At 63.7% G+C, this 228085-nt stretch carries 209 protein-coding genes, 2 tRNA genes and 2 pseudogenes (2 of these 213 cut by a window edge); 127 read left to right on the forward strand and 86 right to left on the reverse strand.

All coding sequences use genetic code 11. From position 1 onward, the window contains the following. From LFL96_RS04195 to zwf, 3 genes are all read right to left on the reverse strand, one after another. Nucleotides 1-398, reverse strand: partial view of a bifunctional transcriptional regulator/glucokinase gene (locus LFL96_RS04195; RefSeq protein WP_280998358.1) — the 5' end (the start) only. The gene continues 1519 nt to the left of window position 1, outside the view; only the first 398 of its 1917 coding nucleotides appear in the window; the start codon lies at nt 396-398; its stop codon lies beyond the left edge, outside the window. Beyond that, a complete protein-coding gene (gene pgl, locus LFL96_RS04200; protein WP_280998360.1) occupies nt 376-1083 on the reverse strand; it encodes a 6-phosphogluconolactonase in 708 nt (235 codons plus the stop codon). The genes LFL96_RS04195 and pgl overlap by 23 nt, the downstream gene beginning before the upstream one ends. 184 nt (nt 1084-1267) lie before the next feature. Continuing rightward, entirely contained in the window at nt 1268-2731 is a 1464-nt protein-coding gene (zwf, locus tag LFL96_RS04205; RefSeq protein ID WP_280998362.1) for a glucose-6-phosphate dehydrogenase, read from the reverse strand. A gap of 543 nt (nt 2732-3274) precedes the next feature. Between zwf and LFL96_RS04210 the strand changes: the two genes are divergently transcribed. The 4 genes from LFL96_RS04210 (at nt 3275) to ugpC (ending at nt 7717) form a co-directional block, all read left to right on the forward strand. Then, nucleotides 3275-4522, forward strand: coding sequence for an ABC transporter substrate-binding protein (locus LFL96_RS04210; protein WP_280998364.1), 1248 nt, complete (start codon nt 3275-3277; stop codon nt 4520-4522). A 190-nt stretch (nt 4523-4712) separates the two neighbouring features. Further along, nucleotides 4713-5651, forward strand: coding sequence for a sugar ABC transporter permease (locus tag LFL96_RS04215; RefSeq protein ID WP_280998366.1), 939 nt, complete (start codon nt 4713-4715; stop codon nt 5649-5651). After that, nucleotides 5641-6498, forward strand: coding sequence for a carbohydrate ABC transporter permease (locus LFL96_RS04220; RefSeq protein ID WP_280998368.1), 858 nt, complete (start codon nt 5641-5643; stop codon nt 6496-6498). Before LFL96_RS04215 ends, LFL96_RS04220 begins: the two co-directional genes overlap by 11 nt. A 103-nt stretch (nt 6499-6601) precedes the next feature. After that, the gene (ugpC, locus tag LFL96_RS04225) at nt 6602-7717 is read left to right on the forward strand and encodes a sn-glycerol-3-phosphate ABC transporter ATP-binding protein UgpC (RefSeq protein WP_280998370.1); all 1116 of its coding nucleotides are present in this window, start codon (nt 6602-6604) and stop codon (nt 7715-7717) included. A gap of 90 nt (nt 7718-7807) precedes the next feature. Here ugpC and LFL96_RS04230 read toward each other — a convergent pair whose 3' ends face one another. Beyond that, the gene (locus LFL96_RS04230; RefSeq protein WP_280998372.1) at nt 7808-8734 is read right to left on the reverse strand and encodes a LysR family transcriptional regulator; all 927 of its coding nucleotides are present in this window, start codon (nt 8732-8734) and stop codon (nt 7808-7810) included. A gap of 86 nt (nt 8735-8820) precedes the next feature. Further along, entirely contained in the window at nt 8821-9480 is a 660-nt protein-coding gene (locus LFL96_RS04235) for a glutathione S-transferase family protein (protein ID WP_280998374.1), read from the reverse strand. 294 nt (nt 9481-9774) lie between these two features. Between LFL96_RS04235 and LFL96_RS04240 the strand changes: the two genes are divergently transcribed. The 4 genes from LFL96_RS04240 to fliD all read left to right on the forward strand — a co-directional run bounded on the left by LFL96_RS04240 (nt 9775) and on the right by fliD (nt 14957). Beyond that, nucleotides 9775-10080: a hypothetical protein gene (locus LFL96_RS04240; RefSeq protein WP_280998376.1), complete on the forward strand. Its 306-nt coding sequence runs from the start codon at nt 9775-9777 to the stop codon at nt 10078-10080. Nucleotides 10081-10104: 24 nt separating this feature from the next. Beyond that, nucleotides 10105-11625 (forward strand): flagellar hook-basal body complex protein, encoded by a 1521-nt coding sequence (locus LFL96_RS04245; protein ID WP_280998378.1) that lies wholly within the window; start codon nt 10105-10107, stop codon nt 11623-11625. Nucleotides 11626-11907: 282 nt separating this feature from the next. After that, nucleotides 11908-13056 (forward strand): flagellin, encoded by a 1149-nt coding sequence (locus LFL96_RS04250; RefSeq protein ID WP_280998380.1) that lies wholly within the window; start codon nt 11908-11910, stop codon nt 13054-13056. A 389-nt stretch (nt 13057-13445) separates the two neighbouring features. Then, on the forward strand, nt 13446-14957 hold the full coding sequence (fliD, locus tag LFL96_RS04255; RefSeq protein WP_280998381.1) for a flagellar filament capping protein FliD: 1512 nt from the start codon (nt 13446-13448) through the stop codon (nt 14955-14957). Nucleotides 14958-15082: 125 nt separating this feature from the next. Here the strand turns inward: fliD and LFL96_RS04260 are convergent, their stop codons facing one another. The 3 genes from LFL96_RS04260 to trxB all read right to left on the reverse strand — a co-directional run bounded on the left by LFL96_RS04260 (nt 15083) and on the right by trxB (nt 17659). Next, nucleotides 15083-15703 carry a trimeric intracellular cation channel family protein gene (locus LFL96_RS04260; RefSeq protein ID WP_281000553.1) on the reverse strand — a complete coding sequence of 207 codons (621 nt, stop codon included), beginning with the start codon at nt 15701-15703 and terminating at the stop codon, nt 15083-15085. A gap of 13 nt (nt 15704-15716) precedes the next feature. Beyond that, a complete protein-coding gene (locus LFL96_RS04265) occupies nt 15717-16472 on the reverse strand; it encodes a Smr/MutS family protein (RefSeq protein ID WP_281000555.1) in 756 nt (251 codons plus the stop codon). Between the two features lie 185 nt (nt 16473-16657). Then, nucleotides 16658-17659, reverse strand: a complete 1002-nt coding sequence (gene trxB, locus LFL96_RS04270) for a thioredoxin-disulfide reductase (RefSeq protein WP_280998382.1) — start codon at nt 17657-17659, stop codon at nt 16658-16660. Nucleotides 17660-18005: 346 nt separating this feature from the next. Between trxB and LFL96_RS04275 the strand changes: the two genes are divergently transcribed. Both LFL96_RS04275 and lolA read left to right on the forward strand, forming a co-directional pair. Then, the gene (locus LFL96_RS04275) at nt 18006-20321 is read left to right on the forward strand and encodes a DNA translocase FtsK (RefSeq protein WP_280998383.1); all 2316 of its coding nucleotides are present in this window, start codon (nt 18006-18008) and stop codon (nt 20319-20321) included. 328 nt (nt 20322-20649) lie between these two features. Beyond that, on the forward strand, nt 20650-21384 hold the full coding sequence (gene lolA, locus LFL96_RS04280) for an outer membrane lipoprotein chaperone LolA (RefSeq protein WP_280998386.1): 735 nt from the start codon (nt 20650-20652) through the stop codon (nt 21382-21384). Between the two features lie 168 nt (nt 21385-21552). Here lolA and LFL96_RS04285 read toward each other — a convergent pair whose 3' ends face one another. Next, complete coding sequence (locus LFL96_RS04285) at nt 21553-22473, reverse strand: LysR family transcriptional regulator (protein WP_280998388.1); 921 nt, start codon at nt 22471-22473, stop codon at nt 21553-21555. Between the two features lie 170 nt (nt 22474-22643). On the opposite strand from LFL96_RS04285, the gene speB reads away from it, so the two are divergent. After that, on the forward strand, nt 22644-23633 hold the full coding sequence (speB, locus tag LFL96_RS04290) for an agmatinase (protein ID WP_280998390.1): 990 nt from the start codon (nt 22644-22646) through the stop codon (nt 23631-23633). A gap of 33 nt (nt 23634-23666) precedes the next feature. On the opposite strand, the gene cytX is transcribed toward speB, so the two are convergent. After that, complete coding sequence (gene cytX / locus LFL96_RS04295) at nt 23667-24983, reverse strand: putative hydroxymethylpyrimidine transporter CytX (protein WP_280998392.1); 1317 nt, start codon at nt 24981-24983, stop codon at nt 23667-23669. Between the two features lie 459 nt (nt 24984-25442). On the opposite strand from cytX, the gene LFL96_RS04300 reads away from it, so the two are divergent. The 5 genes from LFL96_RS04300 to LFL96_RS04320 all read left to right on the forward strand — a co-directional run bounded on the left by LFL96_RS04300 (nt 25443) and on the right by LFL96_RS04320 (nt 29511). Continuing rightward, nucleotides 25443-26756 (forward strand): replication-associated recombination protein A, encoded by a 1314-nt coding sequence (locus tag LFL96_RS04300; RefSeq protein WP_280998394.1) that lies wholly within the window; start codon nt 25443-25445, stop codon nt 26754-26756. Nucleotides 26757-26820: 64 nt separating this feature from the next. Then, a complete protein-coding gene (gene serS, locus LFL96_RS04305; RefSeq protein WP_280998396.1) occupies nt 26821-28116 on the forward strand; it encodes a serine--tRNA ligase in 1296 nt (431 codons plus the stop codon). A gap of 160 nt (nt 28117-28276) precedes the next feature. Further along, nucleotides 28277-28366 (forward strand) — tRNA-Ser (locus LFL96_RS04310). 185 nt (nt 28367-28551) lie between these two features. Beyond that, on the forward strand, nt 28552-29043 hold the full coding sequence (locus LFL96_RS04315) for a GNAT family N-acetyltransferase (protein WP_280998398.1): 492 nt from the start codon (nt 28552-28554) through the stop codon (nt 29041-29043). Between the two features lie 87 nt (nt 29044-29130). Continuing rightward, entirely contained in the window at nt 29131-29511 is a 381-nt protein-coding gene (locus LFL96_RS04320; RefSeq protein ID WP_280998400.1) for a ShlB/FhaC/HecB family hemolysin secretion/activation protein, read from the forward strand. 117 nt (nt 29512-29628) lie between these two features. On the opposite strand, the gene LFL96_RS04325 is transcribed toward LFL96_RS04320, so the two are convergent. Beyond that, nucleotides 29629-30276, reverse strand: a complete 648-nt coding sequence (locus tag LFL96_RS04325) for a polysaccharide deacetylase family protein (protein WP_280998402.1) — start codon at nt 30274-30276, stop codon at nt 29629-29631. A gap of 147 nt (nt 30277-30423) precedes the next feature. On the opposite strand from LFL96_RS04325, the gene LFL96_RS04330 reads away from it, so the two are divergent. Further along, nucleotides 30424-31350: a LysR family transcriptional regulator gene (locus LFL96_RS04330; protein ID WP_280998404.1), complete on the forward strand. Its 927-nt coding sequence runs from the start codon at nt 30424-30426 to the stop codon at nt 31348-31350. Between the two features lie 67 nt (nt 31351-31417). On the opposite strand, the gene LFL96_RS04335 is transcribed toward LFL96_RS04330, so the two are convergent. The 5 genes from LFL96_RS04335 to LFL96_RS04355 form a co-directional block, all read right to left on the reverse strand. Further along, nucleotides 31418-32398 carry a fumarylacetoacetate hydrolase family protein gene (locus LFL96_RS04335; protein ID WP_280998406.1) on the reverse strand — a complete coding sequence of 327 codons (981 nt, stop codon included), beginning with the start codon at nt 32396-32398 and terminating at the stop codon, nt 31418-31420. Between the two features lie 112 nt (nt 32399-32510). Further along, a complete protein-coding gene (locus tag LFL96_RS04340; protein ID WP_281000557.1) occupies nt 32511-33041 on the reverse strand; it encodes a VOC family protein in 531 nt (176 codons plus the stop codon). A gap of 35 nt (nt 33042-33076) precedes the next feature. Beyond that, nucleotides 33077-34315 (reverse strand): FAD-dependent monooxygenase, encoded by a 1239-nt coding sequence (locus tag LFL96_RS04345; RefSeq protein ID WP_280998408.1) that lies wholly within the window; start codon nt 34313-34315, stop codon nt 33077-33079. Nucleotides 34316-34775: 460 nt separating this feature from the next. Beyond that, a complete protein-coding gene (locus LFL96_RS04350) occupies nt 34776-35024 on the reverse strand; it encodes a hypothetical protein (protein WP_280998410.1) in 249 nt (82 codons plus the stop codon). Between the two features lie 360 nt (nt 35025-35384). Continuing rightward, nucleotides 35385-36239: a helix-turn-helix transcriptional regulator gene (locus LFL96_RS04355; RefSeq protein ID WP_280998412.1), complete on the reverse strand. Its 855-nt coding sequence runs from the start codon at nt 36237-36239 to the stop codon at nt 35385-35387. Between the two features lie 168 nt (nt 36240-36407). On the opposite strand from LFL96_RS04355, the gene LFL96_RS04360 reads away from it, so the two are divergent. Continuing rightward, nucleotides 36408-37121 carry a class I SAM-dependent methyltransferase gene (locus LFL96_RS04360; protein WP_280998414.1) on the forward strand — a complete coding sequence of 238 codons (714 nt, stop codon included), beginning with the start codon at nt 36408-36410 and terminating at the stop codon, nt 37119-37121. Nucleotides 37122-37219: 98 nt separating this feature from the next. Here the strand turns inward: LFL96_RS04360 and LFL96_RS04365 are convergent, their stop codons facing one another. Further along, on the reverse strand, nt 37220-38488 hold the full coding sequence (locus LFL96_RS04365) for a Zn-dependent hydrolase (RefSeq protein ID WP_280998416.1): 1269 nt from the start codon (nt 38486-38488) through the stop codon (nt 37220-37222). A gap of 14 nt (nt 38489-38502) precedes the next feature. Next, entirely contained in the window at nt 38503-39888 is a 1386-nt protein-coding gene (locus LFL96_RS04370; RefSeq protein WP_280998418.1) for an amidohydrolase family protein, read from the reverse strand. A gap of 136 nt (nt 39889-40024) precedes the next feature. Here LFL96_RS04370 and LFL96_RS04375 point away from each other — a divergent pair, with 136 nt between their 5' ends. From LFL96_RS04375 to LFL96_RS37055, 15 genes and pseudogenes are all read left to right on the forward strand, one after another. Next, nucleotides 40025-40915, forward strand: a complete 891-nt coding sequence (locus LFL96_RS04375) for a LysR family transcriptional regulator (RefSeq protein WP_280998420.1) — start codon at nt 40025-40027, stop codon at nt 40913-40915. A 268-nt stretch (nt 40916-41183) separates the two neighbouring features. Beyond that, a complete protein-coding gene (locus tag LFL96_RS04380; RefSeq protein WP_280998422.1) occupies nt 41184-42275 on the forward strand; it encodes a DUF917 domain-containing protein in 1092 nt (363 codons plus the stop codon). A gap of 96 nt (nt 42276-42371) precedes the next feature. Then, on the forward strand, nt 42372-44012 hold the full coding sequence (locus LFL96_RS04385) for a urocanate hydratase (protein ID WP_280998424.1): 1641 nt from the start codon (nt 42372-42374) through the stop codon (nt 44010-44012). 4 nt (nt 44013-44016) lie between these two features. Then, nucleotides 44017-45372 carry an MFS transporter gene (locus LFL96_RS04390; RefSeq protein ID WP_280998426.1) on the forward strand — a complete coding sequence of 452 codons (1356 nt, stop codon included), beginning with the start codon at nt 44017-44019 and terminating at the stop codon, nt 45370-45372. 24 nt (nt 45373-45396) lie between these two features. Beyond that, the gene (locus LFL96_RS04395; RefSeq protein WP_280998428.1) at nt 45397-47040 is read left to right on the forward strand and encodes an aromatic amino acid ammonia-lyase; all 1644 of its coding nucleotides are present in this window, start codon (nt 45397-45399) and stop codon (nt 47038-47040) included. Nucleotides 47041-47073: 33 nt separating this feature from the next. Beyond that, nucleotides 47074-47934: an MBL fold metallo-hydrolase gene (locus LFL96_RS04400; RefSeq protein ID WP_280998441.1), complete on the forward strand. Its 861-nt coding sequence runs from the start codon at nt 47074-47076 to the stop codon at nt 47932-47934. A gap of 198 nt (nt 47935-48132) precedes the next feature. Next, a complete protein-coding gene (locus LFL96_RS04405) occupies nt 48133-49416 on the forward strand; it encodes an FAD/NAD(P)-binding oxidoreductase (RefSeq protein WP_280998443.1) in 1284 nt (427 codons plus the stop codon). Next, nucleotides 49413-50270 (forward strand): sulfite exporter TauE/SafE family protein, encoded by an 858-nt coding sequence (locus tag LFL96_RS04410; RefSeq protein WP_280998445.1) that lies wholly within the window; start codon nt 49413-49415, stop codon nt 50268-50270. The genes LFL96_RS04405 and LFL96_RS04410 overlap by 4 nt, the downstream gene beginning before the upstream one ends. A gap of 257 nt (nt 50271-50527) precedes the next feature. Beyond that, nucleotides 50528-51634, forward strand: a complete 1107-nt coding sequence (locus LFL96_RS04415) for a porin (protein WP_280998447.1) — start codon at nt 50528-50530, stop codon at nt 51632-51634. A 310-nt stretch (nt 51635-51944) separates the two neighbouring features. After that, nucleotides 51945-52703, forward strand: coding sequence for a hypothetical protein (locus tag LFL96_RS04420; RefSeq protein WP_280998449.1), 759 nt, complete (start codon nt 51945-51947; stop codon nt 52701-52703). A gap of 66 nt (nt 52704-52769) precedes the next feature. After that, complete coding sequence (locus tag LFL96_RS04425) at nt 52770-53978, forward strand: transporter substrate-binding domain-containing protein (protein WP_280998451.1); 1209 nt, start codon at nt 52770-52772, stop codon at nt 53976-53978. 229 nt (nt 53979-54207) lie between these two features. Beyond that, nucleotides 54208-55509, forward strand: a complete 1302-nt coding sequence (locus tag LFL96_RS04430; protein ID WP_280998453.1) for an FAD-dependent oxidoreductase — start codon at nt 54208-54210, stop codon at nt 55507-55509. Beyond that, nucleotides 55494-56369: a DUF1365 domain-containing protein gene (locus tag LFL96_RS04435; RefSeq protein WP_280998456.1), complete on the forward strand. Its 876-nt coding sequence runs from the start codon at nt 55494-55496 to the stop codon at nt 56367-56369. Before LFL96_RS04430 ends, LFL96_RS04435 begins: the two co-directional genes overlap by 16 nt. 12 nt (nt 56370-56381) lie before the next feature. Further along, the gene (locus tag LFL96_RS04440; RefSeq protein ID WP_280998458.1) at nt 56382-57593 is read left to right on the forward strand and encodes a cyclopropane-fatty-acyl-phospholipid synthase family protein; all 1212 of its coding nucleotides are present in this window, start codon (nt 56382-56384) and stop codon (nt 57591-57593) included. Between the two features lie 154 nt (nt 57594-57747). Next, nucleotides 57748-58035 (forward strand): annotated as a pseudogene (locus tag LFL96_RS37055) (hypothetical protein); the annotation flags it as partial. Here the strand turns inward: LFL96_RS37055 and LFL96_RS04450 are convergent. The 3 genes from LFL96_RS04450 to LFL96_RS04460 all read right to left on the reverse strand — a co-directional run bounded on the left by LFL96_RS04450 (nt 57978) and on the right by LFL96_RS04460 (nt 61499). After that, the gene (locus tag LFL96_RS04450) at nt 57978-59018 is read right to left on the reverse strand and encodes an alpha/beta hydrolase (protein WP_280998460.1); all 1041 of its coding nucleotides are present in this window, start codon (nt 59016-59018) and stop codon (nt 57978-57980) included. The pseudogene LFL96_RS37055 and the gene LFL96_RS04450 sit on opposite strands and share 58 nt — an antisense overlap. 65 nt (nt 59019-59083) lie before the next feature. Beyond that, complete coding sequence (locus LFL96_RS04455) at nt 59084-60409, reverse strand: Nramp family divalent metal transporter (RefSeq protein ID WP_280998462.1); 1326 nt, start codon at nt 60407-60409, stop codon at nt 59084-59086. Nucleotides 60410-60521: 112 nt separating this feature from the next. Further along, nucleotides 60522-61499 (reverse strand): ferritin-like domain-containing protein, encoded by a 978-nt coding sequence (locus LFL96_RS04460; RefSeq protein ID WP_280998465.1) that lies wholly within the window; start codon nt 61497-61499, stop codon nt 60522-60524. A gap of 434 nt (nt 61500-61933) precedes the next feature. Here LFL96_RS04460 and map point away from each other — a divergent pair, with 434 nt between their 5' ends. The 6 genes from map to LFL96_RS04490 all read left to right on the forward strand — a co-directional run bounded on the left by map (nt 61934) and on the right by LFL96_RS04490 (nt 66445). Next, nucleotides 61934-62719 carry a type I methionyl aminopeptidase gene (gene map, locus LFL96_RS04465; protein ID WP_280998467.1) on the forward strand — a complete coding sequence of 262 codons (786 nt, stop codon included), beginning with the start codon at nt 61934-61936 and terminating at the stop codon, nt 62717-62719. Between the two features lie 267 nt (nt 62720-62986). Continuing rightward, nucleotides 62987-63520 (forward strand): GNAT family N-acetyltransferase, encoded by a 534-nt coding sequence (locus LFL96_RS04470; RefSeq protein ID WP_280998469.1) that lies wholly within the window; start codon nt 62987-62989, stop codon nt 63518-63520. Between the two features lie 151 nt (nt 63521-63671). After that, nucleotides 63672-64580, forward strand: a complete 909-nt coding sequence (gene minC, locus LFL96_RS04475) for a septum site-determining protein MinC (protein ID WP_280998471.1) — start codon at nt 63672-63674, stop codon at nt 64578-64580. Between the two features lie 120 nt (nt 64581-64700). Beyond that, nucleotides 64701-65516, forward strand: a complete 816-nt coding sequence (gene minD, locus LFL96_RS04480) for a septum site-determining protein MinD (protein ID WP_144111639.1) — start codon at nt 64701-64703, stop codon at nt 65514-65516. A 14-nt stretch (nt 65517-65530) separates the two neighbouring features. Continuing rightward, nucleotides 65531-65785 carry a cell division topological specificity factor MinE gene (gene minE / locus LFL96_RS04485; protein WP_008922443.1) on the forward strand — a complete coding sequence of 85 codons (255 nt, stop codon included), beginning with the start codon at nt 65531-65533 and terminating at the stop codon, nt 65783-65785. A 348-nt stretch (nt 65786-66133) separates the two neighbouring features. Beyond that, nucleotides 66134-66445, forward strand: coding sequence for a YXWGXW repeat-containing protein (locus tag LFL96_RS04490; protein ID WP_280998484.1), 312 nt, complete (start codon nt 66134-66136; stop codon nt 66443-66445). A 284-nt stretch (nt 66446-66729) separates the two neighbouring features. Here LFL96_RS04490 and LFL96_RS04495 read toward each other — a convergent pair whose 3' ends face one another. After that, nucleotides 66730-68118 carry a chloride channel protein gene (locus LFL96_RS04495; protein ID WP_280998486.1) on the reverse strand — a complete coding sequence of 463 codons (1389 nt, stop codon included), beginning with the start codon at nt 68116-68118 and terminating at the stop codon, nt 66730-66732. A gap of 220 nt (nt 68119-68338) precedes the next feature. Here LFL96_RS04495 and waaC point away from each other — a divergent pair, with 220 nt between their 5' ends. Beyond that, entirely contained in the window at nt 68339-69388 is a 1050-nt protein-coding gene (waaC, locus tag LFL96_RS04500; RefSeq protein WP_280998488.1) for a lipopolysaccharide heptosyltransferase I, read from the forward strand. 519 nt (nt 69389-69907) lie between these two features. Continuing rightward, a complete protein-coding gene (locus LFL96_RS04505) occupies nt 69908-70045 on the forward strand; it encodes a hypothetical protein (protein WP_280998490.1) in 138 nt (45 codons plus the stop codon). Between the two features lie 4 nt (nt 70046-70049). On the opposite strand, the gene LFL96_RS04510 is transcribed toward LFL96_RS04505, so the two are convergent. From LFL96_RS04510 to LFL96_RS04530, 5 genes are all read right to left on the reverse strand, one after another. Next, nucleotides 70050-70229 (reverse strand): hypothetical protein, encoded by a 180-nt coding sequence (locus tag LFL96_RS04510; protein WP_280998492.1) that lies wholly within the window; start codon nt 70227-70229, stop codon nt 70050-70052. Between the two features lie 267 nt (nt 70230-70496). After that, a complete protein-coding gene (locus LFL96_RS04515; RefSeq protein WP_280998494.1) occupies nt 70497-71804 on the reverse strand; it encodes an MFS transporter in 1308 nt (435 codons plus the stop codon). A gap of 306 nt (nt 71805-72110) precedes the next feature. Beyond that, nucleotides 72111-72623 carry an energy transducer TonB gene (locus LFL96_RS04520; protein ID WP_281000559.1) on the reverse strand — a complete coding sequence of 171 codons (513 nt, stop codon included), beginning with the start codon at nt 72621-72623 and terminating at the stop codon, nt 72111-72113. Nucleotides 72624-72975: 352 nt separating this feature from the next. Next, entirely contained in the window at nt 72976-74382 is a 1407-nt protein-coding gene (gene argH, locus LFL96_RS04525; protein WP_280998496.1) for an argininosuccinate lyase, read from the reverse strand. Between the two features lie 274 nt (nt 74383-74656). Beyond that, the gene (locus tag LFL96_RS04530; protein ID WP_280998498.1) at nt 74657-75466 is read right to left on the reverse strand and encodes a helix-turn-helix transcriptional regulator; all 810 of its coding nucleotides are present in this window, start codon (nt 75464-75466) and stop codon (nt 74657-74659) included. A gap of 175 nt (nt 75467-75641) precedes the next feature. Between LFL96_RS04530 and LFL96_RS04535 the strand changes: the two genes are divergently transcribed. Both LFL96_RS04535 and LFL96_RS04540 read left to right on the forward strand, forming a co-directional pair. Continuing rightward, complete coding sequence (locus tag LFL96_RS04535; RefSeq protein ID WP_280998500.1) at nt 75642-76394, forward strand: class I SAM-dependent methyltransferase; 753 nt, start codon at nt 75642-75644, stop codon at nt 76392-76394. A gap of 135 nt (nt 76395-76529) precedes the next feature. Continuing rightward, nucleotides 76530-76850: a hypothetical protein gene (locus LFL96_RS04540; RefSeq protein ID WP_280998502.1), complete on the forward strand. Its 321-nt coding sequence runs from the start codon at nt 76530-76532 to the stop codon at nt 76848-76850. An 84-nt stretch (nt 76851-76934) separates the two neighbouring features. On the opposite strand, the gene ppc is transcribed toward LFL96_RS04540, so the two are convergent. Continuing rightward, a complete protein-coding gene (gene ppc, locus LFL96_RS04545) occupies nt 76935-80186 on the reverse strand; it encodes a phosphoenolpyruvate carboxylase (RefSeq protein WP_280998504.1) in 3252 nt (1083 codons plus the stop codon). A 450-nt stretch (nt 80187-80636) separates the two neighbouring features. Here ppc and hemC point away from each other — a divergent pair, with 450 nt between their 5' ends. Genes hemC through LFL96_RS04560 form a run of 3 tightly spaced genes read left to right on the forward strand, consistent with a single transcriptional unit; the run spans nt 80637 to nt 84936 of the window. Further along, nucleotides 80637-81725 carry a hydroxymethylbilane synthase gene (gene hemC, locus LFL96_RS04550; RefSeq protein ID WP_280998506.1) on the forward strand — a complete coding sequence of 363 codons (1089 nt, stop codon included), beginning with the start codon at nt 80637-80639 and terminating at the stop codon, nt 81723-81725. Then, nucleotides 81725-83743, forward strand: coding sequence for a fused uroporphyrinogen-III synthase HemD/membrane protein HemX (hemDX, locus tag LFL96_RS04555; protein ID WP_280998508.1), 2019 nt, complete (start codon nt 81725-81727; stop codon nt 83741-83743). Before hemC ends, hemDX begins: the two co-directional genes overlap by 1 nt. 2 nt (nt 83744-83745) lie before the next feature. Further along, on the forward strand, nt 83746-84936 hold the full coding sequence (locus LFL96_RS04560; protein ID WP_280998510.1) for a heme biosynthesis protein HemY: 1191 nt from the start codon (nt 83746-83748) through the stop codon (nt 84934-84936). Nucleotides 84937-85065: 129 nt separating this feature from the next. On the opposite strand, the gene LFL96_RS04565 is transcribed toward LFL96_RS04560, so the two are convergent. The 3 genes from LFL96_RS04565 to LFL96_RS04575 all read right to left on the reverse strand — a co-directional run bounded on the left by LFL96_RS04565 (nt 85066) and on the right by LFL96_RS04575 (nt 88734). Next, the gene (locus tag LFL96_RS04565) at nt 85066-86385 is read right to left on the reverse strand and encodes an MFS transporter (protein ID WP_280998512.1); all 1320 of its coding nucleotides are present in this window, start codon (nt 86383-86385) and stop codon (nt 85066-85068) included. A gap of 123 nt (nt 86386-86508) precedes the next feature. Further along, nucleotides 86509-87267 carry an SDR family oxidoreductase gene (locus tag LFL96_RS04570; RefSeq protein WP_280998514.1) on the reverse strand — a complete coding sequence of 253 codons (759 nt, stop codon included), beginning with the start codon at nt 87265-87267 and terminating at the stop codon, nt 86509-86511. Nucleotides 87268-87294: 27 nt separating this feature from the next. Then, entirely contained in the window at nt 87295-88734 is a 1440-nt protein-coding gene (locus LFL96_RS04575) for an aldehyde dehydrogenase family protein (protein ID WP_280998516.1), read from the reverse strand. Between the two features lie 200 nt (nt 88735-88934). Here LFL96_RS04575 and ppa point away from each other — a divergent pair, with 200 nt between their 5' ends. Beyond that, nucleotides 88935-89462 (forward strand): inorganic diphosphatase, encoded by a 528-nt coding sequence (gene ppa / locus LFL96_RS04580; RefSeq protein ID WP_280998518.1) that lies wholly within the window; start codon nt 88935-88937, stop codon nt 89460-89462. Nucleotides 89463-89745: 283 nt separating this feature from the next. Next, the gene (locus tag LFL96_RS04585) at nt 89746-91851 is read left to right on the forward strand and encodes an FUSC family protein (protein WP_280998520.1); all 2106 of its coding nucleotides are present in this window, start codon (nt 89746-89748) and stop codon (nt 91849-91851) included. Nucleotides 91852-91924: 73 nt separating this feature from the next. Here LFL96_RS04585 and LFL96_RS04590 read toward each other — a convergent pair whose 3' ends face one another. Beyond that, complete coding sequence (locus LFL96_RS04590) at nt 91925-92275, reverse strand: GIY-YIG nuclease family protein (RefSeq protein WP_280998522.1); 351 nt, start codon at nt 92273-92275, stop codon at nt 91925-91927. 9 nt (nt 92276-92284) lie between these two features. After that, nucleotides 92285-93454: a GNAT family N-acetyltransferase gene (locus LFL96_RS04595; protein WP_280998524.1), complete on the reverse strand. Its 1170-nt coding sequence runs from the start codon at nt 93452-93454 to the stop codon at nt 92285-92287. Nucleotides 93455-93596: 142 nt separating this feature from the next. On the opposite strand from LFL96_RS04595, the gene LFL96_RS04600 reads away from it, so the two are divergent. Continuing rightward, complete coding sequence (locus LFL96_RS04600) at nt 93597-95297, forward strand: NAD+ synthase (protein WP_280998526.1); 1701 nt, start codon at nt 93597-93599, stop codon at nt 95295-95297. A 167-nt stretch (nt 95298-95464) separates the two neighbouring features. Further along, nucleotides 95465-95803 carry a P-II family nitrogen regulator gene (gene glnK, locus LFL96_RS04605; protein ID WP_006048444.1) on the forward strand — a complete coding sequence of 113 codons (339 nt, stop codon included), beginning with the start codon at nt 95465-95467 and terminating at the stop codon, nt 95801-95803. A gap of 246 nt (nt 95804-96049) precedes the next feature. Here glnK and LFL96_RS04610 read toward each other — a convergent pair whose 3' ends face one another. From LFL96_RS04610 to LFL96_RS04630, 5 genes are all read right to left on the reverse strand, one after another. Next, a complete protein-coding gene (locus tag LFL96_RS04610) occupies nt 96050-97204 on the reverse strand; it encodes a porin (RefSeq protein WP_280998552.1) in 1155 nt (384 codons plus the stop codon). 586 nt (nt 97205-97790) lie between these two features. Continuing rightward, nucleotides 97791-98570 (reverse strand): ATP-binding cassette domain-containing protein, encoded by a 780-nt coding sequence (locus tag LFL96_RS04615; RefSeq protein ID WP_280998554.1) that lies wholly within the window; start codon nt 98568-98570, stop codon nt 97791-97793. A 51-nt stretch (nt 98571-98621) separates the two neighbouring features. Continuing rightward, nucleotides 98622-99335, reverse strand: a complete 714-nt coding sequence (locus LFL96_RS04620) for an ABC transporter permease (RefSeq protein ID WP_280998556.1) — start codon at nt 99333-99335, stop codon at nt 98622-98624. Continuing rightward, entirely contained in the window at nt 99332-100021 is a 690-nt protein-coding gene (gene hisQ / locus LFL96_RS04625; protein ID WP_280998558.1) for a histidine ABC transporter permease HisQ, read from the reverse strand. The genes LFL96_RS04620 and hisQ overlap by 4 nt, the downstream gene beginning before the upstream one ends. Before the next feature lie 376 nt (nt 100022-100397). After that, nucleotides 100398-101174, reverse strand: a complete 777-nt coding sequence (locus tag LFL96_RS04630) for an ABC transporter substrate-binding protein (protein ID WP_280998560.1) — start codon at nt 101172-101174, stop codon at nt 100398-100400. Between the two features lie 410 nt (nt 101175-101584). Between LFL96_RS04630 and LFL96_RS04635 the strand changes: the two genes are divergently transcribed. Beyond that, a complete protein-coding gene (locus tag LFL96_RS04635; RefSeq protein ID WP_280998562.1) occupies nt 101585-102295 on the forward strand; it encodes a pirin family protein in 711 nt (236 codons plus the stop codon). Between the two features lie 166 nt (nt 102296-102461). Here the strand turns inward: LFL96_RS04635 and LFL96_RS04640 are convergent, their stop codons facing one another. Then, nucleotides 102462-102992, reverse strand: a complete 531-nt coding sequence (locus LFL96_RS04640; RefSeq protein ID WP_280998564.1) for a periplasmic heavy metal sensor — start codon at nt 102990-102992, stop codon at nt 102462-102464. Nucleotides 102993-103211: 219 nt separating this feature from the next. Between LFL96_RS04640 and LFL96_RS04645 the strand changes: the two genes are divergently transcribed. After that, nucleotides 103212-103937 carry a response regulator gene (locus LFL96_RS04645; RefSeq protein ID WP_280998566.1) on the forward strand — a complete coding sequence of 242 codons (726 nt, stop codon included), beginning with the start codon at nt 103212-103214 and terminating at the stop codon, nt 103935-103937. Next, nucleotides 103921-105237 carry an ATP-binding protein gene (locus tag LFL96_RS04650; protein ID WP_280998568.1) on the forward strand — a complete coding sequence of 439 codons (1317 nt, stop codon included), beginning with the start codon at nt 103921-103923 and terminating at the stop codon, nt 105235-105237. Before LFL96_RS04645 ends, LFL96_RS04650 begins: the two co-directional genes overlap by 17 nt. 60 nt (nt 105238-105297) lie before the next feature. On the opposite strand, the gene LFL96_RS04655 is transcribed toward LFL96_RS04650, so the two are convergent. After that, nucleotides 105298-105564 (reverse strand): hypothetical protein, encoded by a 267-nt coding sequence (locus tag LFL96_RS04655; protein ID WP_105507597.1) that lies wholly within the window; start codon nt 105562-105564, stop codon nt 105298-105300. Nucleotides 105565-105674: 110 nt separating this feature from the next. Further along, on the reverse strand, nt 105675-107366 hold the full coding sequence (locus LFL96_RS04660) for a sensor domain-containing diguanylate cyclase (protein ID WP_280998571.1): 1692 nt from the start codon (nt 107364-107366) through the stop codon (nt 105675-105677). Between the two features lie 608 nt (nt 107367-107974). Between LFL96_RS04660 and LFL96_RS04665 the strand changes: the two genes are divergently transcribed. Both LFL96_RS04665 and LFL96_RS04670 read left to right on the forward strand, forming a co-directional pair. Further along, on the forward strand, nt 107975-109726 hold the full coding sequence (locus LFL96_RS04665) for an ABC transporter permease subunit (protein WP_280998573.1): 1752 nt from the start codon (nt 107975-107977) through the stop codon (nt 109724-109726). A gap of 19 nt (nt 109727-109745) precedes the next feature. Then, on the forward strand, nt 109746-111092 hold the full coding sequence (locus tag LFL96_RS04670) for a nitrate/sulfonate/bicarbonate ABC transporter ATP-binding protein (RefSeq protein WP_280998575.1): 1347 nt from the start codon (nt 109746-109748) through the stop codon (nt 111090-111092). Between the two features lie 118 nt (nt 111093-111210). Here LFL96_RS04670 and LFL96_RS04675 read toward each other — a convergent pair whose 3' ends face one another. From LFL96_RS04675 to LFL96_RS04685, 3 genes are all read right to left on the reverse strand, one after another. After that, nucleotides 111211-111738, reverse strand: coding sequence for a hypothetical protein (locus LFL96_RS04675; protein ID WP_280998577.1), 528 nt, complete (start codon nt 111736-111738; stop codon nt 111211-111213). Then, nucleotides 111735-112313 carry a hypothetical protein gene (locus LFL96_RS04680; RefSeq protein WP_280998579.1) on the reverse strand — a complete coding sequence of 193 codons (579 nt, stop codon included), beginning with the start codon at nt 112311-112313 and terminating at the stop codon, nt 111735-111737. The genes LFL96_RS04675 and LFL96_RS04680 overlap by 4 nt, the downstream gene beginning before the upstream one ends. Before the next feature lie 321 nt (nt 112314-112634). After that, entirely contained in the window at nt 112635-113693 is a 1059-nt protein-coding gene (locus LFL96_RS04685; RefSeq protein ID WP_280998581.1) for a sigma-54 dependent transcriptional regulator, read from the reverse strand. A gap of 321 nt (nt 113694-114014) precedes the next feature. On the opposite strand from LFL96_RS04685, the gene LFL96_RS04690 reads away from it, so the two are divergent. From LFL96_RS04690 to otsA, 6 genes are all read left to right on the forward strand, one after another. After that, entirely contained in the window at nt 114015-114332 is a 318-nt protein-coding gene (locus tag LFL96_RS04690) for a DUF883 family protein (RefSeq protein WP_281000561.1), read from the forward strand. A gap of 62 nt (nt 114333-114394) precedes the next feature. Beyond that, nucleotides 114395-114661: a hypothetical protein gene (locus LFL96_RS04695; RefSeq protein ID WP_280998583.1), complete on the forward strand. Its 267-nt coding sequence runs from the start codon at nt 114395-114397 to the stop codon at nt 114659-114661. A 375-nt stretch (nt 114662-115036) separates the two neighbouring features. Further along, complete coding sequence (locus tag LFL96_RS04700) at nt 115037-116437, forward strand: sigma-54 dependent transcriptional regulator (RefSeq protein WP_280998585.1); 1401 nt, start codon at nt 115037-115039, stop codon at nt 116435-116437. 196 nt (nt 116438-116633) lie between these two features. Next, nucleotides 116634-116888 (forward strand): hypothetical protein, encoded by a 255-nt coding sequence (locus tag LFL96_RS04705; protein ID WP_280998587.1) that lies wholly within the window; start codon nt 116634-116636, stop codon nt 116886-116888. 200 nt (nt 116889-117088) lie between these two features. Then, nucleotides 117089-117298 carry a hypothetical protein gene (locus LFL96_RS04710; protein WP_280998589.1) on the forward strand — a complete coding sequence of 70 codons (210 nt, stop codon included), beginning with the start codon at nt 117089-117091 and terminating at the stop codon, nt 117296-117298. Between the two features lie 247 nt (nt 117299-117545). Then, on the forward strand, nt 117546-118976 hold the full coding sequence (gene otsA, locus LFL96_RS04715) for an alpha,alpha-trehalose-phosphate synthase (UDP-forming) (RefSeq protein WP_280998591.1): 1431 nt from the start codon (nt 117546-117548) through the stop codon (nt 118974-118976). A 179-nt stretch (nt 118977-119155) separates the two neighbouring features. Here otsA and LFL96_RS04720 read toward each other — a convergent pair whose 3' ends face one another. The 5 genes from LFL96_RS04720 to LFL96_RS04740 form a co-directional block, all read right to left on the reverse strand. Then, on the reverse strand, nt 119156-120580 hold the full coding sequence (locus LFL96_RS04720) for an MFS transporter (protein WP_280998593.1): 1425 nt from the start codon (nt 120578-120580) through the stop codon (nt 119156-119158). Nucleotides 120581-120756: 176 nt separating this feature from the next. Further along, nucleotides 120757-121260: a YbhB/YbcL family Raf kinase inhibitor-like protein gene (locus LFL96_RS04725; protein ID WP_280998595.1), complete on the reverse strand. Its 504-nt coding sequence runs from the start codon at nt 121258-121260 to the stop codon at nt 120757-120759. Between the two features lie 298 nt (nt 121261-121558). Next, nucleotides 121559-122005, reverse strand: coding sequence for a DNA mismatch endonuclease Vsr (vsr, locus tag LFL96_RS04730; protein ID WP_281000563.1), 447 nt, complete (start codon nt 122003-122005; stop codon nt 121559-121561). A gap of 126 nt (nt 122006-122131) precedes the next feature. Beyond that, nucleotides 122132-123418, reverse strand: a complete 1287-nt coding sequence (gene dcm / locus LFL96_RS04735; RefSeq protein ID WP_280998597.1) for a DNA (cytosine-5-)-methyltransferase — start codon at nt 123416-123418, stop codon at nt 122132-122134. A 266-nt stretch (nt 123419-123684) separates the two neighbouring features. Continuing rightward, nucleotides 123685-124011 carry a hypothetical protein gene (locus tag LFL96_RS04740; protein WP_280998598.1) on the reverse strand — a complete coding sequence of 109 codons (327 nt, stop codon included), beginning with the start codon at nt 124009-124011 and terminating at the stop codon, nt 123685-123687. A gap of 199 nt (nt 124012-124210) precedes the next feature. On the opposite strand from LFL96_RS04740, the gene LFL96_RS04745 reads away from it, so the two are divergent. The 3 genes from LFL96_RS04745 (at nt 124211) to LFL96_RS04755 (ending at nt 125673) form a co-directional block, all read left to right on the forward strand. Continuing rightward, on the forward strand, nt 124211-124402 hold the full coding sequence (locus LFL96_RS04745; RefSeq protein WP_035552219.1) for a CsbD family protein: 192 nt from the start codon (nt 124211-124213) through the stop codon (nt 124400-124402). 186 nt (nt 124403-124588) lie between these two features. Next, nucleotides 124589-124810: a hypothetical protein gene (locus LFL96_RS04750; RefSeq protein ID WP_280998605.1), complete on the forward strand. Its 222-nt coding sequence runs from the start codon at nt 124589-124591 to the stop codon at nt 124808-124810. Between the two features lie 155 nt (nt 124811-124965). Further along, a complete protein-coding gene (locus LFL96_RS04755) occupies nt 124966-125673 on the forward strand; it encodes a glutathione S-transferase N-terminal domain-containing protein (protein ID WP_280998606.1) in 708 nt (235 codons plus the stop codon). Nucleotides 125674-125831: 158 nt separating this feature from the next. On the opposite strand, the gene LFL96_RS04760 is transcribed toward LFL96_RS04755, so the two are convergent. From LFL96_RS04760 to LFL96_RS04770, 3 genes are all read right to left on the reverse strand, one after another. Beyond that, nucleotides 125832-126728, reverse strand: coding sequence for a LysR family transcriptional regulator (locus LFL96_RS04760; protein ID WP_280998631.1), 897 nt, complete (start codon nt 126726-126728; stop codon nt 125832-125834). 217 nt (nt 126729-126945) lie between these two features. After that, entirely contained in the window at nt 126946-127557 is a 612-nt protein-coding gene (locus LFL96_RS04765) for an isochorismatase family protein (protein ID WP_280998633.1), read from the reverse strand. Between the two features lie 386 nt (nt 127558-127943). Next, on the reverse strand, nt 127944-128855 hold the full coding sequence (locus LFL96_RS04770; protein WP_280998635.1) for a hypothetical protein: 912 nt from the start codon (nt 128853-128855) through the stop codon (nt 127944-127946). A gap of 179 nt (nt 128856-129034) precedes the next feature. Here LFL96_RS04770 and LFL96_RS04775 point away from each other — a divergent pair, with 179 nt between their 5' ends. After that, entirely contained in the window at nt 129035-129742 is a 708-nt protein-coding gene (locus tag LFL96_RS04775; protein WP_280998637.1) for a dienelactone hydrolase family protein, read from the forward strand. Nucleotides 129743-129875: 133 nt separating this feature from the next. Here LFL96_RS04775 and LFL96_RS04780 read toward each other — a convergent pair. Continuing rightward, a tRNA-Arg gene (locus tag LFL96_RS04780) sits at nt 129876-129950 on the reverse strand. Nucleotides 129951-130166: 216 nt separating this feature from the next. On the opposite strand from LFL96_RS04780, the gene LFL96_RS04785 reads away from it, so the two are divergent. Continuing rightward, nucleotides 130167-131264 carry a site-specific integrase gene (locus LFL96_RS04785; protein ID WP_280998639.1) on the forward strand — a complete coding sequence of 366 codons (1098 nt, stop codon included), beginning with the start codon at nt 130167-130169 and terminating at the stop codon, nt 131262-131264. Here the strand turns inward: LFL96_RS04785 and LFL96_RS04790 are convergent. From LFL96_RS04790 to LFL96_RS04835, 10 genes are all read right to left on the reverse strand, one after another. Next, nucleotides 131261-132949, reverse strand: coding sequence for a hypothetical protein (locus LFL96_RS04790; protein WP_280998641.1), 1689 nt, complete (start codon nt 132947-132949; stop codon nt 131261-131263). The two genes, LFL96_RS04785 and LFL96_RS04790, sit on opposite strands and share 4 nt — an antisense overlap. A gap of 94 nt (nt 132950-133043) precedes the next feature. Beyond that, entirely contained in the window at nt 133044-133277 is a 234-nt protein-coding gene (locus tag LFL96_RS04795; RefSeq protein WP_280998643.1) for a hypothetical protein, read from the reverse strand. A 4-nt stretch (nt 133278-133281) separates the two neighbouring features. Next, nucleotides 133282-133737 carry a hypothetical protein gene (locus LFL96_RS04800; protein ID WP_348638413.1) on the reverse strand — a complete coding sequence of 152 codons (456 nt, stop codon included), beginning with the start codon at nt 133735-133737 and terminating at the stop codon, nt 133282-133284. Next, nucleotides 133737-135152 carry a ParB/RepB/Spo0J family partition protein gene (locus tag LFL96_RS04805; RefSeq protein ID WP_280998645.1) on the reverse strand — a complete coding sequence of 472 codons (1416 nt, stop codon included), beginning with the start codon at nt 135150-135152 and terminating at the stop codon, nt 133737-133739. The genes LFL96_RS04800 and LFL96_RS04805 overlap by 1 nt, the downstream gene beginning before the upstream one ends. Further along, nucleotides 135145-135795, reverse strand: coding sequence for a hypothetical protein (locus LFL96_RS04810; RefSeq protein WP_280998647.1), 651 nt, complete (start codon nt 135793-135795; stop codon nt 135145-135147). Before LFL96_RS04810 ends, LFL96_RS04805 begins: the two co-directional genes overlap by 8 nt. Continuing rightward, entirely contained in the window at nt 135788-136027 is a 240-nt protein-coding gene (locus tag LFL96_RS04815; protein WP_280998649.1) for a hypothetical protein, read from the reverse strand. Before LFL96_RS04815 ends, LFL96_RS04810 begins: the two co-directional genes overlap by 8 nt. Next, a complete protein-coding gene (locus LFL96_RS04820) occupies nt 136027-136461 on the reverse strand; it encodes a beta-hexosaminidase (RefSeq protein ID WP_280998650.1) in 435 nt (144 codons plus the stop codon). Before LFL96_RS04820 ends, LFL96_RS04815 begins: the two co-directional genes overlap by 1 nt. Nucleotides 136462-136498: 37 nt before the next feature. Further along, a complete protein-coding gene (locus tag LFL96_RS04825) occupies nt 136499-136726 on the reverse strand; it encodes a hypothetical protein (RefSeq protein WP_280998652.1) in 228 nt (75 codons plus the stop codon). Nucleotides 136727-136862: 136 nt separating this feature from the next. Then, on the reverse strand, nt 136863-137336 hold the full coding sequence (locus tag LFL96_RS04830; RefSeq protein WP_280998654.1) for a hypothetical protein: 474 nt from the start codon (nt 137334-137336) through the stop codon (nt 136863-136865). Further along, entirely contained in the window at nt 137284-137754 is a 471-nt protein-coding gene (locus tag LFL96_RS04835) for a helix-turn-helix transcriptional regulator (protein WP_280998656.1), read from the reverse strand. The genes LFL96_RS04830 and LFL96_RS04835 overlap by 53 nt, the downstream gene beginning before the upstream one ends. Before the next feature lie 154 nt (nt 137755-137908). Here LFL96_RS04835 and LFL96_RS04840 point away from each other — a divergent pair, with 154 nt between their 5' ends. From LFL96_RS04840 to LFL96_RS04915, 16 genes are all read left to right on the forward strand, one after another. Further along, entirely contained in the window at nt 137909-138142 is a 234-nt protein-coding gene (locus tag LFL96_RS04840; protein ID WP_280998658.1) for a hypothetical protein, read from the forward strand. 94 nt (nt 138143-138236) lie between these two features. Beyond that, nucleotides 138237-138761, forward strand: a complete 525-nt coding sequence (locus tag LFL96_RS04845) for a hypothetical protein (RefSeq protein ID WP_281000566.1) — start codon at nt 138237-138239, stop codon at nt 138759-138761. A gap of 68 nt (nt 138762-138829) precedes the next feature. Continuing rightward, nucleotides 138830-140206 (forward strand): replicative DNA helicase, encoded by a 1377-nt coding sequence (dnaB, locus tag LFL96_RS04850; RefSeq protein WP_280998660.1) that lies wholly within the window; start codon nt 138830-138832, stop codon nt 140204-140206. Nucleotides 140207-140276: 70 nt separating this feature from the next. Next, the gene (locus LFL96_RS04855) at nt 140277-141380 is read left to right on the forward strand and encodes a helix-turn-helix domain-containing protein (protein ID WP_280998662.1); all 1104 of its coding nucleotides are present in this window, start codon (nt 140277-140279) and stop codon (nt 141378-141380) included. A 14-nt stretch (nt 141381-141394) separates the two neighbouring features. Further along, complete coding sequence (locus tag LFL96_RS04860) at nt 141395-141865, forward strand: hypothetical protein (RefSeq protein ID WP_280998664.1); 471 nt, start codon at nt 141395-141397, stop codon at nt 141863-141865. A gap of 263 nt (nt 141866-142128) precedes the next feature. After that, nucleotides 142129-142638: a MarR family transcriptional regulator gene (locus LFL96_RS04865; RefSeq protein ID WP_280998666.1), complete on the forward strand. Its 510-nt coding sequence runs from the start codon at nt 142129-142131 to the stop codon at nt 142636-142638. Continuing rightward, entirely contained in the window at nt 142535-144730 is a 2196-nt protein-coding gene (locus tag LFL96_RS04870; protein ID WP_348638414.1) for a terminase gpA endonuclease subunit, read from the forward strand. Before LFL96_RS04865 ends, LFL96_RS04870 begins: the two co-directional genes overlap by 104 nt. 19 nt (nt 144731-144749) lie before the next feature. Further along, entirely contained in the window at nt 144750-144956 is a 207-nt protein-coding gene (locus tag LFL96_RS04875) for a hypothetical protein (RefSeq protein WP_280998668.1), read from the forward strand. After that, nucleotides 144953-146536: a phage portal protein gene (locus LFL96_RS04880; RefSeq protein ID WP_280998670.1), complete on the forward strand. Its 1584-nt coding sequence runs from the start codon at nt 144953-144955 to the stop codon at nt 146534-146536. Before LFL96_RS04875 ends, LFL96_RS04880 begins: the two co-directional genes overlap by 4 nt. Beyond that, entirely contained in the window at nt 146523-147653 is a 1131-nt protein-coding gene (locus LFL96_RS04885) for a head maturation protease, ClpP-related (protein WP_280998672.1), read from the forward strand. The genes LFL96_RS04880 and LFL96_RS04885 overlap by 14 nt, the downstream gene beginning before the upstream one ends. Nucleotides 147654-147734: 81 nt before the next feature. Continuing rightward, nucleotides 147735-148079, forward strand: coding sequence for a head decoration protein (locus tag LFL96_RS04890; protein ID WP_280998674.1), 345 nt, complete (start codon nt 147735-147737; stop codon nt 148077-148079). A gap of 44 nt (nt 148080-148123) precedes the next feature. After that, the gene (locus LFL96_RS04895; protein ID WP_280998676.1) at nt 148124-149119 is read left to right on the forward strand and encodes a major capsid protein; all 996 of its coding nucleotides are present in this window, start codon (nt 148124-148126) and stop codon (nt 149117-149119) included. Between the two features lie 22 nt (nt 149120-149141). Next, a complete protein-coding gene (locus LFL96_RS04900; RefSeq protein WP_281000570.1) occupies nt 149142-149450 on the forward strand; it encodes a hypothetical protein in 309 nt (102 codons plus the stop codon). Between the two features lie 20 nt (nt 149451-149470). After that, the gene (locus LFL96_RS04905; RefSeq protein WP_280998678.1) at nt 149471-150016 is read left to right on the forward strand and encodes a phage tail protein; all 546 of its coding nucleotides are present in this window, start codon (nt 149471-149473) and stop codon (nt 150014-150016) included. Nucleotides 150017-150071: 55 nt separating this feature from the next. Further along, a complete protein-coding gene (locus LFL96_RS04910) occupies nt 150072-150575 on the forward strand; it encodes a hypothetical protein (protein WP_281000572.1) in 504 nt (167 codons plus the stop codon). Then, nucleotides 150572-151255 (forward strand): phage baseplate assembly protein V, encoded by a 684-nt coding sequence (locus tag LFL96_RS04915; RefSeq protein WP_280998680.1) that lies wholly within the window; start codon nt 150572-150574, stop codon nt 151253-151255. The genes LFL96_RS04910 and LFL96_RS04915 overlap by 4 nt, the downstream gene beginning before the upstream one ends. A 13-nt stretch (nt 151256-151268) precedes the next feature. Here LFL96_RS04915 and LFL96_RS04920 read toward each other — a convergent pair whose 3' ends face one another. Beyond that, nucleotides 151269-151922, reverse strand: a complete 654-nt coding sequence (locus tag LFL96_RS04920; protein WP_280998681.1) for a hypothetical protein — start codon at nt 151920-151922, stop codon at nt 151269-151271. 233 nt (nt 151923-152155) lie between these two features. On the opposite strand from LFL96_RS04920, the gene LFL96_RS04925 reads away from it, so the two are divergent. The 17 genes from LFL96_RS04925 to LFL96_RS05005 all read left to right on the forward strand — a co-directional run bounded on the left by LFL96_RS04925 (nt 152156) and on the right by LFL96_RS05005 (nt 167410). Next, nucleotides 152156-152374: a hypothetical protein gene (locus LFL96_RS04925; RefSeq protein ID WP_280998683.1), complete on the forward strand. Its 219-nt coding sequence runs from the start codon at nt 152156-152158 to the stop codon at nt 152372-152374. A gap of 2 nt (nt 152375-152376) precedes the next feature. Next, complete coding sequence (locus LFL96_RS04930) at nt 152377-152712, forward strand: GPW/gp25 family protein (RefSeq protein WP_280998685.1); 336 nt, start codon at nt 152377-152379, stop codon at nt 152710-152712. Then, nucleotides 152709-153605 (forward strand): baseplate J/gp47 family protein, encoded by an 897-nt coding sequence (locus LFL96_RS04935; RefSeq protein WP_280998687.1) that lies wholly within the window; start codon nt 152709-152711, stop codon nt 153603-153605. Before LFL96_RS04930 ends, LFL96_RS04935 begins: the two co-directional genes overlap by 4 nt. Beyond that, the gene (locus LFL96_RS04940) at nt 153583-154170 is read left to right on the forward strand and encodes a phage tail protein I (protein ID WP_280998689.1); all 588 of its coding nucleotides are present in this window, start codon (nt 153583-153585) and stop codon (nt 154168-154170) included. Before LFL96_RS04935 ends, LFL96_RS04940 begins: the two co-directional genes overlap by 23 nt. A 2-nt stretch (nt 154171-154172) precedes the next feature. Continuing rightward, nucleotides 154173-156791, forward strand: coding sequence for a phage tail protein (locus tag LFL96_RS04945; RefSeq protein WP_280998691.1), 2619 nt, complete (start codon nt 154173-154175; stop codon nt 156789-156791). Nucleotide 156792: 1 nt separating this feature from the next. Beyond that, the gene (locus LFL96_RS04950; RefSeq protein WP_280998693.1) at nt 156793-157305 is read left to right on the forward strand and encodes a phage tail assembly chaperone; all 513 of its coding nucleotides are present in this window, start codon (nt 156793-156795) and stop codon (nt 157303-157305) included. 71 nt (nt 157306-157376) lie between these two features. After that, nucleotides 157377-158555 (forward strand): phage tail sheath family protein, encoded by a 1179-nt coding sequence (locus LFL96_RS04955; protein WP_280998695.1) that lies wholly within the window; start codon nt 157377-157379, stop codon nt 158553-158555. 10 nt (nt 158556-158565) lie between these two features. Next, nucleotides 158566-159069 carry a phage major tail tube protein gene (locus LFL96_RS04960; protein ID WP_280998697.1) on the forward strand — a complete coding sequence of 168 codons (504 nt, stop codon included), beginning with the start codon at nt 158566-158568 and terminating at the stop codon, nt 159067-159069. 127 nt (nt 159070-159196) lie between these two features. Next, nucleotides 159197-159556, forward strand: a complete 360-nt coding sequence (locus tag LFL96_RS04965; protein ID WP_280998699.1) for a phage tail assembly protein — start codon at nt 159197-159199, stop codon at nt 159554-159556. Nucleotides 159557-159647: 91 nt separating this feature from the next. Then, entirely contained in the window at nt 159648-162212 is a 2565-nt protein-coding gene (locus LFL96_RS04970) for a phage tail tape measure protein (protein ID WP_280998701.1), read from the forward strand. Between the two features lie 12 nt (nt 162213-162224). Further along, nucleotides 162225-163142 carry a phage tail protein gene (locus tag LFL96_RS04975; protein WP_280998703.1) on the forward strand — a complete coding sequence of 306 codons (918 nt, stop codon included), beginning with the start codon at nt 162225-162227 and terminating at the stop codon, nt 163140-163142. Then, nucleotides 163117-163323: a tail protein X gene (locus LFL96_RS04980; protein WP_280998705.1), complete on the forward strand. Its 207-nt coding sequence runs from the start codon at nt 163117-163119 to the stop codon at nt 163321-163323. The genes LFL96_RS04975 and LFL96_RS04980 overlap by 26 nt, the downstream gene beginning before the upstream one ends. An 8-nt stretch (nt 163324-163331) precedes the next feature. Further along, a complete protein-coding gene (locus tag LFL96_RS04985) occupies nt 163332-164384 on the forward strand; it encodes a contractile injection system protein, VgrG/Pvc8 family (RefSeq protein ID WP_280998707.1) in 1053 nt (350 codons plus the stop codon). 105 nt (nt 164385-164489) lie between these two features. Beyond that, nucleotides 164490-164954, forward strand: a complete 465-nt coding sequence (locus tag LFL96_RS04990; protein ID WP_280998709.1) for a hypothetical protein — start codon at nt 164490-164492, stop codon at nt 164952-164954. Continuing rightward, the gene (locus LFL96_RS04995; RefSeq protein WP_280998711.1) at nt 164935-165519 is read left to right on the forward strand and encodes a glycosyl hydrolase 108 family protein; all 585 of its coding nucleotides are present in this window, start codon (nt 164935-164937) and stop codon (nt 165517-165519) included. Before LFL96_RS04990 ends, LFL96_RS04995 begins: the two co-directional genes overlap by 20 nt. Further along, nucleotides 165516-166145: a hypothetical protein gene (locus tag LFL96_RS05000; RefSeq protein WP_280998713.1), complete on the forward strand. Its 630-nt coding sequence runs from the start codon at nt 165516-165518 to the stop codon at nt 166143-166145. Before LFL96_RS04995 ends, LFL96_RS05000 begins: the two co-directional genes overlap by 4 nt. Before the next feature lie 473 nt (nt 166146-166618). After that, nucleotides 166619-167410: a DNA adenine methylase gene (locus LFL96_RS05005; protein ID WP_280998715.1), complete on the forward strand. Its 792-nt coding sequence runs from the start codon at nt 166619-166621 to the stop codon at nt 167408-167410. Nucleotides 167411-167556: 146 nt separating this feature from the next. Here LFL96_RS05005 and LFL96_RS05010 read toward each other — a convergent pair whose 3' ends face one another. Beyond that, nucleotides 167557-167775 carry a hypothetical protein gene (locus tag LFL96_RS05010; protein ID WP_280998717.1) on the reverse strand — a complete coding sequence of 73 codons (219 nt, stop codon included), beginning with the start codon at nt 167773-167775 and terminating at the stop codon, nt 167557-167559. Between the two features lie 1946 nt (nt 167776-169721). Here LFL96_RS05010 and LFL96_RS05015 point away from each other — a divergent pair. The 5 genes from LFL96_RS05015 (at nt 169722) to LFL96_RS05035 (ending at nt 177468) form a co-directional block, all read left to right on the forward strand. Next, complete coding sequence (locus LFL96_RS05015; RefSeq protein WP_280998719.1) at nt 169722-172232, forward strand: type VI secretion system Vgr family protein; 2511 nt, start codon at nt 169722-169724, stop codon at nt 172230-172232. Nucleotides 172233-172284: 52 nt separating this feature from the next. Further along, nucleotides 172285-175419 carry a lytic transglycosylase domain-containing protein gene (locus LFL96_RS05020; protein WP_280998721.1) on the forward strand — a complete coding sequence of 1045 codons (3135 nt, stop codon included), beginning with the start codon at nt 172285-172287 and terminating at the stop codon, nt 175417-175419. Beyond that, on the forward strand, nt 175397-176041 hold the full coding sequence (locus LFL96_RS05025) for a hypothetical protein (RefSeq protein WP_280998723.1): 645 nt from the start codon (nt 175397-175399) through the stop codon (nt 176039-176041). The genes LFL96_RS05020 and LFL96_RS05025 overlap by 23 nt, the downstream gene beginning before the upstream one ends. Further along, on the forward strand, nt 176034-176285 hold the full coding sequence (locus LFL96_RS05030; RefSeq protein WP_280998725.1) for a PAAR domain-containing protein: 252 nt from the start codon (nt 176034-176036) through the stop codon (nt 176283-176285). Before LFL96_RS05025 ends, LFL96_RS05030 begins: the two co-directional genes overlap by 8 nt. 340 nt (nt 176286-176625) lie before the next feature. Next, nucleotides 176626-177468, forward strand: coding sequence for a hypothetical protein (locus tag LFL96_RS05035; protein WP_280998727.1), 843 nt, complete (start codon nt 176626-176628; stop codon nt 177466-177468). A 185-nt stretch (nt 177469-177653) separates the two neighbouring features. On the opposite strand, the gene LFL96_RS05040 is transcribed toward LFL96_RS05035, so the two are convergent. Next, the gene (locus LFL96_RS05040) at nt 177654-179000 is read right to left on the reverse strand and encodes an STAS-like domain-containing protein (protein ID WP_280998729.1); all 1347 of its coding nucleotides are present in this window, start codon (nt 178998-179000) and stop codon (nt 177654-177656) included. A gap of 488 nt (nt 179001-179488) precedes the next feature. On the opposite strand from LFL96_RS05040, the gene LFL96_RS05045 reads away from it, so the two are divergent. From LFL96_RS05045 to LFL96_RS05060, 4 genes are all read left to right on the forward strand, one after another. Further along, nucleotides 179489-180271, forward strand: a complete 783-nt coding sequence (locus LFL96_RS05045; protein ID WP_280998731.1) for a hypothetical protein — start codon at nt 179489-179491, stop codon at nt 180269-180271. 73 nt (nt 180272-180344) lie between these two features. Next, the gene (locus tag LFL96_RS05050) at nt 180345-181532 is read left to right on the forward strand and encodes a hypothetical protein (RefSeq protein WP_280998733.1); all 1188 of its coding nucleotides are present in this window, start codon (nt 180345-180347) and stop codon (nt 181530-181532) included. Nucleotides 181533-182157: 625 nt separating this feature from the next. Next, nucleotides 182158-184212 carry an alkyl sulfatase dimerization domain-containing protein gene (locus LFL96_RS05055; RefSeq protein ID WP_280998735.1) on the forward strand — a complete coding sequence of 685 codons (2055 nt, stop codon included), beginning with the start codon at nt 182158-182160 and terminating at the stop codon, nt 184210-184212. A 30-nt stretch (nt 184213-184242) separates the two neighbouring features. After that, entirely contained in the window at nt 184243-184770 is a 528-nt protein-coding gene (locus tag LFL96_RS05060) for a hypothetical protein (protein WP_280998737.1), read from the forward strand. A 97-nt stretch (nt 184771-184867) separates the two neighbouring features. On the opposite strand, the gene LFL96_RS05065 is transcribed toward LFL96_RS05060, so the two are convergent. Continuing rightward, the gene (locus LFL96_RS05065; protein WP_280998739.1) at nt 184868-185059 is read right to left on the reverse strand and encodes a rubredoxin; all 192 of its coding nucleotides are present in this window, start codon (nt 185057-185059) and stop codon (nt 184868-184870) included. A gap of 356 nt (nt 185060-185415) precedes the next feature. Between LFL96_RS05065 and LFL96_RS05070 the strand changes: the two genes are divergently transcribed. The 4 genes from LFL96_RS05070 to LFL96_RS05085 all read left to right on the forward strand — a co-directional run bounded on the left by LFL96_RS05070 (nt 185416) and on the right by LFL96_RS05085 (nt 192747). Next, nucleotides 185416-187365: an ATP-binding cassette domain-containing protein gene (locus LFL96_RS05070; RefSeq protein ID WP_280998740.1), complete on the forward strand. Its 1950-nt coding sequence runs from the start codon at nt 185416-185418 to the stop codon at nt 187363-187365. 264 nt (nt 187366-187629) lie between these two features. Further along, nucleotides 187630-189615: a DNA topoisomerase IV subunit B gene (locus LFL96_RS05075; protein ID WP_280998742.1), complete on the forward strand. Its 1986-nt coding sequence runs from the start codon at nt 187630-187632 to the stop codon at nt 189613-189615. A gap of 99 nt (nt 189616-189714) precedes the next feature. Then, nucleotides 189715-192039 (forward strand): DNA topoisomerase IV subunit A, encoded by a 2325-nt coding sequence (gene parC, locus LFL96_RS05080; RefSeq protein WP_280998744.1) that lies wholly within the window; start codon nt 189715-189717, stop codon nt 192037-192039. Between the two features lie 249 nt (nt 192040-192288). After that, complete coding sequence (locus LFL96_RS05085) at nt 192289-192747, forward strand: CopD family protein (RefSeq protein WP_280998745.1); 459 nt, start codon at nt 192289-192291, stop codon at nt 192745-192747. A gap of 117 nt (nt 192748-192864) precedes the next feature. Here the strand turns inward: LFL96_RS05085 and LFL96_RS05090 are convergent, their stop codons facing one another. The 6 genes from LFL96_RS05090 to LFL96_RS05115 form a co-directional block, all read right to left on the reverse strand. Beyond that, a complete protein-coding gene (locus LFL96_RS05090) occupies nt 192865-194079 on the reverse strand; it encodes a chromate transporter (RefSeq protein ID WP_280998746.1) in 1215 nt (404 codons plus the stop codon). A gap of 145 nt (nt 194080-194224) precedes the next feature. Beyond that, on the reverse strand, nt 194225-196591 hold the full coding sequence (locus LFL96_RS05095) for an EAL domain-containing protein (RefSeq protein WP_280998748.1): 2367 nt from the start codon (nt 196589-196591) through the stop codon (nt 194225-194227). 489 nt (nt 196592-197080) lie between these two features. Then, a complete protein-coding gene (locus tag LFL96_RS05100; RefSeq protein WP_280998751.1) occupies nt 197081-197998 on the reverse strand; it encodes a PhzF family phenazine biosynthesis protein in 918 nt (305 codons plus the stop codon). Between the two features lie 236 nt (nt 197999-198234). Continuing rightward, complete coding sequence (locus tag LFL96_RS05105) at nt 198235-198699, reverse strand: RidA family protein (protein WP_280998753.1); 465 nt, start codon at nt 198697-198699, stop codon at nt 198235-198237. 146 nt (nt 198700-198845) lie between these two features. Next, on the reverse strand, nt 198846-200045 hold the full coding sequence (locus tag LFL96_RS05110; RefSeq protein WP_280998755.1) for a PLP-dependent aminotransferase family protein: 1200 nt from the start codon (nt 200043-200045) through the stop codon (nt 198846-198848). A gap of 86 nt (nt 200046-200131) precedes the next feature. Beyond that, nucleotides 200132-200884 (reverse strand): VOC family protein, encoded by a 753-nt coding sequence (locus tag LFL96_RS05115; RefSeq protein WP_280998757.1) that lies wholly within the window; start codon nt 200882-200884, stop codon nt 200132-200134. A 315-nt stretch (nt 200885-201199) separates the two neighbouring features. On the opposite strand from LFL96_RS05115, the gene LFL96_RS05120 reads away from it, so the two are divergent. Beyond that, nucleotides 201200-202663, forward strand: coding sequence for a PLP-dependent aminotransferase family protein (locus LFL96_RS05120; protein WP_280998759.1), 1464 nt, complete (start codon nt 201200-201202; stop codon nt 202661-202663). A 143-nt stretch (nt 202664-202806) separates the two neighbouring features. Beyond that, on the forward strand, nt 202807-204702 hold the full coding sequence (gene htpG / locus LFL96_RS05125) for a molecular chaperone HtpG (RefSeq protein WP_280998761.1): 1896 nt from the start codon (nt 202807-202809) through the stop codon (nt 204700-204702). Between the two features lie 173 nt (nt 204703-204875). On the opposite strand, the gene LFL96_RS05130 is transcribed toward htpG, so the two are convergent. Continuing rightward, nucleotides 204876-205145, reverse strand: a complete 270-nt coding sequence (locus tag LFL96_RS05130) for a hypothetical protein (protein ID WP_280998763.1) — start codon at nt 205143-205145, stop codon at nt 204876-204878. Between the two features lie 272 nt (nt 205146-205417). On the opposite strand from LFL96_RS05130, the gene LFL96_RS05135 reads away from it, so the two are divergent. From LFL96_RS05135 to LFL96_RS05170, 8 genes and pseudogenes are all read left to right on the forward strand, one after another. Further along, on the forward strand, nt 205418-207238 hold the full coding sequence (locus tag LFL96_RS05135) for a hypothetical protein (protein WP_280998765.1): 1821 nt from the start codon (nt 205418-205420) through the stop codon (nt 207236-207238). A gap of 178 nt (nt 207239-207416) precedes the next feature. Beyond that, nucleotides 207417-207703: pseudogene (locus LFL96_RS05140) on the forward strand (hypothetical protein); the annotation flags it as partial. A gap of 9 nt (nt 207704-207712) precedes the next feature. Further along, nucleotides 207713-208492, forward strand: a complete 780-nt coding sequence (locus LFL96_RS05145; RefSeq protein WP_280998767.1) for a chorismate lyase — start codon at nt 207713-207715, stop codon at nt 208490-208492. After that, nucleotides 208492-208974 carry a DNA-deoxyinosine glycosylase gene (locus LFL96_RS05150; RefSeq protein ID WP_280998769.1) on the forward strand — a complete coding sequence of 161 codons (483 nt, stop codon included), beginning with the start codon at nt 208492-208494 and terminating at the stop codon, nt 208972-208974. Before LFL96_RS05145 ends, LFL96_RS05150 begins: the two co-directional genes overlap by 1 nt. Continuing rightward, on the forward strand, nt 208971-209894 hold the full coding sequence (locus LFL96_RS05155; protein WP_280998771.1) for a spermidine synthase: 924 nt from the start codon (nt 208971-208973) through the stop codon (nt 209892-209894). Before LFL96_RS05150 ends, LFL96_RS05155 begins: the two co-directional genes overlap by 4 nt. A gap of 322 nt (nt 209895-210216) precedes the next feature. Continuing rightward, complete coding sequence (locus tag LFL96_RS05160) at nt 210217-210456, forward strand: DUF3311 domain-containing protein (RefSeq protein ID WP_280998772.1); 240 nt, start codon at nt 210217-210219, stop codon at nt 210454-210456. Beyond that, complete coding sequence (locus tag LFL96_RS05165) at nt 210456-212006, forward strand: sodium:solute symporter family protein (RefSeq protein WP_280998773.1); 1551 nt, start codon at nt 210456-210458, stop codon at nt 212004-212006. The genes LFL96_RS05160 and LFL96_RS05165 overlap by 1 nt, the downstream gene beginning before the upstream one ends. Nucleotides 212007-212190: 184 nt before the next feature. Continuing rightward, nucleotides 212191-213336 (forward strand): FUSC family protein, encoded by a 1146-nt coding sequence (locus LFL96_RS05170; RefSeq protein ID WP_280998775.1) that lies wholly within the window; start codon nt 212191-212193, stop codon nt 213334-213336. Between the two features lie 104 nt (nt 213337-213440). On the opposite strand, the gene LFL96_RS05175 is transcribed toward LFL96_RS05170, so the two are convergent. The 5 genes from LFL96_RS05175 to LFL96_RS05195 form a co-directional block, all read right to left on the reverse strand. Further along, nucleotides 213441-213866, reverse strand: coding sequence for a VOC family protein (locus LFL96_RS05175; RefSeq protein ID WP_280998778.1), 426 nt, complete (start codon nt 213864-213866; stop codon nt 213441-213443). 331 nt (nt 213867-214197) lie between these two features. Next, entirely contained in the window at nt 214198-215151 is a 954-nt protein-coding gene (gene tal / locus LFL96_RS05180) for a transaldolase (RefSeq protein ID WP_280998782.1), read from the reverse strand. 211 nt (nt 215152-215362) lie between these two features. After that, the gene (locus LFL96_RS05185) at nt 215363-216607 is read right to left on the reverse strand and encodes a benzoate/H(+) symporter BenE family transporter (RefSeq protein WP_280998784.1); all 1245 of its coding nucleotides are present in this window, start codon (nt 216605-216607) and stop codon (nt 215363-215365) included. Between the two features lie 77 nt (nt 216608-216684). Then, a complete protein-coding gene (locus tag LFL96_RS05190) occupies nt 216685-217860 on the reverse strand; it encodes a VWA domain-containing protein (RefSeq protein WP_280998786.1) in 1176 nt (391 codons plus the stop codon). 94 nt (nt 217861-217954) lie between these two features. After that, nucleotides 217955-218797, reverse strand: a complete 843-nt coding sequence (locus LFL96_RS05195) for a MoxR family ATPase (protein WP_134456747.1) — start codon at nt 218795-218797, stop codon at nt 217955-217957. A gap of 364 nt (nt 218798-219161) precedes the next feature. Here LFL96_RS05195 and LFL96_RS05200 point away from each other — a divergent pair, with 364 nt between their 5' ends. Together LFL96_RS05200 and LFL96_RS05205 are read left to right on the forward strand one after the other, a co-directional pair. Next, the gene (locus tag LFL96_RS05200) at nt 219162-219530 is read left to right on the forward strand and encodes a c-type cytochrome (protein ID WP_280998793.1); all 369 of its coding nucleotides are present in this window, start codon (nt 219162-219164) and stop codon (nt 219528-219530) included. Nucleotides 219531-219586: 56 nt separating this feature from the next. Then, a complete protein-coding gene (locus LFL96_RS05205) occupies nt 219587-219970 on the forward strand; it encodes a c-type cytochrome (protein ID WP_280998795.1) in 384 nt (127 codons plus the stop codon). A gap of 178 nt (nt 219971-220148) precedes the next feature. Here the strand turns inward: LFL96_RS05205 and LFL96_RS05210 are convergent, their stop codons facing one another. The 3 genes from LFL96_RS05210 to rsxB all read right to left on the reverse strand — a co-directional run bounded on the left by LFL96_RS05210 (nt 220149) and on the right by rsxB (nt 222201). Further along, complete coding sequence (locus tag LFL96_RS05210) at nt 220149-220583, reverse strand: DUF1841 family protein (RefSeq protein ID WP_280998797.1); 435 nt, start codon at nt 220581-220583, stop codon at nt 220149-220151. An 89-nt stretch (nt 220584-220672) separates the two neighbouring features. Further along, entirely contained in the window at nt 220673-221317 is a 645-nt protein-coding gene (gene nth, locus LFL96_RS05215; protein ID WP_280998799.1) for an endonuclease III, read from the reverse strand. Nucleotides 221318-221334: 17 nt separating this feature from the next. Beyond that, on the reverse strand, nt 221335-222201 hold the full coding sequence (gene rsxB, locus LFL96_RS05220) for an electron transport complex subunit RsxB (RefSeq protein WP_280998801.1): 867 nt from the start codon (nt 222199-222201) through the stop codon (nt 221335-221337). A gap of 236 nt (nt 222202-222437) precedes the next feature. On the opposite strand from rsxB, the gene LFL96_RS05225 reads away from it, so the two are divergent. Then, nucleotides 222438-223070, forward strand: a complete 633-nt coding sequence (locus tag LFL96_RS05225; protein ID WP_280998803.1) for a TetR family transcriptional regulator — start codon at nt 222438-222440, stop codon at nt 223068-223070. Nucleotides 223071-223196: 126 nt separating this feature from the next. Here the strand turns inward: LFL96_RS05225 and phaZ are convergent, their stop codons facing one another. Then, complete coding sequence (gene phaZ, locus LFL96_RS05230) at nt 223197-224474, reverse strand: polyhydroxyalkanoate depolymerase (protein WP_280998805.1); 1278 nt, start codon at nt 224472-224474, stop codon at nt 223197-223199. Nucleotides 224475-224655: 181 nt separating this feature from the next. After that, nucleotides 224656-226638: a glycoside hydrolase family 15 protein gene (locus LFL96_RS05235; RefSeq protein ID WP_280998807.1), complete on the reverse strand. Its 1983-nt coding sequence runs from the start codon at nt 226636-226638 to the stop codon at nt 224656-224658. Between the two features lie 232 nt (nt 226639-226870). Here LFL96_RS05235 and LFL96_RS05240 point away from each other — a divergent pair, with 232 nt between their 5' ends. Beyond that, nucleotides 226871-227116 (forward strand): hypothetical protein, encoded by a 246-nt coding sequence (locus LFL96_RS05240; protein WP_280998809.1) that lies wholly within the window; start codon nt 226871-226873, stop codon nt 227114-227116. A 209-nt stretch (nt 227117-227325) separates the two neighbouring features. Here LFL96_RS05240 and LFL96_RS05245 read toward each other — a convergent pair whose 3' ends face one another. Both LFL96_RS05245 and LFL96_RS05250 read right to left on the reverse strand, forming a co-directional pair. Then, complete coding sequence (locus LFL96_RS05245; RefSeq protein WP_081935917.1) at nt 227326-227478, reverse strand: DUF3096 domain-containing protein; 153 nt, start codon at nt 227476-227478, stop codon at nt 227326-227328. A 323-nt stretch (nt 227479-227801) separates the two neighbouring features. Continuing rightward, nucleotides 227802-227936 carry a hypothetical protein gene (locus LFL96_RS05250; protein ID WP_280998814.1) on the reverse strand — a complete coding sequence of 45 codons (135 nt, stop codon included), beginning with the start codon at nt 227934-227936 and terminating at the stop codon, nt 227802-227804. Here LFL96_RS05250 and LFL96_RS05255 point away from each other — a divergent pair. After that, nucleotides 227935-228085: the 5' portion of a lactonase family protein gene (locus LFL96_RS05255; protein WP_280998817.1), read on the forward strand. 1007 nt of this gene lie beyond the right edge of the window; only the first 151 of its 1158 coding nucleotides appear in the window; it begins with the start codon at nt 227935-227937; its stop codon lies off the right edge, out of view. The two genes, LFL96_RS05250 and LFL96_RS05255, sit on opposite strands and share 2 nt — an antisense overlap.

Below are 228085 nucleotides of genomic sequence, written 5' to 3' on the forward strand. Positions count from 1 at the left end.
ACACGCTGCGCGTCGGTGAGGCCGGGCAGCGCCATCGCCAGCGCGGTGAAGTCGTTCACGACCAGCAAGGTGTCGAAGCCGAGCGCGCGGCGCGTCGCTTCGATCGAAAAGGTCCAGTCGTGGTTGGTCATGCTCACCTGATCGCCGTCGACCGGGTTCGCAATCGCGATCGCCGCGTGATTCACGCGGCCGATTTTGGTGTCTTTCAGATACCGCTTGATGACCTCGGCCACGCCCGGATATTCCGCGCACGGATAGACCTGCACCGAGCCGATTTCGCCCGGCGAGGTTTCCAGCGCGAAGCGCGCATTCGTGCCGCCGATGTCGGCCAGCAGCCTCGGTCCATCGGCGTGCTGGCCCGCGCCCGGAACAGCCTTAGTTTGCACACCAGTAGACATCGAGTCTCACTCCCTTGTCGTTTGCCAACTGCGAGATGGCATTTTTTTGTAGCGAAGCGGATGCGGCGTTCAGCACATCCATCTTGCGCGGCCCTGCGATCAGCAGAAACAGATGCTTCACTTCCTTCAGCGCGGACATCGACCAGCTCACGCGCGCATGCGGCGCGCTGCCGGGATGCACGGCGACGAAACGGTCGGTGGTGGTAAGCGCGAAATCCCATTCCGGCGCATCGGCGAAAATCGACGCGGTGTGGCCGTCTTCGCCCATGCCGAGAATCGCGACGTCAGGCACCGCGCGAAAGCGCGGATCGGCGTTCAGCGCGGCAACGTGCGCATTCAGGTCTTGCGAGGTATCGGCCAGCGGCCAGAACGTCGCGTCTTTCGCGGCGTTCCGCAACAGCGTGTCGTGCGCCAGCTGCGCATTGCTCGCGCTATCCGTCTCGGGCACCCAGCGATCGTCGACCAGCGTCACCGCGATACGCGGCCAGTCGAAGGCTTGCGTGGACAAGGTCTGCAGGAACGGACGCGGACTGCTGCCGCCGGACACTGCAAGCATGGCCGGGCGCACACCGCTTTGGGATGTGGCCGCCTGAGCGGCGAGCGACGCGTGTAATGCGTCGCCGACCGCTTTCGCCAACGCGTCGGATTGGGCGCGTTGATCGTCGAAAGCGTAAAGCTGGATCACTTCTCCTCCGTGCTGCTTTCTTGTTGGATCAGCGGAATCGTCCGTGCTGCTCTCGCGACGCGATCTCTGCAAGGCCGCGCGGCCCGCAGGCGCCATCGCGATACCGGCGCGATTCCGCTCAGTTCGTCGGTGGGTCTGACAGGCGCGGCGCCGTGTGCTGTCGGGTACGGCGCCGCGCGTTACTTCAATTCTCTTCTTCGAGCCAGCAGGTGCCGTGCTGCGCGAGCATCGCGCTCGCCGCGGCCGGTCCCCAGGTGCCCGATGCGTACGGCTTGGGCGGCTTGAGCGACGCCTTCCACTCGTTCAGGATCGGCTCGACCCAGCGCCATGCGGCCTCCTGCTCGTCGCGCCGCACGAACAGCGCGAGGCGTCCGTTGATCACGTCGAGCAACAGGCGTTGATACGCTTCCATTTGCCCTTCGCGGAAGAACTGGTCGAACGCGAGGTCGAGGTGCACGCTGGCCAGATTCATGCCTTCGCCCGGCTGCTTCGCCAGACAGTAGAGGCGAATCGTTTCGTTCGGCTGCAGGCGGATCACCAGGCGGTTCGCGCCGGCACGCAGCGCGGATGCGCCGAGCGCCGAATGCGGCACCGCACGAAAATTCACCACGATCTCGGCGACGCGATCGGCCAGCCGCTTGCCGGTGCGCAGAAAAAACGGCACGCCGGCCCAGCGCCAGTTCTCGATCTCGACCTTCAGCGCGACGAAGGTCTCGGTGCTGCTCTCCGGCTTCACGCCTGGTTCGGTCGCGTAGGCCGGCACGGCGGTGCCGCGAATCACGCCCGAATGATACTGGCCACGCACGGCGACCTTGCCGATATCGCGCGGATCGATCGGTTTCAAGGCCCGCAGCACGCGCAGTTTTTCGTCGCGCACCGAGTCGGAATCCATGGAATGCGGCGGTTCCATCGCGACGATCGAGAGCAGCTGCAGCAAATGGTTCTGCACCATGTCGCGCAGCGCGCCGGTATTGTCGTAGAAGTCGCCGCGCGCTTCCACGCCGAGTTCTTCCGCGATGGTGATCTGGATGCTCTCGACCCACTCGCGGCGCCACAGCGGCTCGAACAGCGCATTGCCGAAGCGCAGCGCGAGCAGGTTCTGCACCGGTTCCTTGCCGAGGTAGTGGTCGATCCGGTAGATCTGCTCTTCCGCGAAGATTTCGCCGACCGCGTCGTTGATCGCATTCGACGACTTCAGGTCGTAGCCGAGCGGTTTTTCCAGCACGATGCGCGCGTTGTCGTTCAGCCCCACCGACGCGAGCGCGCGGCAGATCGGCACGAACAGCGACGGGCCGGTGGCCAGATAGAACACGCGGATGCCTGGCAGATCCTTGATCGCATCGCGCAACTGCACGAAGTCTTCCGGATTGCCGAGATCGATATTCACGAACTCGATGCGCGCGAGAAAGCTCTCCCACGCCGCTTCGTCCACCCCATTCTTCGACACATGCGCCTTGACGTGTCCGTTCACCCACTGGATGTACTCCGCGCGATCCGTGGCGTGCCGCGCGACCGCGACGATCTTGCCGCTGTCCGCGAGCATGCCGCCTGCACGGTGCGCTTCAAACAGTGCGGGCAGGATCTTGCGCATCGACAGATCGCCGGTTCCGCCGAAGAGAACGAACGTGAAGCTTGAATCGGTTTGCATGAGTCTCCGTCGATGTCCTGGGGCCGCCGGAATGACCGGAAGAAGGCGACCGTAGTCCGATAAAATATTTTTTGACACTGAATTGTAGTTTAACTACAATCCAAATCAAGAGGTAGCGCTAATTCGATGAAAAAAGCGTGCGCAGCGAGTCAAGATGCGCGTTTTCCCGAATCGGCAGGCGTCCCCTGCATGTTAACGGACATTGCGTGCCGGCACGTGCCAGCATGCCCCGGCGGCCCATACGGAAAGCCGGGGAGCTGAGCGTCCGGCTGGGTGAATGCCCGGATTGGCGTGCAAGGCACCTCGAGCCTGCCGCGCGCGACGCGGGCAGGCAAAAATCAAAAGAGGAGACAGTCAGTTGCATCCCGAACCACTCATCTCTTGAGCTTCCAGCGGCCGAAACCCGGTCCGCCGGCACATGCTCCGCGCATGCGCCCGACCGTGCTCGATCGCCCAGTGTTTTGCCTGTTTGAACCAACCACAGCACCCTGGCGACATCAGGGGCCATTTGTTTTTTGTTCAGGTGTCTGGAGGAGATAAGCAATGAAATTTCGCGCGATCATGGGCGCTTTGTGCGCCGCGGGTCTGATGTGTGGCGTCTCGGCCGTGCAAGCCGCCGAGTCGATCGAAGTGTTGCACTGGTGGACTTCGGGCGGCGAATCGAAAGCCGTCGGCGTCCTCAAGGACGACATGACGAAGCAGGGTTACACGTGGAAGGACTTCGCGGTGGCGGGTGGCGCGGGCGCGGCTGCCATGACGGCACTGAAGACGCAGGTGATCTCGGGCAACGCACCGAGCGCCGCGCAGATCAAGGGTCCGCTGATTCAGGACTGGGCGTCGCAAGGCGTGCTGGTGCCGATCGACGCGGCAGCCGGCGACTGGAAGAAGAACCTGCCGCCGGAAATCGACAAGATCATGCACGCGGACGGTCACTACGTGGCGGCGCCGTTCTCGGTGCACCGCGTGAACTGGCTGTACATCAACAAGGCAGCGCTGGACAAGGCAGGCGGCAAGGTGCCGACCACGTGGCCTGAGTTCTTCGCGGTGGCCGACAAGATGAAGGCCGCGGGCATCCAGCCGATCGCGATGGGCGGTCAGCCGTGGCAAGACCTGACGCTGTGGGAAGACGTCGTGCTGTCGCAAGGCGCGGGCTTCTACAAGAAGGCGCTGGTCGACCTCGACGAGAAGACCCTGACGTCGGATCAGATGGTCGGCGTGTTCGACACGGTCCGCAAGATTCAGGGCTACTTCGACGCGGGCCGTACGGGCCGTGACTGGAACCTGGCCACGGCCATGGTGATCAACGGCAAGGCCGGCATGCAGTTCATGGGCGACTGGGCGAAGGGCGAATTCGCCAACGCCGGCAAGAAGTCGGGCTCGGACTACGTGTGCGCGCCGGTGCCGGGTACGGACAAGGCCTACACGTTCAACGTCGACTCGTTCGTGTTCTTCCAGCAGAAGGGCCAGAAGTCGGCCACGCCGGGTCAACTGGCACTGGCGAAGACGATCATGTCGCCGGACTTCCAGGAACAGTTCAGCCTGAACAAGGGCTCGATCCCGGTGCGTCTGGGCGTGTCGATGGCCAAGTTCGACGACTGCGCGAAGAAGTCGTACGCGGATGAACAGGTCGCGATCAAGTCGGGCGGCTATGTGCCTTCGCTGGCACACGGCATGGCGCAACCGGATGCAGCAGCCGGCGCGATCTCGGACGTGGTCACGAAGTTCATGAACTCGCAGCAGGATTCGAAGAGCGCGGTTGCAGCGCTCGCGAAGGCAGCGAAGACCAAGTAAGTGAAGTAAAGCGAGGCGGCGCGTCCGGGGTCACTCCACGGACGCCGGACGCGCCCTTCGACCCGCCCGCCGGCAGCTTGCCGGCAGACGGTTTCACCCCTGGATTCATCGAGTCACACCCAGGCCGTCGCCACTTTGCGCAGCGCTTGCGCACAGGTACCGGCGGTACAGTTTCAGCAGGAGTCGAGTAGTGACTGCTTCTATCAGCGGAAACGGGAAAACGGCCTCCGCCGCCCGCCGCGCGTCGCCGATGGCGGCGCTTGCCGATCGCTGGATTCCGAAGCTGGTGCTCGCACCCAGCGTCGTGATCAGCCTGATCTTCGTGTATGGCTTCATCGCAATCACCGGTTATCTGTCGCTGTCCAATTCGCGGCTGATGCCTCGTTACGATTTCGTCGGTCTCGACCGTTATCGCGAACTGTTCGATAACGACGTGTTCTGGACCTCGGCCGCCAACCTCGGCTGGTTCGGCATTCCGTTCATCGGCATCTGCATTGGCCTCGGTCTCTTTCTCGCGATCCTGCTCGATCAGCAGATTCGCAACGAAGGCGCGCTGCGCGCCGTGTTCCTCTATCCGATGGCGCTGTCGTTCATCGTCACGGGTACCGCGTGGCAATGGATCATGACGCCGAGCATCGGTCTGGAGAAGGTGTTTCACGACTGGGGCTGGACGAGCTTTTCGTTCGGCTGGCTGGGCGACCCCGACAAGGCGATCTTCTGCGTGGTGGTCGCGGCGGTCTGGCAATCCACCGGCTTCGTGATGGCGCTGTTCCTCGCCGGTTTGCGCGGCGTCGACGGTGAAATCTTCAAGGCCGCGCAGATGGACGGCGCGAACCTGCCCACCATCTACCGCAAGATCGTGATTCCGAGCATGCGCCCGGTGTTCTTCTCCGTGCTGCTGATTCTCTGCCACATCACCATCAAGACCTTCGACCTGGTCGTCGCGTTGACCGCGGGCGGTCCGGGCACGTCGTCGTCGCTGCCGGCTATCTTCATGTACACGTTTTCGTTCAATCGCGGGCAGCTGGGCGTCGGCGCGGCATCGTCGATGATGATGCTCGCCACCGTCGTCGCCGTGCTCGTGCCGCTGATGTATCTGGAATCGAGGAGCACCCGCAATGCAGCCTAAGATGACGATCAGCCGTGCCGTCATTTATGCGGCCTTGATTCTGTTCGCCCTGTATTTCCTGTTCCCGCTGTACGTGATGCTGTCCACGTCGTTCAAGGACATCGATCAGCTGCGCACCGGCAACCTGTTGACGCCGCCCACGCACTGGACCGTCGATCCGTGGATCAAGGCATGGAGCGGCGCCTGTACCGGCGTGCGTTGCGACGGCATGCAGCCGTTCTTCATGAACTCCGTGCGGATGGTGATTCCTGCCGTGCTGATCTCGTCGATCATCGGCGCGTTCAACGGCTACGTGCTGACGCACTGGCGCTTCCGCGGCGCGGACCCGATCTTCACGATGCTGCTGGTCGGCTGCTTCATTCCGTTCCAGGCGATCCTGCTGCCGATGGCGCGCTTCGAAGGCTTCCTCGGCCTGTCGAACACCACGACGGGGCTGGTGGTGGTGCACGTGATCTACGGGATCGCCTTCACGACCATGTTCTTCCGCAACTTCTACGTCAGCATTCCGGCCGAGCTCGTGAAGGCGGCGCGTATCGACGGCGCGGGCTTCTTCACGATCTTCACGAAGATCCTGCTGCCGGTGTCGCTGCCGATCTTCATGGTCTGCCTGATCTGGCAGTTCACGCAGATCTGGAATGATTTCCTGTTCGGGATCGTGTTCTCCGGCGTCGATTCGATGCCGATCACGGTGGCGCTGAACAACCTGGTGAACACCTCGACCGGCGTGAAGGAATACAACGTGGACATGGCCGGCGCGATCATCGCGGCGCTGCCGACCCTGCTGGTCTACATCGTCGCCGGACGCTATTTCGTGCGCGGCCTGACGGCGGGCGCAGTGAAGGGCTAAAGCCGGGCTCAAAACATCCGAGGACGGCGGCGTGTCATGCATCGCGCCGCCGTCGCCTGAACAGACGTTTTCAAGCAGTACCAGAGACAAGAGGATTCACAGCATGGCAAGCCTTTCCATCCGTGACGTGTACAAGACTTACCCGAACGGGGTGCCGGTTCTGAAGGGTGTCAACATCGACATCGAAGACGGCCAGTTCCTGATTCTGGTCGGCGGCTCGGGCTGCGGTAAGTCGACGCTGCTCAACATGATCGCCGGCCTCGAAACCGTCACCAAGGGCGAGATCCAGATCGACGGCAAGACGGTCAACAACCTGTCGCCGAAAGATCGCGATATCGCGATGGTGTTCCAGTCGTACGCGCTGTATCCGTCCATGACGGTGCGCGAGAACATCTCGTTCGGCCTGAACATCCGCAAGGTGCCGAAGCAGGAGCAGGCGCAGATCGTCGACCGTGTGTCGAACACGCTGCAGATCACGCACCTGCTGGACCGCAAGCCGGGGCAACTGTCCGGCGGCCAGCGTCAGCGCGTCGCGATGGGCCGCGCACTGGCGCGCGATCCGGTGATGTTCCTGTTCGACGAACCGCTGTCGAACCTCGACGCCAAGCTGCGTATCGAGATGCGCTCGGAAATCAAGCTGCTGCATCAGCGCCTGGGCACGACGATCGTCTACGTGACGCACGATCAGATCGAAGCGATGACGCTCGGCGACCGTATCGCGGTGATGAAGGACGGCATCGTCCAGCAGTTCGGCGCGCCGCAGGACATCTACGACTCGCCGTCGAACCTGTTCGTGGCCGGCTTCATCGGCGCGCCGCCGATGAACTTCATTCAGGGCAAGCTGGTCGAGCAGGGCGCGGGCGTCGCGCTCGAACTGGATACCGGCGTCGCGCGTACGGCGTTGAAGCTGCCGTTCGACTCGGCCAAGGTGAAATCGCACGTGGGCCGCGAGGTGATTCTGGGTCTGCGCCCGGAGCGCATCACCGACGCGCGCGGCGCGCACGGCGACAACTCGCAACTGCAACCGATCGAAGTGAAGGTCGACGTGATCGAGCCGACCGGTCCGGACACGCTGGTGTTCGCGCAGGTCAACGGCAAGCGCGTGGTGAGCCGCGTGCACCCGGCGTCGAACCCGCAGCCGCTGACGAACACGACGCTGCTGTTCGATACGTCGAAGGCGGTGCTGTTCGACCCGTCGAACGAAGAGCGGATCGCCTGATCGAGATTCGTGAAGAAAAGAAAGCCCCATGCGTTGCGATACGCATGGGGCTTTTGTTTTGGTGCGCGGGTTTGCTTGTGTGGGCTCCGCTCAACCGTTCGCCGCATCCGGAATCCGCAGATCCGGATTGTTGCGCGTCAGCTCGCTCACCCACTCGATGAACGCGCGCAGCCGCGAACTCAGATTGCGGCGGTGCGCGTACAGAATCGACAGCGGCGTGCCGGGGCTCGTGTAGCCGGTGAGGATTTCCTTCAGCGCGCCCTGCGCGATCAGATCGGCCACCATGTAGCGTGACGGCTGGATGATGCCGTGCCCCAGCGCGCCGGCGCCGATGTACACCGAACCGTCGTTGACCGCGAGCACGCTCTTCAGCGTGACGCGCTCGATCTCGCCGTCCACCTCGAACTCGAACGGAAACGTGCGGCCCGTGCGCGCCGACACGTAGTTGACCGCGCGATGCTCGCTCAGATCCGCGAGCGTCGTCGGCGTGCCGTGCTTCTCCAGATACGCGGGCGACGCGCACGTGACGATGCGCGCATGGCCGATGCGCCGCGCCACCAGACTCGACTCTTCCGGCGTGCCCATGCGGATCACGCAGTCCACGCCGTCCTGAATCAGATCGATGTTGCGGTCCGCGAGACCGAGCCGCACGTCGATCTCGGGATAGAGGCGGTAGAAGTCGTCGAGCGCGGGTAGCAGCAGCGCACGCGCGAGCGTGCCGGACGTGTCCACGCGGATCGTGCCGGCCGGATTCTCGCGCTTGTTCGACAGCGACGATTCGGCGTCGGCGACTTCGGCGAGGATGCTGACGCAGCGCTCGTAGAACGCCGCGCCGTCTTCGGTGACGCTGACCTGGCGCGTCGAACGGTTCAGCAAACGCACGCCGACGTGTTCTTCCAGCGCCTGGATCGTGCGGCTGACTTTGGCGCGCGGCAGGTCGAGCGATTCGGATACTTTGGTGAAGCTGTTCGCCTCGACCACACGCGTAAATATCTCCATCGCTTCGAAACGGTCCATATGTTTGCCTTGTACGTGATGGGCGGGAGTGGAAAGGACGAGGTGTCGAAGCGAAGTGTATAGGGACGAAATGCCGTTGTGCGGCGTTAATCCCGATCCGGTGCGCCGAGCGGGAAGTACGAGCGGTACGGGCGCGCCTCGTCGACCGCGCGCGCGAACGACGGCCGCGCCAGCAGCCGCTTGCGGTAGGCCCGCACATGCGGAAAGGCGTCGCCGATGCGATGCGTCCAGTCCGCGTAGAACAGGAACGGCGCGGCGCCGCAATCGGCGAGGCTGAAATGCTCGCCGGCCGCCCATTCGCGCTCCGCCATCACGCCGTTCAGCCAGCCGTACGCGGTGTCGAGCATCGCGCGGGCGTCCGCGACGCCGCGCGTGTCGCGCTCGGCCGGCTCGCGCATGCTGTCGAACACGATCTTCTGCTGCGGCGTCGAGATGTAGTTGTCGAAAAAGCGGTCCATCGTGCGGACTTCGAGCGCCGCGAGCGGATCGGCCGGCAGCAGCCGCACCGGCCCCGGATGCGTCAACCCCAGGTATTCGATGATGACGCTGGACTCCAGCACCGTCCGCTCGCCGTCCACCAGCAGCGGAAAGCGCTGGATCGGCCAGAGCGCGGCGAATTCGGCCATGACGGGCGGATCGCCATGATCCAGCTTGCGCAGGTCGAACGGTGTGCCGTTCTCGTAGAGCGCGGTCAGCACTTTCTGGCAGTACGAAGAGAACGGGTGGGCGTAGAGCTTCAGGGTCATCGTGGTCACCTTGAGGTGGGGTGGGGCGCATGGCGCGCAACGACGGCCGCTTGACGCTGGTGCGCGGAGCGGCCGTTTACCCGACGACGAACGATAGCAGCCGGAATCGACAGCCGCGTAGCGTGACGTGACGCATTCCTACGACAAAACTTCACAAATCTGACTAGAAATATAGCGTAACATTTGAAACAATTGTAAGGATGCGGGGGTGGCGGAAGTGTTGCGTTGGCCCGGTTGCGGCGCGCTCGGGGCGCCCTGCCAGAAGATCAAGAACTCGACGCACGGAGCGTTTGCATGTCATCGATTACGACGAAGTCGGTCAACTGGCCGAGCGTGGCCGACTACGCCAGGGCTCAGCAAGCGGCGTCGCAAGTCAACGCGAGCAGCGCGGCCAACCTGGCCAACCTGGCCAACGCGGCCAACGTGGCCAGTGCGGCCGATGCGAGCGGCGTAGCCAGACTGGGCATGTCGACGCTGATACATGAACTGGCAGCGGCGCACACGGCGACGCCAACGTCCGCGCAAGCGCCAGCGGCTGTCGCTCGTTCCGACGCGCAAACGATTACGCGCAATCCTCTTCCAGCAGAAGCCACCGAGTAACGATTGTCCAGAACGGAGACCACGATGGGATATCAGCAGGGTTTGAGTGGGGTGTCGGCCGCGTCGCAGAACCTCGACGTGATCGGCAACAACGTTGCCAACGCGAATACCGTCGGCTTCAAGAGCGGCAGCGCGCAATTCGCCGATATGTACGCGAATTCGGTGGCGACCGCCGTCGGCAATCAGATCGGCATCGGCACGCGGCTGTCGGAAGTGCAGCAGCAGTTTTCGCAAGGCACGATCACCAGCACCAACCAGGCGCTGAACGTCGCGATCAACGGCAACGGCTTTTTCCAGCTGTCGAATAACGGCTCGCTGGTGTACTCGCGCAACGGCGTGTTCCAGCTGGACAAGAACGGCTTCATCACCAATGCGCAAGGCCTGAAGCTGATGGGCTACGCGGCGAACGCGCAAGGCGTCGTCAACACCGCGCAGACCGTGCCGCTCAGCGTGCCGACCACCAACATCGCCCCGCAGGCGACCACCAGAATCGTCGCCGGCCTGAACCTGAATGCGCAGGACAAGCTGATGCTCGGCACGCCGGCCGTCACGGCGGGCACCGGCAATACCGGCTCGTTGACCACGCCGGGCGCGACCATCACGAACACCGCGTCGGGCACGAACAACGACACGTACACGGTCAACTTCAACGCCGCGACCACGCCGCCCACCTACACGGTCACGAACACCACGCTCGGCACGACGACCGCCGCCGCGAACTACACCGCCGGCACCGCGATCCAGCTCGGCAACGGCCAGACCATCACGTTCAACGGCACGCCGGCCACCGGCGACAGCTACACCATCAAACCGACGCCGGTCGCCTTCAATCAGAACAGTTCGTCGACGTATAACTATTCGACCAGCACGACGGTGTACGACTCGCTCGGCGGTTCGCAGCAGGTGAACATGTACTTCACCAAGACGGCGGCCGGCACGTGGGACGTCTACGCGGGCCCCGCGACCGGCACCGCGCAGCTGATCGGTCACGCGAACTTCAATACCTCCGGCACGCTGCTCGGCACCACCGACAAGAACGGCGTCGCGACGGCCACGCCCTTCGTCTTCAACTTCAGCGTGCCGACCACCGACGGTTCGGCGACGCCGCAGAACCTGACGCTGAACATTGGCGGCACCACGCAGTACGGCGGCAAGAACGGCGTGAACTCGCTGCAGCCCGACGGCTACGCAGCCGGCACGCTGACCAGCTTCACCATCGGCGCGGACGGTACGTTGACCGGCCACTATTCGAACCAGCAGACGGCGGCGCTCGGCCAGATCGTGCTGGCGAACTTCTCGAACCAGAACGGTCTCGTGAATCTCGGCAACAACGAGTTTCAGCAAACCTCGGCTTCGGGCGTCGCGCAGATTTCCTCGCCGGGTTCGACGAATCATGGCGTGCTGCAAGGCGGCGCGGTCGAGAATTCGAACGTCGATCTGACGGGAGAACTGGTCAAGCTGATTACCGCGCAGCGTAACTATCAGGCGAATGCGCAAACCATCAAGACGCAAAAGACGATCGATCAGACTTTGTTGAATCTTTAAATCGTTTTAAAAGCAATATCCACCCGCCTGGCGCGCTATTCGCGCCAGGCGGGTGCGCGCTTTCCGGTCAATTTGTATTGCGCTGTCATTAGTTAGGATGGCAAATGTCGCGCTATGCCGGTGTCACGAAAATCGACAAAAATTATTGAAGAAAACGTTCTATCTGTCTCTCAAGTTTTGCCGATCCGGGCCGTCAATCTTGATGCGGTGAACATCAACGCATGATTTCGCCGTTGCCGATGTCGGTGATAAATAAATCCAATGCTTATTTGAGAGATTTCCATGCTCGGAATCAATAGCAACATCAACTCGCTGGTTGCGCAGCAAAACCTGAACGGCTCGCAAAGCGCGCTCTCGCAAGCCATCACGCGCCTGTCCTCGGGCAAGCGCATCAACAGCGCGGCCGACGACGCAGCAGGTCTCGCGATCTCGACGCGTATGCAAACGCAGATCAACGGCCTGAATCAAGGCGTGTCGAATGCGAACGACGGCGTGTCGATGATCCAGACCGCGTCGAGCGCGCTGTCGTCGCTGACGTCCAGCCTGCAGCGTATCCGTCAGCTGGCGGTGCAGGCTTCGACCGGTTCGCTGTCGTCGAGCGACCAGGCCGCGCTGCAGAAGGAAGTCGCCGCGCAGATCTCGGAAGTGAACCGTATCGCGTCGCAGACCACCTACAACGGCACGAACATTCTGGATGGCTCGGCGGGCAACGTCACGTTCCAGGTCGGCGCGAACGTCGGTCAGACGATCAGCCTGAACCTGAGCCAATCGATGTCGGCAGCGAAGATCGGTGGCGGCCTGGTGCAAACCGGTCAATCCGTCGGTTCGATCTCGGTCACGACGGACGCAAGCGGTGCGTACACGGCAACCGGCGCGGCGATCACCACGGTGAACGTGCTGTCGGACGGCAAGGGCGGCTACACGTTCACGGACCAGAACAACCAGGCCATCTCGTCGACGGCTGTTGGCAACATCTTCAGCAACGGTACGGCAGCCGGCACGGGTACGGCCGTCACCAACCTGACGCTGAGCACCGCGCTGGCGACATCGATGGGCACGACCGCGGCGAGCGCGGCAACGGCGTCGATCGCGGAGATCAACGCGATCAACACGCCGCCGACGGTCTCGGGCCTGAACATCAGCACGGTCACGGGCGCGAATCAGGCGATGGTCTCGATCGACAACGCATTGGCCACGGTCAACAACCTGCAGGCATCGCTGGGTGCCGCGCAAAACCGCTTCACGGCCATCGCTACGTCGCAGCAAGCCGAGTCGACCGACCTGTCGTCGGCACAGTCGCAAATCACCGACGCTAACTTCGCGCAGGAAACGGCGAATCTGAGCAAGGCGCAGGTGCTGCAGCAAGCGGGCATCTCGGTGCTGGCGCAAGCTAACTCGAACCCGCAGCAAGTGCTGAAGCTGTTGCAGTAATGCTGTTGCAGTAATCGTTGTGGCAAGTACCGCTGGTGTGGCGTCGCGTGTTTCGCGCGACGACACATCGGGCGGTTCGCGCTACCCGGCGGGCCACGCCGCCGGGTAGCCGTATTTCTTCAGATCCCGGCGCCGCCGCTGCATTGCAGCATGCCGATGCGGTGCGTCTCGCGCGCTTTACGCGCAGTTTTCCCCTCAGACCGAGCGATTGCGAATCGCACCGGATATTTCCGGGGAAACGTCACAAAGATCTGATGAAATATGATGTAACATTTGAAAAATTTGTAATAGAAGCCGCGACCGGACCGATGGGGCGAATGAACGGGGCCGGCGAATCAACGGCACACACAGCGGCACAAAACGAATAATTCGACGCACGGAGCCATTGCATGTCTACGATCAATACCACGTCGGTCAACACGGCGACCGCCAACGCGAAGAACCAGGTGCAGAACGCCGCGCAGTCCATCATCAGCGGCTCGACCGGCAACTCGACGATGGACGTCGCGAGCCTCGTGTCGGCGCTGGTCAATGCGAAAACGGCGGGCCAGTCGGCGGCCTTGCAGGCGAAGCAAAGCACGGACACCACCACGCTGTCGGCATACGGCGCGCTCAGCTCGGCGCTGACGGCGCTGCAGGCGGCCATCAAGAATCTGTCGGACGGCACGACGCTCTCCACCTTCGCGGCCACGGCCAGCGGCAAGGGGCTGGACCCGAAAGCCGGCGCCGGCGCGGTCGCGGCCAGCTACACCGTCGCGGTCAAGCAGATCGCCACGTCGCAGAGCCTGTCGTCGGCGGCCTTCGGCTCGACCGCGCAACTGGGCACCGGCAAGCTGACCATCGCGGTCGGCGGCAAGTCGATGGACATCACCGTCGACGAAAAGAACAACACGCTCGGCGGGATTGCCGACGCGATCAACAAGGCAAGCAACAATCCCGGCGTCACGGCCACGATCGTGACCGGCACGGGCGGCGCGCACCTCGTGCTGCGCGCGGCGAACACGGGCTCGGCCAATACGATCGACGTGACCACCAGCGGCGTGCAGAACGACGCGGGCCTATCGGCGCTCGGCGTGAAGTCGACGCCCGGCGCGGACGGCGGCGCGTCGAGCTTCGTGTCGGCCGACAGCAGCAAGGCATGGCGTCAGAGCGATGTGGCGCAGGACGCGCTGTTGACGATCGGTGACATCGACGCGCGCAGCGCCACCAACGCAGTCAGCGACGCGATTTCGGGCGTGTCGCTGAACCTGTCGCGCGATTCGGTCGGCACCACGCAGACCGTGACCGTTGCGGCGGACACGACCGCGCAGAACTCGGCCATCACGAACTTCGCGAATCTGTACAACACGGTCGTCACGACGGTGAACAAGCTGTCTTCGTACGACAAGACGTCGAAGACCGGCGGCGCGCTGCTCGGCGATTCGACCTTGCTGACCATCAAGAACGCGCTGGCGTCGATCGTCGGCGGCGGAGTGGGCAAGGGGACGTCGGTGGTGAGCCTCGCGCACATCGGCATCTCGCTGAAGGGCGATCCCGCCGACGGCACGCTGGTGATCGACAACGCGAAGCTGACCGCGGCACTGAACAACAGCCCGGCGCGCGTCGCGCAACTGTTCAACACGACCGACGGTCTCGGCGCGAAGCTGAACAAGAGCATCACCGAGTTCACGCGCACGGGCGGCATCATCGACACGCGCAACAGCGCGCTGAATGCGGACCTGAAAAGCATCGCCGCGCAGCAGACCAAGCTGGCCGATTACGCGACGCAGTTGACCAATCAGTATCAGAGCCAGTTCACCGCGCTGAACAAGCTGATGGCGACGATGAACAACAACTCCGCGTATCTGACCGCGCTGTTCGGCGGCTCGAAGAGCGCGGGCGCATTGGCGACCAACAAGTAAGGTAGTCAGGTCGGCAAAACGCCGCATCGTCAGCGCGCTGGTTTGAGCGCGTGAACGATGCGGCGTTTGTTTTTATGGACGACCTTGTTGCGGTTTGTCTTGGCTTACCGCGCCTTGGCGCTTCTTCAATGCGGCAAACGCACATCGAAGCGGTACGTCACCAGCCTCGCCAGCAGAATGAATCCCGTCGCGATCAACACGCTGTACACCGTGTCGACATCCGCGTAATCGAGCAGCACGTACAGCCAGCAGCCGACGAACGCGCAGGTCGCATACGGCCGCGAGTCGCGCAGGATCAGCGGCACTTCGTTGCACAGCACGTCGCGGATCACGCCGCCGAATACGCCCGTGAGCACGCCCATCATCACCGAGGTGAACCACGGCATCTGCGCTTCGTGCGCGATCGACGTGCCCGCGACGCTGAACAATCCGAGCCCGATCGCATCCGCGACCAGCAGCACGCGCTGCGACAGCAGCAGCGAGGTCATCCTCAGCAGCATCGGCGCGAACGCCGACATCGCGAAGATCGTGATCAGATAGCCCTGATGCTCGACCCAATAGAACGGACGGCGCTCCAGCAGCACGTCGCGCAGCGTGCCGCCGCCGAAGGCCGTGGCGATCGCGACGAGAAAGGTGCCGACCGCGTCGAGCCGGCGGTTGCGGGCTTCGATGAAGCCGGAGATCGCGTACGCGAAAATCGCCAGCGCTTCCATGACGGCGAGCGCCAGGTTCAACCTCGGATGAATCACCGCGCCGGCCTCAGATTTTCGGGTGAGCCGGCGATGCGCCCGGCTGCAGCAGCACGACCACCGCACCCGCGCCGCCGTCATGTGGCCGCGCCTGACAGAACGCGATCACCTCGGACTTCTGCACGAGCCACGCGCGCACCTTGCCTTTGAGCACGGGCTCCTTGCCGATCGAGCCCAGGCCCTTGCCGTGAATCACGCGCAGACAGCGCAGGCCGCGCTTCACCGATTCGCGGATGAATTCCGCCAGCGCCTCGCGCGCTTCGTCGCGACGCATGCCGTGCAGGTCGATCTGCGCCTGCACGATCCAGTCGCCGCGCCGTAGTTTGCGCACGACTTCCTGGCTGATACCGGGGCGGCAATAGGACAGCGTCTCGTCGGTATCGAGCAGCACTTCGGGATCGAACTCGTCGGAGATCGCTTCGTGCAGCACGGCTTCTTCGTCGAGTTTGGTTTGCACCGGCAGCGGCGGCGGGGGATTGCGCGGCAACGTGGCGCGCGGCGGCACGCCCAGCGGCGCGATTTCGCCGATTTCGCGGCGGAACAGATCGGCATCCGCCGATGCTTCGCGCTGGGCGGCCGCCGCGGCGGCGCGCTCGCGTTCGCGGCGCTGCGCGTCGCCCTTCAACGCTTCGCGCAACGCACCGAGGCCCGCGAGACCGGCGGCCGGTTCGAGCTTCACCTTGGCGGGCGCGACGGGCTCCGGCGCCGGCCGGGCGGCGGGACGCGGGCGTTTCGGTTCGTTCGGGTGGGGCTGATTCTTCGGCATATCGGCAAGGCAACGCAGAAAGTAGATCGATCGCGCGAGGTTGACATCGGGCAAGCGCACAGACGCAAAAAAGGCCGCGGGCTTGGCAGCCGCGGCCTTTGTCGCGTTACCGGCCGGGCCACGCCCAGCCGGCATTTTACCGTCGCGCCGAGCCTTTCCGGCCGGCGCTTCGCATCCGCTTCACATCAACGCTCGGCTTCCTGGCTCATCGCGTGTTCGCCGGCCATTTCGTCGATGGTTTCCAGGTAGCGCTGTGCGTCGAGCGCGGCCATGCAGCCCGTGCCGGCGCTCGTGATCGCCTGGCGATACACGTGATCCTGCACGTCGCCCGCGGCGAACACGCCCGGCACGCTGGTGGCGGTCGCGAAACCGTTCAGCCCGCCCTTGGTGATGATGTAGCCGTTCTTCATCTCCAGCTGGCCGGCGAAGATGTCCGTGTTCGGCTTGTGGCCGATCGCGACGAACACACCCTGCAACGCGATGTCTTCGGTCGCGCCGGTTTGCGTGTGCTTGACGCGCAGGCCGGTCACGCCGGACTGGTCGCCGGTGACTTCGTCGAGCACGTGGTTCCATTTGATCTCGACCACGCCTTCCTTTTCCTTCGCCAGCAGACGGTCGATCAGGATCGGCTCGGCGCGGAACTTGTCGCGGCGATGGATCACGGTCACTTTCTTCGCGATACCCGACAGGTACAGCGCTTCCTCGACCGCGGTATTGCCGCCGCCGATCACGGCCACGTGCTGCTGCTTGTAGAAGAAGCCGTCGCAGGTCGCGCAGGCGGACACGCCCTTGCCCATGAACGCTTCTTCCGACGGCAGGCCGAGGTACTGTGCCGATGCGCCGGTCGAGATGATCAGCGAGTCGCAGGTGTACTCACCCGAATCGCCGATCAGGCGGATCGGCTTTTCGTCCAGTTTGGCCGTGTGGATGTGGTCGAAAATGATTTCGGTGTTGAAGCGCTCGGCGTGTTCGAGAAAGCGCGCCATCAGTTCCGGGCCTTGCACGCCGTTCGCGTCCGCCGGCCAGTTTTCGACGTCCGTGGTGGTCATCAACTGGCCGCCCTGGGCGAGACCCGTGACCAGCACCGGCGCCAGGTTGGCGCGCGCCGCGTAGACCGCGGCGGTGTAGCCGGCCGGGCCGGAACCGAGAATCAGAACCTTGGCGTGTTTCGTGGAAGTAGCGGGCATGATCGAATCCTTTTACGGCGCCGGGCTCGCCCATGCGAGGCCGTGCGACTTGAGCTGAAACTACAGATGGGTGTCAGTCGCGCATTATAAAGGGCGGGGCGCGAGCCTGCTTTATGAAGCTTTTCGATCGCCCCGATAGCGTGCCGGCGTCACGGCGGCTGCTCAGCCGGCGTTCGCCCGCCCTGGCCGATCGGCCAGGTTACCGTCATTTACAGCCTGGCGCGGGGTACTGCGTTTACAATAGGCCGGATCGAAGTTTCCGGTCGCCGCGCACGGGTTCGCAGCCATGCTGGACAAGGCGCCAGCCGGGAATCGGCCGCACGCGGCCCCACACGCAACAGGATCAATGGCAAAAGCTCCCTATTCCGCGAGCGCACAGGCATTGCCTCACCGCATGTCGCGCCTCTTCACCGAAATCCGCTGGATCCTGCAGGTGGCGCTCGGCGTGTTCCTGCTCATGGCGCTCGTCAGCTACAGCCGGCGCGATCCGAGCTGGACCCATGCCGCGCAGGTCGACCATATCGCCAACTGGGCGGGCCGTGTCGGCGCGTGGACCTCGGACATCCTGCTGCTGCTGTTCGGGCTGTCGGCCTACTGGTGGATCGTGCTGCTCGGCCGCCACATCTCCGCGAACTACAAACGCATCACCCGTCAGGAGAGCGTCGAGGAAGACAAGCCGCGCGACGTCAGCTGGCTTGCGGACGCGTTCGCGTTCGTGCTGGTGCTGCTCGCCTGCGACGGTATCGAGGCCTTGCGCATGTGGTCGCTGAAGGTGCAGTTGCCGCGCGCGCCGGGCGGCGTGATCGGCGAGGCGGTGGCGCGCGGCGTGTCGCATGCGCTCGGCTTCACCGGCGGCACGCTGGCCTTGCTGATCGCACTCGCGATCGGGTTGTCGCTGTATTTCCGCTTCTCGTGGCTGTCGGTATCGGAGAAGGTCGGCGAGTCGATCATTTCCGCCGTGACGTTCGCCAAGCTGCGCCGCGAGGCGGGCCGTGACCGCAAGCTCGGCGAAGCGGCGGCCGTCAAGCGCGAAGGCAAGGTCGAGAAGGGCCGCGTGCGGATCGAGGAGCACGAGCCGGTGGTGATCGTGCCGCCGGTCGTCACGCCGGCCAAGTCGGAGCGCGTCGAGAAGGAGCGTCAGGTGCCGCTCTTCACGGACCTGCCGGGCGACTCCACCTTGCCGCCCATCTCGCTGCTCGACGCGGCGCCGGTCGCGCAGGAAACCATTTCCGCCGACACGCTCGAATTCACCTCGCGACTGATCGAGAAGAAGCTCAAGGACTTCGGCGTCGAAGTGAGCGTGGTCGCCGCGTATCCGGGGCCGGTCGTCACGCGCTACGAGATCGAGCCGGCTACCGGCGTGAAGGGCAGCCAGATCGTCGGTCTCGCGAAAGACCTCGCGCGTTCGCTGTCGCTCGTGTCGATCCGCGTGGTCGAAACGATTCCGGGCAAGAACTACATGGCGCTCGAATTGCCGAACCAGCGCCGCCAGACCGTGAGCCTGTCCGAGATCCTCGGCTCGGCCGTGTATGCGGACGCCGCATCGCCGTTGACCATGGGGCTCGGCAAGGACATCGGCGGCAAGCCGGTGTGCGCGGACCTCGCGAAGATGCCGCACTTGCTGGTGGCGGGTACGACGGGTTCGGGCAAGTCGGTGGGGATCAACGCGATGATCCTGTCGCTGCTCTACAAGGCGAGCGCCGACCAGGTGCGGATGATCCTGATCGATCCGAAGATGCTCGAAATGAGCGTCTACGAAGGCATTCCGCATCTGCTGTGTCCGGTGGTGACGGACATGCGCCAGGCCGGTCACGCGCTGAACTGGGCGGTGGCCGAAATGGAACGCCGCTACAAGCTGATGAGCAAGCTCGGCGTGCGCAATCTCGCGGGCTACAACAACAAGATCGACGAAGCGGCCAGGCGCGAGGAGAAGCTGCCGAATCCGTTCAGCCTCACGCCGGACGATCCGGAACCGCTCTCGCGTTTACCGAATATCGTGATCGTGATCGACGAACTGGCCGACCTGATGATGGTGGTCGGCAAGAAGGTCGAAGAGTTGATCGCGCGGATCGCGCAGAAGGCGCGCGCGGCCGGCATTCACCTGATTCTCGCCACGCAGCGGCCGTCGGTGGACGTGATCACCGGCCTCATCAAGGCCAACGTGCCGACGCGGATGGCGTTCCAGGTGTCGTCGAAGATCGACTCGCGCACCATTCTCGACCAGCAGGGCGCGGAGTCGCTGCTCGGCATGGGCGACATGCTGTATCTGCCGCCGGGTAGCGGTCTGCCGGTGCGTGTGCATGGCGCGTTCGTGTCGGACGAGGAAGTGCACCGCGTGGTCGACAAGCTCAAGGAGCAGGGCGAGCCGAACTATATCGAGGGCATTCTCGAAGGCGGCGTGACGGGCGAGGGCGACGAAGGCTCGGCGGGCGCCGGCGGAACCGGCACGGGCGACGGCGAGTCGGACCCGCTGTATGACCAGGCGGTGGACGTCGTGCTGAAGAATCGCCGTGCGTCGATCTCGCTGGTGCAGCGGCATTTGCGCATCGGCTATAACCGTGCCGCGCGGCTGCTCGAACAGATGGAGAACTCGGGCGTGGTCTCGGCGATGTCGTCGAACGGCAATCGCGAGATTCTCGCGCCCGCGCGCGAAGCGGAATAAGGCTTCGCGCCGCGCTAAGGCTCGCTAAGGCTCATTTAAGGCTTGGCGCATAAGCTACGCCGGACAGTGGACGCGGTGGGCATGGCGGTGTCTGAGCCGAGGGCTGTAAGCGCAGCGATGTTCGAACCCGGCCCGACACGCCAGCAGCCAGTGCAGCGGCGTGGCCTTGGCGTCAATTTCGGCGTCGGCCTGAGCTTGGGCCTGAGCCTTAACTTCGGCCTTTGCCGTCCGCGACGCATGACTTTCAGGCCCGTCACGTGCTTCGCCCGAACGGGCCGGCCGGCGCATCCGGCGCGCTCAACGAATTCAATCAAGGGAGAAAACAACTATGCAGCGATTCGCGCAGCAGCATGCTTCCCAGCGTGCTCAATCCAGCGGTTTTGGCCATCTCGCCCGCACGCTCGTGCGTGGCATCGGCAGCGTGGCGATCGGCGCGTCGATGCTGGTGGCGTCGCAGGCCTTCGCGAGCGGCACCGAGCAACTGAAGGCCTTTGTCGCGCAGGTGCATTCGGCGCGCGGCACCTTCGTCCAGCAGGAAGTGCGTGCGCCGAGCAAGGCGCAGGGCGCGAGCGGCACGCTGTCCACCGGCGGCGCGGGCAAGACCGGCACGTCGAGCGGCACGTTCACGTTCGCGCGTCCGGGCAAGTTCATCTGGCAATACGAGAAGCCCTACGCGCAGTTGCTGCAGGCGGACGGCGACAAGCTCTACGTGTACGACAAGGACCTGAACCAGGTGACGGTGCGTAGCCTCGGTGGCGCGCTTGGCGCGAGCCCGGCAGCGATCCTGTTCGGCAGCAACGATCTGGACAAGAACTTCACGCTGCGCGACGCGGGTGTGAAGGCCGGCATCGACTGGCTCGAACTGACGCCGAAGGCGAAGGACACGCAGTTCCAGCGCGTGGGCATCGGCTTCAAGGACGGCAATCTCGAAGCGATGGAATTGCACGACGTGTTCGGCAACGTCACGCTGCTGACCTTCTCGAACATCCAGAAGAACCCGCCGCTGCCGGCGGATGCATTCAAGTTCACGGTGCCGAAGGGCGCCGATGTGATCAACGGTTAAGCGCTCGCATTGGTGCGCTACACGTCCGCGATACGGATGTTGAAACTGCGCGGCAACGTGGGGTTCTAGCGAGGTTGCCGTCTGAACGAAACGGCCCGATCGGCACAAGCCGATCGGGCCGTTTTCGTTTCATGGCCGCACGCGTCGTTCAACGCCTCACCACCCCGGCTACTTATCCACCTCCAGCACCTGCGCCGGATGCGCGGCCTTCATATCGTCGATGAACGCCTCGACGATATCCGTGCGATGCTGCCGCGCCCGCGTCACCATATGAAACGCGACGCGATAGCGCATCTGCTCCGGATTCAGCGCCGCGAGCAAACCCTGCTGCACGAACGGCGCCGCGAAATGTCCCGGCAGATAACCGAGGTGATGCCCGGACAGCACCAGCATCGCCACCGCTTCCATGTTGTCGGCGACCGCGGTGACGTTCTGCGGGGTGGTCGAGCTTTCGGCTTCGGGCAGCGGATAGCTGCGCCATGCCCACTCGTGCTGCGCGGCCTCGGCGGGTGGCACGGCCCCCGCCCGTGCGAACAGCGGATGTCCCTTCGCGCAATAGGCAAGTTGATCCTCGGCAAACACCTCGGTGTATTCGAGCGACGGCACGCGATGCCAGAAATAGCCGATGCCGATCTGGATCCGCCCATTGAGCAGCAGCTCTTCGAGCTCACCTGGCGAGCGCACCAGAATCGAAAAGCGCACCGACTGGTCGCGCGCGCGGAAGCGGCCGATCGCCTCGCTGATGCGCGCGCTCGCCGACACCGGCGTATGACCGATCATGCCGATATCGAGCGTGCCGACCAGCTTGCGGCCGACGTTGCGCGCCTGCATGCCGAAGGTATCGACGGCGGCCAGCAGCGCGCGTGCCGCGTCGATGAACTGCTCGCCGCGCGCGGTCAGGCTGAAGCCGCCGCGTCCGCGTTCGCACAGCCGGTAGCCGAGGCGCGTTTCGAGCGTGGCAAGCTGCGTGCTGATGGTGGACTGGCCGACGTTGAGGGTCGCCTGGGCGGGCGAGACGCCGCCCGCATCGACGATGGCGAGGAATACGCGGATCAGCCGCAGGTCGAGATCGGTGAGTTGGGAGAACATGCTGAAGCATACATCGTTGGAAATCGATGTGAAGTTTATTCCGTTCGTATTTTAACTTCGAGGAAACTGCTGAAAAATCCAGATTCGCCCGGCAAGGTGCGATGCTCACGCTTCTCCTCGGCCGGTTCGCGCGTTTTTAGCATGCAGACCTTTTCCATTGCCGAGGCACGATGAAACCCTCTTCCTTCATTTCTCCCGACGCCGGTGAGCGGCCGCAACCGCTGTCCGGCAATGCGATGCCCCGCTGCGGCGGCATCGCGACCATGATGCGTCTGCCGAACGTCGGCTCGGCCGAAGGGTTCGACGCCTGCTTCGTCGGCGTGCCGTTCGATCTCGGCACCTCCAACCGCACCGGCGCGCGTTTCGGACCGCGCCAGATCCGCAGCGAATCGGTGCTGCTGCGCCCCTACAACATGGCGACGCGCGCCGCGCCGTTCGATTCGCTGCGGGTTGCCGATCTCGGCGACGTCGCGATCAATCCGTACAACCTGCATGACTCGATCGCGCGCATCGAAAGCGCGTACGACGAGATCCTTCAGCACGACTGCAAGCCGATCACCCTGGGCGGCGACCACACCATCGCGTTGCCGATCCTGCGCGCGATTCATCGCAAGCACGGCAAGGTCGGGCTGATTCACGTCGACGCGCACGCCGACGTCAACGACACGATGATGGGCGAGAAGATCGCGCACGGCACGCCGTTCCGCCGCGCGGTGGAAGAGGGTCTGCTCGATTGCGAGCGCGTCGTGCAGATCGGCTTGCGCGGGACCGGCTACGCGGCGGAAGACTTCGACTGGTGCCGCGACCAGGGCTTCGACGTGGTGCAGGCCGAGGCATGCTGGAACCAGTCGCTGGTGCCGCTGATGGCGCGCGTGCGGGAGCGCATGGGCGACGCGCCGGTGTACATCACGTTCGACATCGACGGGATCGATCCGGCGTTCGCGCCGGGCACGGGCACGCCGGAAATCGCTGGATTGACGGTGCCGCAGGCGCTCGAAATCATTCGCGGCGCGCATGGGCTGAATATCGTCGGTTGCGATCTGGTGGAGGTCGCGCCGCCGTACGATCCGTTCGGCACGACCGCGTTGCTCGGCGCGAATCTCGCGTTCGAGTTGTTGTGCGTGTTGCCCGGCGTCGAGTATCGCGCGGCGACGCGTTGAAACGGTGACGCGCGAGGCGTCAGGCGTGCGCCGTCACGCGTACGCCGTCTTGCGCACCGACACCAGCGCGAAATAACCGAGCCCGCCGATCGCCAGCGCGGGCAGCGTCGCGCCCAGGTCCGGCAGCCACGTGTTGATCGCCTGATACGCCGCGATGCCGATCGCCCACGCGATGAACGCGCTCAGATGCCAGCCGCCCGAGAAGCCGTAACGGCCGCGCGGGTCGGCGAGCGCGGCGGCGTCGAGCCGGCGTTTGCGCACGATGAAGTGATCCACCAGCACCACGCCGAACAGCGGCGCGAACACCGAGCCGATCAGCAACAGGAAGTTCTGATACTTCGCCATCGGCACCAGCAGCGCGACCAGCGTGCACAACGCGCCGAACGCCGCCGACAGGATCGGCACGCTGCCGCGCGTCCAGAAGGTGCCGGTCGAAACCGCCGCCGAGTGAATGTCGGCGAAGGCGTTGTCCACTTCGTCGATCAGGATCAGCAGCAGCGCGAGGCCGCCACCGGCCTGGGCCAGGGCGCCGGTCAGGAGCGCATCGCCGCCGCCCGCCGCGAGACCGTAAATCGCGCCGAGCGCGTAGAACCACAGATTCGCGATCCCATAGCCCAGCAGCGTGCCGCGGAAGGTCTCGCCGGCCTTGCGGCCGAAGCGCGTGTAGTCGGCGATCAGCGGCAGCCATGACAGCGGCATCGCCACCACCAGATCGATCGCGCCGCCGAACGACATCTCGCCCGTGCCCGGACGGCGCATCAGCGCCGCCAGATCGTGTTTGGCGAGCAGATTCCACGACAGCCACGCGGCGCCCGCGAGCAGCAGCCAGATGCCCCACGTGCGCAGGAATTTGCGCACGAACGACAGCGGGCCGCTGATCGCCAGCAGCGTCGCGAGCAGGCCGAAGATCACGGTCCAGATCAGCGGCATCGACAGGCCGAAAGCCTGTTTGGCGAGCGCATCGGCGGAATCGCGCATCACGATCACCTCGAACGATCCCCAGCCCACCAGTTGCACCGCGTTCAGCACGGCGGGCACCGACGCGCCGCGCACGCCGAGCGTCGGCCGCAGCGACGACATCGCCGCGAGCCCCGTGTCCGTGCCGACCACGCCCGCGAGCGCCAGCAGCACCACGCCGATCACGCTGCCGAGCGCGATGGCCAGCAGCGCATGCGGCAGCGACAGGCCCGGCACCAGCAGCGCGCCCGCCTGGGCGACGAGCAGTCCGATACCGAGCGAGAACCAGAGCGCGAATGCATCGCCGGTGCGGAACGCGCGGCGTGCGTCGGGCACCGGTGTGAGCGGTGCGTAGGTGGAGCCGGCGTCGCCGGCGATTGGATCGTGTGCCATCGGGTCGTGTCTCTTGTTCGTGTTGCTCGTTGGTTGCTTGTTTGGTGTTGCCGCGCCGGCATGCGGTCGGTGGAACGCATGCCGTGCGCGTGTCGCTTTGCGTATTGCTTACTTCGTATGGCGTTGAATCGATTGCCTTCGCGCGACGGGCGCGCGCTGCGAACCCGGGATTATCGCTAAAAGATCTTACGGCTCGCCCGAGGTGTTGGCGAAGCGGCCGCGGCGGCTGCGCGATACCGTACGCCTGCTCGCGGCTTCCGGTCGTGGCGCGATGGATTTGGATTGCCTCCCGCGGCGTCCGGCCTTCCGGCCGCTTCCGCGCGCCGTCACTGTCATAATGCAGGACGTTGCCCGCACGCTGCCCGTGCCGGCCCTGCTTATCCGGCCGCCCGCCGCGTAGCGCGCTTCATGCGAGACGCGGCCGGCCACACCGCACACCGGGATCATTCCCGACACGTCATGTTCGAAGAAACCCGCGCCAATATCCCGCTCGCCGAACGGCTGCGCCCCCGCAATATCGACGAAGTGATCGGACAGACCCACCTGCTCGGCGCGAACAAGCCGCTGCGGGTCGCATTTGAATCCGGCGAAGCGCATTCGATGATCCTCTGGGGGCCGCCCGGCGTCGGCAAGACCACGCTCGCGCGCTTGATGGCCGACGCGTTCCACGCGGAGTTCATCGCGTTGTCGGCGGTGCTCTCGGGCGTGAAGGATATCCGCGAGGCCGTCGAGACCGCGCAGATTCATCGCGCGAACGGGCATCAGACGCTGGTGTTCGTCGACGAGGTGCATCGCTTCAACAAGAGCCAGCAGGACGCGTTTTTGCCGCACGTCGAGTCGGGGCTGTTCGTGTTCGTCGGCGCGACCACGGAGAATCCGTCGTTCGAGGTGAACAGCGCGTTGCTGTCGCGCGCGGCCGTCTACGTGCTGAAGAGCCTCAACGACGACGAACAGCGCGTATTGCTGGAACGCGCGAGCGAGGAACTCGGCGGCCTCACGTTCACCGACGAAGCGCGCGACGCGCTGATCGGTTCAGCCGACGGCGACGGCCGCAAGCTGCTGAACAACCTCGAAATCGTCGCGCGCGCGGCCGCGCAGCAGAAGAAAGGCGAGATCGACGGCGAACTGCTGGGCAGCGCGCTCGCCGAGAATCTGCGTCGCTTCGACAAGGGCGGCGACGCGTTCTACGACCAGATCAGCGCGCTGCATAAATCGGTGCGCGGCAGCAGTCCGGACGGCGCGCTCTACTGGTTCTGCCGGATGCTCGACGGCGGCGCGGACCCGCGCTACCTCGCGCGCCGCATCGTGCGGATGGCGTGGGAGGACATCGGCCTCGCCGATCCGCGCGCGGCGCGCATCGCGCTCGACGCCGCCGAAACCTACGAGCGCCTCGGCACGCCCGAAGGCGAGCTGGCGCTCGCGCAGGCGGTGATCTACCTGGCGGTCGCACCGAAGTCGAATGCGGGGTACAACGCGTACAACCTCGCGCGCGCGTTCGTCGGCAAGGACAAGTCGCGCGGCGTGCCGGTGCATCTGCGCAACGCGCCGACCAAACTGATGAAGGAACTCGGCTACGGCCACGAATACCGCTATGCGCACGACGAACCGGACGCGTACGCGGCCGGCGAAACCTATCTGCCGGACGACATGCGCGATCCGCACTGGTACGAACCGACGCCGCGCGGTCTGGAAGGCAAGATCGGCGACAAGATGGCGCGCCTCGCCGAGCTGGACGCGCAATGGCGCAGCGAGAACAAGCCGAAGAAGGGTTGAGGCCTGGCGGGGGCGGCGGTGCGTTAAAATCCCTGCTTCACACAACGAACACCCGCCCCATCCCATGCTCGACATTCAACTGCTGCGCAAAGACCTCGACGGCGTCACGAAGCGCCTCGCCGAACGCGGCTATACCTTCGACGCCGCGGCCTTCACCGCGCTCGAAGCGGAACGCCGCGACACCCAGACCCGTACCGAGGAAATGCAGGCGCGCCGCAACAGCCTGTCCAAGCAGATCGGCGTGCTCAAAGGCAAGGGCGAGGACACCTCGGCGGTGATGGCCGAAGTGAGCGGGATCGGCGACGAGATGAAGGCGTCGGCGTTCAAGCTCGACGAGATCCAGAAGCGTCTGTCGGACCTGCTGCTCAGCACGCCGAACGTCGCGCACGACAGCGTGCCGCAAGGCGCGGACGAATCCGGCAATGTCGAAGTGCGCCGCTGGGGCACGCCGCGCAAGTTCGATTTCGCGGTCAAGGATCACGTCGACCTGGGCATGCCGCTCGGCCTCGACTTCGAGACCGGCGCGAAGCTCTCGGGCGCGCGGTTCACGTTGCTGCGCGGTCAGATTGCGCGTCTGCATCGCGCGCTCGCGCAGTTCATGATCGACACGCACACGGAGCAGCACGGTTATACGGAGGTCTATACGCCGTATATCGTGAATCCGGAAATTCTGTACGGCACCGGCCAGTTGCCGAAGTTCGCGGAAGACATGTTCCGCGTCGAGAAGGGCGGCGAAGAGAACACGGTCACGCAGTATCTGATTTCCACGTCGGAAATTTCGCTGACGAACACGGTGCGCGACAGCATCGTCGAAGCGAACGCGTTGCCGATCAAGCTGACCGCGCATTCGCCGTGCTTCCGCTCCGAAGCGGGTTCGTATGGTCGCGACACGCGCGGCCTGATCCGTCAGCATCAGTTCGACAAGGTCGAGATGGTGCAGATCGTCGCGCCGGAAACGTCGTACGCGGCGCTGGAAGAGATGGTCGGGCATGCGGAAGCGATCTTGCAGAAGCTGGAGCTGCCGTATCGCGTGATCACGCTGTGCACGGGTGACATGGGTTTCTCCGCCGCGAAGACCTATGACCTCGAAGTGTGGGTGCCGGCGCAGAACACCTATCGCGAGATTTCGAGCTGCTCGAATACCGAGGCGTTCCAGGCGCGCCGGATGCAGGCGCGCTTTCGCAACGAGCAAGGCAAGCCGGAGCTGGTGCATACGCTGAACGGCTCGGGGCTCGCGGTGGGCCGTACGCTGGTCGCCGTGCTGGAGAATTTCCAGAACGCCGATGGTTCGGTGACGGTGCCGGCGGCGCTGCGTCCGTATCTGCGTGGCGTGGAGCGGCTGGAAGTGTCGGCGGCTTGATCGCCGCGGAAGCGGTCCCCCAGGTTTTTTGAAGTTTTTTTGTCGAAGGGCTTGGAATCCGGTTTCAGCTGTTCTATAATCTTTCTCTCCCAAGCAACGACCCGCTTGGATCTGATGAAAAAGCGAAGAGAAATCTTCAGTGCTTTTAGTCGGAATACCCGGAAAGGTGGCAGAGTGGTCGAATGCGCTGGACTCGAAATCCAGTGTACCTTTAGGGGTACCGTGAGTTCGAATCTCACCCTTTCCGCCAAATTTAAAACCCCCGCAGAACGCAAGTTCTGCGGGGGTTTTGCTTTGTGGGCCGGAAAGTTGTTGGTGGGTTCAGGCCGGTTGTGACGGATCGACTTCGATTTTCCGGAGGTCCGTGCGTGGTGCTCGCGTCACGATGAAAAGACGGACATAAAATGGCGCACCTTTCTATCGCAGGTGCGCCCGATGCTGACGATCCGTCCACTTAACAGCGACTCGCAAGACGATGTCGCCGACGTGCTGCGCATCTTCATCGATGCGCCTTCCTACACTCAGCTAGTCGAGGGGCGCGCACCGTCGACGGAGGACGTTGACGATTTTTTCCATGGCACGCCTGACGGCAAGAGCGCGGCCGACAAATCGTTGTTTGGCTTCTACGCCGGGAGCAGCATGATCGGATGCGCCGATGTGATTCGCGCATGGCCAACCGATGACTGCGCGTGGATCGGTTTGCTTCTCTTCTCCGAGGCCCGTCAAAGTCAGGGATACGGGAAAGAGGCGCTGGAGATGCTCGCCGCGACGGCGCGTCGTTGGGGTTGCAGCAGAATGCAGCTTGCGGTGGTCTCCACGAATGCTCGTGGATTTGCTTTCTGGCAGCGAGAGGGCTTCGCGGAAATCCGGCGCAAGGTCAATCGGCGGTTCGTTGGCGAGCTGATCGTCTTGGGGCGGTGCGTATAGCTGAATTGCTCATGGCGGATCGGCAGAATATCGAGTCCGGCGTCATGCACTATCGCGCGGGGGGAGGCCGATAACCTGGGTGCGACGTTGTCCTGGCAGCGTACCGACCGTGAAATCAACGACATCCTGTTCGATCCGCAGCACATTGCCGTGCTGCGCATTGGTGGAAACTGGTTGCGAAATTTCGTGTTGAACGATGCGACGGGCAACTTCACGCTCGATGCGACTGCATCGATGATGGTGCCTTTGCCCAAACTGGGGCGATCCCTGTTCGCTTATCGCGGGACGCTGAGTGGGCAATTCACGAACGTGGCGCTGTACGGCTCCGAGCGGTTGTACCTCGACGGCATGGATATGGTTCGAGGATTTCGTCCAGGCGCCATTGCCGGAGACCGGGGACTGCAAGCGCGCAATGGTTGTGGCATCGGCAGATGCTGTCGGCGGAGGCGCTGGTTGGGCGTGCGCTGACGCAGCCTGCGGCGTTGGGGCCGCGAGCGAGTCTCGTGCTCGCGACCGTCAACTGGAATTACTAGCTAGGTGTCCCAGTGAAAAGATCGACGGGGAATCGTGCGTCTCTTTCCGAGGTCAGCGCGGCGCCGTGATGTCCGCAAGCTGCGCACCGGCTACCCCCTCCACGATCGGCAGCACCTCAAGCGGCCAGTCCTGCGAAAACGTGTAACCGCCGTCCTTCAGCGCGCAAACAAACCTTTCCAGTTGCCGCATGGCGCGCGGATAACTGTCGTGCATGACGACCACGGGCCATTCGCTCGCCGCGCACTGCGCGAGCGCCTTGTCGACCCAACCGTCTTCGTCGAGCCAGTCGCCGGGCACGCAGTTCCAGAGCACGCACGTATAGCGTTCGCGCACCAGATAGTCGGCTGCCTCCGCACTCAGCAAATGCGGACCGACGCGTCCGCCGCCGCCAAAAGGCCGGAACAGCTTGCGCCCGCCCGTGAAGGGCGCAAGCGCCGCCTCGGTCTGCACGATTTCGCGCTCGACGGCTTCCTGGCCGCGATCCTCGCCAAGCGGCACGCGATGATGAAACGAATGATTGCCCACACAATGGCCGCCGTCGCGCACGCGTTCGAGCCACGCACGACCCTCCGGCTCGACCGCGCGCGAGCCCAGCGCGAAGAACGTCGCGCGGATATCGTGCCGCGTCAGCACGTCGAGTACGTGCTGCGTACCGGAAGTATCCGGTCCGTTATCGAATGTCAGCGAGATGTTTTTCATTCGCTCGTTGTCTCCTCATGGGGTTCGCCGGCGACCGTTGCAACTGGCGTTGCGATGCCGCCCCCGGCTGGTGTAGATTCAGACGCAGTCAGCGCGCAAACAGCAACTACGGTAGCGCTTTTTCTGATTAATTCATAAAGATTCCTGATGAATATCACATTGCGACAACTACGGGCGTTCCTTGGCGTGGCGAAGTATCAAAACTTCACGAAAGCGGCCGAACAGCTCCATGTGACGCAAGCCGGCCTCAGCGCGAGCGTGCGCGAACTCGAGATTCAGCTCGACACGCGGCTCTTCCATCGCACCACGCGCAGCGTGACGCTCACCGAAGGCGGCCTGAGTTTTCTTCCCGCCGCGCAGCGCACCGTCGAGATCCTGGAGGCAACCGCGCTCGACATGGGCGTGCTGGGCGCACAGCAGGAGACGTCGCTGCGCGTCGCCGTTACACCGCTCATCGCTGCGTCGGTCATGCCCGCCGCGCTGCGCGAATTCGCGCAACTGGCGCCCGACGTGCGTGTATCGCTCGTCGATACGCCGCCGCAGTTCGTGCAGTCGCTCGTGGCGTCGCGCGAAGTCGACGTGGGTTTCGGCGCGTTCTTCGAGAAGGTTTCGGGCATCAAGCGCGAAGCGATCTTCCCGATGGAACTCGTTGCTGCCGCGAAGCTCGCGGGCAGGCGCCCCAACGGCAGCATCGTGAAACCGCTGTCGTGGCCCGATCTCGGTAGCTACCCGCTGATCTTGCCGCCGCCGGGTAATCCTGTTCGCGAACTCGTCGACAAGCATCTGCGCGAGCGTAATGTGGGTACCGCCGGTCACATCACGGTCGGCCATCTCGAGACGGCCATCGCGTTCGCGGAAGCCGGCATGGGCATTGCCGTGATGCCGTCGATGGTGCTCGGCGCCTGCCGCCGCTACAAGGTACAGATTCATCCGCTCGTCAATCCCGTCGTGCAGATCGACTACTACGCAATCACGACCACGGGCGGCCGCGATCTCGCCACGGTGCGCCGATTTGCCGACGTGCTCACACGCTGCGCCGCGCCGCTCTTCCGCACGGGCGGCGCGGCCGCTTAGCGAACGTGTCGATCGCGGTCGCTCACCGCTTTCGGCATTGCAAGTGGCGCGTTGCACGGCGGTTGCGCTACGGCGCGACCACGCGCTGATCGATCGCACCGAATACCGACTGGCCGCTCGCGTCCGTGACGTCGATATGAACCGTGTCGCCGGCGCGCAGAAAGGGCGTCGTGATCGCGCCGTGCTCGATCTGTTCCAGCATCCGTTTTTCCTGCAGGCACGACGATCCGGCCGAGTGATCGCGATTCGACACCGTGCCCGAACCGATGATCGTGCCCGCCCGCAACTCGCGCGAGGTCGCCGCGAATGCGATCAAACGGGAAAAATCGAAGTACATATCGACGCCCGCATTGGGCCGGCCGAGCAGCTTGCCGTTCACGTGACTGGCTACCGGCAGCGAGAGCTTCGTGCCATCCCATGCGTCGCCGAGTTCGTCTGGCGTCACGGCCACCGGCGCGAATGCTGTTGAAGGTTTGGAGACGAAAAAGCCAAAGCCCTTCGAAAGCTCGGACGGCATCAGGTTGCGCAGGCTTACGTCGTTGAGCAGCATCACGAGACGAATGTGGCCGGCGGCTTCGGCCGGCGTGCAGCCGAGCGGCACGTCGCCGGTGACCACGGCGATTTCCGCTTCGAGGTCGAGGCCCCATTCCTCGCGCGGCAGCAGAATGTCGTCACGCGCGCCGATGAACGAGTCGGACGCGCCTTGGTAGAGCAGCGGTTCTTCGTAAAGCAGCGATGGCATGTCGGCGTTGCGCGCCTTGCGCACCAGTTCCGCATGATGCAGATACGCCGAACCGTCGGCCCACTGGAACGTGCGCGGCAGCGGTGCGGCCAGCGTGGCGGGGTCGAGCGCGAACGCGTGGACGGCGTCGCCCGCTTCGAGCTTCGCGGCGAGCTCGCGCAGCGCGGGTTCGACCGCCGGCCAGTTTTCGATCGCGTCGCGCAGCGTGGGCGCAATCGTATTCGCGGCGACAGCAGTAGACAGGTCGCGCGAGACGACGATCAGCGAGCCGTCCCGGCCGCCGCGCTTGAGCGATGCGAGTTTCATTCAATTCTCCAACTGATGGAAATAGGGAAGTCGTTTCAGAACGTGTAATGGATGCCGGCTTTCGCGCCGTGCAGATATTCTTCGAGCGCGCCGCGGGCGCCCTCGCTCGCGGCTAGGCGATTTTCGCGGTGTGTCCTGCTCGCAACTGTTTTTCGCGGGTCCATTCCTGGAGGGCGCGGTGTGCGTCGGCGGGGGCATCGTGGTCGAGCGACGGGATGGTCTTCGCAGTCAGTTCGAGACGTACGCCGTTCGGGTCGCGAAAATAGATCGATTTCACGAAGCCGTGATCGGTGGGGCCGGTCACGTCGATCCGCGCTTCGACGAGTCGCTGTTTTGCCGTGTCGAGCGCGGCGAGGTCGGCGACTTCCAGCGCCAGGTGTTGCACCCACGGCGGCGTGTTTGCCGACGGCGTGGAAGCTTCGCCATCGCCGAGATCGAAGAACGCCACGCACGAGCCGTCGCCGAGCTCGAAGAACACATGGACGTAAGGGCAACGTTCGCCGGTGCTGGGGACCGTGTCCAGACGGATCAGATGCACGAGCGGCAAACCCAGAATATCCTCGTAGAAGCGACGCGTGTCCTCCGCGTCACGGCAGCGATAGGCAACGTGGTGTAGTCCTTTGACCGGGACGAATCCGTTCATCCTGTTTCTCCTTTTCTCATGACGGTTGCGCGCAATCAAAGCTCGACCGTTTCGGCGTCGTATTCGAACATCCACTCATAGCGCTCGCGCACGCGCGACTCGTTCCACTCGGTCGCCACGTAGTTCGCGGCGCCTTCCGCGTTCGCGAGCGCAGGGTTGTGAAAACGCGCGGCGTTGTCGGCGGAACCGCGCACCACGCGCGCCGTGCGGTCGATGCGCGCGCGTTGATAGTGTTGGAGCGCAACCTCGGGGTCGGCGGCCCATTTGTCCAGGCAGCGCGCGAGCACATAGCCGTCCTCGATCGCCATGACCGCGCCTTGCGCGAGGAAGGGCAGTGTTGGATGACACGCATCGCCGAGCAGCGTGAGGCGGCCGCGCGTCCAGTTGGTCATCGGCTCGCGGACCATCAGTGCCCATTTGTATGGCGTTTCGATGGCGCTCACGAGCGTGCGCACGTCCGGGTGCCAGTGCTCGAAATCGGCGAGACATTCCTCGACGGTGCCGCGCTGCGTCCACGATTCGACTTCCCAATCGCTACGTTCGACGGCGCCGACGAAGTTCACGAGCTGGCCGCCGCGCAACGGATAGTGAATAACATGTGCGCCGGGGCCGACCCAATTCACGCCGCACGGCTCGCGCAAATGGTCGGGCAGTGCGGCGGCGGGAATCACGCCGCGCCAGGCGAGGATGCCGGAGTAATCCGGATGATCGTCGCCGAACAGGACGCCGCGCACCCGCGAATGCACGCCGTCCGCGCCGATCACGACGTCCGCGCGATAGCGTCCGCCGCTCGCGGTGTCGACGATCGCCTCGTGCGCGTCGTGACGAACGTCGATGCATTTTTCGCCCAGCACGATGGCGTGCGGATCGAGCCGCGCCACCGCCTCGGCGAGAATGCGATGCAGATCCGCGCGATAAACGGTGTAGTAGGGATAGCCGAAGCGCACCACCGATTCGCCGCCGAGGTCGAACAGGTTCCAGGTTTGCCCTGTGTTCCAGAGGCGTACGATCTTGCGCGCGGGGCGTGTGGCGATCTGCGCGAGCGCGTCGCCCAGTCCGAGTAGATGCAGAATACGGGTACCGTTCGCGCTTACCTGCAGTCCCGCGCCGACTTCGCCGAGCTGCGGCGCCTGTTCGAGCACGGTGACGCGCGCGCCGCGCCGTAGCAACGCGAGTGCCGCGGTGAGTCCACCGATACCGGCGCCCGCGATCAGTACATGCAGATTGCGATTCCTGCCTAATGCGTTGATGGTGTGGTTGCTTGTCCCTGTCATATCGAGCCTGAAGTCGTTCCTGCGAAGCGGATGGCGGTGGAACGCGGCAAGGTCGCGATGCGACTGCGTGCCGGTGTCGTTGTCTGGTGCTATTAGAGGACAAGCCGGGGCGCGCGAGAAGCAACGATAATGTGTGGATTAATCAGATTCCGTTTTCAATCGGCGAGCCGCTCGAGTCGGCTCGGGCGTGAGGACGTTTTGTGCAGGTCGGTGCGCGGGTCGTTACGAGGGAATCGATGTTGTCGGCGGCCGGTGGAGGACGGCGCGATGTGGACGGATCCTGGATTCGGCGGAAAATCGAGAAACTATTCGTTAAATTAAAGAATAGTAGGTGATGTGGTTTTAAGTGTATTAAAAATCGGCCACAGCATAACGTCAAAAAATCCGCTGTGGCCGCACATGCCATCATAAAATCATCAATATAAAATGCTTATGAAAAATTCACTGATAAAGTGAAATATCAGCCGCGATGCCAAACCGTATTGTTCGACCACAGCAGCTTGCCGTCGGTCGTCAGAACGCCGGCTTTGGGCGGTTGATCGTCGGTGAAGTTGACGCTCAGAACCGGGGCTGCCACGTTCAGGCTATAGCCTTGAAACGGACCACGGCCGCCGGCGTATTGAACCGAGACGACGTCCCAGTTACCGGTGATCGTGATCTTGGTGTTGTTGCCGTCAATCCATTGACCTGCAAAGGGATTTGCGCTCATCGTTTTTTCCTCGGAAAGGCCTCTCACATAGGCAGTGATTTATTGGGTGAGATGGCGTTTGCAATGTGCAACTGGAAGGCGTTGCCCCATTCAGCGTGTTGCCAGAAAATCCAGAATTAATAGAAAGGATCGTCGTGGCAAAACAATAATGGACCACTGCATTTTGCAAGTAAACAAAATTGTGCGGCAAATATGACCTGGGCATAAAAATATGCAGTAAATTATTCAATCCGATTAATCATGCCTGATGGATTAAAAACTCACGCCGACTCGTGTGGTTAAAATGGCGGTTATGCTAATCGAGCGTAAATGTTCTCTTCGGCGCGAACCGTTCTGCATTTTTACGCCGGCTTATTCCATTCACCTTGCCGCCGTCCCGCTTCGCTGCGCCATATACCGCCCCGGTGTCGTCCCCAGTGCCTTGCGGAACATCGTCACGAAACTCCCGGTGCTCTCGTAACCCAGTCTGTCCGCAACCTGCTGAACCGAAGCGCCGCTGCCCAGCCATGTGACCGCCAGCATGACCTGTAACTGCTGCCGCCATCGACCGAAGCTCATCCCGGTTTGCTGCGTGAGCAAGCGGGCCAGCGTGCGTTCGCTCAAGCCGACTTTGCGCGCCCACGTCTGCATCGTGCCGGGCGCGGTGGGATCTTCCATCAGCATGTCGGCGATTTTGCGCAGCCGCCGATCGGTCGGCATCGGCAGATGCAGATCGCCGATTTTCGCGGTTGCCAGTTCGTCCATCAGCAAGGTGGCCAGGTGCGTTTCCAACCCGCCTTCGGGATATAGCAGCGGAAAACCTGCCGCGCGAATCAGCAACTCCCGCAATAACGGCGACGCGGTAACGGCGCAGCATTGCGGCGGCAACGTCGATGCGGCCTCGGCGGTGACGAACGCGATATAGCATTCGATCGTGCCCGTCGCCGTGACCTTGTGCTCGACGTCGCAAGGTATCCACAGCGCGCTTTGCGGCGGCACGACCCACAACCCGCCTTCGACCTCGCAGGTGAGGATGCCATGCAGCGCCAGCACCAGTTCTCCCTTGCGATGCCGGTGAAAGCCCAATTCCTTGCGGCCATGCGCGTAGTTCGCCGCGTGCTCGGCGGCGATATCGTCCACCGCGATGCCGGCCGCGCCGAACGTCACCAGCGGACGCGGCACCAGATCAGGATCCATCCATTCGGGCGGATGGGCGTAGTCGTTCAATAGGGGCATGGCGCGCTGAGAAAAGGAACCGGGGGAACCGGGGACACGCGGCGAGTTTGGCATGAATTGCACATTCAATGGCGAGGTTTGCCAATGTGGCCAACGCATTCGTTGCCTACGATGGCGTCACGACGGCCGATGGAATTCCCCATGGCCGAGTCATCTGGAGCACAACGCATGACCGATTCCTTAAGCAATGGACGTGTAGTCGATACGCTCGCGCGTCTGTTCAGGCAGGCCGAAGAGGCCGACCGTCCGTTGATGGAGCAGTTCACCAGCGGCAATGACCAGGCGGGCCCGACGCCGCAATCGCTCGAAGACGTGTACGCCGAACACATCGCCGAGGAGGCCCGCGATATCCGCGGCTTCTACCGCGGCTACGCGGACAATTTCCTCAACGTGACGCCGGAATATGGCCGCTTCCTGTACCAGTGCGCGCGCATGCGTGGAGCGACGCGGATCGTCGAATTCGGAACCTCGATGGGCATCTCCACGATCTACCTGGCCGCCGCGCTTCGCGACATGGGCGGCGGCGAGTTGATCGGCACCGAACTCGAACCATCGAAGGCTGCGCGTGCGCGAGCCAACCTGCAGTCAGCGGGTCTGGCCGATCTGGTCGATATCCGCGAAGGCGATGCACGCGAGACGCTGGCCGGAATCGACGGCGACGTGGATATGGTGCTGCTCGACGGCGCGTTCAGTCTCTATCTGCCCGTGCTGAAACTGATCGAGCCGCGGTTGAAGGCCGGCGCCGCGATCCTGGCGGAAAACGCGATCGATCGCGGCAATGAATATCTCGCCTATGTTCGCGATCCGGCCAACGGCTATCGTTCGCAGCCGCTCGCGATCAATGAGGGTCGCGGGAATGAGTTGAGCGTCCGGACCTGCTGATATTGGAAATCGCAAGGAGACCGCGCTTTGAATGCGGTTGCCGGTAGTGACGAAAAAAAGCCCGCGCAGGCGGGCTTCTTGTCGCATGGAGGAAACCGTCACGCAGTCTCCAACCCCCCATCCAACCCACAAATCGTCCGATACAAAACCCGCGTCCCATCCACCAGTTGCTGCGGCTCGATCCACTCTTCGGGGCAATGACTGCGCCCATTCAAACAGGGAATGAAGATCATCCCGATCGGCCCGGTCGCCGCCACATACACGCCATCGTGTCCCGCGCCGCTAGGCAGCCGCATGCTCGCGTAACCCAGCTCGCGCGCCGCGCGTTCCACCGCATCCATCACCACCGGCTGGCAGTCGGTCGGCTTCGCGCGACTCACGTGCGCGGCGGAAGCACTCAGGCGCAACACCGCCAGATCTTCCGCGACGCTCCGCATCACGTCTTCAGGGAACCGGTCGAGCACCGCATCGCTATCGCTGCGCACTTCGAGCATCAATTCGACATGCCCCGGCACCGCGTTCGGCACGTTCGGCGTCATCGCGAGGCGGCCGATCGTTGCGACCACATAGTGCGGCTGACCATTCATCGCGGAGGCCATCCGGTACACGCGATCGATCACGCGCGCCGCCCCGACCAGCGCATCGCGACGAATATCCATCGGCGTCGTCCCGGCATGATCCGGCTGTCCCGTCACCGTGATCAACACGCGGCGGATGCCGACGATATTCGTCACCACGCCGATCGGCAGACCCTTCGTCTCCAGCACCGGCCCCTGCTCGATATGCAGCTCGACGAACGCCGCCGTACTGCCCGGCTCGCGCAGCGGCCGCGTCAACGCATCCGGATCGCCGCCGATGCGCCGCAACGCGTCGCGCAAGGTTTCGCCCTCGGCGTTGGTCGACGCGAGCATGCCCGCGTCCAGTACGCCAGAAAATGCACGGCTGCCGACGCAGGAAATCCCGTAATCGCTCGGCTCCTCCGACAGAAAATCGATCACCTCGAACGGATGATTCAGCATCACGCCTTGCTCGTTCAACGTGTGCGCGACCTCGATGCCGGCCAGCACGCCGATGATGCCGTCGAAGCGTCCGCCGCCCACCACCGTATCGCAATGCGACCCGGTGATGATCGGCTTGCTCGCGCGCCCCGAGCCTTCGCGCCGGCCGATCAGATTGCCGCCGGCATCCTGCGACACGGTCAGGCCCGCGGCCTCGAATTCGCCGCGCAACCACGCGCGCGCTTCCTCGAACAAGGGCGAAAACGCGCGACGCGTCCACGGCACGTCGGCTCGCGTGAACTGGCTGAGTCGTTCGACGCGGGCATTCAGGCGCTCGGCGTTGATCGGCGGAAAAGAATCTTGGGACATGGCGGCGGATTCGCTCACGAGACAGCCGGCATCGTGCCGGCACGGTTAAAGGAAGCGGGGCGCAGAAAGCGTCCGTCGCCCGCGCGATTGACGACGCGCGCGCCGTCGAACACCTGCTGCCCACGGCAATAAGTCGCCGCGACGCGCACGCTGAACTCCATCCCTTCGAACGAACTCCACTGCACGGCGGCGAGACTGCGCGACGGATCGAACGCATAGCGCTCCGGCGTGAGGATCACGAAGTCGGCTTCGGCGCCGGTGTCGAAGGTGCCCTTGCGATCGTGCAGCAAAAAGTGACGCGCCGGATTGCGCGCGAGTTGCTTCGCGACCATGGTCGGCGCAATGCCGTGGTTCTCGCAACCGGTCCAGAACGCGGGCAGCAGCGTCTCCAGTCCCGGGCCGCCCGAAGCATTGCGGAACACGTTAGGATTGCCCTTGCGTTCGAGTCCCCAGCTCACGTGATCGGACGAGACGAAGGTACACGCATCGTTCGCGATATGACTCCACAGCAACTCGGTCTCGGCCTTCGGGCGGATCGGCGGATAGTGCTTGGTTTTCGCGCCGAAGCGCTTCGTGTGTTCTTCGTGATTGAGCATCAGATACTGCACGCAGGTCTCGATGCTCGTCTGATGCCCCGCGTTGCGGTACATCGCGCACAACTCGAAACCGCGCGAGGTCGACACATGCACCGCATGCGCGCGCGCGCCGGTTTCGGCGCCGATCTCGTAGATCAACGCGGTCGCGAGATTTTCGATCAGCGGCGTATGCGCGCGTAGAAACGCATCCCAGCCGGTATCGCCCGCGTCGATCATGCGCGTGACGTTCTTGCGCGTGAGGTCCTGCATCTGGTTGTGCACGCCGCACACGAGACCGGACGGCGCGATCAACCGGAACGCTTCGTACAGGTCGTCTTCCTCGACGCGCGGAAAGCGTCCGGGCGTCGCTTCGAAGGTCGAGAACTTGAACGCGCACACGCCGCCGTCGATCAGGCCGGCCGCGGCCTGCAAGCCGTGCTTGTCGTTCAGCGTGCCGAACAGCGCGACGTCGACGTGACAATCGCGCTCCACCTCGGCGATCTTCGCATCGAGCTGCGCACGCGAGGCCACCGGTTCGGGATCGTCGTACGGCATGTCGACCATCACGGTGACGCCGCCCGCGGCTGCCGCGCGCGACGCATGCCCCAGCCCTTCCTGATTCGCCTGACTGCCCGAATGCACCTGGCCGTCGATCACGCCCGGCATCACCCATTGCCCGCGCGCATCGATCGACTCCTTCGCGGACGGCGCCGCGCCGTCGCCGCGCAACGCGATGCGGCCGTCGCGCACCGCCAGCCAGCCATCCGTCACGACGCGCTCCGCATCGACGATATTGCCGCGCACCACCAGATCGAAATCGCTCATCTCGCCTCCCTCATCGTGTCTCCGTTTCCGCGCGTTCGCGCTTCGCTTTCACCAGAATTGCGGGCAAGTGTAGGCAGTGGCGTCCCAAAATGTCTTATGCTTATTTATCCGGTCCACATAACATCAGGTTAATCGTTTGCGACTCAATCTGCGGCAAATCGAAGTGTTCCGCGCCATCATGCTGACGGGGTCCATCAGCGGCGCGGCCAAGCTTCTGCACGTGTCCCAGCCCGCGGTATCGCGGCTCATCTCCTACACGGAACAACGGCTCGGCCTCTCGCTGTTCGAGCGCATCAAGGGACGGCTTTATCCGACGCCGGAAGCGCGCCGTCTGTTCACCGAGGTGAACGTGGTCTATCAGGGCGTGCAGCGCGTCAACGAGGTCGCCGACGATCTGATCGAAAACCGCATGGGGCATCTGCGCATCGCGTGCAGTCCGAACCTCGGGCAGTCGTTGATTCCACGCGCGATCGCGTTGTTCTACGAGCGCTTTCCGGACGTGCGCATCATCCTGCACACGCTGCTGCCGAACATCCTGCTGCAGGCGGTGCTGACGCAGCAGGTCGACGTGGGGATCGCGTTCATGCAGGAGACGCATCCGAACGTGCAGATCCGGCCGATCCACGAGAACCGCATCGTCGCCGCGCTGCCGGTCGGTCATCCGCTCGCGGCGCGCGACACGCTGCACGTGAGCGACCTCGTCGATCAGCCCTTCATCGGCTACGGCAGCGATATTCCGTTCGGGCAACTGGTGCGCAAGCTGTTCACCGACGCCGACTGCACGCTGCGCATCAAGACCGAGGTCCAGCAGGCGCACGTGGCTTGCGCGCTGGTGCAGGCGGGCGTCGGCGTCGCGCTGATCGACGAATTGACGATCGGCGGCCCGGCGTGGTCGAACATGGTCGTGCGGCCGGTCGAGCCGGCCATCGCGGCGCCGGTCAGCGTGATTCACGCGACGCTCGAACCGTTGTCGCGCACCGCGCAGGCGTTCATCGCCACGCTCGAAAGCCTGCACGCCGAGCTCTGATCCGCCTGTTTTTCGCGGACGCTCACGCCGTGCCGTGGGCGCCGCGTCGCACGTGTTCGCGTTCGTTCGAGCGCATTCGAGCGCATTCTCGTTTACCCGTCCCTTAACCTCGCGTTATGCATTCGCCATAAAAAAGCAATAACGCGTTAAAAAATTGGTTCCCTAGACTCATCCCCAATCGATCGACGAAACGTCCGCAAAGCAGAACGCAACACATCGCGGCGCACACGCAACGTCGAGCACCTGTCAATGAACGGAGGGGAAAGACATGGGACGCATCCTGAACTCGAAGGACGTCGAAGCGGCAGTCAAGGGCGGATCGGTATTCGCCTGCGGCGGCGGCGGTTGGGCCGAGCACGGCCGTGAACTCGGCACGCTCGCGGTGACGATCGGCCGACCGGAGCTGGTCTCGATCGACGAACTCGCCGACGACGCCTGGGTCGCCACCGCCGCCGCGATCGGCGCGCCGGGCGGTCTCACCGAATGGGAAATGCTCGGCGCGGACTACGTGAAGGCCGTGCAGCTCGTGCAGGACGCGCTCGGTGCGCCGATCGCGGGCTTGATCATCGGCCAGAACGGCATGTCGAGCACGCTGAACGGCTGGCTGCCGTCGGCGCTGCTCGGCACCAAAGTCGTGGATGCGGTCGGCGACATCCGCGCCCATCCGACCGGCGACATGGGCTCGCTCGGCCTCGCCTCCAGCCCGCTACCGATGATCCAGGCCGCCGCCGGCGGCAACCGCGCCCGCAACGCCTATATGGAACTGGTGGTGCGCGGCGCGACCGCGAAGGTGTCGCCGGTGCTGCGCAAGGCGTCGGACATGTCGGGCGGTTTCATCGCCAGTTGCCGGAACCCGGTGCGCGCCCGCTATGTGCGCGAGCATGCGGCGCTGGGCGGCATCAGCCGCGCGCTCGCGCTCGGCGAAGCGATCATCGCGGCCGAGGCGAAGGGACCGGCCGCGGTCGTCGACGCGATCTGCAAGGCCACGCAGGGCGAGATCATCGGCAGTGGCAAGGTGGTGCGCAACACGCTGAAGTACACCGACGAGGCGTTCGATGTCGGCGTGGTCGAAATCGGCTCGGGCGCGCAACGCCGCCTGATTCACGTGATGAACGAGCACATGGCGGTGGACGACGCGCACGGCGCGCGCATCGCCAGCTATCCCGACGTGATCACCACGCTCGACGCGCAGGGGCGGCCGGTCAGCGCCGGCAATCTCCAGGAGGGCATGGAGATCCTGGTGCTGCACGTGCATAAGGCGCATTTGCCGCTGTCGTCGTCGGTGCGCGATCCGGCGGTGTATCCGCCGGTCGAGAAGGCGCTGGGGATCGGCCTCGCCGGTTATGCGCTCGCCGACTGAGCGCCGGGCGAGCCACCCGGCTGAGCGTCGGGCGAACCACCCGACTGAGCGTCGAGCGAACGACCCATCACGCAGACCCCAAGGAACACCCCACACATGAAACGCGAATTCACCGTCACCTCCGGCACGACGCTGCGCTGCAAAGGCTGGCGCCAGGAAGCGCTGCTGCGCCTGCTGGAAAACGTCCTGGCCGTGGGCGAAGACCCGGCCCAACTGATCGTCTACGCCGCGCTCGGCCGCGCCGCGCGCGACTGGCCGTCGCACGATGCGATCGTCCACGCGCTGAAGACCATGACCGAGGACCAGACGCTGGTCGTGCAATCGGGCAAGCCGATCGGCCTGCTGCGCACGCACGCCCGTGCGCCGCTGGTGATCATGGCGAACTGCAATCTGATCGGCCAGTGGGCGAAGGCCGAGAACTTCTACGACCTCGAACAGAAGAACCTGATCTGCTGGGGCGGCCTCACCGCGGGCGACTGGCAGTACATCGGCTCGCAAGGCGTGATTCAGGGCACGTATGAAATCTTCTCGCGGATCGCCGAGCGCCACTTCGACAACGATCTGCGCGGGCGTTTCATTCTGACCGCGGGCATGGGCGGCATGGGCGGCGCGCAGCCGCTCGCCGGCCGCATGGCGGGCGCGGCGATCCTGACGGTGGAGATCGATCAGGAACGGATCGACAAGCGTCTGAAGATCGGCTTTCTGGAAAAGCAGGCACGCGATCTCGACGACGCGCTCGCGCTGATCCGCGACGCCCAGGCGAGACGCGAGCCGCTGTCGGTCGGTCTGCTCGGCAATGCCGCCGACATCTATCCGGCGATTCTCGCGCGCGGCGTGATTCCGGACATCGTCACCGACCAGACCGCCGCGCACGATCTCGTCTACGGCTACGTGCCGCAGGGTCACACGCTCGACGAAGTCCGCGCGTTGCGCTCGACCGACATCCCCGCATTGATGAACGCGAGCCGCGCGTCGATCGTGCAGCACGTGAACGCGATGCTCGGCTTCAAGGACCGCGGTGCGATCGTGTTCGACAACGGCAACCTGATCCGCACGCATGCGAAAGAGGGCGGCGTGGCGCGTGCATTCGAGATCCCGATTTTCACGGAAGCGTTTCTGCGCCCGCTGTTCTGCCGCGCGATCGGGCCGTTCCGCTGGATCGCGTTGTCGAACGACGCCGACGACATCCGCAAGATCGACGACCATCTTCTCGAACATTTCGCGGACAACGCGATCGTCGCCAACTGGATTCGCCTCGCGCGCCAGTACGTGCCGTTCGAGGGCTTGCCGGCGCGCATCGCGTGGCTGGGTCACGGCGAACGCACGGCGCTCGCGCTCGCGGTCAATCGCATGGTGCGCGACGGCGTGCTGAGCGGTCCGGTCGCGTTCACGCGCGATCACCTCGACGCCGGCGCGATGGCGCATCCGAACATCATGACCGAGAACCTGCGCGACGGCTCCGACGCGATCGCCGACTGGCCGCTGCTCAACGCGATGGTCAACTGCTCGTCGATGGCGGATCTGGTCGCGATCCATTCGGGCGGCGGCGGCTACAGCGGCTACATGACGAGCGCGGGCGTGACGGTGGTCGCGGACGGCAGCGCGGCCGCCGACGAACGCCTGCAACTGTCGATGACCAACGACACCTCGATGGGCGTGCTGCGCTACGCCGACGCGGGCTATCCCGAGGCGCTCGACGAAGCCGAACGCCAATCCTTGCCTCATATCCGGATCTGATCCCATGTCCAATACGAGCCCTGTCCCGGGTCACGCCACGGGTCACGCCACCGCGCTGGCGGCGGCCGATCCGCTCGCGTCCGGCACCCTGAAGACCGGACGCCGCGCGGTGCTGGCGGCCTCCATCGGCAATGCGCTGGAGTGGTACGACTTTTCGGTGTACGCGTTCTTCGCGGTGTACATCGCGCAGAACTTCTTCAGTCGCGGCGACGCCGCCGCCGAACTGCTGGAGGCGTTTCTGGCCTTCGGGCTCGGTTTCGTCGTGCGTCCGCTCGGCGCGCTGGTGCTCGGCGTGTACGGCGACCGCGCGGGCCGCAAGGCCGCGCTGACCGTCACGATTCTCGTGATGGCGCTCGGCACCGCGATCATCGCGTTCGCGCCGCCGTACACCGCGATCGGTTTCGGCGCGCCCTTGCTGATCGTCTGCGGACGCATGCTGCAGGGCTTTTCCGCGGGCGGCGAAGTGGGCGGCGCGGCGGCCTTCCTGATCGAACATGCGCCGCCGGAGAAGAAAGGCAAGTACGCGTCCTGGCTGCAGGCGAGCATGGCGATCTCGAACATTCTCGGCGCGCTGATCGCCACCGCCGTCACGCTGCTGCTGAGCCGCGAGCAGATCGGCGAATGGGGCTGGCGCGTGCCGTTCATTCTCGGACTCGCGATCGCGCCGGTCGGTTTGTGGCTGCGCAAGACGCTGCACGAAACGCCGCAGTTCGAAGCGGAACTGGACCGGCAGCATCGCGTGGAGCAGGCGGCGAAGACGCCGTTGCTGCAGGTGGTCCGCGACTATCCGAAAGCGCTCGCGGCCGGCTTCGGCTTCTCGATTCTGTGGGCCGTGTGCGTGTACGTGCTGATCATCTTCATGCCGATCTACGTGCAGCGCACGCTGCATTTCGAGGGCCACGACGCGTTTCTCGCCGCGCTGATCGGCAACTGCTTCATGGCGCTCGCCTGCGTGTATGCCGGCGCGCTGTCCGACCGCTTCGGCCGGCGGCTCGTGCTGACGTGGGGCGCCGCGCTGATGCTGGTGGGCGTCTATCCGCTGCTCGCGTGGTTGCAGGCCGTGCATACGCTCGCCGCGCTGATCGTCGTGCAGGTGGCGTTCTGCGTGATGGTCGCGCTCTTCACCGGCGTCGCGCCGTCCGCGTTGTCCGAGCTCTTTCCGACCCGCGTGCGTTCCACCGGCATGTCGCTTTCGTATAACGCGGCGGTGACGATTTTCGGCGGCTTCGCCCCCGCGATCCTGACGTGGTTGACCGAGCGCACGGGGAATGCGTTCGCGCCGGCCTGGTACGTGATGGCCGCCAGCGTCGTCGCGCTGATTTCCATCGCCTGTCTGCCTTCAAAGCCCAACTTCAAGTAATCAAATCAACGAGGATTCCAGATCATGTTGCGACCCATCCGCTACGCGCTCATCGTAGCCACGCTGATTCACGCGCCGCTTTCATTTGCCGATGTCGTGCTCGACGGTCGCTCCGCGACGCCCGCGATCATCGCCGGTATTGCCGACGGTGAAGCCGTCAGCATCGCGCCGGCCGCGATGAAACGTGTCGAAGCCGCGCACGCCGTGCTGCTGGAGGCCGCGCAATCCGGTCAGCAGATTTACGGGCTGACCACCGGCGTCGGCGAAAACAAGGACCGTTCGATGGTCGATGCGAAAGGCAAGCTGACGCAGGAGATCATCGACGCGTCCGGGCGCTTCAACGTCGGCCTGATTCACGCGCACTCGGGCAGCGTCGGTCCCGACATGGACGTGCGCACCGCGCGCGCCGCGATGGCCGCGCGCCTGAACGCGATGCTCGACGGCGGCGCGGGCGTGCAGACCAGCATCGTCGATACGTACGTGCAGTTCCTGAATCGCGGTGTGACGCCGGCCATGCCGTCGGACGGTTCGCTGGGCGAAGCGGACATCACGATTCTCAGTCACGTCGGCCTCGCGATGCTCGGCGAAGGCGAGGTCTACTACCAGGGCCGCAAGATGCCCGCCGCGCAGGCGCTCGATGCCGCCGGCATCAAGCCGATCAAGCCGTATGGCAAGGACGCGCTCGCGATCCTGAGTTCGAACGCGTATTCGGCGGGGATGGCGGCGCTGGCGCTGAACGACATGGGCCGGCTGATGAAGGTGTCGAAGCTGGTCTACGCGCTGAGTCTGCAGGCCTTCAACGGCAACGTGTCGCCGTTCCTGCAGGACACGCTCGCCTTGCGACCGTTCCCCGCGACCGTGCGTGCGGGCGACGATCTGCGCAACCTGCTGGCCGGCAGCAGCATCTGGAACCGCGACGACAAACGCGCGCTGCAGGACCCGCTGAGCTACCGCGACGGCGTCTATCTGCTGGGCGAGGAACAGCGCGCGTATGCATCGGCGCAGGCCCTGCTGAACATCCAGTTGAACTCGTCCGACGATAACCCCGGCGTCGCCGTCGGCGTGAAGGCGCATTCCGCGCGCTGGCAGGATCGCCGCGGCTATGTCGATGCGAATGGCGTAACGGGCGCGGTACTGCCGAGCGCCAACTTCGAGCCGCTGCCGTGGGTGCTGTCGTTCGAACAGCTCGGCCTCGTGCTCGGCCACAACTCGCTGGCGTCGGCGCAACGCATCATGAAGCTGAACGACCCGGCGCGCAGCGGTCTGTCGCGTTTCCTCGGCACCCCGCAGACCGTGCACGCGTTCGGCGCGATGGAGAAGCCGCCGGTCGCGCTCGCCGAGGCGAACAAGGAGCTCGCGATGCCGGTCTCGATGGACTATCTGCCGGTGGCCGGCGATATCGAGGACATCGCCACCAATGCGCCGCGCGTCGTCGAGCGGGTGCAGCAGCAGATCGACAACAGCTTTACGCTGCTCGGCATCGAACTGATCCACGCGGGGCAGGCGATCGACCTGCGCAAGCAGCAGCAACCGGACTTCACCCTTTCGCCGGCCACCGCGGGTCTCTATACTGCCCTGCGCGGGAAGGTCGCGTACCTCGATCAGGACCGGCCGCTCACACCGGATTTCCGTGCAGCATCAGCTCTGCTGCATAACTACCCCGGCTGAGACCCGCGACGAGTCACTTATCCGGAGCTCAGTATGAAGCCATGCGTTGAAGCCTTTCACGATCCACGGACGTCCACCATGACGTACGTGGTGTACGAAACCGACGGTTCGCCGTGCGCGGTCGTCGACGCGGTGCTCGACTACGAACCGCATGCTGGCCGTCTGTCGACCCGCTCGGCGGACCGGGTGATCCGCTTCGTCACCGAGCATCGGCTCCAGGTGGAATGGTTGCTGGAAACGCATGCGCATGCGGATCACATCTCGGCGGCGGCGTATCTGCGCGGCAAGCTCGGCGGGAAGATCGCGATCGGCGAACATATCGGCGCGGTGCAGACGGTGTTCGAGCGGATCTTCAATCTCGATCCGTCCGCGCAGGCGGGGCCCGCGCCGTTCGATCATCTGTTCGTCGACGGGGAAACCTTTCGGGTCGGCGCGTTCGAAGGCCGCGTGATGCACGTGCCGGGCCACACGCCGGCCGACGTCGCGTATGTGTTCGACGGCATGGCGTTCATGGGCGACACCTTGTTCATGCCCGACGTCGGCACCGCGCGCTGCGATTTTCCGGGCGGCGATGCGCGCAAGCTGTACGAGTCGATCGGCAAGCTGCTGAGCCTGCCGCCGCGGACGCGGCTGTTCGCGTGCCACGACTATCCGCCCGAAGGCCGCGAGACGCGTTGGGAGGCCACGGTCGCCGAGCAGCGCGCGGCGAACATCCACGTACGCGACGGCGTGACGCTGGAGCAGTTCGTCGCGATGCGCACGGCGCGCGATGCGACGCTCGGTCAGCCGGCGCTGATCATCCCTTCGATCCAGCTGAATATCCGCGCGGGCGTGTTGCCGGCGGCCGAGGGGAACGGCGTGCGTTATCTGAAGCTGCCGCTCGACGCGTTTTGACGTGGCTTGAAGCGGGGTTAAGCGGCTTGAAGCGGCTTGAAGCGGCTTGAAGCGGATCGAAGCGGGCTCAAGCGGGCTCAAGCGGGCTTAGGTGGGTTTAAGCAGAGCGGCATGAAAAGGCGCGGCGGTGCATGACGTTTCGCAACGCCTTCACGGATCGACATCCATCACTCATCGGGAAGCAAAAAAAGGAAAGCAATGAGCACGAATGCAGCGGCGCCGGGTAACACGGAAACGTTCGACGTAGTGGTGATCGGCGGCGGCGCGGCCGGCATCGGCGTGACGGCGAGTCTGTTGCGCCGCAGGCCGGACCTGCGGATCGCGATCGTCGAGCCGGCCGAGCGCCACTACTATCAGCCCGCGTGGACGCTGGTGGGCGGCGGCGCGTTCAATATCGACGACACCGTGCGGCCGATGTCGTCCGTGATGCCCGGCCACGCCCACTGGATCAAGGCGAGCGCCAGCGCGATCGAGCCCGGCCAGCACACGGTGCGGCTCGACGACGGACGCAGCATCGGCTACCGCCGGCTGATCGTCTGCCCCGGGCTGCGCCTTGCGTGGGACAGGATCGAAGGGCTCGAAGCCACGCTCGGCAGGAACGGTGTGACGTCGAACTACCGGTTCGATCTCGCGCCGTACACGTGGCAACTCGTGCGCGAACTGAAGGGCGGCAAGGCGCTGTTCACGCAACCGGGCATGCCGATCAAATGCGCGGGCGCGCCGCAGAAAGCGCTGTACCTGTCGTGCGATTACTGGCGTACGCAGCGCGTGCTCGACCAGATCGACGTCGAGTTCAATCTGGCCGGCGACGTGCTGTTCGGCGTCGCGGCCTTTGTGCCGTCGTTGATGAAATACGTCGAGCGTTATCGAACGTCGCTCGCGTTCGGGTCGAACCTGGTGAGCGTCGACGGCGCGCGCAAGGTCGCGACCTTTGCCGTGAAGGATGCGAACGGCAGCGTCGCGCGGGTCGAAAAACCCTTCGACATGCTGCACGTGGTGCCGCCACAGGTGCCGCCGGCCTTGGTCAGCGAAAGCGTGCTGGCCGACCAGGCCGGGTGGTGCGAAGTCGATCACGCGACGCTCGCGCATCCGCGCGTGCCCGACGTGTTCGCGCTCGGCGACGCCTGTTCCGCGCCGAACGCGAAAACGGCCGCGGCGGTACGCAAGCAGATCGTGGTCGTCGCCGACAATCTGCTCGCGTCGCTGGACGGCAAGCCGTTGCCCGCGCGTTACGACGGTTACGGCGCGTGTCCGCTGACGGTCGAGAAGGGCAAGGTCGTGCTCGCGGAATTCGGCTACGGCGGCAAGCTGCTGCCGACGTTCCCGCTCAATCCGACCGTGCCGCGCGCGTCGGCGTGGCATCTGAAGGCGAGTTTTCTGCCGTGGCTTTACTGGAACGGTTTGCTGAAGGGCCGCGAATGGCTGACGGCTTCGACGGCGCAACCGGCGAAACCGGCCAATCAGGCGAAGCTGTCCGCATGAGCGCGCTGCCTCTGGTCACGCTGACGAGTACGGCGCTCGGCGCCTGCGTCGGCGCCACGCTCGCGCTGACCGGCGCGGGCGGCGCGATCATCGCGGTGCCGTTGCTGATGTTCGGCTTGCGGCTGTCCGTGATCGAAGCGGCGCCGATCGGTCTGCTGGCGGTCGCGTCGTCGGCGTTGCTGGGTGCCGTGCTCGGACTGCGGGCGGGGATCGTCAGATATCGCGCGGCGGGGCTGATCGCCGTGGCCGGCATGCTGATGACGCCGGCCGGTTTGTGGGTCGCGCGGCGCGTGCCGAATACGCCGCTGACCGTGCTGTTCGCGGCAGTGCTCGCGTATGTCGCGGTGCAGATGTACCGGCGCGCGGCGGGCGTGCCGGCGCCGGCCGCGGTGGCGTCCGGGTCTGGCTCTTCGTCAGGGAGCGCCTCCATGTCCGTGCCTTGCCGGCTGGATGCGACGTGCGGCCGCTTGATCTGGACCTTGCCCTGCGCCCGCGTGCTGACCATGTGGGGCGCGGCGGCGGGCTTTCTGTCGGGCCTGCTCGGCGTGGGCGGCGGCTTCGTGATCGTGCCCGCGCTCAGACGATCGACCGATCTGCCGATGCAGTCCATCGTCGCCTCGTCGCTCGGCGTGATTGCGCTGGTGTCGATGACCGGGGTGATGTCGGCGGCCTGGCAGGGGCATATGGACTGGCCGGTCGCGCTGCCTTTCGCGGCGGGCGCGGTGGGCGCGATGCTGATCGGCCGGGCATTCGCGAAGCGGCTGAGCGGGCCGAAACTGCAGCAGGGTTTCGCGGTGATCGCCGGCGCGATCGCGGTGGGCCTGATTGTCAAAGTCGCGCTGATTGTCGTTTAACGAAGCGACGTGGTGAATGCTGAAGCGCCGTTAGCCTGATTGATTGACGTCCTGAATCGAAGGGCCCGTTTCAGGCTAACTGAATTATTCAAATATAGTTATCCGAAATAACAATAAGAGATTCCGGCAGGTCGCGCTTAAAGTAGCGGGCGGATGAAAATCCGACCCCCGTCGCGCCAGCTCGTCTGCCGTTGCCGTTGCCAGTGCATTTCAGAAATACCTATCCATCCCCAACCATTTAATAATCAGGCGTTGATATGAAGAAGAAACTTGCAGCGATGATTCCTCTCGTGGTCGCGGCGTCGGCAGCGCACGCGCAGAGTTCGGTCACGTTATACGGCATCGTGGAAGACGGCGTCGACGTGGTCAGCAATGTGCAGGGCAGTCATCTGGTGCAGATGGCCTCCGGCGTGACGGCCGGCAGCCGCTGGGGCGTGCGCGGCACCGAAGATCTCGGCGGCGGACTGTCGACGATCTTCCGGCTCGAAAGCGGCTTCGACCTGAACTCGGGACGCCTCGGCAGCGGCCTCGCGTTTTCGCGCAATGCGTATGTGGGTCTGCAAAGCCAGCAGGTGGGCACGTTGACGCTCGGGCGCCAGTGGGATTCGATCGTCGATTTCGTCGAGCCCTATACGTTGAACGGCAATATCGGCGGGTATTACTTCGCGCATCCGAACGATATGGACAACACCGACAACGGCTTCCCCATCTCGAACGCGATCAAGTACCGTAGCCCGACGCTCGGCGGCCTGACCTTCGGTGGCCTCTATGCGCCGGGCGGCATCGCCGGCAAGTTCTCGGACAACACCACCTTCAGCGTCGGCGCGACCTATGCGCTGGGACCGGTGAGCGCGGGCGTCGGCTATCTGCACATCAACGACCCGGGCGTGTCGACCCAGGGCTATCAGAACTACCCGGGCTTCACGAACGCGGTGTACGGCAACTACCTGGCCGCCGCGCGTGCGCAGAAGGTGTTCGGCGCGGGCGTCGCGTATCAGGTGCTGGATTCGCTGCGCGTGCTCGCCGACTTCACCAACACGAACTTCCAGCAAGGCAGCGCGGGACATGATGCGACGTTCCAGAACTACGAACTGTCGACCTTGTTCAACCCGACGGCGGCCGTCACGATCGGCGCGGGCTACACGTACACGACGGGCAGCGACCATGCAACCGGCGCGCAGCCGAAGTACAACCAGTTCAACCTGAGCGCCGAATACGCGCTGTCGAAGCGGACCTCGGTCTACGTGCTCGGCGTGTTCCAGAAAGCGGCGGGCGATGCCAAGGTCGCGCAGATCGCCGGCTTCAATCCGTCGGGGAATCAGAAGCAGGCGGTGGGACGCCTGGGCATTCGCAGCGTGTTCTGATCGTTGAAGGCGGGCGGATACGCCGGCGTGCGGTGGGGTGGTGCGATTGAAAGCAATTAGAAATAAACCGGACGCCGCCATGCCCATACACGCCGGCGCGGCCGTTCGCCGATATTTTTAGCGTGTTTTTCCCGCGCCGCCGTATTCCCGCCATTCCGAATCAACTCCCCACTTCCCCCGACGCTTCAGTGGCGGTAAAGTCATACCGCGTTTGTTTGCTGAAACCTGGTAAAACCAGCCCGCATTCGCACGTCCCGCAAGTTTTTTTGCAAACGCAGTTTTGTAAAACAGGCTTCAAAAGGGGATTTACATGTCAGTCGGCAATACGGTCGTCGACACGACCAGAAGCAGCACAAAATACAAACTCATCAAGTGGTCGATTATCGGGTTGTGCATCGCCGTCGGCGCGCCGCTCGCCATCCTGCTGGTCAAGGGCCTCGTCGGCCTGATTCTCGCTGCTGTCATCGGCCTCGCGGCCATCAACTTCGGCCCGGTGCTGGCCATGAAGTTCGCGAACCAGAAGGTCAAGATGTTCGTGAACGAGGCGAAAGCCAATCCGATCGAAACGCTCTATAACGAGCTTGCCGAGAAGCAGGAAGGCGCCGAACGCTTCAAGAAAAGCATTACGGACTTCCGCACCGAGGTCAAAAACTTCGAAGACAAAACCGCGCAGTTCAAGAAGCAATATCCGGAAGACGCCGCGCGTTTCGAGACCCAGCTCGCGACCATGAAAAAACTGCTCGCGTTTCGCGAGGGTCGCTACAAACAGGTTCAGGACGAACTTAAACGCTTTTCGGATGCGATCGACCGCGCCAAGGCGCTATGGGATATGTCGCAATCCGCGCAGCGCATGAACAAGATCGCCGGCATGCAGAACAGCGATACCTTCGCGCAGATCAAAACCGACGCCGCGCTCGATTCGGTGATGAACTCGGTCAATAAGGCGTTTTCGGAAATGGAAACGTCGTTGATGGAAAGCGCCGAGGTGCAGCAGGCGAAGGCCGCCACGGAAATGGGCACGCTCACGCCGCCCGCCCAGCAGATCGGCTCGCCTCACGCGCCGCAGTAAGCCGCGCGCCGTGCAAGAGCAAATGCACTTGCTCTTGCACTTCCCGACAACTCGACTCGACCAAAAATGAAGAAAATTCTGGGTTCGGTGCTTTTCCTGATCTTGCTGGCGGCTGGTTGGTATATCCACGAAGGCGGCCTGAAAAATCTCAACTACGGGCAGCGCGCCGAGAAGGACAACGGTATCGATACCGGCAATAGCGGCAGCGGCGGCAGCGGCGGCAACAGCGGCAGTAGCAGCAACGGCAGCACCGGCGGCAACGGCGCCACCGACACCGCCGCCACGCCGCCCGTGGCCAACAATCCGGACGGCTTCGTGCCCAACAAGGACACGTTGAAATCGATCCTCGGCAATGGCGTGGTGCGCGTGAGCGTCGAAAACCCGTCGCGGCCGTTCTACTCGGAAGACGGCGGCAAGCCGCAGGGCTTCAACGTCGACTTCGCGAATCTGCTGTTCGCGCAGAAGGAGTTCACCTCGGGCGACCACGCGAGCATCACGGTCGACACGCATCACGGCGTGGACACCTATCCCGCCGTCCCCGATCAACTGACGAAAACCGACCGGCAGGGCAACGCGCTCGTCGATGTCGCGATGGACGGGCTGACCTTCCCCGACAACACGCCGAACGGCGTCGTGTACTCGATTCCGTATGTCGAGGACTTCGGCTACTCGCTGATCGTGCCGCAAGGTTCGCCGGTGCGCTCCGCGGCCGATCTCTCGGGCAAGACGGTCGGTGTGCTGCAAGGCGATCCGGACGTGAAGGCGTTCGTGCAGAAGGCCTTCCCGAATAGCCGGATCGTCGAGTTGTCGGATGCGAGCATCGAAGGGCAGCGGTCGTGGATGGCGCATTTCCTCGACAACCGTCAGGTCGATGCGATCGTCTACGACTATCCGTTCGGCGTCGCGGAGATCAAGGGCACCGATCTGCGCTTTGCGCAGACCAAGCTCGACGGCTCGAACCTGTCGTACAAGATCGGCGTGCGCAAGGACGACAGCGCGCTGTTGATCTACCTGAATTCGGCGATCGCGAAGGTCAAGCAGACGCCGGCCTACCTCGACCTGCTGCGCAAATATTTCATCAGCGACCAGGTGCTGACCACGGCGGCGAGCGGCGGCGAGAAGACGTACGTGGTGCGTTCGGGCGACACGCTCAATGCCATCGCGTTGAGCCAGTTGGGCAGCGGCACGCGTTACGTGGACGTGCAGAAGCGCAACAATCTGCCGAATCCGAACCTGATCCTGGTGGGGCAGCGGCTGATCATTCCGCAGCGCTGAGCGGCGCGCGTCGCGGTGCGCCGACATCTTCGTCATTCATTGCGCATGCCGCGCAGGGGCACGCCCACGGGTTATCCCGGCCGGGCGTGTCGCCTGGCGCGCCATGAGCCCCCCATTTCCGCCAGGTTTGCATCCATTTCGGCCCGCGCTGCGTAAATCCCCTCAAGGACGCGCACCCCCACCCGATACCGCCCACCCACCGCGCATCCCGAAACCCGGAGACGCGCCCATGAGCCTTGCCGTACCGACCACCCCTCTACCGCGCGGCGCGCGGGTCGCGGTCATCGGCGCCGGCATTTCGGGGCTGGCCAGCGCTTACTTCCTCGCCCGTGATCATCAGGTGACGCTGTTCGAATCGGCCGGCTACCTCGGCGGCCACACCAACACGGTCGACGTCACGCTCGAAGGCCAGACGCATCCCGTCGATACCGGTTTCCTGGTCTTCAACGACCGCACTTACCCGAACCTGATCGCGCTGTTCGCCGAACTCGGCGTGCAATCGCATCCGAGCGCGATGACCTTTTCGGTCTCGCTCGACGAAGGCCGCCTCGAATGGGCCGGCACCAATCTGAACACCGTGTTCGCGCAGCGCCGCAACCTGTTTTCGCCGACCTTCATCGGCATGCTGCGCGACATCGTGCGCTTTAACGGCAGCGCCCAGCGCAACCTCGAACTCGCGACGCAGTCCCGCGCGTCGATGGGCGAACTGCTGACGGCCGGCGGCTACGGCGGCGCATTCCAGCGCCACTATCTGCTGCCGATGGCCGCCGCGATCTGGTCGAGCGCGACCGCCGACATTCTCGCGTTCCCGGCCACCACCTTCCTGCGCTTCTGTCTGAACCACGCGCTGCTGCAGGTGAACCGGCGTCCGCAATGGCGGACGGTGGTCGGCGGCGGACGCGAATACGTGCGGCGGATGGCCGGCACGCTCACCGACATCCGCTTCGACACCGCCGTGCGCGGCGTGCGGCGCGACGGGCAGGGCGTCGACGTGTACACCGACGACGGCACGCAGCGCTTCGACGCGCTGGTGCTCGCGACCCACGCGCCGACCACGCTGCGTCTGCTGGAAGATGCCGATCAGGACGAGCGCAGCGTGCTGAGCGCGGTGCGCTATCAACCGAACGTCGCGGTGCTGCATACCGATACCCATCTGCTGCCGCGCCGGCAGCGCGTGTGGTCCGCGTGGAATTACCTCGGCAGCCGGCGCGTGGACGGCACGCATCCGGTGTGCGTCAGTTATCTGGTCAACCAGTTGCAGCCCTTGCCGTTCGCGACGCCGCTCGTCGTCACCTTGAACCCGGTCGCGCAGCCCGCGCCGGGCACCGAGTTGCGCCGCTTCGTGTACGACCATCCGCTGTTCGATCTGGCCGCGATCGACGCACAGCACCGGCTGCCGTCGCTGCAAGGCAAGCGGCGCACGTGGTTCGCGGGTGCGTGGACCGGCTACGGCTTTCACGAGGACGGCCTGAAATCGGCGTTGCGGGTGGCCGCCGATTTCGGCGCGGCGCCGTCATGGGCCGCGCTGTGAAAGCCGCGCGCGAGTGCGCCGACGTGCCCGCCTGGCTACTGACCGGGCAGGTGATGCACGAGCGTCTGCGGCCGCGCCAACATCGCTTTACCTACCCCGTGTTCTACGTGCGCTGCGATCTCGACCGGCTTGGGTCGCTCGGCTCGACTGCCTCGTTCCCGAGCGGCTGGTTCGGCATCGACCGCTGGCGGCCGCTGAGCCTGCATGCGCGCGATCACGGTCCGCGCGACGGCAGCGACCTCGCCGCGTGGATGCGCGCGCAACTATCGGCGGCAGGCATTCACGAAGCGGACGGAAAAATCTGGCTGCAGGCGTTTCCACGCGTGTTCGGCTATGCGTTCAATCCGGTGAGTTTCTGGTTCTGCCATGACCGCGACGGCCAGTTGCGCGCGCTGCTGGCCGAAGTGCGCAACACGTTCGGCGCGCGTCATTGCTATCTGCTGAGCGCGGAGGCTCACGCGCCGATCACCGCCGCGACGCCGCTCGTGTGCAGAAAAGTGCTGCACGTGTCGCCGTTTTGCCGGGTCGAAGGCGGCTATACGTTTCGCGTCACGCAGACGCCAGACCATGTATCGGTCGCGATCGACTATCGCGACGCCGACGGTCTGCTGATTCGCACCGCGCTCGGCGGCCGCGTGCAACCGCTGACGCGCGCCGCCGCGCTGCGCGCGTTGCTGCGTCAACCGTTGCTGACGGTCGGCGTGGTCGCGCGCATCCATTGGCAGGCCGTGCGGCTCGCGTTGAAGAAAACGCCGTTCTACGGCAAACATCCCGCGCCGGGACGTCGCGCGGACGCATCCACCGATCCCATCGCGCCGACGGAACCGTCTGCCGCCGCGCGTTCCATTTCATCCGATTGAGGAGACTCCGCCATGGCGCTTTCCAGAACCTTGAGCGGATACCGATCCGCCCCCGCGTCAGCGCGACTGTTCCTGTCGCTGCTCGAACGGATTCAGGTGGGACACGTCGCGTTGATCACGCCCGACGGTCAGCAGCGCGTGTTCGGCGATCCGCACGCGGCGCCGGGCGCGCGGCTCGAACTGCGTGACTGGCGCGCGTGCGGCGCGATCTTGCGCAAGGGCGATATCGGCTTCGCGGAAGCGTGGCGCTCGTTCTGGGTCGACACGCCGGACCTCGCCGCGTTGCTGCGCGTCGCGATCCGCAACGAACGCGCGTTGCAGCGCACGGTGTATGGCGGCTGGCTCGCGCAACTGTGGTACGGGTTGCGACACAAGCTGCGGCCGAATACGCGCTCCGGCAGCCGGCGCAACATTCACGCGCACTACGACATCGGCAATACGTTCTACGCGCAGTGGCTCGATCCCACTTTCACGTATTCGAGCGCGGTATTCGACGGCGATTTTCAGCGCTCGCTTGAAGACGCGCAGCACGCCAAGTACCAGCGCATCATCGATACGCTCGGCTTGCAGTCCGGCATGCGGATTCTGGAAATCGGCTGCGGCTGGGGCGGTTTCGCGATGCATGCGGCGCGGCTGGGCATTCACGTGCACGGCGTGACGATCTCGCCCGCGCAGCTCGAATTCGCCCAGATGCGCGTGCATGAAGCCGGGCTCGACGAGCGCGTGCAACTCGAATTGCGTGACTACCGCACGCTGACCGGTCAATACGACGGCATCGTCTCGATCGAAATGTTCGAGGCGGTCGGCGAGAAATTCTGGCCGGCGTACTTCGGGATTCTGCGTGCGTGTCTGCGTCCCGGCGCGCGCGCGATGCTGCAGACCATCACGATCGACGAACCGCACTTCGCCGCGTATCGCGCGACCAGCGACTTCATCCGCGAATATATTTTTCCGGGCGGCATGCTGCCGAGCCCGCAGCGTTTCATCGACGCGGCACGGCGCGGCAAGCTGCACGCGCAGACGTCGCTCGCCTTCGGGCGCGATTATGCGGAGACCTTGCGACGCTGGCGCGCCGCGTTCGAAGCGCAACTCGACACGATCCGGACGCAGGGCTTCGACGAGATTTTCGTGCGCACGTGGCGGCTTTATCTCGCGTACTGCGAGGCGGGTTTCGACGAAGGGCGCACCGACGTGATGCAGTTCGTGCTGGCCAGGGTGGACTGACGTGCGCGCGCTCGCGGCGGTGCTGCTGATGCTGTGGGCCGTGGCCGCGTGCGCGGACTGGCGCGACGACGTGCCGTCCGCGAAACTCGTCGGCGAGGGGCCGTTCACCGTGTTCGGCTTCACGCTGTATCGCGCGCAACTGTGGACCGAACGCATGCCGGTGGACGACGACGAACCGTTCGCGCTGCATATCGTCTACACGCGCAGCATCAAGCGCGAACGCTTCGTGGATGCGGGTATCGGCGAGATCAAGCGGCTTGCCGGCGCGCCGGTTCCGGCGTCGACGCTGGACCGTTGGCGCGCCGACATGATGCAGGCCTTCGTGGACGTCGCGCCCGGCGATCAGCTGAGCGCGGTGAATCTGCCGGGCAAGGGTGTGCGTTTCTATGCCGGCGATCGCGTGACCGCCGAGTTCGACGACCCGGCGTTCGCGCACGCGTTCTTCGGCATCTGGCTCGATCCGTCGACGCGTGCCCCAGCGTTGCGCAAGCATTTGCTGGGATTGGAGCCCTGAGGTTGCGATGGCGCCGTGCCCTCGCGCTGCGCGGCGACGCTTGCCTGGGCGTCGATGAACGCCACCGTATCGTCGAGCACCGGCGCGAAACCGCGCAACGGTCCCGCGATGGCGCCCACCAGCAACGCGTGACCGACGCGCGGATAGTGCTTCACCTCGACATCCCGATCGCCGGCTGCGCGCAGTTTTGCGGCCAGGCGGTCGGTATTGCCGGGATCGACGGTGGTGTCGCGCTCGCCGGCGGCGAGGAACATCGGCGGTTCGTCGCCCGCGACGAAGTTGATCGGCTGACTCGCGGCGCGCGTGCTCAACGGGAAAATCCGTTCGAGCGTGGCGTCCTGCAGCGGCAGAAAATCGTACGGACCGGCCAGCCCGATCACGCCCGCGATATCGCGTTTGCTCATCTGCTGCGCGGCGAGATAGCGGTCGTCGGTGGCGAGCAGCATCACAATATGCGCGCCGGCCGAGTGACCCATCAGGAAGATTCGCGACGGGTCGCCACCGAACTCGGCGGCATGATCGCGAGCCCAGCGTACGGCGCGCGCGGCGTCGTCGACGAAACCGGGAAACCCGGTCTCCGGCCAGGTGCGGTAGTCGGGCAGCACCGCGACGAAACCGCGCGAGGCAAGCGCCGCGCCGACGAACAGATAGCTGCCGCGCGAGCCGTTCTGCCAGCTTCCGCCGTACAGGAACACGACGACCGGGCGCCCGCGCGTGGCGGCGGGCGGTGCGCTCACGCCAGGCGTGTAGACGTCGAGCTGCTGGCGCGGATTGTCGCCGTATGCGATGCCGTCCTCCGCGTGAAAGCCGTTGCGCGATGCGGCGGCGTTCAGAAAGCCGGCAGGGCTGCAACCACTTAAAGCGGTGAGCGCCAGCGCGGCGGTCAGGGTCAGCAGGCGTCGAGGCGTCATGGGCGGTCTGTCCGGAATGATTCGTTCGAACAATGTACGCGTCATGTCCCGAAGCGGATGCAGGCTTATCCCGCGTGAAACGGCGGCCACGGCGAAATGCCGGCCGTCTGCAACAACAGCACCAGATTGAGCGCCAGCACCGCGATCGTGCCGAGTACCGCCGCCACGGTCGTCATGCGCCGGTTCCGGTAGCGGCCCATCAGGTCGCCGCGCGACGTGAACCACACCAGCGCGATCATCGGCACCGGCAACGCGATGCTGAGCACGACCTGGCTCAGCACCAGCGCGCGCGTCGCGTCCACGCCCCACGCGACGACGGCGAATGCCGGCGCCATCGTGATCAGACGGCGCGCCCACACGGGAATGTGAAAGCCGACGAAGCCCTGCATGATCATCTGTCCGGCCATCGTGCCGACCACCGAACTCGACACGCCGGAGGCGATCAACGCCGCCAGAAAGAGTCCCGCCGCCGCGCCGCCGAGCAGTGGCGTGAGTGTGCGCCACGCGGTCTCGATGCTGGCGATATCCGCGTGCCCCGCGTGGAACGCGCTCGACGCCATGATCACCATCGCCATGTTGATGAGTCCCGCGACGCCGAGCGCGGCCACGACCTCGATATTGGAAAAGCGCAGCAGCTTGCCGCGCTCGCTCTCGTTGCGCGGTGTCACGCGATTCTGCGTGAGGCCCGAATGGAGAAACAGCACATGCGGCATCACGGTCGCGCCGATGATGCCGACCGAAATCGTCAGCGCATTGCTGTCGGGCATGGCCGGCGTGAACGTATGCTTGACCACGGACGGCCAATGCACCGGCGCGATCAGCAGCTCGGCGAGATACGACAGCCCGATCACGCCCACCAGCGCCGCGATCGCCAGTTCGAGCGGCCGGAAGCCGCGCTTTTCGAATTGCAGCAGCGCGTAGGTGACGGCCGCGGTGATCAGCATGCTGGGGATCATCGATAGATGCGTGAGCAACGAAACGCCGATCGCCCCGCCGACGAACTCGGCGAGATCGGTCGCCATCGCCGCGATTTCGCTGATACCCCACATCGCGAGCACATAGCGGCGGGGCAGCGCGGCGCGACATAACTCGGCGAGGTTGTGGCCGGTCACCAGTCCGAGCTTGGCGGACAGCGACTGAAACAGCATCGCGACGATGTTGGCCACCGCCACCACCCACAGCAGCGTATAGCCGTAACCGGCGCCTGCCTGAATGTTGGTGGCGAAATTGCCGGGGTCCATGTAGGCGATCGATGCCACCACCGCCGGTCCCACGAACGGCAGCATCGCGCGCAAACCGCGTCGCCGTCCCGCCAGCGTTTCGCGCATGTCGAAGCAGGTCTGCTCGGTGAGCGTCTGCGGCACGGCGGGTTGGCTGATCGCTTCGTTCATGACTGCTCCTGTGCGTCGTGGTCGGACGTTCACGGCATTGAACCAGGCCGGTCAACGGGTGACCGCGGCCCTCGCCGCGTCACCACGTTGCCGGTGCAGCAGGCTGCGTGCGTCAGGCGCTCATGTTCAACGCGCCGTTCACGCCGTTCGGGAAGAAGCCGCCCTTGGTCGTGATGCCGCTCGTCAGATAGACGATGTTGAGCACGTTGCTGTAGTTGCGGCTGAACGCGAGCCCGTTGCTGTCGAGCGGCACGATGTTCGACGTGCCGGCCGTCGCGCCGGTGATCCCCTGATCGTCGTGACCGTTGTTGTCGAGACTGTCGCGCGCGGCCGAGATCGCGTTGGCGGCGGTGACGAGACTCGTCATGTCGATCCCTTTCGAGTACAGCACCGTGCGTACCAGCCCCGCGTGATACGCCTCGGCCGCGAGAATGCCGGCCGCGGCTTCGAGAAAGGTCTTGTTGGTGATCAACGGCGACGCGCCCTTATACGCGGTCACGCCGACGTCCTCGAAGATGAACGCGCCGAGCAGGAAGTTGTTGTCGCTCGCATACGGATTGAAGGCGACGCCCGCGCCCACCAGCCCCGCCGCGCGTGCCGCGTTCGAGAACGCCCCGTTCGGATTGGTGCCGCCGATATCGATCGAGGGCATCGCCACCGCGGCCGAGCCGAGCGCGCTGCGCAGGAACGCGACGTGCTCGCGTTCGTCGTTGGCGATCTCGTTCGCGTAGGCCTGCACCACCGCGTCCTGGAACGGCACCTGCTGGCCGGGGATCACCGTGCCCATCGTGCCGACACCGGAGGTCATGCTCGCGGCAAGACCGGCGCCCGTCGTCGCGTACGTGTAGAACTGCGATTCGAGGTACTCCAGGTTCAGCGCGAAGTTGAGGATTTCCGCGTCGGTCGGCGCGCTCTGCGCCGACACGCTCGAACCCGACCCGCCGCCGCACGCGCTGATCAGCGTGCCGCCGACCAGACCCAGGCCGAGACCACCGGCATTGCGAAAGAACTGTCTGCGTTGCAGACGCCGTTCGACACGACGGTCGAATGCGTCGATAAGCTTTCCTGACTGATTGCTGGACTCCGACATGGCTGTGCTCCTCAAATGGTTCGCTACCCATGCCGCGCACTGGCGACGCACGCGTGTGCCTGACGATCGTTCACGCGCTGCGGGACGCAAAAACGCGGACGCAAAGAGGCCTCTGTCCTTCTGAGAAGAACTGATCGATCGCGGTAGAAGAGCGAGCCCTCAACCGCCTTTACGGAGCCAATGCGCGAGTAGATGCAAACCTCACCAAAGATTTCCTCGTGCGTTCGCAGCATTGCGGCGGGGCGCGTCGAACTTAGTCGATCGACGCCATTCGAGCGACGCGATGGGTGCGTTGTGCGTGCCGTTCAGGCAAGTTTGACCCGCTTCGCCGAGCCTTCGCCGCGATCCTCTGTACAATTGGCCGATCGATCGTCGGCGTCCTTTCCGGGGGCGCGTCGTTTTCTTTTGATCATCGAACCCCATCGACCGAATTCATGGCCATTACCTACAAGACTCCCGACGACATCGCCAGGCTTCGCATTTCCGGGCGCCTCGCGGCCGACGTGCTGGCGATGATCGGCGAGCACGTCAAGCCCGGTGTCTCCACCGAGGAGCTCGACGCGCTGTGCAACGACTACATTGTCAAGACCCAGAAAACGATTCCGGCAAATGTCGGCTATCTGGGTTTTCCGAAGACGGTGTGCACGTCCGTCAACCAGGTGGTGTGCCACGGCATCCCGAATCGCGGCGAGGTGCTGAAGGACGGCGACATCATCAATATCGACGTCGCGATCATCAAGGACGGCTACTTCGGCGATACGAGCCGCATGTATTGCGTGGGCCAGCCGAGCACGGTCGCGCGTCAGCTGATCGACACCACCTATGAAGCGATGCTCGCCGGCATCCGCCAGGTGAAACCGGGCGCCACGCTCGGCGACGTCGGTCACGCGATCCAGAAGGTTGCGCAGCGCGATGGCTTTTCGATCGTGCGCGACTACTGCGGGCACGGTATCGGCAAGGTCTATCACGAAGACCCGCAGGTACTGCACTACGGTCAGCCGGGGCAGGGCATGCGTCTGAAGCCCGGCATGGTCTTCACGATCGAACCGATGGTCAACGCGGGCCGCGCCGGCACCTCGGTGCTGCGCGACGGCTGGACCGTGGTCACCAAGGACCGCTCGCTGTCGGCGCAATGGGAGCACATGATCGCCGTCACGGACGACGGCTACGAGCTGCTCACGCCGTGGCCCGACGGCACCGGCGATTACGAAGCGCCTTGAGCGCGGGGCAGTCGTGGGCCAGGCGCGCGCGATGCGCGGCACGCTCGCAGACCGCTCGGCCGTGCGTTGCACGTTGCATGGATTGCGCGTGAACGCTGCATGCCGGGCGCGTGAAATGCTGCTCGATATGTGTGCAACCCAGCATGAAGCTCGACGAGCAACTCGCACCGAAGCTCGCGTGTCGCGCAAATCCGGTCAATAATGATTTGACTCGCACGCCGGTTCGGTTAAAGCTACGCCTTAGGATTTCAAGGGGTTTTCGTCTGCATGAGTCCGTCATTGACCGTTCGCCGCATCACCGCCGATCAAGGCGCCGTATTTCGCGAACTCCGCACCGCGTCGCTGCGTGAGGCGCCGTACGCGTTCGGCGCCACGCTCGAAGACGCGTTGTCGGTAGATGCCGCCAGTTACGACGCCACCGCCGCCGACCACGCGGTGTCGATGCGCGTCGCCACGTTCATTCTCTATACCGAGGGCCATCCCGCCGGCCTGATCGAAGCGCATTTCGACGACACCGCGGCGCGCCGCGCGTTCGTCTGCGAGTTGTGGGTGGCGCCGGCCGTGCGTCATCTGCGCGGCGGGGAGTTGCTGGTCGACACGGCCGGCAGCTGGCTCGCGAACGAGGGCGCCACCGAGATCTACGCGTGGCTCGCGGACGCCAACCGCAACGCCATCCGCTTCTACGAAGCGCTCGGCTTCGGCCCGACCGGCGAGCATCGTCGCGTGCAGCGCGCGCCCGAGCAAGCCGAAAGTCTGCTGGTGCGGCACGTGCCGACCACCTCGCAGGTATTCCAGCAGTGATCCCGCGAGCGGCGCAGCTCGCTGCCGCTCGATTCCCCTCGCGTCTGTCCCGCGTTCGTGGCTGTGCCGCGGGCCGCGTCATTCGCGCGGCAAAAAAACTGGCCGCGCGCGTGGACGCCTGTAAAATACGCAAAATTTTTTGCCGAACGCTATGTCGCCCAAGAAATCACCCTTTTTCGAACTCCGCAGCGGCTCCGTCGACACGCTCCTGTTCGTGGTCAAGACGACCGACCTGGACGCGATGCGTGCCGAGCTGACCCGGCGCTTCGAGGCGACCCCCGAATTCTTTGCCAACGACGTCGTCGCGATCGACGTGCGTCGTCTCGATGACGCCGAGCGCGTGCCGCTCGCCGACATCGCGCAACTGCTCGATAGCGTGCGCATGCGGCCGGTCGGCGTGGTGGCCAATCCGCAGCAGACGTGGGCCGCCGAAGGCGCGCTGCCCCTGCTCGAAGCGCGCGACCGCCGCGGCAACGCCGCAAAATCCGCTGACGAAGAGACGGCGAACGCTAACGTGAGCGCGGCCGGTGTCACGAACGCCTCGAACACCACGAACACCACGAACGCCGCCGGCACCACGAGCGCGCCCACCGGCAACCCGCAGGCAAGCCTGCTGCCGCCCGACGACGCGAGCGCCGACGGCGTCCCGCCGCCCGGCACGCCGGCCACGGCCGCCGCGGTCGAACCGGTGCCTGCCGCCGAGCCGGTGCGTCTCGCCACGTCGTCGCAGACCACGGTGGTCGACAAGCCGCTGCGTTCCGGCCAGCGCATCTACGCGAAGGGCGACCTGGTCGTGCTCGGGCTCGTGAGCTACGGCGCGGAAGTGATCGCGGAAGGCAACATCCATATTTACGCGCCGTTGCGCGGCCGGGCATTGGCCGGCGTGCAGGGCAATCACGACGCGCGCATTTTCTGCACGTGTCTCGAACCGGAACTGATCTCGATCGCGGGCATCTATCGAACGACCGAGAACCCGCTGCCGGCCGACGTGCTCGGCAAGCCGGTGCAGATCTGGCTCGAGGAAGAAAAGTTGATGATCGAACCGCTGCGGCTCACCTGAGCAAGGACGTGACGTCACGCGCGCCGCACCGGCACGGTACGACGGAATGCGGCATGCGACGTTTCACGGCCAGACGAGCCGCACATAACTGACGAATTTGACGAACACAAGGTAAGGGTAATGGCAAAAATCATTGTGGTGACTTCGGGCAAGGGTGGCGTGGGCAAGACGACCACGAGCGCGAGTTTTGCATCGGCCCTCGCATTGCGTGGCAGCAAAACCGCCGTGATCGACTTCGACGTCGGCCTGCGTAACCTCGACCTCATCATGGGCTGCGAGCGTCGCGTGGTGTACGACCTGATCAACGTGATCCAGGGCGAAGCCAATCTGAACCAGGCGCTGATCAAGGACAAGAAGTGCGAGAACCTGTTCATCCTGCCGGCCTCGCAAACGCGTGACAAGGACGCGCTGACGCTCGAAGGCGTCGAGAAGATCATCAACGATCTGATCGCGATGGACTTCGAATACATCGTCTGCGATTCGCCCGCGGGGATCGAATCGGGCGCGCTGCTCGCCATGCATTTCGCCGACGAGGCGCTGATCGTGACGAATCCGGAAGTGTCGTCGGTGCGCGACTCGGACCGCATTCTCGGCATCCTGTCGTCGAAGACCAAACGCGCGATCGAAGGCAAGGAGCCGATCAAGGAGCATCTGCTGATCACGCGCTACAACCCGAAGCGCGTCAGCGAAGGCGAAATGCTGTCGCTCACCGATATCCAGGAAATTCTGCGTATCGATCTGATCGGCGTGATTCCGGAGTCGGAAGCGGTGCTGCATGCGTCGAACCAGGGCCTGCCGGCCGTGCACCTCGACGGTACCGACGTGGCCGAAGCCTACAAGGATGTCGTATCGCGTTTCCTCGGCGAGCAGAAGTCGCTTCGCTTTACCGATTACCAGAAGCCCGGGCTGCTGCAGCGCCTCTTCGGCACCAAGTAAGGAGAGCGCACGTCATGTCGATTCTTTCGTTTTTGCTGGGCGAGAAGAAGAAGTCCGCGTCGGTAGCGAAGGAACGCCTGCAGTTGATCATCGCGCACGAGCGCGCCGGCGGCCATGCGCCCGCCGATTATCTGCCTGCGTTGCAACGCGAACTGGTGGCCGTGATTTCGAAGTACGTGAAGATATCCGATGACGATATTCGCGTGAGCCTCGAGCGCCAGGACGATCTCGAAGTGCTCGAGGTCAAGATCGAGATACCGCAGGCTTGAGACGGCGCGGCGTGGTCGGCGCCGCGCTTGTCGTTGCAGTCTCGCTGTCGTTGTAGTGATCGCTGTAGTTTTCGTTATGGCTGTGGTTACGGCCGTCGTCGTATCGATGCCGTTCGCCGAAGCAGTGCGTTGCTGCTTCGGCTTCAAATTGCGCATCCTGCGCGTTCCGCGTTCGTCCCGCTCGTGTCATTCCTCCCCCGTGCTTCATGTCTCCCGCACGTGCTTCACGCCGCGAAATAATCCGTTGCATTTCCGTGTGTGCCGTTACACGGCCCACGTCAGCCAGTTCGACCCCTCGCGCATTAAATGGATAACGCCGATAACGGTGTCCAACTACAGAGGGAAAAAATGAACAAGACCTTTCGTTTTCTGCTTGCCAACACCGTGCTGGTCGCTGCGGGTGTCGCGGCCGTTGCCTCGGCTTCGGCCGAGGAAGTCGTGGTGATCGCCCCGTCGGCGCCGCCCCCGGTTCGCTACGAAGTGGTGCCCGCCGCGCGCGTCGGCTACGTGTGGGATAAGGGTCACTGGCGTTGGGACCATGGCCGCTATGTGTGGATCGGCGGTCACTGGCAAGCCGAGCGCGTCGGCTATCACTGGGTGCCGGGCCACTGGGATGCGTACGGTCCGCATTACCACTGGGTGCCGGGTCACTGGGCGTAAGTCCCGAGGCGTGCGTCACGCCTGATGCCCGTGCAGCAGGCCGCTCAGGCCAGCTTCACGGGGACGGCGCGCAGCGCATCGCCGCCCGCGCCGTTTCTCTCTCCCGCTTGAATGCATAACCACGCAGGCGCCGTGCGCGTCAGGGGTCGGCGCACGCCTGCGTTTTCCAGGAATCGAGTGATGAAAAAGAATCTGCTTATGATCGCCATGCTGGCGGTCGTGCTGGCCGGTTGTGTCGTCGTGCCGGCGCGGCCGGTGGTGGTGCGCGCGCCGGGCGTCGTGGTTTATTGACGCGGGGTGTCGGCGGGTTCCTGGCTGGGCGCGTCGACGTCCGGTGCTTCCACCTCCGGCACTTCGGGCACCGGTGCCGGCGCCGGACCCGGCAGCGGCGCCATGTAGCGCTCGGCCAGCGACTCGTAGAGCGGCGGTGCGAAGAAGCGCGCGACGCGGCTCGAGATCAACGCCGTCGCCATCAGCGAAATCACCAGCGCGTGACCGTCGATCATCTCCATGACGATCACGAACGACGTGATCGGCGACTGCGTGACCGCCGCCAGATACCCGACCATCGCGAGCGCGATCAGCATCGGCAACTGCATCGAATCGAACACCATGTGCAGCAGATTGCCGAAGCCCGCGCCGATCGACAGCGACGGCGCGAAGATGCCGCCCGGTATGCCCGGCAGGTACGAGCCGACCATCGAGATCATTTTCAGAAACGGATAGAACACCGACAGATGCTCATGTCCGTCCAGCAGTCCGCGCGCTTCCGCATAGCCGCTGCCGAAGGTCGTGCCGCCGGAAATCAGCCCGACCACCGCGATCGTGAAGCCGCACAGCGCGGCGAACACCACCGGCCGCTCGCCGTGCAATTGACGCAACGGCGCCGGAATCCAGCGTGCGGTATTCAGCAGCAGCCAGCCGAACACGCCACCGGCAATGCCCGTGACGATGGCGGTGAGCAGCACGGCCACGGCCAGCAGATCGGGAAAGTGCGCGCCGATCTGGATGGTGCCGAAATAGGTGTAGTTGCCGTTCAAGCCCAAGGCGATCACGCCGGCGATGATGATCGCGGTGATCAGCACGCCGCTGGCGCGCGCTTCGAAACTGCGCGTGAGTTCCTCGATCGCGAACACGACGCCCGCGAGCGGCGTATTGAAGGCCGCCGACAAACCCGCGGCCGCGCCCGCCAGTACCAGTTGCCGTTCGATCAACGCATTCGAGCGCGGGTAGAGCCGCCGCAGATTGAACATCAGCGCCGCGCCGACCTGCACGGTCGGCCCTTCGCGGCCGATCGTGAAGCCGCCGAGAATCGCGAGGAACGACACGGCGATCTTGCCGAACAGTATGCGGAACGACAGCAGCCGTGCGCCGTATTCGGCGGGCTTGCTGTGAAGGGTGGCGATGACCTGCGGAATACCGCTGCCTTCCGAGCCGCGAAAGAATTTGCGGGTGAGCCAGACCGCGAGCGCGGCGACCGCTGGGGTGACGATCAACGGTGCCCATACGTGCCGTTGCTGCAGCGCACGAAATTCGCCGTAGCCCCAATCGATCAGGCGCGCATACAGCACCGCGATCAATCCGACCGCGATTGCGCCGAGCCAGAACACACCGTATTGGCGCCACAGACGCCGCGCGCGACGCACGATGGCGGAAGAGAGAAGAGGGGCCATGGATAAGAAGCCGAGTGCTGGCGCAAAGGGAGAATTATAGGGTTCAGCGACGCTTTAAAAATGCCGGAAAGTATTTTGAAATGTTGTTGCGTGGTCTATCGTAAGGTGGGCGATGTAATGCGCCGTATTAATGACCGGATGACGTTATGCCCAGTTTGGGCAGGATAAATCCATTCGTCGGCTAAAATAGTTTGACGTTCGAACAACCAACAGGTCCTCAATGAAGCGCGTCCTTGTCGTTAAGGTGACTTCACTCGGCGACATCGTGCAGGCATTGCCGGTGATCGCCGATATCAAGCGCGCGTATCCGGGCGTGCAGGTGGATTGGGCCTCGGACGAAGCGTTCGCCGAAGTCGTGCACTGGAGCCAGAGCGTGGACCGCGTGCTGTCCGCGCCGTTGCGCCGCTTCAAGAAGGCGCGCCGCTGGGCCGACTTCAAGGCGATCGCGGCGTCGATCGCCGAATTGCGGGCGTATCGCTACGACACCATCGTCGATATTCACGGCGTGTACAAGAGCGCGATCATCGCGTTTCTCGCGCGGTCGTCGCGTCGCATCGGCTACCGGAATCGGGATCTCGGCGAGCGTGGCGCCGCGTTTGCGTACACGGGCCGTTTCGGTCCGCGTCCGCAGTGCGATGCGTGGCACGGCATGCGTGTGAGCACCGGCGAGGCGCTCAATTACGAAGTGGAAGGGCCGCCCATTTACGACCTGCGTTTGCCGACACCGGTCAAACCACCGTTCGGCAACGAGACCGCGCCGGTCGCGGCGCTCTTTCACGCCACCTCCAAAGACGACAAGAAATGGCCGATCGGCCATTGGGTCGACGTCGGCCGCGAACTCTCCAGGCGCGGCTTCAAGATCGTGCTGCCGTGGGGTTCGGAAGGCGAGCGCGCCGAAGCGGAGCAGATCGCCGCGCAGGTGCCCGGCTCGACCGTGCTGCCGAAGCTGAGCGTCACCGAAATCGCGCAGATGATCGACGCCTGCGCGCTGGTGGTCGGCACGGATACCGGCTTCGTCCATCTCGCGCATGCGTTGCTCAAGCGCACGGTGATGATCTTTGTCGCGACATCGCCCGATCATTGCGGCATCGAGGCGCCGTCGCGCTCCACATCGATCGGCGATGGCCGGCACGTGCCGTCGGTGCGCGCCGCGCTCGACGCGATCGATTACGTGCAGGGCGATTCGCAACGCGCGGGTTCGCAGCACGACGCGACGCAAGAACACGACCTCCACGAAGTCGAACTTCACCACGGTTCGGCCGCAGCCTGAACGGCGCTGTTCACGCGCCGTCGCGCAATCGTTTGCCTGCCGGAAAAGAAAAGAGGCGTGACGTACAGCCGCCCGAGCAAACGGACGCTGCCACGTAACGCCTCCAAAAAACGCCCGCGTCGGGGAACAACGGGCGGAGAGGAATCGTCGCCGATCCAATAGGTACAGCACGTGCGGCACGTACAGCATATGCCGCATGCGCACTTGCACGCATCGCCATCTGACGGCATTGCGGCGTTGCGCAATGTGCGTAATGCATTACACGTCTGTTAAAACTGTCGCTTTTCGTTGAGTGCCGAATCGTCCAATGCTTGCGATTCGCGCGTCGCTTCGTGCCGCGAGGCGCTTCCACAGGGGCATCCGGCGTTTAGCGTTGCCAACGACCTTTCTGCCGCCGGCAACCTGTAACACCTGCGTGATCTTCCCTTACAAATGGCAACGCCCGCGCGAGGCGCCATCGTGTTCAATCGAATCATTCGGGAATTCGGCTCGAATGAATCTGACTCGATGGAGAACAATATGAAACGCTTAATTCTGAGCCTGATCGCAGGCACGCTGCTCGCAACGGCTCTCGGCGGCTGCGTCGTCGCACCGGCGCCGGGTTACTACTACGGCGGCGGCTACGGTTACTACCATCACGGCTACTACTATCGCTAAGCCTTCATGCGAGCAGCATTTCAAACGCGACGACCGCGGTGATCGCCGCCGCGTTTGCCGCCAGCGCCTCGATCACGATGCCTTTCCATGTGGCCGGGCGAAAGCGCAGGGCGAGCAGCAGCGAGCACAGCAGCGCGAGCGCAATGATCACCACGATGTCCGCGTTGTGGAGATGAATGTTCATCCGGGCCTCCCTGCTTGCCTTAGGGTTATTGAGGTCGAGTATAGGCAAGCCAAAAAGACACGCAAGGCAGGGAATTTACTCAGCAGTACTACCGCGGGTCTACCGTGGGTCTACCGCGGGTCTACCGCACATGCCGCGCAAAACGAAACGTCCACGCTGGAGATGCGTGGACGTTTTCATTTGAGCGGCCGGTGAGGGCTGGTCAGCGCCGGTGCGATGCGCCGTTTCAGTGCATCACGTCAATGCGCGTGGATGCGCGTCAATGCATCACATCAACTGCGCGTCGCGCGTTTCGCGCATGCACAGCACGCCGATCATGCTCACGGCCGCCGCGATCGACACATACGCGCCGACCCACGGCAATCCGCCGTGCGCGGCCAGCACCTGGGCGATGTACGGCGCGACCGACGCGCCGAGAATCCCGCCGAGGTTATACGACACGCCTGCACCGGTATAGCGCACGTTGGTCGGGAACAGCTCCGGCAGCAGCGCGCCCATCGGCGCGAAGGTCACGCCCATCAGGAACAGCTCGATCACGAGGAACAGCAGCACCAGCGGCGGCTGTCCGCTGCCGAGCAGCGGCGCCATCGTGAAGCCCGACAGGATCGCCGCGACGATGCCCACGATCAGCACCGGCTTGCGGCCGTAGCGGTCCGCCGCCCATGCCGACAGCGGCGTGGCGAGCGCCATGAACACGACGGCGATGCACAGCATGCCGAGGAAGGTCGGCCGCGGAATATGCAGTACCGATACGCCGTACGACAGCGAGAAGGTCGTCGCGTTGTAGAACAGCGTGTAGCAGACCACCATCGCGAGCGCGCCGAGCAGCGTCGGCAGGCCGTGTTGCGACAGCAGCGTGGCGATCGGCACCTTCACGCGTTCCTTGCGTTCGATCGCCGCCTGGAAGGCCGGCGTTTCGGCGATTTTCAGACGCACGTACAGGCCGAGCGCGACCAGCACCGCGCTGACGAGGAACGGTACGCGCCAGCCCCAGCTGCGAAACTGCTCGTCGGTCAGCGACAGGGCGAGCGCGAAGAACAGACCGTTGGACGCGAGGAAGCCGATCGACGGTCCCAGTTGCGGGAACATGCCGAACCAGCCGCGTTTGCCGGGCGGCGCGTTTTCGGTGGCGAGCAGCGCGGCGCCGCCCCATTCGCCGCCCAGGCCAATCCCTTGCCCGAAGCGCAGCACGCACAGCAGGATCGGCGCGAGGCTGCCGATCGAGTCGTAGCCGGGCACGAAGCCGATCAGCGTGGTCGACAGGCCCATCACCAGCAGCGACGCGACCAGCGTCGATTTGCGGCCGATCCGGTCGCCGAAATGGCCGAACAGGAACGAGCCGATCGGCCGCGCGACGAACGCGATGCCGAACGTGACGAAGGCCGACAGCGCCTGAGCGGTCGCCGAGCCGTGCGGGAAAAACACCGGGCCGATGACGAGCGCCGCGGCGGTGGCATAGACGTAGAAATCGTAGAACTCGATCGCGGTGCCGATGAAGCTCGCGAAAATGATCCGCGCGCTGTTGTTCTGCCCGGCCGCATTGGGCTGGGCCGCGGAAATCGGCGAAGTGGACATGCAAGGTCTCCGTATGTCGTCGATGCTGGCGTGCGTCGCGTGGGCCGAAGCGGCGCGCGCGGGTGCGGCATCTGTGTTTGGGTTCGTGCGCTTCTGCGCCGGGCGGGGTGGGCCACGCGCGGCTCGGGCGACTAAGCGACAGCTTACAACGTCGGCGGTGCGCTTTCGTAGATGAAAGCGGCGATATTAGGGAAATAGCCTAGGGAATTAGCCAGGGCAAATCGCGAGGCGAACGGGCGACGCGAACACGCGAGGGGCGGCACGCAAGCCGCCGGGTTTCGATGTCCACCACGGTCGATCAATCAATCAATCGATCGTCTGCGCCTGCGGCGACGCCAGCTCGCGCAACTGGAACTTGCCGTCGTCGTTGAACAGCCAGTCCTCGAACAGTTCGAGCTGGCCGCGTCCGTTGAGTAACTTGCCGGGCGGCTGCGGCAGCGGCGATGCGCGCCGCAAGGTCGCGAGCGCGGTGCTTTCGGCTTCGTCGTCGCCATTGGTGCGATACACCGACGACTCCACCACGCGGCCGTTGCGATCCACGGTGAACGACACGACCACGAGCGAGCGCAGCATCGCCTGGGGCGTGCCGCGCAGCACATACGACGGATTGCGTTCGATGATGCGTCGCGCGACGGCATCGCGATACTGGTCGAGCGTCGCGCTGTTGACGGCAGCGGCCGGCACCGTGACCACGGGGCGGGTAGGCGGCGTGAACGTGCAGGCGCCCAGCGCGAGGGCAAGCGTCAGCGTCAGGGCGGGCAGTGTGGCGCCGGCAGCAAGCGCCGAAACGCTGTGAGCGTGACGTGTGCGGGTGAGCATGGTCGCGACGGCGTCGAAACGGGGTACTTCGATGGTAGTCAATAAGCGCCAGGTTTCAATCAGCGTTCGCCCTGCATGCATGACTGACCAGCGGAACGACCTGACCAACTAACCGTGCCCCAGGCCCTCCCTCCACCTTGTAATAGCCTGAAATATGAGCAGATTTGTTTGTGGCGCAAACACGCCTACACTCTGCTGGCCTCTTTCGGGAGGCATCGGTGGAAGTCTTTCATTTAGCCCGCTTCGTGCGGGCTTTCTTTTTTACGCGACGCTTTCACGTGCCGCGTCGCGGACGAAAAAAAAGCGAACCCATCGTCGATGGATTCGCTTTTCGTGACGACTTCAAGCCGTTTTACTTCAACGCCGCCCGTGCCGCCTTCACCGCCGCGAGCACCTGTTCAGGCGCCGTGCCGCCAGGATGATTGCGGCTCGCGACCGAACCTTCCAGCGTCAGATACGAGAACACGTCGTCGCCGATCAGATGCGCGACGTTCGGCAGTTCCGCACGCATTTCCTCCAGCGACAGATCCGCCAGGTCGCAGCCGCGATCCGCGCAGATGCGCACCGCCAGCGCGACCGCTTCGTGCGCGTCGCGGAACGGCAGGCCGCGCTTGACGAGGTAGTCGGCCAGGTCGGTCGCGGTCGAGAAGCCTTGCAACGCGGCGTCGCGCATGGCTTGCGGCTTCACCGAAATACCGGCGACCATTTCCGCGAAGATGCGCAGCGTGTCGGCCACCGTGTCGACGGTGTCGAACAGCGGTTCCTTGTCTTCCTGGTTGTCCTTGTTGTACGCGAGCGGCTGGCCCTTCATCAGCGTGAGCAGCGCGATCAGATGGCCGTTCACGCGGCCGGTCTTGCCGCGCGCGAGTTCCGGCACGTCCGGGTTCTTCTTCTGCGGCATGATCGACGAACCGGTGCAGAAGCGGTCGGCCAGATCGATGAAGCCGACGCGCGGGCTCATCCACAGCACCAGTTCTTCCGAGAAGCGCGACACGTGCGTCATCACCAGCGCCGAGGCGGCCGTGAATTCGATCGCGAAGTCGCGGTCGGACACCGCGTCGAGCGAGTTCGCGCAGATGCCGTCGAAGCCGAGCGTCTTCGCCACCGCGTGACGGTCGATCGGATAGCTGGTGCCGGCCAGCGCGGCGGCGCCGAGCGGCAGGCGGTTAACACGCTTGCGGCAATCGAGCATGCGCTCGGCGTCGCGCGAAAACATTTCGACGTAGGCGAGCAGATGGTGGCCGAACGTCACCGGCTGCGCGACCTGCAGGTGCGTGAAGCCCGGCATGATGGTCGACGCGTTTTTCTCCGCCATGTCGAGCAGGGCGGTGCGCAATTCGCCGAGCAATCCGCCGATGCGGTCGATCTCGCCGCGCAGCCACAGACGGATGTCGGTCGCGACCTGGTCGTTGCGCGAGCGGCCGGTGTGCAGGCGCTTGCCGGCGTCGCCGATCAGCGCGGTCAGGCGCGCCTCGATGTTCAGGTGCACGTCTTCCAGATCGAGTTGCCACTCGAACTCGCCGCGCTCGATTTCACCCTTGATCTGCGCCATGCCGCGCTGGATGGCAGCGAGGTCGTCGTCAGCGATGATCTTCTGCGCGGCCAGCATGGCGGCGTGCGCGAGCGATCCCTCGATGTCGACGAGCGCCAGCCGCTTGTCGAAGAAGACCGACGACGTATAGCGTTTGACGAGCTCCGACATCGGCTCCGAGAAGCGAGCCGACCAGGCTTCGCCTTTTTTGTGCAGTTGGGACGTCATGGTGTTGGGCAGTTAGGCCGCGGTTAAGCGGCAGTTGGGCGGCAAATAAGCAGCAAATAAACGGCGCGGTTGAGCGGCGGTAACAGCGAGGCGGCCGGCGGCGCGAGGGCACGACGCCGCGTGCGATCGACCCGCCGAAGCGCGGAAAGACAGCGATTTTAACACTGGCGGGATGGCGCGAAGCGGCGGCGGCCATGGTGCGGGATAGGCGCCAGCCTATATCGCGGCGCGGGGATGGCATCGCCTTGGCAGCGACGCCGCTCACGTTGCGCGCCTACTCGCGCACCAGCACCACCAGCTTCAGATCCTCGCGATGCGCGGGTTTGAACGTGATCTGGTCGAACACCACGCGGCCCTCGCGCGGATGGTTGAATTCGCGCCGGCCGCCCTCGCGGCCGCCGACGTCCTGCGACGCCCAGAAACGCGTGAACGCGTCGCTGGCGGCGCTGAGCGAATCGATCAGCGCGCGGGTGGGCGCGTCGTTCAGATGGCGGATCGAGTCGGCGCGAAATTCGGCGGCGAGCCGCCGCGCACGCGTTTCCCAATCGACGATCAACTCGCGCGCGACCGGTTCGGTGAAGGTGTAGCGCAGCAGATTGCGGTCGTGCATGCCGTCCAGCCAGCCGACGAACAGATCGGCCGCGCGCTCGTTCCACGCGAGCGCGGTCCACTGGCGGTCGAGCACGTAGGCCGGCGCGTCGACCAGCCGCACGGTTTCCAGCAGGGTGGCGGGCGCATCGGCGGCGGCGGGATCGGGCTCCGCCGGATCGCGTTGCGCGGCCAGTTCGAACAGATAGGCGCGCTCGGCCCGCGACAACTGCAGCGCCACCGCGATTCGCGCGAGCGCTTCCGCCGATGCGGACACCGGCCGCCCCTGTTCGATCCACGTGTACCAGGTTGGGCTCACGCCGCACAATTGCGCGACTTCCTCGCGCCGCAAACCCGGCGTGCGGCGGCGTGGCCCGGGCGGCAGGCCGACCGCCTGCGGCGACAGCCGCTCGCGATGGGCGCGGATGAATTCGCCGAGCGCACGGGCGGGCGTGGCATCGAGCGGCGGCGGATGGTCGGCGGTGGGCGTGGTCATGCTGATCGGTGTACGCGTGGCGCGAATCGTAATTGGGGCTAGTGGTTTCGATACCAGAATAATTGCTTAACTTGTACTGGTACACGACGGCCTCTATTGTAGCGGCAGGAACAGCGCGCAGCGCGTTCCCGTGTCGCTTGCGCGATACTCGATAACCGATAACCGGAGTCTCCCCATGAAGCATCACGATCAGGTCGCCGACGCGTTCGGCTCGACCGCCGCCGCTTACTTGACGAGTCAAACCCATGCGACCGGCGCGGACCTGCGCACGCTGGCCACGTCGATCGCGGCGACGCCCGGCGCGGTCGTGCTCGACATGGGATGCGGCGCGGGCCACGCGAGTTTCGCGGTCGCGCCGCACGCGCACGAAGTGGTCGCGTACGACATCGCGCCACAGATGCTGACGACGGTCGAAGGCGCCGCGCGCGAGCGCGGTCTCGCCAACATCCGCACGCAGCAGGGCGCCGCCGAGAAGCTGCCGTTCGCCGGCCATACCTTCGACTGGGTGATCAGCCGCATGAGCGCACACCACTGGCACGACGTGCCGCTTGCGCTCGCCGAAGTGCGCCGCGTGTTGAAGCCGGGCGGCCGGGTGTTGTTCATCGATATCGCGGGCAGCGATCATCCGTTGCTCGATACGCATTTGCAGGCCGTCGAGGTGCTGCGCGACGGCTCGCATATCCGCGATTACCGCGCCGACGAATGGCTGAGGTTTTTCGAAGCGGCGGGCTTCAAGGCATCGATTCGCGAGCGCTGGCGCATTGATATCGAATTCAGTTCGTGGGTTGCGCGCATGCGCACGCCGGAGCCGCGCGTGGTGGCGATCCGTTCGTTGTGGACGCACGCCCCCGATGAAGTGCGCGCGTATTTCGACGTGCAGGACGACGGTTCCTTCAAGCTCGACGCGCTGATGGTCGACGCCCAGTGAGGTGAAACGACGCGTGGCGCGCGGCGCATGACGCAAAGCATGCGGCGAATTTTCGCATTGCCGTCTCGCGCGGCCACGCGAGACGGCACGGGTGTTACGCTCCGGCTCGTTTTCCAAGCCTGGAGCGTCTTCATCATGTTGCGTCATCTGGTTTGTCTCGCCGCGGCCGTGTTGCCGCAGTGCGTGTTAGCCGACAGCTATCAAGACTACTATCGCCAACGCGGCACGACGTTGCCGCGCACCGTGTCGTCGGACCCGATGAGTCCACCGTCGGGTGTCGACGGCGCCGATCATGGATTGCCGCTGAACATGTCACGCGAGGCGCGTCGCGAATTCGAGGGACGTTACCGGGCGGAGCGGGACGCGCGCGATGCCGCCGCTCAAGCGCGCGATCATCCCGAGATCCATTTCAATATCCGGCCGCCGGAAATGCCGAAGCCGGTCGCGGCGGATTGATCCGCGACCGGCTTCGGCTGAACTGCAGATTTCAACGATGGTCTTTAACGATGGTCCTTAACCGCGGACCACGCCGACAAACGCTTAACCCGTATTGCGCAACCCCGCCGCAATCCCGTTGATGCTCAAATGAATCCCGCGCCGCACGCGCGCGTTCGTGTCGCCCGCGCGGTGACGCTTGAGCAGTTCGACCTGCAGGTGATTCAGCGGATCGAGATACGGGAAGCGGTTCTTGATCGAACGCGCGAGCAGCGGATTTTCCGCGAGCCGCTCGGCCTTGCCGGTGATTTCCGACAGCACCTTCGACGTGCGTTCCCATTCCGCGACGATCCGTTCGAACACGTGCTTGCGCAGCTTCTTGTCGGACACCAGCGCCGCGTAACGCGAGGCGACCGCGAGGTCGGTCTTCGCCAGCACCATGTCCATGTTCGACAGCAGGTTCGAGAAGAACGGCCAGCTCCTGTTCATCTTCTTGAGTAGCGCGAGACGGCGTGCACGTTCGGCTTCGCTCGGCGCGCCGTCGAGATGCGCGGCCACCGCGCTGCCGAAACCGTACCAGCCTGTCAGCAGCAGACGGCATTGACCCCACGAGAAACCCCAGGGAATCGCGCGCAGATCCTCGATCTTGCGTTGCTTCGGATCCTGCAGCTTGCGCGATGCCGGCCGGCTGCCGATATTCAGCTCGGCGATCTCCGCGATCGGCGTCGACTCGAAGAAGTACTCCTTGAAGCCCGGCGTTTCGTAGACCAGCGCGCGATACGAGGCCATCGCCGCATCGGACAACTGCTGCATGGTGGCTTCGAATTCGGGCAACTGCTGGGTGGGCGCATTGCCATGCGGCAGCAGCGACGCTTCGAGCGTTGCCGCGACCACCGTCTCCAGATTGCGCCGGCCGATTTCCGGATTGCTGAACTTGCTGGCGATCACTTCGCCCTGCTCGGTCAAGCGGATCTGGCCGTCGACGGTGCCAGGCGGTTGCGACAGAATCGCCTGATAGGTCGGACCGCCGCCGCGGCCGACGGTGCCGCCGCGGCCATGGAACAGACGCAGCGTGATGCCGCGCTGGTTGAACAGCGACACCAGCGCGAGTTCGGCGCGATACAGCTCCCAGTTCGACGTGAGGAAACCGCCGTCCTTGTTGCTGTCCGAATAGCCGAGCATCACTTCCTGTTCGTTGCCCTGATGCTCGATCAGCGAGTCGACGCCCGGCAGCGACATCAGATCGCGCATGATGTGCGGCGCGTTGCGCAGGTCGGGGATCGTCTCGAACAGCGGGATCACCATCAAGCCCGCTTTCGCCGGATCGTTCGCGTCGCCGAGACGGCCGTGCAGCAGACCGGTTTCCTTCTGCAGCAGCATCACCTCGACCAGATCGCTGACGGTCTCGGTGTGCGAAATGATGTAGTTGCGCACCGCGCGCGCGCCGAACTTCTCGCGCGTGACGCGTGCCTGTTCCAGCACGCCGAGTTCGCTCTTCACGAGATCGGAATACTCGGTATACGGCAGACGCAGCGGACGCGGCTGCGCCAGTTCGGCGAGCAGCACCTTGAGTTTGTCTTCTTCCGCGAGTGCCGCGTAGTCGTCGGCCACGCCCGCGCGCTTGAGCAGTTCGGCGATCACCGCTTCGTGGATGTCCGAGCTTTGACGCAGGTCGATGCTGGCGAGGTGGAAGCCGAATACTTCGGCGGCGCGCGCGAGCGGCGACAGACGCGGCGCGGCGAGCGGCGCGCCGTGATGCTCGACGAGCGAATCGATCAGCACGTGCAGGTCGCGCACGAAATCGGCGGCGTCGTCGTACGGAATCGCGCGCACCGGCGCCGCGCCGCGGCCCGCGCTGCGCAACTGCACGCTGCCTTCGCCGAGACGCACGCGCGCGCTGGCCGCGAGCCGCGTATACATGCCGATCAACGCGCGGCGGTACGGCTCGTCGGTACGATGCGGCGACTGATCGGGCGATGCGGCGGCCAGCGCCTTGAGCGGCTCGCTCGCGCCGGCCAGCAGGTTCGACACCGACAGTTCGGCGCCGAGCTTGTGCACCTGTTCCAGATAGTGGTCGAAGATCACTTCGGCCTGACGCGTGATGGCGTTCTCCAGCGTGTCGGCCGTCACGTTCGGATTGCCGTCGCGGTCGCCGCCGATCCAGCTGCCCATCTGGAAGAACGCCGGCAGACGCGCGTCGAGACCGTGCTCGGCGAGCGCTTCCTCGATGTCCGCGTACATCGCCGGAATTTCCTCGAGGAAGGTGGCGCGGTAGAACGACAGCGCGTTTTCGATTTCATCGGCGACGGACAGGCGCGAGTCGCGCAGCATGCGCGTTTGCCACAGCGAGGTGACGCGTGCCCGCAGCATCGCTTCGTTGTGCGCGCGTTCGCGCACCGTCAGTTCCTGGTCGCGCTCGGCGAGCAGACGCGCGACGTCGTGCTGCGCGTCGAGAATGCTCTTGCGCTGCACCTCGGTCGGGTGCGCGGTCAGCACCGGCACGATCAACGCTTCGTTGAAGAACTGTTGCAGCACCGGTGTTGCGGCGGCGCCGGCGGCCACCAGCCGTTCGAGCGCGTGGGCGATCGTGCCCGGCTGCGAGGTCGAGCCGGCCAGTGCGTGAATCCGGTGACGGCGATTGCGGTGACGGTCTTCGGCGATATTCGCCAGATGCGAGAAATAGCTGAACGCGCGCACCACGCTGACCGTCTGTTCCGGGCTCAGCGAGCGCAGTTTCTTGTCGAGCGTCTGCGCGGCCGCGCTGTCGTCCTCGCGACGGAAACGCACCGCCGTCTGACGGATCGCCTCGACGACGTCGAACACCGCGTCGCCTTCCTGCTCGCGCAGCACGTCGCCGAGCAGACGTCCCAGATAGCGGATGTCCTGGAACAGCGGATGGTCCTTGTCTTCGCGCGTGCGGCCGTTGCTCTTCGGCGCGGCCACCTTGGTGTCGCTCGACACCGCTTGCAGGCGCGGCGTTTTGCCGTTTGCCTTGCCAGTTGCCGGCGCCTGGGTCGCGCCGGCGGCGGCCTTGCTCTTCGCCGTCGCGGCCTTCGCCGATTTCGACGCCGATGCGGCGTTCCCGCTCGACGCGGCCTTCACGGCCTTCACGGCTTTCTCGGCCTTCGCGGCTTTCACCGGTTTGTCCGCCTTCGCGGCGGTGGACGTTTTAGCGGATTTGCCGGCCTTGGCCACATTGGCGGCCTGAGCGGCGCGCGGTGTTTTAGTCGCGCGTGTGGCCGGTGCCGACGCGGCGGCGTCGGCGGAAACGATGGGCGCAGCGGCGGTGTCGGCCGTGCTGGCGGTGGGCGATGCAGTGTTGCGGCGGGCAGGGCGCGCCGATCCGGAAGACGTCACGATAGGTTTCCTCAGGGAAGCCGGGTCTGTTAAGTGATGAACTGCTACTGCGGAACTGAACTACGAACTGCAAGATAAACAGCACTGACTGTGTCGCAGATGGAGAGCGAAACGACGACGGCGCTGCTGTGCCACTGCGCTGTCATGTCGCATGCTTCTGAGCGTCGAAGAGCCGGGACGCCGGTGAGGGTAGCCGGGCGTCGGGCTCGCGCTGCACGCCGGCCGGGTTGGCCGCGCGTCCAGGTTGCGCCGCATTGCATCATCCCGCATGCCGGGCAGCGGTGCGCGAACGACCGTGCGTGACAACCTGGGATGGGGCAGGCGCGCGCCGCGCGAGGCCTGTCTCCTCCATCGATACCACGCCCGCACGGCGGCTGGCCGTGCCTTGAGACATAAGGGCGCGTGCTAACATTGTTTGTTATGACATCCCGACATTCGATCAGCAAGCTAATGAACACCGAGACGTTTTCTACGCCACCCCACACGCTTGTGATTGCGTCGCGAGAGAGCCGCCTGGCCATGTGGCAGGCAGAGCATGTGCGATGTGCGCTGCACAAATTATATCCATCTTGTGACGTAAAAATCCTCGGAATGACGACACGCGGCGATCAAATTCTCGATCGCACGTTATCGAAGGTCGGCGGCAAGGGTCTGTTCGTCAAGGAACTGGAAGCCGCGCTCGCCGATGGCCGCGCCGACCTCGCCGTCCACTCGCTGAAAGATGTGCCGATGACCCTGCCCGAGGGCTTCGCGTTGTCGACCATCATGGAACGCGAAGACCCGCGCGACGCGCTGGTCTCCAATCAGTACGAATCGCTCGCCGCGCTGCCGGCCGGCGCGGTGGTGGGCACCTCGAGCCTGCGCCGCGAGGCGATGCTGCGCGTGCGCTATCCGCATCTCGAAGTGCGGCCGTTGCGCGGCAATCTGGACACGCGTCTGGCCAAGCTCGATCGCGGCGACTACGCGGCGATCATTCTGGCCGCGGCCGGGTTGAAGCGCCTGGGATTGGGCGAGCGCATCCGCGCATTGCTCGATCCGGAAGACAGTTTGCCGGCAGCGGGCCAGGGCGCGCTCGGCATCGAGATTCGCGCGGATCGCGCGGACCTCGCCGCGTGGCTCGCGCCGTTGCATCACGAACACACGGCGGCGGCCGTCGAAGCCGAACGCATGGTGTCGCGCATGTTGGGCGGCAGTTGCGAGGTGCCGCTCGCCGCCTACGCGACCTGGCGTGACGGCGCGTTGCATCTGCGCGGCATCGTCGCCACGCCCGATGGCAAGCGCGTGCTGAGCGCGCAGGCGTCGGCGCCGGCGCCGAGCGTCGAACGCGCGGTCGCGCTCGGCCAGCAGGTGGCCAGCGCACTCGAACAGCAGGGCGCGATGGAGATCGTGCGGGCGCTCAGCACGGCCAGCGGTCCGGCCGCTGGGTCGGCCGCGGCCAGCGCCGCGTCCCCCGCGTCCCACGTGTCCCCCGCGTCCGGTGATCAGGCAGCCGGCAGCACCACTGACGACGCCGCCCGCCACGCGTCGAGCGGCGACTGATGACGGCCGATCTCTCCGGCAACCTCTCCGCTAGCGCCGGTCCGGCGGCGTTCACCGTGGTGGTGACGCGACCGGCCGGTCAGTCGGCCGAACTGTTCGCGCGGCTCGCCGAAGCCGGCATCGCCACGCTCGAATTTCCGCTGATCGACATCGCGCCGGTACTCGACGCCGAGCCGTTGCGCGCCGCGCTCGCTTCGCTCGAACGTTACGCGCTGGTCGTGTTCGTGTCGCCCAACGCGATCGATCAGGCGTTCGCGCAGAGCGGCGCGATCTGGCCGCACGCGTTGCCGATCGGCGTGGTGGGGCCGGGCAGCGTGAAGGCGCTCGCCCGCCACGGCGTCGCGGCACCGGCCTATACGGTGATCAGCCCGCCGTCCGGTAGCGACGAAGACACCGCGCGCTTCGATTCCGAGGGGCTGTTCGCGGCGCTCGAAGGCGCGCTCGGCGAGACCAGCTTCGAGGGCAAGCGCGTGCTGATCGTACGCGGCGACGGCGGCCGAGAATGGCTCGCCGAGCGTCTGCGCGAAGCCGGCGCCGAGGTCGAGACGGTCGCGGCCTACCGGCGTCTCGTGCCGGAGCCGTCCATCGGCGGCTGGGCGCGCGTGCACGAGCTGCTCGCCGGTCAACCGCATGCATGGCTGCTGACCAGTTCCGAAGGCGTGCGCAATCTGCACGAACTCGCGCAGGAGCATCTGACCGCCGGCGAGATCGCCGCGCTCAAGCGCGCGACGCTCGTCACGCCGCATCCGCGTATCGCGCAGACCGCGCGGGCATTGGCTTTTGATAGCATTACGGTGTCCGGCGCGGGCGACGAGCGGATTGCCCGCGCGCTGCTTGCCGCCGTGCCGACCGTCGCTCAACCGGTATCGTCCAATCCGGCTCATTCACCGGCTAAATCACGCATGACAGACACGACCGCTTCCACGAACGCCTCACCTCAGCCGGCCGCGACCCATCCGTTGCCGCCGAATCCCCCCTTCACGCCCTACGAAGCGCAGAAGCGCCGCAGCGCGAGCGGACCGCTGCTGTGGTTTGTCGTGGTGGTCATCGCCTGCGCCGCGGGCGTCGGCGGCTTCGCGCTCAATCGCAAGGTGGACCGCGCGGCGCAGCAGATCGCGCAGCGTCAGCAGGCGAACGACGCGCAGACCGGCGATCTGCGCGTGAAGACCGAGCAGGCGCTGGCCACGGTGCATCAGTCGGATGCGCAGGTCGCGCAACTGGAAGGCAAGCTCGCCGACGCGCAAACCGCGCAGCAGGCGTTGCAACAGCAGTACACCGACCTCGCACGCAATCGCGACGACTGGACCTTCGCCGAAGTCGGGCAGATGCTGTCGGCGGCGAGCCAGCAGTTGCAGCTCACCGGCAACACCCAGCTCGCGCTGTTCGCGCTGCAAAGCGCCGATACGCGTCTGGCCGCATCGGACAGCCCGCAGGCCGTCACGGTGCGCAAGGCGATCGCGCAGGACATCGACAAACTGAAGGCCGCGCCGTCCACGGATCTGACCGGCCTCGCGATCAAGCTCGACAACGCGATCGACCAGATCGACAACCTGCCGCTGTCCGGCGAGGCGCCGATCGCGCACGCCACGCCGAAGGCCGCGACGTGGTCCGACACCGCCAAGGTGGCCGCGGCCACCGGCGAGCCGCGCTGGAAAGTGTGGTGGCACGAAGTGACGAGCGGCATCGGGCAGCAGTTGACGAGCCTCGTGCAGGTGCGTCGCATCGACAACGCGGATGCGATGCTGGTCACGCCGGATCAAGGCTACTTCGTGCGTGAGAACGTGAAGCTGCGTCTGCTGTCGGCGCGTCTCGCGCTGCTGTCGCGCAACCAGACCACGCTGAAGTCCGACCTGCAGGCCGCGCAAACGGCGCTGACGCGCTACTTCGACAATGCGTCGAAGAAGACGCAGACGGTCGAGGATCTGCTCAAGCAGGTGGATGCCGGTTCGGCCGCGGTCGAACTGCCGAATCTGAACACGAGCCTGCAAGCCGTGAATCAATACCGGGGCCGAGGTTAAACATGGCGATCCGGGGACTTCTATGGCTCGCGCTGCTGTTCGCCGTCGCGGTGGTACTCGCGGTGGTCGGACGTTTCGACATGGGTCAGGTGCTGTTGATCTATCCGCCGTACCGCGTCGACATTTCGTTGAATCTGTTCGTGGTCGGGCTGGTGGTGCTGTTCATCCTGCTGTACGCGCTGCTGCGTATCTTGCGCAACATCTGGCGCATGCCGCAGCGGGTGGCCGCGTACCGCGCGCGCTCGCGCGTCGCGAAGGCGCATGCGGCGCTGCGCGACGCGATCGGCAATCTGTACGCAGGGCGTTTCTCGCGCGCCGAGAAGGCCGCCAAGGATGCGCTCGCGAACGGCGACAACAAGGGCGCGGCCGGTTTGATCGCGGCCACCGCGGCGCACCGCATGCACGAATATGCGCGGCGCGACGAATGGCTCGCGCAGATCGACGGCGCCGACTGGCTGGATGCGCGTCTGATGGCCACCGCCGACATGCGCGCCGACGGCCGCGACGCGGACGGCGCATTGACCGCGCTGACCGAGATGCAGTCGCAGGGCGCGCGGCGCATTCACGCGCAGCAGATCATGTTGCGCGCGCAACAGCAATTGAAGAACTGGGCCGAGGTGCTCAAGCTCGTCAAGACGCTGGAAAAACGCGAGGCGATCCATCCGGCGGTGGCGGTGCGTCTGCGGCAACTGGCGGCGGAAAACCTGCTGCGCGATCGCCGTCACAATGCCGATGCGTTGCTGGAACTGTGGAGTTCGCTGTCGGCCACCGAGCGGCATTCGCCGCGTCTGGCCGATCTCGCCGCCGAACTGCTGGTCGCGCTGAACCGTCCGCAGGACGCGCGCAAGATCGTCGAGGAAGCGCTCGCGCAGAACTGGGACGCGCGTTTGTTGCGCCGCTATCCGGACACCACCGCGGGCGATGCGTTGCCGCTGATCCAGAAGGCCGAGGCATGGCAGAAGGATCGGCCGGAAGACGCGGACCTGATGTTCGCGCTGGGTCGTCTGTGCCTGCATCAGCAGTTGTGGGGCAAGGCGCAGTCGTTCCTCGAACGCGCGTTGAAGCTTGCCGACAACGAGACGCTGAAGATCCGCTCGCATCGTGCGCTGGCCCGTCTGCACGAACAGCTCGGCGATACCGACAAGGCGAGCCAGCACTATCGCGAGAGTGCGTTGGCGATGAATATCGTTTGATGGACGGTTCAAGCGCCGGGCGAGTGACCTCGGTGCGGAGACGGAAAACAAAAAACCCGGCGTGCGCAACGCCGGGTTTTTTTATTGGGGCTTTGTTCAAGCGCGATTCTAGTTCACCCGATCAACCCATCACCGGTTCACCAGCTTCGCCGGCACGCTCACCGCCAGCAATCCGCCCAGCACCATGAAGGCCGCCAGCATGTACATGCCGGAATCGTTCGCGGCGGTCGCCTGCTTGAGCCAGCCCACCGCATACGGACTCAGAAAGCCCGCCAGATTGCCGATCGAGTTGATCAGCGCGATGCCGGCCGCCGCGCCCGTGCCGGCGAGAATCGCCGTCGGTAGACTCCAGAACAGCGGCAAGGTGGTCAGAATGCCCATGGTCGCGAGCGTGAGCGCGGTCATCGCGAGCACCGTGTTGTGCGCCCACACCACCGACAGCACCAGCCCGACCGCGCCGGCGAAAGCGGGCAGGGCGATATGCCAGCGCCGCTCGCGCGTGCGGTCCGCGCTGCGCGACACGAAGACCATCGCCACCACGGCGGCCGCGAACGGAATCGCGGAGAGCAGGCCGATCATGAACGCATCCGTGACGCCGGTCGCCTTGATGATGGTCGGCAGCCAGAAGCTCACGCCGTAGAGGCCCATCACGAACGAGAAGTACACGAGGCTCAGCATCAGCACACGGCCGCTCGTCAGCACCTCGCGGATCGGCATGTCGTGCTTGATCGCTTCCTCGGCGGACACGTGGCTTTCGAGCAGGCGCTGTTCTTCCGCCGTCAGCCATTTAGCGTTCGCGATCCGGTCGTCCAGCAGCACGAACACGAGGATGCCGACGATCACCGACGGAATCCCCTCGAGCAGAAACAGCCACTGCCAGCCGTGCCAGCCGTTCGCGCCGTTGAAGCTCTTCAGGATGTAGCCCGACACCGGCCCGCCGATCACGCCCGACAGCGCGATCGCCGTCATGAACCAGGTGGTCATGCGGCCGCGCCGGTGCGCCGGATACCAATACGTGAGGTACAGGATGATGCCGGGGAAGAAGCCCGCCTCGGCGAGACCGAGCAGGAAGCGCATCACGTAGAACATGGTCGGCGTGGTGACGAACATGGTCAGCATCGAGATGATGCCCCACGACACCATGATCCGCGCGATCCACACGCGTGCGCCGACCTTGTGCAGGATCACGTTGCTCGGCACTTCGAAGATGAAATAGCCGACGAAGAAAATCCCCGCGCCGAAGCCGTAGACGGCGTCGCTCAGACCGAGGTCGCTGGTCATCTGCAGCTTCGCGAAGCCGACGTTGACGCGGTCCAGATAGGCGACCACGTAGCAGAGCATCAGAAGCGGCGCGAGCCGCCACGTGACCTTGCGATAGGTGGCCTCCTCGAAGGTGGAGGGTGGCGCCCCCGCGCCGGGATGGTGGAGCGGATTTGCAGGACTAGCCATGGTGTCTCCTCTTTTCTTGTGGAATGGAAGTACCGCCGTCGATCGATTCTAGCCGCGCCCGGTGCCCCGTATCGCATGACGCACGGGTACCGGGGGAAAACACTGACGGCCAGGCCGGCGTTGCTACACGCAGCGTCCGCCGTCCACTTCCAGGCACACCCCGGTGATGAACTCCGCCTCGTCCGAGGCGAGATACAGCGCGGCGTTGGCGATGTCCTGCGGCGTCGAGAAGCGCCCGAGCGGAATGCCCGCGAGAAAGCGCTGCCGGTTCGCGGGCGTGTCCTCGACGCCCATGAACTCCGACAGCAGCGCCGTTTCGCCGATCACCGGATTCACGCAGTTCACGCGAATCCGCTCCGGCCCGAGCTCGACCGCCAGCGACTTGCTGGCGATGATCACCGCGCCCTTGCTGCCGTTGTACCAGACGAGTCCCGGGCGCGGCCGCACGCCGGCCGTCGACGCGATATTGATGAACGCGCCGCCGCCCTGCTCGCGGAAATACGGCACGAACTCCTGCACGCTCCAGTAGAGGCTCTTGACGTTGACCGCGTAGACGCGGTCGAACTCGGCCTCGGTGACGTCCATCACGGGCTTGTTGCGATGCGTGGTGCCCGCGTTGTTGACCACGATCTGCACGCTGCCGAAGTCGTCGAGCGCCGCTTCGCGCAGGCGCCGCCAGTCGTCGCGCAGCGCGACGTTGCCCGCCACCGCGATCGCCTTGCCGCCGGCCAGCGCGATGTCGCTTGCCACGCGTTCGGCGGCGGCGCCGTTCAGGTCGTTGACCACCACGTTCGCGCCTTCGCGCGCGAAGGTCTTCGCGATGCCTTCGCCGAAACCCGAGCCGCCACCCGTGACGATGGCCGTTTTACCTGTCAACCGCATGTTGTCTCCGTTGTTGTGGGTGAGTGCCTAACCGTGGCGGATCGCGATGGTTTTCAGCACGGTGAAACCGTACAGCGCCTCGAAGCCCTTCTCGCGGCCATGCCCCGAATGCTTGACGCCGCCGAACGGCAATTCCACGCCGCCGCCCGCGCCGTAGTTGTTGATGAACACCTGGCCGGAGCGCAGGCGTCGCGCGAGGCGCATCTGCCGCGCGCCGTCGCGGGTCCAGATGCCGGCCACGAGGCCGTACTGCGTGCCGTTGGCGAGCGCGAGCGCTTCGTCTTCGCCGGTGAAGGACATCGCGGCGAGCACCGGGCCGAACACTTCGTCGCGTGCGAGACGGTGGCCGGCGGGCACGTCGCGTAGCAGCGTGGGCGCCTGATAGAAGCCGCTTTCGGGCGCCTCGGCGATCACCTCGCCGTGCGCCGCCATCGGGATGCCGTCGTGCTGCGCGTCGGAGAGAAAGTCCCACACGCGCTGCTGCTGCTTCGCGTTGATCAGCGGTCCGCAGTCCAGATCGGCCTGCGACGGGCCGACGCGCAGCGCGTGAAACGCGTGGCTCAGCCGGTCGAGCAGCGGCTCGTAAATGCTCCGCTCGATCAGCACGCGGCTGCCCGCCGAGCAGATCTGCCCGGCGTTCTGCACGATCGCCGACACCAGCACCGGCAACGCCGCGTCGAGGTCCGCGTCGGCGAAGACGATCTGCGGCGACTTGCCGCCGAGTTCGAGCGTGACCGGCACATGGTTGTCGGCGGCGGCCTGGGCGACCGCCTTGCCGGTTTCCGGCGACCCGGTGAACGAGATGTGATCGATGCCGGGATGCGCGGCGAGCGCCGCGCCCGCTTCGTAACCGAAGCCCGTGACGATGTTCAGCGCGCCGGGCGGCAAGCCCGCCTCGGCCGCCAGTTCGGCGACGCGCAGCACGGACAGGCACGCATCCTCGGCCGGTTTGACCACGCAGGCGTTGCCGGCGGCGAGCGCCGCGCCGACGCTGCGGCCGAAGATCTGCATCGGGTAGTTCCACGGCACGATGTGGCCGGTGACGCCGTGCGGCTCGCGGATCGTCAGCACCGTGTAGCCGGATTGATAGGGCAGGGTCTCGCCGTGCAGCTTGTCGGCCGCGCCGGCGTAGAACTCGAAGTAGCGGACGAGGGCGGCCGAATCGGCGCGGGCCTGCTTGAGCGGCTTGCCGGTGTCGCGCGCTTCGAGTTGGGCCAGTTCTTCCTGGCGGGCCGCGACCAGCATCGACAGCCGGTATAGCACGCGGCCGCGCTCGGCGGCGCTCGCCTCGCCCCATGCGCCTTCGAACGCGCCGCGGGCGGCGCGCACCGCGCTGTCGATATCCGCCGCGGTGCCGCGTGCGAGACGGGTGAACGGCTGCCCGTCGGATGGATCGAGCACGGCGATCGTCTCGCCGCCTGAGGCGGCGCACCATTCGCCGCCGATGAAGTGTCGGGCTTCTTCCATGCAGACTCCTTGAGGTGACATGCAGCGGCAGGGCGCCGTTTCGTTGCGATGCGGCAACGCGGTGGACGGCGGCGTCGAACGATTATCGCGCCGATCCTCGCGCAGGGGCGCTGGATCGATTGGCTATAATGGCGCATTCCGCACTGTCCGGCCGCCGCGCCGCACGCCGTGTTTCGATTCCTTCCTGATCAGAGAGCGCCATGAGCTTCAATCACGTCCCCGCAGGCAAAGACCTTCCGCACGATTTCAACGTCATCATCGAAATCCCGGCGCAAAGCGATCCGGTGAAATACGAGGCGGACAAGGATCTGGGTCTGCTCGTCGTCGACCGTTTCATCGGCACCAACATGCGTTATCCGGCGAACTACGGTTTCATTCCGCAAACCCTGTCGGGCGACGGCGACCCGGTCGACGTGCTGGTGATCACGCCGTTCCCGCTGCTGGCCGGCTCGGTGGTGCGCGCCCGCGCGCTGGGCATGCTGCAAATGACCGACGAATCCGGCGTGGACGCGAAGCTGGTTGCCGTCGCGCACGACAAGATCTGCCCGATGACCGCCGACCTGAAGTCGATCGACGACGTCCCGGCGTACCTGAAGGACCAGATCAAGCACTTCTTCGAGCAATACAAGGCGCTCGAAAAGGGCAAGTGGGTGAAGGTCGAAGGCTGGGCGGGCATCGACGCCGCGCACAAGGAAATCACGGAAGGCGTGGCGAACTACAAGAAGTAAATTCGCCGGCCACGGACCGGGGCTTGATGCCGCTGGTCCGCCGAAAAGAAAACCGCGCGAGCCCGCCAGGGCCGCGCGGTTTTTTCATGGCGCCGGCATCAGGTATAGCCTGAGTGCATCGCAAGGATGAACCGAAGCCATTTTTATAACCTGGTGTAAACCCGTATTATTTGCCGCTGCTTCTCCTGCGGCTTCTCCTTCAGCCAGCCGGCCCGTGTGCCGATCTGGCGGCTGGCCGAACCGCTCGCCCCCTCAACCGCGTTCCCACGAACCCGTCGCCCGCATGCTGAAGCGCAAGTCCAATCCGTCCTCATCGTCACGCTGGTCGAGCGGGCTTTACGCCGTCGGCACCGCGATCTATCGCAAGCGGCCGGTGTGGATGGTGTCGTTCGCGACGAGCGAGGCCAGTCTCGCCGAAGGCCTGCGCGCGGCCTGCGCGTCCACGGCGATGCTCGCGCTCGGCAATCTGCTGCACGAGCCGGCCTTCGCGTGGGCCGCGATCGGCGCATTCTGGACCTGCCTCGCCGATGCGGGCGGCTCGAACCGCGCGCGCTTCGCATCGATGATGGGCTTCGCGCTGCTGTCCACGCTGTGCGGCGGGCTCACCGCGTTCGCGTCCAGCGCGGGCACGGCGGTCGCGGCGCTCGCGCTGCTGCTGTTCACGAGTCTCGGCGCGTTCGGACGGATCTGGGGTTCGGCCGTGTCGCAGGTGACGATCCTCGCCGCGACCGCCTGCGTCGTGATGGTCGACCGGCCGATGCACGATCCGCGCGCGGTGCTGACGTTTCTGAGCGTCTACCTGGTGGGCTGTCTGTTCGCGGTGGTGTTGAGTCTCACCGTGTGGCGCATTCATCCGTTCGCCGCGAGCCGCGCCGCGCTACGCACCGTCTACGTGCGGCTCGCGGATATCGCGCTGGATAGCGCGCGTCTGCTCGAACGGCAGGCCCGGCCGGTGGATTGGGCGACGCATGCCGCGAAATTTCGCGCCGACGCCCGCGCCGCGCTCGAACGCTCGCGCAAGATTCTCGCGAAGGTACCCGCGTCGCGCACGGGCGGACGCGATGCGTACGACACCCTGCTCGCGTTGCTGACCGATGCCGAAGCGTTGTTCGCCTACCTGATCGCGGTTTCCGGCGCGTGCGAACGCGTACCGGACGACGCGCGTCGCGTGCGCCGTGCCGCACGGCTGCTGAGCGCGATCGGCCATGTGCTGCATCGTACCGGCGCGGCGGCGGGCGACGCGCAGTGGGCACGTCTCGCCGCCGCGCAACCCCGCTTGCGGCGTCTTGCCGAACGCCTCGAATCCGCGCTGATGGAACCGGTGAAGCTGCAATCCGGTTTCGAGCTGGTCGATTTCGCGCCGGCCGCCGCGGCGCCGGAGAGCTGGAAGGTAAGCGCGCACCGGCTGTGGACGCGTATCGTCGCGACGCTCAAGGCGAACCTGTCGACGCAATCGGTCGGCTTGCGCCACGCGGCACGCGTCGGCGTGACGACCACCGTGGGCTTTCTCGTGATCCGCGCGCTCGGGCTGCCGTTCGGCTACTGGGCCACGATGGCGACGCTGCTGATCCTGCAACCGTCGATCGCCGCGACCTGGCCGCGCAGCATCGAGCGGGCGGCGGGCAGTATCGTCGGCGGCCTGCTGGCGGCGGCGATCGGCTACGCGATCCATTCGCCGCTCGGCATTTCGCTCGCGGTGTTTCCGCTGGTGATGGCGACCATGGCGTTGCGGCCGGTCAGCTACAGCCTGTTCGTGCTGTTCCTCACGCCGACCTTCGTGCTGGTCGCGGACTTCGCGACGCCCGGCGCAAGCGAGTTCGCGTATGCGCTCACGCGTCTGGGCAACAACGTGCTCGGCTGCGTGCTGGCGTTGCTGGCCACGTTCTATCTCTGGCCGACGCGCGAGAAAGCCGACTACCGTGCCTACCTGGGCGCGGCGGTGCGCGCCAATCTCGCGTATCTGCGCGCCGCGCTCGACGCGACGCGGCACGACGACAAGCAGATGGAACGTCTGCGGCGCGGCGCGGGTCTCGCGAGCAATAACGCGGAGGAGGCCATCGGCCGCATCCGGCTGGAGAAGCTCGAAGACTCGATGGTCGATACCGTCACGCTGACCGTGCTCAGCCTGCTGCGCAGAATGGCGGGGACCGCGACGCAATTGCGGCTCAGCGCGAACCGTCGCGAACGGCGGGATGAGCGCGATGAGCTCGGCGCGTGGGTGGCCGGCGTGAGCGCGGAAATCGACGCGGCGTTGAACCGCACGTTGCGGCCGGTTCGGCACGAGTTGCCGGCGCGCGATGGGTTGACGTCGCTGGAGGCGGACGCGGTCGGTGAGCTGGCGTTGATGCAGCGGCTGCTCACCGAGCGGATGCGCGAGGCACGGGGGTAGGGCGCGCGACGCGACGCGACGCCACGAGATGCGTTAGCTGATGTCCAGGTGAAGTCACGGCGCACCCGGCTATTCAGCACGCGCCTCTCTCCAATGCGTCCACTTCATCCGCTGCATCAGGCTCATCAACTTCGACGGTCTGCGCCACTTCCACCACCGGCATCACCGATTCCAGCGTCCGCTCGCCCGCCGCCAGCAGACGCTTCTCGGCCGCGGTCAGCCGCTTGACCCAATACTCCGCGCGCGACGCGCTCGAGCGGTCCGCGAGTTCGAACGATGCCAGCACCTGCACTGGTTTGCGCGAGCGCGTATAACGCGCGCCGAGGCCGCTCGCGTGTTTTTCGAAACGCGCCTGCACGTCGGTGGCGATGCCGGTGTAGACACTGCCGTCCGAGCATTCGAGCAGATAGAGAAACCACGCCATGAATGCGCTTCAGCCTTTGAACGGATTGTGTTCGCGCAGCTCGTCCACGTACGCGTGGATGCTGTTCTTTTCGTTGTCGAGAAAATGCCCGACCGCATCCGCGAACGCCGGATGCGCGAGCCAATGCGCGGAGCGCGTGACGGTGGGCAGAAATCCGCGCGCCATCTTGTGCTCGCCTTGCGCGCCGCCCTCGAACGCACCGAGCTTTTCCTCGATGCAGAATTCGAGCGGCTGATAGTACGCGGTCTCGAAGTGCAGGCAGGGCACATGTTCGAGCGCGCCCCAGTAGCGGCCGTACAGCGTGCCGCCGGTCGCCGCGTCGCGCTGATACACCACGAGCGAACTGGCGATCGGTTTGCCTTCGTATTCGGCGATCACGAGCAGCAGGTTCTCCGGCATCGACTCGCCGATCGTCCGGAAGAAATCGAGGTTCAGATACGGACTCGAAAAATGCTCGCGATAGGTTTGCCGATAACACTTGCTGAAGAAACGCCAGTCCGCGTCCTGAATGTCCTCGCCGCGAATGCGCCGCATCGTCACGCCGGCTTCCTGTACCTTGCGGCGTTCGGCGCGAATGTTCTTGCGCTTCTTCTGTTCGAGCGTCGAGAGGAAATCGTCGAAGTCGCGATAGCCGTCGTTCAGCCAGTGAAACTGCACGCCTTCGCGCTGCATCATGCCCATGCCGGTCAAGGCGGCGCTTTCGGTTTCGGTGGGAAACAGCACGTGCAGCGACGACACGTCGGCCTGTTCGGCGAACGCCATCAGCGTGGCCGCGAGGTGACGCAACGCGTGTGCATCCGCCGACAACAAACGGTTGCCCTGTACCGGCGTGAACGGCACCGCGCACAAAAGCTTCGGGTAATAGTCGAGGCCGTTGCGTTTGTACGCGTCGGCCCAGGCCCAGTCGAACACGTACTCGCCGTACGAGTGCCCCTTCAGATACACCGGCGCGGCAGCCGCGAGCTGGCCCGTGCGCGGATCGGTGAGCGTGACGAATTGCGGCGCCCAGCCGGTGTCGGCGACCGCGCAGCGCGTGGCATGCAGCGCACTCAGAAATTCGTGGCGCAAAAACGGCGTGGGCTGCGCCTGGCGCGCGAGCAGCGCGTTCCATTCCGCGGCGTCCACCTCGGAGGGCGACGCCAGAATGCCCGTGCGATAATCAAAGCGTTCCTGGTTCAATCTGTGTGACTGTTCCGAATGAATCGCGCCGCACGTCGAGTACCTATCGTGCTGCGCGCTTCGTTAATCCGATTTGTCCGTTGCCGTCGTGCTGACCCGCCGCGGTACTCGCGAGCCGACCGGCTTGCCTGTCGATCCTGCCATGAAGACCCGAATCGCTCTTGCTCAAATCAATGTCACCGTCGGCGACTTCGCCGGCAATGTCGCGAAGATCGTCGATGCCGCACGCAGCGCGCACAGCGCTGGTGCGAAACTGCTGATCGCGCCTGAACTCGCGCTCTCCGGCTATCCGCCCGAAGACCTGCTGCTGCGTCCCGCGTTCTATACCGCGAGCGCGGCCGCATTGGCCGATCTTGCCGCGCAACTCAAACCGTTCGCCGGCTTGCATGTGCTCGTCGGTCATCCGTTGCGCGAGGCGGGGCATGGCGCACAGCACGGCCATGGTAATGCAAACGCGCCGATCCAGCGCGGCGTGCCGCCGCTCGATACGTTCAACGCGGCTTCGCTGCTCGTCGACGGCAACGTGGCCGGCACCTATCGCAAGCAGGATCTGCCCAATACCGAAGTGTTCGACGAGAAGCGCTACTTCGCGTCCGACCCGCAGCCGTTCGTGTTCGAACTCGACGGCGTGAAATACGGCGTGGTGATCTGCGAGGACGCGTGGCATGCGTCGGCCGCGCAAATGGCGAAGGCCGCCGGCGCGCAGGTCTTGCTGATCCCGAACGGCTCGCCGTATCACCTGAACAAGGAGGCGGTGCGCTTCGACATTCTGCGCGCGCGGATTCGCGAAACCGGCTTGCCGATGGTCTACGTGAACATGGTCGGCGCACAGGACGAACTGGTGTTCGACGGCGGCTCGTTCGTGCTCGACGCGCAGGGCGAACTCGTGGCGCGCATCGCGCAGTTCGAGGAAGCCACCGCGATCGTCGAATTCGAGGACGGCAAGCCGCTGCCCGGCGCGATCGCGCCGGAGCAATCGCTCGAAGCGCAGGTGTACGCCGCGCTCGTGATGGGCGTGCGCGACTACATCGGCAAGAACGGTTTTCCGGGCGCGTTGATCGGCCTGTCGGGCGGCGTCGATTCGGCGCTGGTGCTGGCCGTCGCGTGCGATGCGCTCGGCGCCGAACGGGTGCGCGCGGTGATGATGCCGTCGCGCTACACGGCGGACATCTCGACCACCGACGCCGCCGAGATGGCGCGCCGCGTCGGCGTGCGCTACGACGAGATCGCGATCGCGCCGATGTTCGACGCGTTCCGCGGCTCGCTCGCCGGCGAGTTCGCCGGCCGCGCGGAAGACGCGACCGAGGAGAACATCCAGGCCCGCATTCGCGGCACGCTGCTGATGGCGCTGTCGAACAAGTTCGGCTCGATCGTGCTGACCACCGGCAACAAGAGCGAGATGGCGGTGGGTTATTGCACGCTGTACGGCGACATGGCCGGCGGCTTCGCGGTGATCAAGGACATCGCCAAGACGCTGGTGTACAAGTTGTGCCGCTATCGCAATGCGGCCACCACGTTCGCCACGCGCGACGTGATTCCCGAGCGGATTCTGACGCGCGCGCCGTCGGCGGAGTTGCGCGAGAACCAGACCGACCAGGACAGCCTGCCCGAGTACGAGGTGCTCGACGCGATCATGCGCATGTACATGGAAGAGGACTGCTCGCTCGCGGAGATCATCGCGGCGGGTTACGCGGCGGACGATGTCAAACGCGTCACGCGCCTCATCAAGATCAACGAATACAAACGCCGTCAGGCGCCGATCGGCATTCGCGTCACGCATCGCGCGTTCGGCCGCGACTGGCGTTATCCGATCACGTCGCGCTACACCGAACCGGTGGAGTGAGCGGGGCCACGCCCAACACCATCGCGCGAAAAGCGTGGGCAGGATCGATCATTCATTTGCGTATCGACTTACCGTACGCGCCGGAATGCCGCAATGCATCCGGCGCGGCGTAGAATCGAAAGCATCTATTTTCCTTTCACTCTTCCAATCACGAGACGAGGTTCGCCATGAAGCGCATCACCGCAGTCATCAAACCGTTCAAACTCGACGAAGTGCGCGAGGCGCTCGCTGAAGTCGGCCTCACGGGTCTGACCGTCACCGAGGTCAAGGGCTTCGGCCGTCAGAAAGGGCATACCGAGCTCTATCGTGGTGCAGAGTACGTGGTCGACTTTCTACCGAAGGTGAAGATCGAAGTCGTGGTCGCGGACAATCAATGCGATCAGGTGATCGACGCGATCATCGGCGCGGCGCGCACCGGCAAGATCGGCGACGGCAAGATCTTCGTCGCGGATGTCGAGCGGGTGATCCGCATCCGCACCGGCGAGGAAAACGAAGCGGCGGTCTGACGCGCTTCGATGGTTCATCGATAACGCACAAGCGTCTCGCAAGCCGTTCACTCGCCAGTCACGAATGCACCGCCGCGGTGCGTTCCGCGAATACGCTCAAACGCGTCCAGCAATAAAAAACGGTGCGATACCCTTGCGGATACCGCACCGATACGCGCCTCTCGCAGCAGCGTGAAAAAGATTCTCTTGAAGTCTGTCTGACGATCCCCCGAAGAAAAGTCGCTTCGGGGGATGTCGTTCGTTCGCTTAGAACGAGTGTTGAATACCTGCGTACACGCCCGATTGCTGATGGCCTTGCAGCGGGTTGTCCGTTGCGGCGGACGTGCCGGGGTTGTCGGCATTCAGACCGAAGTTGGCGGTCTTGCTGTTACGCACCGTCGCGATCTGCAGATCCAGCAACGTACGCTTGGACAGGTTGTACGAACCGCCAATCGTGTACAGCGTGGCATTGCCCGAACCGTTGTTGCCGTTCACGTGGTAGACCGCAGCGATCAGCGCCGCTGCCGGCGTTGCTTGCCACGTCACACCGCCCCATTCGTGATCGAGAGCTGTCGGCTGGCCCGGCAGAACGCCCGTTGCGCCTGCCGAACGGACTGCCTGGTAAGCGCCCTGGATCTTGAACTGGCCGAGGAACACGTTCACGAAAGCCGAGTATTCGCGCGATGCGCCGAATACGCCGCCGCCGCCGGTGTTCGTGCCGTTGACGATGCCGGTGTTCGGGCCGTACAGAATACCGTTGCCCGGGTTGCGGATTTCGTCGTACAGGCCGCGAACCTGGAACAGCGAGTTCGTGTAGGTGACCTGTGCGCCGGCTTCACGACCCTGACCAGCCGGGTTGTTACCGTTCCAGTTCGTTGCGTTCGACAGCGCGTATTGACCGTAGAAGTCAAAGCCGGCGATCTTCGGCGACTGGTACGCGAAGTTGTTGCTCGATTGCGGCCAGTTGCGGCCACGCACCAGCGATGCCGACGACCAGTTCGATTGACCGAACGGATCGAAGTCCCAATCGCCGTTCGAGATGAAGAGCATGCGGCCCATCGTGAACGTACCGTACGCGTCGTTCGACAAGCCGACCGTCGCCCAACGATTGAAGAGACCGCCGCCGCCAGGGCCCGTACCGGTCATCGTGTTGAAGGAGCCTTCCAACTGGAACAGCACCTTGTTGCCGCCACCGATGTCCTCAACGCCCTTCATACCCCACAGGCTGGTACCCCAGTCGCCGCTTTCCGCTTTGAAACGGTTCGTGCTGCCGGTTGCCTGGCCATTCGCGCCCACACCAGTCGGAACGCCCGACATGTATTCCAGGCCAGCGTCCAGGCGACCGTACAGCGTCACGCTGCTTTGGGCATGCGCAACAACACCGGCCGACATGAGCGCCGCGGCGAGCAAAGCTTTCTTCATCTTCTCCTCCATACCCTGTCAAAAGTGAAACCCAGTACTGCGAGTGGTGTTCGGACGCAAGCGCGCCGAACAGAAAGCGGTACCAGGGAGATTAGCGGGTGGATTGGGTCTCCTGCCGTGACGGGTAGCCTTGGGGCTATCTGGTCGTCATGCCGATCCCTCGCCGACCGGTTCTCCTCTGTGCTTTGAAGTGAAACTACTTTTAATCAACTTTGTTTTGCTACTTTGGTTACTAATTTATCAAAAATACCCTTCACTGGGAGAAGAAATTGGTAGCACCCATGACCTGTGTCTCCAAATTGCAATAAGAATGTGCGCAATGCGCGATCGCGACACCGCCAAAAATCGCTAAAACCCTTGCGTGGTAAGGGAATCACGGATTGGGACAAGGCACGTCAAGGATTGCCACTATTGACGCTTGAAAAGCGGCAGAGTAGGGCGAAAAGAGGCCGATCGGGACGGTGAGGAGGCAGGTTTTCGCGGCCGAAATACCCGGAATGCACAGGTGAGCGAAACAAAAAGGGCGCTCGTAAGCGCCCTGTAATACTACTTTGACTACAGCCCAAATAACGGGCCTCGACGAACGTTATTTCAGGCTGCCGGACAGGAACTGTTTGAGGCGTTCGCTGCGGGTGTTCCGGAAGACTTCGTCGGGATGGCCTTCTTCTTCCACGCGTCCCTGATGCAGGAACATCACGTGATTCGACACGTTGCGCGCGAAGGCCATCTCGTGCGTGACGACGATCATCGTGCGGCCTTCCTCGGCGAGCGTCTGCATCACCTTCAGCACTTCGCCGACCAGTTCCGGGTCGAGTGCGGAAGTGGGTTCGTCGAACAGCATCACGTCCGGGTGCATGGCGAGCGCGCGCGCGATCGCCACGCGCTGCTGCTGGCCGCCCGAAAGATGCGACGGATACTGTTTTTCGAGGCGCGGCGCGAGGCCCACCTTCTCCAGATATTCGCGGGCGCGTTCTTCCGCTTCCTTGCGCTTCAGGCCGAGCACATTCACCGGCGCCTCGATGATGTTTTCGAGCACGTTCATGTGCGACCACAGATTGAAGTGCTGGAACACCATCGACAGACGCGTGCGCACGCGCTGTAGCTGCTTCGGATCGGACACGCGCAGCGCGCCGTTCTTGCCGGTCTGCGTGCGCACTTCCTCGCCGTCGACGAAGATGCGCCCCGAGTTCGGCTGTTCGAGGAAGTTGATGCAGCGGAGCATCGTGCTCTTGCCCGAACCGGACGAGCCGATCACGCTGATCACGTCGCCGGCATTGGCCTTCAGCGACACGCCCTTGAGGACTTCGTTATCGCCGTACTTTTTGTGAAGCTCGTCGACGAAGAGCTTCTGCTTCTTGGTGTTCATCAGGATCCTTGGGCGTGCTGGACTGGCTTGGGTTGCGAACTGCGCGGCAGGTCATTTGCCTTGCGGCCGCAGATAAGCGAGCCAGCGGCGTTCGGCGCGGCGGAACAGCCACACGAGCGCGAACGAAATGCACAGATAGAGCAGGGCGGCGAGGCCGAATGCGTTGAACGACTGATACGTCGCCGAGTTCACGTCGCGCGCGATCTTGAGGATGTCCGGCACGGTCGCGGTGAACGCGACGGTGGTGGCATGCAGCATCAGGATCACTTCGTTGCTGTAGTACGGCAACGCGCGGCGCAGCGCCGACGGCAGAATCACGCGCCGGTACAGCGTGAACGACGACATGCCGTATGCGCGCGCCGCTTCGATCTCGCCATACGGCGTCGCCTTGATCGCGCCGGCGAAGATTTCGGTGGTGTACGCGCAGGTGTTCAGCGTGAAGGCGAGCAGCGTGCAGTGCATGCCGTCGCGGAAGAATGCGTTGGTGAGTTCGTGATTGCGCACGATCTCGAGGCTGTAGAGGCCGGTGTAGCAGAGCAGCAGTTGCACGTACAGCGGCGTGCCGCGGAACACGTATGTGTACAGCCACACGAGACCGGCGAGCCACTTCTTCTTCGACACGCGCGCGACCGCGAGCGGAATCGACAGGCAGAAGCCGAGGCCGATCGACACCACCAGCAGCCACAGCGTGATCGCCACGCCGGTCAGGCGGTAACCGTCGGTGTACAGATAGTTGCGCCAGTATTCCTGAATGATCTCGATCATAGTTCCGCCTTTCGTACGCCGGTCGAGTAACGCTTTTCGAGGTACATCAGCACGAAGTTGGACACTGTGGTGATGACGAGATAGATCGCCCCCGCGAGCAGGGTGAAGAAGAAGAAGCGCAGCGTGCCCTTGCCGGCATCCTGCGAGGCCTTGACGACGTCCGCGAGACCGATGATCGACACCAGCGCGGTGGCCTTCACCATCACCTGCCAGTTATTGCCGATGCCGGGCAGCGCGAAGCGCATCATCTGCGGGAACATGATGCGCGAGAACACCTGCCAGCTGGTCATGCCGTAGGCGGCGCCCGCTTCGAGCTGGCCGCGCGGCACCGCGAGAAACGCGCCGCGGAAGGTTTCGGTGAAGTACGCGCCGTAGATGAAGCCGAGCACCGCGACGCCGGCCACGAACGGGTCGATGTCGATCTGGTCCCAGCCGAGCATGTCGGTGAGATTGTTCAGCCAGATCTGCAGGCTGTAGAACAGCAGCAGCATCAGCACCAGATCGGGCACGCCGCGCACGAGCGTCGTGTAGACGGTGCCGACGCCTTGGGAGAAACGGTTCCTGGACAGTTTCGCCGCCGCGCCGAGCAGGCCCAGCACAAAAGCGAACGCCAGCGACAATACCGCCAGTTTGACGGTTTGCCAGGTGCCGTTAAGAAGCAGCGGGCCGTAGCCTTGAAGGAACATAGGGGGTCCTTGACGATGTGCTCGTGACACACCGCGAAAGACGCGGCCCACCGCGCGCCGCGACTGGCGGCGCACAGCGTACCGCTGTGCAAATCATGACTGCATGGCCGTTGCCGGACCCGCAGCGCGCTTTTCGACTCTCGTTGTGATAACTGCCAACTTCCTACTGCAAAACTGCGGGTGAATCTGCTGCCTGATGTTGCGTGCTGATGTTGCGTGCTGCTGCTGGCTGATGCTGCTGACGTCGCCACGCACGCGAGCGTGCTTGCGACTGTATTACGAAGGCCGCCGAAAACCCATGCGGGCGAGCCCCGAGTCCGGCTTCCGGCCGGGCGGCGTGGCGCTGCCTGCTGCGCTACCCCGCTCGACCTTCAACTCAACGCCCCGGATAAATGTCCACGTCGAAGTACTGCTTCTCCAGCTTCCGGAACGTACCGTCCTGATGCACCTGCGCCAACGCCTTGTTGAACATCGCCTTCAGGTCGGTGTCTTCCTTGCGCAGGCCGATCGCGGTGCCTTCGCCGATCGTTTTCGGGTCCTTCACTTCCGGACCGGCCCACGCGAAGCCCTTGCCGCGCGGCGTCTTCAGGAAGCCGGCGTCGGCCTGGATCTCGTCCTGCAGCGTCGCGTCGAGGCGGCCGGAGGCGAGATCCGCGTAGACCTGATCCTGATTCTGGTAGGGCACCACGGTGACGCCCTTCGGCTCCCACCATGCCTTGGCGTAGGCTTCCTGGGTCGAACCCTGCTCGACGCCCACGCGTTTGCCCTTCAACGATTCCGGCGTCGGCAGCAGCGGCGAACCGGCCCTGGCGATCATGCGGGCCGGCGCGTCGAACAGTTTGTCAGAGAAGTCGATCTGCTCGCGGCGCTTGTCGGTGACGGTCAGCGACGACACGATCGCGTCGTACTTCTTGCCCTTCAACGCGGGAATGATGCCGTCGAGATCCTGTTGAACCCACACGCACCGGACGTTCATCCGCGCGCATAACGCATGGGTCAGATCGGCGTCGAAGCCGACGACCTGGCCGCTCGGCGCCACCGATTCGAACGGCGGATAGCTGGCGTCGACCCCGATGCGAACGGTCTTCCATTCTTTCGCCATCGCGCTGGTGGCCAGTGCTGCAAGCGCCACGCACAGTGCGAACTTCTTCATGTTTCTCCTGGATCAAACTGATCGTCGTGCTGCTTCGGTCCCGACGATGGCCGGCGCTCGGCCGACGGTCGCTATTCTAGGCGGCCAAAATTGCCGCGCCGCGCGAGCGTCGATGGAACGCCGCCGACGGGCCTTTCCCGCCCGCGCAACTTGAAAAGGGCGGTATTTTACCCGAACCCGACCGGGGTGCCAGTGCGGCGCGGCCGTAGCGGCGGCGTGACAAGCCGGCGCGTTGTGCGGGCGCGACGCTGGGCGAGCCTGGACGGGGCGAATCCGCGGCGCGCCGCGCCGTCCCGCCGCCGTCCATTGCGTGGATTTGCGAAACGCTGCGGTGCGCGTGTGCCGATTGTGTAGCGGGACGTGCGCCCCTACATTCAGTGCATCGTGACTGATTCACTGGAGATGTCCCCATGATCGAGATTCGCCGTTCCGAAGAACGCGGCCACGCCAATCACGGCTGGCTCGATTCGTATCACAGCTTTTCCTTCGCCGATTACCGCGATCCTCAGCACGTGCATTTCGGCCCGCTGCGGGTCATCAACGAAGACCGCATCGCCGGCGGCCAGGGTTTCGGCACGCATGGTCACCGCGACATGGAGATCGTCACGTACGTGCTCGACGGCGCGCTCGTGCATCGCGACAGCATGGGCAACGGCTCGACCATCCGCCCCGGCGACGTGCAGCGCATGAGCGCCGGCACCGGCGTGATGCACAGCGAGTTCAACGCGTCGCCGGACGAAGAGGCGCATCTGTTGCAGATCTGGGTGATCCCGCAACGCACTGGCGACCAGCCCGGCTATGAAGAAAAGCGTTTCAGCGATGCGGACAAGCGCGGCCGTCTGCGCGTGATCGCATCGCCCGACGGCCGCGACGGCTCGGTGACGATCCATGCGGACGCCTCGATCCATGCCGCGTTGCTCGACGGCGCGGAGCAGGCCACGTTCGCGTTGCCGGCAGGACGTCTCGCGTACGTGCACGTGGCGCGCGGCGCGTTGACGGTGAACGGCGAGGCACTGCGCGCGGGCGATGCGGCCAGGCTCAGCGATGTCGGCGCAGTGACGCTGGAGAAGGGGAAAGACGCGGAGGTGCTGTTGTTCGACCTCGGGCCGTTGAATGGCTAGGTAGCAGGGCGGCGGAACGGCCACGTAGCTGACGGCGCCCCGCCCGTTGAACGCTGCGCTGCCCGATCTTCCAGCAGCAAGCAAAAACGCCACGGGAGCGATCCCGTGGCGTTTTGCTATAGATAGCGGTGGGGAAGAAGCGCAGCCGCGCTCCCACCCGCGCCGCTTACTGATTCGCAGCCGGCGCCGACGCCGCGCCCTTGCGATGCTCCCAGTGCTCGCGCATCTTCTGATGGCGCGCTTCCATCTTCGCGAAGCGTTGCTTCAACGCCGTGCTGACGGTGGTCTTCTGCTGGTCGTTCAGGCCGTTGTAGAACGACAGCCAGGCATCGGTCGTCTGCTGACGCAGTTGCGCGTCTTTCTGTTCGACCTGCTGATGCGCCTGGGCCATCGCGTTCAAATCCAGAATCGGCTGTTGCTGCGCGGCCTTGAACTGGTTCTTGATCTGCTCGTGGTTCGCGCGCATCGCCTCATGGTTCTGCTTCATCGTGTTCAGCGCGGCCTGCCACTGCTTTTCCTGATCCGCGTTGAGCTTCAACTGGTCGTGCAGTTGCGTGAGTTCATGCATGAAGTGACCGTGGTGCCAGCCGCCGGGGCCGCCTTGCATGGCAGGCTGGGCGGCGTAGGCCGCGCCCGCGCCGATGGCGAGGGCAGTTGCGGCAACGGCGAGAACGCGCGACATCTTTTTGGTGGACATGTAAGGCTCCTTGTAATGGAATAGCCGACGATGCAACCGATAACGAGGACGGCCTGCATTCGGTAAGACACAGCGTAGAGAACTGCGCCGGAGCCTGTGTTACGCGGCCAGCCGCCGCTATTACCGGACATTACGCTGGCCTTTCACCGTAACACCCGGTAACCCTTGAAGGCCGTCCGGAAACGAAAACCCTTTTTGCCGCGCGTTAAACTCCATCCCATGGCTACTCAAATACTTGTTGTCGACGACGACGTCGAATTGCGTGATCTGCTGCGTGACTATCTGGCCCGCCAGGGCATCGAGGTCTCGGTGCTGCACGACGCGGGTTCGCTCGAGCGCCGGCTCGAACGCGAACGTCCGGACCTGATCGTGCTCGATCTGATGATGCCGGGCGTCGACGGTCTCACCGCGCTGCGCAAGTTGCGCGCGGCGGGCGACGACATTCCCGTCATCATGCTCACCGCGCGCGCGGACGACGTCGACCGGATCGTCGGTCTGGAACTCGGCGCGGACGACTACCTCGGCAAGCCGTTCAACCCGCGCGAGTTGCTCGCGCGCGTGCAGGCGGTGCTGCGGCGCCGTCGCACGCTACCTTCGGCGGCCGCGCCGGAGCAGCGCGAGCCGTTCAACTTCGGCCGCTTCACGCTGGACTTCCAGTCGCGCACGCTGCATCTGGAAGACAAGCCGCTCACGCTGTCCGGCAGCGAATTCGCGTTGCTGAAGATTTTTGTCAACCACCCCATGCGCACGCTGACGCGCGAACGCCTGCTCGAACTGCTGCACGGTCCGGAATACGACGGCACCGACCGCGGCATCGACGTGCAGGTGTGGCGTCTGCGGCGCATTCTCGAAACGGACCCGTCCACGCCGCGCTTCATTCAGACGGTGCGCGGACGCGGCTACGTGTTCGTGCCTGATGGCGAACAACATGCGTCGGCCCATTGATTCCCTGTTTGGACGGCTGGCGCTGCTGGTCGTCGCTGTATTGCTGGCGTCGCATTTCGCGTGGTTTGCGCTGATGCGCCTCGAGCGCACCCAGCAGCAAACCCGTTACGCGGTGGAAGAAGCAACGTTTCTCGTCGACGCGGTGCGCCAGCACGCGCTGCATACGCCGGATCAGCCATTGCCGTCGCGCGTGAAACTGGTCGATCCGGCGAGCCCGGCCGTGCCGGCGGAACGCAGCGACATGCCCGCGCCGCTCGAACGTTTCGTCGAAGACGCGCGCGACCGCATGCCGGCCGGCACGCAGGTGCGCATCGGCGAGCCGGGCCGGCCGCCCGAGTTGTGGGTGCGCGGGCCGACCGACGCCAAGTGGATCGTCGTGCCGGTGCAGCCGCTGCGTCCGCCGCGTTCGCGCGACCGCATGGCGGTGTGGCTCGCGCTGATTTTCTCTTTCGCGGTCATGCTGGCCTTGTTCGCCGCATGGGCGTTGCAGCGTCCGTTGCGCTCGCTTGCGCAGGCGGTCACGCGTTTCGGCCGTGGTCTGCCGGTGCCGCCGGTGCCCGAGCGCGGTCCGCGCGAATTGCGGCAGCTCACGCACGGCTTCAACCAGATGGTTCAGGAAGTGGCGCGCACCGAGAATGACCGTGCGGTGATGCTGGCCGGCGTCGCGCATGATCTGAAGACGCCGCTCGCGCGTCTGCGGCTGCGCGCCGAGATGATGGAAGAAGTGAAGATGCGCGACGGTGTGGTGCGCGACGTCGATTCGATGACCCACATCGTCGAGCAGTTCCTGGTGTTCGCGCATGACGGCGCCGACCGCAGCGAAGCGGTCGAGGTCGACGCGCAATGCGAACGGGTGGTGCGCAGCTATCGCGCGGTGGCGTCGGGCGCGACCACCGTGCAGACCGAACTGCACGCGGGTCCGGCGTTCCTGCTGCCGGCCGCGACGCTCGACCGCATCCTGTCGAACCTGCTGGACAATGCGCACGCGTATGGCGCGCCGCCCATCGTGGTCGCCACCGCGCGCACCGCGCAGGGTTATACGTTATCGGTCAGAGACAACGGCAGCGGGATCGCCGCGCAGGACCTGATCAATGCCAGCCGGCCGTTCGTGCGGCTCGATCCGGCGCGTGGCGGCAACGGCCACAGCGGCCTGGGGCTCGCGATCGTCGAGCGTCTGGTGCGGCGTGCGGGTGGAGAGTGGGAAATCGGCAACCACGAGGGGCGTGGGTTGCGTGTGCTGATGAGTTTTCCGTTCGAGGTCGTGCCGCGAGTCGCGGCGGCTTCGGAGAGCGTCTGGTAAATGGTGCAAGAGGCGCCATAGGCGCAAGACGCGCCGCGATCCGCGACACGACCCGGCGCGTCAGTCCGAGAACAGCGTGTTCAGCGCATTCGCCGCGTCGCCGTCCACCGTATTCCACGTCACCGTTTCGGCTTCGAAAATATAGTGGGTCGTGTATTTGCCGAGGCGCGCGAGAATCTCCTCCTGAATCAGCTCGGGCGCGACGTCGAGCTTCAGATACCACGCGGTGGATGACAGGCGCGTCTGGAACGCGCCGTATTCGGCCAGCAGATGATCGAATGCGTGAGCGTCCTGATCCCGACAGACGATGACCAAATTTCCCTTCATGCGAATCTCCCGTTAAAGCAGTAGCGGCAACCTGGATTTCAGGGTCGATCATACCTGCTTCGTTACGGGACGCTGGCGGCGCGCGCTTGCGTTACATCACCGGAAGCCGATCACCAGACGCTTGCCACGGTGCGCGCGGGCGGTGCGGTGTCGTCGGGCGGCAGCGCCTCGGTGCGGTCGCGGCCGCCCGATTTCGCCGCGTAGAGCGCGGTGTCCGCGCGGCTGATGATGCGCTCGGGCAGATCGTCGGGCGACAGCTCGGTGATGCCGATGCTCACGCTCAGGCCGACCGAGGCGGGCAGCTTCGGCGACGGAACCGCCTTCAGCCGCAATCTCAAGCGTTCGACGACTTCGCGCCCGCCGGCCAGCGCCGTGGCCGGCAGCAGCAAGCCGAATTCCTCGCCGCCCAGTCGGCCGATCGCGTCGGCGCCGCGGAGTTCGGCGCGGCAGGTGTCGACGAAATGTTCGAGCGCGCGATCGCCGGCCGCGTGGCCGAAACGGTCGTTGATCTGCTTGAAGTGATCGAGATCGGCGATCGCCATGCACAGCGGTTCGTTGCTCGCATGCGCGCGTTCTATCTCGTGTCGCAGCAGGTCGAGGAAATAGCGTCGCGACAGCGCGCCGGTCAGCGCATCGTGACGCGCCTCGGCCGACAGCAGCGTATTGGCTGCCTGCAACTGCTCGGCGAGATCGCGGGTGGCGCGATGATGGCGCCGCTCGCGTACGTACGACACGGTGATCACCCATGCCAGCGCGACCGTGCCGGCCAGCGTCAGAAACACCAGCAGATGATCGCGCTTGTGGTTGCGCAGCAGTTCGGGCCAGGCCGCGAGCGGATCGACCAGATGCGCGGACAGACCCGAGTTCAGCCCGGTGCGGGCCTGATACAGCGACGGCACGGGGCGCTCGGCCATGCCGAACAGCTGTCCGGCGATCGCGGCGGGCACCCACGGCGCCTGGTCGCGCACCTGCTCGTCGACGCGAATCTTGATGTCGGAAAACGTCTCGCGGCGATACACGACCTTGCGGTCCTCGACGCTCATCTGCGTGACGCGCGAGTTCGGCAGCGCGTGGCCTTCGAGCGAGCTGTCGTGCGCCATGATGATGACGCCGTTTTCATCCGCGACGAAGGTGCCGGCGTGCGCGACCCAGTGGCGTAGCCGCGCGATCCCGACCTTGGCGACCACCACGCCGACCAGCAGGCCGTCCGCGTAGACCGGCGCGGCGATGAAGATGCCCGGCTCGCCGCTCGCGCGGCCCACGCCGTAGGCTTCGGCGAACGCGCCGAGCAGCGCGTTGGCGAGATAGCCGCGCTGGCGCATGTCGACGCCGACGAACGACTGCTGCGCCGCCAGCGGATTACTCACCGAATTGCTCGACGCGACGCAGATGCCGTTGGCGTTCACGAGCCAGACCTGGTCGAGTCCGGAGAAGCCTTGCGCGTCGTGCAGGAACGCGCTCACCGCGTTCAGGCGCGGGTCCTTCAGCAAGGTGGCGCGCAGGGCGGGTTCCGCCGCCGCGCCGTTCGCGGCATAATTCTGGGATTGCACCAAAGCGCGCTGGACCACGTCCATCTCGGCCATGGTGGCGGGGATGGCGCGCGACATCGCGAGGTCGCTGGCAATCACCTCGGCCATGTTGTCGACGATCGACGTGGACATCTGCCGCTGCGCGTGCAGGGCCGCGTCCAGCTCTTGCTGTACCATCCGGTCCGCGACCATGCCGGCCACGAACCAGCAAACCAGGACGACCAGCACGAAGCTGATAGGCCCGGTTGTCTGGCGCAAGGTTGTCCTGTTCATCGACCCTCTGATCCGTCTGGCTGTGGCATGCAACTCGCTCTTTCGTGGCAGCGCGCAGGCGCTGGTTCGCTCCGGTTCGCGGCGTTTCGCGTCGTTTCGTTATCCCCGGATTTTAACCGTCACGGGGCCCGGCGCCACCGTTATTGCGGGAATGCGAAGCATCTATGCGCAGCCGATCAGGTCCATAACGGCAGTCCGGTCCGTTTCTTGATGGCAGTGCGGGTTTTCCGCATCGGCGAGGCAAAGTCCAGCGGGTCCGTCGCGCTTTTGCCGCGGGTTCGCGGCGAGATCGGGCGATTTGCCGGGAAAGGTTGTGCCTGAAACATAGGATGGTGTAGTGTCGTGCCGTCCAAAACAAGGAAAGCCCGCCAGCCTTCGGGCGGCGCCTGCGGCGACAGGAGTCCGGCTCGACGGTTATGGTCCCGGACGGGCTCGTCCACGGATCCGGCCGTCACCGGTCCACGTGTCTCCAACGCTAACGATTTACCGCGCCCACGCGTTTTTGCCATGCCTGATTTCCGCTTTCCGGACCGATCTTCAGACCGCCGTGTACTCAAGGCGGCTTCCTTCGACCGTTCGAACGCCTGTCACAACGGGGAGGGCCTCTGATGGATTTCAGCTTCAACCTCAAACGCACCGCGAATGCCTCCGCATGGCGCGTGCTGCCCAACCGCTGGGACTTCGTCGCGTTCCCGCTGATCATCTGCATCATCGCGATGGCGGCGATCGGTTTTCACGAGACGCTGGCGCCGATGTCGACGCTGAAGACCCAGGCCATCTCGCTCGATCCGTCCAATCTGCCTGAATACGCGATGCGCACCACGCTGCGCATGCTGGCGGCAATGGTCGCCTCACTGATCTTCACGCTGGTGTATGGCACGCTGGCCGCCAAGAGCCGGCGCGCCGGTCTCGTGCTGGTGCCGATCCTGGACATCCTGCAGTCGGTGCCGGTGCTCGGCTACATTTCGTTTACGGTCACCTTCTTCCTCGCGCTGTTCCCGGGCCGCGTGCTCGGCGCCGAACTCGCCGCGATCTTCGCGATCTTCACGAGCCAGGCGTGGAACATGACGTTCAGCTTCTATCAGTCGCTGCGCACGGTGCCGCGCGATCTGGACGAAGTGTCGCGCGGCTTTCATCTGACGTCGTGGCAGCGCTTCTGGAAGCTCGAAGTGCCGTTCTCGATGCCTGGCCTCATCTGGAACATGATGATGTCGATGTCGGGCGGCTGGTTCTTCGTGGTGGCGTCCGAGGCGATCACGGTCGGCAACAACACCATCACGCTGCCGGGCATCGGCGCGTATCTGGCCCAGGCGATCTCGGACAAGAACCTGCACGCGGTCGGCTGGGTGATCCTCGCGATGACGGTCGTGATTCTCGCGTACGACCAGTTCCTGTTCCGCCCGCTGGTCGCGTGGGCCGACAAGTTCCGCATGGAAAACACCAGCTCGGGCGATGCGCCGGAGTCGTGGCTGCTCGACCTGATCCGTCGCACGCGGCTGATTCACCGCTTGCTGGTGCCGCTCGGCTGGATGTTCGCGAAGGCCGCGCGGGTGCGCTTCCAGTTGCCGGCGTTCAGCGCGCCGCGCTTCCAGATTCCGCAGCGCGAGAAGAACTCGCGCGTCGGCGACATCCTGTGGGCGGTGCTGGTGCTGCTCGCCACGGTCTATGTGGTGTACCGCGTGTTCACCTACGTGCGTACCGGCGTGTCGCTCGACGAGGTCGGCCATGTGTTCGTGCTCGGTCTCATCACGCTGCTGCGCGTGGTGCTGCTGATCGCGATCGCGTCGGTGATCTGGGTGCCGCTCGGGGTGCTGATCGGACTGCGTCCGGCGCTGTCCGAGAAGATCCAGCCGCTCGCGCAGTTCCTCGCCGCGTTCCCGGCCAACCTGCTGTTCCCGGTGTTCGTGATCGTGATCGTGCGCTTTCATCTGAACCCGGACATCTGGCTGTCGCCGCTGATCGTGCTCGGCACCCAGTGGTATATCCTCTTCAACGTGATTGCCGGCGCCAGTTCGTATCCGAACGACTATCGCGAGGCGGCGAAGAATTTTCACATCCGCGGTTGGCAGTGGTGGCGTCAGGCCATGCTGCCGGGCATCTTCCCGTACTACGTGACCGGCGCGATCACCGCGTCGGGCGGTGCGTGGAACGCCAGCATCGTCGCGGAATTCGTGCAGTGGGGCGACACCAAGGTCGCCGCGCATGGCCTGGGGGCGTACATCGCGCAGACGACCGCCGCCGGCGACTATCCGAAGATCATTCTGGGCATCGCCGTGATGTCCCTGTTCGTGACTCTGTTCAACCGTCTGCTGTGGCGTCCGATGTACGCCTACGCCGAATCCAAGCTCCGGTTAGATTGAGAATTAAAGGCCAAACGCGATGCAAAATCCTAAAGCTGCTATGACCGCCACGCCGATCCAGACGCCGCCGATGCCGCCCCGCCTCGGCGAAGAGATCCTGCGCGTCAAGGACGTGTGCCGCGGCTTCAACAAGTCGCAGGGCGAACTGCTGGTCCTCGACGACGCCAATCTGTCGCTGCGCGAAGGCGAGATCGTCGGTCTGCTGGGCCGTTCGGGCTCGGGCAAGTCGACGCTGTTGCGCATCATCGCCGGTCTGATCGAACCGACCGACGGCGAAGTCACCTATATGGGCAAACCGCTCGACGGCCCGGCGCGCGGCGTCGCGATGGTGTTCCAGACCTTCGCGCTGTTCCCGTGGCTGACCGTGCTGCAGAACGTGGAAGCGGGCCTGGAGGCGCAAGGCGTCGGCGCCAGCGAACGGCGTACGCGCGCGCTCGCGGCGATCGACCTGATCGGTCTCGACGGTTTCGAAAACGCGTATCCGCGCGAGTTGTCGGGCGGCATGCGTCAGCGCGTCGGCTTCGCGCGCGCGCTGGTGGTCGACCCCACGCTGCTGCTGATGGACGAGCCGTTCTCCGCGCTCGACGTGCTGACCGCCGAAACGCTGCGTACCGACCTGCTGGATCTGTGGACGCAAGGCCGCATGCCGATCAAGGCGGTGCTGATCGTCACGCACAACATCGAGGAAGCGGTGTTCATGTGCGACCGCATTCTGGTGCTGTCGTCGAATCCGGGCCGCGTGATCGCCGAGATCAAGGTGCCGTTCAAGCACCCGCGCAACCGGCTGGACCCGGCGTTCCGCCGCCTCGTCGACGAGATCTACGCGAAGATGACCGCGCGTCAGACCGACGAGAAGACCAAGAAGGGGCTGGAGCTGCACAGCTGGCTGCCGCACGTGTCGACCAACCTGATGGCGGGTCTGATCGAGACGCTCGCCGCCGCGCCGTACCACGGCCGCGCGGACATGCCGGAAATCGCCCGTTCGCTGCATCTGGAGGTCGACGATCTGTTCCCGGTGGCCGAAGTGCTGCAACACCTCGGTTTTGCCGATGTGCGCGAGGGCGACATTTTCCTGACGCCGCCGGCGCGCGTGTTCTCCGAGTTCGGCACGCAGGAGCGGAAGATGATGTTCGCCGAGCATCTGCTGCGGCACGTGCCGCTCGCCGCGCGGATCAAGAAGGTGCTGAACGAGCGTCCGGGGCATCGCGCGCCGCGCGTGCGCTTCGAGCAGGAGCTGGAAGACTTCCTGTCGGACAGCGCAGCGGAAGAGACGCTCGACGCGGTCATCAACTGGGGCCGTTATGGCGAGATCTTCTCGTATAACGACCAGACGGAAATCTTCAGCCTGGAAGACGTCGAGTCCTGAGCGCGGCGCGGGCGGTCCGGCCAAAAGCGGTCCGACGCAAAAGCGGATCGCAAAAGAAAACGGCAGGGGAATCAATCCCTGCCGTTTTTTTATGGGTGTTCGTTGCAGCCGCGCACGCCTACTGCAGATTCCCCCAACGCTCCACCGCCGGTTCCGCCGACGCCCACTTCCAGCCCTTGTCCTGCTGACACGCGCTTGCGGTGTACCAGTCTTCGTGCGCCTTCGCGCCTTCGCCTTCCTGTACCGAGAACACGAACTCCTTGCACAGCGCGAGCGCCGAGCCGAACGCGCGCGTGACGCGCACCTGGCCGTGGCCGTTCTCGATCGGCAGCGTATGCTTGATCGCCCACGGCCGCGTTTCGCCGACCGGCATCGCGCCCGCGAGCGCGGCGATCAGGTCCTGCTGATCCTGATGCATGCCGCGCATATAGCGGCCGACGGCTTCGTCGGTCGCGGCCTGCACGGCGATGCCGACGCCGATGCCGATCGCCGGATTCGACGTCACCAGACCCGACGCGACGCCCGCGGCCGCACCGCTCGCCGCGCCGACGGACGAACAGCCGCTCGTCATCAGGCTCGCGCCGACGCACAGCACGCCGGCCAGCACGAGCCGCACGCGATGACCGGCAAACACACCCGCCGTCATTGCAGCGCGCCCCAACGTTCGGTAGCGGGCTCGGCCGACGCCCACTTCCAGTTGTCGCCGTCGCGGCAGATCGACGCGACGTAAAACGCGCTATTGGCCGGCACATTCTTGGTGGCCGCATGGTCGACCGAGAACACGATCTCCTTGCAATCGAGCGCGCCCGTGCTGATCGCGCGGCTCACCGTCACGCGGCCGTGTTCGTCGTCTTCGATCGGGAAGGAATGCGTGACGCTCCACGGCGCCACCGCGCCGACATCGAGCGGCCCGGCGATCCGGGCGATGCCGTCCTGCGTATTCGTGTGGACCACGCGCTCCGAGTACTGCACGCCCGCGCGCGCGGCGGCGACCGCGCCGAGGCCGATGCCGGTGGCGACCGCCGCATTGCTGGTCACCTTGGCCGCGATCGCGGCCCCGCCGATACCGGCGCCGGCGGTCGCGCCTTCCGAGTACAGCGAGCTACAGCCGCTGAGCGCCGACGTGATCGCCACGGCCAGCGCGACGAGCGCGGTTGCATTCGGACGTCCACGCCCGGCCGTCTGTTTTGCCCATGCGGCCCACACCATACTTTTTTGCATTTCCCTGTCTCTGCTCCTGCAAGTGCCTTTCGTTCACGCGCGAAGGGCAGGGTGAGCGAGCGGCACGTCATCCTGTTACGGCAAGAATTCCGCACTACGTGCTGCCGCATTTTGCAGGATGCGATTTGTAATTGGCAGGGGAAAAATGCAAGCAATTGCAAAAAGTGATGCGAGCCAAACGGGTTTCTGATGGACAGTAGCCCGATCGGCTGCGTGATATTTGATTGGCGATGCGAAGCGATTGCCGTCGCGAGGAGGAGGTCGACGAGGGCGTAAGAAGGTGGCGAAAGGTGACGCGCGCCGTCTCCCGGCGCGTCACTTTTACTGCTCGGCTTCCTCGTCCGCGCCGCCTTCGTCGCCATAGGCGCTCAGGCGGTTGTAGAGCGTCTTGAGGCTCACGCCCAGCGCTTTCGCCGCGCGCCGCTTGTCGCCGCCGCAGTATTTGAGCGTGCCGAGAATGATCTGCTTCTGCGCGTCGGCGAGCGGCGTGCCGATCCACACGCTCATCGCATCGCCCTGCGTGACGGGTTTCTTCACGCGCGACGCGAGGTGCGGATGCGGCAGCTCCACCGTCTTCTCCGCGAGAATGAACGCGCGATAGATCGCGTTCTTCAGCTCGCGCACATTGCCGGGCCACGACCACGTGCGCAGCGTGTCGATCGAGCGTTTGCTGAAGCTTTTGCTGGCCGATTCCTGCTGATTCAACTGCGTGAGGAAGTGCTGCGCGAGCAGTTCGCGATCGTTCTCGCGTTCGCGCAGCGGCGGCGCGCGCAGCGGAAACACCGCGAGGCGGTACATCAGGTCTTCGCGCAGACCGTTTTCCTTCACGGCGACCGCGGGGTCGCGATTGGTCGCGGCGATCACGCGCACGTTGCCGCTGATCAGCTCGTTGCCGCCGACGCGGTAGAACGTCCCGGTTTCGAGCGCGCGCAGCAGCTTGACCTGGCGCACCGGCGCCATTTCGGTGATTTCGTCGAGGAACAGCGTGCCGCCGTTCGCGTGTTCGAAGTAACCGACGCGGCCCTGGACCGCGCCGGTGAAGCTGCCTTTTTCGTGGCCGAACAGTTCGGCTTCGATGAGTTCGTCGGGAATCGCGCCGCAATTCACGGCCACGAAGGGCATGTCCTTGCGGCTGCTGTGATCGTGAATCGTGCGGGCGATCAGCTCCTTGCCGGTGCCGGATTCGCCGATGATCAGCGCGGTCGCGTCGGTGCACGCCACGCGTTCGATCTGCTCGTACAGATCGAGCATCACGGGCGACGAACCGTACAGCAGCCCGTACGATTTCAGTCCCGCGATGCCGTCCGCGACGCGCTGCTTCGCCTGAGCCGAGGTGTTGCCGTCGGCGGAGACGGGCGAGTCCAGATCGATTGACGCCATAAACGGGGAGTCCTGTGCAAAGGGTTTTCGGTAATGCGGCGCGCAGGCCTGGGAACGAGATGAGCGGCATGGCCACTATCTCACAAAAGTCGATTTAACCACTTCGACGCCATTTCCGCCAAACGATGTCACGGTTGGCGAATACCGGGCATGCGGCGGACATCCGGGCTCGGTCGAAAGTGCCATGTGGCCGCGAATTTTCAGTGAGCATAGGCAAATTTACCGGGCACGGCGTTTGCAACTTCCACCCGACACGCGTGTGCTTTTCGGCGCGGTCAGCCGGACTACACGCCCATGCCGAACCCAGACGAGGAGTGAATGATGACTGACACCACGCAACAGCTTGCACTCGGCGGGCAGAAGATTGTCGAGGATCTGCGGGTGCTGCTGAGAGACTCGGAAGAGATGCTGCGGCTTGCCGCCAACGTCCCGGGCGAAGGCGTCGATGCGCTGCGCGACAAACTCGGCGCCCATGTGGAGACGCTGCAGTCGGCGCTTGGCGATGCGCAGCAGAACGCGCAGCGGCGCTACCGCACGGCGACCGTCAATACCGAGCGGTACGTGCGGCATAACCCGTGGCGCGCGATCGGTATCGCCGCGGGCGTCGGCTTCGTGCTCGGCGTGTTGACCACGCGCTGAGCGAAACGCCCAGCCCGAGATTCAAGTTTCACCACCCGCTTCACGACCATAAGGAGTTCACGATGGCACGACCTAAAATCGGCATCTTCGGCGCACTGATGGCGCTCGGTGGTTACCTGGCGGTGCGCTATGTGCAGCAGCGCAACCGCGCGGCACAAGTCCCGGCGGCACGAGAACTGAGCCGCTGGGAGAACGAGGGCGGTACGGTGGCGCCACTGGTGCCGGCGGCCTCGGTCGCGTCGGCGCCGCAAGCGCAGGGCGCCCAGGCTTCGAACGGCGCGGCCCATTCGAACGGCCATGATGCCGCGTGGCCGTTTCCGCGCAGCTAGGCGGCGGTGCGGCGATCCGGCGATCCGGTGGTCCCGCGATCCCGCAATCGAGCGATGCGCCCGGCCTATCCGCTACGCACGGCGGCGCGCCGTTTCGTCGCGGGCCGCCGCTTGCACCCAGTGATTTTTGCCTGGTCAATTTATCTCGATAAAGCCGTATAATGGGCAAATAGACAACAATGCCAGCAGATCGACTGGGATTTATCGGTTGATTGTTGCGATATTGAATTAAGTTGGTGGTCCGGCGGGTAGCGCGAGGTTAGCGTGTGCTTACCTCCGCAACGGTGAACCGTGACCGGATACGCCAACACGAGCCGCTCCTGGACATGCGTTCGAGCATGTTTCTCATCCACGCTTGCAGGCTTTCGAGACGCGATGCCACATGTACTGATAGTCGACGACGACGCGAGTACCCGCGAGGCGCTTTCCGCCATCATCGGGGAAGACGGCCTGACGACCGCGACCGCGGGCGACTTGCGCGAAGCGCGCATTCAACTGGTCCGGCAGATGCCGGACGTCGTTTTTACGGACCTGAAGCTGCCCGACGGCAGCGGGGTCGATCTGTTCGAGGATCTCGATCCGCGCTCGGGCGTGGAAGTGATCGTGATTACCGGCCATGCGACGGTGGAATCGGCGGTCAACGCGCTGAAGATGGGCGCCACCGACTACCTCGTGAAGCCGATCAACATGCAGCGCGTGAAGGCGATTCTGTCGCGTCTGCCGCGCGCGGGCGACCTGAAGGCGGAAATCGGCACGCTGCGCGGCGAACTGCGCCGCATGGGCCGCTTCGGCCTGATGCTCGGCAATTCGCCGGCCATGCAGGAGGTCTACGACCAGATCGGCCGGGTGGCGCCGACGGCGGCCTCGGTGATGCTGGTGGGCGAGTCGGGCACCGGCAAGGAAGTCGCCGCGCAGACGCTGCACGAGCTAAGCCTGCGCCGCAAGCACGCGTTTCTCGCGGTGAATTGCGGCGCGATTTCGCCGAACCTGATCGAATCGGAAATGTTCGGTCACGAACGCGGCTCGTTCACCGGCGCGGACCGTCAGCACAAAGGCTATTTCGAGCGCGCGAACGGCGGCACGCTGTTCCTCGACGAAATCACCGAGATGCCGATCGAGTTGCAGGTGAAGCTGCTGCGCGTGCTGGAAACCGGCATGTTCATGCGGGTCGGCACGACCAAGGAAATCGAAACCGACGTGCGGCTGATCGCGGCCACCAATCGCGATCCGGAGCAGGCGGTGCTGGAAGGCAAGCTGCGGCTCGACCTTTACCATCGGTTGAACGTGTTTCCGATCAGCCTGCCGCCGCTGCGCGATCGCGGCAAGGACGTCGAACTGCTCGCGCAGGCGTTCCTCGACGAACTGAACGAGCGCCACAGCTCGAAGAAGCACTTCCCCGCCGCGGTGAAGGAAATGCTGATGTCGTACCCGTGGCCGGGCAACGTGCGCGAACTGAAGAACTACGTGCAGCGCGCGCACATCATGTCGGGCACGGATTCGGACAGCACCGCGACGGTGCCGTTGCAGATTTCGCTGTCGAAGCCCGCGGCCGGTACCGCGATCACGATCCCGTTCGGCACGTCGCTCGCCGAAGCGGATCGTCAGCTGATTCTCGCCACGCTGGAGCAGTGCGGCGGCGTGAAGACGCGTGCGGCGGAGATTCTCGGCATCAGCCTGAAGACGCTGTACAACCGCCTGGTCGAGTACGGCAACGACGCGCGTGAAGACGCCGATGCCGCCGAGGAAGCGCGTGCGCTCCGTGGCGCGGATGCCTGACGCGGCCGCGCGGCCGATCACGAGTCCGCTGCGTATCTGACGTATTGCATCGCATCGCGCCACACACGGCGCGATGCGATGTCTCCCATGCCGCGTCGCGGCGAAACCAGACCGGTATCACCGTTGCGCCCGCAACGGCACATCCAACGGCACATCCCTTGCTGCGTTCATACAAACGCAAACGAGGACTGCCGATATGCCGGATTACGCCGCTTCCACGCTTCCCCTGCCGCAGCGCGCTCACCGTCCCGAGCCGATCGAGCCGCCTTCGGCGCCTCCGATTCCGCCGCCCAGTCCCGGCGAACCCGATACCGTCCCAGGTCCCGCGCCACAACCGATCGAACCCATCGAACCGGTTGCGCCGCCGATCGGCGATCCGCCGCCGCAACCCACGCAAACGCCGCAAGCCGGTCGCCGGGCGCCGTCGCGCGCATCGCGCGTCCGGTACTAAGGCAGGCCTGTTGCCCGCCGGTTGCACACCGATTCGCCCCTGCCCACGTAATGCATACGCGGCACCGTCAGACGGCTCCGCGATTTTATGTACTTGTTACAAAGCCGGCGAATCTTTTACCGGCAAATTACCGTCGCGGTTCCTAGACTGTAGTGATGCCGCGTCGTCGAAGCGGTGGGCTTCCCCCGGAGGCATCGATCATGAGACATCCAGCACTGCGGCGTTCCGCGCGCCATTCGAAGCGCGACACCCGCCCCGGCGACAAGAACGGTCCGGCCGAGCCGCACGATCCGGCCGCGCAGAACCGAGTCGCGCCCGATACGCCCCCCGACGGCGAACACAATCAGGGCGGCGTACGCCAGGAGGGGCTGGAGTATCAGCGCGACCTCGGCTCGGAGCAGGACGCCTAGCGCGCCCAGGTCAGGCGCGCACGGCTGGCCCGGCGCATCCTGCCGGGCGTTGACGGCATTTCCGGTTTCGTCAGACAAAGCAGAAAAAATTTCTTCACGATGCGTTGGCGTCGTGTGTTTTTGCTCGCCCGTCACATTTGCATACATTTTTATTTCTGGCATCTCTAAAAACGGCACGCGACTTGCATGCACCTTTTCGGCACATATCCGACTCAACGAAACAACTGAACAGGTGGAGCTTTAACCAATGAGCAGACTGATCGTGGTATCGAATCGTGTCGCACCGACGCAGGAAGGCCGGCCCGCAGCGGGTGGCCTCGCGATCGGCGTGCTGGACGCGTTGAAGGAAACCGGCGGCGTCTGGTTCGGCTGGAGCGGCGAAACGGTGGCGGAACCGTCCGCCCCGGTGATCGAGAAGCAGGGCAATGTGACGTACGCGACCGTCGGGCTGACCAAGCGCGACTACGACCAGTACTACCGCGGTTTTTCCAACGCGACGCTGTGGCCGACCTTCCATTACCGCAACGACCTGTCGCGCTACGACCGGCAGGAATACGCGGGCTATCAGCGCGTCAACGCGACGCTCGCGAAGCAGCTCAAGGAGCTGCTCAAGCCCGACGACATCATCTGGGTGCACGACTATCATCTGCTGCCGTTCGCGCGCTGCCTGCGCGAGCTGGGCGTGAAGAACCCGATCGGCTTCTTCCTGCATATCCCGTTTCCGGTGCCGGAGGTGCTGCGCACCATTCCGCCGCACGAGGAGCTCGTCAAGGCGATGTGCAGCTACGACGTGGTCGGCTTCCAGACCGAAGCGGACCGACAGTCGTTCGTCGATTTCATCGAACGCGGCATGCACGGCACGTCGAGCGAAGACGGCATGGTGCACGCGTATAACCGCTTCCTGAAAGTGGCCGCGTATCCGATCGGGATCTATCCGGACGCGATCGCCAAGGCCGCCGAGCAGTTCACCGACCGCAAGCCGGTGCGCAGCCTGCGCGACGGCATGCGGGGCCGCAAGCTGATCATGAGCGTCGACCGGCTCGATTATTCGAAGGGGCTGGTGGAGCGCTTCCAGGCGTTCGAGCGTCTGCTGCTGAATGCGCCCGGCTGGCATGGCCGCGTGTCGCTGGTGCAGATCGCTCCGCCGACGCGCGCCGACGTGCAGACCTATCAACGCATCCGGCAGACGCTGGAAGGCGAAGCGGGCCGCATCAACGGCCGTTTCGCGCAGCTCGACTGGACGCCGATCCAGTACCTGAACCGCAAGTACGAACGCAATCTGCTGATGGCGCTGTTCCGGCAATCGCAGGTGGGCTACGTGACGCCGCTGCGCGACGGGATGAATCTGGTGGCGAAGGAATACGTGGCATCGCAGGACCCGGCCGATCCGGGCGTGCTGGTGCTGTCGCAATTCGCCGGCGCGGCCGAGCAGTTGCCGGGCGCCCTGGTCGTCAATCCGTTCGACCTGTCGCAGATGGCCGAAGCGCTGGAGCGCGCACTGTCGATGCCGCTCGCCGAGCGTCAGGCGCGGCACGCGGACATGATGGCGCCGATGCGCGAGAACAACCTGTCGGTGTGGCGCGATACGTTCCTCGGCGATCTGCGCAATGTCGCGACCGCTTCCTCGGTGACGGCCAAAGCGGTAAAGCTCGCTGACGTGACGGCATCGTCGTCGTAGCCGTCACGTCGAAACTGGATGCGCCGTGGTGGTGAGCCGTCGCCGGCTTAAGCGGCGTGAGACGAAGAAGGGCGTGGATCGCATCGTGCGGTCCACGCCCTTCGTGTTTTTGTGCGGTCGGTTGGGGTAGGCGTGTGCGGGTTGGCGGCACGCTGCCGGTCAGCGATTCAAGCGAAACCTCAAGCCGGCTGCGCGCTCGCGCGCTGTCTCACCCGCATCGTGCTCACCACCGCCGCCACTGCCGAAAAACCCGCGGCCACATACAGCGCGACGGTCGGCCCGTTCTGCGGCGCGACGCCGAAGATCAACGCGACCAGCGCCGCGCCGAGCGTCTGCCCGGTCAGGCGCGCGGTGCCCAGCATGCCGCTCGCGCCGCCGCTGCGCTCGCGCGGCGCGGACGACAGCATCGTGCGATTGTTGGGCGACTGAAAAATCCCGAAGCCCGCGCCGCACAGCGCCATGCGCCACGCGATCTGCAACGGGTCCGGATGCGCGCCGAGCGTGGCGAGCAGCAGCAGTCCGGCCGTCATCGCGGCGAGCCCGATGCCGCCGAGCCAGCCCGACGACACCTTGTCCGACAGCACGCCCGCGATCGGCGCGGCGACGATGATGACCGCCGGCCATGGCGTCATCAGCAAGCCGGTTTGTACCTGCGACAACCCCAGCGTTTCCTGCAACAGAAACGGCAGCGACACGAAGGCCAGCATCTGCGCGCAGAACGAGCACACCGACGTGCCGATCGACAGCGCGAAGATGGGAATCCTCAGCAAATCGATCGGCAGCAGCGGCGCGGATTGCGTCAACTGACGCCGCACGAAGAAGTAGCCGATCACGACCGCCGCGATCGCTTCGAGCAGCACGAAGCCGAGGCGTTCGCCGTGGCCGAGCCCATCGACGGCGAAGATCAGCAGGCCGAACACGAACGCGTTCATCACCGCGCTCAGGTAGTCGTACGGCGATTCGTGGCCGGGATTCATCGGCAGGGCCTTGAACCCGCCGACGATCGCCGCGATACCGATCGGCACGTTGATCGCGAACAGCCACGGCCACGACGCGATCGCGAGCACGCCCGACGCGATGGTCGGCCCGACCGCCGACGACACCGCCACCACCATCGCGTTGATCGCGACGCCGCGGCCGAGCTGCGCGGGCGGATAGATCATCCGCACGAGCGCGGTGTTCACGCTCATCACGCCGGCCGCGCCGAAGCCCTGCACCACGCGCGCGAGCGCGAGGGTCGGCAGCGAGTTCGACAACGCGCAGCCGAACGAGGCCACCGTGAACAGGATCAGCCCGGCCAGGTAGATGCGCCGGTAGCCGATGCGGTCGCCGAGCGATGCGAGCGGCAGCAGCGAAATGGTGATCGCCAGCTGATACGCGTTGACCACCCAGATCGAACCGGCCGCGCTCGCGTGCAGGTTACGCGCGATGGTCGGTAGCGCGACGTTGGCGATCGCACTGTCGAGCACCGCGAGCGTGAGCGCCAGCGCGATGACCAGCATCGCCCAGTAACGTTGGGGAATCGGCAGACCTTGTTCGGGGCTGTCGGCAAGCGGAGGGCGGGGGGCGTCGGCGGCTTCCTTGCGCGATGGTTGTGCGTGCATCGATTGTTAGAGTGAGTAGGCAATGAAGCGAAGAAGCCGTGACGCCGTGACGTGACGCGACGCGGCGATCGCGCGAACGGCGTACGCGCTGCTGTGTTTCGCGCGCGCCGCTCTGTTATCGGGAAGAACGGTGTCGACGCGGCGTGCGTGGCCAGGCACACGCCGCTCGACGTTGGTTACTTCAGCTCGTACAACCCGGTGTGCGTGGTCGAGTCGAGTTCGTTCAGATGCGTCATGAAGCGCGCGACCGCGTTGGTGGTTTCCGCGTCGATCGGCAGATGCGGCACCTTCAGCGCATGCAGCCGGAAGATGTAGCGATGCGTCTTGTCGCCGCGCGGCGGCGCCGCGCCGCCAAAACCCGCCGTGCCGTAGTCGTTGCGCACCTGCAATGCGCCTTGCGGCAGCAGCGAACCGTCCGCCTTGCCGGCGCCGCTCGGCAGCGAGCGCGCATCGGCGGGAATGTTGACGACCACCCAGTGCCAGAAGCCGCTGCCCGTCGGCGCATCGGGATCGTGAACGGTGAGCGCGAAGCTTTGCGTATCGGGCGGCGGCGCGTCCCAATGCAGCGCGGGCGAGACGTTCTCGCCGTCCACGCCGAACGCCTTGTCGTGATACTCGTGGGCCTTCGGCATGAAGCCGTTATTGGGGAAGTCGTCGGACCAGAGGCGGAAGTCAGCCATGATGTGTCTCCCTAGTGAGTAGTGCCGCGAAGCTCGCAGCGAGCGTCGGGACGAGCGTTTGACGGACGCCCCGGCACGCGATTCCGGCGTGGCCGCCGACGCGTTTTTTCCTACGTTTTTTGCACGTTCGTCACGCGTTCATGGTGCATTGCCGACGCGTCGTTCGAGCGTGTTTTTTGCGACTCGCGCGCACGCGGCATGGCCATGAATCAGCCAATCGAGTGTATCACCAGCGGCCGCGCGATTCCTTCGAAACGGGCACACGACGCATCGAGGAAGGCCACACTACAGGCGGCTTTCAGCCGCGTTCCTCGAAGCTCGGCGCGTCGCTTTTCAGCCAGTCGACGAGCCGCTGCAACACGCCCGCGATGTCCCGATTGGCGCCTCGCAAAGCGCATTCCCAGACCACCGCGACGCGCCATCCACCGGCGAGCAAGGCGGCGTGGACCCTGGCGTCGTTGGCGCGGTTGCGGCCGATCTTCTCGCGCCAGAACTCCGGGCGCGTCTGCGGCCACTTGAACAGACGACAGTCGTGGCCATGCCAGAAACAGCCATGCACGAGCACCACCGCGCGATAGCGCGGCAGCACGATGTCCGGCCGGCCTGGCAGATCGCGCGCATCGAGCCGGAAGCGAAAGCCCTCGCGATGCAGCAGGCTGCGGATCAGGATTTCGGGTTTGGTGTTGCGGCCGCGGATGCCGGACATCATCCGGCTGCGCGTCGCGCTATCGACGACGTCGACCATGGTCAGCGGCCACGCTGGAGAAGCCGGCAACGCGCCGGCCGCCGATCGCATGGTTCACGGCGCTCGGATTGGTCGAGCGCCGCAAGCCGCTCAAGCCGCTCATGCAACTCGATCCACTCGAGCCGTTCAGCCGTACAGCGACAAAGTTCGCTTCGAACCACGGGGCGCCTCCTCGGCGAGCAACGTTTGCACATGCGGCAGCATGATGCGGGCCACTTCCCGCATCACCGGCATCACGACGCTGTTGCCGAATTGCCGGTAAGCCTGGGTGTCGCTGACGGGAATCCGGAAGGTGTCGGGAAAGCCCATCAAGCGCGCGCATTCGCGTGGCGTGAGGCGGCGCGGTCGCTGCGCTTCGCCCTGATAGACGAGGATCTCGCTGCCGTCCTTGTGATACCGCGCCGACAGCGTGCGCGTGACGCTCTCCGGATAGGCCATGCCGAACCCGAACCCGTTGCCCGCCGCGCGATGCTTCTCCGCGTAGTTCTGCAGATAGGTCCACAGGTTCGAGGTGAGCGTGTACTTCGGCTGCACGCGTCTCGCGGCGTGATCGAAGAAGCGGTCGTGATCCCACGGCAGCACCGGTTCGCTGCCGTCCGTGCGATGCAGGATCGCGCCGAGGCGCGGACCGTGTTGCGGCAGACGCAGGTCGTCCCACGAAAACGAAGTCTCGCCGCGAAAGCCGACGATGATGATCCGCTCGCGATGCTGCGGCGTGAAATGCTGGCCGTCGATCACGCGATAGTGCACTTCGTAGCCGAGTTCGTCGCGCAGGGTTTGCAGGATCACGTCGAAGGTGCGGCCCTTGTCGTGCGACAGCAGATTCTTCACGTTCTCCAGCAGGAACGCGGCGGGACGCTTGGCCGCGATGATCCGCGCGACGTCGAAAAATAGCGTGCCCTGCGTGGTGCATTCGAAACCGTGCGGCCGCCCGAGCGCGTTTTTCTTGCTGACGCCCGCGATCGAGAACGGCTGGCAGGGGAAGCCGCCAAGCAGCACATCGTGGCTCGGCACGTCCTCGGCGGGAAACGAGACGATGTCGCCAATCAGTTGATGCCCGGCGCCGCCCGGATGATTCTCGCGATAGGTGCGGGTCGAAAAATCGTTCCACTCGCTGGTGAACACGCATTCGCCGCCGTGCGCCTCGAAACCCATGCGAATGCCGCCGATCCCGGCGAACAGATCGATGAAGCGGAACTGCGCGCCGTCCGCGCCGCCCTCGCGGTTCGCCGGCCGCGGGCTGGCGTGCAGCAGATCGCGCAGCGCGGGTTCGAGCATCGCGGGACAGGGCGTCGTGCCTTTTTCCCAGCGGCGTACCGTCTTGATGTCCTTGCCGACGTGCGCGGCGATTTCACGTTGAGTAAAGCGGGCGCGCGCCTGTCGGAGCAGTGCAAGCGGGGCGGCGAGGGTCACGGAAGTCCTTGCTGGGAATTTTTGCGGACATTATGACCTAAGGTCGTCCCTTTTTTCCGAGGATCGTGTGCGAATAGATGGAAATTTTTCGCGGTAGTTAATGCGCATTGGCTAAACGCGAATGTCACAGTTGCGCGTGTACGCTTGTCGGGCGACGCCAAATCCCTGCGTTGCGACGTGTTGTGGCCGCGATCAGGTTCGCGGCCATTTTTTTGTCCGGGCAGGGACTGCGATGTGCGTTTTCGCCCGTTTGCCGGGTGATGCGCTTACGCGGGGCGAACGGCGTCGGCGGTGAAGGGCGGCGGGATCAGCGCGGCGACGGCCGGCGTGAGCGCGTCCCAAGGCAGTTGCGATTCGAGCGCGAACTGGTCGAGCTGCAGCAGCAGGCTGTCCACCGAGCACAGCTGCGCATGGGAAAGATTGCCGGTGTCGAGCAAAGCGTACAGACGCTTGCGCCAATACGCGGGCGGCAGGATCGGACCGCCCAGATCGCCGTGTAATGCAAGCCGCATCGCGCGCGCGATGTGCGCGATGTCCCGGTCGACCAGTGCAGCCTGCGACGACCCCGTCAGCGTGATGAATGTGCGGTCCATGGCACCTCCCTGTGCAGCATTACGGCAGGGCGTGGCGGGACTTTAGGGGTGGCGCTGATTATTTTTTGGGCAATGGCGGCGCCGATGCGGCAGCGTCGAACCGACGGCGCGAGCGGAGTCGAATTGCGTCGGGCACACCCGTTGCTCGATAAGGATACTGGCGTAATCTCGCGCTGGCATTCCAGATAGGGAGCCGAACATGAACAAGGACCAGGTAAAGGGTGTGGGCGAGCAGATCAAGGGTAAGGTCAACGAAGCGGTCGGCAAGGCCACCAACAATCCGGGCAAGGAGCTGAAGGGCGACCTGCAGCAAGGCGCGGGCAAGGTGCAGAAGGCCTACGGCGACGCGAAGGAAGACGCCAAGGACAATGCCAAGCGCAATGCGCCGTAACCCGGTCGACGCTTGACGACCTCGGTCGATGAAGAAGAAAAGGCGCTGCGGCGCCTTTTCTTTTTGGCCGTCGCGTGGCCAGCCTGGCGGATTTCGCCTGGGACTAACCCGGGGTGCGCGCGGCCGACGCTCCGCATGGGGTGTGTCGCCTTTAGACTGGGCGGACGCAACCCGGAGAGTGCGCCCATGACACCCGAAAAATTGCTTTCGATGTTCGAGCGGCAGTATCTGGAAGGCAAGGCCCCGGTCGATCTCGAACAGACCTGCGCGATGTACGCATCGTGGCTTGCGGCAGCGTGGGAGCTGCTGGACGGCGAGCAGAAAACCCTGCTGCTGACGGTCGGCGCGGCCTTGTGGCGCGAAGGCTATAACCTGCGCGCCGGCACCGCGACCAAGGATCTATGGTGAGGTAGGGGCGCTAGCGCACGCGTCGCGCCGAGTCGGTTTATATTGGGCGCTCTCGTTGGACGAGCCCTGCTTGCGCGCATCGCGGCGAGCGCTCGTTCGCGCCATCGACGCGCCTGTTCGCGTCGCCCGACACTCCCACAGACTGACACGATCACATGACCGATCTCTCCGTTTTCCCGATCACGAAGAAATGGCCCGCTGCGCATCCGGAGCGGATCCAGCTCTATTCGCTGCCCACGCCGAACGGCGTGAAAGTGTCGATCATGCTCGAGGAAACCGGCTTGCCTTACGAGCCGCATCTCGTACGCTTCGATACCAACGACCAGATGTCGCCGGAATTTCTGTCGCTCAATCCGAACAACAAGATCCCGGCGATCATCGATCCGAACGGACCCGACGGCAAGCCGCTAGCGCTGTTCGAATCGGGCGCGATCCTGGTGTACCTGGCCGACAAAAGCGGCCAGCTGATTCCGCGTGACGCCGCCGGCCGCTACGAAGCGCTTCAGTGGGTGATGTTCCAGATGGGCGGCATTGGCCCGATGTTCGGCCAGCTCGGCTTCTTCCATAAGTTCGCCGGCAAGGAGTACGAGGACAAGCGTCCGCGCGACCGCTACGTCGGCGAATCGAAGCGGCTGCTCGGCGTGCTCGACAAGCAGCTCGAGGGGCGCGACTGGATTCTCGGCGACCAGTATTCGATCGCGGATATCGCGACTTTCCCGTGGGTGCGCAATCTGATCGGCTTCTACGAAGCGGGCGAACTGGTGGGCATCGACGACTTCGCGAACGTGAAGCGCGTGCTCGCGGCGTTCGTCGCGCGTCCGGCGGTGGCGAAGGGGCTGGATATTCCGAAGCGGCCGGCTTGAACGCTGGATAGAGGTCGCTGACGTCTGGGGTTCAATGGCTTTGAGCGTATGAACCCTGAGCGTCGCTGCGGACGGTTGGACTAGCCTGGACTTGCCAGGATTCGCCTGAATTCGCCAGGGTGCAACGCCCGGCAGTGAAGACAGCGCGGCGAAACTATCTACCGTCCGCGATAGTGCCGCGCCATGTGGTCCACCAAGGCTCGCACCTTGGGCGCCACATAGCGCGTCTGCGGATACAGCGCGTAGTAATGCCGGCTGCCGAGCGTGCAGCCGGGCAGCACCTGGATCAGACGGCCGCTGTCGAGGTCCGTCCGGACCGTCTGCCGCGTGAATGCGGCAATCCCCGACCCCGCCAGCGTGGCCGCATACAGTGCGGTGATCGCATCCGTTCTCAAACGGTTACGCGGGATCGCGACGCGGGTCGGCTCGCCGTGTTCGGGCGTCAGCAGCCACTCGTTCGTTTCCAGTGCGCCGGTGAAGGTCAGCAACGCGTGTTCGACAAGTTGTCCGGCTTGTTGCGGCAATCCGCACCGTGCGAGATAGGCGGGCGATGCGACCAGCACCACGTCCGAGACGGTCAGCGTCTTCGCGATCAGCGTCGTATCGGCCAGCGGTCCGCTGATGCGCAATGCGACGTCGAAGCCCTCGGCGATCAGATCGACGAACTGGTCGCTGCACGACAGGTCGAGCTGGATGTCGGGATAGCGCTGCTGAAAGCCGGGCAGCCAGTCCGCCAGTTCGAGCGTGCCGATCGCGAGCGGCGCGCTCACGCGCAGCAGGCCGGCGGCTTCTTCCTGTTCGCTTAGCATCGCCTGCGCGGCCGCCTCCACGCGTTCGAGAATGTCGACGCTCGCCTTGTAGTAGCGCTCGCCCGCGGCGGTCAGCGTGAGGCGCCGCGTGTTGCGGTTCAGCAGTTGCACGCCGAGCGCGACTTCGAGCTGCTTCAGTTGACGCGACACGCGCGAATGCGTGGTGTCGAGCCGTTCGGCTGCGGCCGAAAAACCTTGCGCCTCGACGATGCAACGGAAGGCGCGCATTGCTAGCAACTGATCCATGAGCGAAAGCTTGAGGCGGTGGCAGGCTCGCCGGTCTGGCGCGGGCGGGTGACTTCGTGTGGTTTGGGTGGTTCGGCTTTGTGGCGGCCGATGCTATCACGAGGTGATCGATGCATCGGCCGGAGGCAGGGGCGACTGTGAGTGTCTATGGTGCGGTTTGCGCGTGCGCGTGCGCGTGGTGTGCTTATCGTGCGCTCGTCGTGTGCTTATCGTGCTGTCACGCGACCGCTAGCGACAGCACATCCTGCGTGCTCATCACCGATCCAAACGTATCCGCGATCCCAGCCAGCGCAGCGCGATGCAACGCGTCGCGATCGACATGCAAGTCGCCGTGAACGACGATGTCGCGGGTCGCGCACGCGTCGTCGGCGACGATCACCTCGAAGCCTGCCGGCGCCGCGTCGCGCGCCGCGCCGGCGACGCACGCGTGCGTCATCAACCCGCAGATCACGAGATGCGTGATGCCGTCGGCCTGCAGCGTTCGCGCGAGATCCGTGCTCGCGAACACGCTGACCGTGTCCTTCTCGACCGTCCGATGGGACGGCTTCGGCTGGATGTCGAGATGAATGCGGGCGTTATCGCTGTCGACGGCGAAGAGCGGCGAACCGGCCGGCGCGATGTGCCGCACGTGGACCACGCGCCAGCCATGTCGATCGGCGTGGTCGACGAGCGCGCGCGCCTGTTGCAATGCCACCGTGCCGCCGGGAATCGGCAGCGAGCCGGTGAAGTATTCGTTCTGGAAATCGATCACGAGCAACGCGGTCGCGCGAGCGGGCAGCGATGTGGGCGCGGCGGCGCCGAGAATGTGTCGAAGGGTTTGCGTGGACATACGGTTCCTTTCCTGAGGGTTCGCAAGGGCTGCGGGAGTGGAAAGGAACCGAGTCTAGGGTGGGCGAGATGCGGGAACAACGCCGTTCGCGGGACAAAACCTGTGCGCGATCGGCACAGGTCCGGGTGCGATATTTCGCTCGCGCGAAACCTTAATTGCTAATGCAGCAGACGCCGATCGAATAACCGCCGACCGTCGGTTGCTTGCTCCAGCTAGCGCAGCCGCTCAACATCAAAGCGACGCACAGGACGGCGATTTTCATGGTGTCTCCCCCGATGAGTGAAACCGGATTGTAACCTTCGGTGGCACGCGAAACGGGGAAGACAAAGGCGCGCTCATTACATTAATGCGGAATGCATGTGATGCGCCAATGTGTCGTCGACTTTCTAGATTTCATGCGAAGGCCACTTCGCCCTTCCGTTCGAATCCAGTGACGTTTTCTCCGCTTGCGGATTGGCGGACGGAATGGTCGCGAGGTTGCCGAAATGATGCGGGGCCACGACCATCTCCGACAGTTTCGCGCTCGACTCGAGGCCGGCGGCGCTGGTGTCGTCGGCCGCCAGGCGTTTGTCGTGATTCGGATCGCCGCTGGACGATTCGACGCCCCACGCAACGTCCTTCTGGTGCCGCATGCCCTCGGTGTTTTTCGCGTAGACGCGCACCACCTGCTCGACCCCCTGGTCGCCATCGTAGGGCTTGGCTTTACCCGATCGCATGTCGACTTGATCGGGGTCGTGCGCGGCTGAATCGGCGTAGTCCTGCGCGTAATTCGGATGCTTCGCGACATAGAAGCCGTGACCTTTGTCCGTGCCGCCGCCCGAGCCGATTTTGGCGGGGTCCATGCCGTCGAGCATGGCGTCGCTGCCGAGTTTGTTCGTGCCGTGATAGCCCATGAATTTGTAGCCGTCCTGCACGAGCGCGGCATGTGCGTTCGCGACTTTTTCGGGTGTCGCGCCGGCCTTCAGGTTCGCCTTCATGTGCGCAATCGCATTGGGCGTCGAGGGAGCGAGGCCGGCATGCAGGTCTTCCGCCTCCTTTGCCTTGGGCTTCGTTTGTCCTCCGACGGTGATGGTCGGAATCCGTGGTTTCGACGCGACCGTGGGCACGCCGGGTTGGTGGCGCTGGTTGCGTAGATCGAGCAGGCCGGACAGTTGTCCATCCGCGTAGCCGGATTTGTCCTGAAACGTGTTGCGTTCAAGGCCGTACTGGCTGCGCAGTTCGGCGGGGCTTCGATGCTCGGCCGCGGTGCCTTCCGTGGAAGCGGATGGGTGTGCGTTGGTATTGGGAGAGATTTTCAAGGTGCACCTCCGGGCCGTGCGTCGACCGTCGATAAGAGGCTTTTGATCCTACGGGCGTCGCGGCGGCGAGGCTGCGCGGGATGCGAAGCGCGCTCGCGTGACGCGAAGCGTTTTGGCCGGGATGGATCGGAAGTGCTTCGGCTATGCTGGCGGTTTCGCCAACCTCCAGGAGTATTCGCATGAAACAGGCACACGGATCGATGGTTACTTTTAATCGTCCAGACGGGCAGGCTGTGCAGGGTTATCTGGCCAGGCCGCAAAAACTGGAAGGCGCACCCGCGGTTGTCGTGATTCAGGAGTGGTGGGGTTTGAACGATCAGATTCGGGGCGTCGCGGACCGGCTTGCACGGTCGGGCTATCTCGCGCTGGTGCCGGATCTGTATCGCGGCAAATCGACTGTCGAAGAGGAAGAGGCTCATCACCTGATGAGCGGGCTGAATTTCGGCGATGCCGCCACGCAGGACGTGAGCGGCGCGCTCGCGTATCTGAAGCAGCAGGCGGATAAGGTCGCGGTGATGGGCTATTGCATGGGCGGCGCGTTGACCTTGCTCGCGCTGTCGAATCTTCCGGAGGTGGCGGCCGGTGTGGTGTGGTACGGCTTCCCGCCGCTGGAATATATCGATGCATCGAAGATCAAGGCGCCGGTGCTCGGTCACTGGGCCACGCAGGACGCGTTCTTCGCGATCGAGACGGTCGATGCGCTGGAGAAGAAGTTGAACGAAGCGCAGGTCGATGTCGAGTTTCATCGCTATCTCGCGCATCACGCATTTGCGAATGAAGATGCTGCCGGTCCGGGCCGTATTCCGCGCACGCAGTTCGATCCGGCGTGGGCGCAACAGGCGTGGGATCGCACGCTGACTTTCCTGGGCCGGACGATGTGGAAGTGATGGGGAGGCTGGCGGGGTAGTTCGCTGATGGGCTGCTGCTCGCCGTGCTTCCTGGCATCAAAAGAAAAACCCCGCCGGGCAAGCCTTGGCGGGGTTTCGGAGACTGCGCCGGACGGAAAGCTGGAACCGTTCTTGGTCCCCCTGACAGGAATCGAACCTGTATCTAGCGCTTAGGAGGCACTTGTTCTATCCATTGAACTACAGGGAGATGGATATGGGCAATGGGAGCATCGGAGCCTTGCAGCTGTTGGCTTCCGCCTTGTCCTGTGGGCGTTTCCGGCTTTTCTGCTCCACCCTAAATGAAGCGCCGTGACAGCCTGTGAACCCCAGTTTATAGCAGTCAGTGCTACACTTTTGCTACAAATCGACCTTGTAGCAACTCGGAGTGATCTGGTACTGCTACAGTTTCCGGACGGGGTAAAATATGGCTTCAATCCTGCCAGTCGGCAGTCGCTGGCGTGCCCAAGTACGCAAGCGAGGGCAGAGTATAGCAAAAACGTTCAAAACCAAAGGCGCTGCCGAGGCTTGGGCGCGAGCAAAAGAAGTAGAGATCGACAACGGCCAAAACGCTGTCGACGTGGCCAACGTCAAGCTCGGCGAACTCGTCACGAAATACCGGTCGGCCCGTGAGGAGTCGGGTCGACCTGTCAAATCGAAGTCAAACGAGGACTACATCCTGCAGCGTCTGCACGATGAGTTTGAAAGTGACTTTGCCGCGAAGCTCACCACGCAGCGCATCGTCGCGTTTGCGCAGAAGCGCAAGAAAGCGGGGGCAGGTGGCTTCACCGTGGACATGGATATCTCCAAGCTTGGCACTGTCATGCGACACATGGGCTCATTGCTCGGCCTGACGTTACCCGATGCCGCCGGCACTGCGCGGCCGACACTCCATCACCTGAACCTGATTGAGGCGGGCAAGCGCCGAGAGCGCCGGCCTTCCCCGGATGAAATCGAGAAGATTTTCGCGTGGTTCACCGAGCATCCAGAACGCCAGCAGGCGATGCCGGATCTGCTACGCGTTGCGATGCAGTGCGCGTTCCGGCGTGGCGAGTTGTTCAACCTGCGTTGGGACGACATTGACGCTGAGAATCATCTGGCACTGGTGCGTGACCGTAAGCATCCCCGTCAGAAGATTGGCAACAACGAATGGATCCCGCTGATCGGGGACTCGTTCGAGGTCATTATGCGCCAGCCGCGGTATCCGGTGCCAGACGTCTATGTGGAAATGCGCAAGGCTGATTCCGCTCTGCCGCCCCATAAGAACGAGTATATTTTCCGGTTCGACAAGGGCACGGCGAGCAAGTATTTCAAGCAGGCGTGCGACGCGAAAGGTATCGTCGATCTGCACTTTCACGATCTGCGTCACGAAGCAACTAGTGCCCTGTTTGAAGCGGGCTGGCAGATTCCAGAAGTGGCCGCCGTCACAGGACATAAGGACTGGCGCAACCTGAAGCGTTACACCAACCTCGACCCGGCACAGGTCGCGAGGAAAGGGCGCCTCAAGCTTGTAAAGACCGCCTAGGCTTGTAGGTCGCCATCGGGAGTCAATTCGACGCCCCAGCGTTTGACCCGGAGTTCGTTCACAGTGGATTCGCGGCCAATGGCTTTTAACGTCGAAATCATTGTCTGGCGGATCGCTTCGTTTTCCTCGTCTGTGCCACGTGCGCGCATGATTCCCTCAACAAGGCGATCTAACATCGGCCCTTGATGCTGCTTAAGTAATGCGATCATTTCAGCAGAACTAGCGGCTGCGAGAGTCGGCGGAATCGCCTCGTCCCAATGCTCGTTTTCGATGATCATTTCAGCTGCATTCTGCAGTGTGAATTCGCGGCGACTATCGCGCAGTTCCTCAAGACATCGCTGCCTGAACCGGGCGTCATCCACATTGCCCATTCTGCTCTCGTGATCGATGTCAAAGACCTTCGGCGTTGCTCTTCGTTGCTGAATATAGGATTCAATTGCGGCATCCGCTTCGTCGTTGTATCCGAGCTCTCTCATCAGTCTTACAGTGGAATTCAGATTCACCGGCGAGATCACTATCGCAGCCTCGTCGATTGCATCGCACCACGCTTTGACCAAGTCTCCTGCGCTCACGTCCAGTCTGTTGTGAAACAGATTCCAGGCAGCATTGAAGGTGGCGTTCATTTCGTCACGTCGGGCGATTGCATCGAGTGCGGCTGCCTGATCTTCAGCACCGGAACCGGCAAGATAGCCGGATTCCATCGCAGTCAAAATCGCTTTGTCAAACTCGTCAGCGTTCGTAAAATCGCAGCGATCTAGCAGCGTCATCCAATACGGATCCGGCTCTGCTTCCCGACGATTCCCGTTGACTCGTTCAAATGCACGAAGGAGCGAGTTGTATTTCAGAATTTCCTTACCTGCAGGGAAGCCTCGACCACGTTCGTACAACGCAGCTGCGAATATGCACACGGACACGACCAGTTGTTTTTTGAGGGCGTCTGACCGCCTGTCGACTACCGGGAAAAGCAACTTTAGGCTACGTTCAATTTTTTTGATTACACGGATGTTTGAAAACTCTAGGCGTTCAATATAGTCAAGAGCAAGGTCGCGTAAGGGAGTATTTTCCGAACATCCTAGTCGCGCTGCTTCAGCGGGTGTCAGTGCAAACAGAAGCTTTTGGTCAATTACCTTTTCGCTGTAGCGCTCGAAATCATCCTTGCTGTCGCCAAGACGGTCTTCGTTCAAAACCAAAATAACTTTACAGCCACTTTGTTCCTTCAGTTCTGACACAAGCCCCATTAGATCCTGAAGGGCAATGTTCTTGCTTAGGCGTTCAATGTCGTCTAGACAAACTAGCGTATCTTTGACGAATGCGCCCGCAATTGTCTCCGCAGCGACGACGACGTTGCCTATTCCAAATGTCTTGAACTCGCGGAACTGGTTCAGCAGGTCCCGGAAGGGCATGCGCTTCGCTACCTTTTCACGCCGCGATTCGTCGGTTTCGTCTGCAAACGGCAGGCTGCGCCGTCCAGTCAGGATTGCGGTGCGCACTGCTGCAATCGATTGAGTCCCGAACAGGGAAACGTAGGAGTAGTGCTTGAGCGATCGCTTGCCGTCGTAGCCAGCAATAATTTTGCGTATTGCATACGTTTTTCCTACGCCCCAAGGGCCTGTTACGGCGAGGACTTCCGGAACCGGCGAATCGATGAAATCGACAACAACGCTCTCTACATGCTCTCGCGACATGTTCTACCCCGGATATGAATGCAAATCGACTGCGCTAGGACGGTCGGAACGGATGCACACTATACCCACTTTGCCGGACGCGGCTGAGGCCACATTATCGGGGGCAAAGGTTTCTTGCCTTCTCAGACATAGCATCGAGGTATTCGGCAACGGCGTCGTATGGCGCGTAGCGCGCCGCACCCTCCTTGTATGTGGGTATTGGAAACGTCTCAGCGCTGACCTGATTGCGAATTGTGCCTTCGGACATTGCGAGGAGTGTCGCGAGTTGCGCCATAGTCAGCCGCACGCCGAAGCGTTCCAGAATGAATGCGCGGGTGAGAAGACCCATTTTTTTACTCCGTCGTTGTTGGCCGCATCGCGCGGTCGAGCATCATCAGTCCTGTTTCGAGCTGGACGCCTGCGGCGTTAGCCCATGTGCGCGCTTCCTGTGCCGCTTTGTGCCGGCTGTAGCTACCTACCTCGTCGCGCATGAGGTCGAGCAGCTCAATGTCCGCGCCAAGTGCGATCTCGTCGACCAGCTTGCGGATCTCGACGCGAATGGTGTCGATCCGCGTACGGTTTGCGAGTCGGGAATCCGACTCGCCTTCCTTCGTTTGGTTAGCCTTTCGGCGCGCGACCGGCGCTTCGTTTGTCTGGATCGCTTTGGCGGGCGCGAGCCCGGTGCTGCTGAAGTCGTCGTTCGATGCGTGCGCCGGAACGACACCAGTGGGGGTGAGCTTTGGGCGCTTGTCCGCTGCATCCCGCTTACGCGGCGGCGGACGTGGGGTAGAAATGGCCGGGGAAGCCATCAGGGGCGCCCGCCAGACGGGAAAGGCCACGCGGACTGAGGCGACAAAGACGCCACTTTGCTGGCAGGGGGCGTTTGCTGTCGGAAATGCGCGCTGCCACCGGCAAGCTCGCGCAGCTTGCGATGCTCGGCCATATATACGTCATCAAGCCACTTGCGGATGATCGGGCGCAGTTTGTCAGTTCGGTGATCGGGTCTGGACAACCGCTCTATCAACTGATCGCGCGCGGCCTGGATCGCCTTGAAGCGACTGGAATGGAACACCGTGTGAGCGTTGATCGACGGTAGCGAACTGGCGCCTGCCTTCTGCAGTGCATAGCTGGTTGCGAAGATCCAAGAGCCCGAGTTCGCATGAGCGAGCATGATCTCTGCCGGGCAGAGGCCGCGATGTTTGGGCGGCTTTGGCATTGCAATTCGCTCGCAGTGTTCGAACACACCGTTAGCATTCGGTGTGTGGAGCGGATACGAAATCGGATCGTGTATCCCGTCGACGAAAACTACGTCGTCCGGAACAAGCGGATCGGGCGCGGTCAGCGGTTTCTTCGTTGGCGCATCAAGCATGTCTGCGAGCGGCGTTAGCGCCGCGTGTACCGCTTGAATCGTGCTCGGCAGGAGCGCTCCGAAAGACTGGTCGTGTAGCACCGCCTGCAGCCCACGCAAAAGTTGCTTTGCATGGGCTTCCGTTATCTTTTGCGATGCCGTCTTTGCGAGGGCTTTTTTAGTCACCTTTGCTTTTCCGCCAGCAATAGCCTTCGCCGCCGCGCTTTGAAGCCGTTCAAGCGCTTTCTCACCCCCATGCGTGCGGATCTCGTCAATCGCGAGCGTCGACGACACGACTTTTTCACGAACTAGCTTATGAAGCCCCGCTGGCGCGCGGGCGAGCAGGAGCACGTCGCGGATCGTCTGGTCCGTGATGTTGAGGCGCTTGCAAATGGTTGCGTTCGGTTCGCCAAGTGCCTGCAGTTCGACAACCTTCTCGGCCAGCTGCAGCGGAGTCAGCTTCTCGCTGTCGTTCGTCGTGATGCCAGCATAGATAAGGTTCGTGCGGTTGACTGACTTTGCCTCGTCGATCACAACGGGGAGTCGATCAATCAGCGCGCCTTCCTTGATCGCAAGCAACGCGGCGTGATAACGATGTTGGCCGGCGTAGACGAAGATGCGATCTTCGCTGCCGACCTTTCGCACGAAGCATCCGAGCGGCTGCTTGCGGTCATAGCCGTTCGCTTTGATCAGGCTTGCGATGTGTCGGACACGGTCCTGATCAAGCGGGCGAACGTTATCACGTGGGTCGTAGTGGATCTGTTCGGGCGGCACTGTCCACAGGTCGGACGATCCGCCGCCGGCAGCTTTAACGGCAGCTTTAGTGTTACCAGTGACGATCATCGCGTCGAGAACGAGTGGGCTGGTTTTAGGCATTCTGACCTCCGGCAGTTTCGGCGTCCCGTGCTTTAGCTTCGCCCATAAGTGCTGTGTAGGCGACGGCATCCTCCGCGCTGTCGGCGTGAAAGCCCGGGCGCTGGAACAGACGGACGTTCTTCAATAACTGCATGAGTAGCCGGCCTTCGGCCTCGGCGAGATCGCGGCCCGTGATAACGTTGAAGGCGGTGACAGTCGCTCCCATGCTTCGCTCACCTGCGGGCTTGTCATACGTGGCCGCGCGTGCCTTCATGTGTTCGGCCGCTCGCTCGAGCAACTCGGGGGCCGTTGCTTTGATGGCAATGTAGCGTCGATCGCCGGCATCTGAAGAAACGTTCTGACTGGCCGCTTTGAAAAAAAGAAGAGTCCTTTCCGCAGCTTCTCCGACATCGGCAAGGGTTTGGTCGCGGACGTCACTTGTGTCAATTGCGGCTGTCGAAAACCAGTAGACAATTCGCGAATCGCTTGTACGAATGCCTTGTCGAATAAGGTCCGCGCGCACCAGCATGCGCAGTTCGGCACGCACTGCGTCGACGTCGGCATAGTCCAGTTCCCGGTTGATGTCGCTAATGCTCATGACCGACGTGCGACTGGACAGCAATGCGATCAGCGCTTTGCAGATCGGAGAAAGTTCATTAACCATGTTGCCTCCGGAGGCGGGAATAGAGCCGCGCGCGAAGAAAAGGACGTGCGAAACACAGCGCGCAGAACGCGGCGACGATGACGACGAAAAGCTTGCCCGCCGAGAAGCCGGCGAACAGCCAGAGGGCTGTGTCGGCGAGGCCGAATAGAAAGCCGATCTGACGTTGCGGAGTGGGGCCAGTGAGGAACCACGCAGCGCAGCAAGTAGCGATAGCGACGAGAAGGGCAAGCATTAAGCTGCCTCCTTCACATGCGCTGCGCGCGGTTTGCGCTTTGCCTCGGTAGTCGTCTTTTCGGTCAACGCGGCGGCAATGCGGCGTTCGTGTTTCGCGATGGCTGAACGGCAATCGTCTGCGCTCGGCGCTGAGATAGACGTATGAGCGACCGTCGAGCCGTCCATGATCATGTAGAGCGTGTGGACACTGCCATGCAGCGGACGGCGTGCGACTACATACCGGCCGACCATCATGGGTGTCGTTGCGCGCGGGGCCCTCGGATCGTACTTGACGATCGAACGGAGACGAATGGTGTCCCGGCGTGATAGCTCGGTTGAGAAAGCAACGTTTAATTTTTGCATTGCGGTTTTGCTCGATATCGCCAGCGGGATGAAGGCGTCCGCCCGGCGCGGGTTGATCGGCTGTCGCGTGCGGCTTTCGATGTCGGTCACAGGTAGCGGGACAGATGCGCAGCGTGGGGGCGCCCGACTAGGTGGTGACGCGGTAGGTGGAGCGCGGAGGCTGGGCCTGTTCAGGCTGGAAAACCGTGATGCCTATGACGATGGCAGCGAATACGAAGACGGCTCTCCATGCAGCGGACTTTTCAAAGTCACTTTGGCGGATGATCGTAAAGCCTTCGGGGATTTCTGTTGGCAGCCCCTGGATGGAGCGGAGCCACGCCTGACGTGCTGGCGAATTCGTGTCGACACTTTTCATGAAGTTCTCCGGGTTACGCAGGATCGCGTTCGGGCCGAAGATTACCCATTTGTGGCAATGTCTGTCAATCCATTAATGGATATTTCAAGGTGAAAAAGTCGTAGCCGAAACCCGTTACGGTCTCGGCTGACGAGGGCTAATTGCCTTGACGTGCGATGATCAAGATCGACAGTTGAGCTGCAAGCGACAGAGCTACGTCCACTGCCGCGCTCTCATTGATGTAGGTCGCCGCCAGAAAAAACAACGAGAGGATGCTGCCCAGACAACTGAAGCCGCGTTGATGGTGGGTGGTTGGTCGGCTGCGGCGTTTTGCCCGGAGTCGACGGGCAAGGTTTTCGAGTTCGTCTGCAATGAGGTTGATCTGTTCCGGCTCGATCGCCTCAGTCACGGATGACAAGCGCCCATCGGAGCGCAGAACCACCATTGCGGTGGCTATGGGTAGCGCGTCAGGGTCCTGAAGTTGTGCGTCTGCGGTCGCCTGAATGAGTTTTGCTCTGCGGACAAGTGGATGTTCTTTGGTATGCCGGAGATGGTCAGAGCGCCGGTACTGCTCGATGCTAATTACCCGTGCGGCGTTTTGCTGATTTGGTCTCTGAGTGCTTTGGTTCATGATTCGTGAGCGTGTTATCGTTAGGCTCACGAAGGGCGGGGCGCATGACCTGCGCCAGTTCGTCAATACTCAATTCCCGGAGGTCGGAGAGGCGAATGAATTCTTCGGCTAATCTCTCTGCGCCGGATTTGACCTGGTTCTCATGACGCAGAAATCGGGCGTAGCTCGCGACTTTATCTCTATCGGTTTCCGACAGGCCATCCAGTTCCGTATGATCGCGCGAAACCCCGACAGTCCCGGTATCAAGATCTTCCATCAATAGCTGCGCCGGCGTCACCCTGAACGAACTCGCTATGGCTTCGATCACGTCGAGTTGAGGATGTACTGCGGCCGTCAGGACGCGCTGGATCGAACTCTGCGAGATCCCTGCTTTTCGCGCGAGCGCCGTCTGTGTGGCCAGAGTCGGGTGGCCATCCATCAGTCGCCGTATGTTGCGGGCGAGTATTTCGTTCGCGCGTTTTGCTGTCATCCACTCATATTGCCAAATATGGTTATCTCATAGCGGGTAGTTTTCGTTGCCGAAATAACCAATAAAGGGTATTCTCGCAGTTCATCTACCACGGGAGGTTGTTATGAAACAGCATCACGAACAGTGGCTCAGCGCCGTTCGTCGGCGTCTTCTTTGCGAGAAGGGCAATTTGCGCAAAGTGGCAGCCCAATCGGGCGTCCCCTATCCGACGCTTATCAAAATCACTAGCGGCGTAGTTTCCGACCCGCGCGTCTCCACGGTCCAAGCGCTGCACGATTACTTCGCGCGTCGTCCGGAGCGGTCAGCTGCGTCCGGTGGCGCTTTCGCGGGTCATTGAAATTCTTTCGAATATCTACTCGCCTGCATCCTAAAAGCGTGGGGCGGGCGTGCACAGTATGAAAGCGCACACGTGCAAAGAGGGCACAACCGGGATGACCTGCCGATACAGCGAAACAGAATGGCTTGACGTGTTGTACGCGTCGGTTCGTAACACACCAGGGGGCGTGGCAGATGCAGCGAACTTCCTGACGTTGCGACGCGGGAAGAACATCGCCACAGAGTCGCTTCGATTGCGTCTACGTGGCGAAGGCGATAACCGACTCTCGATGGAAATGTTCGAGTTGCTGATCGAGTGGATGGAGGAGAAACGCCAGCCGCACTACCTGGATCCGATCCACGCGCTGAGCGAGCGCTTTGGCCTGATCGCCGAGCGGCAAGGCGACGCGCTGTCGGATGAGGTTGACAGCTCTCACGACGTAAATGCGCTTGCCCGCGCGACGCTCGACCTGCAGGTGCATGTCGGTGAAGTGGCCGGCGAAGTGGTGCGCGCGGTCGCCGATCGGCGGATCGATCTACATGAGGTTGAGCAGTTGACGGTCGTCAGCCGCAAGGGTCAGCGACTTTTCCAGCGCCTTATCTATACGGCCACGCGCCTCGCCAAACTGCGGCGCAAGTAACGTCCTTGCCGGGTACGGCTGCGACGCGGCCTCCCACGTCAATACCTTACGGATCATCATGGAGAGCCATGGGCGCACTCGACCCATTGGAAGCGCACGCCCCTACCGGACCTATCGCATCGATCGAGTCTGAACACGCGGTGCTGGGTGCTTTGTTGCTGGATAACAGCGTATATGACCGGATCGGGGATCTGATTGCGGCCGACGATTTCACGCTGCTGGAAAATCGTCTGATCTTCCAGACGATTAGCGGTCTGATTCTCGCCCAGCATCAGGCGGATGTGGTCACGGTCTTCGAGCGCTTGCAGTCAAGCGGCGCAAAGATCAAGCGCCCTTTGCAGTACCTCAACGAGCTCGTCCAGTCGACACCGAGCGCGGCGAACGTAATGCGCTATGCCGAGATCGTGCGCAACCGGTCAATGCTGCGTGGGTGCCTGCGCACGGCCCGCCAGGTCATCGACCTCTGTCATCACACGGGCGGGCGGGAGGTGTCGGAAATCATCGACCAGGCGCAAGCCTCCTTCCTGCGACTGTCAGACACCGAACGGCGCAAGGACGACGGGTTCAGGCCGATGCAAGGTACTTTGGCCCGAGTGCTTGAGCGTATCGACGAACTCTCCCAGCGCGAGGATAAGCGCGGCGTCACGGGGACCGCGACCGGCTTTGATGACCTTGACCGGCGCCTTGATGGCATGCATGAGGGCGAACTTGTTATCGTCGGCGGCAGACCGTCGATGGGCAAGACCTCGTTCGCCATGAACATCGCTGAACACGTCGCCGCACGCCTTGGACTTCCGGCGGCGGTTGTGTCGATGGAGATGCCCGAGGAACAACTGGTGACCCGCATGCTCGCGTCAGTCTCGCGCGTGAATCAGCATCGTCTGCGTACGGGCACGCTCGACGACGAGGACTGGTCGCGCGTCACGCACGGCGTGAAGGTGATGGCCGATGCCGATATCCGAATGCTGGAAGGCGCGTCGCTTACGCCGTCGATGCTCAAAACCCGACTCAGACGTCTGCACCGCGAGTGTGGCCAGCTCGGCGTCGTCGTGATCGACTATCTGCAACTGATGTCTGGCGATGGCGCGAATCCGGAAATGCGTGCAGTGGAAGTGAGCAGCATTTCGCGGGCGCTGAAGCAGATCGCCACCGAACTGCGCGTGCCGGTCATCGCGCTGTCCCAGCTTAACCGCGGCCTCGAGCAGCGGCCCAATAAGCGCCCGGTGATGTCCGATCTGCGCGAGTCGGGTTCGATCGAACAGGACGCGGATGTGATTCTCTTTATCTATCGCGACGAAGTCTACAACCCTGACAGTCCCGACAAGGGCACGGCCGAAATTATTATCGCGAAGCAGCGCAACGGGCCGATCGGCACCGTGCGCCTCGCATTCCAGAACGCCATTACCCGGTTCGAGAATTTCTCGGAGCCGGACGCGGGCTATTGAATTCAAGCTTCAGAGATTGACCAACTGACCTATGACGACTGTTTCCCCATTCTTCACCTGGAGACGTGCGATGACGGAGAGCGATCTGCCGTCGACCACCAAGCTGGTCCTGTTTGTGATTGCCGAGTACGCAAACGCGATGGACGACATCTGCTGGCCGTCGATCGGCACGATCGCGGGCAAGGCGAGCCTGTCCGAGCGTTGTGTGAGTAACCACCTGGCGGTGGCTGAAAGCAACGGATGGCTCACGCGCTGGCGGTCGCGCCGGCCTGCACGCCGCTGGGCGCACGCGCATTACCGGCTGTCGGTCCCGAAGGAGATCGCGTTGCGCCAGCGCGATGTTATCGACTTCGATCTCGCAGCCGGTGGGCAGGAACCTGATTCCGATGTTGCTGAAAGCTTTGGCAATTCCGAACAACGTTCCGGAGTTGCACACAAAACAGGCAACCACGAACGTCGTTCAGGTGACTCTGCTGCGTCACCCGAACGACGTTCCGGTGAGACTTCTGAGCGTGCCGCTGGGGACGCCCAGGATGCGGAGGATTCGCAAAGTTACCTGAACCACGTTCCAACTAGTAAACCAGTAAACAGAAGTACATATAAAAACCTCTCTAATCCTCAACCCACGGTGGTGAACGAAGCCATAGCTGGGCAGAGAGAGGATTTCAGCGAATCACAATGGCAAGGACAAGCGGGTGAAGTGGCGCATGAGGCGGTCCAGAACGTAGCCGATGAGGAAGGCACGGCGGAGTCGCTTGCGGCCTGGATGCTTGAGCGCATCCGCGTGCGTTTGCCGGATTTTGGGACGCCAGACATGCCCGCGTGGGTCGCCGAGATCCGGCAGATGCTGCAGGTCGACGGGCGCGGTGCACGCCATATTGCCGGCCTGTTCGGCTGGGCCGATCGCGACCGGTTCTGGTCGAAGGTGATGGTCTCGCCCGCGCGGCTGCGCAAGAACTGGGACGAAATCCGGCGTCGGCGCAACGATGCGCTCGCGTTGAAAGCGGCACCGGGCGGTGCGTCGGCTGCCGGTGCGTCGGCACAGGCAGATGACCGGCAATGCGCGCACGTCGAAGATGGATGCCGCTGCACGCGGACTGCGACCACCATCATCGGTGCCGGCTCATCCCGGCGCGGCTACTGCCGGGCACACATCGGCCAGTACGAAGACTGAACGGGGAACAACTCATGACGCTGGATGAACGTTTGAACAACTGGGCGAAGGCGATGCGCGGGGGCACTGGCCACAGCGACACGCTGGTAGCATCGATCTATTTTCCGAACGTGGGTGGTCGCACCGTCAGCACGGCGCTCAACGCCGAAGATGCGCAGAAGGTCGAGCGCGCATGGCAGCGATTAATGCCGCTCGATCGCAAGGTCCTGCAGATGCACTTTGTGTGGAGTGCGTCGCCCGCCTTCATCTGCCGAAGGCTTGGGCTGAAAGTGCGGCCCACATCGATCTTCGATCTGGCGCTTACGCATGCGAAGCGCGCGATCGGAGAAAAGTTGCTTGAGATGGGACGCGAGCCGCAGCGCGAATACGTGTCAATGCAGGCCATCATTGACCGGCTCAATGCCGAACGTGCCGCGCAGTGTGATGGCGAATGCGACGATTGCAGCGATCAATCCAGAATGCAGCCTCTTGCGGAAACAAGATAGCTCAACTACACTTCGGGCTTACAACTTGATTCCGGTATTTACCGAGTGACGCGGCCTGTTCCGGGTCGCTGCACGTCCGGAAGAAATTGAAGCCTCGCCGCATTCGCGCCGGGGCTTTTTTGCCTTTGGTCTCTGAGTCACGGCAGGTCGAGCGCGGGCAGGGCACCGCCGCAAGCCACCGGGGACCCTATGGCCGCTGGAGACACGGGGGCTCACACCCGCGTTTTTCCTCTACTGGCGAAACATCAAGGGGGGTCATATTCATGCCCACTCAGCAGCAGATCGCGGATCACCTCGATCTGGACCAGTCTGCGGTGTCGCGGCTGGTCGAGAAGCTCGGCATCGATCACCGGCAGTCATCGATGGACGATATTCGCGTCGAATACATCCGGCACCTGCGCGGCATCGCGGCGGGCCGGGTGGGCGACGGCGGATACGATCTCGCCACCGAGCGTGCGATGACCGAACGGGTGGAGCGCGAGATCAAGATCCTCACGCTCGCGGAGAAGAAGGGGCAGCTCGTGAACGCGGAGCAGCTCGAGCGGGCCTATGGCCAGATGGTCAGCGCGTTTCAATCGGAACTCGTCTCGCTGCCGGACAAACTGGTCCAGGAGCTTCGTACGCTCTACGGCGTCGAGATCGATGTCGAAATCCTGAATGGGCATGTCAATGGATGCCTCGAACAGTTGGCTCGATACGAGCCAGACAGTACACGCGGTGCTGCGGCGTCTGGCGGCGCTGCTCAAGCCGGGGGAGAAGCTCTCGACGACTGAGTGGGCGCGTCGGCACCGGCGGCTGAGCGCGAAAGCGGCGGCGAGCCCCGGCAGGTACAACCCGGACATCACGCCGTGGGTGCCGGGCATGCACGCGGCGCTCGACGATCCGCGCGTGCAGAAGGTCGTGTGCATGAAATCCGCGCAGGTGGCTTGGACGGACGGCGTGCTGCTGAACTATGTCGGCCGGCGCATTGATATCGATCCGTGCCCGATCATCATCATGTTCGCGAAAGAGAAGTCGGCCAAGAAATTCAATCTCGAAAAATTCGAGCCGATGGTCGAGGTCACACCGCGCCTTGCCGCAAAACTGCCGGTCCACGCGGGCCGCGACCGGAACAACCTGTGGGATCACAAGACGTTCGCGCGCGGGTTTCTGAAGTTCATCACCTCGAATGCGCCGGACGACGTGAAGTCGACACCGGCGCCGGTGGTCGCGGTCGAGGAGCCGGACGACGCAAACCAGAACGTGCGCGAGCAGGGCGATTCGATCACGCTGCTCGAGGAGCGCAACAAGAGTTATTCCGACAGCCGCCGCAAGGTGATTTTCGGCGGCACACCGACCGTCGATGGTTTCTCGCGCATTGCGCAGGCATACGAAGCATCGGACCAGCGGCGCTATCTTGTGCCGTGCCCCGACTGCGGCGAAGAGCACGAGCTCGCGTGGGATAACGTCACGTGGCAGGAGGATGCGGAGAAGCCTCACGAGGTGTTCGGCCTCGCGCGCCCCGATTCGGCCCGCTATACATGCCCTTTCTGCGGCAGCCTGTGGGATGACACCGCGCGCTTTCGCGCGGTGCGTCACGGACGATGGGTCGCGACCGCGGCGTTTCACGGCGTGGCCGGTTTCCGCTTAAACGAGCTGGTGTCGCCGTTTCCGGGCTCACGCCTCGCGGAACTGGTCAAGAAACGCCTGGTTGCAGAGAAGGCGCTGCGCGCGGGCGACGACACGAAGATGCGTTCGTTCGTGAACAACACCGAAGGGCGACCATACAAATACGAGAGCGACATTCCGGAGATCGAACTGCTCGCGGCGCGTGCGCTCGACTATCCGGTCTTTACGGTGCCGGCTGGCGCGCTGCTGCTCACGATCGGCATCGACGTCCAGCACGACCGCATCGCGGTGTTGCTGCGTGCGTGGGGACGTGGCGAGGAAAGCTGGCTCGTCCTTTGGGACGAGATTTACGGCAACGTGCTCGAGCAGGGTAACGATCCGATGGTGGGTGGCGTGTGGGGTGCGCTCACCGAACTGCTGACGCAGGGTTATCGCCATGCAAACGGCTGGGTGCTGCGCATCCGCGCGGCGTCGATCGACTCGTCGGACGGCTCGACCTCCGATGCGGTGTATCGCTACGTGCGTGTCGCCCAGAAGCGCGGCATCAACATCATGGCAATCAAGGGCGCGAAGGATGTCGGTGCGGAAGTGTTCAGCGTGCCGAAGACGTCGGTCGATTCGGTGCGCAACAACAGCAAGGCCGCGAAATACGGCTTGCGCCCGTACATGGTCGGCGTGAGCCGTGCCAAGGATCTGATTCTCGACAACCGGCTCAAGCTCGAAGGCGACGGGCCGGGACGCCTGCACTGGTATCAGGGTGTGCGTGCCGATTACCTGCACCAGCTTACCGCCGAGGTGAAGGTGCCGGGGCGCATCGGCGGCAAGCGCGTCTGGCAGAAGAAGGCCGGTGCGCGCAACGAGGCGCTCGACTGCGAGGTGTATGCATTACACGCCGCGCGCAGCATCAAGACGCACCTCATGACCGAGGCGCACTGGATGATTGAGCAGAACCGGCTCGCACAGGCATCGCTGTTCGACACGATGCCGGTGGCGACGGCGCTGCGGGTCGCAGATGGGGACGCGGTGTCGTCGCAGGCGACCGTCGAGACGGGAACGCGGGGCGATGAACTTGATTCGTCCGATGCAGCCACCGGCCCGCCGGGTCCGGCACGCGAACCGTCAGCTGTAGCAGTCGGCACGGTGAACGTACCCGCGAACGCAACACGAACCATTCCACACGAAACCCCGCCCACGAGCGGGGTTTTGCGTTTTCAGGGGCGACGCACGGGCCGCTCGGCCTATCTGAAGCGTCGTTAATCATTTACGGGAGCCGCATATGGCCTATACCGCAGCGGATCTGGCCCGCATCCAGTCGGCAATTGCGAAGGGCGAGCTCGAGGTGCAGTACGCGGATCGCAAGGTCCGCTACCGGAGCATCGCCGAGTTGCGCGAAGCGCAGACCGAGATCGTCCGCGCGCTCGATCGCGCCACGCCGCGCTCGCGCGTATTCCGCCTGCGACACGCGGGCAAGGGCATCCGATGAAGCGCGCGGGTTCCGGCAGTTATCCATCGCTCGCGCAGCGCGGCTTCGTGCTGCCCACGCGTCTCGCGGCCGGCCGCCTGAAAGCGTCGGCCTATGAGGCTGCTGGCGCATCGGGTGCGCGCGGGCGCTCATGGCAGACGTCGAGAGCAGGGCCGAACGCCGCCGCAGTGCAGAACCTGCCGCTGCTGCGCAGCCGCGCGCGCGACGCGATCCGCAACGATCCGTGGGCGAAGACCGCGATCTCGCGGCTCGTGTCGAACACGATCGGCACGGGTATCCAGCCGCATCCGCAGCATCCGGACCCGGCGATCCGCCGGCAGCAGAAAGAATTATGGGACGACTGGGTCGGCGAATCCGACTGCGATGGTCTGCTCGATTTCTACGGTCAGCAGACGCTCGCCGCGCGCGCATTCTTCGGTGATGGCGAGGTGCTGCTGCGCCGGCGCATGCGCCGGCCGGACGCCGCGCTCGCGGTGCCGATGCAGGTGCAGGTGCTCGAAGCGGACATGCTGCCGGTTGAAAAAAACGAATTGACGCAGGGCGGTGGCGAGATCGTCAACGGCGTGGAGTTCGACGCCGATGACCAGCGCGTCGCATACCACCTGCTGCGCCGCCATCCCGGCGAATACAACCGGGCGAACCTGGTCTCGTCGGGCTCGATGCTGACGACGCCGGTGGCGGCCGACGACATCGCGCACGTGTTCCAGCCGCTGCGCGCGGGTCAGGTGCGCGGCGTGCCGGAACTGTCGACGGTGCTGCTGCGGCTGCATTCGCTCGACAACTTCGACGACGCGGTGCTGTTCCGGCAGGAGATCAGCAATCTTTTTGCGGGGTTTCTGGTGAAGCCCAACGCGGAGCCGGGGCTGCTGGGCGATCCGGTCACGGGCGAGGGGCTCGAGTTCGATTCGGACGGCTTCTCGCCGGTCGTGTCGCTCGAACCCGGCACTGTGCAGGAACTGGCGCCCGGCGAGGACATGCGTTTCGCGACGCCGCCGGGCGCGGGTGCGGACTATGGACCGTTCATGCGCCAGCAGTTGATGGCGGCCGCCGCCTCGGTCGGCATGCCGTACGAAATTCTCACCGGTGATCTGCGCGAGGTGAGCGACCGCGTGCTGCGCGTGCTGCTCAACGAGTTCAGGCGCTCGGTCGAGCAGGTGCAGTGGAACATTTTTATTCACCAGTATTGCCGCCGCGTGTGGGCGTGGTGGGTCGATGCGAGTGTGCTGTCCGGCGCGATGGATGCGCCGGACTTTCACCTCACGCGCCGCGAGTACCTGCGGGTGCGCTGGGTGCCGCAGGGCTGGCCGTACATCCACCCGGTGCAGGACGTGAATGCGCAGAAGCTTGCGATCCGCTCGGGGCTGACAAGCCGCTCGGCGTCGATCCTGAGGCAGGGCGAGGATCCCGAGCAGGTCGATCAGGAGAACGCGGCGGATAACGCGCGGGCCGATGCCCTCGGCCTGCGTTACGACACTGACCCGCGTTCACGCGATATCGCGGGCGATGTGGCCGGTGACGTGGCAAGTGAACCGGCGACCGCGCCTTCTTCGAAGACAGGAACAGCAGATGAAAAACCGTAAGTGGTGGGATATCCGTGCGCTCACGAACGCGCAGGGCGCGAGCGTCGCCGAGATCAGGATCTACGACGAGATCGGCTTCTGGGGGACGGACGCAAAGACGTTCGTCGCGCAGCTCGAAGAGGTTGCCACGGGCGCCGCGGAAATCGTGGTTGCGATCAATTCGCCCGGTGGCGACGTGTTCGATGCGTTCGCGATCTACAACGCGCTGCGCCGGTACGCGGGACGCGTAACGACGCGCGTGGACGGCGTGGCCGCCTCCGCTGCGTCGCTCGTCACGATGGCGGGCGACCGCGTCGTCATGCCTGAAAACGCGATGCTCATGATCCACAACCCGTGGACGGTGGCGGCCGGCACGTCGGCGGATCTGCGCGCGACCGCCGATTCGATGGACAAGGCGCGCGACGGCATTCTCGCAGCGTACCGGAACAAGAGCGGCAAGTCCGTCGAGGAACTGACCGCGATGCTCGACGCCGAGACATGGATGACGGCGGCCGAAGCGAAGGAGGCGGGCTTCATCGACGAGATCGAGGCGCCGGTGAAGCTCTCGGCGAGTGTGCGCGCGGCGGGGCTGCTCGCGCGATTCGGGTCCGCGCCGTCGCCTGTTCAGGCGCTCGTCGATGAGACGCTGAAGCCCGCGCCGGATCCGCTGCCGGTCGATCCACCGCCGGCGGATCCGGTTCCCGATGCGGCGCCCGTCGTCCCGCCTCCAGATGTCGTGCCGCCCGAACCGGCCGGCGTGCTCGCCGCGCACGCGTTTGCCGCATGCCGTGCAGCAAATCTGTCGGCATGCGCGGAAAGCATCGCGACGATCACGGCGCTGAAGGATCGGGCAACGATCGACGCGGCGGTGCGTAACGCCTCGGAGATCGCGGGCCTGTGTGTCGCGGCAAAGCTGCCGGAACTGACCGCGCAGTTTGTCGGTGACGGACTGAACCCGGACCAGGTACGCGCGCGGCTGTTCGACCGCGTCACGCAGACACAGGCGCGCGTGAACAACCGCCAGCCGCCCGTCATCAACGATGCGGGGAATGGCGCGTCTCCCGGCTCACCGGCAGGCCCGAAAGCATCCTCGGTTTATGCGGTAAGGCGGGCTCGCATGAATGCACATCCGAAGTGAACGCAGTGAACAAAGCGACTTTGACCGGTCGTCGTTGACAGAACCATCCATGCGCCATGAGGTGCAAAGGAAATCCACTACATGAACAGCATCAAAACCCAGGGCAGTGTCACCGGCGAGTTCCTCCTTTCGGAGGGGCCGGGCCGGATTTCGCGCGAACAGATCCTTGTCGCCAGGGGCGACGCACTGCCGGCCGGGCAACTGCTCGGCACGACTGGCACTGGCGAATACGCGCCGTACAACAACGCGGCGACGGACGGCTCCGAAGTGGTGACGGCAATCCTTTACGGGCCGCTCGCTGCATCGGACGAGCCGCGTGCGGCCGTCGGCATCGTGCGCCTCGCTGAAGTCGCCGCGCAACTGCTCGCGGGGCTGGACGCGGCAGCGCGCACGGACCTCGCCGCGCACTACGTGATCGTGCGCTAGACGCCCCGATCCTGCTTACCCCTTTTAACGGACAGGAGAATTACATGGCGGATATCGCCCTTCTCAACGACGACGCGTTCTCGCTGTCGTCGCTCAGCGCAGCGATCAATGAACAGCCGCAGGTGCCCAGCCGCCTCGCGTCGCTCGGCCTCTTCGACGAAGAGGGCATTACCACGACCGTGGTGCAGATCGAGCGCGACGGCGACACCCTCGCGCTCGTGCCGGTCGGGCAGCGCGGCGCATCCGGCACGGTCGTGACCGGCAGCAAGCGCAACATGATTCCGTTCAACACGGTTCACCTGCCACAGCGTGCAGCGATCGGTGCCGACGAGATCCAGAATCTGCGCGCGTTCGGCTCCGAGTCCGAGCTCGAGGCGATCCAGACGGTAGTGAACAAGCGCCTCGCGAAGATGCGACGGCAGCTCGATGCAACGACCGAATTCCACCGCATCGGCGCGATCAAGGGGCTGATCCTCGATGCGGACGGCAGGACGGTCGTGGCCAATCTGCTGCGACAGTTCCAGATCGAGCATACGGAGATCGGTTTCGACCTCGCGAAGCCGGACGCCGAACTGCGCATCAAGTGTCTGGCGCTGCTCGACGCGATCGAGGATGCGCTAGGCAATACGCCGTTCACCGGCGTGCGCGTGCTGTGCGGTCGCGAGTTCTGGAACCGCCTGATCGTGATGCAGTCGGTCAAGGAAACGTATCTTGCGACGGCGATGGCGTCGGCGCTGCGCGGTGACCCGCGCGATACGTTCGAATTCGGCGGCGTCACCTTCGAGCGCTATCGGGGCCGTGTGGGCAACGTCGGTTATGTGGCGGACGATGAAGCGTGGGCCGTGCCGGAAGGCGTGCCGGATCTGTTCATCACGCGCTTCGCGCCGGCCGACTACATGGAGACGGTCAACACGAACGGTTTGCCGTATTACGCGAAGCAGGAACTGATGGATTTCAGCAAGGGCGTCGAGCTCGAGGCGCAGTCCAATCCGATCCACCTGTGCACGCGGCCGAAGGCTGTCATCCGGCTGAAGGTATAGGGAGCGCCGTATGTCACACGGCATGTCATTCCGTGAGCTTGTCGCGGATCTCGACGATGCGGTGGTGCGCGATCTGGCCGACGACGACATCACCGTCGACGGCGAACCGGTTCGCGGCATGTTTGCCGCGCCCTGGCTCGGGCCGGATCTTGGACGGCAGCGCACGCAGCTGGAGCACCCGCAGGTCAGCGTGCGCGACGGCGACGCCGCCCGGATTCGTCAGGGCAGTGTCGTCCTCGTGGGCACGGATGCCCATGGCGACGCATACGTGGTGTTCGAACTGCAACCGGACGGCACGGGCTGGACGGTACTGCTTTTGCGGCCAAAGTAGCCTGTCAGCGGGGAGAAAGCATGGACGCGCTCAAGGTGGAGATCGACACCGCGCAGGTGACTGCGGCCCTTCAGGGTCTGTCGGCGTCGGCCATGCAGGCCGCGTGGCGACGCACGCTGCGCAAGACGGCGGCTTGGATCAAAAGCCAGACCGGCAAGGAAGTATCGAAGGGCACGCTGATCCCGCAGAAGGTGATCAGGAAGCGTCTTTATTTTTTCATGCGCTCGGCCGATACGGGCAAGGTGTGGCTCGGCCTGAATCCGGTCGAGGCGCACCGGCTCGGCTCGGTGCGCGAGACGAAAAAGGGCATCCGTGCCGGACGCTTCACGTTCGACGGTGCATGGCGGCAGACGAAGGCAAAACCCGATGGTCCGATCTACCGGCGCACCGGTAAATCGCGCACACCCTTCGAGGTGGTGACGGTGGACTGGTCGAAGACCGGCGACCCAGCATTCCGGCGTGCCGCGCAACTGTGCGAGGAGCGTCTCATGACGATCCTGAAGCAGGAAGTGAATTACGAAATCCAGAAAGCGTTAGGAGGCGTGCGTCGTGGACGAGGTAGCTGACGATATTGCTGAAACACGCGCAGGCGTAGACATTCTTGCCGCGCTTCACGATGCGATGACCGCGCACCTGCGCGAGCGACTGCCGGATGTACCGGCCATCGATGCCTATCCGCGCATCGGCAAGCGGATCCCGACGCCGTGCATTGCGATCGAGATGTCGGAGATGGAGCCGGGTCACGATCCGGGCAACGGGCAGACCTCCCTCATTGGCCGGTTTCAGGCCCGTGCGATCGTGGATCCGCTCGGGCCGCATGCAGACCTGGCGGTTCGCCAGCTGGCCGCGCGCATCGCGTGCGCGGTGCAGGGCGAGACTTGGGGCGTGCCGGTCACGCCCGCGAAGCTTGTACAGATCGGCGACGATCCGTTCAAGCCCGAGCTCGACGCCTATCTCGTGTGGCTCGTCGAGTGGACGCACGAGTTCGACCTCGGCGACGTGACGCAGCCCTTTCCGGGCAGCGGTGCGGTGGTCGTGTGGGGCGTCGATCCGGAGACGGGCAACGGGCATGAAGCGGATTACCGGGAGCCTGCCGGGGAAACGTCGCTGGCTGCCAGCCTATGAGCGACTATGAAATCGGCGAGGTCGACCGGCTGATCGCGAGCATCGTTCAGGCCGGCTTCATTGAGAGCGTCCAGTACGACCCGCCACGGTGCAGGGTGCGCAGCGGCGAGTGGGTCAGCGCACTGCTTCCATGGAAGACGTTTGCGGCCGGTCGCGTGCGCACGTGGTGCCCACCGTCAGTCGGCGAGCAGGCGGTTGTGCTGGCACCGTCCGGCACGCTCGCGGGCGCGTTCGTGCTGGCCGGCTTCTACAGCGATACGCATGGCGGCGCAAACGGGCACTCGGCCAGTCTCACCGCGACTGACTGGCCGGATGGCGCGCATGAGCATTACGACCATGAAGCGCACGAGTACGTGTTTGCGGTGCCGGCGGGTGGGCGCATCGTGTTCCGCATCGGTGACACGCAGATGGAACTGACGGCGCAGGGCATCACGCAGCGCACGCAAAAGCTGCTGGTCGATGCGCCGGACTCGACGTTCACGGGCAACAGCACGACAGAGAAACGCCTGACGTTCCAGGGCGGCATGACGGGCAGCAACGCGGCAGGCGGCCCGGCTTCGGAGATCGACGGCGAGGCACATTTCACGGGTGAAGTGACCTCGCAGGGCGTGTCACTGCCGAAGCACCGGCACATGACCGGAGCCGAGGGTGCGCCGACAAGCGATCCGTTACCAGGCTAACCGTGGGTGATGCCTACGGAGTTTCATGCAGCAACCCCGTCTTGTCTTCCCTGCACAGTGGCTTGAAAAATGCCATGCGCGACTGGAGCGAAACATTCTCCGCGTCGCGCTCCACGAAATCGCGGTTCGGATCTGGACGTGCGGTCACCAGGAAGCCGCGAACACAGAAGTGCAGTTCGTACATCTGCTTGCTCAGTACAAAGGTTGTCTGCAGCGAGTGGCAGGTTATGTCGGCGTGTTCGATGTCGTCACGAAGGCCAGGCATTGCGAGATATAGCCGCAGGCAGCCATCCACTGCATTCGATACCTTCTCGAAACCCCAGAAGTAATTCCGGACGTCATCGATCACTGGTGTTGACTGATAGAACTGCTCGATGATTGCCCGGTCCGCCGAGCTGCGCTCAACCCAGTTAGCGTAGGCCGTCTCGTAGTCACGGGCGGCTTCATCAAACCGTGAGGTGCGGGCAGGGGCGACGATCTGATCGAGCAGGTGCATGGTGCGCATCTGGTATTGCGCGAGGGAAACGGTGAGGTCGTCTGTCGCAGCGCGTACAGCGTCGTGACTTCTTGTGATGGCTTCCCTCTCTTTCTGCTGCTGGTCAAGACGATGCGTAATCCATGTCCCCAGGATCGTGGAAAGCACGAAACCCAAGGCCACGACCAGCATCGGGTGGCGACTCCACGAATCCAGCCGCGAGGCGAATGTCGCGCGAACTCGTGCTGGTTTGACAGCAGCAACGAACGTGTTTTTTGGTAGATGAGCACTTCTACGCTTGAACAAGGCGCCTCCCGGGTCCCGTTTTTAAATGATGGATCACGGCGATTATCGGTGCGCCGATCCGTTCCGGCAAAGTCACTTTGGCCTCGCATTCGTGCGGGGCTTTTTTATTGGATTCCGATATGCAAAACGACAACGATTCCCAGACACCGGCCGCGCTTTCCATGCCGGCCGCCGCGTTCCGCGACAAGGCATTCAGATCGCGCACGGTGGTGTTTCCCGATGGCGGGACCGCAGCAGTCGAGCAGGGTCGCGTTGCCGTTACGATGCCGGAACACATTGCTTTCCTGGAACAGCACGCCGGGTTTGAGCGTGTCGGGCGCGCCGATGGAGACAGTTGAGCATGGACGCCGTGACCGGTATGGACCGCAACACCGGCAGGCCCATTGCCGGCGTGGCGCATCTGAAGCAGAGCATTGGCGACATTCTCTCGACCCGCAGAGGCTCGCGGCGCGAGCGGCCTGACTACGGCAGCGACATCCCGCGAATGGTTGACCTGCCGGTCACGCGGGGGTGGATTTCGACCGTTCAGGCCGAGGCCGCACGGGCGATCGGACGGTGGGAGCCGCGCATCCGGCTCTCGCGTGTCTCGGTCCTGTCGGTCCTCGACGCGCGGGTGACGTTCAGGATACAGGGCATCTATCTGGGCAGCGAGGTGCTGCTGGAGGTAACGACGTGAACACCATCGATCTGACGGCCATCGAGCCGCCCGACGTGGTCGAGACGCTCGACTTTGAAGAGATCTATCAGGACCTGCTGGAACACTTCCGGAGCATCTATCCCGAATGGAGCGCCGCGCTGGAATCCGATCCCGTGGTGAAGCTGCTCGAACTCGCGGCATACCGGGAGGTGCGTTACCGGGCGCGGGCCAACGACGCCGCGCGCTCGGTGATGCTCGCGTTTGCGACGGGCACAACGCTCGAACACCTCGCTGCGCTCTTCGGGATCGGCCGGCTCACGGTAAGGCCCGCCGACCCGGAAAGCGGGGATGAGGGCCTCAAGGAAAAAGACGACGACCTGCGCTCGCGCACGCAACTCGCGCCGCAGGGCTATTCGGTAGCGGGTCCCGAAGGGGCTTACCGGTCGCATGCGTTAAATGCCGACGGGCGTGTGCTGTCGGTTTCGGTGACGAGCCCGGCACCGTGCGAAATCGTCGTCACGATCCTCTCGCGCGAGGGCGATGGCACGGCCAGTGAAGAACTGATCGGGATCGTGACGAAAGCGTTGCGCGCCGAGGATGTGCGACCGCTGGCGGAAAAAGTGACGGTGCGCGGCGCGCAGATCATCCGCTATCGCATCCGCGCGACCCTCGTGTTCTTCGCCGGTCCCGACCGGTCCGTCGTGCTGACGGAATCCAGGAAGCGCGCACGGCAGTACGCCGATGACATGCACCAGCTGGATATGGAAGTTACCACGGACGGCCTGCATGCCGCGATCCGGGTACCGGGTGTGCAGAAAGTCATTCTGGAAACGCCGCCGGACGGAATCCGGGTGTCGAAGGGGCAGGCGAGTTTCTGCACGGACATCGAACTGATTGACGGAGGCGTGTATGACGGCGGAGCGCAGCAATAGTCTGCTATCGGCTGGCCTGCTTCCGGCTGGTCTGCTGCCGGCGAATTCAACGAAGCTCGAGCGGAGCATCGCGGCGGTCAGTGCGCGTAGCGATGACATTGCGCTCCCGCTTGCCGATCTGATGAACCCGGATGCGATTCCGCTCGCGCTGCTGCCGTGGCTCGCATGGGCGCTGGGCGTGGACACGTGGAAAGACTACTGGCCTGAGCAGGTCAAGCGTGCGCGCGTGAAGGCGGCGATTCCGATCGCGCGCAAGAAAGGCACGGTTGCAGCCGTGCGCGAGGTGATCGCCACGTTCGGCGCCAATCTCGCGTTACGGGAATGGTTCGAGACGGAGCCGCCGGGCCCGCGCGGTACGTTCGAGATCGTCATGACGGTCAGCGCCCGCGACGGGGTGCCGGCCACGGCCGCCTATGTCGCCGACATCATCGCCGAGATCGATCGTGCCAAGCGCGCGAGTGCGCATTACACCTTTACACAGGGGGTATCGATGCAGGGTACGCAGCGCGTTGCGGCGGCCGTGCGGCCGGCCCTGTATCGCCGCCTCTCACTTACGGATCAGTAACGATGATCGGATCACTCATCAATATCACCGATGCGGGCCGCGCCGCGCTCGTCGCACCCGGTAACACGGGCACCAGCGCGCACCGTATCGTTGAGATCGGTCTGGGTACGGGCCTCTTCGATGCGGCCGATCGCACGCTTAAAAAGCTGCCGAACGAACTGAAGCGCATTACGACGTTCGGCGGCGAGAACGTGGCACCCGACACGATCCACGTGACGTTGCGCGACGACACCGCCGACCAGTACGCGCTGTATGGCTTCGGCCTGTATATGGAAAACGGCGTGCTGTTCGGTGCGTACTGCCAGAAGCCCGAAGACGGCCCGATCATGGAGAAGTCGCCGGCGGCGATGCTGCTGCTGTCGGCCGACATGCAGTTCGCGACGATCGACGCGGCCCAGCTCGTGTTTGGCGACGCGAATTTTACCAATCCACCGGCGACCACCGAGCGGCAGGGCGTTGTCGAGCTGGCGACACAGGCCGAGGTCGACGCCGGTGTCGACGACGTGCGCGCCATCACGCCCAGGACGGCGGCGACCCGCTATGCGGCACTCACGGGCGCCGCCTTTACTGGCCCCGTGCAGGCGGGCGCGCTCGTTGGCGAAGCCGATGCGCAGTTCTACGTGAAAGGCGCGAGCGGAGCGAATGGACGCGACGCGAAGATCCGTTTGTATGGCACGTTCGGCAACAATGCGGATACGGGTACGCGCCTCGCCGCGTCGATCCGCGCCGGCTTCAATGGGGGTAACTGGGGGACCGAGTACCTCGATTTCTGCCTGAACTATGGCGCGGCGAACGACGCGCAGAAGGATTCGTTGCAGGCACGCGTCCTGCGCCTTGTGGCGGGCGGCCGTGCGCTGTTCAACACCGCCGTTGATGACGGGACCAACATCGCGCAGTTCGGCGGCAACGTCAGCACGCGCGGTGTGCATACGTTCGGCTTCGGCTCGACCGTGAGCTGGATCTCGAACGATCCCACGGTGACCTATTTCCGCTCGAATGGTCATGTGTCGCTCGGCTCCGAAGCCGCTGCGGGCTTCCTCGATCTCGTCGCCGGCGGTGGTCAGCCGCGCATGCGTGTCACGGCATCCGGCCGCGTGCTTTTCGGCAAGTCGGATGATGACGGCGAAAACATCGCGCAGTTCAACGGCAACACACGCACGTACGGGTTTGCCTATGCCGGCGCGTATGGCTCTGTGAAGGCATGGATGGCGGCCGACGCCGGCGCCGGCTATTTCCGCACCGCCGGTAACGCGTCGATCGGCACCGAGGCACCGTATGGATTTACGGAACTGCTGGCGGGCGGCACGTCGTTGGTCAAGGTGCTGCCGTCCGGCCGGGTGCTGATGGGCAACACCGCCAACGATGACGGGACAAATTCGCTCCAGGTGGACGGCTCCGCCCGGTTCAACGGCACACTAAGCGTCGGTAAAAACGGGGCAGAAGGACGGATACTGCTCGGCTCGAACGATGGATATTTCTATGCCAATGAGAAACAGGCCGGCTTCTACTCGCCGACGAACGGCCAGTTTCAATACGAATTCGGGAACAGGAATCTCACCGTTCAGGGCAACGCTGTATGGCACGCGGGCAATCTGCGCAACCCGTGGAGCACAGACAACCTGGCGAACCCATGGCACGCAGGAAATCTGCCGAGCCCGTGGCATGCGGGCAACCTGACGCCGCTGGATGTTGCCAAGGGCGGCACGATCTTCAATGACGTGGTGTTTGCCGATGGCAAGCAACTGCTACTCGGCGAAGGTAACGCCACGCGTCCATCGCTGACATTCGTCAACGATGGCGCACCGGACACAGGTCTGTTTCATATCGCCGATGGGGTGTTCGGGATCACCACCAACGGCGTCGAGTCGGTACGGTTCGGCACCAACAAGGAAGTGATTTTTGCAGGCACGCCGAAGGCGCAGACGCCGGCGCAGTTCGACAGCGGTCCGGACCTCGTCAACGGCGAGGCGCTGCAACGCGCGCTAGGCAGCTATTCCGGGGCACGCAGTTACACGCCAGGCTCGGTCGTTCTCACCGAGAAGAACATCGGGCAGGCCATTGTCGTGGCCGCGTCGCAGGGTCCGCAAACGTGGACGACGCCGGAATTGGCGCGACTGCCTATCGGCGCCGCGTTCCGCGTCAACAATCTTTCCGGTTACACCGTCAATTTTGTTCAGCAGAACGCCAATGACCGCTTTATGAGCTCGTTCGACGGAAGCGGTGGCTCCATGTCATTCCAGGTTCCTTTCGGCAGCGAAGTGACCTTCATCAAGTACCAGCCCTATACGTGGCTTGTGGTCGGTACGGGCGCGGATTTTCTGGGGCCGCTTTTCGGTTCATCTCTCGGCTCGAGCGGATTCCAGAAGCTGCCCAGCGGGATGATTTTCCAATGGGGAAATGGCGTCACGTCGAACGGGGCACTTACACAGACGCTGCCAATGACCTACCCGCGATCGCAACTCATCGGCGTTTCGAATGCGACCGGCGGCGGCAATTTCCTCACGAACGTTTATTCCCTGAGTCAGAGCCAGATCATTATTTACGGCTATATCGCCAACTCTGCACAAGGTGGCGCGACTTACGGCGCCGGTCCGATCAACTGGTTTTCACTCGGGTTCTAGCATGACCCAGATATATGCACACCTCGACGCCGAGCGCGTCGTGACGGGCTTTTATTCGGACGCAATCCACGCGCCTGACCAGATCCCGGCCGGCTCCATCCAGATCACCAGCGCGGACCATGCACAACTGCTCGAAGGGCAGAGCGCAGGGAAGCGGATGGCGCTTTGCGCGGAAGGCAAACCGCAGCTACTCGACCCGGCACCGCCGGGCGAGGAAGTACTCGCGGAAATCGCGCGCCTGCAACGTGACCAACTGCTCGCGGAAACGGATGCCATCGTTACGCGGCAACGCGACCAGCTCGACGAAGGTCGCGTGCCTGATCTCGACGACGAACAGTACAGGTCGTGGCTCGTCTATCGCCGCGCGCTGCGCGACCTGCCTGACCAGACGGGATTCCCGACGGAAATCGTCTGGCCGCAGAGGCCGAGTGCAACCGGCAAGCCGGCCACCGACGCAACGCAGCCAGCGGGCGGTGCGTCGACGCTGACCCAGCCAGGTCCGCCGGTTGCCTGATCCGGTTGTATTACACCCCATGACCGCCCGAAGACGTTGTGTCGGGTGGTCATTTTTTATGGAGAGACCTCATGGGTGCAACATCGTTTTTCCACGGCGTGACCGTGTCGCTCGTCGACAGCGGTCCCCGTACCATCGCCGTGCCGTCGTCGTCGATCGTCGGCATGGTCAGCACGTACACACCCGGCGCGGATCTCGCCGCGCCCAATGTGCCGGTGCAGCTCACGAGCTATCGTGAAGCGGTCGCGGCATTCGGCGAGAAAAGCGCGATCGCGCAGGCCGCACGCGCAATCTATGCGCAGAGCAAGGCCGTGATCGTTGCGAGCGGTGTTCCCGATGGTGTCGCGGGCGGCGAACCTGCTGCGCTGACCTCGGCGATTATCGGTGGCGTGACAGCGGGCGGCGCACGCACCGGCATGCAGTCGTTGCTCGATGCGAAATCGAAATTCAACGTGCAGCCGCGGCTGCTGCTTGCTCCCGGCTTCTCGTCGAAGCAGGCCGTAGCGAGCGCCATGGATTCGCTCGCGGGACGGCTGCGGGCGATCGGCATCATCGACGGTCCGAACACCGACGATGAGGCAGCCATCGCGTATGCGAAGAATTTCGGCAGCAAGCGGCTCTACATGGTCGACCCCGGTGCGATGTACTGGGACACCACCGCGAATGCGGATGTGAGCGCGCCGGCGTCACCGTATGCCGCAGGGCTCTTCTGCCAGACGGACGCCAACGTCGGTTTCTGGGCGTCGCCGTCGAACAAGGAAATCACCGATCTCACCGGGACGAAACGGCCGGTCGAATTTCTCGACGGCGACGAGACGTGCCGCGCGAACCTGCTGAACAACGCGAACGTCGCCACGATCATCCGCGACGGCGGGTTCCGGCTGTGGGGCAACCGCACGCTGTCGGCCGACGCGAAGTGGAAATTCGTCACGCGCGTGCGCACGCTCGACATCGTGATGGATGCGGTACTCGCGGGCCACAAGTGGGCGGTCGATCGCGGCATCACGGCGACCTACGTCGCGGACGTGACCGAAGGGCTGCGGGCGTTCATGCGCGATCTGAAAAACCAGGGCGCGCTGATCAATTTCGAGGTGTACGCCGATCCGGAGCTGAACACCGCAACGCAGCTCGAGGACGGCAAGGTGTACTGGAACATCCGCTTCACCGATGTGCCGCCGGCAGAAAACCCGAACTTCCGCTTCGAGGTCACCAACCAGTGGCTGACCGAAGTGCTCGATACCAATACGTGAGAGGTGATACGTGATTCCGGAAACACTCTATAACTTCAATGTGTACACCGACGGCAGGGGCTTTGCCGGGCGTGCTACGCAATGCACGTTGCCCAAACTGAAGATCAAGACGGATGACCATCGTGCCGGCGGCATGGACGCGCCCGTGAAGATCGATCTCGGCATGGAGGGGCTCGAAGCCGCATTCCAGATGTCGACGATGGAGCGCGATGTACTGAAATTCTTTGGTCTCGCCGATGCGACGGCATTCAACGGCGTGTTCCGCGGTGCCTTCCGCGATACGAAGGGCGCGACCAAGGCGGTGGCCGTGACATTTCGCGGGATGCTCTCGGAGTTCGATGGCGGCGACTGGAAGCCCGGCGAAAAGGTCGATGCCAAATTCACCGTGTCGCTGACGTACTACAAGCTGGAGATCGACGGCGTGGTCGTGCACGAGATCGACGTGCTGGGCATGGTGCGCATCATCGACGGGGTGGACCAGCTTGCCGAGGTGCGCAAGGCGATCGGTATGTAGCGGTATGTAGCGGTATGTAGCAGCGTGTCGCGACATTCAGCGGATTACGACGACGTGCGCGGCATAGTGACTTTGACATGAACGGCGGGCCACGCGGCCCGCCGTTTCTATCTGGAGACAGGAAAAGATGGACAGCAATACGGTTAGCAGTGCGGGCGACAGCCACGATAAAAGCGCGGTCGATCGCGTCGATAACGTCACGGTGAAGCTGGACTACCCGACGTCCTTCGACGGCGTGGTGCGCGATGTGCTGACGTTGCGCCGCCCGAAGGTGCGGGACATGCGCGCCGCGCAGAAGGTCGCGCCGGGCGATGAAGAGGGGCAGGAGATCGCGATCTTTGCGGCGCTGGCGGGCGTCTCGCCGAACGACCTGGAGGGCATGGATCTCGGTGATTATCACCGCGTCCAGGACGCCTACTTTCGCCTCACATCCTCTGGCAAGAATAAGCCAGGCAACGCTCAAGGCGTTGGCAAAGCGGCTGCTTAAGGAACACGGCGTGCAGCCGGCCTCGATCGACGGGATGACGCTCGACGAGGTGATCTGGTGGCTGACGGATTAATGCCGGGGGAAGGAATACATGGCAAACGACATTGCACTTGGCATCGTGATCGGCGGCGCCGTGTCGGCTACTTTCGGCCGGGCGATTACCGAGACCAGTTCGCGCATCACGGGTCTGAAGAAGACGGCGAACGAGGCGCGGCTGTGGCAGCGCACGATCGGCGAAACGCGCGATCTGCAGGACGAGTTTCGCCGACTGCATGCAGCAGGCGACCGGGCAGCAGACGGGATCCGTCGCCGGATCGAATCGAATCTGCGCACGCTGCGCGACAACGGAGTCGAGGTCGATCGCCTCGAGCGGGCCTATACGCGTCTCGGGCAGACCGCGCGCGGTCTCGATCTGAAAGCGGCGGGTCACGAGCGGATTTCGGCCGGCCGCGAGGGCGTGCGCGGCGCAATCGGCGACGCGGTGAAGTTCTCGGCAGCGGTCGCGGTGCCGGCGACGGTCTCGGCCGACTATCAGGCCATTATCCGCGACATCGCGATCAAGGCGGGCATCGCACGGACCGCGCAGGAAGCGTCGATGGGCGAGCGCATCCGGCGCGATGCGCGCGATAACGGTATCGGGCGCAACGAGCTCGCTGAAGCGGTCAACCAGATGGTGGCGGGTGGCATGGACGTAAGCCGCGCGCTCGACTTTGCACCGCTTGCGGCGAAGTTCTCGATCGGTCAGGCGGCGACGACGGTCGAGACCGCACGGATGATCCAGGCGCTGCAGCAGAACGCGAAGATCACCGATCCGCGGCAGATGGAAAAGGCGTTCGAGGCGATCGCGTTTCTCGGCAAGGAAGGCTCGTTCGAGTCGGCCGACATGGCCCGCTGGTTTCCGGTGCTGCTCGCCGAGATGCAGAAGATCGGCATCACGGGACAGGATTCGGTCACGCAGCTCGGCGCGATGCTGCAGGTGCAGATGAAGACGGCCGGCAACGCAGATGAAGCCGCGAACAATCTCAAAAACTGGTTCTCCAAGATCGGATCCAATGAAACCGCGAGCAACTACAAAAAAGCTGGTGTCGACTATGAAGCCAAAATGCGCGAAGCGATCGGCAAGGGCTGGTCGACGCTCGAGGCTTCCTTCGTTCTCGCGCGTGCGTATATCGAACGCACCGACCCCGCGAAGGCGAAACAGCTTGCGGCTGCCGCGAGCAACATAAACGGCGAGGCCGATCCGGATAAACGCCGCGCGCAGATCGCCGCGTTCGAAGACACGATGAAGACGGGCGACCTCTTTAACGACATGCAGGTGAAGGCGGCGCTGACCGCGTACCTGCAAAACGCCGATCTGTACCAGCGCCTGAAGAAGGATTCCGCCAGCGCGAGCGGCGAGATCGCAAAGGATCTGGCCGACCGGCGCGATGCGTCGAAACAGGTGTGGAGTGAGGTCGGGCAGCAGTGGAACGACGCGATGCGCAGCATCGGCGATGCGTTGCGGCCGGTGACCGACGCCGCGGGCCATGCGACGAAGTCGGCTGGCGAAGGCCTCGCGAAGATCACCGACGCGGCGCCGAAAGCGACGGTCGCTGTCGCCGGTGTGGCGGCCGGACTGCTCGCGTGGCGCGGTGCAAAGTCGCTTTTCCGGATCGGGCGCGGCGCGCTCGACGTTGCGCGCGGGTCGATTCTCGTCGCGCGCGGTGGCAAGGCAGGCGGTGCGGCGAAGGGCGGCGGTGTGGCAGGCGCCGCGGGTCGTGTGCTGGAGACGCTCGGCGGTGCGGCTGCATCGGCGGGCGTGCAGCGGGTCTTCGTGGTCAACATGCCCGGTGGTGCAGAAGGTGCAGGCGGTGGACTCGCTGGCGCTGCCGCCGATATGGCGGATGATCTGTCGGGGGCAGGTAAGGGTAAAGCGGCGGGGCGCGCTGCCGGTCGTGCAGGACGTGCCGGCCGGATCGGTCGCGTGTTCGGTGCGGCGCGTGGACTTGCGGGGCGCTGGGCAGGCCGCCTGTCCCGACTGGTACCGCGCGCGTTGCCTGCTGCGTTACCCCGCGTGTTGCCCCGTGTTTTGCCACGCCTCCTGCCGCATCTCGGCAAGCTCGCAATGGCGGGCTCCGTGCTGAAGCTCGGGCTGGCGGCAACCGACGCGTATGCGATTGCGAGCAGTCACGACACGCGCGCCGCGAAGGCGCAGGGCTTTGCGGGTATCGCCGGCAATCTCGCCGGCGGGCTGCTGGGTGCCAAGATCGGCGCGTCCATCGGTGCGCTGGGTGGGCCGATCGTGCTTGCAATCGGGGGCGTGGTCGGCGGCGCATTGGGCACGTTCGCCGGCGGCAAGGCACTGCGCGCGGTCACGAAATGGGCATGGCCAGGGTCCGGGGAGAACGACGCACGCGGCGGTAGCCAGCAGGCTGTCGCCGACGCCCTCGCGAAGGCGAAAGCACTGCAGAAAGGGCCGGGCGCGGAGAAGCCCGTCGCGAAGATCGACCAGCAGAACACCTTCGCGCCGGTGTTTCACGTCACGATCCAGAGCGAGCCCTCGAGCGATGCCGCTGACCGGTTTCTCGCGAAGGTGTCGCCGCAGCTGCAGCGACTGATGAAGGATCAGCTCGCGAAGAGCAACCGCTCGGCGATGTTCGATAGTCCGCATCTGTAGGAGGCGAACAGCGTGGATTTCACAAGACAGATCACCCAGGCCGCAACCCAGGCGGCGATCGCAACCGAACGCGTACAGAACATGAGTCGCGTGGCCGGGCGCAACCAGCCCGCAAGCGAAAACACGGTGACGGTATTGCAGAAGCTCGCGGCCGGCAATCTCACGAATGCGGCCGGACTGCTCTCGGGTGCGGGCAGCGCACTGTCGGTCGCCGGCAACCTGAGCCCGAAGGTGGGGACGGTCGTGCGCAGCCTGAACGCCGTGCAGTCGTCGGTAGGCACCGTCCTCAAAATCGCCAGTGGGTCCAGCTACCCGCTGGTCAGCTCGGCAGCGAAGTCGGTGAGTACGGCGCTCGGCGATGTGCGCACCAAATTCAATGCGTGGTCAGGCGTCAAGGAAGGCGCGTCGCCGGGCGCCGTCGCACCTTCGTTTGTCACGTCGACGGGGAGCGGGTCACTGCTGCCCGGTGTTCTCGATGGCGCGTCAGGCGCAACGCCCCACCTCATGACGCTCGCGTCCGATGCAGGCGACACGTTCCACTTCAATCTGTCGACCGCGGCGTTCGACAAGCTGCGGCGCACCACGAAATACCGGGTGGCATCGCAGGAGCGGCTGAACCGGCAGGAGGCGTTGCAGGCCGTCAGTCAGGGCGGTGAAACGATCACGCTCTCGGGTGTCGTTTTCGCAGCGTGCGCTGCGGGCGCCGCTGGCTCAGGCCATGTCGGAATGCGGCAGATCGATGCGCTGCGTACGATCGGCGGCAGGATGAAGCCGGTGCAACTGACGACCGGCTACGGCGAGGTACTCGGCCGCTGGTATCTGCAGGGCGTCGACGAGGAGCAGGACGCGCTGATGTCCGACGGTGCGCCACGCAAACAGACTTTCAGCCTGGAGTTCGGCCGCTATGGCGAAGACTATAAGAACCTCTGACGGCGATGTGCTCGATGCGATCTGCCATGCGTTCTACGGATCGCTTGCGGGCGTGGTCGAGGCGGTGTACGAAGCCAATCCAGGTCTTGCGGCCCATCCGCAACCCTTCGCCGCCGGCATCATCGTGACGCTGCCCGATCTCGATGTGCAGCGCGATGAACCGGTCCAGCTCTGGACCTAGGAGAAACAATGCAGGCCATTTTCCAGATCGTTGCCAACGGCGACGACATCACGCGTGTGATCGAGGATCGCGTGCTGCGCATCCGCACGGTCGATAAACCCGGGCTCGAGGCAGACGAGTGCGAGATCGAGCTCGACGATCGCGACGGCAGGATCCAGTTTCCGCCCAAGGGCGCCACGCTGAAGATCTCGCTCGGCTGGAGCGGCAAGGCACTCTCGTTCATGGGCGAGTATGCGGTCGACGAGATTGCCCTGAAAGGGCCGCCCTCGTCCGTTGTAATCCGCGGCAAGCCGGCCAACATGCGCGCGGGTGCGAAGACGCACCGGTATGGTAGCTGGGAGAACGTGAAGCTTGCGGACATCGTCGGCGACATTGCCCGGCGCAACCGGTGGGCCGCCGCGTGCAGCGTCGACACGCAGGTGCCACGCGCCGACCAGTTCGGCGAGAGCGATCTGCATTTTGTGACGCGCCTCGCACGCCAGCATGGTGCGACGGCGACCGTGAAGGCGGGCAAGCTGATTGTGGCGAGCCGCGGCGCTGGCAAGAGCGCGAGCGGCAAGCCGTTGCCGGGCATCACGGTGACGCCGGATGCGCTGCTCGATTACGAGATTACCTTTCCGGATCGCGCGAGCTTCGTCGCCGTTCGCACGAAAGTCCATGACGCGAGGACCGGAAAAAAAATCGATCTGACGATCCCGAATCCCGATGCGCCGCCCGGCGCGTCGGCGGTACATACCGAGCGGCACGCGTTCGCAAGCCACGAAGCGGCGAAGGCAGCGGCGAACGCGCGGCTGCAGAAACTGAACCATCACACGGCGAAGAGCACGATGACGATGACCGGTCGCGCGGACTTCGCGGCCGAGAAGACCGTCACGCTCAAGGGTTTCAAGAAGGAGGCCGATGGCGACTTCCTGATCGAGTCCGTGACGCACACCTTCGCGGGCCGCAGCTGGGAGACGCAGGTGGAACTGAACGCGGGCAATAGGGGCAAGGCGAAGGTCGGGCATGGAAAGAAGCCCGCGAAGAAAATCAATCTGGTGGTGCCGGCGCCGTCACATTAAAGACAGCTGTGCACGCGTACAGCCATTCATGCGTGCAGCAATTCAACCATCCGCCGCCCGTGCAGACATGCCGGGCGGTTTTTTTATACGTGAACGGATAGCCCGATGGGTGACCAGCATAACAACGATCTGGCGGTGCAGATCGCGCGTTTCGGCGAGCAGTTGCGCAGCGTCGCGGCGAGCCTCGAGGACATCAAGACGTCGGTGCAGCCGGTTGCCGCGCTTGATCGCGCGATCGCCGAGATGTCGATTCACAACCAGAACGCGCGCAAGGACATCGAGCTGCTGTGGGCGCGCCTGGATGAAGGAAAGAAGGAGCGGGCCGCGCTCGAGGACCAGATCGGCGGCGTCGACGAAAAAGTGGCGGCCATGAAGAACACCGCGAGAGGCGCGATGTGGGTGCTCGGGATCGTGCTCGGCATCGTGCAGACCTTTCTGGTGGGCTCGATCGTGTGGGTGTTCACGCATATCAACGAAGGCGACATCCTCAACCGGCTGCAGCAGCAGCGGATCGAGGAGCTTGAAAAAACATTATCGAAAGGAGCAGGCAATGCCCGTAACAACAGTTGACCAGAAGATCGATGCGCTGATTGGGCGCGAGGGTCGGTACTCAAACAATCCGGCCGACGCCGGCGGCGAGACGATGTGGGGGATCACCGTGGCGGTCGCGCGCGCGTTTGGTTACACCGGTGCGATGCGGGACATGTCGCGCGCGGTCGCCGCGCAGATCTACCGCAGCCGCTACTGGCTGCAGCCGAAATTCGATCTCGTCGATGCGGTGTCGTCGGCGCTTGCAGAAAAGCTCTTCGATATCGGGGTTAACTGCGGTCAGCCCGTCGGCGTGCGGTTCATGCAGCGCGCGCTGAACGTGCTGAACCAGAATGCGCGGGCGTTCGCCGATATCGCCGTCGACGGTGGCGTCGGTGCGATGACGCTCGCCGCACTCCGGGCGTTTCTCGCGGCACGCGGCGTCGACGGGCACCGCGTGCTGATGGGCATGGTCGCCGCGCAGCAGTCGGTCTACTACATTGAGCTCGCCGAGAGGCGGCCGGAGAACGAGACGTTCGAATACGGCTGGCAACTCAACCGGGCATTTGGCCATGAATTCGGCCATGAATCCGGAGTAAGCGCATGATGGATTTCCTGAAGACCGCTGCGCCGTGGCTGGTCACCGCGCTGACGGGTGGGGTGCCGGGCATTGCCGCGATGGCCGCCTCGACGATCGCCGGCAGGCTCGCGCTATCCGACACGTCGGTCGATGCGGTGCAGGCCGCGTTGACTGGCCAGCAGTTCGGGCAGCAACTGACGCCCGACCAGCTGCTCGCCCTGCGACAGGCCGATGACGACTTTGCCCTGAAGATGCGTCAGGCCGGCTTTACACACGCGGAGAACATGGCCGGCATTCAGGTCCAGGCCGACAAGGTTGCGGCGGACGACCGCGCAAGCGCGCGAAATTTCGCGGCAGCTGAGCATGATCACACCGCGCGCAATTTAGCCTACATGTACACGGTGGCGCTGTTCGGCGTGATCGGTCTGGAATTCCTGCTCGCAGCGCAGCAGATCAAGGTCGACGACAGCGTGATGCGCGCGCTCGATACGCTGTTCGGCATCCTGATCGCGATGGTGCTGGGTTCGAAAGAATATTTCTTCGGATCGTCGTCGCGCGCTGACCGGCAGGCTGCAGCGATCACGCAGTTCGCCGTGTCGCCGGACACCATCGTGTCGACGCGTGATTCCAGCACACCCGCACCCCTCAAGTGATTGGAGGCTCGGCAACGCATGGGCAAAAAAAAGCCTGCCGCAGAGGAGGACGGCAGGCCAGATCTCAGCGGCCTGAGAGGAGCTGAGAGGAGCATAAAGAAGACGCCAATATCGCACAGATAGGGCAGCTTAACCCGGAAAAAAAAGCCCACCTTTAAGGCGGGCGTAAGCATCCGGGGATCAGTCCGATTGCGGACGCCTATTCTAGGAGTTTCAATTACTCGCGTAGCGATAAATCCGTTGGTTTCAATTGGATTTAACAGTCTTCTCACGCTACGGAATAACGCAAATCAAATCGCATAAAGAAACTTTCATGGCGCTTTCCCGCGCATGAAAAACAGGGCGACCGGCTGGATGTTCGCGCATCTCCGCCGGTCGCCTCTCCACTGCTTGTGCCAGTGAATCAGCCAGGGCCCTGCTACCTACCGGTAGGCGGGCCGGATTCTACACCACGTTTAAAAACGGCTTTCACAATGGCAACTCCCATCATTCCATGGATCGGCGGCAAGCGCCGCCTCGCAGATCACCTCATCCCGCGTTTCCCCGCACACGATTGTTATGTCGAAGTCTTTGCAGGCGGCGCTGCGCTTTACTTCATGCGTCCGCCGGCGAAGGTCGAGGTCATCAACGATATCAACGGCGAACTCGTCAATCTGTACCGCGTCGTGCAGCACCATCTGGAAGAGTTCGTCCGCACGTTCAAGTGGGCGCTCACCAGCCGGCAGGTGTTTAAATGGCTGCAGGACACGATCCCGGAAACCCTCACCGATATCCACCGAGCGGCGCGCTTCTATTATCTGCAGCAGAACTGTTTCGGCGGGAAGGTCGAGGGGCAGTCATTCGGCACGGCGACCACTGCGCCGCCGGGATTGAACCTGCTGAGGCTTGAAGAAAACCTGTCGGCAGCGCATTTACGGCTGTCGAACGCCTATATCGAAAACCTCGACTGGAAGCAGTGCATCGATCGTTACGACCGGCCACATACGCTGTTCTATCTCGACCCGCCTTACTTTGAAACGGAAGGATACGGTGTGCCTTTCGCGTTCAGCGAATACGAAGAAATGGCACGAAAGTTACGAACGATCAAGGGCAGGGCGATCGTCAGCCTGAACGACCATCCCGCGATCCGCAGTGCATTCGAGGGATTTCATATTGAGACTGTCGATATCAAATACACCGTGGGCGGTGGTGGTCGGGAAGCACTGCGCAAGGAGGTGATTATTTTTAGCTGGGACGACGCAGCGCAGCCGGCGGGTCTGTTCTAACGTACGGGCACTGCACTCAATTGCGCCGACAATGAGCTTTTGCAGGTCCGCATCGCCTGCTGCGCGAAGTGTCTATTATGGCACCCTGATCGTTCCTGCAAATTTCACATCTTGCCCAATGGCGAGTTAATCGACGTTGCGGCGTGTCAGTGCTCAACGCACGGCAGCCATTTTGGGAACTGCGCGAAAAAGCTTTCGCTTACGTATACCTTGTAGACGGCCGGCGCATCGGTTCCGACGGTCGAGTCCACAGCGTCGTCAACAGTAGGCGCAGGATCGATGCCTGTGCCGGCCGCCCACGCCGTCAGGTCGTCTGCAAGTTCCGCGGCGTCTTCGCGCGGCACGCGTAGTCTGATCGGTTTCATTTTCATTGTCCTCGAATTGGTGAGCCAACTTTATCAACAGTAGCCGTTCACCGAAGCGAATGGGAGGGCACTGGTACGGGTGCCGGCGCGCGGCTGCCCGCCTTGTCTCCAGGCCGCTCGTAGCTTGATGATTTAGCGAAGGGGTGTCCCGCGTGCGGCGCCTCGACGGCCCCGCCCGGGTAATGTCGGCCTATCGCTTTCGGCCTGGTCTCGTCTCCTACCGGCCCTACAATTGACCTCAGACGTGATTATTCTCTAGGGGCCTGCACCGCCTCATGGCGACGCATGCGGCGTGTCTTCTCGCGCGTAATCTGCGACAGGAAAACGCATTGTGCACACCAGTTGCCGGACGTTATCTGCCGGGGCCGTGTCCACCAGCGATGACCCCGCGCGCACTCCCATTCGAGCTTCGTCTCGTTGTCAACGTAATTATCGGACATGCACTGTCCCCCACGTTCGGCTGCAATCGAACGCATCGTCTCGATGCCTCGCCGTTGACGGTCTTCGGTGCGACACGTCGGACACCAACTCCCTTTGATAATCTCCGAGCCCCATGCCAGCCATTCGTGTCCTTGAGCACACCGGAACGGATACCGGGTCCGGATACGTTGATAAGCTGACGCCAGACACTGACCGCCTTGACGTTCGGCTGCCCGTTGCAGATCCGCCAGTCCGCCCGATCGACGAGCACGATCGTGGACGCAGTGCGGGCACCACGCCTTACGCATCACCTCGGTTCCGCTTGTTTCCCACTCGTGACCCTGAGCGCATCGAAACCGGTATTGAGCCGCCTTTCCTTCATAGACCGTCGACAGACATTCGCCACCACGCTCGTGGGCGCGTTTTCGTATTGGAAGAAGCCCGCCCTCGGCCCAGAGCTGGCGTTCAGCCCTTCGCATGTTTGAGCACGCCGGGCACCAACTGCCCCCGAGGACGATATCGGCTGTCGTCTGAAACCTATGGCCAATCGCACAAACGAACTGGTATCTGCCGTTCAATCCGCGGTAAGAGCGAGCGAGGCATTCGCCCCCGGACTGCTTAGCGATGTTGCGCATGCGGTGCATGACCCCCTCGACCCGGCAACGCTCGCACGCTATCCGAGCAGCGCGTAGGAGGTGCTGACCGCCACGTTCCCACTCGTGACCTTGTCCGCATCGCAGTCGATACCGACGGTGCTGTCCGTGCCAGTCGGTGTCGAGCAGACGCAGTCCCGCATCGACAAACTTGCTTCGGATTCCGGCCAGCCGCTCGTCGCGAGAACGTTGCGCGGACAGATCGGGCGCTTGCGTCTGATACCGGAGTAAAAGCGAAACGGCCTGCAAAACGGTTGACGCGCCTCCTTCATGGGCAAGCGCCGCCTGCGTGATAGTCAAGCCGTCAACCAGTACAGCCCTCGCCATTGCGGCGCTGCGATCCGATATCGGTCTTCCCACCTTTCCTGGTCGTCTCGCGGCCGCTACCAACATCTCGAACTCTTCGCGCGTCATGCGTTGGAAGCTGGGAGACCCACGTGGCATTCTGCTTTCTCTCCTGAAACTGATCTGCAAACTCGACCGGACTATTCGCCGTCTTTCTTCGGCGGGTTGATTCTAAAAGGAAGAGGCAAACGGAGTCTGCGTTCTACCTCAGAAATTATCAAGGTCTCAAGATAACGCGCATATACGCGGTGGAATTTGATGCGGCGACTGTTTAACGCGGGCCATTGATTCGGGTAAAATCGCGCGCACCGTTAGAGCGTAATGACACCGCCTGATTCGCATTTCATGCGATGTGAATAATTGAAGTTGAAAGGATTATGAGAATCGGGTTTATTTTCCTGTCGGGGCGGATTTAAAAAACATTCGGCGCCCGAAGTCTGCATCTTTTACTTGCAGTCAATATCAAAGTGAACTGGCTGCCACCTGTTTTGTGGCGGCCATATGCGTTTTCCATAGACAGGATCCAGCATGGCTTACGAAGTGCTGCAGGGCGCACTGCGCGCCGGGTATACGCAGTTGGGGCGTCTTGTCAGGCTCGACACGCCGCTCGGCGAAGACTGGCTCGTACCGATGTACGTGAAAGGTTCAGCCCGCCTCGGAGGCAATCTTGAATTCACAGTCGATGCCGTATCGGCGCACGGTGAAAAGATCAAGCTCGGCGCGCTGGTGCTGAAACCGGTCACGCTCTGGATTCAGCAGAACGATGGCACCGACATGCCGATCCACGGCTACGTTCAGCATGCACGCCGTCTCGGAAGCGATGGACCGATGGCCTATTACCAGATCCGGTTTTCGTCCTGGCTTGGCTTGCTCAAACTGAGCAGTGACTGCCGCGACTGGCAGGAAGCGAACGGCCAGCAGATTCTCGCCGATGTGTTCGCCAAAACGCCGCAGGCGCAAGGGCAGTACCGTTTCGAGTTGCGCTCGCCGATCCGTTCGTACTCGCAACGTGTGCAATGGGAAGACGACTGGAACTTTGTCTATCGCAGCATGGAAGAGGTCGGCGTCTTCCCGCGTTTTGAATTCGCGAAGGACGGCAAGTCACACACGATCGTCATCATGGATGATCTGTATTTCGTTCCGCCGCTGCCGCAGCAGGTGGTGAAATTCAGCCGCTCGGGCACGGACGAGGAATTCGACGGTCTGACGCAGTGGAGCGAGCAGCAGGATACGCAGAGCGAATCGATCACGACGAACACGTTCGATTACATGCGTCCTGACCTGCCGAAAGAGGTCAACTCACCCGCATTCAGTCAGGACGAACTGCCCGCGCAAGGTGAGCAGTACATTTACACCGGCGGCTACTCATGGTCGGACAGCGACATGGGAGAGCAACAGGCGCGCATTCGTGCCGAGGAAATGGCGAGCCGCTCGAAGCGTTACTTCGGTGTCGGCGGTTTGCGCTGCGCACTGCCCGGATACTGGTACCGGCTCGATGGCCACCCTGTTCACGACAGGGAAGCGGCAAATGATCGCGAGATGGCGATCATTGCTGTCGACTGGCAGATCCAGAACAACGTACCCGGCATTGAAGCCCTCGCGCGGTTCCCGAAGAGCCTGCGCGCCGAAGTCGAACAGGCCCGCGCAGCGGGCGCGGGATCGACAGTCCGTCACGCGGATGGCAGTGCGGGATTCTTCCAGGTGGAGATTGAAGCGCAGCGTCGGCGCGTGCCGTTCCGCAGTCCGTTCAAGCACCACAAGCCCGAGATGCATCTGCAAACGGGCATTGTCGGCACACCGGATAACGAAGAAATCTTCACCGACGCATTGAACCGTTCGAAGGTCTGGCTTTCGTGGAGCCGCAAGGGCCGCGATGAACGCGCGTCGGCATGGATACGTGCCGCCATGCCTGACGCGGGAAGTCAGCGTGGCGGCCATTTCGCGCTGCGCAAGGGAGACGAAGTGCTCGTCGGCTTCGTGAACGGTGATTGTGATCGTCCGGTGATCATATCGAGGCTGCATGGTGGTGCGACGAAGCCGGTGTTCCACTCGCACGGGCTGTTCTCCGGCCATCGTTCGAAGGAATACGGTGGCGATGGTTTTAACGAATTCCTGATGGATGATGCCAGCGGACAAAACCGCGTGAGTCTGTACTCGACCAGTTACAGCACGGGCCTCCATCTGGGATATCTGATCCAGCACACGGACAACACGCGTGGCGCATTCATCGGCACAGGCTTCGATTTGCGTTCGGGCGCATATGGTGCGTTGCGCGCTGCGCAGGGCATGGTCATTTCGACACAACCCGTCGCTACCCAACCAATGAACGTGTCCACCGCGACCGGGCAACTGGCCGGCGCCGAGGCTGTCCTCGAGACGGTTTCCAAGGCAAGTGAGACGAACCGGGGCGAGAGCCTGCAGGATGGGCATGACGCGCTCAAGACCTTCACCGATGCAACCCAGCACAGTGTTGCAGGGACGGTGGGTAAAGGTGGCCGGACGGCAGGCGGCGGGACGGGCAACGCGAATGGTTTTTCGAAACCCGTCATGGTGCTGTCCAGCCCCGAAGGTATTGCGCTCAGCACGCAGCAGTCAGTTCACGTAACCGCCGATCAACACGTCAACACGGTCGCGCGCAAGAACGTCATTCTCGCTGCGGGTAAATCGCTCCTTGCCAGCGTGGTGGACGGCATCAGCCTTTTCGCGCAGAACCTCGGGATTAAACTCATCGCGGCAAAAGGGCAGGTTGATATTCAGGCGCTCAGCAATGCGATGAATCTGCTTTCGCAACTCGATCTCAAGGTGGAGAGCGCGACGGGACGACTGGTTCTAACGGCCAAAACGGAAGTGTGGCTCGGCGCGGGCGGCTCGTACATCAGCATCAAGGGTGCGGGCATCGAGAACGTCACGACCGGGCACATCCTGGAGCGGTGCGCCACGTGGGACAAACCGGGTGGCGCGAGCGCGACGATTAGCGATCCACTGCAGGCAACGCCGGTCGCAACGAAAGGTGGACGCGGCCTGTCTTTTTCCGGCTGACCGCTCCCGTCCGTAGAACATCTCTTACGAATCACAACGGGAATGAACTCCCATGAGCAATTCACACCACGGCACACATCCTTCGCATCCCGCGCATCCGCAGCAGGCCGCGGCGACGCCCGCCACGCCTGCTGCACCGCCCTACAAACCGCTGGCTTTCAGCTTTCCGTTTGCGCCCGCTGGCAAGGATGATCCAGCCGACCCGATGACATACATGAAGGCGCTCGGCAATGCACAGAACGGCTTCTATCCGCTTGGCGCAAATGGTCTGTGGCATGGCGGGATACATTTCGATGGAAAAACTGGCAATGCGCTGAAACAGGATGTCGGCGTCCGCGCGATTGCGGACGGCGAAGTCGTCGCATACCGGCTCGATCACCAATACCCCGAACTTCAATATCAGGACAAACGCTCGGCGCTGTATTCGACGGGTTTCGTGCTGATCCGTCACAAGCTGCAAATGCCGCCGCAACCGAAACAGGATGCGACCTCACCGACCGCAGCCAGCGCGCCGGGTGCTGCGTCCAGTACGCCTGTCGGCCCGGCTTCTGCCGTCAGTACAGCGAGCGCGCCGGCTGCCGCGAGCACGCCGGTCGCGCCTGCGCAACCGCCGCAGGCACCCGCCGCCGACACGCTGGTGTTTTTCAGCCTGTACATGCATCTGCTGGATTGGGTCGGATATGAAATGGCGATGGAAGCGGCGAAGGAGGCTCCCATTGACAAGAACGCGCCCCGCATCGAACCGATGCCGTTCTGGGAAGGCGATCGGTACTACCGGGTCGGTTCAAAGGCAAAGGGTAAGCAGAAAGTGCCGAAACCGAAGGCACCGCAGCACCCGCAGAACGTCGACGATCCGATCGGAAGTTTGATACAGAACAATTTCACGCTGCCTGCTCAGTCGGACGATGCCAATAACGCTCCGCCACCGTCACCTGTTTCCGGTATTGGCGTGTATGACCTGGCCGGTGGCAAGATCATTGGATTGCTCCCGATGGGATCGGAATTGACCGTCTCTGCAACGGAAAAATCCGACAAACCTGGCTGGGCAAAGATAGAGAAGATTAAAAGCGGCGCGCCGGTGGGTGCCGTTGCGGGTCAGCCAGCGTCGCCGCACGCTCCGTATGGCTGGATTAACATGGCGGAACTGGATGTCATCGTCGACCCCAAACCGCTCGATCAGGTCGTGGTGCTGAAAACTCCCGTTGCCGTGAAGGCGGGCGACGTGATCGGCTACCTCGGCCAGTATCAGGATTACACCGATTCAAGTTCGTTGCCGCCGGGACGCACGCATCCGATGTTGCATCTGGAGACGTTTGCTGGACCGGACCTGCCGGCGTTCATCGACAGGAGCAGGGATCGGGTGAAACAGTCGCCCGCGGCACAGGCGAAGACACTTCTGGAAATAATGCCGGGCGCGCTGCTGGTGACGGAACTGCCTGAACCGGACCAGACGCTGACGCCTACATCAACGCAGCCCAGTCTGCATCTGGTGGCAGTCGGCGACGCTAAGGGTTCGCGCTGGGTCAAGGTGCAGCCGAAAGTGCCACACCAGTCGACGACGCAAGCAGCATCCACTCAACCTCATCAGGGTAGCCATAGCGGACATCACGGCGGCCATCATCCGGCACCCGTACTCGACAATTTCGGGACGCCATTGTGGGTTGAGGCCAGTTTGGCAAATACGGTGACGACTGCGGTCGTCAAGGGCTGGAAGGACTTTCCTTTAAAGCTCGCCAACGCAAAAGGACCGGGCGCGGATTTCCGGGATGTTTTTCGTCGAGTCGATCTTGACAAGCTCGGCCCCGAGAACGTTGCCAAGGATGACAGCAAACCGCCGCAGCAGTGGTGGAATATCACCATCGGCACGAAGGACGGCGCGACACGGCAGGGCTGGGTGTGTGACACAGGGCATCCACCCGCGCGCCTGTGCGGGCCGTGGGATTGGCCTGGCTTCGATCTGGTCGACAGCAGCAGCACGAAGCCGGTCGACATGCTCAAGCGTTACCTGTATGTGACGCAACAGTTGATCGAAGGCGAGGACAAGTCGGAGTTCGAGCCAAGCATGTCGCTGGTGAACGCGGGCGAACTCATCACGAAGCTCGAAAAGGCAATTGACACGAACCACGACGGCACGATCACCGCGCAGGAACTGAAGGCGGCGCAGCAGGTGCCGTGGCTCGCGGAGGCGCTATCGCATTTAGTCGTGCGCTGTGAAAGCGAATGGGGTGGTGGCCCCGGCAAGTGGGAAGACCTCAATCCGCTGATGAAGGAACTGCTGTGGCTGTGGAAGGCCGAACTAGGGCGGATTTCGAAGCTGCAATGGTGGGAACAGGTGACGGCAGTGGAAGGTTTCCCGAAGGAGCCGACGCCATGGCATTTTCATCCGGTTGGGTTGATCGGAAATTTCTTGGCTGGTGATTGCATCCCCCTGCCGAAAGCCCAGTTTATTGCTCTTTCCATTACCTCTGGATTTGAGGGTGGTAAGCCGATGAACTATAAGGCTGTCGCCGGAAATTTTGACGGCATGGGAATATCATACGGTCTCATTCAATGGAATGCTGGGAGTGGCACGCTCGGACCACTGCTATCGAAGATGAAAGATGCAGATCCGGTTTCATTTAAAAATTCATTTCCGGCATCCGGGAACTATGACCAATTCATAAATGCGCTGAATGGTGGCAATGCATCACTGATGAGTTGGGCCCTATCATTTCAGTCGAGCACCGCCGGATGGAAGAGTTTTTTTGAGAAACTGGGCGATGTGCCAACGTTTCAACAAATACAAGTTGAGGTTGCATCCGCGCAGCGGCACGCCCTTGTGATACCCATGGTTAACTTTTTGCGCGGTCTCTCACCTGATTTGATGAAGACAGTCGAATTGCAGACATATTGCGCTTTTTTTGATCTTTCAGTTCAACAGCAAACGTTGGATTCTGCGCGTACTGCTATCATTGAGAGGGTTGCTCGCGAACACCCTGCGACTCAAGAAGCGCTAGTAAGAATCGCGGTCGAAGAGCGAGCACTTACAGCTAGGCATCAGTATGTCTCGGACTGTATGAGTCGCCGAGTAGGTATTTTGCAGCATCAAACGTACACCTACACCGCAAATGGGGTAACGCAGAGTCGAGATAACCCAAATTTTCAACTTCTAGCCAAGGACGGTCATGCAAATGTTTGCAAAATTTAGCCCACTGTTTATTTTTGCCGTGGCCTCAACGACTGCCTTAGCAAGCGGAACTCTTGACGCAAAAAATTTTGTGCGGACCGGCTGCAATTCTTACGGAGTTTGTGCTGGGCAAATTTTCCTGAAAGGAACGTCGGCTACTAATCTTTGCGACAGTGACACGATGACGATCGCATGGCGAAAGACCCAAGGCACTATGCTGATGGTGTGTAATAGTAAGGATACTGCCGAAGATAACAATGCGTACGTCGTATCGAAGAGTAGTGTTGTTGGTTTGAATTTTGGTCGTTACGTTGACATGGTAGCAATTGCCTCAAATCCAAACATTGAAATCCCTGATCAGTTTTCGTCTAAACCGCTTTGTGCCCCGGCGAGCATGGAGAAGCTCAATTCATCTGATTTCCTGCTGCTCAACAAGGTCCCTCGCAACGGAAGTTATTGTTACGACGTTGCATACCTGAAAGTTAAGGACAACTCGCCCCTGCAGATCGAAATTGAAAACAAGTACGTAAAACCTGGGGATTCGGATTTCTATTCAGGAAAATTAAAGCAGGAAAAAATCAAGTCCGCGCGGAAAATTTTCACTTCTGTGCTACCTGTCGAACAAGAGAAGAATAGTGATTGATCTGATCCGCGTCGGTGATGACACCGACCACGGCGGCAAGGTTGAAACGGGGTCTACGACGATGCGCTTTGATGGGCGCTTCGTCGCTCGCAAGGGCGATCGGGTATCCTGCCCGCGACACCCCGACGTCTCGTCCAATGTGATCGAGGAAGGTGACACGTTGATGACCGATGATGGCGTCCCAATTGCCCGTCACGGGCACCGGGCCACCTGTGGCTGTCGCTTGATTTCAAGCTTGGTATAGCTGGCCGGCATCAACAGCAATCTTGGCACCAAGGCATCCGGTAGAGCAAATCGCAGAAAGCGCGAGTGGACACGACCGACGCTTGGCGGCCAACTTCCGACACTGGCCGCATCGGCATCGTTGACACTCCGTTGGCTGTTATTTCGCGAAAGCAGACAAAGGCGCTTCCACCGACACCACCGGAGGGGGCGCACCACTGCGACATGACCCGACAGGTCGACACGCTTGTCGCGCAGAGATCGTTCAACTTGGCTTGAAATTTTGCTTAAAATACGATGCGTTTGGACGACCTGCGGGCAGGATGCCTTGCGGGAATTAAAAGGTAGCCGCCGGGGTGAAAATGGCCAAAGAAAAAATAGAAGACGACAAGATCGATAATTTGGAAACGCGCCTGACACGATGGCTTGAGACGCAGGGCTATCCTCTTGAAATGCTCGTGGCTCAAACTTTTCAACAGAGAGGCGCTCGCGTCATTCAATCCGACTATTACGTTGACCTAAAAACAGCGGAGAATCGAGAGGTCGACGTCGTCGCATCGTGGCAGCGTGATTTGGACGACGTTATCGTGCGGGTTTGTTTGATGACCGAGTGTAAAGAATCAAAGGATAAGCCGTGGATTTTGTTTGTATCTGAGGATGTCGGCCTTGCAGGTCCAGCGCGCGTTGTTCAACGCGCAGCCTCACGGCTTGGGCGGATAGCACTCAAAAATCTCGGCCGGAAGAAGAAGGTCCAAGAAATCAGCCTCTTTCAATTGCCGCCCGAACCCGGATATAGCATCACCCAAGCATTTACCTCAGGTAACGACGTTTGTTATGCAGCGGCGAGTGCGGTGGCAAACGCTTCAGCAGCACGCGCCAATGAACCAGACAGTCAAATCGGCGCACGAGGCGAGGTTCATTTTCTGGAAATCATTTTTCCTGTCGTGGTCACCAATTCGCGCCTCTTTGCAGCGAAGCTTGAGGCAGACGGGTCGATTTCGCTGCAGGAAATCATTGAGGGGGTGCTGGTTTGGCGGAACCCGTTGCTTGGAGCTGGGCACACAATAATCCACGTTGTGACATCTAACGCATTGGGTGATTTCGCGAGTCGAGCTCAAGCTTCTGCGGATCAGTTGTTGGACATGTTCGCAGGCGAGTACCGCGACGCAGTCACGAACGCACTTAGCGTTCGTCAAGCGAGCTAAAATTGCCGTCTACTGGCACGAAGCAAAGCTTCCGACCAATCAATGCTGCGACATCGTCTCGCCGCACGCTTGGCTTTGACCTTCGGAGCCCGCGTGCGTGACAAAGCCGTCAGCGGCCTCTCTGACGAGCGCGGCCGGTAAGTCGATGCCGACAGTCTTTACCGTGGTAGCGTAGTGCGGTTCAGTTACTCGTACTTCTCATCGTCCGCTCCGTCCCCGGTATTATCATCGAGGACGTAATCAATTGTCTCCCGAATATCTTTTGACGCATTAATGACTCGTATACGCTTGTAGGCGCGCAGACCCATGCGCCGGATTGGAGATGCGAACAGAGCGTTTAAGAAGCTGTGAGTCGAGGTTTCTACGTCATTAAAATCCACAAGAATGGTTTTTCCTTCCGCTACAGCTGGGAGTAAATGTTTGTCTCGGTAAGATATAGCCGCCTGTTTGTCGTCAGCGTAGCGCCCGAAATAATTATATATACTGAGATAATGCCGATTTTCTTCGTTCGCATCGCTCCGAGCCTTCACTTCTGCCCGGGCTTGCGCACGGAAGTCACTCATCATCGCGTCTAGCGCAAACTCCGTCCCTCTATCAAGTCGCACGGTGACCAAGGCAAATGTCCCGGGCCAAGCAGTGTCCAACGTTCTCCCTGTGGTGTCGACCGGAGAAATATGCAGGACGCCATTTCCCGAGATTAGATGCATGTCGGCCCTAAGCCTGCGAATGATGTTTGACGACAGAAACAATCCCATGCCGGCATTGTTTCTGTTTGAGTAGGGGTCCTGTTTGCCGAACGTGCCGGATATTTCTGGCTGGACAGCTAGGCGCAGCGCCTCTTCATCCGTCGCCAATCCCGGGTAACCCTGAGATAGGTGAGCTTTAACACCTACACCAATATCTGCCACGATAAAATGCAGCTCATTTACTTTCTCATACCACGTAAACTGAAGAGCGCCGGGAGTAGGATACCGATGCCCTTTCCAAGAAAAATCCGACTTACCGTGCTCCAGGAGGTTATACAGCAGCTCAGATAAGACGTACCGCAACGTCTTTTGATATTCAACCCCGAAACCTGCAGTGAATTCGTCGGCAGTTGCAAGCCCCAATTTAAAATCGTCAGAATTGCGGATTGCAAATAACGGCTTGTGCTCATTGCTCTTGAAATTGGTCTTCGGGTCGGTCGTTACGGCAAATAAACCATGAGCCCCCATCATGCTCCACACGCGACTTCCATTCTGATTGCCATCGTTTTCAAGCTTAAATGATATTGTGCAGCCCTGTTGTTTGAGTTTCCAGCAATACGGAATCAACAAGGCAACTGCCTGATAATTGGCGCTTCTACATTCCGTAAAGTCGATTTCGACGGGAACATTTTTTATGTTCCAATCGAGTATTTTTAGCACTTGATCAAAATACTTAACTCCACCACGGTTGAACGTAAATTCCGCGGGAATTTTGATTTGGCGTTTCGCCGTTTGTTTAATTTTTCGGCGCACCCCGTACAACTGGTCTTTTAGTGTCGATGCCATTTCGTTGATCGATGAGCAGTAATTGTCCCTAGTATTGCAGATTCCCGGGCGGCGAGGATACTTTTGCGACGGTCCGCATTGCAGCGGGAAGCTGACTGCCGTTGGTCGATGGTGCGAATGTCTCTTCAGGGTCGCGTGCCGTCGGTCGCGGCAGTTTCAGATTCGCGCGATTCCATGCTGCATGCATGAGACAGGAATCGGCCCGTAAGAGACGGTCGATGCGAGCATACAAATCGTCGACAACGCACAAGGAAGGATCCTCAGCAGCCGTCACAACTCCCGTGCCCACTCGTTGCGCGGATGAGAAACGTCGCGGTGGTCTCTCAGCCACGTGCACTCGATGGACGGCAATCGTTGCGCACGGTCGCGAATCCGATGGGCATAAGCCGCCAAGTTCGCGCTCGCTGCCATTATTCCGGTATCCGCCAAATCCAAATGACGGCCCGACCCTTATATACTTTCCGCAGACCTTCTCACACGGACCCATCATGACGATCCAGCAGACCCGGAAGGACCACCTGAAGTCGCTTTGGGCCGAGGGGCTATGGGGAAAATGGGTGGGGTTGTCCTGGTTCGTATTGACTGCGTTTCCATTTGTCCGCGACGAGTTTTGGCGGCCGGCCGATGAGACTCGATGGAAACTGGTCAGCCTAGTCCCGCATTGGCCGTTACCAACATGGGCAACTATTACGCTCGCTCTTCTGCTTGCGTGGGTGTATGAGGCCTCGTACCGCTCATCGTCGAAAGACAAAGCACGTTTGTCAATTTACGAAGCGCCGTCTCCCATTGAAATCATCTTTGATACAACCAATCGCCAACGCCGCTTTTGGTCAATTGAGGCTGTTATGAAACCCGACAATACGGTCAGTCACAACTACTATCGGTACGCCGTTGCGATCCGGAATACTGGCGGACGTACACTCCGAGACGTCGAAGTGGTGAGTGAATTGACTGGGGAGTTGAGAAACAGCCCATCTGCCGGGCAATTTGAGATGACGAAGACACAAAAGACAGATCTACACCCCGGCGACGAGCGACTTGTCACAGTCTTCAACTGGCCGTATCCGGCGATCCAGCCGGGCATGCTCGCCGGTGCGTCGGGGAAATGGGGATACGGACAAGTTCGTGTCAGCATTAGCGCGACGGATATGCGCGTGGTCGAGCGCACATTCGATTTTGACTACACAAGAGAGCCCATGCTGTTTGATCCCCTTCCGGACGGACAAAGCGACCCCGACGCTTTTAGCTCTTTTCGTTCTGAAGGAGCTTGAACTCGGGCCGCGTATGGTTCGCACTCGTCCCGGATGCAACAATTTGGCTGCAATTTGAGCGAAGGAAACGAACATGTTCGACAGAGTCGTCCTCAGGCGGGCGGAAAACGGAAGTTTGGTAACGGCAGGCCAGATCGCGGAGGCGCTCCTTTACTATCAGAGCGTCCACCTTGTCCTAGACCCTGGCACACTAATGGGGCTGGCGCAGCAAGTTGGTCTGGCGCCCCTAAAAGCCCTTCTCGAACTACCACAATTGAGCGTTGTATTTTGTGAAGAAACGATTGGCACGTTCACCAATAAAGTAGGGGTAACTGAGTTTCACGACTTCGCTGCGGCAACGTTTACCGGGCACGAAAACGGCCAATTGCCGACGCCATACGATCGAATAGTTTTACAACTAGAGCGCAAGGGATTTGCACCCAAAGACGCACGAAGGTTCTCTTTATGGTTTGTGAGCAAGGTCGTCGCACGAAAGCTTTCGGGAAACCACTTCGTCAAGGGAGGTATCATCGAGGCGGCTCGAATGGATCTCGGCGACAATATCTATATGCAAATCGCAATTCGCCAAGCAGTTATACACGCCGACGATCAGTATTTTAATAACAATGAACCGCTGAGCATCGACCTCATTCGCGCACCTAATGGAGTGTGTGTCTTTACGAACATCGATTTTAGGAAAATCAACGCGTATCGTAGCGCTAAGGTGCCATCGCAAGACGCAGTGACGATGGCGAGCCTATTAACCACGATTCTCGAGGCGCGAGCAGATTTGGCGATGGCATCTCACTATAGTGGTGACTTCATGGCTTCCGAGGTCGCCTCGGCTCTCATCCGTCTTCGATGCGCCGAACTGCTCCAGAGTGCAGAGGAACACGCCGATTCCCAACAAGAGTTCGTGGATGTCATCCTACCTGATGCGCCGAGTTTAGCTGAATGCATAGACTCGGGAGAACGGTCATTTGATGAGTTTCTACAGTTGTTGACCAGTGCTCGCCGATTCAAGAACTGGATTTCCTCGGTGAACGTTGATGAAAATTTAGTCTCAGCATACATCAAAGCAATTACGTCCGAAGGCCAGATCCAAGGCATCAAGGGAAAAACACTTCGATATGCTTTGACGACCGGGGCGGGCTTTGCGAACCCAGTGGCCGGGGTATTGACCAGCCTAGCTGACACATTCCTCGTCGAAAGACTGCTAGGAGGATGGCGACCAAACCACTTTGTAGCTAAAAGGCTCGATCCGTTTGTTCGCGGCAATTGAATGGTTTGATCGCGAGAATTCTGCTTATTGTGTGATTGCACTGCGCCGAATTAGTCACGGGATATCCGATGGCTGGAGCGGTAGCAGAGGTAGCCATAAGTGCGATGTAAGGTTGCTTTGTAATTGAACGGCTGCTTTCAGCTGAGATGGCTGACTGCTCAGCGGCGACAGCGGCCTGCCGCGGATTTCGGCGGCGCAGTTATAGCGTAGTTTGGGGCGGGCAGCCTCGTCAGGCCGGGCGGTGGTCCGACTATATCGGGAACGTATGCTGCAGTGATAAGTGACGAACAAGCCCGCATTGCCGACCTTAATCTGCGATGCTACAGAAATGCTACAGCACTGTTGATGCGCGCTATCCGGCGGGCATTTCGGTTGTCATTCCACCCCCTGAACTACAGGGAGAGGGACCTTGCAGCGAGGGCAGAGTATAGCAAAACGTTCGAACGGATATTAACGCCCGCTCCCGCCACCTGCGGCGGTTTTGCCCAGGATCGCGTGGTTTACTTTGCCCGGGTTATGAATTATCAATAGGAATAAGGGTTTCTACTGGACGTCGAGTTCAGCGTCGGCATTAGCGGTATGAGCTTGTTCTCTCAATGAGTGGCAGCACAAACCGGAGGAGCCGATGATGGACGAAGCAAATCGTGCAGTGCCAGGCAAGCGCAGGGATTTCCTGAAAAATGTCGCCACCGTGGGTATTGCCGCGGGGGTGGGTGCTGTCACGGCAGATGGCTTTGCCCAGACCAGTACCCCGACTCATCCCAGCGGAACAGGCGCGAAGCCGCCCACAGACGCCACGCGTCAGGCGAACGCGCGTTACGCCAATCAGCTTCCGTTCAGCGATACGGCGGATTTCGACGATGCGAAGCGCGGACTCATCGCGACGCTACCCGATCCCGGCGTCATTCCCAGCTCGAAAGGCGGCGCGGCCTGGGATCTCGGCCAGTTCGCCTTTATCACCGGCGGTCCGGAAAACAACGCCCCCGATACCGTCAATCCGAGCCTCTGGCGTAACGCCAAGCTCAACATGAATCACGGCCTGTTCGAAGTCGTCGACGGCATCTGGCAGGTTCGCGGCTACGATCTTTCGGTGATGAGCATCATCCGTGGCGACACGGGCTGGATTGTCGTCGACCCGCTGATGACGGCCGATGTATCGTCGGTAGTCTGGAAACAGCTGGTGGTCCCTCATCTCGGCGACAAGCCGATCACGCATGTGATCTACACCCACAGCCACGCGGATCACTACGGTGGCGTGCGCGGCATCGTCGATGAAGCGGATCTCAAAGCGGGAAAGATAAAGATCGTTGCGCCAGCGGGCTTCACCGAAGCGGCTGTCGGCGAAAACGTGATTGCCGGCAATGCCATGAGCCGTCGCGCGGCATACATGTACGGCAATCTGCTGCCGCGCAGCCCGGTTGGCGTGGTCGATGGCGGGCTTGGCAAGACCACCTCCATTGGCGCGATCACGCTACTCACACCGACTGATTTCGCCACGACCACCGGGCAGAAGATGGTCCTCGACGGCGTCGAAATCGTCGTGCTGATGGCGCCGGAATCGGAGGCGCCCTCGGAATTCATGTTTTACGTCCCGAAGTACAAGGCCTTCTGCGCGGCTGAAGACGCCACTCACACGCTGCACAATCTCTACACGCTGCGCGGCGCGAAGGTGCGCGACGCGTTGCTCTGGTCGAAGTACCTGCACGCGGCGATCGACATGTTCGGCAGCGACGCGGAAGTGCTGTTCGCATCGCACTACTGGCCGACGTGGGGAAACCAGCGAATTCTCGCGTTCCTGCGCACGCAGCGCGACCTGTATCGCTATCTGCACGATCAGACGATGCGTCTCGCCAATACCGGCTACACGCCGCTGGAGATCGCGGAATCGTTGCGACTGCCCGATAGCCTCGCCAAACTCTGGCACTGCCGAAGCTATTACGGCACGGTCTTTCACGATCTCGTCGCCCAATACAATCTGCGTCTTGGTTTCTTCGACGGCGTGCCGGCGAATCTGCATCGGTTGCCGCCCGTGGAAAACGCCAAACGCTACGTCGAATTCATGGGCGGTGCGCCTGCCGTGCTGCAAAAGGCAAAGCCGTACTACGATCGCGGCGAGTACCGTTGGGTGGCGGAGAGCGTCAACCATGTCGTGTTCGCCGACCCGGGCAATACGGCGGCGAAACACCTGCTGGCCGATGCGTACGAGCAACTCGGCTACCAGGCGGAATCGGCGAGCTGGCGCAATTTCTATCTGACGGGGGCGATGGAACTGCGCAACGGTGTGCATCGTGTCCCGTTCGGCAGTTCGCAAAGCCCCGATACGATCAAGGCGATGCCGCTCGAGATGTTCCTCGATTTTCAGGGCGTACGGCTAAACGCGGAGAAGGCGGCCGGCAAGACGATCTCGTTCAATCTGACCTTGACCGACACCAGCGAGACGTTCGTGGTCGGTGTCGAGAACTCGGCGCTGCACTATTCGAAAGGCCACGCATCCAGTTCGGCGGACGCGTCGATCTCGATCGCGCGCACCGATCTGAACGAAGTCATGATGGGGACGTCGACGATGGAAAAGCAGGTGATGGCCGGCAAAGCGAAAATCACCGGCAATACGCAAAAGCTCGGCGAGTTTGTGACGTGGCTCGATAACTTCGAGTTCTGGTTCAACATCGTCACGCCGTAAAGGCCTTGGCGATCGGACAGGGAACCCGTCATGTGCGCGATCTGCGATTTCAAGATCGAATTCAATGTGAGCCATCCGCATGCGCTCACGGTCGCCGTCGCGACCCGCGAAGCGGTCGAAGCCGGCGTTTTGCCGGAGCAGGTGTTCGACGGCGCGCTCGGCAGCATGAAAATGCGGGTCGTCGCGATCGACACGCTCGGCCAGTTGCAAAGCCGGATGGAGACGTCGGTGCCGCCGGCGCAACTGGCCGGGCTGCCGGACTTTTATGTCCTGCTCGTCGACAGCGGGACCTGGGGGTTTTTTCACGCGACCGAAAGCGGCTTCGATCCCGACATCGTGCCGGAGATACCGGAGGTCTTCCCGGACAATCAGGCCGAGCGGGACATCACGCTGATCGCCGCCCAGGCGACGATCAGCGCGATTCTCGATGGGCGTGTCGAGTTGGACCATGCGATGCATGAACGTCTGGTGATGCTCGACGCAGACGATGTCGCCGCGCAGGCCATCGTCGATGTGTTGCGTCGAGCGTGCGGGGCGCATGTCGACGCGCCGCTCTGAAACAAAAACGGTCCGACGAGTTTCCTCGCCGGACCGTTCACACAACCTTGGCAGAAGCGATCTGGTCGCAACCTCGCAACCTCGCAACCTCAACCGCTTAAAACTCCACTACCGCGAACTCCGCCTTACCCACATCGCACAGCGGGCAGCGCCAGTCTTCCGGAATCGCGGCGAAGCGCGTGCCCGGCGCGATGCCTTCCTCGGGCAGGCCTTCTTCCTCGTTGTAGATCCAGCCGCAAATCAGGCAGACCCAGCTCTTGAATTCGGTTACTTCGATTACTTCGCTCACGACACTCTTCTCTCTCTAATGCGATGATCCGCGCAGTCTGCCCCTTTTTTGGGCGCGGCGGCGACCCGCAATATTACCGGAATTTGTCAAATCGTCCGAAAACTACCGATGCCGCGCCGCCGCAAGGACATGGCCACGGCATGGCCACGGCACGGCGCAAATGCCCCGCGGCCACCGGAAAATCGCCGCCGACATGACCGTCCGTGCCGCCGCACCGTCAAAAAATCCGCTTTCGAGCCCCCGCGCCCGTCCCGCCCACCCGGCCAATCGGCCTATCTCTTCCGCCATCCGGGCGCCAGCCCGCGCGCCCGGTACAATGGGCAGTTCCGACTCATCGCTGTCTTCTCCAATTCTCCATGTCGCTTTACACCATTACCGGGGCGCAACTGGCGTTCGGTCACGTCGCGTTGCTCGATCACGCGGATTTCTCCCTCGAAGCGGGCGAACGCGTCGGGCTGATCGGCCGCAACGGCGCGGGCAAGTCGTCGCTGCTGAAGATCGTCGCCGACCTGAGCAAGCCTGACGATGGCCTCGTGTCGCGTCAGCAGAACCTCACCACGGTCTACGTGCCGCAGGAACCCGAATTCGATACCGACGACACCGTGTTCGACGCGGTCGCCGCCGGTCTCACGCACGCCCGCGCGCTGCTCGACGAATACGACGCGGTCGCCAACCGGCTCGCCGAAGACCTGGCGCCCGCCGAGCACGACGAACTGATGGCGCGCATGAACACGCTGCAGTCGTCGCTGGACGCGGTGGACGCATGGAACTGGAGCACCCGCGTCGCCACCACGCTGCAGCAGATCGGCCTGAACGGCGAGTTGCGCGTCGGCTCGCTGTCGGGCGGTATGCAGAAGCGCGTGGCGCTGGCGCGTGCGCTGGTCGTGCAACCGGACGTGCTGCTGCTGGATGAGCCGACCAACCACCTCGACTTCGAAGGCATCCGCTGGCTCGAGGAACTGCTCGTCTCGCTGCGCGCGGGCCTGTTTTTCATCACCCACGACCGCGCGTTTCTGGACCGCGTCGCCACGCGCATCGTCGATCTGGACCGCGGGCGTCTGCTGTCGTATCCCGGCAATTTCAGCGCGTACCAGACCCGGAAGGCGCAGCAGCTCGAAATCGAACAGGTGGAAGCGGCCAAGTTCGACAAGCTGCTCGCCCAGGAAGAGGTGTGGATCCGCAAGGGCGTCGAGGCGCGCCGCACGCGCAGCGTCGGCCGGATCGCGCGGCTCGTCGAGATGCGCGAACAGCGCGCCGAACGCCGCAACGTGCAGGGCAACGTCAAGCTCGACGTCGGCCAGGGCGAGAAGTCCGGCAAGATCGTCGCCGAATTGACCGACGTCACCAAGCGCTACGGCGCCCGCACAGTGGTCGACAATTTCACGGCCACGGTCATGCGCGGCGACAAGATCGGTTTTGTCGGTCCGAACGGCGCGGGCAAGACCACGATGCTGAAGATGATCCTCGGCGATCTGGCGCCGGACGAAGGCACGGTGCGCATCGGCACCAACCTGCAGGTCGCGTATTTCGATCAGATGCGCGCGCAGCTCGACCTCGAAAAGAGTCTCGCCGACACGATCAGCCCCGGCAGCGAGTGGGTCGAGATCAACGGCCAGAAAAAGCATGTGATGAGCTATCTCGGCGACTTCCTGTTCGCGCCGGAGCGCGCGCGTTCGCCGGTCAAGTCGCTGTCGGGCGGCGAGCGCAACCGTCTCCTGCTCGCCCGTCTGTTCGCGCGGCCGGCCAACGTGCTGGTGCTCGACGAACCGACCAACGACCTCGACATCCCGACTCTCGAACTGCTCGAGGAACTGCTCACCGATTACGACGGCACCGTGCTGCTGGTCAGCCACGACCGCGCGTTCCTGGATAACGTCGCGACCTCGGTGATCGCGTCGGAGGGCGGCGGCAAGTGGCGCGAATACGTCGGCGGCTTCACCGACTGGCAGATTCAGCGCGACCGTTCCCAGCAGATGGCGCTGGACGCCCAGAAGGACGCGGCGAAAGACGCGCCCGCCAGCGCGGCGAAGGACACGGCGCCGGCCGCCGACAACGCCGCCGGCCGCAATGCGCCGCGCGCCGCGAAGCTGTCGTTCAAGGAGCAGCGCGAGCTGGAGGCGCTGCCGGCGCAGATCGCCGCGCTGGAAGCCGAGCAGAAGACCATCGGCGCGCAGCTGGAAGACGGTTCGGTGTTCGCGAAGGATCCGAAGGAGGGCACGCGCCTGACGGAACGCTACGCCGCGATCGACGAGGAACTGCTGGTCGCGCTGGAACGTTGGGACGAACTGGAACAGCGTCGCAAGTAAGGTCTTAGGCGGCCTTATCCGGATGGCTAATCCCGCGCGCAGCGAATTGCCGCGTGATTCGAAATCAGTAAAATACCCCGCGAACAGGCTGCCCCGGCGTTCGCCTTCCCATGCGCGCCGCCGGGCCGCCCCGCTTGCCCGCACTGCGGGCACCCCATCTAACCCCATTGTTTCGTTTCGCTTTTTTTGAAAACTCAACGCATTGTCCACGGACCTGTCCACAGGACCTGTGGACAACGATGAACCGACGCACCCGAGTCAACCATGTCTACGAAAAAGCCAAACGCCGCGTATAGCGAAGCGTCGATCAAGGTGTTGAAGGGCCTCGAGCCGGTCAAGCAACGGCCCGGGATGTACACCCGCACCGAGAATCCGCTGCACATCATCCAGGAAGTTATCGACAACGCGTCGGACGAAGCCCTCGGCGGCTACGGCCGGCAGATCACCGTCACGCTGCACGCGGACCATTCGGTCTCGGTCGAGGACGACGGCCGTGGCATTCCGTTCGGCCTGCATCCGGACGAAGGCGTGCCGGTGGTCGAAATCGTGTTCACGCGCCTGCACGCGGGCGGCAAGTTCGACAAGGCCGCCGGCGGCGCGTACACGTTCTCGGGCGGCCTGCACGGCGTCGGCGTGTCGGTCACGAACGCGCTGTCCACCCGGCTCGACGTCACCGTGTGGCGCGACGGCAAGGTGGCCGACCTGAGCTTCGCCAACGGCGACGTCGCGAAGCAGCTCGAAGTGCGCGCCGCCGCGAAGGGCGACAAGAAGTCCGGCACGCGCGTCACCGCGTGGGCCAATCCGAAATACTTCGACTCGCCGAACCTGCCGCTCGGCGAACTGCAGCGTCTGTTGCGCTCGAAGGCGGTGCTGCTGCCGGGCGTCGAGGTCACGCTGATCAACGAGAAGACCGGCGAACAGCAAAGCTGGAAATACGACGACGGTCTGCGCGGCTATCTGCTCGAAGGCATGAACGGCAGCGATCTGCTGATTCCGCTGTTCGAGGGCGAGCGCTTCGTCGAGAACTCGCGCGCCAGCGAAGAGACCTTCGCGGAAGGCGAGGGCGCGTCGTGGGTCGTCGCGTGGAGCGAGGAAGGCACGCTGATGCGCGAGTCGTACGTGAACCTGATTCCGACTCCCGCCGGCGGCACGCACGAATCCGGTCTGCGCGACGGTCTGTACCAGGCGGTGAAGAGCTTCGTCGAGTTGCACAACCTGCAGCCGAAGGGCGTCAAGCTGCTCGCCGAGGACGTGTTCGCACGCGTGTCGTTCGTGCTGTCGGCCAAGGTGCTCGATCCGCAGTTTCAAGGACAGATCAAGGAACGCCTGAACAGCCGCGACGCGGTGAAGCTGGTGTCGTCGTTCGCGCGGCCGGCGCTGGAGTTGTGGCTGAACCAGCACGTCGAGCATGGCAAGAAACTCGCGGACCTCGTCATCAAGCAGGCCCAGGCGCGCACGCGCGCCGGCCAGAAGGTCGAGAAGCGCAAGAGCTCGGGCGTGGCCGTGCTGCCCGGCAAGCTGACCGATTGCGAGTCGACGGAAATCGGCCGCAACGAACTGTTCCTCGTCGAGGGCGATTCGGCGGGCGGCTCCGCGAAGATGGGCCGCGACAAGGAATATCAGGCCATCCTGCCGCTGCGCGGCAAGGTGCTGAACACGTGGGAAACCGAGCGCGACCGGCTGTTCGCCAACAACGAGGTGCACGACATCTCGGTGGCGATCGGCGTCGATCCGCATAGCCCGGACGACAAGGTCGACCTGTCGAATCTGCGCTACGGCAAGATCTGCATTCTGTCGGACGCGGACGTCGACGGGTCGCATATCCAGGTGTTGCTGCTCACGCTGTTCTTCAAGCATTTCCCGCAGTTGATCGAACGCGGCCATGTGTGCGTCGCGCGTCCTCCGCTGTTCCGCGTCGACGCGCCCGCGCGCGGCAAGAAGCCGGCGCAGAAGCTGTACGCGCTCGACGACGGCGAACTCGAGGCGATTCTCGACAAGCTGCGCAAGGACGGCGTGCGCGATACGCAATGGTCGATCAGCCGCTTCAAGGGCTTGGGCGAAATGAGCGCGGAACAGTTGTGGGACACGACGATGAACCCCGACACGCGGCGTCTGACGCCGGTCGCGCTCGGCGAACTCGATTACGACGCCACGGTCGCGCGCATGACCATGCTGATGGGCAAGGGCGAAGCGGCGTCGCGCCGCAGCTGGCTCGAGGAAAAGGGCAACGAAGTGGAAGCGGATATCTGAGCGCGGCCACGCGCTCGATCCCGGCGGCCTTGCCGGCAATTCGCCGGACAAGCCCGCACGCCAACCCGCTTTCACGCCAAACACGGATACGGAATCTAGATGGACGACGATAACACTCTCGACCTTTTCAACGAGCCGGCGCCCCCCGAGGGCGATTTTCTGACGCTCGGCAACTACGCGGAGAGCGCGTACCTCGAATATGCGGTGAGCGTGGTCAAGGGCCGCGCGCTGCCGGACGTATGCGACGGCCAGAAGCCGGTGCAGCGCCGCATTCTGTTCGCGATGAACGAGATGGGTCTCGCCGATAACGCCAAGCCGGTGAAGTCGGCGCGCGTGGTCGGCGACGTGCTGGGTAAATATCACCCGCACGGCGACCAGTCCGCGTACGACGCGCTGGTGCGTCTCGCGCAGGACTTCGCGATGCGCTATCCGCTGATCGACGGTCAGGGCAACTTCGGTTCGCGCGACGGCGACGGCGCGGCGGCCATGCGGTACACGGAAGCGCGTCTCACGCCGATCTCGAAGCTGCTGCTCGACGAAATCGATCAGGGCACCGTCGATTTCATGGCGAACTACGACGGCTCGTTCCAGGAGCCGAAGCAGTTGCCGGCGCGTCTGCCGTTCGTGCTGCTGAACGGCGCGTCCGGGATCGCGGTGGGGCTGGCGACGGAAATTCCGTCGCACAATCTGCGCGAAGTCGCGGCCGCCGCCGTGGCGATGATCCGCAATCCGAAGATCACGCACGCGGAAGTGATGCAGCACATTCCGGGTCCGGACTTCCCGGGCGGCGGCCAGATCATTTCGAGCGAAGCGGAAATCGCGGCGGCCTACGAAACTGGCCGCGGCAGCCTGAAGGTGCGCGCGCGCTGGAAGATCGAGGAACTCGCGCGCGGCCAGTGGCAACTGGTCATCACCGAACTGCCGCCGAACACGGCCGCGCAGAAGGTGCTGGAGGAAATCGAAGAGCAGACCAATCCGAAGATCAAGCTCGGCAAGAAGGCGCTCACGCCGGAACAACTGCAGACCAAGCAGACCATGCTCGCGCTGCTCGACGCGGTGCGCGACGAGTCCGGCAAGGATGCGCCGGTGCGCCTCGTGTTCGAGCCGAAGTCGAGCCGCATCGATCAGACCGACTTCGTCAACACGCTGCTCGCGCATACCAGCCTGGAATCGAACGCATCGCTGAATCTGGTGATGGTGGGCGGCGACGGCCGGCCGCGTCAGAAGGGCTTGAGCGAAATCCTGCACGAGTGGATCGCGTTCCGCTTCGCCACGGTCACGCGTCGCACGCGGCATCGTTTGTCGAAGGTCGACGACCGCATTCATATTCTCGAAGGCCGGATGATCGTCTTCCTGAATATCGACGAAGTCATCCGCATCATTCGCGAATCCGACGAGCCGAAGGTCGCGCTGATGGCGGCGTTCGGTCTGTCCGACCGTCAGGCCGAGGACATTCTGGAAATCCGTCTGCGTCAATTGGCGCGGCTCGAAAAGATCAAGATCGAGAAGGAACTGTCCGAACTGCGCGACGAGAAAGCCAGGCTGGAGGAACTGCTCGGCAGCGAATCGGCGATGAAGCGCCTGCTCATCAAGGAAATCGAAGGCGACGCAAAGCAGTACGGCGACGAGCGCCGCACGCTGATCCAGCAGGAAAAGCGCGCGACCTTCGAAGCGCGCGTGGTCGACGAGCCGGTCACGGTAGTGGTGTCGCAGAAGGGCTGGGTGCGTGCGCTGAAGGGCCACGGTCTCGATACCGCGGGCTTCACGTTCAAGGCCGGCGACGGTCTGTACGCGGCGTTCCAGTGCCGCACGCCCGACACGCTGGTCGGCTGGGGCAGCAACGGGCGCGTCTATTCGGTCGCGGTGGCGTCGCTGCCGGGCGGCCGTGGCGATGGCGTGCCGGTCACGTCGCTGATCGAGTTGGAATCGGGCAGCCATCTGATGCATTACTACGCGGCCGCCGCGGACCAGGCGCTGCTGCTCGCGTCGAGCAACGGGTTCGGCTTTATCGCCAAAGTCGGCGACATGGTCAGTCGCGTGAAGGCCGGCAAGTCGTTCATGACGATCGACGCGGGCGCCGCGCCGCTCGCGCCGATGCCGATGCTGCCGGATGCTTCGCAGATCGCGTGTCTGTCGTCCGGCGGACGTCTGCTGGTGTTCGGCCTCGACGAGATGAAGACGCTGTCGGGCGGCGGACGCGGCGTCACGCTGATGGCGCTCGACGACAAGGAAACGCTCGCCCAGGCGCTCGCCATCAATCACGCCGGGGTGATGCTGATCGGCACGCGTCGCGGCGGCCGCGTCGATGAAGAGAAGCTGAGCGGCGCCGCGCTCGCGCCGCACGTCGGCAAGCGGGCCCGCAAGGGGCGTGCGCCGGAGAGCAAGATGAAGCTCGACGGCATGCGTCCCGTGCTGGCAAGCTGATGAAGTTTGACGATGCCTGACATTCAGGCACGCTCGGATACGGCAAGCGTCTGCTAGCATGCGGGGCGCTTGCCGTGACAACAACGACAAGAACATAACCACACCACCACCACACCACCACAATAACGACGGGAAAGCCTCGCGCGCGCCGGAACTGTGCGATCAACGCGCGGTCGAATGCGCTCAATAGCCGCCGCTAATCAAATAATCGTCATGAGCGGCATGGCGTCGTCGGGAGAGGAAAACAACATGAACAAAGCTATCGAGCTCGCACTCTTTTTCCATCTGCTCGCGGTCGCGGTGTGGGTAGGTGGGATGATCTTCGCGCATTTCTGTCTGCGCCCGGCCATTGCCGATCTTTCGCCGCAGCTTCGCCTGCCGTTGTGGGAATCGGTGTTCAGCCGCTTCTTCAACTGGGTCGCCGGCGCCGTGCTGATTATCCTCATCACTGGCGGCTTTCTGCTGATGCAATTCGGCGGCGGTCACGCCACCTGGCCGCTGCATGCGATGGCCGGCCTCGGCATCGTGATGATGCTGATCTTCGGGCACATCCGTTTCGCGGTCTTTCCGCGTATCCGTCGCGCGGTGCAGGCGCAGAAATGGCCGGACGGCGCGCAGGCGGTCGGCACGATCCGGCGTCTTGTGCTGATCAACATCGTGCTCGGCGTGGTGACGGTCGGCGTCGCGGTGTTGTCGCGCGGCTTTTGAGGTTTCGCTCGCGGTTGGGCGCGCGGTTGAGTATGCGGTGAAGTACGCGATCGGGTACGCGTCGGGCGCTTATCGGGCGCTTATCGGGCGCCGATCCGCTGTCGCTGACCCGCACGCTCACCCCACGGTGCCATAAGCGAGCCACAGCCCGCACACCACGGCCACCGTCCCATACACCACATAAACCGGCACCTTCAGCTTCGCGAAGCACATGCCGGAAAACAGCGCGGTGATCAGATACGCCGGCTTGAACGGTACATGCCCGGCAATGCGCAGCACGGCCACCGCGAGAAACGCGGTGGTCACCGCGCGCAGCATCCGCATACCGTGTTCGAAGCGCGGGTTGGCCTTCAGTTGATGCAGATGCCGCTGCGCGAACACCACCAGACAGCCCGACGGCACGAACAGCGCGAGCGTGGCGATCAGCGCGCCCAACCAGCCATCCACCAGATAGCCGAAGAACGGCACCACGTTCAGCAGCGGTCCCGGCGAGAGCGGCGATAACGAAAACGCCAGCGTGAAATCGTTATCCGACACGCCGACCGCCGGCGTGACGAACAGCGTCTTGAGCACCGGCAGCGCGGAGAAGCCGCCGCCGAACAGCGTCATGCCCGCGCCCGCCAGGCGCGGCCACAACAACGCGAGTTCATAGCGATGCGGCAGCGGCAACGCGAACAACACCAGCAAGATGCATAGCGCAATCAACAGATGCCAGTCCGACCGCGCGAACGACACCACGAGCCGCGTATCGCGAACCGGGCTGATCACCCAGCCCGCGCCGAACGCCGCGCCCAGCATCGCGACATACGCGGCGGGACTGCGCGCATAGAAAAGCGCGATGCAGCCGAGCAGCGCCGCGATCCATTCGAGCTTGCCGCGCAGTAGCGCGCGCGCCTGCTTGTACCAGGTGACGGCGATCAGCGTGGCCAGTACGACGCTGAAGTGATTCAACAGGGTTTGGGAAGCGGCGGCGCGCACGAACGGCGTGCGGTAGAAGATCGCGAACAGCGTCATCAGCATGAAGAAGGGCAGCACGCTGGCAATGCCCGCGACCCACGCGCCCGCGCGTCCGCGCAACGCATGGCCGACCTGCACGGCGACATTGCAGCCCACCGGGCCCGGCACCATCCACGCAAGCGCGATCAGATCGGAGAACGCGACGCGCGACAAACGCCCTTCGCGCTCGACATAGTGATTCTCGAGTTGCGCCATCAGCGCGAGGCCGCCCCATGACAGCGCCGACAGGCCGAAGACGACCCGAAACAACGTCCATAGGGGTTCCCGCGCCCCTCGTCGGGCGGCGTCGGCACTCCGGCTCGTGATCGTCTGCATGGCGATACGGGCGGACCGGCACGCGGCGCGCCCATCCTCCGGGATCATTGTTGTTGTGTGGCGCGGCCGCTGGCCCGCGGCGCGCTGTGCGGTGGAACTCCGTGAATGTAGCCGGTTTTGCGGGCTAACGGGAAGCCCGCCGCGCTCAGGGATTGGTGCTGGCGCTGGTGCTGGAGACGATGTGCGCGCTATCCGTATCGTGGGCGGCGCGGCGCCCACTCATGCCGCATACGCCGAAGCGTTCCAGCAGCGCCGGAATGGCTTCGACCGGCACCGGGCGCGAGAACAGGAAGCCCTGCGCCTCGATGTGACCGAGCGCCGCGAGCCATGCAATCTGCTCCTCGGTCTCGGTGCCTTCGACAACCACCGTGAGCCCGAGCGAGCGGGCCAGGTTGACGATCGCGGTGACCATCACGCACACGCTGCGGTCGCCGGGAATCGCCTGGATGAACGAGCGGTCCACCTTCAGCGTATCGACCGAGAAGCGGTTCAGATACGACAGCGACGAATAGCCGGTGCCGAAGTCGTCGAGCGCGATGCGCACGCCGAGACGCTTCAGCGCGAAGATTTTCTCGGACACGAGTTCGGGATATTCCATCATCGCCGTCTCGGTGATTTCGAGTTCGAGGCGGCGCGCGGAGATGCCGCTTTCCTCGATCGCATGCGAGATGGTTTCGTACAGGTCGCCGCGCCAGAACTGCACGGCCGAGATGTTCACCGCGAGCGACAGCGTGTCGTAGCCCTGCTGTTGCCACAGCGCCAGTTGCCGGCACGCGGTGTCGATCACGAAGTCGCCGATCGGCACGATCAGGCCGGTCGACTCGGCAACCGGAATGAACTCGTTGGCCGGAATCAGGCCGTGCTGCGGATGGTTCCAGCGCACCAGCGCCTCGAAGCCGGTGATGCAACGGCGCGTCAGATCGATCTTCGGCTGATAGGCGAGGAACAGTTGACCTTCGGTCAGCGCGACGCGCAGTTGCTGCTCCCACTTCATCAGGTGATCCGCGCGATGCGACAGCTGCGGCGAATAGAACTGATAGCAGTTCTTGCCGGCGTCCTTGGCGCTGTACATCGCGAGGTCGGCCTTCTTCAGCAGGTCGATCTCGCTTTCGTTCGCCACCGAGTACAGCGCGATGCCGATGCTCGCGTGCAGCACAAACGAGCTGCCGCGGACTTCGAAGGGTTTCGCGAACACGTCGGCGGCGGCTTCGGCGAGCGCGACCGCGCGCTTCTCGACGCCGTCGCCCTTGATCACGACGACGAACTCGTCGCCGCCGATGCGGCTCAGCGCGCCGCTGTCGCCAACCGCGGTGGCGAGGCGCGAAGCGGTCATCTGCAGCACGATGTCGCCGGCGTTGTGGCCGAGCGTGTCGTTGACGGTCTTGAAGTTGTCGAGGTCGATGAACAGGATCGCGAGGCGGCCGAGGTTGACCGGCTGCGTGACGTCGTGCCGCAGACTTTGCAGCGTCGCGTAGCGGTTGCGCAGGCCGGTGAGCAGATCGTATTCGACCAGATGCGTCATCTCGCGCTCGCGGCCGAGCAGTTTGCCGATCAGTCCGGTCGCCACCGCGAAGAAGCTCAGCATGGCGAGCGAGATGAAACCCGCCATCAGCAGATAGACGTTGCGCGTGTGGTTGTAGTCGGCGAATTCCTCGGCCTGCGACAAACCGACCAGCACGCCGAGCGGATAGCCGTCGATATGCCGGTACGACACGATGCGCGTGACGTTGTCGATCGAATCGACGTAGGTGCCCGACACGTGTTCCGAGGTCGGATACGTGCCGCTTGCCGAGAACGCGCCGTTGGCGCTGTCCGCGCTGCCGGTGCGGCGCGCGAGCACGGTGCCGTTGTCCGAGATCACCGCGATCACGCCTTCGCGGCCGATCGCCGCGTTGTTGTAGAAGTCGCTGGTGAAGTAGCTCGGGTCTTCCGAGACCACCACGACGCCCGCGAACGAACCGTCCGGATGATTCAGGCGGCGCGTCATCTGCAAGGTCCAGTGACCCGACACGCGGCCGAGCACCGGTTTGCTGATGTACAGCTGGTCGTCGTTTTCGTGCTCGTGGACCTTGAAGTGTTCGCGGTCCGACAGATCGATGTGTTTCGGATTGAGTTCGGCGGTATTGGAGATCAACGTGCCGTGTTCATCGATCAACGACACCTGGACGAGCGTCTCGCTCTGCACCACGCCTTTTTCCACCGTGCTGGCGAGATCGAAATGCCCCGGCGTTTTTTCGAATTCGTATTTGACGAAGCGCGTGATCTGATCGACCTGGTGAATCGCCTTCACCGTGTGCTGCTCCAGCGCCGCGGAGAGAATCGCGGCAGAGGCCATGGCCTCGCGATTGGTGGCTTCTTTCTCGACCGACAGACGCGCGAAGATCACGGTCCACAGCAGGATCAGCACCAGCACGCCGAGCGCCGGAATGGCGAGCAGGGCTCGCCGCCGCGACAACGCACGGTCGCGCCGGGGTAGGGTGTCGCGCTGGTCGGAGAAGCGTGACTTGCTCATTGGCGGGTCCGTGCACGGAGACCGGCTGGTTGCGAACGAGCAAGCGTCGACTGCGCTGATTTCATGGTTGGCTGCATCGTGACCAGGGTGCCGGAACTGCTGCGCAGGGCGAGGGAGCGTGGTGTCGGGCCCGACTTTCCGCACGGAGTCAGGCACCTTTCGATATTACTGAATGACACTGGATTAAGGAAGGGTCCGCACATCGGGTATACGCGGGCGCGCGAACCTGCATCGAGCGTTCGTAATCGCCGCCGGTTCGGCCTGGCTGAGGGCTGCGGCCCGCGGGTTGTTTTCGGATTTTTCATCGGGAGTCGCGGTACGGCATTCAGGTGTGCCAGGCCTTTGATCTATGCAAAATGCATCAATTGTGAAATCAGGCCGGGTTGGCGTGACCGCGCGTGGACAAAGCGGGGTAACACGCGCGAGCGGGTGCACGCTGGATGCGTCGCGCATCGGGGCACGCGCCGGTGCGGGCAAGGACTATGCCGTTCATGGCAAACGGAACGTGCCGTCGACGATCGTGACCGACGACCCGCCGATCCATGTCTTGCCCTGGGCATCGTCATAGTGCACGGAGATCTGGCCGGCGCGATCGAGTGCCGTGCCTTGACGAGCCGTGTAGCGTTCGCGCGGGCGGCGTTGTTGCGCACTCAGCAGACCGGCCAGCGCGGCGTTCGCGCTGCCCGTCACCGGATCCTCGGCGCTGCCGGCATGACCGGCCGCCATCAGGCAGCGCACTTCGAGATCGGCGGGAGCGCCGGCTTCGTGCGCACCGTAGACGGCCAGGCCGATCGTGCCGACCGAACGGACGAGGCGATTGAGCACGGCGGGATCGGGATCGAGCGCGAGGCAGTCGCGCGCCGAATTGACGCGCACCACCAGCCACGGTGCACCATTGTCGACTGCGCACGGTGCGGCGCTGAAGTCGATCGCATCGCTACGCAAAGCCGTAGACAGTTCGACATAACGCCCGGTGTCGAACGGCGTGACGCGCGCGGGCGGCGCGGCGAAAGCCCAGGCCGCGCGATCTTCCGTGTTGCTGTCGTCGTCATTGCCCGCATTCAGTGCTTTAAGTTCGACCAGACCCACGCCGCATTGCTGGATCAGCCGTCCTGGCTGCCTTGGCCGGTAGCCGCTCTCCAGCAACGCATGCGCGGTGCCGAGCGTCGGATGTCCCGCGAACGGCAGCTCGCCTTCGGTCGTGAAGATGCGCACGCGATAGTCGGCGGCCGGATCGGTCGGCTTCAGCAGAAAGGTGGTTTCGGACAGATTGGTCCAGCACGCGATGGCCTGCATCTGATTCGCATCGAGCGTATCGGCGTCGAACACGACGGCGAGCGGATTGCCCTTGAACGGCACCGACGTGAACACGTCGACCTGTTTGAAACGAACGATGTTGGCGGGCATGAAGCGCGGTCCGGAGAAGCGTGCGAATGAATCGGGTTGGCGGATTCTATCTGGTGATGACGCAACGATCCACCTCGCCACAAAAGCAGAACGCGTCGCGGGTGTTGACACCTCGCGACGCGTTCCTCATGCACTGCCTGACTGACCGGCTGCCTGACTGCTCGGGCGGTGGCCCGGCTGCCGGGCCGGCATCGTCACGCGCCTGGCCGGTCGGCCGCGGCGCGTGGACTGACTCGTTATTCGACCTCGGCGATCATCTCGATCTCGACGCACGCGCCGAGCGGAATCTGCGCGACGCCGAACGCCGAGCGCGCATGCTTGCCGCGCTCGCCGAACACGTCCGCGACCAGTTCCGATGCGCCGTTCGTGACCAGATGCTGTTCGGTGAATTCGAGCGTCGAGTTGACGAGGCTCATCAATTTGACGATACGCGTGACGCGGTTCAGATCGCCGACATGAGCATGCAGCGTGGCAAGCAGATCGATCGCGATGGAGCGCGCGGCGGCCTTGCCTTCCTCGGTGGTGAGGGTGGCGCCGAGCTTGCCGGTCCAGACCTTGCCGTCTTTCTTCGCGATGTGACCCGACAGGTACACCGTGTTGCCGCTTTGCGCGCTCATCACGTAAGCGGCGGCCGGCGCGCCGGCGACGGGCAGTTCGATGCCCAGTTCCTTGAGCTTGTCGTACACGTTGGTTTGAGACATGTTGCGTCCTTGGTCAGTGGTGAAATTCGGTGCTAAGCGTGAGTGCGGCCTGCGAGTGTTGCACGGCGAGTGCCGCCTGTGAGCCCTACGCGTGAGCCGGGATCGCGCAACGCGCAGGACGCGTTGCGCGGAGTCGGGCCCGGCGCTTACTGGAGCTTCGTGCGGATCAGTTCGGCGAGACGTGCCACGCCTTCTTCGATCTTCGCCGGCGGCACGGTGACGAACGACAGGCGCAGCGTGTTGTGCTGCGCTTCGTTGGCGAAGAACGGACCGCCCGGCACGAACGCGACGTTCTGCGCGACCGCTTCCTCGAGCAGCTTCATGCTGTCGATCTGCGCGGGCAGCTTGACCCAGATGAACATGCCGCCTTCCGGACGATTCCAGCTCACGCCTTCCGGCATATTGCGTTCGAGCGAGCCGAGCATGGCCTCGCACTGGTTGCGATAGAGCTCGCGGATGGTCGGCACGTGGGTGTCGAGGAAGCCGTCCTTGATCAATTCATGCACGATGCGCTGCGTGAAGCTCGGCGTGTGCAGGTCGGTGGCCTGCTTGGCCTGCACCAGTTTGAAGATCAGTTCCTCGGGCGCGATGATGTAGCCGACCCGCAGGCCCGGCGCCAGCACCTTCGAGAACGAACCGAGATGGACGATGTGGTCCGGCGCCATCGACAGCATGGTCGGCAGCGGTTCGCCCGCGTAGTCGAGCGCGCCGTACGGATCGTCCTCGATCACCGGGAACGGCGCGGTCTTCGCGAACTCGGCCAGCGCGCGGCGGCGTTCGATCGGCAGACGGCGGCCCGTCGGGTTCTGGAAGTTCGGTTGCGCGTACAGCAGACGCGCGCCGGCCGTCAGTTCCGGCGTCAGGCCGGCGGGGATCAGGCCTTGTTCGTCGGTCGGCACCTGGATGTAGCGCGGTTCGTACATCGAGAACGATTGCAGCGCGCCGAGATAGGTCGGCGTTTCGACCAGCACCGGGCTGTCCGGGCACACCAGCACCTTGCCCAGCAGGTCGAGCGCCTGTTGCGAACCGGTGGTGATCAGCACCTGCGTGGGACGGATCTGCACGCCGTTGACCGAGTAGCGCTTCGCCACCCATTCGCGCAGCGGCAGATAGCCTTCAGTCGCGCTGTATTGCAGGGCCGCGGCCGGCGAGTCGCGCAGAATGCGGTCCGATGCCTCGCGCATGCGTTCAGCCGGGAAGGTGGCCGGCGAGGGCAGGCCGCCCGCGAACGAAATGACTTCGGGCCGTTCCGTGACCTTCAGAATCTCGCGAATGGCCGAGCTCGTGAGCTTGCGCGCGCGTTCGGACAATTGCCACGTGGGGGCTTTGAGGTCGCTTTGGTCCATGGTCTCCTCTGCTGGTATCGGTGGAACCGGTCAAAACTTCGATTATCGCGCGAGTCGGCGACCCGCGCGCTGCTTGTTGATGCTTGTTAAAGGGTCCGTAGACCGCTGGGTGTTTCGAATTCGGCGACGAGCGACGGGGCGCCGTCGGTTGGCTGCAACGCGATCAGGTGCGCGGCGCCGAGCCACTGCAACTGCGCCGCCAGCGTGTCCACCTGGCGGTGCGTGCCTTTCAGGGCTTTGAGCGCGATTTCCGTGGCCGGCAAGACTTCCGACGGATGGCGCGCCGAATCCCACTGGATCAGCGACGGCAGCAGGCCGTCGCCGGCGTCCTGCCAGCGCGGGAACGCGCCGTCCTCGGGCACCGACAGGCTCCACGTGAAATCGCCGCGCGTCATAGGCACGATCGGCGCGATGCGCTGCGGATACTGCGCCTGCCATGTCGACAGCCGTTTTGGCCGTTCGACCCGGGCGACCCAGTGCGACAGATACGGGCCCTTGTCGAGCCGCGCCTGGACGGCCGGATCGTCGAGCGCGAACAGCCGGGCGCGCGGCGCGCTGCCGTCGGCCGGCGCGGCGCAATGCGGTTCGGCCGCCGCGGCAGAGCGTGGACCGGCTGATGCGGCCGGTGCGGTGGCCGCGGCCGCGTGCGGATCGGCCGCGATCACCTCCAGATACGCGCCGCCCCACAGGTTCAGCAGGCGGTTGTGCGTGCGCATCGACGGATGCGCGCCGCCGCCCGCCGGTGCGACGCCGAGGATATCGGCGACGTACTGCGTGCCCTCGTCGAGGGTGCGGGCGGAAATCACGAGGTGGTCGAGACGGAGCAAATGGGCAGTCATGACGGATCGAGGCGACGGAAAACGCGGATTCAGTACGGCCGGCTGGCGCGCGCCGGGTCGGGCGGCGAGGCTGCCGGGGCCGTAAGCATAACCGTTTGCCGGATCGGCGGGCCATGTAGAGGGCGGTTTTGGCGGATCGTGCCGAAGCGCGGCCGGCGTGCACGACGAGGATGCCGTCGATGGCCGGGTTCGCGGCGCCCTCATTGCTTATATCAAAATGTAGCGGCGTGGACCGGCACAGTAACGGTACAATCGGCTCGATACTTTCCGGTACGCCTGCCGAACATTCCCTCGTGGAAACCGTTGGAGCCCGCCATGTCCGCCCCGCTTGCCCAGATTCCCACGCCGCACGACACGACGTCGATGACGCTGGTCGAACAGCTCGTCCAGTGGGCGCGTCGCCGCATCGAGGAGCGCGTGTTCCGCCCCGGCATGCGCATGCCGTCGATCCGCAAGCTCGCGCTGGATAAGGGCGTATCGCGTTTCACCGTGGTCGAGGCGTACGAACGGCTGGTCGCGCAAGGCTTTCTGGAGTCGCGCCGGGGTTCCGGTTTCTATGTGCGCGAACGGCTGAGCGGCCCGGTCGGCCCGGCGCTCGCCGAGGCCCGCCTGCCGAGCGTCGTGGGTCCGGAGCCGGCCGCGCTCGACGTGGTCTGGCTGCTGCGCAACATGCTGCATTCCGGCGCGCGTCCCGAACGCAGCCCGGGTCTGGGTTTTCTGCCGTCGCGCTGGCTCGACGGCGATCTGATCACCAATGCACTGCGCACGCTCGGCCGCCAGAGCGGCGCGCAGATGCTCAGCATCGGCACGCCGCAGGGCTTCCTGCCGCTGCGTCAGCAGTTGCAGACGCGGCTGGAGGAGCTGGAGATCGGCGTGTCGCCCGAGCAGATCGTGATGGTGTCCGGCATCACCCAGGCGGTCGATCTGATCGCGCGGATCTACGTGAAGCCGGGCGATGCGGTGATCGTCGGCGATCCGGCGTGGTTCCAGATGTTCGGCTGCTTCGCGTCGCAGGGCGCGCGGCTGGTGGGCATGCCGTACACGCCGGACGGCCCCGATCTCGACGCGCTCGAGGCGCTCGTGCAGACCTGGCGTCCGAAGATGCTGGTGATCAACTCGATCCTGCAGAACCCGACCGGGACGTCGCTGACGGCCGCGCAGGCGTTCCGCATCCTGCGTCTGGCCGAGGCCTACGACTTCATCGTGGTCGAGGACGATATCTACGGCGATCTGTGTCCGCCGGGCTATCCGGGCACGCGGCTCGCGAGCCTGGATCAGTTGAAGCGCGTGATCTACCTCGGCAGCTTTTCGAAGACGCTCGCGCCGAATCTGCGCGTCGGCTTTATCGCGAGTTCGCCGGAAGTGGCGCGCGCGGTCGCCGACCAGAAGATGCTGGTCGGCATGACGAGCCCCGAACTGAACGAGCGCGTGCTCTACAAGATCCTGACCGAGGGCCATTACCGGCGTCATGTGGAAAGGCTGCGCACGCGGCTCGACGGCGTGCGCGAAAAAGCCGCGCGGATGCTGGAGAAGACCGGCCTGAAGCTGTTCCTGGCGCCTTCGGCGGGTGTTTTCCTGTGGGCCGACACCGGCGTGGACGCCGGCGCGCTGGCCGCGGCCGGCCACGAAGCCGGCTTTCTGCTGACGCCGGGCAGCCTGTTCTCGCCGCAGCAATCGCCGAGCACGTGGATGCGCTTCAATATCGCCAACTGCGGCGATCCCGAGCTGTCGACGTTTCTGTGCCGCTACCTGGACGGCGTCGCGCGCCGCGCCTCTTGAAACCGCGCCGGGCCGGCCCCATTTAGGCGGGCAAACCAGCAGCCGGCGCCGCGGCGCCGCGCAGTCCGGCCGCCGTTGGCCCGGCCGCCGCTGTTCTCGTTACCCGATTCGAACCCCATTCGCAACAGAGAGGAAATCTGACCATGGCACAAGAAACCATGAGCTTTCAGGCGGAAGTGAAACAGCTTCTGCACCTGATGATCCATTCGCTGTACAGCAACAAGGAAATTTTCCTGCGCGAGCTGATCTCGAATGCGTCCGACGCGGCCGACAAGCTGCGCTTCGAGGCGATCGAAAACAGCGCGTTGTACGAGAACGATCCGAACCTGCGGATCCGCGTGTCGTTCGACAAGGCGGCCCGCACCGTCACGATCGACGACAACGGCATCGGCATGAGCCGCGACGAAGCGATCGCCAACCTCGGCACGATCGCCCGCTCGGGCACCAAGGAGTTCTTCGGCAAGCTCTCCGGCGACCAGCAGAAAGATGCGGCGCTGATCGGCCAGTTCGGCGTGGGCTTCTACTCGGGCTTCATCGTCGCGGACAAAATCACGGTGGAAACGCGCCGCGCCGGTTTGCCGGCCTCGGACGCCGTGCGCTGGGAAAGCGCGGGCGAGGGCGATTTCGCGGTGGAGAGCATCGAGCGCGCGGCGCGCGGCACGACCATCACGCTGCATCTGCGTGCGGAAGAGGACGACCTGCTGTCCGCGCATCGTCTGAAATCGATCATCCAGAAGTACTCCGACCACGTCGCGCTGCCGATCCTGATGAGCAAGGAAGAGTGGGACGCGGAAAAGAGCGAGATGGTCACGAAGGACGAAGACGAGACCGTCAACCAGGCGAGCGCGCTGTGGACCCGCGCGAAGAACGAGATCACCGAGGAGCAGTACAAGCAGTTCTACCAGCACCTCGCGCACGATCACCAGGACCCGCTCACGTGGACGCATAACCGCGTCGAGGGCCGCAGCGAGTACACGCAACTGCTGTACGTGCCGACCCACGCGCCGTTCGACATGTTCAACCGCGATCATCGCGGCGGCCTCAAGCTGTACGTGAAGCGCGTGTTCATCATGGACGACGCCGAGCAACTGCTGCCCGCCTATCTGCGTTTCGTGAAGGGCGTGGTCGATTCGAGCGATCTGCCGCTGAACGTGTCGCGCGAAATCCTGCAGGAAAGCCGCGACGTGAAGGCGATCCGCGAAGGCGTGACCAAGCGTTCGCTGTCCATGCTCGAAGAACTGGCGAACTCGGAGAACGAAGCCGACAAGGAAAAGTACGCCGGTTTCTGGAAGGAGTTCGGGCAGGTGCTGAAGGAAGGCATCGGCGAAGACTTCGCCAATCGCGAGCGGATCGCGAAACTGGTGCGCTTTGCGTCGACGCACACGGAAACGCCGGAGCAGACCGTGTCGCTGGCCGACTACGTCGCGCGCATGAAGCCCGAGCAGACCAAGATCTACTACGTGACCGCCGATACGTGGCAGGCCGCGACCCACAGCCCGCATCTCGAAGTGTTCCGCAAGAAGGGCGTGGAAGTGCTGCTGTTGACCGACCGTGTCGACGAATGGATGCTGTCGTTCCTGAACGAATTCGACGGCAAGCCGCTGCAAAGCGTCGCGCGTGGCGACCTCGATCTGGGCGCGCTGAACGATGAGGAAAAAGAGGCGCAGGAGAAGGTCGGCGAGGAGTTCAAGCCGCTCGTCGAGAAGATGAAGGAAGCGCTGAAGGACAAGGCGAAAGACGTGCGTCTCACGTTCCGCCTGACCGATTCGCCCTCGTGTCTCGTCGCGGACGACGGCGAGATGAGCGGTTACCTGCAACGCATGCTGAAGGCCGCGGGTCAGCAGGCGCCGTCGTTCCATCCGATTCTCGAAGTGAATCCGGAGCACGCGCTGGTCAAGGGTCTGCAGGCGGACAGCGCGAACTTCGACGACTGGTGCCACCTGCTGTTCGATCAGGCGATGCTGGCCGAAGGCGGTTCGCTGGAAGATCCGGCGAGCTTCGTGAAGCGGACCAATGCGTTGCTGCTGGCGCGTGCTTGATGAATGCGATGTGACGGCGGGTGGTCGACGCCGGTGTTGAAAAAATGCGCTGCCTCGGCAGCGCATTTTTTTTGCAGCGTATTGACCGCCAATTGCGGCCGATGGTGACGGCTTGCGACCGATGGTGACCGATGGTGACCGGAATCATTCACGCCGTTCCGGCCACAAAAAATTTACCGCGCCGGCACCGGTCCGTTCAAACGCGCCACTTGCGACAGCACGCTACCGGCCAGTTCCTTGGCTTCATGGCAGGACTTGGGATCGGCCAGCACTTTCGCGGCCAGGCTGCCGATTTTCTGGCTGGTCTGCTTGGACGTGTGATGTTGTGCGAGCGCCGAACCGGCGAGTTCTTTCTCCATAAAGGTGACGACCGGGCGCCGCAGCACGAGCGCGGCGAGATGGGCGATGCGGTCGGAAGTTTCCTTCAGGTTTGCAGTACTCAAGCTTGACTCCTTGGATAGTTAATTATCGATGACGCCGGCCGTTTTTTTGCGACCCTCGCAGCCGGCGAAAATCAGTATGGTTAACTAAACAAGGATTATCAACGACCATAAATTGAGATTGGTTTATGAGACGCCATCCGCGCGATTTGTCTTATTCTCCCGCGTTCAAATTTCGGATGGCTGAAGGATTAATCGCAATCTTTTAAGTCAAATTTGCGCTTGTTCTGATTCTGATTGCGCAGTTTTGCGCCGTGACCTCTCTGTCAATTTTTATGTTCGATTCCACTCTGATTTCATCCAACGATCCGGTTCATCTCATCTGGGCAACGTTGCGCGAGCGCGGCTTCGACGCCGCCGCGCAATGCGCGGCCGAACTTATAGCGGCAGGCGCGCCGCCGCAGTTGCTCGCCGATCTTTATGCAAGCGCCAGGTGTGTCGAGGATGCGCATCACAGCGTTTCGCACGCCGGCACCGAAGCGACCGCCGCCACGCAAGCCGCACATCACGCCCGTCTCGCGCTCTTCGCCGATGCACTCGGTCATGCCGACGCCGCACAGAGCCACAGCGAAATCGCCGTGGCAGCGCAGCCGCTGTCGTCGACCATCGACTGGATCGTCTGGCTGGTCAATCGCTGTAGCGCGTATTCGGCCGCCACGCACATGCTGCGCGCGTACGAGCGCAGCGCGCCACGCGATGCGCGCGCGCCCTGGTGGCTGTCCATCGCGCTGACGCCGTTGCCGGGACCACACGCGCAGGCCGAACGGTGCGCGGCGCTCGCTCGCGCCTACGCGCTCGACCCGGCGCTCGATCCGGCATTGCCGTTGCAACTCGTGCTGGCGCGGCGCGAGGCGCGCGATTGGCCGGAAGTCGAGCGCATCTGCCGCGAACGGCTCGCGCGGGACCCCGCCGATGCCGAAATGGCCTGGCAACTCAGCCACGCGCAATGGCAGTGCAACGATGCGGCCGCGGCCGAAGCCACGATGCGTGCGGTCGATGCCGCCGCTCCCGGCAACGCGCAGGTCGTGGCGGCGATCGGCATGTACCTCGCCGAGCAGGCGTGCTACGACGCGAGCGAAGCCGTGTTGCACGACGCGTTGTCGCTCGACCCCGCGGCCGTGCAGCCGGCGGTCGATCTCGCCGATCTGGAATTGCGGCGCGGCGCGTGGACTCGCGCGTGGCCGCGCTTCGAAGCGCGGTTGACGCGAGCCGACCGCGAAGCGGAGAACGTCGTCAGCGTGATCGCGGGATGGTGTCCGCGCTGGCAGGGCGAGGCGCTGTCGGGCAAGACGCTCGTCGTTCACGCCGAACTGGGCAGTGGCGACGATATCCAGATGGTGCGTTTCGTCCCCGCGCTGGCGGCTCATGTACACGCGCAGGGCGGCCGGTTGGTGCTCGCCGCGCGGCGCCCCTTGCAGCCGCTGTTCGCGCGTTTCCACGCGGATTGCGTGGCGATCGAAGACGGGCCGCCCGGCGCCGTCGATTACGCGTTGCCGATGATGAGCCTGCCGCTCGCACTCGGCTTGCGTCCCGAGGACGTGCGCGGCGCGCCGTACCTGCAAGCCGGCGCCGGCAGGCTCGCCGCGTGGCGCGAGCGGATCCATGCATGCGTGCCGGATGCGAGGCATCACGTCGGTCTGGTGTGGGCGGGCAATCCGACGCATCGGCGCGACGCGAAGCGGTCGATTCCTTTGAGCGCGTTGCGTCCGCTGCTGACGCTGCCGGACATCGTGTTCCATCCGCTCACGCCCGGCCGCGACGCGGATGTCGCCGCGTTGAACGCGGCAGGCTTTCGCTTCTGCAATCTGTCGGCGCACTACGAAAACGGTTTCGACGACGTGGCGGCGCATCTGGGCGCGCTCGACGCGCTGGTGACGATCGACAGCGCGCCGTTGCATCTGGGCGGCGCGCTGGGGCGTCCGGTGCTGGCGATGCTCGACCACGTGTCGCACTGGGCATGGGGCACCGGCGAGACGCAGCCGTGGTACGACTCGGTGGAGATGTTCAGGCAGCCGCAACCGGCGGATTGGGCGCCGGTGGTCGAGCGCGTCGCGGCGCGCTTGCGGGCGTTGATGCGCGCCGGTGCACCGGATTGATCGCGTAGCGCCGCGTCCGCAGTGTCCATCCGGATCGTTTCGACTTGTAGAAACGCCTCGATGTGTTGTCGATGTCCCATTCAGATTTGCCATTCCGCCAGCCTTTAAACTGCGGAAGGGCGGCGCGCCAGGCGGCATCGACTTCAACACCCAAGCCGCCGCGGCCGGCGTCCATCCGCTGGGCCCCGAGATCCACCATTTCGCCGACACGCTCGCGATCATCCGTCGCTCGATCTGGTGATCACCGTCGACACCGCCGTCGCCCATCTCGCCGGCGGCTGCGGCGCGCCGGTCTGGGTGCTGGTGCCCACCTTCACGGACTGGCGCTGGCTGATCGATCGCGCGGACAGCCCGTGGTATCCGTCGATGCGTGTGTTCCGGCAGCGCGAGCTGGACAACTGGGACCCGCTGCTGGCGCAGGTCGCTGCCGCGCTGCGGGATGTTCCGCCAATGCCGCCGCTATAATCCGGCACCATGCCTATCCGTTTCGATGCCGCCGACGCCCACTGGCGCGTCGCGCCCCTTGCCGGTTTCAGCGCCGCCCAGAAAGACTGGCTGACGCGCGGCGGTTCGCTGACCGCGCATCTGCGCGCGCTCGGCACGGTCGCGGTGCGCGTCACGCGTGAATGCGTCGCGCTGCCGTGGGACGATGAATACGCCGCGCTCGGCCTCGCGTCGCGCGCGCCGGTGTGGGTGCGGGAAGTGGTGCTGGCTGTGGACGGCGTGCCGTTCGTCGCCGCGCACAGCGTGACGCCGCTCGCCGCGAGCGTCGGCGTGTGGCAGGCCACCCGGCGTCTGCGAACGCGGCCGCTGGCCGAACTGCTGTATAGCGACAGCAGCGTCGCGCGGTCGGCGCTGGTGAGCCGGCGCGTGAATGCGCGTCATCCGTTGTACCGGCTGGCGGCGCGCGAGGTTGCCGCGCCGGCGCCGCATGCGCTGGTCGCACGCCGCTCGGTGTTCGAGCGCTACGGCGCGCCGCTGATGGTTACCGAATGCATGTTGCCTGCGCTGTGGGTGCATGTCGCGAGTCTGGACGACGCGCGCCGCGATCAAGATGCCGGAGCATGCGAAGGGCAAGCCACACGCGAAGGCATGGGCGCAAATACCGCGCGCGGTCCGCATGGCGCCCACGCCACGCATCCACGCATCCGCGAACACGGCCGGCCGCTCGATCACACCGCGTCGCGCGCGCATGCCGCGAAGGACACCGCGCCGCGCGATGCCGCCGGCCCGTCCGGCAAACGGAGCCGCTGATGTTGCGCGGCTTCCCGCCCGTGGCCGCGGCGGATACCCATACGTTGATACTCGGCAGCTTTCCGGGCGAGGCGTCGCTGGCGGCGACGCAGTATTACGCGCATCCGCGCAATCAGTTCTGGCGCCTGCTCGGCGTGGTCCTCGACGAACCGTCGCTGCACGAACTGCCCTACGATCAGCGTCTCACGCGCCTGCTCGCGCACCGCATCGGCCTGTGGGACGTGCTCGACGCCTGTCATCGCAAGGGCAGTCTCGATTCGGCGATCCGCAACGCGCAGCCGAACGACTTCGCGTCCCTGCGCGAGTATGCGCCGCTGCTCAGGAAGGTTTGCTTCAACGGCAAGACAGCCGGGCGCTTCGCCGAGATCATCGGCGCGGCCGGCTTCGCCACCCTGGTGCTGCCGTCGTCGAGCCCCGCCAATGCTATGCTCTCGTTCGACCAAAAATTGTGCCTCTGGCGCGACATCCTCACACTTCCATGACGAAACTGATTAAACGCGCTTCGGCCGAAGCGCGTGCCTTCCGCCATCGCGCGGCCGATTCCGCCGTCGGCGGCAAGCAACAGGCCGCGCGCGGCAAGAAGCGCCCGCAGCACGAGCGCGACGACGATCTGCACGACGCACCGCAAATCGAAGCGCCGCGCAAACCGCGTTTCGCGCCGGTGACGTTCTCCGAGGAAGGCGGCGTGCGCTTCCTGCATTTCGGCACGGAATGGGTGCAAGGCGCGATGCGTCTGCGCAAGCCCGATCACATCGAACTCGAATACGCGCAGCAGATGATGGCCTGGCTGCTGTTCCTCGAAACGCCCAAACGCATCGTCCAGCTCGGCCTCGGCGCGGCGGCCTTGACCAAGTTCGCGCATCGCTTCCTGAAGCGCGCGAAGGTCGAGGCGGTCGAAGTGAACCCGGCGGTCGTGGTGGCGGCGCGCACCATGTTCGAACTGCCGCACGACGACGCTCGTCTGAGCGTGCACGAAACCGACGCGTGGGACTTCGTCAACGACCGCGCCAACCACGGCACGATCGGCGCGCTGCAGATCGACGTCTACGATGCGACCGCGCGCGGTCCGGTGCTCGACAGCGTCGGCTTCTATCGCGCGGTGCGCGCGTGTCTGACCGGGGCGGGCGTGGTGACGGTGAACCTGTTCGGCGATCATCCGAGCTTCGTGCGCAACATGAAGCGCCTGAACGAAGCCTTCGACGGCCGCGTGGTCGCGCTGCCGGAAGTGCACGACGGCAACCGCATCGCAATCGCGTTCTCCGGCCCGGCGCTCGACGTGCCGTTCAGCGCGCTGCAAACGCGCGCAAAGCTGATCGAGGCACAGCTCGGCCTGCCGGCGCGCAAGTGGATCAAGGGCTTGCAGGAATCGACCGGGCAGAACGGCGCGTCGTTCGTTATCTGATCTGAATACGGGGCGGCCGCGCTCGCGGCTCGCCCCGGCTACGCGGCTCAGCCGCGCGTCTTGACCGGGCGCCTCGATCGCAGGCCTCGACCGTACGTCTCACCCGCGAGCCTCGCTCGCCGCCCTCGACCCCACGTCCCAGCAGCACTCCCAGCGCCCCAGCAGCCGCGCCATGCGCCTCGGGTCCACCCTGCTTGACCACACGTTCGCCGCTCCTATACTCTTTCGAAGCTTTCGGGGTGCCCGTGGCTATCCGCGACGGGAACCGCCACCCGTCCGACACGGGCCGACAACATTTCAATAATAGGGAAGAGGAGACGTCATGGCTCACGACGCCGACGCGAACAAGGCCAGCAAGCACTGGCTCTGGTTGCTGCTGTTGCCCTGGATCGCGATGATCTGGGTGCCGTCATACAACAAGGTCGAACCGCAGCTGTTCGATTTCCCGTTCTTCTACTGGTATCAGCTCCTGTGGGTGCTGATCAGCGCAGTGATCACGGCTCTCGTGTACTTCAAGACCAAGACGCGCTCCACGCACAGCTCGCAAGGGGGCGCACGCTAATGAACGCCACCGCAACCTTCGTCTTCGTTCTGTTTTTCATCGGCGTCACGATTCTCGGCTTTATCGCGGCCCACTGGCGGCGCGGCGATCTCGCCCATCTGGAAGAGTGGGGCCTGGGCGGCCGGCGCTTCGGCACCATCGTCACGTGGTTCCTGCTGGGCGGCGACCTGTACACCGCCTACACCTTCATCGCGGTGCCGGCGCTCGTGTTCGGTGCGGGCGCAACCGGTTTCTTCGCGCTGCCGTACACGATCCTGATCTACCCGTTCGCGTTCGTCGTGTTCCCGAAACTGTGGAGCATCGCCAAACGTCAGGGCTACGTGACATCGGCGGACTTCGTGTCGGCACGCTACGGCAGCCGGATGCTCGCGCTGGCCGTCGCGGTGACGGGCATCGTCGCGACCATGCCGTACATCGCGCTGCAACTGGTCGGCATCGAAGTGGTGATCGGCGCGCTCGGGTTCGATACCAAGGGCTTCGTCGGCGATCTGCCGCTGATCATCGCGTTCGCGATTCTCGCCGCGTACACGTACACGTCGGGGCTGCGCGCACCGGCAATGATCGCCGTGGTCAAGGACATCCTGATCTACATCACGATCTTCGCCGCGATCATCGTGATTCCGCCGCAACTGGGCGGCTTCGCGCACATCTTCGGTTCGGTGCCGCCGGCCAAGCTGCTGCTGAAGGCGCCGGACGTGTCGAGTCTGAACGGCTACAGCGCGTACGCGACCCTCGCGATGGGTTCGGCGCTCGCGCTGTTCCTGTATCCGCACTCGATCACCGCGGTGCTGTCGTCGAAGTCGGGTAACACGATCCGCCGCAACATGGCGATGCTGCCGGCCTACTCGCTGGTGCTCGGCCTGCTCGCGCTGCTCGGCTTCATGGCGCTTGCCTCGGGCGTGAAGGACATGCCGGAATTCGCGCCGTACTTCAAGGCATTCGGCCCGAACTTCGCGGTGCCGGCGCTGTTCCTGCACTTCTTCCCGTCGTGGTTCGTCGGCGTGGCGTTCGCGGCGATCGGCATCGGCGCGCTGGTGCCGGCGGCGATCATGTCGATCGCGGCGGCCAACCTGTACACGCGCAACATCCACAAGGAGTTCATCAACCGCAACATGTCGCACGAACAGGAGACCAACGTCGCGAAGCTGGTCTCGCTGATCGTCAAGGTCGGCGCGGTCGCGTTCATTCTCGGCCTGCCGCTGACGTACGCGATTCAGTTGCAGCTGCTCGGCGGGATCTGGATCATCCAGACGCTGCCGGCCATCGTGCTCGGTCTGTACACGCGCGTGCTCGACTATCGCGGCCTGTTGGCGGGTTGGGCGGCCGGTATCGTCACGGGTACGTGGATGGCGATTTCGCTGAAGCTGGCGGGTTCGATCTTCACGATCCATCTGTTCGGGATGGCGATTCCGGGTTATGCGGCGGTGTGGTCGCTGATCGTGAACCTGGTGGTGTCGGTGGTGGTGAGCCTGCTGGTGCGCGCGAGCGGCATGCAGCGCGCCGAAGACCGCACGCGTCCGGAAGATTATCTGGACGTGGTCGAAAGCTGAATGTGATGGGCCTTATCTGGCCGGCCTGAAGATGGCCTGAAGGCCGGTTGAAGGTGGTCCGAGGCAGCCTGAGGGCGGCCAGAAACGAAACGCCCACGGACGAAAGTTCGCGGGCGTTTGTTTTTATACGGCCGTCCAGGGCAGGATAGCGAAACCGTCCTCTCACGGTTTTTACCGCACCGCCATGGCCTCTGCCGATTCCCACACTGTGACCAGCCGCCGCTCGGCGCTCAGCCGCATGGTGCGCGCCGTTACCTCGCCGTACTACCGTTATCGTCACGCGAAAGTGCTCCACAGTCTGCGTGTCGGCCTCGCGATGCTGGTGTCGATTCTGGCCACCACGGGTATCGACATTCCGCACGGCATCTGGTCGTCGGTATCGCTGCTGGTGGTGATCGGCGGCTTGCAGCATCATGGCAATATCCGCAAGAAAGCCGCCGAGCGCGCGGCCGGTACGCTGCTCGGCGCGCTGATCGGACTCTCGCTGATCCTCGTGCAGAATCTGACCGGCTCACTGCCGTTGACCTATGTGCTGATGTCGATCGCGGCGGGTATCTGCGCGTGGTTTGCGATCGGCTCGTCCGGCTACATCGGATTGTTGACGGCCATCACCATGTGCATCGTCGCGGGTCACGGCGACAATCAGATCGACGTCGGCTTGTGGCGCACGCTGAATGTCGCGATCGGAATCGCCATCGCGCTGGCGTTTTCGTTCGCGCTGCCGCTGCATGCGACTTATTCATGGCGCTACGGTCTCGCCAACAATCTGCGCGAATGCGCGCGCATCTACGCGCAGCTGCTGGCGGGCGAAACCCTCAGCGAGGAAGAGCAGGTCAAGCGCTTCCTGGCGATCAACAAGCGGCTGGTGCAATTGCGTTCGCTGATGCCGTCGGTGGCGAAGGAGATCGACGTGCCGCAGTACAAGCTGGAGGAGATTCAGCGGTTGCATCGCTCGGTGCTCAGCTCGCTGGAGTTGCTCGCGACCGGTTCGCTGATGCATGCGGATGCGCCCGCGCGCGCGGCCTATGGCGCGCAATGCGGCGCCGAGGTGCGCGCGGTGCGGGCGATTCTGCTATCGGTATCGCGCGGGCTGCGCTTCGGCCGTGCGCCGCGCGCGGGCATTCCGGCCGCCGCGCCGCTCGCGCAGGCGCAGTCGGGCGGCGGCGCGGCAGGCGGCGTGCCGTCCGATCGCGTGCCGCTCGATCTTCAGGGGCCGTACTGGCTCGGCCAGCGGCTCGCCGAACAGGTGGACCGGCTGCGCGCGTTGTTGCTGGAGACCGAGCCGAACTGGAATATCGAACGGCATTCGCGGACGTTGCTGAAGGTGTAGCGACGTTGTACCGGTCGCCAGGCGCGCGGTGCGAGACGCGAGGCGCGAGGCGCGAGGCGCGGTGCACGGTGCGCCTCGCTTCGCGCATTTTCGTTCGACGTATCTCAGTGGCCGCCTTCTTCCGGCACCGTCACCATCCACATCAAGCCGAAGCGGTCCACCACCATGCCGAAACCCTTGCTCCAGAAAGTGGGCTGATACGGCAAGGCCACCTGGCCGCCGTCGGCGAGCGCCTTGAAATATCGCTGCGCGGTTGCGTCGTCGTCGGCGGTTAGCGAGAGCGCGAAACCGTTCATCGAACCGGCGTTGGGATCGCAATGACCGTCGGAGGCCATCCAGAGGGTCGAACCCATCTTGATCGCCGCGTGCATGATTTTTTCCTCGAGACCGGGACGCGGCGCATTCTGCGGGTCCGGCGGCGCTTCCTTGTAACGCATCTTGAAGGTCACTTCGGCGCCGAGTTTCTCGGTGTAATACGCGAGCGCTTCTTCGCAACGGCCGTTGAAAAACACATAAGGCTGAACGTACATGATCGTCTCCCGAATCAGGATCAGCGGACGCCGTCGGCCCTCGGCAAACCCGGAAGAGGGACGGGCGTGTTGACGATTGTAGGCGTGCGTTGAGGCGGGATCGTGACTTTATATCGTAGGAAGACAGCGCAGGCGGTCAGGCACCGTGCCGACTCGAGGACCGTGCGGCCGACGCGCGGCGGGACGCGAGGTCGCGGCATCTCCCACTCAACCCGGCCAAACCCCGCCAAACCCCGCCAAGCCCCGGTAAACGATAAACGGCCCCGAACCGGGAGGTTCGAGGCCGTTTATCGTTGGACGCTTAGCCGGGCCTGCCCAAGCTCAGCTCAAATCAACGCAGCGCTTCGATCAGCTTCTCCAGCTTGACCGCATCCGCCGCGAACGCACGGATACCTTCAGCCAGTTTCTCCGTCGCCATCGCCTCGTCGTTGACGAGGAAACGGAACGACGACTCATCCACCGGCACGCGTTCGATATCCGCGTCCTGCGAAACGTCCGGCGACAGCTTGCGCTCGACCTTGTCGGTGCTTTCCTGCAGCTTCTGCAGCAGATCCGGGCTGATGGTCAGCAGATCGCAGCCGGCCAGTTCCAGAATCTGGCCGGTGGTGCGGAAGCTCGCGCCCATCACCTCGGTCTTGTAGCCGAACTTCTTGTAATACGCGTAGATGCGGCGCACCGACTTGACGCCCGGATCGTTGGCGCCGCCGTCCTTCGCTTCGTCCCACGCGCTGCCGGCGTTCTTCTTGTACCAGTCGTAAATCCGGCCGACGAACGGCGAAATCAGTTGCGCGCCCGCTTCCGCGCACGCAGCGGCCTGCGCGAGCGAGAACAGCAGCGTCATGTTGCAGTGGATGCCTTCCTTCTGCAGCACTTCGGCCGCGCGGACGCCTTCCCACGTGGAGGCCAGCTTGATCAGCACGCGTTCGCGGCCGATGCCGTGGTCCTTGTACAGCGCGATCAGTTCGCGGCCCTTGGCGATCGACGCCTCGGTATCGAACGACAGACGCGCGTCCACTTCGGTCGACACGCGGCCAGGGATGATGTTGAGGATTTCGGTGCCGAACGCGATCAGCAACTGATCGATGATCGCGCCGACCGGTTTCGACGCGTGCGCCTTGACGGTCTTTTCGAGCAGCGGCTTGTAGTCGTCCTTCTGCACCGCTTTCAGGATCAGCGACGGATTGGTGGTCGCATCCTGCGGCTTGTACTGGGCAAGCTGCTGGAAGTCGCCGGTATCGGCGACGACGGTGGTGTACTGCTTGAGCTGGTCGAGTGCGGTTGTCATGTTCGGGCCTTCAGGGCGCGCGAGCGCCGTGGTTCGGGAGAAATGAGATCGCCGCCGCACTGATCGGACTCCACCAGTGCCGGCGGCCGCGGGTCACGCTGCAACGCTGGCCGCCGATCCTGCCGGGATTGTGACGGAAAGCGCTGACGGATGCTTCTATTCTATGGCGTATCGCCTGATGCGGTATTGACACTTGCGCATGGCGATCCGTTCAGCCGCGCCGCGCGTTCAGTACGACCTGCGTGACGACGCCGGCCACCAGTCCCCAGAACGCCGAGCCGATCGACAGCAGCGTCAGGCCGGAGGCCGTGACCATGAACGTCACCAGCGCCGCCTCGCGCTGCCGGACATCCTGCATCGCGTTGGCGAGGCCGCTCATGATCGAGCCGAACAGCGCGAGCGCCGCCACCGACACCACCAGCGCCTTCGGCAATGCCGCGAACAGCGCGGCGATCGTCGCGCCGAAAATGCCGGCGACCAGATAGAAAATGCCGCACCAGACCGCCGCCGTGTAACGTTTGGCGCGGTTTTCGTGCGCTTCCGGGCCGGTGCAGATCGCCGCCGTGATCGCCGCAAGATTGATGCCGTGCGAGCCGAACGGCGCGAGCAGCAGCGAGGCGATGCCGGTCGTCGAGATCAGCGGCGCGGAGGGCGTGGTGTAGCCGTCCGCGCGCAGCACGGCGATGCCCGGCACGTTCTGCGACGCCATCGCGACCACGAACAGCGGAATGCCGATGCTGACGCATGCCGCCATCGAGAATGCCGGCATGGTGAATACCGGATGCGCGAGCGCCACGTGAAAGCGGCTGAAATCGAGCAGGCCGAGCGCGCCGGCCGCGATCGTGCCGACGATCAGCGTCGTGACGATCGCATAGCGCGGCGCGAGCCGTTTGACGATCAGGTAGGTGAAGAACATCGTCAGCACGAGCGCGGTCTGGAATTGCGCGGCGCGGAAAATCTCGATGCCGATCTCGAACAGAATGCCCGCCAGCAACGCCGACGCGATGCCGGCCGGAATCTTCTTCATCAGCGTGTCGAACCAGCCGGTCAGACCGACCACCGTCAGCAGCACCGCGCAGACGATGAACGCGCCGATCGCCTCCGGATACGCGACGTGCGGCAGCGACGACACCAGCAAGGCCGCGCCGGGCGTCGACCACGCAATCACGATCGGCGCGCGGAAGCGCAGCGACAGCCCGATCGTGCAGACCGCCATGCCGATCGACAGCGCCCAGATCCACGACGAAATCTGCGCGTCGCTGAGATGCGCGGCCTGGCCGGCCTGGAACATCAGCACGAGCGAACTGGTGTAGCCGGTCATCATCGCGACGAAACCGGCGACGATGGTGGACAGCGAGGTATCGGCGAACGGGTTGAAGCGGCCGGGCGGCGTGGCGGTGGGCGGTGAACCCGGTGGCAGATCCGGCGACAGATTGGGAGACGAAGGCGAACTCATGCGAAGCTTTCTTATCGTTGACAGTGGGGCGGCAGGACAAACGGGCGACCGGGAACAGCGAACCGGCCTGAAGGGGACTATTTGCTGAGCGTCCGCATGGCGGTCTCCAGCCCGGCGAGCGTCAGCGGATACATGCGCTGGCCGAGCACGTCGCGGATCGCGCTGACCGACTGGCGGTAGGCCCACAGACCTTCCGGTTCGGGATTGAGCCACGCGTGATGCGGGAAATGATCGGCGAGCCGGCGTAGCCAGACCGCGCCGGCTTCCGCGTTGTTGTACTCCACCGAGCCGCCCGGCTGCAGCACTTCGTAGGGACTCATGGTCGCGTCGCCGACGAAGATCAGCTTGTAGTCGGGCGTGAATTTGTGCAGCACGTCCCACGTCGGCATGCGCTCGGCGTGACGGCGGCGGTTGTGCTTCCACAGGAAGTCGTACACGCAGTTGTGGAAGTAATAGAACTCCAGGTGCTTGAATTCCGCCTTGGCGGCCGAGAACAGCTCCTCGACGCGCTTGATGTGATCGTCCATCGAACCGCCCACATCGAGCAGCATCAGCACCTTCACCTTGTTGTGCCGCTCCGGCACCATCTTCAGGTCGAGCCAGCCGGCGTTGGCGGCGGTGCTGCGGATCGTGTCGGGCAGATCCAGTTCCTCGGCGGCGCCTTCGCGCGCGAAGCGCCGCAGACGCCGCAGCGCGACCTTGATGTTGCGCGTGCCGATTTCGACCTGGTCGTCGTAGTCGCGATACGCGCGCGCTTCCCACACCTTCACCGCGCTGCGGTTGCCCGCCGCCTCGCCGCCGATGCGGATGCCCTCGGGGTTGTAGCCGCCGTTGCCGAACGGCGATGTGCCGCCGGTGCCGATCCAGCGGTTGCCGCCCTCGTGGCGCTCCTTCTGCTCGTCGAATAGTTGCTTGAGGCGCTCCATCAGCTTCTCGAGGCCGCCCATCGCCTCGATCTGCGCTTTTTCCTCCGGCGACAGATCGCGTTGCAGCTTCTTCTTCAGCCAGTCGAGCGGGACGTCGAAGGCCAGTTCCGAGGTTTTCGCGACGCCGTTGAAATAGGCGCCGAACGCCTGGTCGAACTTGTCGAAATACTGTTCGTCCTTGACCAGCGTGATGCGCGCGAGATAGTAGAACTCGTCGAGCGACGGCGCGATCACATTGGCCTTGAGCGCTTCGAGCAGCGTCAGGTATTCCTTGACCGACACCGGCAGTCGGGCGTTGCGCAGCGTGTAGAAGAAGTCGATCAGCATGCTGGTTCCTCGGCGATGGCGGCGGCGTGGGCGGCCGGGCTGGCCACGCCGGCCGGCTTGAGCGGGCCGGCGAACGGCCGCCGCGACGGGCGCATCAACGGTTGTTGCGGTTCATGAAGATCAGCCGCTCGAACAGGCTCACGTCCTGTTCGTTCTTCAGCAGCGCGCCATGCAGCGGCGGAATGATCTGCTTCTGGTCGGACGAGCGCAGCGCCTCGGGCGGAATGTCCTCGGCGAGCAGCAGCTTGAGCCAGTCGAGCAGTTCCGAGGTGGACGGCTTCTTCTTCAGCCCGGCGACGTTGCGCAACTCGAAGAAGCTCTGCATCGCCGCGGCGAGCAGCTCTTTCTTGATGCCGGGGTAGTGGACCTCGACGATCTGCTGCATCGTCACCGGATCGGGGAATTTGATGTAGTGGAAGAAGCAGCGGCGCAGGAACGCATCGGGCAGTTCCTTCTCGTTGTTCGACGTGATGATCACGAGCGGGCGCTGTTTCGCGCGGATCAACTCGTGCGTCTCGTACACGTAGAACTCCATGCGGTCGAGTTCGCGCAGCAGATCGTTCGGGAATTCGATATCGGCCTTGTCGATCTCGTCGATCAGCAGCACGGTCTGCTGGTCCGACTCGAAGGCCTGCCACAGCACACCCTTCACGATGTAGTTGCGGATGTCCTTCACGCGCTCGTCGCCGAGCTGCGAATCGCGCAGGCGCGATACCGCGTCGTACTCGTAGAGACCTTGCTGGGCCTTGGTGGTGGACTTGATGTGCCATTGCAGCAGCGGCATGCCGAGCGCGGCGGCCACTTCCTCGGCGAGCATGGTCTTGCCGGTGCCGGGCTCGCCCTTGATCAGCAGCGGGCGCTTCAGCGTCATCGCGGCGTTGACCGCGAGCTTGAGGTCGTCGGTGGCGACGTACTGCGATGAGCCTTCGAAACGCATGGCGAGCTGCTCTTTTTTGGGAAAAAACCCAGTATAAGTCAGAAGACCTGTTGGCCCGAAACAGGCTCGCGTAAGGTGTGACCCGCGGTGCAGCACGGTGCGGCCGGTATCTCCGGGGCATGGCGCGCACAGGCGGCGCGAATGCGCGTCGGGCGCCGTGCGGCAGGCGCGGCGGGGTTCAGCGGCGCGCACCGGGGCTATGCGCCGGGCCGGCGAGCCGCCCGCCCCGCTCGGTGGACGTTTCGCGCGGCGTCGCGGTACAATTAGCCCGATTTTTTTGGCCTGCGTGGCTACCCTATAAGAAGAACGGCGCGGGCCGTTGCCTTTTTGGGCGCCCGTTTCCCCTCATGCCAGGTTACATGCTATGAATAAATTCGTCAGCAAACACGTCGTGATCGTAGCGCTGTCGGTGCTCGCGGGCCATGTGGCCAGCGCGCAGGCAGCGGATGTCGTGGGCAACGCCAAGGCGGGCCAAGGCAAGGTCGCGATGTGTATCGGCTGCCACGGCATCCCCGAATACCGTACGGCTTACCCTGAGGTGTATCGCGTGCCCATGCTGGGCGGCCAGAATCAGCAGTACCTCGAAAACGCAATGCACGGCTACAAGAAGGGCGATCGCCACTTCGAAACCATGCATGCCATCACCACGTCGCTGTCGGATCAGGACATCGCCGATATCGCCGCTTACTACGCAGCGCAAAATTCCTCTTCGAAAAGCAATCCCGACAAGTGATCGGCCGCGCACGTCGTCAGTCACTCGGCTATTAAATTCGCGGGATAGGAGCATTCATGAATAAGCCCCAACAGGCACTCCACACGGTGTTCAAGGCTGCATGCGCGTCGGCGGCAGTAATCGGTCTTTTGGCAGCGAACGCCGCGCACGCGGCGGACGCGGGCAACGGCAAGGTGCTCGCCGACAGCCACAATTGCGCGGCCTGCCATGGCGTCAACCTGAACAAGCCGGTGAGCCCGGAATATCCGAAGCTCGCCGGTCAGCACGCCGATTATGTTTACTGGGCGCTGCGCCAGTATCAGATGGGCAACGGCAATCCGCACCTCGGCCGCAACAACGCGATCATGCAGGCACAGGTGCAGAGCCTGTCGCCGAGCGACATGAAAGACCTCGCCGCGTACGTCGAATCGCTGAGCGGCGATCTGGTGCAGAAGAAGTAAGCGCGCAGATTGCGCGTGGGCGGGTTAACCCGCTAACGCTTCCAGAATGAACAACACCCCGCCTTGGCGGGGTGTTGTGCTTTTGGGCGACGGTTTTTCGGGGCGATGTTTTTCAGGCGATGGGTTCGACTGTGCGGGGCATGAGTGTGCCCCATTCGTTCCGCAGCCTGCACACACCTCAGTCCCGCGTCGCGCGACGCTCGATTCGCTGCAGATACGCGTCCGTGTCCGGCGGCGTGCCGGTGCGCTGCGCTTCCCAGATGGTTTCGCCGAGGCAGTCCATGATCGCGTGCTGCGCGTCGTGCGTTGAACCGAGGCGCGCGGCGAGCCGCTCGTGCGCGGCGCGAATGCCGGGCGGCTGGTCGATCGACAACTGTTCGCTGATCGCCAGATGCATCGACAGATGCAGGAACGGATTGGTCTGGCCGCGTTCGGGCGAATAGTCCTGCGCCTGCGCGGCGGCGCCGTCGCTGAGGTCGGCGTGGTACTCGGGATGTTCGACGATCCAGTCGGCGGCCATGGCCTCCAGCGGCGTCAGGATTTCGCCTTGACGCTGTTTGCGCCAGGCGTCGGTGAAAAAGAGGCGGACTTCGTCGCGGCTAGGATTGAACATCGTGATACGGGGACGGTAAGTGGGAGTGTCGTGCAGTGCGTCATTTTACGCCGCGGCGGTGAGCGCCGCTGAACGCGCCGCGCGCGGCCTCAAAGTTCCGGCGGCGGCGTTTTCGGGCGGAACTCGCACAGCGGCTCGATCACGCAATGCCAGCACTCCGGCTTGCGCGCCTTGCACACGTAACGGCCGTGCAGGATCAGCCAGTGATGCGCGTCCTGCCTGAATTCGGCGGGCGTGAACTTCTCCAGCGCCGCTTCGACCACGCGCACGTCCTTGCCCGGCGCGAGGCCGGTTCGATTGGCAACCCGAAAGATGTGCGTATCGACGGCGATGGTCGGATGACCGAACGCCGTGTTCAGAATCACGTTGGCGGTTTTCCGGCCGACACCCGGCAGGCTTTCGAGCGCCTCGCGATCCTCGGGCACCTCGCCGCCGTACTGGTCGAGCAGGATGCGGCAGGTGGCGATCACGTTCTTCGCCTTCGTGCGATACAGGCCGATCGTCTTGATGTAGCCGGCCACGCCTTCCTCGCCGAGATCGAACACCTGCTGCGGCGTGTTGGCGACCGGGAACATCTTGCGCATGGCCTTGTTGACCGATACGTCGGTGGCCTGCGCCGACAGCAGCACGGCGATCAGCAGTTCGAACGGCGTGGTGTATTCGAGCTCCGTGGTCGGATGCGGGTTGAGACTCTGAAGCGTCTCGTAGATGGCGCGGCGTTTGTTCGCGTTCATGCTGGGCGTGCGGGCGCTTAGCGCGAGGTGGTTGGCGGTGGGGTTGCGGGCGCGTCGCCGGGATTGTCCTCGACGAGCCCAAGACGCCGCCGGCGCGCCTCGGCCGCGTCGATCTGCGCCTGAACGCTCGCGCTGACGTGCTCGGTGTTCAGCGGTCCCTGGCCTTGCGCGGCCAGTTCTTCCTTTTTCTTGCGGGCGCGTTCGAGCGCGGCCTGGATGATCGCGCGTTTCTTTGCTTCGGCGTCCTCCGCAGCGGGGGCGGGCGCCGCACCGGGCTGCGCGGGTGCCGGTGCATGCGCATCCGGCGCCGCATGGTCCGCTGTGCCGACGCCGCTGGAGGCTCGCCGCGCTGCAGCACGCGCCTCGGCGGCTTCACGTTCGCGTGCGAGACGCGCCTCGCGGCGGTCATGACGCTCGCGCGCCGCGGCGGCCTGGCTCGGGCTCCACGCGTCCCAGCCGGTCGCCGTGCCCGTGACCGGCGGCAACGCAATGCAATCGACCGGGCAGGGCGGCACGCACAGATCGCAACCGGTGCACAGTTCGGCGATCACCGTGTGCATCTGTTTCGGTGCGCCAACTATCGCGTCCACCGGACACGCCTGCATGCACAGCGTGCAGCCGATGCACACCTGCTCGTCGATAACCGCCAGCGGCCGCGGCCGCTCAATGCCATTGGCGGAATTGAGCGGGATCACGGGTTTGCCGAGCAACGCCGCGAGCCGCGCGATGCCTTCGGCGCCACCGGGCGGGCACTGGTTATAGTCGGCCGAACCGTTGGCGACGGCTTCGGCATAGGGCCGGCATGCGGGGTAGCCGCACTTCGTGCATTGAGTCTGGGGGAGCAGATCCTCGATGCGGTCTGCGAGTGTTTTAATGTCCGTCACGGTCACGACGTTGGGGCTTGGCCTGGCGGCCGAACAGCTTGAACTAAATAGCACATTATCGCCGATTTCCCCAATTGCCATCCGCAATCCATGTGCCATAATCGAAGCGCTTTTTCGAAAGACCGCAGAAGGGTGTCCCCCCAACATGGCGCGCCCGTTCAACGCTGTCGGTGCAAGGTCCGAGGAGAGACCGGCGGCGCGATCCGGATAACGCGGCTCACGAAGATGATGCCACCATGAATCAGCCGAAAATCAAAAGAGATCCTGAAGGCACGCGGCGCCGCATTCTGCTTGCGGCGGCCGAAGAGTTTGCAAATGGTGGGCTATTCGGCGCGCGCGTCGACCAGATCGCCCGCCGCGCGGAGACGAATGAACGCATGCTCTATTACTACTTCGGTAGCAAGGAGCAGCTTTTCACTGCGGTACTCGAGCACGCGTTCAGCGCGCTCAACGAAGCGGAGCGTACGCTTGAACTCGCCGGCATCGCGCCGGTCGAGGCGGTCACGCGTCTCGCGCATTTTGTTTGGGATTACTACCGCGATCATCCCGAGTTGCTGCGTCTCATCAACAACGAAAACCTGCATGAAGCGCGCTATATGCAGAAGTCGACGCGCATCCGCGAAATGATCTCGCCGATCGTCGCGACGCTCGGCAACATTCTCGAACGCGGACAACGCGCGGGGCTGTTTCGCACCAACGTCGACCCGTTGCGTTTTTACGTGACGCTGTCGGGCATGGGCTACTACATCGTGTCGAACCGCTTCACGCTCGAAGCGACGCTCGGCCGCGATTTCAGCAGCGCGTCGGAGCGCAGCGAAGTGATCCAGATGAACACGGAGCTGCTGCTCGCGTATCTGCTGCGGAAGTAGGGCGAATCCGGGTTTCGCGTCCAAGCGTCATGCACGGCAAACGACAACGGCCTCCGAAGAGGCCGTTGTTTTTGACTACGTGCCGCGCGCACTACGAGGCACGACACATCATCGCGCGCGCGAAACTCACGCTTCGACTTTTTCCTTCGCAACCTTCGGCGCCTTGTTGTGCGCGAGGATGAAGTCGCGCAGTTGCGGATAGATGATGGTGCGCCAGCGGCGTCCCGAGAAAATGCCGTAGTGCCCGCACTTTTCCGCGGTGAAGTGACGCTTGTCCTGTTCCGGAATGCCGGTGCAGAGATCGTGCGCGGCGTAGGTCTGGCCGTCGCCGGAAATGTCGTCGAGCTCGCCCTCGATCGTGAACAGCGCGGTCTTCGTGATGTCCTGCGGACGCACGCGTTCGCCGGATACGTCCCACGTGCCCTCGGCCAGACTGAACTCCTGGAACACCACGCGGATCGTGTCGAGGTAATAGTCGGCGTCCATGTCGAGCACGGCGTTGTACTCGTCGTAGAAACGGCGATGCGCTTCCGCGTCGTCTTCGTCGCCGCGCAGCAGGCTCTGGTAGTAGTCCCAGTGCGATGCCGCGTGACGTTCCGGATTCATCGCGACGAAACCGGTGTGCTGCAGGAAGCCCGGATAGACCTTGCGGCCCACGCCCGGGTAGTTCGGCGGCACCGTGAAGATCACGTTGTTCTCGAACCATTGGTGCGAGTGCTGCGTGGCGAGCGAGTTGACCGAGGTCGGGCTCTTGCGCGCGTCGATCGGGCCACCCATCATCGTCATGGTGCGCGGCGTGTCCTCGCCGCGGCTCGCCATCAGCGAGATGGCGGCGAGCACCGGCACCGTGGGTTGACACACCGAGATCACGTGCAGATTCTTCGCGCCGATGTGGCGGATGAATTCCTGAATGTACGCGACGTAGTCGTCCAGACGGAATTCGCCGGCTTCGAGCGGCACCATGCGCGCGTCGATCCAGTCCGTCAGATAGACCTTGTGGTCCTGCAGCAACGTGCGCACGGTGTCGCGCAGCAGCGTGGCGTGGTGGCCCGACAACGGCGCGCACACCAGCACGATCGGCTCGTCTTTCAATTGGGTAACAGCGTCGCTGTCGTCCGCGAACCGCTTGAAGCGCATCAGGCGGCAGAACGGCTTCTCGATGATCGTCTGTTCGATGATCGGAATGTTGTGGCCGTCTTTAACGATCTGATGAAGGTTGAACTCGGGCTTTTCGTAATCCTTGCCGAGCCGGTAGAGCAGTTCGTAACCGGCCGAGAGGCGCGTGGCGCCCGGCACGTAAGCGAGTGGACTGGCGGGATTCGCGAAGGACTTCGAGGCAGCCTGGGCCCAGGCGGTGAGCGGGCTCAACATGGCCCGCTGGAATTCGTGAAGTTGGTAGAGCATCGGTGCTCCGTTTGTAAGCGGTTCGCATGGGGCTTCGCAAACACGCGTGTGGCGTTGCGGCGGGCCGAAATGGTTGTGGGCACATCGATTTTCGGCCAACAATCCGATCGATCATATCGAACAAAGCGTACTTGTGCAATGCAGCAATTCACGTACTTCATGCACGCGAATTGTCATTAAATCATGCTACTGGCGATGTTGCTGCGCCGCTATCGGGAGTTGCCGCAGCATCAAGTTCCGCGTCGCCGCTGCCGTTATGGGGCGGCTGGCCGGTGGCCTGGGCCATCTGCTGTTCGTGCTTCATCAGGTTCAGGCCGGTGTGCACCAGCGCGACGTGCGAGAACGCCTGCGGGAAATTGCCCACCAGGCGTTTCGCCGCGGGGTCGTATTCCTCGGCGAGCAGGCCGACGTCGTTGCACAGCGCGAGCAGCCGCTCGTACATCGCGATCGCTTCGTCGACGCGGCCTTGCAGCGCGAGGTTGTCCACCATCCAGAACGAGCAGGCGAGGAAGGTGCCTTCGCCGGGCGGCAGGCCGTCGTCGAATTCGGTGGTGCGGTAGCGCATCACGAAGCCGTCGTGCATCAGGTCGCGCTCGATCGCCGCGACCGTGCCCTTCACACGGGAATCTTCCGGCGGCAGGAAACCGACCATCGGCATCAGCAGCACGCTGGCGTCGAGCTGATCGCTGCCGTACGACTGCGCGAACGCGTTGAGCGTCGGGTTCCACGCCTTGTCGCAGACTTCCGCGTGGATCGTCGCGCGGGTGGCGCGCCATGCGTCGAGCGGGCCGTCGAGCTTGAACATGTCCGCCGAGCGGATCGCGCGGTCGTACGCGACCCACGCCATCACCTTCGAGAACGTGAAGTGCTGGCGGCCGCCGCGCGTTTCCCAGATGCCTTCGTCGGGCTCCTGCCAGATCGTGTCGAGGTGGCTGAGCAGCGCGCGCTGCACGTTCCACGCGGTGTCGTCCGCCTGCAGGCCGCCGACGCGCGCCAGATGCAGCGCGTTCATCACTTCGCCGTACACGTCGAGCTGACGCTGGCCGACCGCGTTGTTGCCGATGCGTACCGGCTTCGCGTCCTGATAGCCCGGCAGCCAGTCGATCTCGAACTCGGGCAGACGCCGCTCGCCGGCGATCCCGTACATGATCTGCAACTGATCCGGCGCGCCGGCCATCACGCGGCCGAGCCAGCTGCGCCATGCGCGCGCTTCGTCGTAGTAGCCGCCGCGCATCATCGCGAGCAGGGTGATGGTCGCGTCGCGCAGCCAGCAGTAGCGATAGTCCCAGTTGCGCGTGCCGCCGAGCTGTTCCGGCAGCGATGTGGTGGGCGCCGCCACGATGCCGCCGGTCGGCTCGTAGGCGAGCGCCTTCAGCGTGATCAGCGAGCGGCGGATCGGCTCGGCCCAGCGTCCTTCGACGGTGCTGCGCGCGGACCATTCGAGCCAGTGATTTTCGGTGCGCGCGAGCGACGTGTGCGGATCGCGCGCGGGCGGAATGCGCAGATGCGACGGCGCGTAGGCCAGCGAGAAGGGCACGCGCTCGCCCTCGCTGACGGTGAAGTCGGCGACCGTCTTCATGTCTTCGCCGCGCAGCTCGACCGGCGTGCGCAGCACCGCGGTGTCCGGCCCGACGATCGCCTTGACGCCGCTATCGTGTTTCAGGCGGTCGACCCATGGAATCGAGAAGCCGTAGTCGAAGCGCAGCACCAGTTCCATCCGCATCTTCACGGTGCCGCGCCGGCCGACGACGATGCGCACCATCTCCGACCAGCCGTTGCCGGGCGGCATGAAGTCGATCAGGGTGACGGCGCCGTCGGGGGTCTCGAAATCGGTTTCGAGGATCAGCGTTTCGCCGCGATAGCGGCGCGTGACGGTGATCTTCGCGGCGGCGTCTGCTGGGGCGTCATGAGCGGTGCTGTTGTTGCCGCGCGGCGTGGCGCCGGTGTTTGCGCCGGCTTGCGCGTCCGCGCCAGCGTTGGCCCTTGTGTCCAGGACCGGCGCGATCAGCCAGCGGCCGTTTTCCGGCGTGCCGAGCAGCGCGGCGAAACACGCGCCGGAGTCGAAGCGCGGCCAGCAGAGCCAGTCGATGGAGCCGTCGCGGGAGACGAGCGCGGCCGTGTGGCCGTCGCCGATGAGTGCGTAGTCTTCGATAAGTGCGGGCATGGCGTAGCGTGTCAGATTGTCGCGCGGCGAGTGCCGCCGCGCTGGAAGTCTCGGTTAATACCGGACTCGCGTAATGCGCATTGGTTCAGTGTGCAATACCGCAAAACGCGGGTTGGTAAATTGTCAAATCACTACCTACAATCGGAGATTCGAGCCGATGCCCGGCACCGTCCGGATCGTGATCGGCCTTTGTCCATGGCGCATACAGACGCCGCTTCCGAGGACCCGAACGATGCTGAACCCGTCGAAAAACGATTGCATCACGATACTCTCGGCCGCCAGCAAACTGGCCGACGATTCGATGCTGCCGCTCGATCATGGCCGCCTCGGCCTGACCCGCAACGGCATGTTGACGGCCATGGCCTTCCTGGTCGAACGAGCCTGCTTCCGGCGTTATCAGGAAGGCGACGGACACTATGCGGTTGGCGGATTGTCGTTGCAGGGGCGTTTGCGGCTCGAACAGCTTTCGAACGGCTGACTGTTCGAGGCGCGCTGCGCTCACTGCAAGGCAAACTGCGGGACCGGTCGCATCCGGCTGCGTGCGCGATTCACGAGAGAAAAGATGAAGAAGGGACGTACCCGGGCCAGTCCGCGCCCGGTTGTGCGTCCCTTCGTTGCGTCCGCGGGTTGGCGTGCCGTGCTGATGGTCATTCGACGGACACGCACGCGAGCGCAACATCGCCGGGACTAGAAATGCGTCGACCCCATGCCGAAGATGCCGATGATGCCGATGATGATCAGATACAGCGCGACGATGTAGTTCAACAGACGCGGCATCACGAGAATCAGGATGCCGGCGATCAACGAGACGAGCGGGCCGAGGCTGAGTGTGACGTTCATGAAGACTCCCGTAGTGTGAGATGCGTAAGACGCGATTGAAAAAATGCCCCGTCAAGCGGGACAATATTTACCGATGCAACTACGCTTTGACATGCAACCACGCACGCGGCGCGACCGGTGACCGGCCTCGCTGCATGATCCGGCACAACGCTTCTATACTTGTTCGACAGCAAAAAACACGACCGTAAAAACGCTCGCCACGACAACAACGTAATCCATGCAACGCTCGACCCATCGCGCGGCAGACCAGAGACACCATTACAACCGACTCACCGAACAAGTCATGTCCAGGAGGTCTCAATGCTTCGTCGTTACCGGGCCGCTCAGCGCGCCGTCGCGGATTCCATCCTGCCTTGCGTTGCAACACGCACGGCGCGTTCCACTTCCACTTCATCGCGCGCGGGGACTCGAACGCCGCTGCGTTCTGTCCATTCGATAATAAAAGGTTTCGCGCTCATGGTCTCGATCGTTGCCTCGTCCGCGTTTGCGCAAGATTCCGGCCCGGTCCCCGCCGACGGCGTGTACGACATGCTGGTGGGCACCTACACCGGCGGCACGAGCCAGGGTCTCTACGTGTACCGCTTCGACACGAAGACCGGCGAGGCCA

It is taken from the genome of Paraburkholderia sp. D15, assembly GCF_029910215.1.
In the GTDB taxonomy this organism is placed as follows: Bacteria; Pseudomonadota; Gammaproteobacteria; order Burkholderiales; family Burkholderiaceae; genus Paraburkholderia.

Excerpts from the sequence above, each read along its gene's own strand:
- LFL96_RS04590 (WP_280998522.1), bottom strand. The coding sequence starts at position 92,275 with ATGGCGTGGTTTCTCTATCTGCTCGAATGCTCGGACGGCAGTGTCTAC.
- cytX (WP_280998392.1), bottom strand. The coding sequence starts at position 24,983 with ATGGCACACGATCCAATCGCCGGCGACGCCGGCTCCACCTACGCACCG.
- LFL96_RS04795 (WP_280998643.1), bottom strand. The coding sequence starts at position 133,277 with ATGGGTCTTCTCACCCGCGCATTCATTCTGGAACGCTTCGGCGTGCGG.
- LFL96_RS04430 (WP_280998453.1), top strand. The coding sequence starts at position 54,208 with ATGAGCCTTGCCGTACCGACCACCCCTCTACCGCGCGGCGCGCGGGTC.
- LFL96_RS04835 (WP_280998656.1), bottom strand. The coding sequence starts at position 137,754 with ATGGATGGCCACCCGACTCTGGCCACACAGACGGCGCTCGCGCGAAAA.
- LFL96_RS04350 (WP_280998410.1), bottom strand. The coding sequence starts at position 35,024 with ATGAGCGCAAATCCCTTTGCAGGTCAATGGATTGACGGCAACAACACC.
- LFL96_RS05195 (WP_134456747.1), bottom strand. The coding sequence starts at position 218,797 with ATGCGTTTCGAAGGCTCATCGCAGTACGTCGCCACCGACGACCTCAAG.
- waaC (WP_280998488.1), top strand. The coding sequence starts at position 68,339 with ATGAAGCGCGTCCTTGTCGTTAAGGTGACTTCACTCGGCGACATCGTG.
- tal (WP_280998782.1), bottom strand. The coding sequence starts at position 215,151 with ATGACAACCGCACTCGACCAGCTCAAGCAGTACACCACCGTCGTCGCC.
- LFL96_RS04390 (WP_280998426.1), top strand. The coding sequence starts at position 44,017 with ATGTCCAATACGAGCCCTGTCCCGGGTCACGCCACGGGTCACGCCACC.
- LFL96_RS05135 (WP_280998765.1), top strand. The coding sequence starts at position 205,418 with ATGTTCGATTCCACTCTGATTTCATCCAACGATCCGGTTCATCTCATC.
- LFL96_RS04450 (WP_280998460.1), bottom strand. The coding sequence starts at position 59,018 with ATGACGCCTCGACGCCTGCTGACCCTGACCGCCGCGCTGGCGCTCACC.
- LFL96_RS04830 (WP_280998654.1), bottom strand. The coding sequence starts at position 137,336 with ATGAACCAAAGCACTCAGAGACCAAATCAGCAAAACGCCGCACGGGTA.
- LFL96_RS04610 (WP_280998552.1), bottom strand. The coding sequence starts at position 97,204 with ATGAAGAAAGCTTTGCTCGCCGCGGCGCTCATGTCGGCCGGTGTTGTT.
- LFL96_RS04570 (WP_280998514.1), bottom strand. The coding sequence starts at position 87,267 with ATGCGGTTGACAGGTAAAACGGCCATCGTCACGGGTGGCGGCTCGGGT.
- LFL96_RS04335 (WP_280998406.1), bottom strand. The coding sequence starts at position 32,398 with ATGAAACTCGCATCGCTCAAGCGCGGCGGCCGGGACGGCTCGCTGATC.
- LFL96_RS05165 (WP_280998773.1), top strand. The coding sequence starts at position 210,456 with ATGAACGCCACCGCAACCTTCGTCTTCGTTCTGTTTTTCATCGGCGTC.
- LFL96_RS04630 (WP_280998560.1), bottom strand. The coding sequence starts at position 101,174 with ATGAAGAAGTTCGCACTGTGCGTGGCGCTTGCAGCACTGGCCACCAGC.
- minD (WP_144111639.1), top strand. The coding sequence starts at position 64,701 with ATGGCAAAAATCATTGTGGTGACTTCGGGCAAGGGTGGCGTGGGCAAG.
- LFL96_RS04380 (WP_280998422.1), top strand. The coding sequence starts at position 41,184 with ATGGGACGCATCCTGAACTCGAAGGACGTCGAAGCGGCAGTCAAGGGC.
- LFL96_RS05060 (WP_280998737.1), top strand. The coding sequence starts at position 184,243 with ATGTGCGCGATCTGCGATTTCAAGATCGAATTCAATGTGAGCCATCCG.
- LFL96_RS04575 (WP_280998516.1), bottom strand. The coding sequence starts at position 88,734 with ATGGAAGAAGCCCGACACTTCATCGGCGGCGAATGGTGCGCCGCCTCA.
- LFL96_RS04825 (WP_280998652.1), bottom strand. The coding sequence starts at position 136,726 with ATGAAAAGTGTCGACACGAATTCGCCAGCACGTCAGGCGTGGCTCCGC.
- LFL96_RS04425 (WP_280998451.1), top strand. The coding sequence starts at position 52,770 with ATGAAGAAAATTCTGGGTTCGGTGCTTTTCCTGATCTTGCTGGCGGCT.
- lolA (WP_280998386.1), top strand. The coding sequence starts at position 20,650 with ATGCAGCGATTCGCGCAGCAGCATGCTTCCCAGCGTGCTCAATCCAGC.
- LFL96_RS04460 (WP_280998465.1), bottom strand. The coding sequence starts at position 61,499 with ATGTCGGAGTCCAGCAATCAGTCAGGAAAGCTTATCGACGCATTCGAC.
- LFL96_RS04330 (WP_280998404.1), top strand. The coding sequence starts at position 30,424 with ATGAATATCACATTGCGACAACTACGGGCGTTCCTTGGCGTGGCGAAG.
- LFL96_RS04250 (WP_280998380.1), top strand. The coding sequence starts at position 11,908 with ATGCTCGGAATCAATAGCAACATCAACTCGCTGGTTGCGCAGCAAAAC.
- LFL96_RS05085 (WP_280998745.1), top strand. The coding sequence starts at position 192,289 with ATGAACAAAGCTATCGAGCTCGCACTCTTTTTCCATCTGCTCGCGGTC.
- LFL96_RS05000 (WP_280998713.1), top strand. The coding sequence starts at position 165,516 with ATGATGGATTTCCTGAAGACCGCTGCGCCGTGGCTGGTCACCGCGCTG.
- serS (WP_280998396.1), top strand. The coding sequence starts at position 26,821 with ATGCTCGACATTCAACTGCTGCGCAAAGACCTCGACGGCGTCACGAAG.
- LFL96_RS04395 (WP_280998428.1), top strand. The coding sequence starts at position 45,397 with ATGTTGCGACCCATCCGCTACGCGCTCATCGTAGCCACGCTGATTCAC.
- LFL96_RS04365 (WP_280998416.1), bottom strand. The coding sequence starts at position 38,488 with ATGTCCCAAGATTCTTTTCCGCCGATCAACGCCGAGCGCCTGAATGCC.
- LFL96_RS04600 (WP_280998526.1), top strand. The coding sequence starts at position 93,597 with ATGAAGACCCGAATCGCTCTTGCTCAAATCAATGTCACCGTCGGCGAC.
- htpG (WP_280998761.1), top strand. The coding sequence starts at position 202,807 with ATGGCACAAGAAACCATGAGCTTTCAGGCGGAAGTGAAACAGCTTCTG.
- otsA (WP_280998591.1), top strand. The coding sequence starts at position 117,546 with ATGAGCAGACTGATCGTGGTATCGAATCGTGTCGCACCGACGCAGGAA.
- LFL96_RS04440 (WP_280998458.1), top strand. The coding sequence starts at position 56,382 with ATGGCGCTTTCCAGAACCTTGAGCGGATACCGATCCGCCCCCGCGTCA.
- map (WP_280998467.1), top strand. The coding sequence starts at position 61,934 with ATGGCCATTACCTACAAGACTCCCGACGACATCGCCAGGCTTCGCATT.
- LFL96_RS04410 (WP_280998445.1), top strand. The coding sequence starts at position 49,413 with ATGAGCGCGCTGCCTCTGGTCACGCTGACGAGTACGGCGCTCGGCGCC.
- LFL96_RS04885 (WP_280998672.1), top strand. The coding sequence starts at position 146,523 with ATGAAAAACCGTAAGTGGTGGGATATCCGTGCGCTCACGAACGCGCAG.
- LFL96_RS04265 (WP_281000555.1), bottom strand. The coding sequence starts at position 16,472 with ATGCCGAAGAATCAGCCCCACCCGAACGAACCGAAACGCCCGCGTCCC.
- LFL96_RS04970 (WP_280998701.1), top strand. The coding sequence starts at position 159,648 with ATGGCAAACGACATTGCACTTGGCATCGTGATCGGCGGCGCCGTGTCG.
- LFL96_RS04810 (WP_280998647.1), bottom strand. The coding sequence starts at position 135,795 with ATGGTTAATGAACTTTCTCCGATCTGCAAAGCGCTGATCGCATTGCTG.
- LFL96_RS05185 (WP_280998784.1), bottom strand. The coding sequence starts at position 216,607 with ATGAGTTCGCCTTCGTCTCCCAATCTGTCGCCGGATCTGCCACCGGGT.
- LFL96_RS04680 (WP_280998579.1), bottom strand. The coding sequence starts at position 112,313 with ATGCAAAAAAGTATGGTGTGGGCCGCATGGGCAAAACAGACGGCCGGG.
- LFL96_RS04940 (WP_280998689.1), top strand. The coding sequence starts at position 153,583 with ATGACGGCGGAGCGCAGCAATAGTCTGCTATCGGCTGGCCTGCTTCCG.
- LFL96_RS04530 (WP_280998498.1), bottom strand. The coding sequence starts at position 75,466 with ATGACCACGCCCACCGCCGACCATCCGCCGCCGCTCGATGCCACGCCC.
- LFL96_RS04945 (WP_280998691.1), top strand. The coding sequence starts at position 154,173 with ATGATCGGATCACTCATCAATATCACCGATGCGGGCCGCGCCGCGCTC.
- LFL96_RS04220 (WP_280998368.1), top strand. The coding sequence starts at position 5,641 with ATGCAGCCTAAGATGACGATCAGCCGTGCCGTCATTTATGCGGCCTTG.
- LFL96_RS05035 (WP_280998727.1), top strand. The coding sequence starts at position 176,626 with ATGGCCAAAGAAAAAATAGAAGACGACAAGATCGATAATTTGGAAACG.
- LFL96_RS05045 (WP_280998731.1), top strand. The coding sequence starts at position 179,489 with ATGACGATCCAGCAGACCCGGAAGGACCACCTGAAGTCGCTTTGGGCC.
- LFL96_RS05105 (WP_280998753.1), bottom strand. The coding sequence starts at position 198,699 with ATGTCTCAAACCAACGTGTACGACAAGCTCAAGGAACTGGGCATCGAA.
- speB (WP_280998390.1), top strand. The coding sequence starts at position 22,644 with ATGAAACCCTCTTCCTTCATTTCTCCCGACGCCGGTGAGCGGCCGCAA.
- LFL96_RS05020 (WP_280998721.1), top strand. The coding sequence starts at position 172,285 with ATGAGCAATTCACACCACGGCACACATCCTTCGCATCCCGCGCATCCG.
- LFL96_RS04860 (WP_280998664.1), top strand. The coding sequence starts at position 141,395 with ATGACGCTGGATGAACGTTTGAACAACTGGGCGAAGGCGATGCGCGGG.
- LFL96_RS04755 (WP_280998606.1), top strand. The coding sequence starts at position 124,966 with ATGACCGATCTCTCCGTTTTCCCGATCACGAAGAAATGGCCCGCTGCG.
- LFL96_RS04720 (WP_280998593.1), bottom strand. The coding sequence starts at position 120,580 with ATGCACGCACAACCATCGCGCAAGGAAGCCGCCGACGCCCCCCGCCCT.
- LFL96_RS04355 (WP_280998412.1), bottom strand. The coding sequence starts at position 36,239 with ATGCCCCTATTGAACGACTACGCCCATCCGCCCGAATGGATGGATCCT.
- LFL96_RS05095 (WP_280998748.1), bottom strand. The coding sequence starts at position 196,591 with ATGAGCAAGTCACGCTTCTCCGACCAGCGCGACACCCTACCCCGGCGC.
- LFL96_RS04865 (WP_280998666.1), top strand. The coding sequence starts at position 142,129 with ATGCCCACTCAGCAGCAGATCGCGGATCACCTCGATCTGGACCAGTCT.
- LFL96_RS04345 (WP_280998408.1), bottom strand. The coding sequence starts at position 34,315 with ATGACAGGGACAAGCAACCACACCATCAACGCATTAGGCAGGAATCGC.
- LFL96_RS04520 (WP_281000559.1), bottom strand. The coding sequence starts at position 72,623 with ATGCTCACCCGCACACGTCACGCTCACAGCGTTTCGGCGCTTGCTGCC.
- LFL96_RS04315 (WP_280998398.1), top strand. The coding sequence starts at position 28,552 with ATGCTGACGATCCGTCCACTTAACAGCGACTCGCAAGACGATGTCGCC.
- LFL96_RS04805 (WP_280998645.1), bottom strand. The coding sequence starts at position 135,152 with ATGCCTAAAACCAGCCCACTCGTTCTCGACGCGATGATCGTCACTGGT.
- trxB (WP_280998382.1), bottom strand. The coding sequence starts at position 17,659 with ATGCCCGCTACTTCCACGAAACACGCCAAGGTTCTGATTCTCGGTTCC.
- LFL96_RS04900 (WP_281000570.1), top strand. The coding sequence starts at position 149,142 with ATGTCATTCCGTGAGCTTGTCGCGGATCTCGACGATGCGGTGGTGCGC.
- LFL96_RS05250 (WP_280998814.1), bottom strand. The coding sequence starts at position 227,936 with ATGAGCGCGAAACCTTTTATTATCGAATGGACAGAACGCAGCGGCGTT.
- LFL96_RS05225 (WP_280998803.1), top strand. The coding sequence starts at position 222,438 with ATGAATCAGCCGAAAATCAAAAGAGATCCTGAAGGCACGCGGCGCCGC.
- LFL96_RS05115 (WP_280998757.1), bottom strand. The coding sequence starts at position 200,884 with ATGACTGCCCATTTGCTCCGTCTCGACCACCTCGTGATTTCCGCCCGC.
- LFL96_RS04670 (WP_280998575.1), top strand. The coding sequence starts at position 109,746 with ATGCAAAATCCTAAAGCTGCTATGACCGCCACGCCGATCCAGACGCCG.
- vsr (WP_281000563.1), bottom strand. The coding sequence starts at position 122,005 with ATGGTCGACGTCGTCGATAGCGCGACGCGCAGCCGGATGATGTCCGGC.
- LFL96_RS04490 (WP_280998484.1), top strand. The coding sequence starts at position 66,134 with ATGAACAAGACCTTTCGTTTTCTGCTTGCCAACACCGTGCTGGTCGCT.
- LFL96_RS04995 (WP_280998711.1), top strand. The coding sequence starts at position 164,935 with ATGCCCGTAACAACAGTTGACCAGAAGATCGATGCGCTGATTGGGCGC.
- LFL96_RS04745 (WP_035552219.1), top strand. The coding sequence starts at position 124,211 with ATGAACAAGGACCAGGTAAAGGGTGTGGGCGAGCAGATCAAGGGTAAG.
- LFL96_RS04240 (WP_280998376.1), top strand. The coding sequence starts at position 9,775 with ATGTCATCGATTACGACGAAGTCGGTCAACTGGCCGAGCGTGGCCGAC.
- LFL96_RS05100 (WP_280998751.1), bottom strand. The coding sequence starts at position 197,998 with ATGCCCGCCAACATCGTTCGTTTCAAACAGGTCGACGTGTTCACGTCG.
- LFL96_RS04955 (WP_280998695.1), top strand. The coding sequence starts at position 157,377 with ATGGGTGCAACATCGTTTTTCCACGGCGTGACCGTGTCGCTCGTCGAC.
- LFL96_RS05240 (WP_280998809.1), top strand. The coding sequence starts at position 226,871 with ATGCTGAACCCGTCGAAAAACGATTGCATCACGATACTCTCGGCCGCC.
- LFL96_RS05235 (WP_280998807.1), bottom strand. The coding sequence starts at position 226,638 with ATGCCCGCACTTATCGAAGACTACGCACTCATCGGCGACGGCCACACG.
- LFL96_RS04455 (WP_280998462.1), bottom strand. The coding sequence starts at position 60,409 with ATGAACGAAGCGATCAGCCAACCCGCCGTGCCGCAGACGCTCACCGAG.
- nth (WP_280998799.1), bottom strand. The coding sequence starts at position 221,317 with ATGAACGCGAACAAACGCCGCGCCATCTACGAGACGCTTCAGAGTCTC.
- minE (WP_008922443.1), top strand. The coding sequence starts at position 65,531 with ATGTCGATTCTTTCGTTTTTGCTGGGCGAGAAGAAGAAGTCCGCGTCG.
- LFL96_RS04360 (WP_280998414.1), top strand. The coding sequence starts at position 36,408 with ATGACCGATTCCTTAAGCAATGGACGTGTAGTCGATACGCTCGCGCGT.
- LFL96_RS04620 (WP_280998556.1), bottom strand. The coding sequence starts at position 99,335 with ATGATCGAGATCATTCAGGAATACTGGCGCAACTATCTGTACACCGAC.
- LFL96_RS04535 (WP_280998500.1), top strand. The coding sequence starts at position 75,642 with ATGAAGCATCACGATCAGGTCGCCGACGCGTTCGGCTCGACCGCCGCC.
- LFL96_RS04325 (WP_280998402.1), bottom strand. The coding sequence starts at position 30,276 with ATGAAAAACATCTCGCTGACATTCGATAACGGACCGGATACTTCCGGT.
- LFL96_RS04510 (WP_280998492.1), bottom strand. The coding sequence starts at position 70,229 with ATGAACATTCATCTCCACAACGCGGACATCGTGGTGATCATTGCGCTC.
- LFL96_RS04420 (WP_280998449.1), top strand. The coding sequence starts at position 51,945 with ATGTCAGTCGGCAATACGGTCGTCGACACGACCAGAAGCAGCACAAAA.
- LFL96_RS04905 (WP_280998678.1), top strand. The coding sequence starts at position 149,471 with ATGGACGCGCTCAAGGTGGAGATCGACACCGCGCAGGTGACTGCGGCC.
- LFL96_RS04235 (WP_280998374.1), bottom strand. The coding sequence starts at position 9,480 with ATGACCCTGAAGCTCTACGCCCACCCGTTCTCTTCGTACTGCCAGAAA.
- LFL96_RS04655 (WP_105507597.1), bottom strand. The coding sequence starts at position 105,564 with ATGAAGGGAAATTTGGTCATCGTCTGTCGGGATCAGGACGCTCACGCA.
- LFL96_RS04870 (WP_348638414.1), top strand. The coding sequence starts at position 142,535 with ATGGATGCCTCGAACAGTTGGCTCGATACGAGCCAGACAGTACACGCG.
- LFL96_RS04875 (WP_280998668.1), top strand. The coding sequence starts at position 144,750 with ATGGCCTATACCGCAGCGGATCTGGCCCGCATCCAGTCGGCAATTGCG.
- LFL96_RS04640 (WP_280998564.1), bottom strand. The coding sequence starts at position 102,992 with ATGTCCACCAAAAAGATGTCGCGCGTTCTCGCCGTTGCCGCAACTGCC.
- LFL96_RS04470 (WP_280998469.1), top strand. The coding sequence starts at position 62,987 with ATGAGTCCGTCATTGACCGTTCGCCGCATCACCGCCGATCAAGGCGCC.
- LFL96_RS05050 (WP_280998733.1), top strand. The coding sequence starts at position 180,345 with ATGTTCGACAGAGTCGTCCTCAGGCGGGCGGAAAACGGAAGTTTGGTA.
- LFL96_RS04560 (WP_280998510.1), top strand. The coding sequence starts at position 83,746 with ATGGCGATCCGGGGACTTCTATGGCTCGCGCTGCTGTTCGCCGTCGCG.
- LFL96_RS04650 (WP_280998568.1), top strand. The coding sequence starts at position 103,921 with ATGCGTCGGCCCATTGATTCCCTGTTTGGACGGCTGGCGCTGCTGGTC.
- LFL96_RS04765 (WP_280998633.1), bottom strand. The coding sequence starts at position 127,557 with ATGTCCACGCAAACCCTTCGACACATTCTCGGCGCCGCCGCGCCCACA.
- LFL96_RS04855 (WP_280998662.1), top strand. The coding sequence starts at position 140,277 with ATGACGGAGAGCGATCTGCCGTCGACCACCAAGCTGGTCCTGTTTGTG.
- LFL96_RS04950 (WP_280998693.1), top strand. The coding sequence starts at position 156,793 with ATGACCCAGATATATGCACACCTCGACGCCGAGCGCGTCGTGACGGGC.
- parC (WP_280998744.1), top strand. The coding sequence starts at position 189,715 with ATGGACGACGATAACACTCTCGACCTTTTCAACGAGCCGGCGCCCCCC.
- LFL96_RS05110 (WP_280998755.1), bottom strand. The coding sequence starts at position 200,045 with ATGGACCAAAGCGACCTCAAAGCCCCCACGTGGCAATTGTCCGAACGC.
- LFL96_RS05010 (WP_280998717.1), bottom strand. The coding sequence starts at position 167,775 with ATGAAACCGATCAGACTACGCGTGCCGCGCGAAGACGCCGCGGAACTT.
- LFL96_RS05205 (WP_280998795.1), top strand. The coding sequence starts at position 219,587 with ATGAATAAGCCCCAACAGGCACTCCACACGGTGTTCAAGGCTGCATGC.
- LFL96_RS04300 (WP_280998394.1), top strand. The coding sequence starts at position 25,443 with ATGTTCGAAGAAACCCGCGCCAATATCCCGCTCGCCGAACGGCTGCGC.
- LFL96_RS04750 (WP_280998605.1), top strand. The coding sequence starts at position 124,589 with ATGACACCCGAAAAATTGCTTTCGATGTTCGAGCGGCAGTATCTGGAA.
- LFL96_RS04845 (WP_281000566.1), top strand. The coding sequence starts at position 138,237 with ATGACCTGCCGATACAGCGAAACAGAATGGCTTGACGTGTTGTACGCG.
- ugpC (WP_280998370.1), top strand. The coding sequence starts at position 6,602 with ATGGCAAGCCTTTCCATCCGTGACGTGTACAAGACTTACCCGAACGGG.
- LFL96_RS05025 (WP_280998723.1), top strand. The coding sequence starts at position 175,397 with ATGCAAATGTTTGCAAAATTTAGCCCACTGTTTATTTTTGCCGTGGCC.
- LFL96_RS04540 (WP_280998502.1), top strand. The coding sequence starts at position 76,530 with ATGTTGCGTCATCTGGTTTGTCTCGCCGCGGCCGTGTTGCCGCAGTGC.
- LFL96_RS05245 (WP_081935917.1), bottom strand. The coding sequence starts at position 227,478 with ATGAACGTCACACTCAGCCTCGGCCCGCTCGTCTCGTTGATCGCCGGC.
- LFL96_RS05175 (WP_280998778.1), bottom strand. The coding sequence starts at position 213,866 with ATGTACGTTCAGCCTTATGTGTTTTTCAACGGCCGTTGCGAAGAAGCG.
- LFL96_RS04245 (WP_280998378.1), top strand. The coding sequence starts at position 10,105 with ATGGGATATCAGCAGGGTTTGAGTGGGGTGTCGGCCGCGTCGCAGAAC.
- LFL96_RS04635 (WP_280998562.1), top strand. The coding sequence starts at position 101,585 with ATGATCGAGATTCGCCGTTCCGAAGAACGCGGCCACGCCAATCACGGC.
- LFL96_RS04515 (WP_280998494.1), bottom strand. The coding sequence starts at position 71,804 with ATGTCCACTTCGCCGATTTCCGCGGCCCAGCCCAATGCGGCCGGGCAG.
- LFL96_RS04230 (WP_280998372.1), bottom strand. The coding sequence starts at position 8,734 with ATGGACCGTTTCGAAGCGATGGAGATATTTACGCGTGTGGTCGAGGCG.
- hisQ (WP_280998558.1), bottom strand. The coding sequence starts at position 100,021 with ATGTTCCTTCAAGGCTACGGCCCGCTGCTTCTTAACGGCACCTGGCAA.
- phaZ (WP_280998805.1), bottom strand. The coding sequence starts at position 224,474 with ATGCTCTACCAACTTCACGAATTCCAGCGGGCCATGTTGAGCCCGCTC.
- ppa (WP_280998518.1), top strand. The coding sequence starts at position 88,935 with ATGAGCTTCAATCACGTCCCCGCAGGCAAAGACCTTCCGCACGATTTC.
- LFL96_RS05155 (WP_280998771.1), top strand. The coding sequence starts at position 208,971 with ATGACGAAACTGATTAAACGCGCTTCGGCCGAAGCGCGTGCCTTCCGC.
- LFL96_RS05190 (WP_280998786.1), bottom strand. The coding sequence starts at position 217,860 with ATGCTGATCGACTTCTTCTACACGCTGCGCAACGCCCGACTGCCGGTG.
- LFL96_RS05090 (WP_280998746.1), bottom strand. The coding sequence starts at position 194,079 with ATGCAGACGATCACGAGCCGGAGTGCCGACGCCGCCCGACGAGGGGCG.
- LFL96_RS05120 (WP_280998759.1), top strand. The coding sequence starts at position 201,200 with ATGTCCGCCCCGCTTGCCCAGATTCCCACGCCGCACGACACGACGTCG.
- LFL96_RS04840 (WP_280998658.1), top strand. The coding sequence starts at position 137,909 with ATGAAACAGCATCACGAACAGTGGCTCAGCGCCGTTCGTCGGCGTCTT.
- minC (WP_280998471.1), top strand. The coding sequence starts at position 63,672 with ATGTCGCCCAAGAAATCACCCTTTTTCGAACTCCGCAGCGGCTCCGTC.
- LFL96_RS04415 (WP_280998447.1), top strand. The coding sequence starts at position 50,528 with ATGAAGAAGAAACTTGCAGCGATGATTCCTCTCGTGGTCGCGGCGTCG.
- LFL96_RS05015 (WP_280998719.1), top strand. The coding sequence starts at position 169,722 with ATGGCTTACGAAGTGCTGCAGGGCGCACTGCGCGCCGGGTATACGCAG.
- LFL96_RS04800 (WP_348638413.1), bottom strand. The coding sequence starts at position 133,737 with ATGGCTTCCCCGGCCATTTCTACCCCACGTCCGCCGCCGCGTAAGCGG.
- LFL96_RS04965 (WP_280998699.1), top strand. The coding sequence starts at position 159,197 with ATGGACAGCAATACGGTTAGCAGTGCGGGCGACAGCCACGATAAAAGC.
- glnK (WP_006048444.1), top strand. The coding sequence starts at position 95,465 with ATGAAGCGCATCACCGCAGTCATCAAACCGTTCAAACTCGACGAAGTG.
- LFL96_RS04775 (WP_280998637.1), top strand. The coding sequence starts at position 129,035 with ATGAAACAGGCACACGGATCGATGGTTACTTTTAATCGTCCAGACGGG.
- hemDX (WP_280998508.1), top strand. The coding sequence starts at position 81,725 with ATGACGGCCGATCTCTCCGGCAACCTCTCCGCTAGCGCCGGTCCGGCG.
- LFL96_RS04285 (WP_280998388.1), bottom strand. The coding sequence starts at position 22,473 with ATGTTCTCCCAACTCACCGATCTCGACCTGCGGCTGATCCGCGTATTC.
- LFL96_RS04930 (WP_280998685.1), top strand. The coding sequence starts at position 152,377 with ATGGACGCCGTGACCGGTATGGACCGCAACACCGGCAGGCCCATTGCC.
- LFL96_RS04400 (WP_280998441.1), top strand. The coding sequence starts at position 47,074 with ATGAAGCCATGCGTTGAAGCCTTTCACGATCCACGGACGTCCACCATG.
- LFL96_RS04690 (WP_281000561.1), top strand. The coding sequence starts at position 114,015 with ATGACTGACACCACGCAACAGCTTGCACTCGGCGGGCAGAAGATTGTC.
- LFL96_RS04985 (WP_280998707.1), top strand. The coding sequence starts at position 163,332 with ATGCAGGCCATTTTCCAGATCGTTGCCAACGGCGACGACATCACGCGT.
- LFL96_RS04710 (WP_280998589.1), top strand. The coding sequence starts at position 117,089 with ATGAGACATCCAGCACTGCGGCGTTCCGCGCGCCATTCGAAGCGCGAC.
- LFL96_RS04495 (WP_280998486.1), bottom strand. The coding sequence starts at position 68,118 with ATGGCCCCTCTTCTCTCTTCCGCCATCGTGCGTCGCGCGCGGCGTCTG.
- LFL96_RS04895 (WP_280998676.1), top strand. The coding sequence starts at position 148,124 with ATGGCGGATATCGCCCTTCTCAACGACGACGCGTTCTCGCTGTCGTCG.
- LFL96_RS04815 (WP_280998649.1), bottom strand. The coding sequence starts at position 136,027 with ATGCTTGCCCTTCTCGTCGCTATCGCTACTTGCTGCGCTGCGTGGTTC.
- LFL96_RS04645 (WP_280998566.1), top strand. The coding sequence starts at position 103,212 with ATGGCTACTCAAATACTTGTTGTCGACGACGACGTCGAATTGCGTGAT.
- LFL96_RS04435 (WP_280998456.1), top strand. The coding sequence starts at position 55,494 with ATGGGCCGCGCTGTGAAAGCCGCGCGCGAGTGCGCCGACGTGCCCGCC.
- LFL96_RS04340 (WP_281000557.1), bottom strand. The coding sequence starts at position 33,041 with ATGAACGGATTCGTCCCGGTCAAAGGACTACACCACGTTGCCTATCGC.
- LFL96_RS04370 (WP_280998418.1), bottom strand. The coding sequence starts at position 39,888 with ATGAGCGATTTCGATCTGGTGGTGCGCGGCAATATCGTCGATGCGGAG.
- LFL96_RS04565 (WP_280998512.1), bottom strand. The coding sequence starts at position 86,385 with ATGGCTAGTCCTGCAAATCCGCTCCACCATCCCGGCGCGGGGGCGCCA.
- fliD (WP_280998381.1), top strand. The coding sequence starts at position 13,446 with ATGTCTACGATCAATACCACGTCGGTCAACACGGCGACCGCCAACGCG.
- LFL96_RS05040 (WP_280998729.1), bottom strand. The coding sequence starts at position 179,000 with ATGGCATCGACACTAAAAGACCAGTTGTACGGGGTGCGCCGAAAAATT.
- LFL96_RS04685 (WP_280998581.1), bottom strand. The coding sequence starts at position 113,693 with ATGGCGTCAATCGATCTGGACTCGCCCGTCTCCGCCGACGGCAACACC.
- zwf (WP_280998362.1), bottom strand. The coding sequence starts at position 2,731 with ATGCAAACCGATTCAAGCTTCACGTTCGTTCTCTTCGGCGGAACCGGC.
- LFL96_RS05005 (WP_280998715.1), top strand. The coding sequence starts at position 166,619 with ATGGCAACTCCCATCATTCCATGGATCGGCGGCAAGCGCCGCCTCGCA.
- LFL96_RS04585 (WP_280998520.1), top strand. The coding sequence starts at position 89,746 with ATGCTGAAGCGCAAGTCCAATCCGTCCTCATCGTCACGCTGGTCGAGC.
- LFL96_RS04925 (WP_280998683.1), top strand. The coding sequence starts at position 152,156 with ATGCAAAACGACAACGATTCCCAGACACCGGCCGCGCTTTCCATGCCG.
- LFL96_RS05200 (WP_280998793.1), top strand. The coding sequence starts at position 219,162 with ATGAATAAATTCGTCAGCAAACACGTCGTGATCGTAGCGCTGTCGGTG.
- LFL96_RS04915 (WP_280998680.1), top strand. The coding sequence starts at position 150,572 with ATGAGCGACTATGAAATCGGCGAGGTCGACCGGCTGATCGCGAGCATC.
- LFL96_RS04980 (WP_280998705.1), top strand. The coding sequence starts at position 163,117 with ATGGCGAAGACTATAAGAACCTCTGACGGCGATGTGCTCGATGCGATC.
- LFL96_RS04505 (WP_280998490.1), top strand. The coding sequence starts at position 69,908 with ATGAAACGCTTAATTCTGAGCCTGATCGCAGGCACGCTGCTCGCAACG.
- LFL96_RS05070 (WP_280998740.1), top strand. The coding sequence starts at position 185,416 with ATGTCGCTTTACACCATTACCGGGGCGCAACTGGCGTTCGGTCACGTC.
- LFL96_RS04705 (WP_280998587.1), top strand. The coding sequence starts at position 116,634 with ATGCCGGATTACGCCGCTTCCACGCTTCCCCTGCCGCAGCGCGCTCAC.
- LFL96_RS04725 (WP_280998595.1), bottom strand. The coding sequence starts at position 121,260 with ATGGCTGACTTCCGCCTCTGGTCCGACGACTTCCCCAATAACGGCTTC.
- LFL96_RS04790 (WP_280998641.1), bottom strand. The coding sequence starts at position 132,949 with ATGTCGCGAGAGCATGTAGAGAGCGTTGTTGTCGATTTCATCGATTCG.
- LFL96_RS05210 (WP_280998797.1), bottom strand. The coding sequence starts at position 220,583 with ATGTTCAATCCTAGCCGCGACGAAGTCCGCCTCTTTTTCACCGACGCC.
- LFL96_RS04700 (WP_280998585.1), top strand. The coding sequence starts at position 115,037 with ATGCCACATGTACTGATAGTCGACGACGACGCGAGTACCCGCGAGGCG.
- LFL96_RS04210 (WP_280998364.1), top strand. The coding sequence starts at position 3,275 with ATGAAATTTCGCGCGATCATGGGCGCTTTGTGCGCCGCGGGTCTGATG.
- LFL96_RS05075 (WP_280998742.1), top strand. The coding sequence starts at position 187,630 with ATGTCTACGAAAAAGCCAAACGCCGCGTATAGCGAAGCGTCGATCAAG.
- LFL96_RS04275 (WP_280998383.1), top strand. The coding sequence starts at position 18,006 with ATGGCAAAAGCTCCCTATTCCGCGAGCGCACAGGCATTGCCTCACCGC.
- LFL96_RS04785 (WP_280998639.1), top strand. The coding sequence starts at position 130,167 with ATGGCTTCAATCCTGCCAGTCGGCAGTCGCTGGCGTGCCCAAGTACGC.
- LFL96_RS04675 (WP_280998577.1), bottom strand. The coding sequence starts at position 111,738 with ATGACGGCGGGTGTGTTTGCCGGTCATCGCGTGCGGCTCGTGCTGGCC.
- LFL96_RS04920 (WP_280998681.1), bottom strand. The coding sequence starts at position 151,922 with ATGCTGGTCGTGGCCTTGGGTTTCGTGCTTTCCACGATCCTGGGGACA.
- LFL96_RS04385 (WP_280998424.1), top strand. The coding sequence starts at position 42,372 with ATGAAACGCGAATTCACCGTCACCTCCGGCACGACGCTGCGCTGCAAA.
- argH (WP_280998496.1), bottom strand. The coding sequence starts at position 74,382 with ATGACGTCCCAACTGCACAAAAAAGGCGAAGCCTGGTCGGCTCGCTTC.
- hemC (WP_280998506.1), top strand. The coding sequence starts at position 80,637 with ATGAACACCGAGACGTTTTCTACGCCACCCCACACGCTTGTGATTGCG.
- LFL96_RS04990 (WP_280998709.1), top strand. The coding sequence starts at position 164,490 with ATGGGTGACCAGCATAACAACGATCTGGCGGTGCAGATCGCGCGTTTC.
- dnaB (WP_280998660.1), top strand. The coding sequence starts at position 138,830 with ATGGGCGCACTCGACCCATTGGAAGCGCACGCCCCTACCGGACCTATC.
- LFL96_RS04760 (WP_280998631.1), bottom strand. The coding sequence starts at position 126,728 with ATGGATCAGTTGCTAGCAATGCGCGCCTTCCGTTGCATCGTCGAGGCG.
- LFL96_RS05145 (WP_280998767.1), top strand. The coding sequence starts at position 207,713 with ATGCCTATCCGTTTCGATGCCGCCGACGCCCACTGGCGCGTCGCGCCC.
- LFL96_RS04695 (WP_280998583.1), top strand. The coding sequence starts at position 114,395 with ATGGCACGACCTAAAATCGGCATCTTCGGCGCACTGATGGCGCTCGGT.
- LFL96_RS05160 (WP_280998772.1), top strand. The coding sequence starts at position 210,217 with ATGGCTCACGACGCCGACGCGAACAAGGCCAGCAAGCACTGGCTCTGG.
- LFL96_RS04910 (WP_281000572.1), top strand. The coding sequence starts at position 150,072 with ATGACCGCGCACCTGCGCGAGCGACTGCCGGATGTACCGGCCATCGAT.
- LFL96_RS04880 (WP_280998670.1), top strand. The coding sequence starts at position 144,953 with ATGAAGCGCGCGGGTTCCGGCAGTTATCCATCGCTCGCGCAGCGCGGC.
- LFL96_RS05055 (WP_280998735.1), top strand. The coding sequence starts at position 182,158 with ATGATGGACGAAGCAAATCGTGCAGTGCCAGGCAAGCGCAGGGATTTC.
- LFL96_RS04615 (WP_280998554.1), bottom strand. The coding sequence starts at position 98,570 with ATGAACACCAAGAAGCAGAAGCTCTTCGTCGACGAGCTTCACAAAAAG.
- LFL96_RS04740 (WP_280998598.1), bottom strand. The coding sequence starts at position 124,011 with ATGGACCGCACATTCATCACGCTGACGGGGTCGTCGCAGGCTGCACTG.
- LFL96_RS04660 (WP_280998571.1), bottom strand. The coding sequence starts at position 107,366 with ATGAACAGGACAACCTTGCGCCAGACAACCGGGCCTATCAGCTTCGTG.
- LFL96_RS05170 (WP_280998775.1), top strand. The coding sequence starts at position 212,191 with ATGGCCTCTGCCGATTCCCACACTGTGACCAGCCGCCGCTCGGCGCTC.
- LFL96_RS04405 (WP_280998443.1), top strand. The coding sequence starts at position 48,133 with ATGAGCACGAATGCAGCGGCGCCGGGTAACACGGAAACGTTCGACGTA.
- LFL96_RS04665 (WP_280998573.1), top strand. The coding sequence starts at position 107,975 with ATGGATTTCAGCTTCAACCTCAAACGCACCGCGAATGCCTCCGCATGG.
- LFL96_RS05150 (WP_280998769.1), top strand. The coding sequence starts at position 208,492 with ATGTTGCGCGGCTTCCCGCCCGTGGCCGCGGCGGATACCCATACGTTG.
- LFL96_RS04890 (WP_280998674.1), top strand. The coding sequence starts at position 147,735 with ATGAACAGCATCAAAACCCAGGGCAGTGTCACCGGCGAGTTCCTCCTT.